Source organism: Arthrobacter sp. TJ-254 (assembly GCF_058269175.1).
This window is the reverse complement of record NZ_JBZCNF010000002.1, coordinates 392,145-616,865: the sequence shown is the minus strand read 5'-3', so window position 1 is coordinate 616,865 and position 224,721 is coordinate 392,145. Positions and strand designations below refer to the sequence as shown.

Annotated in this window: 222 protein-coding genes, 4 tRNA genes, 1 pseudogene and 1 riboswitch (2 of these 228 running past the window's edge); of the genes and pseudogenes, 85 read left to right on the top strand and 142 right to left on the bottom strand. The window is 67.4% G+C overall.

Annotation, left to right across the window (positions count from 1 at the left end; all coding sequences use genetic code 11):
• The 3 genes in view from AC4D14_RS08045 to glmS are tightly spaced (at most 35 nt apart) and all read right to left on the bottom strand, a layout consistent with a single transcriptional unit that may run on beyond the window.
• On the bottom strand, positions 1–273 hold the 5' end (the start) of the coding sequence (locus tag AC4D14_RS08045) for a bifunctional ADP-dependent NAD(P)H-hydrate dehydratase/NAD(P)H-hydrate epimerase (RefSeq protein ID WP_490901305.1). Its footprint begins 1,287 nt before the window's first position; 273 of the gene's 1,560 nt are visible here — the first part of the coding sequence; its start codon is at positions 271–273; its stop codon lies beyond the left edge, outside the window.
• Between the two features lie 28 nt (positions 274–301).
• Positions 302–679: a holo-ACP synthase gene (locus tag AC4D14_RS08040; protein ID WP_490901303.1), complete on the bottom strand. Its 378-nt coding sequence runs from the start codon at positions 677–679 to the stop codon at positions 302–304.
• A gap of 35 nt (positions 680–714) precedes the next feature.
• Positions 715–2,655 carry a glutamine--fructose-6-phosphate transaminase (isomerizing) gene (gene glmS / locus AC4D14_RS08035; RefSeq protein WP_490901301.1) on the bottom strand — a complete coding sequence of 647 codons (1,941 nt, stop codon included), beginning with the start codon at positions 2,653–2,655 and terminating at the stop codon, positions 715–717.
• Positions 2,656–2,688: 33 nt separating this feature from the next.
• Between glmS and coaA the strand changes: the two genes are divergently transcribed.
• Positions 2,689–3,696: a type I pantothenate kinase gene (gene coaA / locus AC4D14_RS08030; RefSeq protein WP_490901300.1), complete on the top strand. Its 1,008-nt coding sequence runs from the start codon at positions 2,689–2,691 to the stop codon at positions 3,694–3,696.
• Between the two features lie 62 nt (positions 3,697–3,758).
• Positions 3,759–4,553 carry a M15 family metallopeptidase gene (locus AC4D14_RS08025; RefSeq protein ID WP_490901298.1) on the top strand — a complete coding sequence of 265 codons (795 nt, stop codon included), beginning with the start codon at positions 3,759–3,761 and terminating at the stop codon, positions 4,551–4,553.
• A 60-nt stretch (positions 4,554–4,613) separates the two neighbouring features.
• Here the strand turns inward: AC4D14_RS08025 and glmM are convergent, their stop codons facing one another.
• From glmM to rplM, 3 genes are all read right to left on the bottom strand, one after another.
• Positions 4,614–5,978 (bottom strand): phosphoglucosamine mutase, encoded by a 1,365-nt coding sequence (gene glmM, locus AC4D14_RS08020; protein ID WP_490901297.1) that lies wholly within the window; start codon positions 5,976–5,978, stop codon positions 4,614–4,616.
• Positions 5,979–6,093: 115 nt separating this feature from the next.
• A complete protein-coding gene (gene rpsI, locus AC4D14_RS08015; RefSeq protein ID WP_490901296.1) occupies positions 6,094–6,591 on the bottom strand; it encodes a 30S ribosomal protein S9 in 498 nt (165 codons plus the stop codon).
• A gap of 41 nt (positions 6,592–6,632) precedes the next feature.
• Positions 6,633–7,076, bottom strand: coding sequence for a 50S ribosomal protein L13 (rplM, locus tag AC4D14_RS08010; protein ID WP_490901524.1), 444 nt, complete (start codon positions 7,074–7,076; stop codon positions 6,633–6,635).
• Between the two features lie 440 nt (positions 7,077–7,516).
• Between rplM and AC4D14_RS08005 the strand changes: the two genes are divergently transcribed.
• A complete protein-coding gene (locus tag AC4D14_RS08005; RefSeq protein ID WP_490901294.1) occupies positions 7,517–8,164 on the top strand; it encodes a prepilin peptidase in 648 nt (215 codons plus the stop codon).
• A 51-nt stretch (positions 8,165–8,215) separates the two neighbouring features.
• Here AC4D14_RS08005 and AC4D14_RS08000 read toward each other — a convergent pair whose 3' ends face one another.
• The 40 genes from AC4D14_RS08000 to AC4D14_RS07805 form a co-directional block, all read right to left on the bottom strand.
• Positions 8,216–9,193 carry a tRNA pseudouridine synthase A gene (locus AC4D14_RS08000; protein WP_490901293.1) on the bottom strand — a complete coding sequence of 326 codons (978 nt, stop codon included), beginning with the start codon at positions 9,191–9,193 and terminating at the stop codon, positions 8,216–8,218.
• 23 nt (positions 9,194–9,216) lie between these two features.
• On the bottom strand, positions 9,217–9,789 hold the full coding sequence (gene rplQ, locus AC4D14_RS07995) for a 50S ribosomal protein L17 (protein ID WP_490901291.1): 573 nt from the start codon (positions 9,787–9,789) through the stop codon (positions 9,217–9,219).
• Positions 9,790–9,859: 70 nt separating this feature from the next.
• Entirely contained in the window at positions 9,860–10,870 is a 1,011-nt protein-coding gene (locus AC4D14_RS07990) for a DNA-directed RNA polymerase subunit alpha (protein WP_490901289.1), read from the bottom strand.
• 156 nt (positions 10,871–11,026) lie between these two features.
• Positions 11,027–11,428: a 30S ribosomal protein S11 gene (gene rpsK / locus AC4D14_RS07985; RefSeq protein ID WP_490901287.1), complete on the bottom strand. Its 402-nt coding sequence runs from the start codon at positions 11,426–11,428 to the stop codon at positions 11,027–11,029.
• Positions 11,429–11,568: 140 nt separating this feature from the next.
• Positions 11,569–11,946: a 30S ribosomal protein S13 gene (gene rpsM, locus AC4D14_RS07980; protein WP_459280071.1), complete on the bottom strand. Its 378-nt coding sequence runs from the start codon at positions 11,944–11,946 to the stop codon at positions 11,569–11,571.
• 161 nt (positions 11,947–12,107) lie between these two features.
• Entirely contained in the window at positions 12,108–12,221 is a 114-nt protein-coding gene (gene rpmJ, locus AC4D14_RS07975) for a 50S ribosomal protein L36 (RefSeq protein ID WP_043440658.1), read from the bottom strand.
• A gap of 21 nt (positions 12,222–12,242) precedes the next feature.
• On the bottom strand, positions 12,243–12,464 hold the full coding sequence (gene infA / locus AC4D14_RS07970; RefSeq protein ID WP_019481515.1) for a translation initiation factor IF-1: 222 nt from the start codon (positions 12,462–12,464) through the stop codon (positions 12,243–12,245).
• A gap of 201 nt (positions 12,465–12,665) precedes the next feature.
• On the bottom strand, positions 12,666–13,496 hold the full coding sequence (gene map, locus AC4D14_RS07965; RefSeq protein WP_490901284.1) for a type I methionyl aminopeptidase: 831 nt from the start codon (positions 13,494–13,496) through the stop codon (positions 12,666–12,668).
• Positions 13,497–13,499: 3 nt separating this feature from the next.
• Positions 13,500–14,072: an adenylate kinase gene (locus AC4D14_RS07960; RefSeq protein ID WP_490901282.1), complete on the bottom strand. Its 573-nt coding sequence runs from the start codon at positions 14,070–14,072 to the stop codon at positions 13,500–13,502.
• Positions 14,069–15,382, bottom strand: a complete 1,314-nt coding sequence (secY, locus tag AC4D14_RS07955) for a preprotein translocase subunit SecY (protein WP_490901280.1) — start codon at positions 15,380–15,382, stop codon at positions 14,069–14,071. The genes AC4D14_RS07960 and secY overlap by 4 nt, the downstream gene beginning before the upstream one ends.
• A gap of 202 nt (positions 15,383–15,584) precedes the next feature.
• Complete coding sequence (gene rplO / locus AC4D14_RS07950) at positions 15,585–16,076, bottom strand: 50S ribosomal protein L15 (protein ID WP_490901279.1); 492 nt, start codon at positions 16,074–16,076, stop codon at positions 15,585–15,587.
• Positions 16,076–16,294: a 50S ribosomal protein L30 gene (gene rpmD / locus AC4D14_RS07945; protein ID WP_490901277.1), complete on the bottom strand. Its 219-nt coding sequence runs from the start codon at positions 16,292–16,294 to the stop codon at positions 16,076–16,078. The genes rplO and rpmD overlap by 1 nt, the downstream gene beginning before the upstream one ends.
• A complete protein-coding gene (gene rpsE / locus AC4D14_RS07940; RefSeq protein ID WP_490901522.1) occupies positions 16,294–16,971 on the bottom strand; it encodes a 30S ribosomal protein S5 in 678 nt (225 codons plus the stop codon). The genes rpmD and rpsE overlap by 1 nt, the downstream gene beginning before the upstream one ends.
• Before the next feature lie 53 nt (positions 16,972–17,024).
• The gene (rplR, locus tag AC4D14_RS07935; protein ID WP_490901275.1) at positions 17,025–17,408 is read right to left on the bottom strand and encodes a 50S ribosomal protein L18; all 384 of its coding nucleotides are present in this window, start codon (positions 17,406–17,408) and stop codon (positions 17,025–17,027) included.
• Positions 17,409–17,410: 2 nt separating this feature from the next.
• Positions 17,411–17,947 (bottom strand): 50S ribosomal protein L6, encoded by a 537-nt coding sequence (gene rplF, locus AC4D14_RS07930; RefSeq protein ID WP_490901274.1) that lies wholly within the window; start codon positions 17,945–17,947, stop codon positions 17,411–17,413.
• Between the two features lie 18 nt (positions 17,948–17,965).
• Positions 17,966–18,364 carry a 30S ribosomal protein S8 gene (gene rpsH / locus AC4D14_RS07925; RefSeq protein ID WP_043440638.1) on the bottom strand — a complete coding sequence of 133 codons (399 nt, stop codon included), beginning with the start codon at positions 18,362–18,364 and terminating at the stop codon, positions 17,966–17,968.
• 96 nt (positions 18,365–18,460) lie between these two features.
• A complete protein-coding gene (rplE, locus tag AC4D14_RS07920) occupies positions 18,461–19,036 on the bottom strand; it encodes a 50S ribosomal protein L5 (RefSeq protein ID WP_490901272.1) in 576 nt (191 codons plus the stop codon).
• Entirely contained in the window at positions 19,036–19,413 is a 378-nt protein-coding gene (gene rplX, locus AC4D14_RS07915; RefSeq protein ID WP_490901270.1) for a 50S ribosomal protein L24, read from the bottom strand. The genes rplE and rplX overlap by 1 nt, the downstream gene beginning before the upstream one ends.
• A gap of 4 nt (positions 19,414–19,417) precedes the next feature.
• Positions 19,418–19,786, bottom strand: a complete 369-nt coding sequence (rplN, locus tag AC4D14_RS07910) for a 50S ribosomal protein L14 (protein ID WP_049829173.1) — start codon at positions 19,784–19,786, stop codon at positions 19,418–19,420.
• Positions 19,787–20,053: 267 nt separating this feature from the next.
• Positions 20,054–20,347, bottom strand: coding sequence for a 30S ribosomal protein S17 (gene rpsQ, locus AC4D14_RS07905; protein ID WP_490901268.1), 294 nt, complete (start codon positions 20,345–20,347; stop codon positions 20,054–20,056).
• Positions 20,344–20,688 carry a 50S ribosomal protein L29 gene (rpmC, locus tag AC4D14_RS07900; protein WP_490901266.1) on the bottom strand — a complete coding sequence of 115 codons (345 nt, stop codon included), beginning with the start codon at positions 20,686–20,688 and terminating at the stop codon, positions 20,344–20,346. The genes rpsQ and rpmC overlap by 4 nt, the downstream gene beginning before the upstream one ends.
• 1 nt (position 20,689) lies before the next feature.
• Entirely contained in the window at positions 20,690–21,106 is a 417-nt protein-coding gene (gene rplP / locus AC4D14_RS07895) for a 50S ribosomal protein L16 (RefSeq protein ID WP_049829176.1), read from the bottom strand.
• Positions 21,107–21,940: a 30S ribosomal protein S3 gene (gene rpsC / locus AC4D14_RS07890; protein ID WP_490901264.1), complete on the bottom strand. Its 834-nt coding sequence runs from the start codon at positions 21,938–21,940 to the stop codon at positions 21,107–21,109.
• Positions 21,941–22,306: a 50S ribosomal protein L22 gene (gene rplV / locus AC4D14_RS07885; RefSeq protein ID WP_120164749.1), complete on the bottom strand. Its 366-nt coding sequence runs from the start codon at positions 22,304–22,306 to the stop codon at positions 21,941–21,943. It abuts the gene before it with no gap.
• Positions 22,307–22,345: 39 nt separating this feature from the next.
• Complete coding sequence (rpsS, locus tag AC4D14_RS07880) at positions 22,346–22,627, bottom strand: 30S ribosomal protein S19 (protein WP_026549122.1); 282 nt, start codon at positions 22,625–22,627, stop codon at positions 22,346–22,348.
• Positions 22,628–22,639: 12 nt separating this feature from the next.
• Complete coding sequence (rplB, locus tag AC4D14_RS07875; protein ID WP_490901261.1) at positions 22,640–23,479, bottom strand: 50S ribosomal protein L2; 840 nt, start codon at positions 23,477–23,479, stop codon at positions 22,640–22,642.
• 31 nt (positions 23,480–23,510) lie between these two features.
• The gene (rplW, locus tag AC4D14_RS07870) at positions 23,511–23,816 is read right to left on the bottom strand and encodes a 50S ribosomal protein L23 (RefSeq protein WP_490901259.1); all 306 of its coding nucleotides are present in this window, start codon (positions 23,814–23,816) and stop codon (positions 23,511–23,513) included.
• Complete coding sequence (gene rplD, locus AC4D14_RS07865) at positions 23,813–24,436, bottom strand: 50S ribosomal protein L4 (RefSeq protein WP_490901258.1); 624 nt, start codon at positions 24,434–24,436, stop codon at positions 23,813–23,815. The genes rplW and rplD overlap by 4 nt, the downstream gene beginning before the upstream one ends.
• A gap of 4 nt (positions 24,437–24,440) precedes the next feature.
• Positions 24,441–25,097 (bottom strand): 50S ribosomal protein L3, encoded by a 657-nt coding sequence (gene rplC / locus AC4D14_RS07860; RefSeq protein ID WP_490901257.1) that lies wholly within the window; start codon positions 25,095–25,097, stop codon positions 24,441–24,443.
• A gap of 16 nt (positions 25,098–25,113) precedes the next feature.
• A complete protein-coding gene (rpsJ, locus tag AC4D14_RS07855; RefSeq protein WP_026531952.1) occupies positions 25,114–25,422 on the bottom strand; it encodes a 30S ribosomal protein S10 in 309 nt (102 codons plus the stop codon).
• 432 nt (positions 25,423–25,854) lie between these two features.
• Positions 25,855–26,880, bottom strand: a complete 1,026-nt coding sequence (locus tag AC4D14_RS07850; RefSeq protein WP_490901255.1) for a hypothetical protein — start codon at positions 26,878–26,880, stop codon at positions 25,855–25,857.
• 263 nt (positions 26,881–27,143) lie between these two features.
• Positions 27,144–28,334, bottom strand: a complete 1,191-nt coding sequence (gene tuf, locus AC4D14_RS07845; RefSeq protein WP_490901254.1) for an elongation factor Tu — start codon at positions 28,332–28,334, stop codon at positions 27,144–27,146.
• A gap of 209 nt (positions 28,335–28,543) precedes the next feature.
• Complete coding sequence (gene fusA / locus AC4D14_RS07840) at positions 28,544–30,658, bottom strand: elongation factor G (protein ID WP_490901253.1); 2,115 nt, start codon at positions 30,656–30,658, stop codon at positions 28,544–28,546.
• An 84-nt stretch (positions 30,659–30,742) separates the two neighbouring features.
• Positions 30,743–31,213, bottom strand: coding sequence for a 30S ribosomal protein S7 (rpsG, locus tag AC4D14_RS07835; protein WP_043440595.1), 471 nt, complete (start codon positions 31,211–31,213; stop codon positions 30,743–30,745).
• Positions 31,213–31,587 (bottom strand): 30S ribosomal protein S12, encoded by a 375-nt coding sequence (rpsL, locus tag AC4D14_RS07830; protein WP_026545668.1) that lies wholly within the window; start codon positions 31,585–31,587, stop codon positions 31,213–31,215. The genes rpsG and rpsL overlap by 1 nt, the downstream gene beginning before the upstream one ends.
• A gap of 376 nt (positions 31,588–31,963) precedes the next feature.
• A complete protein-coding gene (locus tag AC4D14_RS07825) occupies positions 31,964–35,854 on the bottom strand; it encodes a DNA-directed RNA polymerase subunit beta' (RefSeq protein ID WP_490901251.1) in 3,891 nt (1,296 codons plus the stop codon).
• Positions 35,855–36,029: 175 nt separating this feature from the next.
• Positions 36,030–39,539, bottom strand: a complete 3,510-nt coding sequence (gene rpoB, locus AC4D14_RS07820; protein ID WP_490901249.1) for a DNA-directed RNA polymerase subunit beta — start codon at positions 39,537–39,539, stop codon at positions 36,030–36,032.
• 281 nt (positions 39,540–39,820) lie between these two features.
• Positions 39,821–41,443 (bottom strand): phytoene desaturase family protein, encoded by a 1,623-nt coding sequence (gene crtI / locus AC4D14_RS07815; protein WP_490901247.1) that lies wholly within the window; start codon positions 41,441–41,443, stop codon positions 39,821–39,823.
• Positions 41,440–42,339 carry a phytoene/squalene synthase family protein gene (locus tag AC4D14_RS07810; RefSeq protein ID WP_490901245.1) on the bottom strand — a complete coding sequence of 300 codons (900 nt, stop codon included), beginning with the start codon at positions 42,337–42,339 and terminating at the stop codon, positions 41,440–41,442. The genes crtI and AC4D14_RS07810 overlap by 4 nt, the downstream gene beginning before the upstream one ends.
• A 4-nt stretch (positions 42,340–42,343) precedes the next feature.
• Complete coding sequence (locus AC4D14_RS07805; RefSeq protein ID WP_490901244.1) at positions 42,344–43,408, bottom strand: polyprenyl synthetase family protein; 1,065 nt, start codon at positions 43,406–43,408, stop codon at positions 42,344–42,346.
• Between the two features lie 62 nt (positions 43,409–43,470).
• Here AC4D14_RS07805 and idi point away from each other — a divergent pair, with 62 nt between their 5' ends.
• Together idi and AC4D14_RS07795 are read left to right on the top strand one after the other, a co-directional pair.
• Positions 43,471–44,037, top strand: a complete 567-nt coding sequence (gene idi / locus AC4D14_RS07800) for an isopentenyl-diphosphate Delta-isomerase (RefSeq protein WP_490901243.1) — start codon at positions 43,471–43,473, stop codon at positions 44,035–44,037.
• A 134-nt stretch (positions 44,038–44,171) separates the two neighbouring features.
• Positions 44,172–45,374 (top strand): acetyl-CoA C-acetyltransferase, encoded by a 1,203-nt coding sequence (locus tag AC4D14_RS07795; RefSeq protein ID WP_490901242.1) that lies wholly within the window; start codon positions 44,172–44,174, stop codon positions 45,372–45,374.
• A 116-nt stretch (positions 45,375–45,490) separates the two neighbouring features.
• Here the strand turns inward: AC4D14_RS07795 and rplL are convergent, their stop codons facing one another.
• From rplL to AC4D14_RS07755, 8 genes are all read right to left on the bottom strand, one after another.
• Entirely contained in the window at positions 45,491–45,871 is a 381-nt protein-coding gene (rplL, locus tag AC4D14_RS07790) for a 50S ribosomal protein L7/L12 (RefSeq protein ID WP_159617675.1), read from the bottom strand.
• 57 nt (positions 45,872–45,928) lie between these two features.
• Positions 45,929–46,513, bottom strand: coding sequence for a 50S ribosomal protein L10 (gene rplJ / locus AC4D14_RS07785; protein WP_490901240.1), 585 nt, complete (start codon positions 46,511–46,513; stop codon positions 45,929–45,931).
• Positions 46,514–46,779: 266 nt separating this feature from the next.
• Positions 46,780–47,922 (bottom strand): GNAT family N-acetyltransferase, encoded by a 1,143-nt coding sequence (locus AC4D14_RS07780; protein ID WP_490901239.1) that lies wholly within the window; start codon positions 47,920–47,922, stop codon positions 46,780–46,782.
• A gap of 216 nt (positions 47,923–48,138) precedes the next feature.
• Positions 48,139–48,846 carry a 50S ribosomal protein L1 gene (gene rplA / locus AC4D14_RS07775; protein ID WP_490901238.1) on the bottom strand — a complete coding sequence of 236 codons (708 nt, stop codon included), beginning with the start codon at positions 48,844–48,846 and terminating at the stop codon, positions 48,139–48,141.
• Positions 48,847–48,980: 134 nt separating this feature from the next.
• Positions 48,981–49,412, bottom strand: a complete 432-nt coding sequence (gene rplK, locus AC4D14_RS07770) for a 50S ribosomal protein L11 (RefSeq protein WP_490901237.1) — start codon at positions 49,410–49,412, stop codon at positions 48,981–48,983.
• A 135-nt stretch (positions 49,413–49,547) separates the two neighbouring features.
• Entirely contained in the window at positions 49,548–50,372 is an 825-nt protein-coding gene (gene nusG, locus AC4D14_RS07765) for a transcription termination/antitermination protein NusG (protein ID WP_490901236.1), read from the bottom strand.
• Between the two features lie 72 nt (positions 50,373–50,444).
• Complete coding sequence (secE, locus tag AC4D14_RS07760) at positions 50,445–50,708, bottom strand: preprotein translocase subunit SecE (protein WP_490901234.1); 264 nt, start codon at positions 50,706–50,708, stop codon at positions 50,445–50,447.
• Positions 50,709–50,859: 151 nt separating this feature from the next.
• A tRNA-Trp gene (locus AC4D14_RS07755) sits at positions 50,860–50,932 on the bottom strand.
• Between the two features lie 241 nt (positions 50,933–51,173).
• Between AC4D14_RS07755 and AC4D14_RS07750 the strand changes: the two genes are divergently transcribed.
• Complete coding sequence (locus AC4D14_RS07750) at positions 51,174–52,400, top strand: pyridoxal phosphate-dependent aminotransferase (protein ID WP_490901232.1); 1,227 nt, start codon at positions 51,174–51,176, stop codon at positions 52,398–52,400.
• Between the two features lie 36 nt (positions 52,401–52,436).
• Here AC4D14_RS07750 and AC4D14_RS07745 read toward each other — a convergent pair whose 3' ends face one another.
• Positions 52,437–53,114, bottom strand: a complete 678-nt coding sequence (locus tag AC4D14_RS07745) for a LuxR C-terminal-related transcriptional regulator (RefSeq protein WP_490901230.1) — start codon at positions 53,112–53,114, stop codon at positions 52,437–52,439.
• On the bottom strand, positions 53,104–54,393 hold the full coding sequence (locus tag AC4D14_RS07740; RefSeq protein WP_490901228.1) for an ATP-binding protein: 1,290 nt from the start codon (positions 54,391–54,393) through the stop codon (positions 53,104–53,106). Before AC4D14_RS07740 ends, AC4D14_RS07745 begins: the two co-directional genes overlap by 11 nt.
• Positions 54,394–54,518: 125 nt before the next feature.
• Between AC4D14_RS07740 and AC4D14_RS07735 the strand changes: the two genes are divergently transcribed.
• The 5 genes from AC4D14_RS07735 to AC4D14_RS07715 all read left to right on the top strand — a co-directional run bounded on the left by AC4D14_RS07735 (position 54,519) and on the right by AC4D14_RS07715 (position 58,064).
• Entirely contained in the window at positions 54,519–56,096 is a 1,578-nt protein-coding gene (locus AC4D14_RS07735; RefSeq protein WP_490901226.1) for a PspC domain-containing protein, read from the top strand.
• On the top strand, positions 56,093–56,359 hold the full coding sequence (locus tag AC4D14_RS07730; protein WP_490901225.1) for a hypothetical protein: 267 nt from the start codon (positions 56,093–56,095) through the stop codon (positions 56,357–56,359). Before AC4D14_RS07735 ends, AC4D14_RS07730 begins: the two co-directional genes overlap by 4 nt.
• Positions 56,360–56,391: 32 nt before the next feature.
• Complete coding sequence (locus AC4D14_RS07725; protein WP_490901223.1) at positions 56,392–56,634, top strand: PspC domain-containing protein; 243 nt, start codon at positions 56,392–56,394, stop codon at positions 56,632–56,634.
• A gap of 102 nt (positions 56,635–56,736) precedes the next feature.
• Positions 56,737–57,414 carry a hypothetical protein gene (locus AC4D14_RS07720; protein WP_490901222.1) on the top strand — a complete coding sequence of 226 codons (678 nt, stop codon included), beginning with the start codon at positions 56,737–56,739 and terminating at the stop codon, positions 57,412–57,414.
• A gap of 20 nt (positions 57,415–57,434) precedes the next feature.
• Complete coding sequence (locus AC4D14_RS07715; RefSeq protein WP_490901220.1) at positions 57,435–58,064, top strand: GNAT family N-acetyltransferase; 630 nt, start codon at positions 57,435–57,437, stop codon at positions 58,062–58,064.
• Between the two features lie 33 nt (positions 58,065–58,097).
• On the opposite strand, the gene AC4D14_RS07710 is transcribed toward AC4D14_RS07715, so the two are convergent.
• A complete protein-coding gene (locus AC4D14_RS07710; RefSeq protein WP_490901219.1) occupies positions 58,098–58,823 on the bottom strand; it encodes an SDR family oxidoreductase in 726 nt (241 codons plus the stop codon).
• Positions 58,824–59,208: 385 nt separating this feature from the next.
• Between AC4D14_RS07710 and AC4D14_RS07705 the strand changes: the two genes are divergently transcribed.
• The 3 genes from AC4D14_RS07705 to AC4D14_RS07695 all read left to right on the top strand — a co-directional run bounded on the left by AC4D14_RS07705 (position 59,209) and on the right by AC4D14_RS07695 (position 60,560).
• The gene (locus AC4D14_RS07705; protein ID WP_490901218.1) at positions 59,209–59,514 is read left to right on the top strand and encodes a DUF4193 domain-containing protein; all 306 of its coding nucleotides are present in this window, start codon (positions 59,209–59,211) and stop codon (positions 59,512–59,514) included.
• Positions 59,515–59,562: 48 nt separating this feature from the next.
• A complete protein-coding gene (locus AC4D14_RS07700) occupies positions 59,563–59,685 on the top strand; it encodes a ribosomal protein bL36 (protein ID WP_120164674.1) in 123 nt (40 codons plus the stop codon).
• Between the two features lie 92 nt (positions 59,686–59,777).
• Entirely contained in the window at positions 59,778–60,560 is a 783-nt protein-coding gene (locus tag AC4D14_RS07695) for a carotenoid biosynthesis protein (protein WP_490901217.1), read from the top strand.
• Positions 60,561–60,573: 13 nt separating this feature from the next.
• On the opposite strand, the gene AC4D14_RS07690 is transcribed toward AC4D14_RS07695, so the two are convergent.
• On the bottom strand, positions 60,574–62,010 hold the full coding sequence (locus AC4D14_RS07690; RefSeq protein WP_490901216.1) for a phytoene desaturase family protein: 1,437 nt from the start codon (positions 62,008–62,010) through the stop codon (positions 60,574–60,576).
• On the bottom strand, positions 62,007–62,873 hold the full coding sequence (locus AC4D14_RS07685) for a UbiA family prenyltransferase (protein WP_490901215.1): 867 nt from the start codon (positions 62,871–62,873) through the stop codon (positions 62,007–62,009). Before AC4D14_RS07685 ends, AC4D14_RS07690 begins: the two co-directional genes overlap by 4 nt.
• A gap of 219 nt (positions 62,874–63,092) precedes the next feature.
• Here AC4D14_RS07685 and AC4D14_RS07680 point away from each other — a divergent pair, with 219 nt between their 5' ends.
• Together AC4D14_RS07680 and AC4D14_RS07675 are read left to right on the top strand one after the other, a co-directional pair.
• Entirely contained in the window at positions 63,093–64,118 is a 1,026-nt protein-coding gene (locus AC4D14_RS07680; protein WP_490901214.1) for a 6-phosphofructokinase, read from the top strand.
• 68 nt (positions 64,119–64,186) lie between these two features.
• Positions 64,187–64,903 (top strand): GNAT family N-acetyltransferase, encoded by a 717-nt coding sequence (locus tag AC4D14_RS07675; protein WP_490901212.1) that lies wholly within the window; start codon positions 64,187–64,189, stop codon positions 64,901–64,903.
• Positions 64,904–64,966: 63 nt separating this feature from the next.
• Here AC4D14_RS07675 and AC4D14_RS07670 read toward each other — a convergent pair whose 3' ends face one another.
• The 4 genes from AC4D14_RS07670 to AC4D14_RS07655 form a co-directional block, all read right to left on the bottom strand.
• Positions 64,967–65,359: an ankyrin repeat domain-containing protein gene (locus tag AC4D14_RS07670; RefSeq protein ID WP_490901210.1), complete on the bottom strand. Its 393-nt coding sequence runs from the start codon at positions 65,357–65,359 to the stop codon at positions 64,967–64,969.
• Positions 65,356–66,447, bottom strand: a complete 1,092-nt coding sequence (ygfZ, locus tag AC4D14_RS07665; RefSeq protein WP_490901209.1) for a CAF17-like 4Fe-4S cluster assembly/insertion protein YgfZ — start codon at positions 66,445–66,447, stop codon at positions 65,356–65,358. Before ygfZ ends, AC4D14_RS07670 begins: the two co-directional genes overlap by 4 nt.
• Positions 66,448–66,513: 66 nt before the next feature.
• Positions 66,514–67,113 carry a heme-binding beta-barrel domain-containing protein gene (locus AC4D14_RS07660; RefSeq protein ID WP_490901208.1) on the bottom strand — a complete coding sequence of 200 codons (600 nt, stop codon included), beginning with the start codon at positions 67,111–67,113 and terminating at the stop codon, positions 66,514–66,516.
• A 188-nt stretch (positions 67,114–67,301) separates the two neighbouring features.
• Complete coding sequence (locus AC4D14_RS07655) at positions 67,302–68,045, bottom strand: hypothetical protein (RefSeq protein WP_490901206.1); 744 nt, start codon at positions 68,043–68,045, stop codon at positions 67,302–67,304.
• A gap of 168 nt (positions 68,046–68,213) precedes the next feature.
• On the opposite strand from AC4D14_RS07655, the gene AC4D14_RS07650 reads away from it, so the two are divergent.
• The 8 genes from AC4D14_RS07650 (at position 68,214) to AC4D14_RS07615 (ending at position 76,608) form a co-directional block, all read left to right on the top strand.
• Positions 68,214–68,921, top strand: a complete 708-nt coding sequence (locus AC4D14_RS07650; RefSeq protein WP_490901205.1) for a winged helix-turn-helix transcriptional regulator — start codon at positions 68,214–68,216, stop codon at positions 68,919–68,921.
• A 258-nt stretch (positions 68,922–69,179) separates the two neighbouring features.
• Positions 69,180–70,214, top strand: coding sequence for a mycothiol synthase (gene mshD / locus AC4D14_RS07645; protein ID WP_490901204.1), 1,035 nt, complete (start codon positions 69,180–69,182; stop codon positions 70,212–70,214).
• A gap of 71 nt (positions 70,215–70,285) precedes the next feature.
• Complete coding sequence (locus AC4D14_RS07640) at positions 70,286–72,505, top strand: RNA degradosome polyphosphate kinase (RefSeq protein WP_490901203.1); 2,220 nt, start codon at positions 70,286–70,288, stop codon at positions 72,503–72,505.
• On the top strand, positions 72,505–73,476 hold the full coding sequence (locus tag AC4D14_RS07635; RefSeq protein ID WP_490901202.1) for an NUDIX hydrolase: 972 nt from the start codon (positions 72,505–72,507) through the stop codon (positions 73,474–73,476). Before AC4D14_RS07640 ends, AC4D14_RS07635 begins: the two co-directional genes overlap by 1 nt.
• Positions 73,477–73,589: 113 nt before the next feature.
• Positions 73,590–74,366: a thymidylate synthase gene (locus tag AC4D14_RS07630; protein WP_490901521.1), complete on the top strand. Its 777-nt coding sequence runs from the start codon at positions 73,590–73,592 to the stop codon at positions 74,364–74,366.
• Entirely contained in the window at positions 74,363–74,947 is a 585-nt protein-coding gene (locus tag AC4D14_RS07625) for a dihydrofolate reductase (protein ID WP_490901200.1), read from the top strand. The genes AC4D14_RS07630 and AC4D14_RS07625 overlap by 4 nt, the downstream gene beginning before the upstream one ends.
• A gap of 41 nt (positions 74,948–74,988) precedes the next feature.
• Entirely contained in the window at positions 74,989–76,137 is a 1,149-nt protein-coding gene (asd, locus tag AC4D14_RS07620) for an aspartate-semialdehyde dehydrogenase (protein ID WP_490901199.1), read from the top strand.
• A gap of 42 nt (positions 76,138–76,179) precedes the next feature.
• Positions 76,180–76,608 carry a hypothetical protein gene (locus AC4D14_RS07615; RefSeq protein ID WP_490901198.1) on the top strand — a complete coding sequence of 143 codons (429 nt, stop codon included), beginning with the start codon at positions 76,180–76,182 and terminating at the stop codon, positions 76,606–76,608.
• Positions 76,609–76,645: 37 nt separating this feature from the next.
• Here AC4D14_RS07615 and AC4D14_RS07610 read toward each other — a convergent pair whose 3' ends face one another.
• Genes AC4D14_RS07610 through AC4D14_RS07585 form a run of 6 tightly spaced genes read right to left on the bottom strand, consistent with a single transcriptional unit; the run spans position 76,646 to position 81,287 of the window.
• Positions 76,646–77,761 (bottom strand): UDP-N-acetylmuramate dehydrogenase, encoded by a 1,116-nt coding sequence (locus AC4D14_RS07610; protein WP_490901197.1) that lies wholly within the window; start codon positions 77,759–77,761, stop codon positions 76,646–76,648.
• Positions 77,758–78,198: a MaoC family dehydratase gene (locus tag AC4D14_RS07605; protein ID WP_490901195.1), complete on the bottom strand. Its 441-nt coding sequence runs from the start codon at positions 78,196–78,198 to the stop codon at positions 77,758–77,760. The genes AC4D14_RS07610 and AC4D14_RS07605 overlap by 4 nt, the downstream gene beginning before the upstream one ends.
• 2 nt (positions 78,199–78,200) lie before the next feature.
• A complete protein-coding gene (locus AC4D14_RS07600; protein WP_490901194.1) occupies positions 78,201–78,647 on the bottom strand; it encodes an FAS1-like dehydratase domain-containing protein in 447 nt (148 codons plus the stop codon).
• 57 nt (positions 78,648–78,704) lie between these two features.
• Positions 78,705–78,947, bottom strand: coding sequence for a hypothetical protein (locus AC4D14_RS07595; RefSeq protein ID WP_490901192.1), 243 nt, complete (start codon positions 78,945–78,947; stop codon positions 78,705–78,707).
• A 20-nt stretch (positions 78,948–78,967) separates the two neighbouring features.
• Complete coding sequence (locus tag AC4D14_RS07590) at positions 78,968–79,891, bottom strand: DUF2797 domain-containing protein (protein ID WP_490901190.1); 924 nt, start codon at positions 79,889–79,891, stop codon at positions 78,968–78,970.
• Between the two features lie 37 nt (positions 79,892–79,928).
• Positions 79,929–81,287, bottom strand: a complete 1,359-nt coding sequence (locus AC4D14_RS07585; protein WP_490901188.1) for a MinD/ParA family ATP-binding protein — start codon at positions 81,285–81,287, stop codon at positions 79,929–79,931.
• Between the two features lie 166 nt (positions 81,288–81,453).
• Here AC4D14_RS07585 and AC4D14_RS07580 point away from each other — a divergent pair, with 166 nt between their 5' ends.
• Positions 81,454–82,659: a low temperature requirement protein A gene (locus AC4D14_RS07580; RefSeq protein WP_490901187.1), complete on the top strand. Its 1,206-nt coding sequence runs from the start codon at positions 81,454–81,456 to the stop codon at positions 82,657–82,659.
• A gap of 60 nt (positions 82,660–82,719) precedes the next feature.
• Here the strand turns inward: AC4D14_RS07580 and AC4D14_RS07575 are convergent, their stop codons facing one another.
• A complete protein-coding gene (locus AC4D14_RS07575; protein ID WP_490901185.1) occupies positions 82,720–83,301 on the bottom strand; it encodes a helix-turn-helix domain-containing protein in 582 nt (193 codons plus the stop codon).
• 106 nt (positions 83,302–83,407) lie between these two features.
• Between AC4D14_RS07575 and AC4D14_RS07570 the strand changes: the two genes are divergently transcribed.
• Positions 83,408–84,442 (top strand): NAD(P)/FAD-dependent oxidoreductase, encoded by a 1,035-nt coding sequence (locus tag AC4D14_RS07570; protein WP_490901183.1) that lies wholly within the window; start codon positions 83,408–83,410, stop codon positions 84,440–84,442.
• On the top strand, positions 84,432–85,070 hold the full coding sequence (locus tag AC4D14_RS07565) for a class I SAM-dependent methyltransferase (protein ID WP_490901181.1): 639 nt from the start codon (positions 84,432–84,434) through the stop codon (positions 85,068–85,070). The genes AC4D14_RS07570 and AC4D14_RS07565 overlap by 11 nt, the downstream gene beginning before the upstream one ends.
• An 82-nt stretch (positions 85,071–85,152) precedes the next feature.
• Here the strand turns inward: AC4D14_RS07565 and AC4D14_RS07560 are convergent.
• The 4 genes from AC4D14_RS07560 to AC4D14_RS07545 form a co-directional block, all read right to left on the bottom strand.
• Positions 85,153–85,226 (bottom strand) — tRNA-Met (locus AC4D14_RS07560).
• Positions 85,227–85,282: 56 nt separating this feature from the next.
• Positions 85,283–85,354: transfer RNA gene (locus tag AC4D14_RS07555), tRNA-Thr, on the bottom strand.
• 128 nt (positions 85,355–85,482) lie between these two features.
• Complete coding sequence (locus tag AC4D14_RS07550) at positions 85,483–87,387, bottom strand: DEAD/DEAH box helicase (RefSeq protein ID WP_490901179.1); 1,905 nt, start codon at positions 87,385–87,387, stop codon at positions 85,483–85,485.
• Between the two features lie 332 nt (positions 87,388–87,719).
• On the bottom strand, positions 87,720–88,364 hold the full coding sequence (locus AC4D14_RS07545) for an MOSC domain-containing protein (protein ID WP_490901520.1): 645 nt from the start codon (positions 88,362–88,364) through the stop codon (positions 87,720–87,722).
• A 218-nt stretch (positions 88,365–88,582) separates the two neighbouring features.
• On the opposite strand from AC4D14_RS07545, the gene AC4D14_RS07540 reads away from it, so the two are divergent.
• Complete coding sequence (locus AC4D14_RS07540; RefSeq protein WP_490901177.1) at positions 88,583–89,794, top strand: amidohydrolase; 1,212 nt, start codon at positions 88,583–88,585, stop codon at positions 89,792–89,794.
• Positions 89,787–90,215 (top strand): hypothetical protein, encoded by a 429-nt coding sequence (locus AC4D14_RS07535; RefSeq protein WP_490901175.1) that lies wholly within the window; start codon positions 89,787–89,789, stop codon positions 90,213–90,215. The genes AC4D14_RS07540 and AC4D14_RS07535 overlap by 8 nt, the downstream gene beginning before the upstream one ends.
• Before the next feature lie 48 nt (positions 90,216–90,263).
• Here AC4D14_RS07535 and AC4D14_RS07530 read toward each other — a convergent pair whose 3' ends face one another.
• Together AC4D14_RS07530 and AC4D14_RS07525 are read right to left on the bottom strand one after the other, a co-directional pair.
• Positions 90,264–91,430, bottom strand: coding sequence for a cystathionine gamma-synthase (locus AC4D14_RS07530; RefSeq protein ID WP_490901174.1), 1,167 nt, complete (start codon positions 91,428–91,430; stop codon positions 90,264–90,266).
• Between the two features lie 22 nt (positions 91,431–91,452).
• Positions 91,453–92,829, bottom strand: coding sequence for a cystathionine beta-synthase (locus tag AC4D14_RS07525; protein ID WP_490901173.1), 1,377 nt, complete (start codon positions 92,827–92,829; stop codon positions 91,453–91,455).
• Between the two features lie 118 nt (positions 92,830–92,947).
• Between AC4D14_RS07525 and AC4D14_RS07520 the strand changes: the two genes are divergently transcribed.
• Positions 92,948–93,949, top strand: coding sequence for a DNA-3-methyladenine glycosylase family protein (locus AC4D14_RS07520; RefSeq protein WP_490901171.1), 1,002 nt, complete (start codon positions 92,948–92,950; stop codon positions 93,947–93,949).
• A gap of 77 nt (positions 93,950–94,026) precedes the next feature.
• Here AC4D14_RS07520 and trxA read toward each other — a convergent pair whose 3' ends face one another.
• The gene (gene trxA / locus AC4D14_RS07515; RefSeq protein ID WP_490901169.1) at positions 94,027–94,410 is read right to left on the bottom strand and encodes a thioredoxin; all 384 of its coding nucleotides are present in this window, start codon (positions 94,408–94,410) and stop codon (positions 94,027–94,029) included.
• A 143-nt stretch (positions 94,411–94,553) separates the two neighbouring features.
• The gene (locus tag AC4D14_RS07510) at positions 94,554–95,507 is read right to left on the bottom strand and encodes an SDR family NAD(P)-dependent oxidoreductase (RefSeq protein WP_490901168.1); all 954 of its coding nucleotides are present in this window, start codon (positions 95,505–95,507) and stop codon (positions 94,554–94,556) included.
• A gap of 170 nt (positions 95,508–95,677) precedes the next feature.
• Between AC4D14_RS07510 and AC4D14_RS07505 the strand changes: the two genes are divergently transcribed.
• From AC4D14_RS07505 to AC4D14_RS07495, 3 genes are all read left to right on the top strand, one after another.
• Complete coding sequence (locus AC4D14_RS07505) at positions 95,678–96,283, top strand: TetR/AcrR family transcriptional regulator (protein ID WP_490901166.1); 606 nt, start codon at positions 95,678–95,680, stop codon at positions 96,281–96,283.
• A gap of 135 nt (positions 96,284–96,418) precedes the next feature.
• Entirely contained in the window at positions 96,419–97,186 is a 768-nt protein-coding gene (locus AC4D14_RS07500) for a hypothetical protein (RefSeq protein ID WP_490901164.1), read from the top strand.
• Positions 97,183–97,638, top strand: a complete 456-nt coding sequence (locus AC4D14_RS07495) for a DUF6314 family protein (protein ID WP_490901162.1) — start codon at positions 97,183–97,185, stop codon at positions 97,636–97,638. Before AC4D14_RS07500 ends, AC4D14_RS07495 begins: the two co-directional genes overlap by 4 nt.
• A 51-nt stretch (positions 97,639–97,689) precedes the next feature.
• On the opposite strand, the gene AC4D14_RS07490 is transcribed toward AC4D14_RS07495, so the two are convergent.
• The 5 genes from AC4D14_RS07490 to AC4D14_RS07470 form a co-directional block, all read right to left on the bottom strand.
• The gene (locus tag AC4D14_RS07490; protein WP_490901161.1) at positions 97,690–97,986 is read right to left on the bottom strand and encodes a hypothetical protein; all 297 of its coding nucleotides are present in this window, start codon (positions 97,984–97,986) and stop codon (positions 97,690–97,692) included.
• Between the two features lie 66 nt (positions 97,987–98,052).
• Complete coding sequence (locus AC4D14_RS07485; protein ID WP_490901159.1) at positions 98,053–99,465, bottom strand: D-alanyl-D-alanine carboxypeptidase family protein; 1,413 nt, start codon at positions 99,463–99,465, stop codon at positions 98,053–98,055.
• A 155-nt stretch (positions 99,466–99,620) separates the two neighbouring features.
• Positions 99,621–100,274: an HNH endonuclease family protein gene (locus tag AC4D14_RS07480; protein ID WP_490901157.1), complete on the bottom strand. Its 654-nt coding sequence runs from the start codon at positions 100,272–100,274 to the stop codon at positions 99,621–99,623.
• A gap of 202 nt (positions 100,275–100,476) precedes the next feature.
• Positions 100,477–100,558, bottom strand: a tRNA-Tyr gene (locus AC4D14_RS07475).
• Between the two features lie 149 nt (positions 100,559–100,707).
• On the bottom strand, positions 100,708–101,028 hold the full coding sequence (locus tag AC4D14_RS07470) for a hypothetical protein (RefSeq protein WP_490901155.1): 321 nt from the start codon (positions 101,026–101,028) through the stop codon (positions 100,708–100,710).
• A 180-nt stretch (positions 101,029–101,208) separates the two neighbouring features.
• Between AC4D14_RS07470 and AC4D14_RS07465 the strand changes: the two genes are divergently transcribed.
• A complete protein-coding gene (locus tag AC4D14_RS07465) occupies positions 101,209–101,697 on the top strand; it encodes a YajQ family cyclic di-GMP-binding protein (protein WP_120164599.1) in 489 nt (162 codons plus the stop codon).
• 80 nt (positions 101,698–101,777) lie between these two features.
• Here the strand turns inward: AC4D14_RS07465 and htpX are convergent, their stop codons facing one another.
• The 3 genes from htpX to AC4D14_RS07450 all read right to left on the bottom strand — a co-directional run bounded on the left by htpX (position 101,778) and on the right by AC4D14_RS07450 (position 104,936).
• Positions 101,778–102,659, bottom strand: a complete 882-nt coding sequence (htpX, locus tag AC4D14_RS07460; RefSeq protein WP_490901154.1) for a zinc metalloprotease HtpX — start codon at positions 102,657–102,659, stop codon at positions 101,778–101,780.
• A gap of 260 nt (positions 102,660–102,919) precedes the next feature.
• Positions 102,920–104,203 carry an MFS transporter gene (locus AC4D14_RS07455; protein ID WP_490901152.1) on the bottom strand — a complete coding sequence of 428 codons (1,284 nt, stop codon included), beginning with the start codon at positions 104,201–104,203 and terminating at the stop codon, positions 102,920–102,922.
• 37 nt (positions 104,204–104,240) lie between these two features.
• Positions 104,241–104,936 (bottom strand): esterase/lipase family protein, encoded by a 696-nt coding sequence (locus AC4D14_RS07450; protein WP_490901151.1) that lies wholly within the window; start codon positions 104,934–104,936, stop codon positions 104,241–104,243.
• A 103-nt stretch (positions 104,937–105,039) separates the two neighbouring features.
• Here AC4D14_RS07450 and AC4D14_RS07445 point away from each other — a divergent pair, with 103 nt between their 5' ends.
• Both AC4D14_RS07445 and AC4D14_RS07440 read left to right on the top strand, forming a co-directional pair.
• Positions 105,040–105,507 (top strand): Fur family transcriptional regulator, encoded by a 468-nt coding sequence (locus tag AC4D14_RS07445; protein WP_490901150.1) that lies wholly within the window; start codon positions 105,040–105,042, stop codon positions 105,505–105,507.
• A 15-nt stretch (positions 105,508–105,522) separates the two neighbouring features.
• Entirely contained in the window at positions 105,523–107,004 is a 1,482-nt protein-coding gene (locus tag AC4D14_RS07440) for a catalase (protein ID WP_490901149.1), read from the top strand.
• A gap of 251 nt (positions 107,005–107,255) precedes the next feature.
• Here the strand turns inward: AC4D14_RS07440 and AC4D14_RS07435 are convergent, their stop codons facing one another.
• From AC4D14_RS07435 to AC4D14_RS07425, 3 genes are all read right to left on the bottom strand, one after another.
• Entirely contained in the window at positions 107,256–108,770 is a 1,515-nt protein-coding gene (locus AC4D14_RS07435; protein ID WP_490901147.1) for an amino acid permease, read from the bottom strand.
• A 355-nt stretch (positions 108,771–109,125) separates the two neighbouring features.
• Positions 109,126–111,678, bottom strand: coding sequence for an MMPL family transporter (locus AC4D14_RS07430; RefSeq protein ID WP_490901145.1), 2,553 nt, complete (start codon positions 111,676–111,678; stop codon positions 109,126–109,128).
• Positions 111,679–111,727: 49 nt separating this feature from the next.
• On the bottom strand, positions 111,728–112,357 hold the full coding sequence (locus AC4D14_RS07425; RefSeq protein ID WP_490901143.1) for a TetR/AcrR family transcriptional regulator: 630 nt from the start codon (positions 112,355–112,357) through the stop codon (positions 111,728–111,730).
• Positions 112,358–112,482: 125 nt separating this feature from the next.
• On the opposite strand from AC4D14_RS07425, the gene AC4D14_RS07420 reads away from it, so the two are divergent.
• On the top strand, positions 112,483–113,538 hold the full coding sequence (locus AC4D14_RS07420) for an aldo/keto reductase (RefSeq protein WP_490901141.1): 1,056 nt from the start codon (positions 112,483–112,485) through the stop codon (positions 113,536–113,538).
• Here AC4D14_RS07420 and AC4D14_RS07415 read toward each other — a convergent pair.
• Together AC4D14_RS07415 and AC4D14_RS07410 are read right to left on the bottom strand one after the other, a co-directional pair.
• On the bottom strand, positions 113,465–115,186 hold the full coding sequence (locus AC4D14_RS07415; protein ID WP_490901139.1) for an amidase: 1,722 nt from the start codon (positions 115,184–115,186) through the stop codon (positions 113,465–113,467). The genes AC4D14_RS07420 and AC4D14_RS07415 overlap by 74 nt on opposite strands.
• Complete coding sequence (locus AC4D14_RS07410) at positions 115,186–116,226, bottom strand: agmatine deiminase family protein (RefSeq protein ID WP_490901137.1); 1,041 nt, start codon at positions 116,224–116,226, stop codon at positions 115,186–115,188. Before AC4D14_RS07410 ends, AC4D14_RS07415 begins: the two co-directional genes overlap by 1 nt.
• 141 nt (positions 116,227–116,367) lie before the next feature.
• Here AC4D14_RS07410 and AC4D14_RS07405 point away from each other — a divergent pair, with 141 nt between their 5' ends.
• Complete coding sequence (locus tag AC4D14_RS07405; protein WP_490901136.1) at positions 116,368–117,009, top strand: TetR/AcrR family transcriptional regulator; 642 nt, start codon at positions 116,368–116,370, stop codon at positions 117,007–117,009.
• A 173-nt stretch (positions 117,010–117,182) separates the two neighbouring features.
• On the opposite strand, the gene AC4D14_RS07400 is transcribed toward AC4D14_RS07405, so the two are convergent.
• From AC4D14_RS07400 to AC4D14_RS07385, 4 genes are all read right to left on the bottom strand, one after another.
• Complete coding sequence (locus AC4D14_RS07400; RefSeq protein ID WP_490901134.1) at positions 117,183–117,569, bottom strand: DUF779 domain-containing protein; 387 nt, start codon at positions 117,567–117,569, stop codon at positions 117,183–117,185.
• A 9-nt stretch (positions 117,570–117,578) separates the two neighbouring features.
• Positions 117,579–119,102 (bottom strand): acetaldehyde dehydrogenase ExaC, encoded by a 1,524-nt coding sequence (gene exaC, locus AC4D14_RS07395; protein WP_490901132.1) that lies wholly within the window; start codon positions 119,100–119,102, stop codon positions 117,579–117,581.
• A 105-nt stretch (positions 119,103–119,207) separates the two neighbouring features.
• Positions 119,208–120,533, bottom strand: coding sequence for a GAF domain-containing protein (locus AC4D14_RS07390; RefSeq protein WP_490901131.1), 1,326 nt, complete (start codon positions 120,531–120,533; stop codon positions 119,208–119,210).
• A 60-nt stretch (positions 120,534–120,593) separates the two neighbouring features.
• Positions 120,594–122,036: an FAD-dependent oxidoreductase gene (locus tag AC4D14_RS07385; protein ID WP_490901129.1), complete on the bottom strand. Its 1,443-nt coding sequence runs from the start codon at positions 122,034–122,036 to the stop codon at positions 120,594–120,596.
• 187 nt (positions 122,037–122,223) lie between these two features.
• On the opposite strand from AC4D14_RS07385, the gene rarD reads away from it, so the two are divergent.
• A complete protein-coding gene (gene rarD / locus AC4D14_RS07380; protein ID WP_490901127.1) occupies positions 122,224–123,225 on the top strand; it encodes an EamA family transporter RarD in 1,002 nt (333 codons plus the stop codon).
• A 205-nt stretch (positions 123,226–123,430) separates the two neighbouring features.
• Entirely contained in the window at positions 123,431–124,738 is a 1,308-nt protein-coding gene (locus tag AC4D14_RS07375) for an erythromycin esterase family protein (RefSeq protein ID WP_490901125.1), read from the top strand.
• A gap of 18 nt (positions 124,739–124,756) precedes the next feature.
• Here the strand turns inward: AC4D14_RS07375 and AC4D14_RS07370 are convergent, their stop codons facing one another.
• The 4 genes from AC4D14_RS07370 to AC4D14_RS07355 form a co-directional block, all read right to left on the bottom strand.
• Positions 124,757–126,886, bottom strand: a complete 2,130-nt coding sequence (locus AC4D14_RS07370; RefSeq protein WP_490901123.1) for an amylo-alpha-1,6-glucosidase — start codon at positions 126,884–126,886, stop codon at positions 124,757–124,759.
• Positions 126,887–126,984: 98 nt separating this feature from the next.
• Positions 126,985–128,004 carry a glycosyltransferase family 4 protein gene (locus AC4D14_RS07365; RefSeq protein ID WP_490901121.1) on the bottom strand — a complete coding sequence of 340 codons (1,020 nt, stop codon included), beginning with the start codon at positions 128,002–128,004 and terminating at the stop codon, positions 126,985–126,987.
• A gap of 243 nt (positions 128,005–128,247) precedes the next feature.
• Positions 128,248–129,777, bottom strand: a complete 1,530-nt coding sequence (locus AC4D14_RS07360; protein ID WP_490901119.1) for an APC family permease — start codon at positions 129,775–129,777, stop codon at positions 128,248–128,250.
• The gene (locus tag AC4D14_RS07355; RefSeq protein WP_490901117.1) at positions 129,774–131,195 is read right to left on the bottom strand and encodes a flavin monoamine oxidase family protein; all 1,422 of its coding nucleotides are present in this window, start codon (positions 131,193–131,195) and stop codon (positions 129,774–129,776) included. The genes AC4D14_RS07360 and AC4D14_RS07355 overlap by 4 nt, the downstream gene beginning before the upstream one ends.
• 131 nt (positions 131,196–131,326) lie before the next feature.
• On the opposite strand from AC4D14_RS07355, the gene AC4D14_RS07350 reads away from it, so the two are divergent.
• A complete protein-coding gene (locus AC4D14_RS07350; RefSeq protein ID WP_490901115.1) occupies positions 131,327–132,004 on the top strand; it encodes a TetR/AcrR family transcriptional regulator in 678 nt (225 codons plus the stop codon).
• A 37-nt stretch (positions 132,005–132,041) separates the two neighbouring features.
• Here AC4D14_RS07350 and gabT read toward each other — a convergent pair whose 3' ends face one another.
• Positions 132,042–133,415, bottom strand: coding sequence for a 4-aminobutyrate--2-oxoglutarate transaminase (gene gabT, locus AC4D14_RS07345; protein WP_490901114.1), 1,374 nt, complete (start codon positions 133,413–133,415; stop codon positions 132,042–132,044).
• A gap of 16 nt (positions 133,416–133,431) precedes the next feature.
• A complete protein-coding gene (locus AC4D14_RS07340) occupies positions 133,432–134,871 on the bottom strand; it encodes a gamma-aminobutyraldehyde dehydrogenase (protein ID WP_490901112.1) in 1,440 nt (479 codons plus the stop codon).
• 178 nt (positions 134,872–135,049) lie between these two features.
• Between AC4D14_RS07340 and AC4D14_RS07335 the strand changes: the two genes are divergently transcribed.
• From AC4D14_RS07335 to AC4D14_RS07300, 8 genes are all read left to right on the top strand, one after another.
• Positions 135,050–136,468: a PucR family transcriptional regulator gene (locus AC4D14_RS07335; RefSeq protein WP_490901110.1), complete on the top strand. Its 1,419-nt coding sequence runs from the start codon at positions 135,050–135,052 to the stop codon at positions 136,466–136,468.
• A gap of 77 nt (positions 136,469–136,545) precedes the next feature.
• A complete protein-coding gene (locus AC4D14_RS07330; protein ID WP_490901108.1) occupies positions 136,546–137,670 on the top strand; it encodes a PP2C family protein-serine/threonine phosphatase in 1,125 nt (374 codons plus the stop codon).
• Complete coding sequence (locus tag AC4D14_RS07325; protein WP_490901107.1) at positions 137,667–139,619, top strand: glycosyltransferase; 1,953 nt, start codon at positions 137,667–137,669, stop codon at positions 139,617–139,619. The genes AC4D14_RS07330 and AC4D14_RS07325 overlap by 4 nt, the downstream gene beginning before the upstream one ends.
• Positions 139,603–139,935: an STAS domain-containing protein gene (locus AC4D14_RS07320; RefSeq protein ID WP_490901105.1), complete on the top strand. Its 333-nt coding sequence runs from the start codon at positions 139,603–139,605 to the stop codon at positions 139,933–139,935. Before AC4D14_RS07325 ends, AC4D14_RS07320 begins: the two co-directional genes overlap by 17 nt.
• Positions 139,928–140,356 carry an ATP-binding protein gene (locus AC4D14_RS07315; protein ID WP_490901103.1) on the top strand — a complete coding sequence of 143 codons (429 nt, stop codon included), beginning with the start codon at positions 139,928–139,930 and terminating at the stop codon, positions 140,354–140,356. The genes AC4D14_RS07320 and AC4D14_RS07315 overlap by 8 nt, the downstream gene beginning before the upstream one ends.
• 36 nt (positions 140,357–140,392) lie before the next feature.
• Positions 140,393–141,040 (top strand): trimeric intracellular cation channel family protein, encoded by a 648-nt coding sequence (locus AC4D14_RS07310; protein ID WP_490901102.1) that lies wholly within the window; start codon positions 140,393–140,395, stop codon positions 141,038–141,040.
• A gap of 59 nt (positions 141,041–141,099) precedes the next feature.
• The gene (locus AC4D14_RS07305; protein ID WP_490901100.1) at positions 141,100–141,525 is read left to right on the top strand and encodes a hypothetical protein; all 426 of its coding nucleotides are present in this window, start codon (positions 141,100–141,102) and stop codon (positions 141,523–141,525) included.
• Positions 141,526–141,529: 4 nt separating this feature from the next.
• Positions 141,530–142,000 carry an HIT family protein gene (locus AC4D14_RS07300; protein ID WP_490901098.1) on the top strand — a complete coding sequence of 157 codons (471 nt, stop codon included), beginning with the start codon at positions 141,530–141,532 and terminating at the stop codon, positions 141,998–142,000.
• A gap of 109 nt (positions 142,001–142,109) precedes the next feature.
• Here the strand turns inward: AC4D14_RS07300 and AC4D14_RS07295 are convergent, their stop codons facing one another.
• From AC4D14_RS07295 to AC4D14_RS07280, 4 genes are all read right to left on the bottom strand, one after another.
• Entirely contained in the window at positions 142,110–142,931 is an 822-nt protein-coding gene (locus tag AC4D14_RS07295; protein WP_490901097.1) for a DUF559 domain-containing protein, read from the bottom strand.
• A gap of 218 nt (positions 142,932–143,149) precedes the next feature.
• Positions 143,150–144,199 carry a polyprenyl synthetase family protein gene (locus AC4D14_RS07290; RefSeq protein WP_490901518.1) on the bottom strand — a complete coding sequence of 350 codons (1,050 nt, stop codon included), beginning with the start codon at positions 144,197–144,199 and terminating at the stop codon, positions 143,150–143,152.
• Positions 144,200–144,268: 69 nt separating this feature from the next.
• Positions 144,269–145,585: a geranylgeranyl reductase family protein gene (locus tag AC4D14_RS07285; protein WP_490901095.1), complete on the bottom strand. Its 1,317-nt coding sequence runs from the start codon at positions 145,583–145,585 to the stop codon at positions 144,269–144,271.
• Complete coding sequence (locus AC4D14_RS07280) at positions 145,586–146,359, bottom strand: demethylmenaquinone methyltransferase (protein ID WP_490901094.1); 774 nt, start codon at positions 146,357–146,359, stop codon at positions 145,586–145,588.
• Positions 146,360–146,471: 112 nt separating this feature from the next.
• Here AC4D14_RS07280 and AC4D14_RS07275 point away from each other — a divergent pair, with 112 nt between their 5' ends.
• From AC4D14_RS07275 to AC4D14_RS07260, 4 genes are all read left to right on the top strand, one after another.
• Entirely contained in the window at positions 146,472–147,812 is a 1,341-nt protein-coding gene (locus AC4D14_RS07275) for an isochorismate synthase (RefSeq protein ID WP_490901092.1), read from the top strand.
• Between the two features lie 147 nt (positions 147,813–147,959).
• A complete protein-coding gene (locus AC4D14_RS07270) occupies positions 147,960–148,757 on the top strand; it encodes a transporter substrate-binding domain-containing protein (RefSeq protein ID WP_490901091.1) in 798 nt (265 codons plus the stop codon).
• A 79-nt stretch (positions 148,758–148,836) separates the two neighbouring features.
• A complete protein-coding gene (locus AC4D14_RS07265; protein ID WP_490901090.1) occupies positions 148,837–149,622 on the top strand; it encodes an amino acid ABC transporter permease in 786 nt (261 codons plus the stop codon).
• A 5-nt stretch (positions 149,623–149,627) separates the two neighbouring features.
• Positions 149,628–150,398, top strand: coding sequence for an amino acid ABC transporter ATP-binding protein (locus tag AC4D14_RS07260; protein WP_490901088.1), 771 nt, complete (start codon positions 149,628–149,630; stop codon positions 150,396–150,398).
• Here AC4D14_RS07260 and menD read toward each other — a convergent pair.
• The 4 genes from menD to AC4D14_RS07240 all read right to left on the bottom strand — a co-directional run bounded on the left by menD (position 150,395) and on the right by AC4D14_RS07240 (position 155,985).
• Positions 150,395–152,140 carry a 2-succinyl-5-enolpyruvyl-6-hydroxy-3-cyclohexene-1-carboxylic-acid synthase gene (gene menD / locus AC4D14_RS07255; RefSeq protein ID WP_490901087.1) on the bottom strand — a complete coding sequence of 582 codons (1,746 nt, stop codon included), beginning with the start codon at positions 152,138–152,140 and terminating at the stop codon, positions 150,395–150,397. The two genes, AC4D14_RS07260 and menD, sit on opposite strands and share 4 nt — an antisense overlap.
• Before the next feature lie 75 nt (positions 152,141–152,215).
• Positions 152,216–153,208 (bottom strand): 3-hydroxyacyl-CoA dehydrogenase, encoded by a 993-nt coding sequence (locus tag AC4D14_RS07250; RefSeq protein WP_490901086.1) that lies wholly within the window; start codon positions 153,206–153,208, stop codon positions 152,216–152,218.
• Positions 153,205–154,488 (bottom strand): iron-containing alcohol dehydrogenase, encoded by a 1,284-nt coding sequence (locus tag AC4D14_RS07245; RefSeq protein WP_490901084.1) that lies wholly within the window; start codon positions 154,486–154,488, stop codon positions 153,205–153,207. The genes AC4D14_RS07250 and AC4D14_RS07245 overlap by 4 nt, the downstream gene beginning before the upstream one ends.
• 3 nt (positions 154,489–154,491) lie before the next feature.
• Positions 154,492–155,985 (bottom strand): NAD-dependent succinate-semialdehyde dehydrogenase, encoded by a 1,494-nt coding sequence (locus tag AC4D14_RS07240; RefSeq protein WP_490901082.1) that lies wholly within the window; start codon positions 155,983–155,985, stop codon positions 154,492–154,494.
• 121 nt (positions 155,986–156,106) lie between these two features.
• Between AC4D14_RS07240 and AC4D14_RS07235 the strand changes: the two genes are divergently transcribed.
• Complete coding sequence (locus AC4D14_RS07235) at positions 156,107–156,799, top strand: GntR family transcriptional regulator (protein ID WP_490901081.1); 693 nt, start codon at positions 156,107–156,109, stop codon at positions 156,797–156,799.
• A 111-nt stretch (positions 156,800–156,910) separates the two neighbouring features.
• A complete protein-coding gene (locus AC4D14_RS07230; RefSeq protein ID WP_490901079.1) occupies positions 156,911–158,626 on the top strand; it encodes a sigma-54-dependent Fis family transcriptional regulator in 1,716 nt (571 codons plus the stop codon).
• Positions 158,627–158,652: 26 nt separating this feature from the next.
• Here the strand turns inward: AC4D14_RS07230 and AC4D14_RS07225 are convergent, their stop codons facing one another.
• The gene (locus AC4D14_RS07225) at positions 158,653–159,060 is read right to left on the bottom strand and encodes a four-helix bundle copper-binding protein (RefSeq protein WP_490901077.1); all 408 of its coding nucleotides are present in this window, start codon (positions 159,058–159,060) and stop codon (positions 158,653–158,655) included.
• Positions 159,061–159,180: 120 nt separating this feature from the next.
• Positions 159,181–159,999, bottom strand: coding sequence for a sigma-70 family RNA polymerase sigma factor (locus AC4D14_RS07220; protein WP_490901075.1), 819 nt, complete (start codon positions 159,997–159,999; stop codon positions 159,181–159,183).
• 349 nt (positions 160,000–160,348) lie between these two features.
• Here AC4D14_RS07220 and AC4D14_RS07215 point away from each other — a divergent pair, with 349 nt between their 5' ends.
• Positions 160,349–161,938, top strand: coding sequence for an isochorismatase family protein (locus AC4D14_RS07215; protein ID WP_490901074.1), 1,590 nt, complete (start codon positions 160,349–160,351; stop codon positions 161,936–161,938).
• On the opposite strand, the gene AC4D14_RS07210 is transcribed toward AC4D14_RS07215, so the two are convergent.
• From AC4D14_RS07210 to AC4D14_RS07200, 3 genes are read right to left on the bottom strand one after another with little or no spacing between them, the layout of a single operon-like run.
• Complete coding sequence (locus AC4D14_RS07210) at positions 161,903–163,411, bottom strand: aromatic amino acid lyase (protein WP_490901072.1); 1,509 nt, start codon at positions 163,409–163,411, stop codon at positions 161,903–161,905. The two genes, AC4D14_RS07215 and AC4D14_RS07210, sit on opposite strands and share 36 nt — an antisense overlap.
• Before the next feature lie 53 nt (positions 163,412–163,464).
• On the bottom strand, positions 163,465–163,953 hold the full coding sequence (locus AC4D14_RS07205) for a hypothetical protein (protein WP_490901070.1): 489 nt from the start codon (positions 163,951–163,953) through the stop codon (positions 163,465–163,467).
• A gap of 47 nt (positions 163,954–164,000) precedes the next feature.
• Complete coding sequence (locus tag AC4D14_RS07200; RefSeq protein WP_490901069.1) at positions 164,001–164,648, bottom strand: FMN-binding negative transcriptional regulator; 648 nt, start codon at positions 164,646–164,648, stop codon at positions 164,001–164,003.
• A 165-nt stretch (positions 164,649–164,813) separates the two neighbouring features.
• On the opposite strand from AC4D14_RS07200, the pseudogene AC4D14_RS07195 reads away from it, so the two are divergent.
• Positions 164,814–165,050: pseudogene (locus AC4D14_RS07195) on the top strand (GNAT family N-acetyltransferase); the annotation flags it as partial.
• 69 nt (positions 165,051–165,119) lie between these two features.
• On the opposite strand, the gene AC4D14_RS07190 reads toward AC4D14_RS07195, so the two are convergent.
• The gene (locus AC4D14_RS07190) at positions 165,120–165,335 is read right to left on the bottom strand and encodes a hypothetical protein (protein WP_490901067.1); all 216 of its coding nucleotides are present in this window, start codon (positions 165,333–165,335) and stop codon (positions 165,120–165,122) included.
• 444 nt (positions 165,336–165,779) lie between these two features.
• On the opposite strand from AC4D14_RS07190, the gene AC4D14_RS07185 reads away from it, so the two are divergent.
• On the top strand, positions 165,780–166,601 hold the full coding sequence (locus tag AC4D14_RS07185) for a GAF domain-containing protein (protein ID WP_490901065.1): 822 nt from the start codon (positions 165,780–165,782) through the stop codon (positions 166,599–166,601).
• 19 nt (positions 166,602–166,620) lie between these two features.
• Here the strand turns inward: AC4D14_RS07185 and nhaA are convergent, their stop codons facing one another.
• Together nhaA and AC4D14_RS07175 are read right to left on the bottom strand one after the other, a co-directional pair.
• Positions 166,621–168,027, bottom strand: a complete 1,407-nt coding sequence (gene nhaA / locus AC4D14_RS07180; RefSeq protein WP_490901064.1) for a Na+/H+ antiporter NhaA — start codon at positions 168,025–168,027, stop codon at positions 166,621–166,623.
• A 236-nt stretch (positions 168,028–168,263) separates the two neighbouring features.
• Entirely contained in the window at positions 168,264–170,099 is a 1,836-nt protein-coding gene (locus tag AC4D14_RS07175; RefSeq protein WP_490901062.1) for an immune inhibitor A domain-containing protein, read from the bottom strand.
• Between the two features lie 268 nt (positions 170,100–170,367).
• Here AC4D14_RS07175 and AC4D14_RS07170 point away from each other — a divergent pair, with 268 nt between their 5' ends.
• The 6 genes from AC4D14_RS07170 to AC4D14_RS07145 all read left to right on the top strand — a co-directional run bounded on the left by AC4D14_RS07170 (position 170,368) and on the right by AC4D14_RS07145 (position 177,398).
• Positions 170,368–171,828 carry a protein adenylyltransferase SelO gene (locus AC4D14_RS07170; RefSeq protein WP_490901060.1) on the top strand — a complete coding sequence of 487 codons (1,461 nt, stop codon included), beginning with the start codon at positions 170,368–170,370 and terminating at the stop codon, positions 171,826–171,828.
• 293 nt (positions 171,829–172,121) lie between these two features.
• Entirely contained in the window at positions 172,122–172,526 is a 405-nt protein-coding gene (locus tag AC4D14_RS07165; protein WP_490901058.1) for a RidA family protein, read from the top strand.
• 297 nt (positions 172,527–172,823) lie between these two features.
• Complete coding sequence (locus AC4D14_RS07160) at positions 172,824–173,957, top strand: glycosyltransferase family 4 protein (protein WP_490901056.1); 1,134 nt, start codon at positions 172,824–172,826, stop codon at positions 173,955–173,957.
• A 16-nt stretch (positions 173,958–173,973) separates the two neighbouring features.
• Complete coding sequence (locus AC4D14_RS07155) at positions 173,974–175,329, top strand: UDP-glucose dehydrogenase family protein (protein WP_490901055.1); 1,356 nt, start codon at positions 173,974–173,976, stop codon at positions 175,327–175,329.
• Positions 175,330–175,346: 17 nt separating this feature from the next.
• On the top strand, positions 175,347–176,153 hold the full coding sequence (locus AC4D14_RS07150; protein WP_490901054.1) for an SGNH/GDSL hydrolase family protein: 807 nt from the start codon (positions 175,347–175,349) through the stop codon (positions 176,151–176,153).
• A gap of 144 nt (positions 176,154–176,297) precedes the next feature.
• The gene (locus tag AC4D14_RS07145; protein WP_490901053.1) at positions 176,298–177,398 is read left to right on the top strand and encodes a hypothetical protein; all 1,101 of its coding nucleotides are present in this window, start codon (positions 176,298–176,300) and stop codon (positions 177,396–177,398) included.
• A 12-nt stretch (positions 177,399–177,410) separates the two neighbouring features.
• On the opposite strand, the gene AC4D14_RS07140 is transcribed toward AC4D14_RS07145, so the two are convergent.
• The gene (locus AC4D14_RS07140) at positions 177,411–178,292 is read right to left on the bottom strand and encodes an alpha/beta fold hydrolase (RefSeq protein WP_490901052.1); all 882 of its coding nucleotides are present in this window, start codon (positions 178,290–178,292) and stop codon (positions 177,411–177,413) included.
• A gap of 247 nt (positions 178,293–178,539) precedes the next feature.
• Here AC4D14_RS07140 and AC4D14_RS07135 point away from each other — a divergent pair, with 247 nt between their 5' ends.
• The 7 genes from AC4D14_RS07135 to AC4D14_RS07105 all read left to right on the top strand — a co-directional run bounded on the left by AC4D14_RS07135 (position 178,540) and on the right by AC4D14_RS07105 (position 184,511).
• Positions 178,540–179,658 (top strand): S-(hydroxymethyl)mycothiol dehydrogenase, encoded by a 1,119-nt coding sequence (locus AC4D14_RS07135; RefSeq protein ID WP_490901051.1) that lies wholly within the window; start codon positions 178,540–178,542, stop codon positions 179,656–179,658.
• Positions 179,655–180,332, top strand: coding sequence for an MBL fold metallo-hydrolase (locus AC4D14_RS07130; protein ID WP_490901050.1), 678 nt, complete (start codon positions 179,655–179,657; stop codon positions 180,330–180,332). Before AC4D14_RS07135 ends, AC4D14_RS07130 begins: the two co-directional genes overlap by 4 nt.
• 46 nt (positions 180,333–180,378) lie before the next feature.
• Positions 180,379–180,446: riboswitch (guanidine-III (ykkC-III) riboswitch) on the top strand.
• A 9-nt stretch (positions 180,447–180,455) separates the two neighbouring features.
• Positions 180,456–180,770: a DMT family transporter gene (locus AC4D14_RS07125; protein WP_490901049.1), complete on the top strand. Its 315-nt coding sequence runs from the start codon at positions 180,456–180,458 to the stop codon at positions 180,768–180,770.
• Between the two features lie 84 nt (positions 180,771–180,854).
• A complete protein-coding gene (locus AC4D14_RS07120; protein ID WP_490901047.1) occupies positions 180,855–181,433 on the top strand; it encodes a GNAT family N-acetyltransferase in 579 nt (192 codons plus the stop codon).
• Between the two features lie 446 nt (positions 181,434–181,879).
• A complete protein-coding gene (locus tag AC4D14_RS07115) occupies positions 181,880–182,461 on the top strand; it encodes a protoglobin domain-containing protein (protein WP_490901046.1) in 582 nt (193 codons plus the stop codon).
• Positions 182,462–182,517: 56 nt separating this feature from the next.
• Positions 182,518–182,898, top strand: a complete 381-nt coding sequence (locus AC4D14_RS07110; protein ID WP_490901045.1) for a VOC family protein — start codon at positions 182,518–182,520, stop codon at positions 182,896–182,898.
• A gap of 194 nt (positions 182,899–183,092) precedes the next feature.
• On the top strand, positions 183,093–184,511 hold the full coding sequence (locus tag AC4D14_RS07105) for an FAD-binding oxidoreductase (protein WP_490901044.1): 1,419 nt from the start codon (positions 183,093–183,095) through the stop codon (positions 184,509–184,511).
• A gap of 21 nt (positions 184,512–184,532) precedes the next feature.
• On the opposite strand, the gene AC4D14_RS07100 is transcribed toward AC4D14_RS07105, so the two are convergent.
• Complete coding sequence (locus tag AC4D14_RS07100) at positions 184,533–185,165, bottom strand: hypothetical protein (RefSeq protein ID WP_490901043.1); 633 nt, start codon at positions 185,163–185,165, stop codon at positions 184,533–184,535.
• A 115-nt stretch (positions 185,166–185,280) separates the two neighbouring features.
• Positions 185,281–185,853, bottom strand: coding sequence for an MOSC domain-containing protein (locus tag AC4D14_RS07095; protein ID WP_490901042.1), 573 nt, complete (start codon positions 185,851–185,853; stop codon positions 185,281–185,283).
• Between the two features lie 183 nt (positions 185,854–186,036).
• Between AC4D14_RS07095 and AC4D14_RS07090 the strand changes: the two genes are divergently transcribed.
• From AC4D14_RS07090 to AC4D14_RS07080, 3 genes are all read left to right on the top strand, one after another.
• Entirely contained in the window at positions 186,037–186,687 is a 651-nt protein-coding gene (locus AC4D14_RS07090) for a GNAT family N-acetyltransferase (protein ID WP_490901041.1), read from the top strand.
• A 104-nt stretch (positions 186,688–186,791) separates the two neighbouring features.
• Positions 186,792–188,138, top strand: coding sequence for an NADP-specific glutamate dehydrogenase (gene gdhA / locus AC4D14_RS07085; RefSeq protein WP_490901040.1), 1,347 nt, complete (start codon positions 186,792–186,794; stop codon positions 188,136–188,138).
• 106 nt (positions 188,139–188,244) lie between these two features.
• Positions 188,245–188,850 (top strand): GNAT family N-acetyltransferase, encoded by a 606-nt coding sequence (locus AC4D14_RS07080; RefSeq protein WP_490901038.1) that lies wholly within the window; start codon positions 188,245–188,247, stop codon positions 188,848–188,850.
• Positions 188,851–188,897: 47 nt separating this feature from the next.
• On the opposite strand, the gene AC4D14_RS07075 is transcribed toward AC4D14_RS07080, so the two are convergent.
• Positions 188,898–189,491 (bottom strand): hypothetical protein, encoded by a 594-nt coding sequence (locus AC4D14_RS07075; protein ID WP_490901036.1) that lies wholly within the window; start codon positions 189,489–189,491, stop codon positions 188,898–188,900.
• 321 nt (positions 189,492–189,812) lie between these two features.
• Between AC4D14_RS07075 and AC4D14_RS07070 the strand changes: the two genes are divergently transcribed.
• Together AC4D14_RS07070 and AC4D14_RS07065 are read left to right on the top strand one after the other, a co-directional pair.
• On the top strand, positions 189,813–190,274 hold the full coding sequence (locus AC4D14_RS07070; RefSeq protein WP_490901035.1) for a PGPGW domain-containing protein: 462 nt from the start codon (positions 189,813–189,815) through the stop codon (positions 190,272–190,274).
• Positions 190,275–190,442: 168 nt separating this feature from the next.
• Entirely contained in the window at positions 190,443–191,459 is a 1,017-nt protein-coding gene (locus tag AC4D14_RS07065) for a magnesium and cobalt transport protein CorA (RefSeq protein WP_490901034.1), read from the top strand.
• Positions 191,460–191,471: 12 nt separating this feature from the next.
• Here AC4D14_RS07065 and AC4D14_RS07060 read toward each other — a convergent pair whose 3' ends face one another.
• From AC4D14_RS07060 to AC4D14_RS07045, 4 genes are all read right to left on the bottom strand, one after another.
• Complete coding sequence (locus tag AC4D14_RS07060; RefSeq protein ID WP_490901033.1) at positions 191,472–192,521, bottom strand: ABC transporter permease; 1,050 nt, start codon at positions 192,519–192,521, stop codon at positions 191,472–191,474.
• Positions 192,518–195,076: an ATP-binding cassette domain-containing protein gene (locus AC4D14_RS07055; RefSeq protein WP_490901032.1), complete on the bottom strand. Its 2,559-nt coding sequence runs from the start codon at positions 195,074–195,076 to the stop codon at positions 192,518–192,520. The genes AC4D14_RS07060 and AC4D14_RS07055 overlap by 4 nt, the downstream gene beginning before the upstream one ends.
• A gap of 53 nt (positions 195,077–195,129) precedes the next feature.
• Positions 195,130–195,852: an SDR family NAD(P)-dependent oxidoreductase gene (locus AC4D14_RS07050; RefSeq protein WP_490901031.1), complete on the bottom strand. Its 723-nt coding sequence runs from the start codon at positions 195,850–195,852 to the stop codon at positions 195,130–195,132.
• Positions 195,853–195,928: 76 nt separating this feature from the next.
• Positions 195,929–197,083, bottom strand: a complete 1,155-nt coding sequence (locus tag AC4D14_RS07045; RefSeq protein ID WP_490901029.1) for a substrate-binding domain-containing protein — start codon at positions 197,081–197,083, stop codon at positions 195,929–195,931.
• A gap of 314 nt (positions 197,084–197,397) precedes the next feature.
• Between AC4D14_RS07045 and AC4D14_RS07040 the strand changes: the two genes are divergently transcribed.
• From AC4D14_RS07040 to AC4D14_RS07025, 4 genes are read left to right on the top strand one after another with little or no spacing between them, the layout of a single operon-like run.
• Positions 197,398–198,312: an alpha/beta hydrolase gene (locus AC4D14_RS07040; protein WP_490901027.1), complete on the top strand. Its 915-nt coding sequence runs from the start codon at positions 197,398–197,400 to the stop codon at positions 198,310–198,312.
• 29 nt (positions 198,313–198,341) lie between these two features.
• The gene (locus AC4D14_RS07035; protein WP_490901025.1) at positions 198,342–200,018 is read left to right on the top strand and encodes a flavin-containing monooxygenase; all 1,677 of its coding nucleotides are present in this window, start codon (positions 198,342–198,344) and stop codon (positions 200,016–200,018) included.
• A complete protein-coding gene (locus AC4D14_RS07030) occupies positions 200,015–200,788 on the top strand; it encodes an SDR family NAD(P)-dependent oxidoreductase (RefSeq protein ID WP_490901023.1) in 774 nt (257 codons plus the stop codon). Before AC4D14_RS07035 ends, AC4D14_RS07030 begins: the two co-directional genes overlap by 4 nt.
• 59 nt (positions 200,789–200,847) lie before the next feature.
• Positions 200,848–201,927, top strand: coding sequence for an SDR family oxidoreductase (locus AC4D14_RS07025; RefSeq protein ID WP_490901021.1), 1,080 nt, complete (start codon positions 200,848–200,850; stop codon positions 201,925–201,927).
• 20 nt (positions 201,928–201,947) lie between these two features.
• Here the strand turns inward: AC4D14_RS07025 and AC4D14_RS07020 are convergent, their stop codons facing one another.
• Positions 201,948–204,011 (bottom strand): PhoX family protein, encoded by a 2,064-nt coding sequence (locus tag AC4D14_RS07020; RefSeq protein ID WP_490901020.1) that lies wholly within the window; start codon positions 204,009–204,011, stop codon positions 201,948–201,950.
• 128 nt (positions 204,012–204,139) lie between these two features.
• Positions 204,140–205,159: an o-succinylbenzoate synthase gene (locus AC4D14_RS07015; RefSeq protein WP_490901019.1), complete on the bottom strand. Its 1,020-nt coding sequence runs from the start codon at positions 205,157–205,159 to the stop codon at positions 204,140–204,142.
• Between the two features lie 116 nt (positions 205,160–205,275).
• Between AC4D14_RS07015 and AC4D14_RS07010 the strand changes: the two genes are divergently transcribed.
• The gene (locus tag AC4D14_RS07010) at positions 205,276–206,202 is read left to right on the top strand and encodes a phosphatase PAP2 family protein (RefSeq protein WP_490901017.1); all 927 of its coding nucleotides are present in this window, start codon (positions 205,276–205,278) and stop codon (positions 206,200–206,202) included.
• On the opposite strand, the gene AC4D14_RS07005 is transcribed toward AC4D14_RS07010, so the two are convergent.
• From AC4D14_RS07005 to pdhA, 5 genes are all read right to left on the bottom strand, one after another.
• Complete coding sequence (locus AC4D14_RS07005; protein ID WP_490901016.1) at positions 206,199–207,062, bottom strand: MBL fold metallo-hydrolase; 864 nt, start codon at positions 207,060–207,062, stop codon at positions 206,199–206,201. The two genes, AC4D14_RS07010 and AC4D14_RS07005, sit on opposite strands and share 4 nt — an antisense overlap.
• A 37-nt stretch (positions 207,063–207,099) precedes the next feature.
• Complete coding sequence (locus AC4D14_RS07000) at positions 207,100–208,530, bottom strand: AAA family ATPase (protein WP_490901014.1); 1,431 nt, start codon at positions 208,528–208,530, stop codon at positions 207,100–207,102.
• Between the two features lie 265 nt (positions 208,531–208,795).
• On the bottom strand, positions 208,796–210,340 hold the full coding sequence (locus AC4D14_RS06995; protein ID WP_490901013.1) for a dihydrolipoamide acetyltransferase family protein: 1,545 nt from the start codon (positions 210,338–210,340) through the stop codon (positions 208,796–208,798).
• A complete protein-coding gene (locus AC4D14_RS06990) occupies positions 210,337–211,407 on the bottom strand; it encodes an alpha-ketoacid dehydrogenase subunit beta (RefSeq protein ID WP_490901012.1) in 1,071 nt (356 codons plus the stop codon). Before AC4D14_RS06990 ends, AC4D14_RS06995 begins: the two co-directional genes overlap by 4 nt.
• Positions 211,404–212,480 carry a pyruvate dehydrogenase (acetyl-transferring) E1 component subunit alpha gene (gene pdhA, locus AC4D14_RS06985; RefSeq protein ID WP_490901517.1) on the bottom strand — a complete coding sequence of 359 codons (1,077 nt, stop codon included), beginning with the start codon at positions 212,478–212,480 and terminating at the stop codon, positions 211,404–211,406. Before pdhA ends, AC4D14_RS06990 begins: the two co-directional genes overlap by 4 nt.
• 284 nt (positions 212,481–212,764) lie before the next feature.
• On the opposite strand from pdhA, the gene AC4D14_RS06980 reads away from it, so the two are divergent.
• Entirely contained in the window at positions 212,765–213,208 is a 444-nt protein-coding gene (locus AC4D14_RS06980; RefSeq protein ID WP_490901011.1) for an Lrp/AsnC family transcriptional regulator, read from the top strand.
• 36 nt (positions 213,209–213,244) lie between these two features.
• Here AC4D14_RS06980 and AC4D14_RS06975 read toward each other — a convergent pair whose 3' ends face one another.
• The 6 genes from AC4D14_RS06975 to paaA are packed head-to-tail and all read right to left on the bottom strand — an operon-like array spanning position 213,245 to position 217,889.
• The gene (locus tag AC4D14_RS06975; RefSeq protein WP_490901515.1) at positions 213,245–214,024 is read right to left on the bottom strand and encodes an enoyl-CoA hydratase/isomerase family protein; all 780 of its coding nucleotides are present in this window, start codon (positions 214,022–214,024) and stop codon (positions 213,245–213,247) included.
• Between the two features lie 22 nt (positions 214,025–214,046).
• Positions 214,047–215,207 carry a 1,2-phenylacetyl-CoA epoxidase subunit PaaE gene (gene paaE / locus AC4D14_RS06970; protein ID WP_490901009.1) on the bottom strand — a complete coding sequence of 387 codons (1,161 nt, stop codon included), beginning with the start codon at positions 215,205–215,207 and terminating at the stop codon, positions 214,047–214,049.
• Positions 215,208–215,729, bottom strand: coding sequence for a 1,2-phenylacetyl-CoA epoxidase subunit PaaD (gene paaD, locus AC4D14_RS06965; RefSeq protein WP_490901008.1), 522 nt, complete (start codon positions 215,727–215,729; stop codon positions 215,208–215,210).
• 5 nt (positions 215,730–215,734) lie between these two features.
• On the bottom strand, positions 215,735–216,559 hold the full coding sequence (gene paaC / locus AC4D14_RS06960) for a 1,2-phenylacetyl-CoA epoxidase subunit PaaC (RefSeq protein WP_490901006.1): 825 nt from the start codon (positions 216,557–216,559) through the stop codon (positions 215,735–215,737).
• Complete coding sequence (paaB, locus tag AC4D14_RS06955) at positions 216,556–216,903, bottom strand: 1,2-phenylacetyl-CoA epoxidase subunit PaaB (protein WP_490901005.1); 348 nt, start codon at positions 216,901–216,903, stop codon at positions 216,556–216,558. Before paaB ends, paaC begins: the two co-directional genes overlap by 4 nt.
• Positions 216,900–217,889, bottom strand: coding sequence for a 1,2-phenylacetyl-CoA epoxidase subunit PaaA (paaA, locus tag AC4D14_RS06950; RefSeq protein WP_490901004.1), 990 nt, complete (start codon positions 217,887–217,889; stop codon positions 216,900–216,902). Before paaA ends, paaB begins: the two co-directional genes overlap by 4 nt.
• Before the next feature lie 347 nt (positions 217,890–218,236).
• Between paaA and AC4D14_RS06945 the strand changes: the two genes are divergently transcribed.
• On the top strand, positions 218,237–220,423 hold the full coding sequence (locus AC4D14_RS06945; RefSeq protein WP_490901002.1) for a S9 family peptidase: 2,187 nt from the start codon (positions 218,237–218,239) through the stop codon (positions 220,421–220,423).
• Positions 220,424–220,473: 50 nt separating this feature from the next.
• On the opposite strand, the gene AC4D14_RS06940 is transcribed toward AC4D14_RS06945, so the two are convergent.
• The 4 genes from AC4D14_RS06940 to AC4D14_RS06925 all read right to left on the bottom strand — a co-directional run bounded on the left by AC4D14_RS06940 (position 220,474) and on the right by AC4D14_RS06925 (position 222,821).
• Positions 220,474–220,770, bottom strand: a complete 297-nt coding sequence (locus AC4D14_RS06940; RefSeq protein WP_490901001.1) for a DUF1540 domain-containing protein — start codon at positions 220,768–220,770, stop codon at positions 220,474–220,476.
• A 215-nt stretch (positions 220,771–220,985) separates the two neighbouring features.
• A complete protein-coding gene (locus AC4D14_RS06935; protein WP_490901000.1) occupies positions 220,986–221,579 on the bottom strand; it encodes a dihydrofolate reductase family protein in 594 nt (197 codons plus the stop codon).
• 160 nt (positions 221,580–221,739) lie between these two features.
• The gene (locus tag AC4D14_RS06930) at positions 221,740–222,201 is read right to left on the bottom strand and encodes a hypothetical protein (RefSeq protein WP_490900999.1); all 462 of its coding nucleotides are present in this window, start codon (positions 222,199–222,201) and stop codon (positions 221,740–221,742) included.
• Positions 222,198–222,821, bottom strand: coding sequence for a PadR family transcriptional regulator (locus AC4D14_RS06925; RefSeq protein ID WP_490900998.1), 624 nt, complete (start codon positions 222,819–222,821; stop codon positions 222,198–222,200). Before AC4D14_RS06925 ends, AC4D14_RS06930 begins: the two co-directional genes overlap by 4 nt.
• 140 nt (positions 222,822–222,961) lie before the next feature.
• Here AC4D14_RS06925 and AC4D14_RS06920 point away from each other — a divergent pair, with 140 nt between their 5' ends.
• Together AC4D14_RS06920 and paaK are read left to right on the top strand one after the other, a co-directional pair.
• Positions 222,962–223,441, top strand: a complete 480-nt coding sequence (locus tag AC4D14_RS06920) for a hotdog fold thioesterase (protein WP_490900997.1) — start codon at positions 222,962–222,964, stop codon at positions 223,439–223,441.
• Positions 223,438–224,721: the 5' portion of a phenylacetate--CoA ligase PaaK gene (paaK, locus tag AC4D14_RS06915; RefSeq protein ID WP_490900995.1), read on the top strand. 54 nt of this gene lie beyond the right edge of the window; the window shows 1,284 of its 1,338 coding nt (coding positions 1–1,284); the start codon lies at positions 223,438–223,440; the stop codon falls past the right edge of the window. Before AC4D14_RS06920 ends, paaK begins: the two co-directional genes overlap by 4 nt.

The following is a 224,721-nucleotide window of genomic DNA, read 5'->3' as shown; positions in this document are numbered from 1 at the left end:
CGCATGGATCCGGTGGGTGACGGCGACCGCCGTCGTCCGCATCCCGCGCCGCGCCAGCCGCTCCCCTGCGTACAGGGCGTCGGCCCCGTTGTTTCCCGCGCCGACAAGCACCACGGCGCTGCGTCCGTACAGGCCTCCGGAGTCCCTGAGCAGGCCGGCGGCCACCGCGTAGAGGCCGTGTGCGGCCTTCTGCATCAGCGCATGACCCTGCCCGGCGGCGAGGTGGGGAGCCTCTGCTGCGCGTACTTGGCCGGCGGTGAATGCTTTGAGCATATGTACGAGCTTAGCGGCAGCGACCTAATTAGTCAGTCTGGTTACTATCTGTGCCGGAGCCCTCCGCGACGACCATCGCGCTGGCCAGCCCGCCGTCGTGGCTCATCGACACGTGCCAGCAGTCGATGTTCCGGACCCGGGCCGCTGCGGCAACGGTCCCGGAAAGCACGATCGTCGGCGCCCCCGCCTCGTCGATCCTCACCTCGCAGTGCTGCCAGTTCATTCCGGCGGGGGCGCCAAGGGCTTTGGCCACGGCCTCCTTCGCGGCGAAGCGGGCCGCGAGGGAGCGGGTGGGCAGCCCGCGCTCGGCGGGAACGAACAATCGCTCCACCAGCCCGGGGGTTCGCTCCACCTGGCGCCGGAACCGTTCAACGTCGACGACGTCGACGCCGATGCCGATGATCATGGCCGGGGGCCGCCCTGCTTCCTGCTCAACGCTTCCTACTCCACCGTCACCGATTTTGCGAGGTTGCGCGGCTGGTCGACGTCGTAGCCCTTGGCTCCGGCCAGGGCCAGGGCGAAGATCTGCAGGGGAACGGTGGTGAGCAGCGGCGCAAGCAGGGTCGGGGTCGCCGGCACGTAGAAGACGTGCTCGGAGTACTGCTCGACCGAGGTGTCGCCTTCCTCAGCGATGACGATCGTCACCGCGCCGCGGGCCCGGATCTCCTGGACGTTCGAGACGACCTTGGCGTGGAGGGAGTTGGGGGCCGTGGAGGCGGGCATGACGACGACGACGGGCTGGCCCTCTTCGATCAGGGCGATCGGCCCGTGCTTGAGCTCGCCGGCGGCGAAGCCTTCGGCGTGGATGTAGGCGAGCTCCTTGAGCTTCAGGGCGCCTTCCATGGCGACAGGGAACCCGACGTGGCGGCCCAGGAAGAGCACCGACTTCGCGTTGGCCATGTCCCGGCCGAGCTGCTTGATCTTGTCGGCGTCGTCCAGGATCGCCTGGATCTTCGCGGGGATGGCCGCGAGGTTCTCCATCACTTCGGCGATCTCGTCGCGGAACTTGTTGCCGCGCAGCTGGGCCAGGTAGAGGCCGAGCAGGTAGGCGGCGGTGATCTGCGCCAGGAACGCCTTGGTCGAGGCCACGGCGATCTCCGGGCCCGCGTGGGTGTAGAGGACCGCGTCGGACTCGCGCGGGATGGTGGAGCCGTTGGTGTTGCAGATGGCCACAACCTTGGCGCCCTGCTCGCGGGCGTAACGGACGGCCATCAGGGTGTCCATCGTCTCGCCCGACTGGGAGATGGCAACGACGAGGGTCTTTTCGTTGACGATGGGGTCGCGGTAGCGGAATTCGTGGGAGAGCTCCACCTCGACGGGGATCCGGCACCAGTGCTCGATGGCGTACTTGGCCACCTGCCCGGCGTAGGCGGAGGTGCCGCAGGCAAGGACAACGATCTTGTCGACGGTGCGCAGGATCGACTCACTGATCCGCAGTTCGTCGAGCACTAGGTTCCCTGCGGCGTCGGAGCGTCCGAGCAGGGTCTGGCCCACGGCGTCGGGCTGGTCGTTGATCTCCTTCTCCATGAAGGAGTCGTAACCGCCCTTTTCGGCGGCGGCGGCGTCCCAGTTCACGTGGAACTCGGTACCCTCGGCCGGGGCGCCGAAGAAATCGGTGATGACGACGTCGTCCGGGGTGATCGTGACGATCTGGTCCTGGCCCAGCTCAACGGCACGGCGGGTGAAGTCGATGAACCCGGAGACGTCGGAGCCGAGGAAGTTCTCGCCGTCGCCGAGTCCCACAACGAGCGGGGAATTGCGGCGTCCGGCAACCACAACGCCGGGCTGGTCCTCGTGGATCGCCAGGAGGGTGAAGGCTCCTTCGAGGCGCTGGCAGGCCTGCTGCATCGCGAGGGTCAGCAGGTCGCCCTCGGCTCCGCTGTCGACGAGCCCGCGGTAGATCGATCCGAGAAGACCTGCGGCCACCTCGGTGTCGGTGTCGGAGAGGAATTCGATGCCGGAGGCCAGCAGTTCGGCCTTGAGTTCGGCGAAGTTTTCGATGATGCCGTTGTGGATCACCGCGAGCCGGCCCTTGTCGGCCAGGTGCGGGTGGGCGTTCTGGTCGCTGGGGCCGCCGTGGGTGGCCCAGCGCGTGTGACCGATGCCGGTCAGTGAACGGGGCAGGGGCTTCTCGACGAGCTCGTCGACGAGGTTGGTGAGCTTTCCGGCCTTCTTGCGCGACTCGACACCGGAGGGTGTGAGCACTGCGACACCCGCTGAGTCATAGCCGCGGTACTCGAGCCGCCTGAGGCCTTCCATGACGACGTCGAGGGCGCCGTGCTGGCCTCCGCCGTCGTTACTGTCGACGGCCGGAGCGGCAGTATTGAGCGCAAAACTTCCCTGGCCGCGGTCCCGGCCCACATAACCTACGATTCCACACATGGACCCAAGCCTACCGGTACTGCGCGTTTGTTAATGTCCGGCGCAGCGGGCAGAATCTCAAGAGTGAGCGATCAACGCACCGACATCCAGCAGGCGAGCGGCGCCGAAAGCGTCACTCCCTTCGTGGAGCTTGACCGCCCGATGTGGTCCCGCCTTTCGCTCGAAATGTCCTCTCCGCTCACCGTCGAAGACGTCCACCGCCTGCGCAGTCTCGGGGACGTGCTGAGCCTTGAGGAGATCCGCGAGGTGTACCTCCCCCTCTCGCGGCTGCTCAACCTCTACATCGCCGCGGCCGGTGAACTGCACGCCGCGACGACCACTTTCCTTGGTGAAAAGACAACCCGCACCCCCTTCGTAATCGGCGTCGCCGGGTCCGTTGCTGTGGGGAAGTCCACAACGGCGCGGGTGCTGCGGGAGCTGCTGCGCCGCTGGCCGGAGACCCCGAACGTGGAACTCGTCACAACGGACGGGTTCCTCTATCCCAATGAGGAGCTTGAGCGCCGGGGCCTGATGCAGCGGAAAGGGTTCCCCGAGTCCTACGACCGCAGGCGCCTCCTGCGTTTCGTGAGCGAGGTGAAGAGCGGCGCGGAGGAGGTCCGGGCCCCCTGGTACTCCCACCTGACCTACAACATCGTCCCGGGCAAGGAGGTGGTGATCCGGCGCCCCGACGTCCTGATTGTCGAGGGCCTCAACGTGCTCGCTCCCGCCCGGACCCGCGCCGACGGACGCTCGGGCCTTGCCGTGAGCGACTTCTTCGACTTTTCGATCTACGTCGACGCGAAGACCTCCTATATTGAGCAGTGGTACATCCAGCGTTTCCAGTCCCTGCGCAGCGGGGCCTTCGCCGACCCGGAGTCCTACTTCCACCGTTACGCCGACCTCACCGACGAACAGGCCCGCGAGACGGCACTGGGCATCTGGAAACGGATCAACGAGCCGAACCTGATGCTTAACGTCCTGCCCACCCGCGGACGCGCCCAGCTGGTGCTGACCAAGGATGCCGACCATTCGATCCGGAGAATGCTGCTACGGAAAACCTGAAAGCTCCGGACCCCCGGGCACGTGTTCCCTCGCTGCCGAGGAGGGCTGTCCCCGCCGTCCTGGTGCCGGCGCTGCTCCTGACGTTCCTCACCTGCTGCGCCCCGGAGCAGGGCGCTGCTTCCCCGGCGCCGGACGCGCCGTCCGCGGCTGCCCCCGCACTGCCCGGGGGCAGCCTCGCCGCGCCCCGGCAGCGGGAACCCGCGCCCTCCTCGGCGCCTGCGGCGGTGCCCACTGTCAGCGGGGCCGCTGCGGGCCCCGGCCCGGCCGCCGATCCCCGATCACCCGGCGTGGTGGTGAACAAGCGCCGGCCGCTGTCACCGATCAATTTCGAGCCGGCCCGCCTCGTCGTGCCCGACGTCGCGCTGGGCACGGCGGCGGCGAGTGCACGGCTGCACCCTGAAGCGGCCGCTGCCGTGGAGAAGATGTTCGGCGCCGCTGCCGCGCAGGGCATCGGGCTGACCCTCGTGAGCGGGTACCGGTCCTTCGCGGACCAGGAAGCGACCTACGCGCACTGGGTTGCCCAGTACGGCGATCCGGCCCTGGCCGACGCCGTTTCGGCCCGCCCGGGCTATTCGGAGCACCAGACGGGGCTGGCGTTCGACATCGGCCAGGCCGACGGCGTCTGCACCCTCCAGCTGTGCTTTCGGGACACCGCTGCCGGACGGTGGGCCTCGGCGAACGCGGCGGCGTACGGGATCATCCTGCGCTACCCGCAGGGGTTCCATACGGTCACCGGTTTCTACGCCGAGTCGTGGCACTTCCGTTATGTGGGAACCACGACGGCGGCGGCGATGAAGGCCGCCGGGACCGCGACCCTTGAGGAGCACCTGCTCCTTCCGGCGGCTCCCTCCTACTGACCCGCCCCGCGGCCGTGGCGGGACCGGCCCGTTCAAGGGTATTCCGGCACCCGGCGCCGGTCAGCCCGCCGGAGCGGGCTCGAGGGCGAGGCTGGTCTTGACGATCTGCGCCAGCTCATCGGCGATGCGCTGCGCGGTGTCCATGTCCGCGGCCTCGACCATGACCCGCACAACCGGTTCGGTGCCGGAGGGGCGCAGCAGCACCCGGCCGGACTCCCCCAGCAGATCCTGGGCGTCACGGACGGCCTGCTGCACGACGCCGTTGGTGCCGACGGCGGCACGGTCGACGCCCTTGACGTTGATGAGCACCTGCGGAAGCTTGGTCATGACCTGGGCCAGCTCCTTGAGGCTGCGCCCGGTGGCCGCGACCTGGGCAGCGAGCTGGAGCCCGGTGAGCACCCCGTCGCCGGTCGTCGCGTACTCGGCGAAGATGACGTGGCCGGACTGCTCGCCGCCGAGGCTGTAGCCGCCGTCGCGCATCTCCTCGAGGACGTAGCGGTCGCCGACACCGGTTTCGCGGATCGTGATCCCGGCCTCGCGCAGCGCGATCTTCAGGCCGAGGTTGCTCATCACCGTTGCGACGAGCGTGTCGTCGGCGAGCTTCCCGGCGCGGTGCATGGCGATGGCCATGATCGCCATGATCTGGTCTCCGTCCACGATGGTGCCCTCGTGGTCCACGGCTAGGCAGCGGTCCGCGTCGCCGTCGTGGGCGATGCCAAGGTCAGCGCCGTGTTCGAGCACCGCGGCCTGGAGCTTCTCGAGGTGGGTGGAGCCGTAGCCCTCGTTGATGTTGTTTCCATCGGGGTCGGCGCCGATGACGACGATGTTCGCCCCGGCGTTTGAAAACACCTCGGGCGAGCAGCCGCTTGCGGCCCCGTGGGCGCAGTCAAGGACGACCTTCAGTCCGTCGAGGCGGTGCGGGAGCGTCTGCAGGAGGTGGACGATATAGCGGTCTTCGGCGTCGGCGAAACGTTGGATCCGTCCCACTTCCGGGCCGACCGGGCGCAGCCGCGGCGATGCGAGTTCGGCCTCGATTGCCTCTTCGAGGGCGTCGTCGAGCTTCTTGCCGCCGCGCGCAAGGAACTTGATTCCGTTGTCGGGGGCGGGGTTGTGCGAAGCGGAGATCATGACACCGAAGTCGGCGTTGAGGTCGGCGACGAGGTACGCGGCGGCGGGCGTGGGCAGGACACCGGCGTCGTAGACGTCGATCCCGGAGCTGGCCAGCCCAGCCTCCATGGCGGCGGCGATAAATTCACCGCTGATGCGCGGATCGCGGGCGATGACCGCTGTGGGCCGGCGGTTCCCCTCCACGGCACGGTGGCCGAGCACCACCGCAGCGGCCTGCGCCAACTGCAGGGAGAGTTCTGCCGTGATCAGCCCGTTGGCCAGGCCACGGACTCCGTCGGTACCGAATAATCTGCTCATCGCTGTACATCCTAGGTGAGAAACAGTGGGACTGCCGGTGAAGGGGCACGTCGCCGTCAAGTTAAAAGCACAGTGCCCGCCCGGCGATCCGGACGGGCACTGGTGGAGCTGGGTTTTAGCGCTTCGAGTACTGCGGTGCCTTGCGGGCCTTCTTGAGGCCTGCCTTCTTGCGCTCGATGACGCGGGCGTCGCGGGTCAGGAAGCCGGCCTTCTTCAGGGCCGGACGGTTGTTGTCGCGGTCGATCTCGTTGAGGGCACGAGCCACGCCGAGACGCAGGGCGCCTGCCTGGCCCGAGGCTCCGCCACCGTGGATCCGCGCGATAACGTCGTAGGCGCCGTCAAGCTCGAGGAGCTTGAACGGGTCGTTGACTTCCTGCTGGTGAAGCTTGTTGGGGAAGTAGTCGCTGAGCTCGCGCCCGTTGACGATCCACTTGCCGGTGCCGGGAACCAGTCGCACGCGGGCGATGGCTTCCTTGCGCCGGCCCACTGCTCCGCCGCCGACGGTGAGCGCGGGGCGCTCCTTCACCGGGGCTGCGGTGGTTTCGCTCGACTCTGAGGTGTAGCTGGTGAGCTCCTCAGCTGGTTCATTCAGCTCTTCAGTATTCTGAGCCACGGTTCTCCTTGAATTAATTTCTTAGTGTGTGGTGGCCAGGACTACTGGGCGACCTGGGTGATTTCGAAGGTCTTGGGCTGCTGCGCACCGTGGGGGTGCTCGGCTCCGCGGTAGACCTTGAGCTTGGAAAGCTGCTGGGCAGCCAGTGAGTTCTTCGGCAGCATGCCCTTGATGGCCTTCTCAACTGCGCGCTCCGGGTTCTTCTCCAGGAGTTCAGCGTAGTTGGTGGACTTCAGGCCGCCCGGGAAACCCGAGTGGCGGTAGGCACGCTTCTGTTCGAGCTTGGCGCCGGTGAGGGCAACCTTGTCAGCGTTGATGATGATGACGAAATCGCCCATATCCATATGGGGTGCAAAGGTCGGCTTGTGCTTTCCGCGCAGCAGTGTTGCGGTCTGGCTGGCAAGACGGCCTAGGACAACGTCGGTGGCGTCAATGACGTGCCACTGGCGGGAGATGTCGCCTGGCTTCGGGGTGTACGTACGCACGGTTTTGGCCTTCGTTTCTTGTTCGGTGACGCCTGCGTCCGCGGGAGAATCCGCGTCCACAAGCTCAGCTTATTCATGCGTTACCGGAACTTCAGGTGAGGGCTGAAAGACAACCAGTTATCCCGTGAGGCCTCGGCTGCTCCCCCGGGCCAGGTGGTTCTGCAACTGAACCGCTCCGAAGGGCGCAGACGTATCGAGTTGGGATACGCACAACGACTACCAAGGTTAGCGCGAAGCGAAGCGTTTGGTCAAAACAGGGGCCCGCGCTTCGGGGCGGCCATGCCGGGCAGGGCCGGCGGCCAGTCAGCTTCCCCTGCCGGGAACCCGGCGTGGGAGCGGTACGGGCAATAATGAAGGGACGGAATCGGTCCTGCTGGGGAAAGTGGCACACATGCGGTCTCTCGAAGTTCTTGGTCGGCGTTCGGGCGGAAGCCGGCGCAATGCTTAGCCTGCTGCCCCCTGCGGCCCTCGCCGCACTCTGCGGCGCGGCGGGGCTGCTGACCGGGTATCGGCTGTTCCCGCTGGCGGCCCGCGACCCGCGGACGGTGCTGCCTTCGGCATGGAGGTGGCCGATGGCCATCCTCACCGGCGTGTTCTGCGCGGCGGCTGCCCTCCGGGCCCACACCGCGGGGGAACTGCTGCTGTACCTGCTCCTGCCGGTCTTCGGGGTGCTTCTCGCGGCGATCGACCTGCGCTCCAAGCTCCTGCCCAATGCACTGGTGCTGCCGTTCCTGGGCGCCACCGCCGCGGCCCTGCTGATCGCCGCCGCCGGGGGCGCCGGGTGGGGCGGCCTGCTCGCCGCGGGTGCCGGCGGGCTGGCGATGTTTGCCTTCTATCTCGTCCTTGCGCTGATCTCCCCCGCCGGGATGGGGATGGGCGACGTCAAGCTTTCGGGAGTGCTCGGGCTCATCGGCGGGTATGCCGGCTTCACCGCCTGGATGGCCACGCTGCTTGGCGGGTTCCTCCTCGGCGGGCTCGCCGGGATTGTCCTGCTGCTCTCGCGCCGCGGGGGCCGCGGGTCGGTGTTTCCGTTCGGCCCGGGCATGGTCCTTGCTGCGCTGATCGGCGTTCTGGCCTTCTCCGGATAGCTCCGGCGCCGGCGCGCTGCCGGCGGACGTGGAGCGCGGAACCGGACTGGATCAGGTGCGCGGATCCGGCGGCGGGAGCCGGTCGCCGGCAGCTTCGGCGCCTCCTGCGATCCTGCGCGCCCGGGTAAGCGCCGCGCGCTCCCCCAGCTCCCTGGCATTCGGGTAGGCGACTTCCTCGAGGATCAGCGGGTGCGGGGGCGCGAGGACCGACTTGGCGTCCTTGGTGCGGGCGAGCAGCCTTTCGGCGATCCAGGATGCCGGCAGCTCGCCGCTGCCCACGCGGAGGGTCGAGCCGATGAGGGCCCGCACCATGTTGTGGCAGAACGCGTCGGCCTGGATGGTCACCTCGAGCACGCCCTCGCGGTTCCGCGCGTACTCATAGCGCTGCAGTTCGCGGATTGTCGTTGCGCCCTCGCGCGGCTTGCAGAAGGCACGGAAGTCCTGGAGCCCCCGCAGCTCGGCTGCGCCTGCGTTGAGCAGGTCCTCGTCGAGCGTGCCCGGAAACCACAGCGTGGTGCCGCGCCCGAGGGGATCCGGCTCAACCTGCCGGTCCGCGATCCGGTAGCTGTAGCGGCGCCAGAGGGCCGAGAAGCGGGCATCGAAACCGTCCGGGGCCAGGCCGGCGCGCTTGACGACGACGGCGGGAAGCGTGTTCTTCACCGAGCGTCCGCGGCCCACGAGCTGGTCGGAAAGGACGCGGTTGATCGTGCCCGAGAGGCGGCGCACAAGCGCTTCACCGCCCGGTCCGGTGCGGCCGCGGCCGATTGACGCCCACTCCTCCGCGGTCAGGTCGACGTGGACAACCTGGCCCCGGGCGTGAACCCCTGCGTCGGTGCGTCCGGCCACCGTGACGCGCACCGGGCGCCGCAGCAGGATCATGAGCGCTTCCTCAAGCACGCCCTGGACTGTGAGCTGGCCCGGCTGGAGCGCCCAGCCGGCGAAGGGCGCACCGTCGTAGGCGACGTCGAGGCGCACACGCAGAAGCCCGCCGTCCCCATGGGGTGCGGCGGGCTTCTGCGTATTGTTCATCGTGCTGGGCGTGGGAAGAAGGGTTACTTCTTCTCGTCGGCTTCCTCAGCCTCGTCCGTTGCAGCGGCTTCCTCAGCCGACGGCGCGGACTCTGCCGACTCAGCCGACTCTGCTGATTCCGCCGACTCAGCTGATTCTGCCGACTCTGCGGAATCAGCCGGCTCTTCGACGGGGGCTGCCGGTGCCGGAGCGGCCTTGGCCTGCTCGGCCTCGGCGACAACCGCCTGCTTTGCGGAAAGCGGGTCAAGGACCAGTTCGATCACGGCCATGGGGGCGTTGTCGCCCTTGCGGTTGCCGATCTTCGTGATGCGGGTGTACCCGCCCTCACGGTTCTCCACTGCCGGGGCGATGTCGGTGAACAGCTCGTGCACGATGCTCTTGCTGCTGATGACGGCCAGGACGCGGCGGCGCGAGGCCAGGTCGCCCTTCTTCGCGAACGTGATGAGGCGCTCGGCGTAGGGGCGGAGCCGCTTTGCCTTGGTGACAGTGGTGGTGATGCGCTTGTGCTCGAACAGCGAGGCGGCCAAGTTGGCGAGCATCAGGCGCTCGTGCGCCGGACCGCCTCCGAGACGTGGGCCCTTAGTGGGTGTGGGCATGATTATTTCTCCTCATAGTGGTCCTGCCCGCCGCTTCCCAGCAGCTGGCAGGGCTTGCTTGTGTAGCTCTTTAGGCTTCTTCGTCGCCGTATGCGGCGTCGTCTTCTTCGATGGCTGCGGCACGGGCGGCAAGGTCGAACCCTGGAGGGGAATCCTTCAGGGAAAGGCCGAGCTCAACAAGCTTCGCCTTGACCTCGTCGATGGACTTCGCACCGAAGTTGCGGATGTCCATGAGGTCGGCCTCGGAGCGCGCAACGAGTTCACCCACGGAGTGGATGCCCTCACGCTTCAGGCAGTTGTACGAGCGGACGGTCAGCTCAAGGTCCTCGATCGGCAGCGCCATGTCGGCAGCCAGGGCTGCGTCGGTGGGCGAGGGGCCGATCTCGATGCCTTCAGCGGCGATGTTCAGCTCGCGGGCCAGGCCGAACAGCTCGACCAGGGTGGTTCCTGCGGAGGCGACGGCGTCGCGCGGCGCAATCGCGTCCTTGGTCTCGACGTCGACGATGAGCCGGTCGAAGTCGGTGCGCTGCTCCACACGGGTCGCTTCGACCCGGAAGGTAACCTTCAGCACCGGCGAGTAGATGGAGTCGACCGGGATGCGGCCGATCTCCGAGTCGCCGGACTTGTTCTGCGAAGCCGAGACATAGCCGCGGCCGCGCTCGATGGTCAGTTCGAGTTCGAACTTGCCCTTCGAGTTGAGGGTGGCGATGTGCAGATCAGGGTTGTGGAACTCCACGCCTGCCGGAGGAGCGATATCGGCGGCCGTGACGACGCCGGGGCCCTGCTTGCGCAGGTAGGCGACGACGGGCTCGTCGTGCTCGGAGGAAACGGCAAGGTTCTTGATGTTAAGGATGATCTCTGTGACATCCTCCTTGACACCCGGAACGGTGGTGAACTCGTGCAGCACACCGTCGATGCGGATGCTTGTGACAGCAGCGCCGGGGATCGAGGAAAGCAGGGTGCGGCGGAGAGAGTTTCCGAGGGTGTAGCCGAAGCCGGGCTCGAGGGGTTCGATCACGAACCGCGAGCGGTTGTCGGCGACTACTTCTTCAGTCAGGGTGGGGCGCTGTGCAATAAGCACTTACATTTCCTTTCAGGGAGCATCCGCTATATGACGCAACACAAATGGTGGAAAGGGGCAGCTAGTGAGCCGGCTCAAAAGCTTTGAATAACGGCACCGAACCGCCTTGCAGGAACCAGGAGCTCCTGCAAGGCGGCACGGTGGACGTAAAGCTGATTAGACGCGGCGGCGCTTCGGGGGACGGCAGCCGTTGTGGGCGCTGGGCGTGACGTCGGAGATGGATCCGACCTCCAGGCCGGTCGCCTGCAGCGAACGGATTGCCGTTTCGCGTCCTGATCCCGGGCCCTTGACGAAGACGTCGACCTTGCGGACGCCGTGCTCCTGAGCGCGCTTGGCAGCGGCTTCGGCGGCCAGCTGCGCAGCGAACGGGGTGGACTTGCGTGAGCCCTTGAACCCGACCTCACCGGAGGAAGCCCAGGAGATTACAGCTCCGTTGGGGTCCGTGATGGTGACGATGGTGTTGTTGAAGGTGCTCTTGATGTGCGCCTGTCCGAGCGCGATGTTCTTCTTATCCTTGCGACGCGGCTTGCGCACCGCTCCACGAGTCTTGGGGGGCATTACTTCTCCTACGAAGGTATTGGGTAAAGCATTGGGTCGGACGAATTCCCGCCGGGGCCCGCGGAAACAGGGGCCTCCGCTGGCGAGGGTCCCCTGGCGTGACGAGCGCTAGCGAGTCACGTTAGGGAGCCAGTGGGGATCTAGCGGCCGGCCTTCTTCTTGCCTGCGACGGTGCGCTTCGGACCCTTGCGGGTACGGGCGTTGGTCTTCGTGCGCTGACCGCGCACTGGAAGGCCGCGGCGGTGCCGAATGCCTTCGTAGCTGCCGATTTCAACCTTGCGGCGGATGTCGGCTGCGACCTCGCGGCGGAGGTCACCCTCAACCTTGAAGTTGCCTTCAACGTAGTCGCGAAGCTGAACCAGCTCAGCGTCAGAGAGGTCTTTGACGCGCGTGTTCGGGCTGATGCCGGTGTCCGCGATCGTCTTCTCTGCACGGGTCTTGCCCACGCCGTAGATGTAGGTAAGCGCAATGACTACCCGCTTTTCGCGGGGAATGTCTACGCCAGCGAGACGTGCCATATCGGCGGTTCTCCTTTGTGATACCGGAGGTCTGAAGCAGAGCCCGCCCGGAACTGGTGTTCCGGTCCCCGGCCTCCGAGCCCGGGGGTGTGCACCGCGTAACGGTGCTGCTCTGCCTATATAAAATAACTACGCGTGGGCGGCTGACCTCGAAGAGGTAATTAGCCCTGGCGCTGCTTGTGGCGCGGGTTCTCGCAGATGACGAGAACGTTGCCCTTGCGGCGAACCACCTGGCACTTCTCGCAGATCCGCTTCACGCTCGGGTTGACCTTCATGGTTTTCCTTCGAGTTGATTCTTATTTGTAGCGGTAGACAATACGACCCCGGGTGAGGTCGTACGGGCTGAGTTCCACTACGACCCGGTCCTCAGGAAGGATTCGAATGTAGTGCTGGCGCATCTTTCCCGAAATGTGGGCGAGAACAATGTGTCCGTTGGCCAACTCAACGCGGAACATCGCGTTGGGCAGCGCCTCGTTCACAGTGCCTTCAATCTCAATGACACCGTCTTTCTTGGCCATATCCTCCGCTAACGTCGATGCCCACCGCTTGCAGGGTGGACGGGTTTGGGTTTTGATTGTCGAACCCTGCCGCAGCGGTCACGGCGGTGAAGCCGGTCCGCCGCCGTCGGGCCCAAATTGGGCACAAAAGCAGAGACAACCAACAAACAACTCTACGCTATGGGTGGAGAGAAGTTAAATCGCGGACCCGCGGCCCCGCTGCTACTCCGGCAGGGGAACGGGGGTGACACCGAGGGGCTGCAGCTTCGAGGCGCCGCCGTCCTCGGCCGAGAGCACCCAGATGCCGCCCTCGTGCACCGCGACGGTGTGCTCCCACTGGCAGGCGCGTGCGCCGTCGGTTGTCACAACCGTCCAGTCGTCGTCGAGCACCCGTGTCTCAAGCCCGCCGCGGACCAGCATCGGTTCGATGGCCAGGCACAGCCCGGGGCGGACCTTGGGGCCGCGGTGGGAGCTGCGGTAGTTGAGCACGTCGGGCGCCTGGTGCATCTGCGTGCCGATGCCGTGGCCGACGTAGTCCTCGAGGATGCCCAGCGGCGCCCCGAGGATCCCGGAAACGTACTCGTCGATCGCCGCACCGATGTCTCCGACGAAGCGTGCCTCGGCCAGCGCTGCGATGCCGCGCCACAGGGCGGCCTCGGTGACCTGGGAGAGCCGCTCGTCCTCGGGCCGGGCGTTGCCGACGATCGTGGTGCGCGCGGAGTCCGAGTGCCAGCCGCGCACGACGGCGCCGGCGTCGATGGAGATGATGTCGCCGTCCTGCAGGACGTACTCCCCCGGAATGCCGTGGACCACTTCCTCATTCACCGAGGTGCAGATGCTCGCCGGGAACCCGTGGTAGCCGAGGAAGTTCGAGGTTGCGCCCGCGTCGCGGAGCACCTTTTCGAACACGGTGTTGAGTTCCCGGGTGGTGACGCCGACCTGCGCCGCCGCCACCGCCTCGTCGAGGCCCTGCGAGAGCACGAGGCCGGCCTCGCGCATCGTGCGCATCTGGGCGTTGGTTTTGTACTCGATCTTGGGCTGGCGGAATTTCATGAACTAGCTGGCAACCTTGAGCGCGGTCATCACGCGCTCGGTGACTTCGTCGATGCTGCCGATGCCGTTGACAGCGGTGACAATGCCGCGTTCCTTGTACTGCGAGACGACCGGCTCGGTCTGCTCGTGGTAGAGGCGCAGCCGGTGCCGGATGACGTCCTGGTTGTCGTCGCTGCGCCCGTCGAGCGCGGCGCGCCCGAGCAGGCGGCGGACGAGTTCCTCGTCTTCGGCGGTCAGCTGGAGCACGACGTCGAGGGACAGCTCGTTCGAGGCGAGGATGTCGTCGAGTTCGGCGACCTGGGATGCCGTCCGGGGGTAACCGTCGAGCAGGAAGCCTTCCTGCACGTCGTCGGCCTTCAGGCGGTCGCGCACCATGCTGTTCGTGACGCTGTCGGGAACGAAGTCCCCGGCGTCCATGTACTTCTTCGCCTCCACGCCCAGCGGCGTCGCGCGCTTGACGTTGTCGCGGAAGATGTCTCCCGTCGAGATTGCGACGACGCCAAGGCGCTCGGAGATGCGTGCTGCCTGGGTGCCCTTGCCCGATCCGGGAGGCCCGATAATCAGCATTCTTGTCATCGCAGTAGCCCTTCGTAGTGACGCTGCTGGAGCTGGGCGTCAATCTGCTTCACGGTTTCCAGCCCAACACCCACCATGATCAGGATCGAGGTGCCGCCGAATGGGAAGTTCTGGTTGGCGCCGATCGCTACGAGGGCGATCAGCGGAATCAGTGCCACGAGGCCGAGGTAGATGGCGCCGGGGAGGGTGATGCGGGAGAGCACGTACTGGAGGTACTCGGCGGTCGGGCGTCCGGCACGGATGCCCGGGATGAACCCGCCGTACTTCTTCATGTTCTCGGAGACCTCGTCCGGGTTGAACGTGATCGCCACGTAGAAGTAGGTGAAGAACACGATCATGGTGAAGTACAGCGCCGCATAGAACGGGTGGTCTCCGCTGGAGAGGTAGGTCGTGATCCAGTTGACCCAGCCCGGGGTCGGCGACTCGCCGTCGGTGGGCGTGTTGAACTGCGCAATCAGGGACGGCAGGTAGAGCATCGACGAGGCGAAGATGACCGGGATGACCCCGGCCATGTTGACCTTGATCGGAATGTAGGTGCTGCTTCCACCGAGCGTGCGCCGGCCGATCATGCGCTTGGCGTACTGGACGGGGATGCGCCGCTGGGACTGCTCGACGAAGATCACGAGCGTTACAACGACGATGCCCATCAGCAGGACGCCCAGGAAGATGGTCCAGCCCTGGGTGCGGAGGATTTCGCCCAGGGAGGTGGGGAAACCGGCGGCGATGGCCGTGAAGATCAGCAGCGACATTCCGTTGCCGACGCCCTTTTCGGTGATGAGCTCGCCCATCCACATGATCAGGCCGGTGCCCGCGGTGAGCGTGATGATCAGGAGGATGACGGTGATCAGCGAATCGTCGGGAATCAGCGGCACCGGGCAGTCGCCCAGCAGTGCGCCCGAGCGCGCCAGGGAGACGAGGGTGGTTGCGTTGAGCAGGCCGAGGGCGATCGTCAGGTACCGCGTGTACTGCGTCAGCCGCGACTGGCCCTGGGCGCCTTCCTCATGGAGTTCCTGGAACCGGGGGATCACAACGCGCAGGAGCTGCGTAATGATGCTGGCGGTGATGTACGGCATGATGCCGAGGGCAAAGATCGAAACCTGGAGGAGCGCTCCCCCGCTGAAAAGGTTCACGAACTGGTACAGGCCGCCCTCGGTGTTCCCGAGGTCGAGGCACTGCTGAACGTTGCCGTAGTCGACCCCGGGTGCCGGAATGAAGGCTCCGAGGCGGAAGATGGCGATAATTCCCAGCGTGAACAACAGCTTGCGCCGCAAGTCTGGCGTCCGGAAAGCCCGGCCAATAGCGCTAAGCAAGCGTCCTCCTGAAGGTCTGAATTGTCCGTCGCGGACAGTACTCAACAACCGAGTCTAACGGTTGGACCCCGGTGCTTCTGAACCGGGGGTTTGGGTGGGGCTCTTAAAGCCGGAAAACTCTTGGTGGGCCGGCACACGCCGACCCACCAAGAGTCTAGTTCCTAGCTGTGCAGATCACAGCACGGACCCGGGGTCGAATTGCTTAGACCTCGGTTGCCGATCCGCCAGCGGCAGCGATTTTCTCCGCTGCGCTGGAGGAGAAGGCGTTGACCTTCACATCGACCTTCACGGTGAGCTCACCGGTCCCCAGCACCTTGACGGGCTGGTTCTTGCGGACTGCGCCGTTGGCTACGAGGTTCTCGATAGTCACGTCGCCGCCGTCCGGGTACAGCTCGGAGATCTTGTCCAGGTTCACAACCTGGAACTCGACCCGGAACGGGTTCTTGAACCCGCGAAGCTTGGGCAGACGCATGTGCAGCGGCAGCTGGCCGCCTGCGAATCCTGCCTTCACCTGGTAGCGGGCCGACGTTCCCTTGGTTCCACGTCCGGCAGTCTTGCCCTTGGAGCCTTCGCCTCGACCCACACGGGTCTTCTTGGTCTTGGCTCCGGGGGCCGGACGCAGGTGGTGAACCTTCAGGGCGTGGACACGCTCTGTGTTTCCTTCGGCTACAGCCGTTGTCTTTTCCTCTGCCATTAGTTGGCCTCCTCAACCTTCACGAGGTGCGGAACCGTGTTGACCATTCCAACGGTCACAGCGTCGGCTTCACGGACCACGGTGTGGCCGATCCGCTTAAGGCCGAGGGACCGCAGGGTGTCGCGCTGGTTCTGCTTGCCGCCAATGACGGACTTGATCTGCGTGATCTGCAGCTTCGCTGAGCTGACCTTCACGCGCTTGGGTGTAATGGCGGTCATTACGCACCTACCTTCTGAGCTGCCATGGCGCGGAGCATCTGGTGGGAGGCAACCTCGTCAAGGGGCAGGCCGCGGCGGGCTGCGACTGCCTGGGGCTCTTCGAGGCGCTTGAGCGCATCAACGGTCGCGTGAACGATGTTGATGGCGTTCGAGGAACCGAGCGACTTGGAGAGCACGTCGTGGATACCGGCGCACTCGAGGATCGCACGGACCGGGCCACCGGCGATAACACCGGTACCTGGGGACGCCGGGCGGAGCAGAACGACGCCAGCCGCTGCCTCTCCCTGTACCAGGTGGGGTACGGTGCCGCCGATGCGCGGTACGCGGAACATCGTCTTCTTGGCTTCCTCGACGGCCTTCTGGATTGCCGAGGGAACTTCCTTGGCCTTGCCGTAGCCGACGCCGACCATGCCGTTGCCGTCGCCTACCACCACGAGGGCGGTGAAGCTGAACCGGCGGCCGCCCTTGACGACCTTGGCAACGCGGTTGATGGTGACGACGCGTTCAATGAACTTGTCCTTGTCGTCGTTCCGGCCACCGTCGCGCCCGTCGCGGCCACCACGGCCGCCGCGGTCGCTCTTGCCGCGCTCACCGCCGCGTCCGCTTCCACGGGCGCTGCGGTTCTTGTCGTCGGCCGACGCGGTTTCAGTTGAACCCGCAGCCGGGGCTTCGGTCACTGGCTGCTCTGTAGCCGTATTCAATGGGGCTTCCTTTGCCTTGTTTTCCTCGGTCACAGTGCCAGCCCACCTTCACGTGCGCCGTCTGCGATAGCCGCGACACGGCCGTGGTACTTGTTGCCACCACGGTCGAACACGACAGCCTCGACGCCGACAGCCTTGGCGCGCTCGGCGACGAGCTCGCCAACGCGCTTGGCCTTGGCGGTCTTGTCGCCGTCGAACGCACGAAGGTCCGCTTCGAGGGTCGACGCGGAGGCAACGGTGATGCCCTTTGTGTCATCGACAACCTGCACGAATACGTGGCGGGCTGAACGGTTGACGACCAGGCGCGGGCGCACCGCGGTACCCGAAACGCGCTTGCGCACGCGGAGGTGACGGCGGCCGCGGGAGGCGGACTTGCTCTTGGAGCTTCGCTTCTTATTGATGCTGATTGCCATGGTTACTTACCAGCCTTTCCGACCTTGCGGCGGATGATCTCGCCTGCATAGCGGATACCCTTGCCCTTGTAAGGGTCGGGCTTGCGCAGCTTGCGGATGTTCGCAGCGACCTCGCCGACCTGCTGCTTGTTGATACCCGATACCGAGAGCTTGGTGGGGGTCTCGACAGTCAGGACGATGCCCTCGGGTGCCTTGACGGCAACCGGGTGGCTGTAGCCCAGAGCGAACTCGAGATCGGCGCCCTTGGCCTGGACACGGTAACCCGTGCCAACGATCTCGAGGTTCTTCTTGTAGCCTTCGGTCACTCCAACGATCATGTTGGAGATCAGGGTCCGGGTGAGGCCGTGCAGCGAGCGTGAGACACGCTCGTCGTTGGGCCGGCTGACGGTGACGGTGCTGTCTTCGAGGGTTACTTCGATCGGGCTGGGCACGGTGTGGCTCAGCTCGCCCTTGGTTCCCTTGACGGAGACTTCACTGCCGTTGACCTTGACCTCGACACCTGCAGGAACGGTGATGGGGAGACGTCCAATACGTGACATTTTTCTTTCCCTTTCCCGCTACCAGACGTAGGCGAGGACTTCCCCACCTACACCCTTCTTGGATGCCTGGCGGTCTGTGAGCAGACCGGAGGACGTGGACAGGATGGCAATACCCAGGCCGCCCAGGACGTGCGGCAGGTTGGTGGACTTCGCGTAGACGCGGAGTCCGGGCTTGGAGATGCGGCGGATGCCGGCGATTGAACGCTGGCGGTCCGGGCCGAACTTGAGGTCGATGGTCAGCTTCTTGCCGACTTCGGCTTCCTCTTCCTTCCAGCCGGCGATGTAGCCTTCGGCCTTCAGGATGTCGGCGACGCGCGCCTTCAGCTTGCTGTACGGCATTGACACGGAGTCGTGGTATGCCGAGTTTGCGTTGCGCAGACGCGTAAGCATGTCTGCGACAGGATCTGTCATTGTCATGTGGGCTCTTGCCCTTCCTCGTAACGGTTTCCGGACTCCGCCCCGCGCTCAGCGTGCGCCGGGCTCGGGCTGGAACGGACCTGCAACGTAGTTAGATTAATCTTCGGATTTGAACGGGAAGCCAAGTGCCTTGAGCAGCGCACGGCCTTCGGCATCGGTCTTGGCGGTCGTGACGACGGTGATGTCCATGCCACGCACGCGGTCGATCTTGTCCTGGTCGATCTCGTGGAACATCGACTGTTCCGTGAGGCCGAAGGTGTAGTTGCCGTTGCCGTCGAACTGCTTGCCGTTGAGGCCGCGGAAGTCGCGGATACGGGGCAGGGCGAGGGTCACCAGGCGGTCAACGAATTCCCACATGCGGTCTCCGCGCAGCGTTGCGTGGGCGCCGATGGGCATTCCCTCACGCAGCTTGAACTGGGCGATCGACTTGCGGGCCTTCGTGACCTGGGGCTTCTGGCCGGTGATCGCGGTGAGGTCCTTGACGGCGCCGTCGATGAGCTTGGAGTCCTTTGCGGCATCTCCGACACCCATGTTCACGACAACCTTGACCAGCCGGGGCACCTGGTTCACGTTCGAGTAGCTGAATTCCTCCTGCAGGGCAGACTTGATTTCAGCGGCGTAGCGGGCCTTCAGGCGAGGGAGAACCTTGGTCTCTGCGGTTTCGACAGTCATTACAGATCCTTCCCTGATGACTTGGCCACACGGATGCGGACGGTGCGCTGGCGGCCGTCGCGCTCGACGGTCTCCAGGCGGTAGCCGACGCGCGTGGGCTTCTTGGTCTCGGGATCGACGATTGCAACGTTGCTGATGTGCAGCGGTGCTTCAACGACCTGGATTCCACCGGCGTGGCTGTGGCCTTCGTGCTGGGTGGCCTTGGTGTGCTTGGTGATCGTGTTGACACCCTCCACGAGAACGCGGTTGGTCTCGGGGAACACCTTCAGGACCTTGCCCTGCTTGCCGCGGTCTCCGCCGCGTTCCTGCTTGGCTCCAGTGATGACCTGAACGAGGTCACCCTTCTTGATCTTAAGCTTTCCAGATTTCTGTGCCATGGACTTAAAGCACCTCCGGCGCCAGCGAGATGATCTTCATGAAACGCTTGTCGCGCAGTTCGCGGCCGACAGGGCCGAAGATACGGGTACCGCGGGGGTCGCCGTCATTCTTCAGGATCACTGCTGCGTTTTCATCAAACTTGATGTAGGAACCGTCCGCGCGGCGGCGTTCCTTCTTGGTGCGGACGATGACCGCCTTGACGACGTCGCCCTTCTTGACATTGCCGCCGGGGATTGCGTCCTTGACGGTGGCGACGATGACGTCGCCGATGCCTGCGTAGCGGCGTCCCGATCCTCCGAGAACGCGGATGGTCAAGATTTCCTTGGCCCCCGTGTTGTCGGCGACCTTAAGCCGCGACTCCTGCTGAATCACTTATTACTCCTGTCGTCGCGCTGGTTCTCTTAGCGAGCCTTGCGGAACGGATATGGGTGGGCCCCGAGATACTGGTACTCAGCACAAGCGCACGCCGAAGCGCATTGGAAATTCCGCGGATTGTGTTGAACAAGATCATCGGGCTTTTGCCTATTTGCCGGTGTGAAGGCAGAGTTCACCAGCCCACTCGACAGACAAGATTTTCATACTATCGCGAAAAGGCCCCGGACACGAATCGTGTCCAGGGCCTCTCCCGTTCGGCTGGTGTTACTTGGCCTTCTCGATGATTTCCACGAGACGCCACCGCTTGGTGGCGGAAAGCGGCCGGGTCTCCGAGATCAGAACCATGTCGCCGATGCCGGCGGCGTTCTGCTCGTCGTGAGCCTTGACCTTCGAGCTGCGGCGGATGACCTTGCCGTACAGCCCGTGCTTCACGCGGTCCTCAACCTCGACCGTGATGGTCTTTTCCATCTTGTCCGAAACGACATACCCGCGGCGGACCTTGCGGTATCCGCGTGCATTGACGTCGGTTGTCGTGCTTTCGGTGTTCTGCTCACTCATTTGGCGTCCTCCTCAGAAGCCTCGGTGTCCACGGACTTGGCGTCCTTAGTGGAGGCCTTCTTGGATTTCTTTGCCTTTTCCGTCTTCTCGGGCTTTGCTTCCTCGACGGGAGCAATCACCTCGGGACGGATGCCCAGCTCGCGCTCACGCAGCACCGTGTAGATGCGTGCGATGTCGCGCTTGACCAGGCGCAGGCGGCCATGGCTTTCCAGCTGACCGGTGGCCGACTGGAAGCGGAGGTTGAACAGCTCCTCCTTGGCCTTGCGGAGCTCCTCAACGAGACGGTCCTTATCGAACCCGTCAAGCTGATCCGTTGCTAGTTCCTTTGAACCCAATGCCATGCTATTCACCACCCTCACGACGCACGATGCGTGCCTTCAACGGCAGCTTGTGGATCGCGAGGCGCAGGGCTTCGCGGGCTACCTCTTCGGAAACACCGGACAGTTCGAAAAGAACCCGTCCCGGCTTGACGTTGGCCACCCACCACTCGGGCGAACCCTTACCGGAACCCATGCGGGTTTCGGCAGGCTTCTTGGTCAACGGACGGTCCGGGTAAATGTTGATCCAGACCTTTCCGCCACGCTTGATGTGGCGGGTCATTGCAATACGGGCCGACTCGATCTGGCGGTTGGTGACGTATGCCGGGCTCAGAGCCTGGATACCCCATTCGCCAAAGCTGACCTCGGTGCCACCGGTAGCAGCGCCGGAACGACCCGGGTGGTGCTGCTTACGGAATTTGACTCGACGTGGGATAAGCATTTAAGCCTGTCCTCCTTCAGCCGCGGCGGGTGCTGCGGCGGTCTCGGCGGGCGCTGCTGCGCCCTGGCCCTCGGCGCGCTCCGGCGTACGACGGCGACGCTCGCCACCGCGCTCGGCGCCGGCGGGGCCACGGCCCGGACGGTCTCCGCCGCGGCCGCGTGAGGGAGCTGCTGCAGCCTGGGCTGCCAGTTCCTTCGCGGTGACGTCACCCTTGTAGATCCAGACCTTCACGCCGATGCGGCCGAAGGTGGTCTTGGCCTCGAAGAAACCGTAGTCGATGTTCGCGCGGAGGGTGTGCAGGGGCACACGGCCTTCGCGGTAGAACTCCGAACGGCTCATTTCGGCTCCACCCAGGCGGCCGGAGCACTGGACACGGATGCCCTTTGCTCCCGCACGCTGTGCGGACTGCATTGCCTTCTTCATCGCACGGCGGAAAGCCACGCGTGAGGAGAGCTGCTCGGCGATGCCCTGGGCTACGAGCTGGGCTTCGATCTCGGGGTTCTTCACCTCGAGGATGTTCAGCTGCACCTGCTTGCCGGTGAGCTTCTCGAGCTCGCCGCGGATGCGGTCGGCCTCGGCGCCGCGGCGGCCGATGACGATACCCGGACGCGCAGTGTGGATATCCACACGGACGCGGTCACGGGTGCGCTCGATCTCGACCTTGGCGATGCCTGCGCGGTCCATGCCGGTTGACATGAGCTGACGGATCTTGATGTCCTCGCGGACGAAGTCCCTGTAGCGCTGGCCTGGCTTGTTGCTGTCAGCAAACCAGTGAGACCTGTGGTCCGTGGTGATGCCGAGTCGGAACCCGTGCGGGTTTACTTTCTGTCCCACTTAGCGGACCTCCACTTTCTCAGGGGTAGCTACAACAACTGTGATGTGGCTGGTCCGCTTGTTGATGCGGAACGCGCGGCCTTGGGCACGCGGGCGGAACCGCTTCATCGTGGGGCCTTCATCGACAAATGCTTCGCTGATGACCAGGTCGCCCTCGTCGAAGGCAACGCCATCCCGGTCCGCGAGGACGCGGGCGTTGGCCATTGCCGACTGAACTACCTTGAATACCGGCTCTGAAGCAACCTGTGGGGCAAACTTCAGAATAGCCAGAGCCTCATTCGCCTGCTTACCACGAACAAGGTTGACGACGCGCCGGGCCTTCATAGGCGTTACGCGGATATGACGCGCAATTGCCTTGGCTTCCATTGCTTTCCTTCTCTCGTCTTAGCCGTAAGAGCCAAGCGCCTAGCGGCGCTTGCCCTTGCGGTCGTCCTTAACATGGCCGCGGAAAGTCCGCGTGGGAGCGAATTCGCCGAGCTTGTGCCCGACCATCGACTCGGTGACAAACACCGGAATGTGCTTGCGCCCGTCGTGAACCGCGATCGTGTGTCCGAGCATGTCGGGCACGATCATGGAGCGGCGGGACCACGTCTTGATGACGTTCTTTGTGCCCGATTCGTTCTCGCGAGCGACCTTTACGTAAAGGTGCTGATCGACGAAGGGGCCTTTCTTCAGGCTGCGTGGCATGTCTCCAGGCTCCTATCGCTTGTTCTTGCCGGAACGACGGCGACGCACAATGAGTGAATCGCTCTCTTTGTTGAGGCGACGCGTGCGTCCCTCGGCCTTGCCGTTGGGGTTGACCGGGTGGCGTCCACCGGAGGTCTTACCTTCACCACCACCGTGGGGGTGGTCAACGGGGTTCATTGCCACACCACGGACGGTCGGGCGGATGCCCTTCCAGCGGCTGCGGCCGGCCTTGCCCCAGTTGATGTTCGACTGCTCGGCGTTGCCGACCTCGCCGACCGTTGCACGGCAGCGGACGTCGACGTTGCGGATTTCACCGGAGGGCAGACGCAGCTGGGCGAAGCGGCCTTCCTTGGCGACGAGCTGAACCGACGCACCGGCGGAGCGTGCCATCTTGGCGCCGCCGCCTGGGCGGAGCTCAACAGCGTGGATCACGGTACCGACGGGGATGTTGCGCAGCGGCAGGTTGTTGCCGGGCTTGATGTCAGCCCCGGCGCCGGCCTCGACGAAGTCGCCCTGCTTGAGCTTGTTCGGCGCGATGATGTAGCGCTTGGTGCCATCAACGTAGTGCAGGAGGGCGATGCGTGCCGTGCGGTTGGGATCGTATTCGATCTCAGCTACGCGGGCGTCGACGCCGTCCTTGTCGTGGCGGCGGAAGTCGATCAGACGGTACTGACGCTTGTGTCCACCACCCTTGTGACGGGTTGTGATCTTGCCGGTGTTGTTACGGCCGCCCTTTTTGGGGAGCGGACGCACCAGTGACTTCTCCGGTGTCGATCGTGTGATTTCTGCGAAGTCGGCAACGCTGGAGCCGCGGCGGCCCGGCGTTGTCGGCTTGTATTTACGGATTCCCATGTGTCATTTCCTCGTTAAAGTGGTCTCCGCTCTAAGCGAGCGGACCGCCGAAGATGTCGATTGTGCCTTCTTTGAGGGACACAATGGCACGCTTGGTGCCCTTGCGCTGTCCCCACCCGAATTTGGTGCGCTTGCGCTTACCTGCACGGTTGATGGTGTTGATCGAGTCGACCTTGACGGAGAAGATCTTCTCCACGGCCAGCTTGATCTCAGCCTTGTTGGAGCGCGGGTCGACCAGGAAGGTGTACTTACCTTCGTCGATCAGGCCGTAGCTCTTTTCCGAGACGACGGGTGCAATGACGACGTCGCGCGGATCCTTTGCGATGGTGCCGCTCACTTGGCATCCTCCCTGGAAGTAACTTCAGCCGAGTCAACGAACGTGTCGTAGGCGGCCTTCGTGAAGATCACGTCGTCGGAGACCAGCACGTCGTACGTGTTGAGCTGGTCAACATACAGAACGTGGACTCCGGGAACGTTGCGTACGGACAGCGCCGATACGTCGTTGGCGCGTTCGATCACGACGAGCAGGTTGGGCCGCTCGGAGATTGAACGAAGCGTCTCGATGGCACCCTTGGTGGACGGCTTGTCGCCGGCAACGAGGGATTCGAGGACGTGGATGCGGCCGTTGCGTGCGCGGTCCGAGAGGGCTCCGCGCAGGGCGGCTGCCTTCATCTTCTTCGGGGTGCGCTGGCTGTAGTCGCGGGGCGTGGGTCCGTGGACAACGCCGCCACCGGTCATGTGCGGGGCGCGGATCGAACCCTGGCGGGCGCGGCCGGTTCCCTTCTGCTTGAACGGCTTGCGGCCTGCACCGCTCACCTCGGCGCGGGTCTTGGTCTTGTGGGTGCCCTGGCGGGCAGCCGCAAGCTGGGCCACGACGACCTGGTGCAGCAGCGGTACGTTCGTCTGAACGTCGAAGATCTCCGCGGGGAAATCGACCTTTACTGTTTGGACAGCCATTTGGCTATGCTCCCTTCACGGCGGTGCGTACGAGGACGACCTGGCCGCGGGCGCCAGGTACAGCGCCCTTGATCAGCAGCAGCGACTTCTCGGCGTCTACGCCGTGAACCGTGAGGTTCAGCGTGGTCTGACGAACGGCACCCATGCGGCCTGCCATTTTCATTCCCCTGAAGACGCGGCTGGGGGTGGATGCGCCACCGATGGAGCCGGGCTTGCGGTGGTTCTTGTGGGCACCGTGTGATGCTCCAACGCCGTGGAAGCCGTGGCGCTTCATGACACCGGCGAAGCCCTTGCCCTTGGTGGTGCCGATAACGTCAACCGTCTGGCCGGCTTCGAAGATCTCAACGGAGAGCTCCTGGCCGAGCGAGTAGGTATCAGCGTCGGAGGTACGCAGCTCAACGACGTGGCGGCGCGGGTTGACCCCGGCCTTCTCGAAGTGTCCGGCGAGCGGCTTGGTGACCTTGCGGGGGTCGATCTGGCCGAAGCCGATCTGAACGGCGGTGTAGCCGTCCTTGTCCGCGGTGCGCAGCTGCGTAATAACGTTTGAGTCGGCCTGGACCACGGTGACGGGGATGAGGTTGTTGTTCTCGTCCCAGACCTGGGTCATGCCGAGCTTGATGCCCAGCAGGCCTTTAACCTGACGCGTAAGTGAAGTAGACATGTGTATCCGCTCTCCCTTACAGCTTGATTTCGATGTTCACGTCCGCGGGCAGATCGAGACGCATCAGCGAATCGACGGCCTTGGGCGTGGGATCAATGATGTCGATCAGACGCTTGTGAGTACGCATTTCGAAGTGCTCACGGCTGTCCTTGTACTTGTGCGGGGACCGGATAACAACGAAAACGTTCTTCTCCGTGGGCAGCGGCACCGGGCCGACAACCGTAGCGCCTGCGCGCGTCACCGTCTCAACGATCTTCCGCGCTGAAACATCAATGACCTCGTGGTCATATGACTTCAGCCGGATGCGGATTTTCTGTCCCGCCATGGCGTCTCGACTCTCTCTCTACATGAAAACTGCCGAGGCAGTTCCGGTACGTACATTGCCTGCGCCCGTTGTACGGCGCTCCTCCACAGACTGAATCCGGACAATTCCGGGTTCCTCACCCTGCTAAGGCTCCGACCCCCGCGCTCGGGCGTGTCGCGCAATCCGACACGAACAAACAGCGCATTCCAGCCGGGCTGGATGGGGTGGATTATATTTGGGCCACGCGGACCGGTGAACTTTAACCCTGCATCAGGCATTATCCTGACCGGGATTGGGTCTCAAACCGCACGCGCAAGCGCTTGAACAACTTCTCTAGTCTGGCAGAGATGGCCGTCAAACGCTAATCCCCGGGGTTTTCCGGCTGCTGCTCCGGCGTGTCGGCAGCGGCGCGCCGGGCCTGCTCCGCACCCGATTGCGACGAGCGCCTCGCCGTTAGCCGGTGCGGCCGTCGTTCCCGGGTGCGCCGGCCCGGTTCGGGTGCCACGGATCGCCTTCCACGGGGACGGGGCGGGCCGGCCACCGCCGGGTCCTGCACGGGAGGAGGCCTGCGGCCGTGAGCAGTTCCAGCAGGCGGGCCGGGTCCCGGAGGTCGTCCCAGGACCAGCGGACCACCCGCAGCCCCAGCGCACGCAGGCGGTCCTCCCTCCGCTTTTCCTCGACCACAACCTCGCCTGGAGTGCGGCCGTTGAGGAATTCCGGCCTCGAGTACTTTACGAGCCCATCGAATTCACCGACCAGCCGCGTCTGCGGCCAATAGAAGTCTGTCCGTCCGATGAGCCCCCGGGAATCCGTGAACTCCCGCTGCAGCTGCGGCTCGGGAAATCCCATCAGTATCAGATGGACGCGGCTGAGCGACTCCCCCGGTGACTCGGCCGCGCCGTCCGCGGAACCGAGCACGAAACCGAGCCGGGTGCGGGCCGCCTTGGCGGTGAGCGGCCCTGCGGCCAGGGAGATCCGCGCCGGATCGGTCGCACGCCGCCGCAGCGCATGATCGAGCGCGACGACGGCCTGCTCAAACCCGCAGTCGACGGCGAGGGCGGCGAGCGTTGCATCGAGGGACGTCGCGCGCAGCCCGGAGACGCGGACGACGGGTGGAACGCCCGACGAGGTGAAGTGCCGCCGGATGTCACCCCGTGAACGGGCACACCGAACCGCACCCTGCTGCACATGCACCTTCGGAGGGACAGCAAGAAGGGGAAGCCCATGGATCAGCGCGGCGCTCTCGTGGCAGAAGACCGGCGGGTGCTGCGCGGAGAGGTGCACGGCAAGGACCCTCAGCCGGTACCGGTCCCAGCGGTCGAGGTCCAGCCAGGCCGCCCGGGACACATAGAGCCCCTGCCTAACCCGGAGCATCTCCCCCGCGGCGCACCGCCGCTGCAGTCTCCGGGGGCTGATGCCCTGCGCGGAGTATTCCGCGGTCGTCGAAATCATCGATCGAAGCTCGGTGAAGCTCACCATGGAGCAACCTTCGCCCGCCGGCGGCAGAGCCGACGGCACTGCGGGCGTTATGTTGACATCGGCGCACGCGTTTCCGGCTGCCGCGCCGGTTTGCGACGAACGCACCCGCAATACCGCATGCGTTAGTCGCAATCCGGTGCGCTGTTCGCAGGCCGGTGCGCTCGTCGCCTTCGGGTACTGCAGAGCGGTGGCCGCACAAGAAAAGGGCCCCGCTGCCGAAGCAACGGGGCCCTTCTCGGTAGAGCAGTCAGGCAGTCGAAAGACTACTTGATGATCTTGGTGACACGTCCTGAACCAACGGTGCGGCCGCCTTCGCGGATAGCGAAGCCGAGGCCCTCTTCCATGGCGATGGGCTGGATGAGCGCAACGGTCATCTCAGTGTTGTCGCCAGGCATAACCATTTCAGTGCCCTCGGGGAGGGTGATGACGCCGGTTACGTCCGTGGTGCGGAAGTAGAACTGCGGGCGGTAGTTCGAGTAGAACGGGTTGTGACGCCCGCCCTCGTCCTTGGCCAGGATGTAGACGTTGGCCTCGAAGTCGGTGTGCGGGGTGATCGAACCCGGCTTCACGATAACCTGGCCGCGCTCTACGTCTTCGCGCTTGATGCCGCGGAGCAGGAGGCCACAGTTCTCGCCGGCCCATGCTTCGTCGAGCTGCTTGTGGAACATCTCGATACCGGTAACCGTGGTCTTCTGAACCGGACGGATGCCGACGATCTCGACCTCGGAGTTGATCTTCAGGGTTCCACGCTCGGCACGGCCCGTAACAACGGTTCCACGGCCGGTGATGGTGAAGACGTCCTCGACAGGCATGAGGAAGGGCTTGTCCTTGTCGCGAACGGGGTCCGGAACGGACTCATCCACAGCAGCCATCAGGTCTTCAACCGACTTGACCCACTCGGCGTCGCCTTCGAGGGCCTTCAGGCCGGAAACGCGGACCACGGGTGCTTCGTCGCCATCGAAGCCCTGCGCGCTGAGCAGCTCGCGGACCTCCATCTCGACGAGGTCCAGCAGTTCCTCATCCTCAACCATGTCGGACTTGTTCAGCGCGACCAGCAGGTAGGGAACACCAACCTGGCGGGCGAGCAGAACGTGCTCGCGGGTCTGAGCCATCGGGCCGTCGGTTGCTGCAACAACGAGGATTGCACCATCCATCTGAGCAGCACCGGTGATCATGTTCTTGATGTAGTCAGCGTGACCGGGAGCGTCTACGTGTGCGTAGTGGCGCTTCTCAGTCTGGTACTCAACATGCGAGATGTTGATGGTGATGCCGCGCTGCTTCTCCTCGGGAGCCGAGTCGATAGACGCGAAGTCACGCTGCTCGTTGAGAGTGGGGTACTTGTCGTACAGCACCTTGGAAATGGCAGCCGTCAACGTGGTCTTTCCATGGTCAACGTGACCAATGGTGCCGATGTTAACGTGCGGCTTAGTCCGCTCGAACTTTGCCTTCGCCACGGGTTCCTCCTAGAACGTTTGAGAAGATTTGCTTCCCAGCCGCGCTTTTCGCAGCTGAAACTGATGCAAGTCTACTTGGGGCTTTTGGTTTTCTTTAAATTGCTTGTCGCTCGCGGCCCCTGCGGACCGTTGGCTGGTGTGGGGCCGGCGGGCGCAATGCCCGCCGGCCCCACTGGATACCACCACCGTTGCCGGCGGGTTATCCGAAGTTACTCACCACGAGTCTTCTGGATGATTTCGTCAGCCACGGCCTTGGGAACCTCGGAGTAGCTGTTGAACTGCATCGAGTACACGGCGCGGCCCTGGGTCTTCGACCGCAGATCCCCGATGTAACCGAACATTCCGGACAGGGGCACGAAGGCACGGATGACCTTCACGCCGCTTGCGTCCTCCATCGACTGCATCTGGCCGCGGCGGGAGTTGAGGTCGCCGATAACTTCACCCATGTACTCCTCGGGTGTGCGGACCTCAACATCCATCAGCGGTTCGAGCAGAACCGGGTTGGCCATCCGTGCGGCTTCCTTGAACGCCATACGTCCGGCGATCTTGAAGGCCATTTCGGATGAGTCAACGTCGTGGTAGGCGCCGTCGAGCAGCGTGGCCTTGATGCCGACCACGGGGTACCCGGCGAGCACGCCGTCGTTGAGGGCATCTTGGATGCCCGCGTCAACGCTGGGGATGTACTCGCGGGGAACGCGTCCACCGGTGACCTTGTTGTCGAACGCGTAAAGGACGCCTTCTTCAACTTCCATCGGCTCGATGGCGATCTGGATCTTCGCGAACTGCCCCGATCCACCGGTCTGCTTCTTGTGCGTGTAGTCGTGCTTGGCGACCGCGCGCTTGATCGTCTCGCGGTAGGCGACCTGGGGCTTGCCCACGTTTGCCTCGACCTTGAATTCGCGGCGCATGCGGTCCACGAGGATGTCCAGGTGGAGCTCGCCCATGCCGGCGATGATCGTCTGTCCGGTGTCCTCGTTGAGGGAGACCTGGAAGGTCGGATCCTCGGCGGAGAGCTTCTGGATAGCCGTTGAAAGCTTCTCCTGGTCGCCCTTCGTCTTGGGTTCGATGGCAACCGAGATCACGGGCTCCGGGAAGCTCATGGACTCGAGGACGATCTGGTTGGTCGCGTCGGAGAGGGTGTCACCGGTGGTGGTGTCCTTCAGCCCGATCGCAGCGTAGATGTGTCCGGCCAGTGCCTCTTCAACAGGGTTTTCCTTGTTGGCGTGCATCTGGAACAGCTTGCCGATGCGCTCCTTCTTGCCCTTGGTGGAGTTCATCACCTGGGTGCCCGCGGAGACCTGTCCGGAGTAAACCCGGATGAAGGTCAGCTGGCCGAAGAACGGGTGGGTCGCAACCTTGAACGCCAGAGCCGAGAACGGCTCTTCGGTGCTGGGCTTGCGGGTCATCTCGGCGGTCTCGTCGCGGGGATCGTGACCGATCATCGCGGGGACGTCGAGCGGGGACGGCAGGTAGTCAACGACGGCGTCAAGCATCGGCTGGACGCCGCGGTTCTTGAACGCGGAGCCGCAGAGGATCGGGTAGAGCTCGGAGTTGATCGTCATCTTGCGGATGCCGGCCTTGATTTCCGCGACGGTGAGCTCTTCGCCCTCGAGGTACTTGCCCATGAGGGCATCGGAGGACTCGGCTACGGTCTCGACGAGGGCCGCGCGGTATTCCTCGGCCTTTTCCTTGAGATCCTCGGGGATCTCCTGGACCTCGTACTTGGCACCCATCGTCACGTCGCCCTTGGCGTCGCCCGGCCAGACCAGCGCGCGCATTTCGACAAGGTCGACGACGCCGATGAAGTCGTTCTCTGCACCGATGGGCAGCTGGAGGACCAGCGGCTTGGCGCCGAGGCGGCTGATGATGGTGTCGACGGTGAAGTAGAAGTCGGCGCCGAGCTTGTCCATCTTGTTGACGAAGCAGATGCGGGGAACTTCGTACTTGTCGGCCTGGCGCCAGACGGTCTCCGACTGGGGCTCAACGCCCTCCTTGCCGTCGAACACTGCGACGGCGCCGTCGAGGACGCGCAGTGAGCGCTCAACCTCGACGGTGAAGTCGACGTGGCCGGGGGTGTCGATGATGTTGATCTGGTTGTTGTGCCAGAAGCTGGTCACGGCGGCAGACGTGATGGTGATGCCGCGTTCCTTCTCCTGTTCCATCCAGTCGGTCGTCGAGGCGCCGTCGTGGGTCTCGCCGATCTTGTGGTTTACACCCGTGTAGAACAGGATGCGCTCGGTAGTAGTGGTCTTGCCGGCATCGATGTGCGCCATGATGCCGATATTGCGGACCTTTGTAAGGTCTGTAAGCACGTCCTGTGCCACGGTGTCTCCCTTTTGACGAAGATGGAGTTCTGCTGGACTCCCTGCCCGGATGCGCTGTGCGGCGGACCCGGGCGGGAAGGTCGTTTACCAGCGGTAGTGTGCGAAGGCCTTGTTGGATTCGGCCATCTTGTGCGTGTCTTCGCGGCGCTTGACAGCGGCGCCCAGACCATTGGAGGCGTCAAGGATCTCGTTCTGCAGACGCTCGGTCATCGTCTTCTCGCGGCGTGCCTTGGAGTAGCCAACCAGCCAGCGGAGGGCCAGGGCGGTTGAGCGGCCCGGCTTCACCTCGACGGGAACCTGGTAGGTGGCGCCACCGACACGGCGTGAGCGGACCTCGAGGGTCGGCTTGACGTTGTCCATAGCCTTCTTCAGCGCGGCAACGGGGTCGCCGCCGGACTTGGCGCGTGCGCCTTCGAGTGCACCGTAGACGATGCGCTCTGCAGTGGACTTCTTGCCGTCAACGAGCACCTTGTTGATCAGCTGAGTGACCAGGGGTGAACCGTAAACGGGATCTACAACGAGCGGCCGCTTCGGGGCCGGGCCCTTACGAGGCATTACTTCTTCTCCATCTTTGCGCCGTAGCGGCTGCGCGCCTGCTTACGGTTCTTGACGCCCTGGGTATCCAGTGCTCCACGGACAATCTTGTAGCGGACACCCGGAAGGTCCTTCACACGCCCGCCGCGCACCAGCACGATGGAGTGTTCCTGAAGGTTGTGTCCAACGCCGGGAATGTAGGCGGTGACTTCGATGCCGCCGTTGAGGCGCACGCGGGCGACCTTGCGGAGCGCCGAGTTCGGCTTCTTCGGGGTGGTCGTGTAGACGCGGGTGCAAACGCCGCGCTTCATCGGGCTGCCCTTCAGTGCGGGCGCCTTGGTCTTGGAGACCTTAGGTGACCGGCCCTTGCGGACCAGCTGGTTAATCGTAGGCACTTTCGTGTTCTCCGTAATGTCTCGGATGAGTTCTCTGTTTGCCCAACCCTGCGGTTATCCGGACCCGAGGGCAGCGGACCACCCGTGAGCGGGGGTTCTCAGTCGTTTGGCGCTTCGCCTACTACAACTAGCAGCCGCGAAACGACCGTAGGCGTGCGAAAATGTGGCATTCGTTGTACAAGATCCCTACAACACGGAGATACGTTTCGCAACGCCAATCCACTGCCACACAAACAATTACCGTCAAGTCTACCAGAGTGTGGGCCGGAGCCGGACCGGCCCCTCCCCCGGCACCGGAGAAACCGGAAGGCCCCGGACCGTTTCGGGTCCGGGGCCTTCCGCCGTGCTCTACCGCTGCGTGCGCGGCGCGGGCTTCCTAGCGGAAGTCGTTCCCGAGGTCGTAGTCATCCAGGGGAATGGCGTGGAACTCGGGGTTCATGCCGCCCTCGACGCCGGCGTAGTCGAAGTCGCTGAACGCGCTCGGACCGGTGAAGAGGTTGGCCTTGGCTTCCTCGGTGGGCTCGACGGTGATCTTCGTGTAGCGGTCCAGGCCGGTTCCGGCCGGGATGAGCTTACCGATGATCACGTTCTCCTTCAGGCCCAGCAGCGGATCGCTCTTGCCTTCCATGGCGGCCTGCGTGAGAACACGCGTGGTCTCCTGGAAGGAAGCGGCCGACAGCCACGACTCGGTGGCGAGTGAGGCCTTGGTGATGCCCATGAGCTCGGGACGGCCTGAGGCCGGCTTCTTGCCCTCGGACACCACACGGCGGTTCTCGTCCTCGAAGCGGCGGCGCTCGGCCAGCTCTCCGGGGAGAAGATCCGACTCACCGGACTCGATCACCGTTACGCGGCGCAGCATTTGGCGGACGATGACTTCCACGTGCTTGTCGTGGATGCCGACACCCTGGCTGCGGTACACGCGCTGGACCTCGTCAACAAGGAATTCCTGGGCCTTGCGGGGGCCAAGAATACGCAGGATCTGCTTGGGGTCGACGGCACCGAAGACGAGCTGCTGCCCGACCTCGACGTGCTCGCCGTCGGCGACGAGCAGGCGCGCACGCCGCAGGACCGGGTAGGCGATCTCTTCCGAGCCGTCGTCCGGGGTGACAACCAGGCGAAGCTGCTTCTCGGCATCTTCGATGGTGACGCGCCCTGCAACCTCGGAGATCGGGGCGACACCCTTGGGTGTGCGCGCCTCGAAAAGCTCCTGGATACGGGGCAGACCCTGGGTGATGTCCTCAGCCGAGGCAACACCGCCGGTGTGGAAGGTACGCATGGTCAGCTGCGTGCCGGGCTCACCGATCGACTGCGCGGCGATGATGCCGACGGCCTCTCCGATGTCCACGGTCTTGCCGGTCGCGAGCGAGCGGCCGTAGCAGAGTGCGCAGGTTCCGACGCTCGACTCACAGGTCAGCACGGAGCGGACCTTGATCTCGGTGACACCCGCGGCGAACAGCTCGCCGATCAGGACGTCTCCGACGTCGGAGCCGGCAGCCGCCAGCACCTCGCCCTTCGAATCGACGACGTCGGTGGCCAGCGTACGTGCGTACGCCGAGTTCTCGACCTCTTCGTGAAGGACCAGTTCGCCGTTGGCGTCCGGTACCGCGATGGTGACCTTCAGGCCACGCTCGGTGCCGCAGTCGTCCTCGCGGACGATGACGTCCTGGGACACGTCGACGAGGCGGCGGGTCAGGTAACCCGAGTTCGCCGTACGCAGGGCGGTGTCCGCAAGGCCCTTACGGGCGCCGTGCGTTGCGATGAAGTACTCAAGGACCGACAGGCCTTCACGGTAGGAGGACTTGATCGGACGCGGGATGATCTCGCCCTTGGGGTTCGCCACCAGGCCACGGATACCGGCGATCTGCCGGACCTGCAGCCAGTTACCACGGGCACCGGAGGAGACCATGCGGTTGATGGTGTTGTCCTTCGGCATCGCGTCGCGCATCGAGGCGGCAACCTCGTTGGTTGCCTTGTTCCAGATGTCGATGAGCTCCTGGCGGCGCTCCTCGTCGGCGATCAGGCCCTTGTCGAACTGCGACTGGACCTTGGCTGCCTGCGTCTCGTAGCCCTCCATGATTCCGGCCTTGTTGATGGGCGCGGAAATATCGGAGATGGCGACCGTCACGCCGGAGCGTGTGGCCCAGTAGAAACCGGCATCCTTGAGGTTGTCCAGCGTCGCGGCGGTGACGACCTTCGGGTAGCGCTCCGCGAGATCGTTGACGATCGTGGAGAGCTGGCCCTTGTCGGCGACCTTCTCGACCCAGGGGTAGTCCTCGGGCAGCGTGTCGTTGAACAGGACCTGCCCGAGGGAGGTCTCGATCAGCGCCGGCGTGCCCGGCTCCCAGCCTTCGGGAGCGGCGGTGTCGGCGCTCGGGATGAAGTTGGGAACCCGGATCCGCACCACGGAGTTCAGGTGCAGCTCGCCGGCGTCGTGGGCCATGATGGCTTCGGCCGGGCTGGAGAACACGCGGCCTTCACCCGCACTTCCCTCACGCTTGGTGGTGAGGTGGTGCAGACCAATGATCATGTCCTGTGACGGGAGGGTCACGGGGCGGCCGTCGGAGGGCTTCAGGATGTTGTTCGAGGAGAGCATCAGGATGCGCGCCTCGGCCTGGGCCTCGGGGCTCAGCGGCAGGTGCACTGCCATCTGGTCACCGTCGAAGTCCGCGTTGAAGGCGGCGCAGACCAGCGGGTGGAGCTGAAGGGCCTTGCCTTCAACCAGCTGGGGCTCGAACGCCTGGATGCCGAGACGGTGCAGGGTAGGTGCACGGTTCAGCAGCACGGGGTGCTCGGTGATGATCTCTTCGAGAACGTCCCAGACCTGCGGGCGGTAGCGCTCGACCATCCGCTTGGCGCTCTTGATGTTCTGGGCGTGGTTGAGGTCAACCAGGCGCTTCATCACGAACGGCTTGAAGAGCTCCAGCGCCATCTGCTTGGGCAGGCCACACTGGTGCAGCTTCAGCTGCGGACCGACGACGATCACCGAACGGCCCGAGTAGTCGACGCGCTTGCCCAGGAGGTTCTGGCGGAAGCGTCCCTGCTTGCCCTTGAGCATGTCGGAGAGCGACTTCAGGGGACGGTTGCCCGGCCCGGTGACGGGACGGCCGCGGCGGCCGTTGTCGAACAGGGAGTCAACGGCCTCCTGCAGCATGCGCTTCTCGTTGTTGACGATGATCTCGGGGGCACCGAGGTCGAGCAGGCGCTTGAGGCGGTTGTTCCGGTTGATCACGCGGCGGTACAGGTCGTTGAGGTCGGACGTCGCGAAACGGCCGCCGTCGAGCTGGACCATCGGGCGCAGTTCCGGCGGGATCACCGGGACGGCGTCGAGCACCATGCCCAGGGGGCTGTTGGTGGTGGTGAGGAACGCGTTGACGACCTTCAGGCGCTTGAGGGCACGCGTCTTGCGCTGGCCCTTGCCGTTCTGGATGATGTCGCGCAGCAGGTCGGCCTCGGCCTGCATGTCGAAGTTCTCAAGGCGGCGCTTGATTGCCTCGGCTCCCATCGAGCCCTCGAAGTACAGACCGTAACGGTCGCGCAGCTCGCGGTAGAGGCCCTCATCGCCTTCAAGGTCGGCGACCTTGAGGGTCTTGAAGCGCTCCCACACCTGGACCAGGCGCTCGATGTCGGCGTCGGCGCGCTTGCGCACGTTCGCCATCTGGCGGTCCGCGGAGTCGCGGGCCTTCTTCTTGTCCGCGGCCTTGGCGCCTTCGCCCTCGAGGCGGGCAAGCTCGTCCTCAAGGTCCTTGGCGATTGCGGCGATGTCGGAGTCGCGCTGGTCGATCATCTGCTTCTTCTCAAGGTCGTGCTCGGCCTGGAGGTTGGGCAGTTCGGCGTGACGGTTCTCTTCGTCGACCGAGGTGATCATGTAGGCAGCGAAGTAGATGACCTTCTCGAGGTCCTTCGGTGCAAGGTCAAGCAGGTAGCCAAGGCGTGAGGGAACACCCTTGAAGTACCAGATGTGCGTGACGGGAGCAGCAAGCTCGATGTGCCCCATGCGCTCGCGGCGCACCTTGGCACGGGTTACCTCGACGCCACAGCGCTCACAGATGATGCCCTTGAAGCGCACGCGCTTGTACTTGCCGCAGTAGCACTCCCAGTCGCGGGAAGGGCCGAAGATCTTCTCGCAGAAGAGTCCGTCCTTCTCGGGCTTGAGCGTGCGGTAGTTGATGGTTTCCGGCTTCTTGACCTCGCCGTAAGACCAGCCGCGGATTTCATCCGCGGTGGCAAGGCCGATTCGCATGAGGCCGAAGGAGGATTCGCTGGACATATGGTCCCTGTTCTCTCTTTGTTCTCTAAATTCTTGAAGTCTTTGGGGGTGCGGTGGGCAGTCAGGCCCACACCGGACCGGTGTTCGAGGAAGCGGCCTTTAATATTTCAAGGCCGCCCGCGGCCGCCAGAAATTTCGTTGGCCGCGTTCGAACACCGGTTCGGTGCGGTGAAACCTAGACTTCCTCGACGGAGCTTGGCTCGGCCCGTGAAAGGTCGATGCCCAGTTCCTCCGCGGCCCGGAAGACTTCTTCATCCGAGTCACGCATCTCAATCGTCGTTCCGTCGGTGGAAAGAACTTCCACGTTCAGGCAGAGCGACTGCATTTCCTTGATCAGCACCTTGAAGGACTCGGGAACGCCCGGCTCGGGGATGTTCTCGCCCTTGACGATCGCCTCGTAGACCTTGACGCGTCCGTGGATGTCATCCGACTTGATCGTCAGCAGCTCCTGGAGCGTGTAGGCGGCGCCATACGCCTCAAGTGCCCACACTTCCATTTCACCGAAACGCTGTCCGCCGAACTGCGCCTTACCACCCAGCGGCTGCTGCGTGATCATGGAGTACGGCCCGGTGGAGCGTGCGTGGATCTTGTCGTCGACAAGGTGGTGCAGCTTCAGGATGTACATGTAGCCGACCGAGATCGGGTCGGGGAACGGCTCGCCGGAGCGGCCGTCGAACAGGCGCGCCTTGCCGGACTCGCCGATCAGGCGCTGGCCGTCGCGGGTCACGTTGGTCGAGTTCAGCAGACCGACGATCTCGTCCTCGGTCGCACCGTCGAACACGGGGGTTGCGACGGTGGTCGAGGCGACCTCGCGGGGCAGGTTCGGAAGGTTCTTGACCCACTCGGGGTCCCCTTCGATCTTCCAGCCCTGCTTGGCGGCCCAGCCCAGGTGGATCTCCAGGACCTGGCCCACGTTCATGCGGCCCGGAACACCCAGCGGGTTGAGGACGATGTCGACGGGGGTTCCGTCCTCAAGGAACGGCATGTCCTCGATCGGCAGGATCTTGGAGATGACGCCCTTGTTGCCGTGGCGGCCGGCCAGCTTGTCGCCGTCGGTGATCTTGCGCTTCTGCGCAACGTAGACGCGGACCAGCTGGTTGACGCCCGGGGGCAGCTCGTCGTCGTTGTCGCGGTCGAAGATGCGCACGCCGATGACGGTTCCGGACTCGCCGTGGGGAACCTTCAGGGACGTGTCGCGGACCTCGCGGCTCTTCTCACCGAAGATCGCGCGCAGCAGGCGCTCCTCGGGGGTGAGTTCCGTTTCACCCTTGGGGGTGACACGGCCGACGAGGATGTCGCCTGCTTCAACTTCGGCACCGATGTGGATGATGCCGCGCTCGTCGAGCGCGCCAAGCACCTCTTCGGAGACGTTGGGGATGTCGCGGGTGATCTCCTCGGCACCAAGCTTGGTGTCGCGGGCGTCGACCTCGTGCTCCTCGATGTGGATCGAGGTCAGCACGTCGTCTGAGACGATGCGCTGCGAGAGGATGATCGCGTCCTCAAAGTTGTGCCCTTCCCAGGACATGAACGCAACGAGCATGTTCTTGCCCAGCGCCAGCTCGCCCTGATCGGTCGAAGGACCGTCGGCGATGATCGTGTTGTACTCGACGCGGTCGCCCTCGCCGACCAGCACGCGCTGGTTGTATGCGTTGCCCTGGTTGGAGCGGGCGAACTTCATGATCGGGTAGTTGGTCTCGGTGCCGTCGTCGTTGAGCACGTTGACGAGGTCGGCCGAAACTTCGGTGACAACACCGGCCTTCGCCGCGGTCACGGCGTCGCCGGCATCGACTGCCGCGTACTTCTCCATGCCGGTGCCCACGAGCGGACGCTCGGAGCGCAGCAGGGGAACGGCCTGACGCTGCATGTTCGCACCCATGAGGGCGCGGTTCGCGTCGTCGTGCTCGAGGAACGGAATCAGGGCCGTTGCCACAGACACCATCTGGCGCGGGGAAACGTCCATGTACTCGACCTCGTCGGCTGCAACGAGAACGGGCTCGCCCGAACCACCACGGGTACGCACGAGGACCATGTCTTCAACGAACTTGCCGTTCGCGTCGAGCGGGGCGTTGGCCTGGGCAATCAGGCGCTCCACCTCGTCGTCGGCGGTCAGGTAGTCGATCTGCTCGGTGACGCTGCCGTTGACTGCCTTGCGGTACGGGGTCTCGATGAAACCGAACGCGTTGATGCGGCCGTAGGAGGCGAGCGAACCGATCAGGCCGATGTTCGGGCCTTCAGGGGTTTCGATGGGGCACATGCGGCCGTAGTGCGACGGGTGGACGTCACGGACCTCCATGCCGGCGCGGTCACGGGAGAGACCACCCGGGCCCAGCGCGGACAGGCGGCGCTTGTGCGTCAGTCCGGCGAGCGGGTTGTTCTGGTCCATGAACTGCGACAGCTGGGAGGTTCCGAAGAACTCCTTGATCGCCGCGACGACAGGGCGGATGTTGATCAGCGTCTGCGGAGTGATCGCCTCGACGTCCTGCGTGGTCATGCGCTCGCGGACGACGCGCTCCATGCGGGACAGTCCGGTGCGGACCTGGTTCTCGATCAGCTCGCCGACCGCGCGGATGCGGCGGTTGCCGAAGTGGTCGATGTCGTCGACCTCGACGCGCAGTTCGACGTCTTCGCCGTCGCGCTTGCCCGTGAGGGTCTTCTCGCCGGCGTGGAGCGCAACAAGGAACTTGATCATCGCGACGATGTCGTCGATGTTCAGGACCGAGGCGTCGGAGTCGGTGAGGTCCTTGTCGATGCCGAGCTTGCGGTTGATCTTGTAGCGGCCGACCTTGGCCAGATCGTAGCGCTTGGGGTTGAAGTACAGGTTGTCCAGCAGGGTCTGGGCAGCCTCAACCGTGGGCGGCTCTCCCGGGCGCAGCTTGCGGTAGATATCGAGCAGGGCGTCTTCACGGGTCTCCGTGGCGTCCTTCTCCATGGTGGCGCGGATCGAGTCGTACTCGCCGAAGGTCTCGAGGATCTGCGCCTCGGTCCAGCCGAGGGCCTTGAGCAGCACGGTGACCGACTGCTTGCGCTTGCGGTCGAGGCGGACGCCGACCTGGTCGCGCTTGTCGATCTCCAGCTCGAACCAGGCGCCGCGCGACGGGATGATCTTCGCGCTGAAGATGTCCTTGTCGCTGGTCTTGTCGGCGGTGCGCTCGAAGTAGGCGCCGGGCGAACGCACGAGCTGCGACACGACGACGCGCTCGGTGCCGTTGATCACGAACGTGCCCTTGTCCGTCATCAGCGGGAAGTCGCCCATGAACACGGTCTGCTGCTTGATCTCGCCCGTGTTGTTGTTCATGAACTCGGCCTTGACGTACAGCGGAGCCGAGTATGTTGCGTCACGGTCCTTGCACTCGGCCATTGTGTACTTCGGGTCGGCGAATTCCGGCTCGGAGAAGCTCAGGGACATGGTGCCCTGGAAATCCTCGATCGGGGAAATCTCTTCAAAGATGTCCGCCAGGCCGGAAGTGGTGGCTACGCCCTGCAGGCCCTTTTCCAGGGCCTCTTCGACGCGCGCCTTCCAGCGCTCGTTGCCGACCAGCCAGTCAAAGCTGTCGGTCTGAAGGGCGAGAAGATTAGGAACGTCAAGCGGTTCGTGAATCTTTGCGAATGAGAGCCGGGGTGCGGCGCCGTCGGCGTCGACCTGGCTGGTAGCGGTTGCATTATTAGAGGTGCTCGAGGCGACCAAGAGGGATCCTTCCACAGACCTTCAGGCTTGTCAGCGATCCGCCCTCAGCACCACCACCGCAGATTGGTGCGGGGATTCGAGTGCTAACCTGAGGTCCACACGCGTCATCAGAACCGGTTGGCCCGTTAAATGACGAGAGCAGAACAAAGCCCACCGCTATATGAAGGCTGAGGTTTAGAGGGAAGACGCAAATCACTACATTACGGTACGCCTACCGCAATGTCCAATGCTGCGTCAACTCCGCCGCGCCGGGTCCGGCCCACCGCGGCCGCCCGCCCGCGCTACCCCGCCGGTTCCGGCAGCGGCCCCGTGCTGACGTCGGAACGCAGCCGCTTCACCACAAGTTCGGCGCTGATCAGGCACATGGGGATGCCGATTCCCGGAACCGTTGAGCTGCCGGCGTAGTAGAGGCCGTCGACCTTCCTGCTCCGGTTCGTGCCGCGGAAGAACGCGCTCTGCTTGAGGATATGGGCAGGGCCCAGGGAGGTTCCCCGCCACGCGTTGAGGTCCTTGGCGAAATCCTGCGGACCGTAGGTGCGCCGGACGACGATGCGCTCGGCTAGGTCCGGGATCCTTGCCCACTCGGAGATCTGGGCGATGACCTCGTCGGCGAGCTGCTCCACCGCGGGGTCTCCCCCGCGCTCGAGCCCGCCCCCGCCGATCGTCACGTCCGCGGGGATGGGGACGAGGACGAAAACATTCTCGTGGCCCTCAGGCGCGGCCGAAGGGTCGGTGGCGCTGGGCCGGCAGACGTACAACGACGCCGGGGAGGGAACGGAGGTCTCCTTGCCGAAGATCCGCCCGAAGTTCTCCCTCCAGTCGGTGGTGAACAGCAGCGTGTGGTGTTCGAGCTGCGGGAGGCTGCCCTCCACGCCGAGGTAGAGCAGCAGCGCGCTCGGGCCGGGCACCCGCCGGTCCCAGTAGCTTTCCGGGTAGGTCTGCAGCTGCTCGGGGAGCAGGCGCGTCTCAGTGTGGTGCAGGTCCGCCGCCGAGACCACGATGTCGGCGGCGATCGTCTCGGAGGGCCCGCCCGCGGTTGTGAACCGCACGCCGGTGGTCCTTGCGGCGCGGCGGCCGGCGCGCCGTCCTGCGGAGACGGGTCCGGTCTCGATTGACACGGCCTCGGCGCCGGTGCGGATGTCGACCCCGGCCTTCTCGGCAACATTCCTCATCGCCGCGATGAGGGTGCTGAATCCGCCCTGGGGGTAGAGCACCCCGTCGTCGAGGTCGAGGTGGCTCATCAGGTGGTACATGCTCGGGGCGTCGAAGGGGGAGCTGCCTAGGAAGACCGCCGGATAGCCAAGGATCTGGCGCAGGCGGGGGTCGGAGAACTGCCGGGCGACGAAGCCGTCGAGCGGCTGGAGCAGCAGCCGCGCGAGCCGGGGCAGCCGGGTCAGGACGTCGGGGCGGAGGAAGGGAAGGAACGATTCGAAGGTTGAATAAAGGAACCGTTTCTTCGCCAGCTCGTACGCCTCCCGCGCTGAGTCGAGATACCGGGACAGGGCGGCGCCGGCACCGGGTTCGAGCGATTCGAAGAGCTTGGTCACCGCGGTGCGGTCCGCCGGGACGTCGATCGCCTCGCGGTTGCGCTCAAAGATCACCCGGTACCCGGGGTCGAGGCGGATCAGGTCGAGCTGTTCCCCGGCGGAGGTCCCCATCATGCGGAAGAAGTGGTCGATCACCTCGGGCATCAGGTACCAGGACGGGCCGGTGTCGAACCGGAATCCCCCCTGCTCCCAGCTGCCGGCACGCCCGCCGAGTTGGCTGCGCTTCTCGAGGAGGGTCACCGCGTGCCCTTCCCGGGCGAGCAGCGCCGCGGTGGCCAGCCCGCCGATGCCGCCGCCGATGACGACGACGCGGCTGCCGCCGGGACGGGGGGCTTGAGGATTTCCGGTGGAGGTCATTGTGTCCTTTCGAGCGCCGTCCGGTCCGGGGCCGCGCCACCGGCCAGCGCCCGGGCCATGATCCGCATCTTCACGGCGTTTGGCACCCGGACGCGGGCGGAGAGCAGGCTCTCGGCCGGAGTGCGGCGGAGACGTTCGGCAAGTTCGGTGAAAAGCCCCTGCGCCACCGCGACCGCCCGGCGTGCCGACGGCGGCAGCCCGGGCAGTGCGGCCCGTGAGACGGCGAGGTCTGCGTCGATGTCATCGAGCAGCCGGTGCTTGTCCGCTTCGGTGAAGTTCCCCGGGCGGATCCCGGGGAAGTAACTCCTTCCCAGCGCCGAGAAGTCCTCAGCGAGGTCGCGCAGGAAGTTGATTTTTTGGAACGCCGCGCCGAGGTGCCGCGCGCCGTCGATGAGGACCTCCTCCTGGGCCTTGGGCACGGGCCGGCCGTTGAGGAAGGTCTTGAGGCACATGAGCCCGACCACCTCGGCCGAACCGTAGACGTAGCGGTCGAAGGATTCGGGGGTGTGTTCGCACTGGGAGATGTCGGCCCGCATTGAGGCGAAGAACGGCCGGGTGAGGGAACTGTCGATGCCGGTGGTGCGGGCGGCGACGGCGAAGGCGTGGACCACGAGGTTGGTGCTGTATCCGGTGCGCAGGGCGGCCTCGGTTTCCCGCTCGAGGTCATCGAGCAGGGCTTCGACGGCTTCCGGGGCCAGACCTGCGCCCGCGGCGGCGCCGTCGACGACCTCATCGGCCACCCGCACCAGGGCGTAAACGGCCTCGATGTGGGACCGCGTGGTGCCTCCGAGCAGCCGGCAGGCGAGGCCGAACGAGGTGGAATAGCAGCGGATCACCTCCGCCGAGGTCTTCAGTGCGGCGGCGTTGTACCGGGCCAGCGGCGTCTCGGTGCCCATGGGATCAGTAAGCCCTTTCGACAGCGGCGGACGCAACCGGCCCAAGCACCCTGCGCAGGGCGGAGGGAACGGCGTCCGATTCAAGGTGGCTTTGCGCCCGCTGCGCGTACTCCGCGGCGAGGTCCACCGAGCTGTCCCGGGCCCCCGAGTCGACGAGGACGCGGCGCACATAGTCGGCGTCGGACGCCGACATGTCGGGCGAGCCGACCAGCGGCGAGATCTGTTCCCAGGCGGGCCCGGCAGCGGCGAAGGACATCAGGGCGGTGCGCTTGCCTTCGCGGAGGTCACCCCAGTTGGTCTTGCCGGTGCGCGTTTCATTGCCGAACACGCCGAGCAGGTCGTCGGTGATCTGGAAGGCGATGCCGGCATCGCGCCCGAACCGGCCAAGGCAGTCGACCGCGTCGTCATCGGCTCCGGCCAGCACCGCCCCGGCCTGGAGCGGACCTTCGAAGGAGTAGACCGCCGTCTTCAGCCGTGCCGTCTGCAGGATGTCCTCAAGCTGGGGCATCCGGGGCGCAAGCACCGCCTCGACGTCGAAGAGCTCACCTGCGGCCGAAGCAAAGACCGATTCGGTGAGGATGCCGTTGAGGCGCTCGCGTGTTGCGGAATCGTCAACTCCGTCGAGGAGCCGGTGGGCGTGCGAGATGGCCAGGTCACCGGCGATGACACCGGCCGAAAACCCGATGTGCCGGGCGTCCTCCTCCCCCATGCCGGCGGCCTCGGCGATCGCGCGGTAGCGCCCCGAGACGTTGGGAATGCCCCGGCGCACGAAGTCCCTGTCGATGACGTCGTCATGAATGAGGAAACCGGTGTGGAGAAGTTCGAAGGCCGCGCCGACGAGCGCCGCCTGCTGCGGGTCCGAGCCGCCCAGCATCCGGTGGGCGGTGAGGACCATGCGGGGGCGGAAGCGCTTGCCGCCGGCGGCGCACCGTTCCAGGGTTTCCCACAGCTCCAGGTACCCGGGGCCCGCCTTGGCGGCCCGGGCCTTCGCCGAGGTGAAGAACCCCTCAAGGGCGCCCTCCACCCGTCGGAGCCCTTCCGGCTCGACCAGCAGAGCGTCGATGTTCATAGGTAAAGTAAACACGGAAGTTTCAAGTCAGACTAACGACCGTCAAACGGAAGCAGGCTGCAATGGAAAAGAGCGCGGGCCATCACCTCCGAGAAACCCCTGACGCCCCCGAGCTCGTTGTCCTCCTGGCGGAGGACGGAACGCCGCTGGGAACCCAGGACAAGGCAACGGTCCACACAACGTCAACGCCCCTGCACTTCGCTTTCTCAACCCATGTCTTCAACGACAAGGGGGAGATCCTGGTGACCCGCCGCGCGCTCTCGAAACGGGCATGGCCGGGGGTGTGGACAAACTCGTTCTGCGGCCACCCGGCGCCGGGGGAAGCTGTCGAAGACGCCGTGGTGCGCCGGGCCGGGCAGGAGCTCGGCATGAAGATCCGCGACCTCACCTCCGCCCTGCCGGACTTCCGGTACCGGGCCACCGACGCCGCGGGCATCGTCGAGAACGAGATCTGCCCGGTTTTCACCGCGGTGATCGACGGGGGCCTCGACCCGAGCCCCGACGAGGTGATGGACCTGACCTGGACGGATCCGGCGAGCCTCGTGGCGGCGGCGGCCCGCACCCCGTGGGCGTTCAGCCCGTGGATCACCCTTCAGCTTCCGCTGCTGTACCCCGGCGGGGTGGAATAGGCCCGGCGCCGCACTTCCGCCCCTTTCCGCGGCCAAAATTCAGTTAATAATCGTTAGCTGAAATACCGCGGGCGGAGTAGCCTTAAAGGTGCAGGACTGCAGGCTTCACCAACGAAAGCGAGCACCCACCCGCCATGGCTATCTCAACAAACGCGCCCGACGACGTCGTCATCGTCGGAGGGGCGCGCACCCCTTCCGGCAAGCTGAACGGCCAGCTTGCCTCCTTCAACGCGGTCCAGCTTGGCGCCTTCGCCGTATCCGGCGCCCTGGCCAACGCCGGCGTTGAACCCGGCAGTGTCGACACAGTGATCATGGGCCACGTGGTGCAGGCCGGCTGCGGCCAGAACCCGGCACGCCAGGCCTCGGTCCTCGCCGGAATCGGCTGGGACGTCCCCGCGGTCACGGTCAACAAGGTCTGCCTCTCGGGTCTCACCGCGGTGATCGACGCGGCACGGCTGATCCGCAGCGGCGAGGCCACGGTGGTTGTTGCCGGAGGGCAGGAGTCGATGTCCAACGGACCGCACCTGCTGCCGGGATCCCGCCGCGGGTGGACCTACGGGAACATCTCGGCGCTCGACTCGGTCGCCAATGACGGGCTGACCGACGCCTTCGACAACGAGTCGATGGGAGCCTCGACCGAGCGCGGCAACGGGAAGCTCGGCATCGACAGGACGGCCCAGGACGAAGTGGCGGCACTGTCCCACCAGCGGGCAGCGGCAGCCATCGAAGCGGGTATCTTCGCCGACGAGATAGTGCCGGTCACCGTACCCCAGCGCAAGGGTGACGACGTCGTGCTGACCACGGACGAGGGAGTCCGCCCGGCCACCACCGTGGAGACCCTCGCGGGCCTCCGCCCGGCCTTCGACAAGGAGGGGACCATCACCGCAGGCAACTCCTCCCCGCTGTCGGACGGCGCCTCGGCGCTCGTGCTGACCTCACGGGCCACGGCGGAACAGCTGGGCCTGAAGATCCTGGCGGTTGCCGGGCAGCCGGGGCAGGTTGCCGGCCCCGACAACTCGCTGCATTCGCAGCCCTCCAACGCGATCGCCCACGCCCTCAAGCGGGCCGGCTGGACGGCGTCGGAGCTGGACTTCATCGAGATCAACGAGGCGTTCGGCTCGGTGGCCGTCCAGTCCCTCAGGGACCTGGACTACCCGTCGGAGAAGTGCAACCTCCACGGCGGCGCCATTGCCCTGGGCCATCCCATCGGCGCCTCGGGCGCCCGGCTGGCGCTGCATGCGGCCTTCGAACTGCACCGCCGGGGAACGGGCAAGGCCGCGGTCTCCCTCTGCGGTGGCGGCGGGCAGGGCGAGGCCCTGCTGCTCTGGCGCGAGTAGGCCCGGCGGCGTACTCCCCCGGGCCGGACACGTCCGGGTTAACCACGAAAGGCCCCGACCTGAGGTCGGGGCCTTTCGTGTTCGGCGGCAGGGGCGGGCCCCCGCTGCCGGATCTGCTACTTGAGCGAGACGGTGGCGCCGGCAGCTTCGAGAGCTTCCTTTGCCTTCTCCGCAGCTTCCTTGGTTGCGCCTTCGAGGACGGCCTTGGGGGCGCTGTCGACAACGTCCTTGGCTTCCTTCAGGCCCAGTGAGGTCAGGGCGCGGACTTCCTTGATCACTGCGATCTTCTTGTCGCCGGCAGCTTCGAGGACAACGTCGAAGGAGTCCTTCTCTTCCTCGGCTGCTTCGCCTGCGCCGCCGCCGGCGGGGCCTGCAACTGCAACAGCTGCAGCGGTGACCTCGAAGGTCTCCTCGAACAGCTTTACGAAGTCGGAGAGTTCGATGATTGAGAGTTCCTTGAAGGCTTCAATGAGCTCTTCGTTGGTGAGCTTCGCCATGGCTAAGCATCCTTCCATTAGTGGTGCACTGCACCGGAGTTGGGTGGGTGAAGAGAACTACTTCTCTTCAGGTGCCGCAGCTTCTTCGGCCGGGGCCTCTGCCGGGGCAGCGGTCTCTTCGGCGGCGGGAGCATCGGCGTCTGCGGATGCAGCACCATTGCCCTCGTCGAGCTTGATGCGCAGGGCATCAACGGTGCGGGCGAGGGCTGCCATTGGTGCCTTGAGCACACCGGCAACCCTGGAGAGCTGGAGTTCGCGCGACTCGAGGGCTGCCAGGGCAACGACCTCGGAGGCGTTGAGGGGCTTGCCCTCGAAGATTCCAGTCTTGATAACGAGCTTCGGGTTGGCCTTTGCGAAATCCGTCAGGCTCTTTGCGGCAGCAATTGCGTCGCCCTTGATGAAGGCGATTGCAGTGGGGCCGGAGAGCTGGCCTTCGAACGAGTCGATGCCGGCTTCCTTGGCTGCGATGCCGGTCAAGGTGTTCTTGACGACAGCGAACTTGGTCTCCGCACCGAGTGAACGGCGCAGTTCCTTGAGCTGTGCAACTGTGAGCCCACGGTATTCGGTCAGGACAGCAGCAGTGGAGTCCTTGAAATCGTTAGTGATTTCCTCAACTGCGGTTACCTTTGTTGGCGTTGCCATGACCCTCCTTCCGGGGATGTGGCGCCGGCTTGTCCGCCCCAATAAAAAACGCCCCGCGCAGATGCACGGGGCTTTCTCGACACACAGCACGCGGTGGTGCTGGCGGAGAGGAGCTTCGTTCACCTGCGCTGGCCGCCCTTGACGGGAACTTTCAGATGTGAACCCTTACCGCCCGCTCCACAGTGAAGTGGAAGAAGTGGTTGGTTTCGCATCGACCGACGGTCTTTGGTACTTCTAGGCTACTTGAATCCTCCCGGCCCGCCAAATCAGCCCCCGCCGGGCTGATCGAGCCGCTTCTGCCACGCCCCCACCCAGCCGGCCGGGACGAACCCGAGCGACTCGTTCACCGCGAGCATGGGCCGGTTCTCCTCGGCGTTCCACGTATACACGCGCTCCACGTGCGGCCAGCGGGTTCCCACAGCCAGCAGGTTCGCCGTCTTGAGGAGCATTCCGAGCCGGTGGCCGCGGTGGGCACGCAGCACAAGGGTGTCCTCCTGGACGGCGACAGCCGGCGGGAAGTCCCTCGATTCGAGGACGGTGTGCCCGGCCAGGGTCCCCGAGGGCCGGTGGAGTGCCGCGCTCACCAGGCTCCGGCCTCCGCCCTCCTGAAGGCGGGCCTCGTCTCCGTGGACGCGTTCGGCATCCCAGGCCTCCTCGTCCAGGGCGAGCTCGCCGAGAGGCGCGTCGGTGCTCATGGCCTGGCGCAGCTGCGCGTACTGGTCCACATACTCGTCGGGGCAGCGTTCGGCCCACTGCAGCACCGTGTACTCGGGGCCTGCAGCCGCGGCGGCCCGGTCGTGGGCGTCGCGCATCGAAAGCGGGGTCCGGGCAAGGTCCAAGACGCTGCAGCGGTCAACCTGCGCCAGCGTGAACCCCCGGTTCAGCGCCATGGCCGCCGGGGCAGAGTTCCGCGGGTACCTCCCGGCGCCGGTGGCGGGCACCAGGGCGCCCCCGCCGTTGTTTCCGCCGTCGTCGCCGGCGCTTCCATGCACCGAGACATCCCGCGCGGGCTCCTCGCTCCAACCCATGATGATGCTCCGACCGAGACCGCGCACTGTGCGTTCGGCCTCGGCGTAGAGGGCGGCTCCGACTCCTTCCCTGCGGTGGTCGGGATGCACCATGACATCGACGTAGCAGGTGGACAGGTTGTCAGTCAGGGGCACGTCGATCACGACCCTGCCCACCAGCAGGCCGCTGCGCCGTGCGGCGAGGATGATCCGCTCCTCGTAGGGGTTGGGGCGGGAGGTGGCCAGTTCCTGAAGGGCACCACGGCCGAAGTCGTCGCTCCCCCAGTGCCGGCGCTGGACGACGTTGGCGAGTTCGACGAAGTCGGTGAACTCCCGGGAGCCGGCGGAGTCGAGGGTCGCGGGGACGCGGATCCGGGAAATCTCGGGGAACTCGGCGCTCATGCCTCATTCTAGATCGGGCTCCGGGCGCACTCCTGCCCACCGATCACGGCCCACCGGTGGGCATGTCCTGACCTGCCCACCGGGGGGATGCCGCCGGTGGGCAGGTTCGTCCGGTGGCCCGCCGATGGACAGCCGGACCTGCGCGCCGGGGGAACACAAAAAGGGTGGCCGCAGCAGGAGCTGCGGCCACCCTTTGAGGTGGTCTGCCGAAGGCGCTTACGCGTCGGCGAGAACCTTGGTGACGTTCGGGTCGACGGAGATGCCGGGGCCGAAGGTCGTTGAAACGGTTGCCTTCTGGATGTAGCGGCCCTTCGAAGCCGAAGGCTTCAGGCGCAGCACCTCTTCGAGGGCAGCAGCGTAGTTCTCGGCGAGCTTCTGCACGTCGAAGGAGACCTTGCCGATGATGAAGTGGAGGTTGGAGTGCTTGTCGACGCGGAAGTCGATCTTTCCACCCTTGATGTCGGTGACAGCCTTGGCAACGTCGGCCGTGACGGTTCCGGTCTTCGGGTTCGGCATGAGGTTACGCGGGCCGAGGATCTTGCCCAGGCGTCCCACCTTGCCCATGAGGTCGGGGGTGGCGACGGCGGCGTCGAAGTCGACCCAGCCGCCGGAGACCTTCTCGATCATGTCATCGGATCCGACGAAGTCGGCGCCGGCGGCGATTGCCGCTTCGGCCTTCTCGCCGGTCGCGAAGACAAGGACGCGGGCGGTCTTGCCGGTGCCGTGGGGCAGGTTGACGGTGCCGCGCACCATCTGGTCTGCCTTGCGCGGGTCGACGCCGAGGCGGAATGCGACCTCAACGGTTGCGTCGAACTTGGAGGGGTTGGTGTCCTTCGCCAGGACGACCGCCTCGAGCGGGGTGTACTGCTTCTCCGCCTCGATCTTGGCGGCAGCTCCCTTGTATGCTTTGCTGCGCTGTGCCATCTGCTTTTTCTCCTTATGCAGTTGTGGTCTGCGGACCGCGCTGAGGCCCTGCCACATACTCCGCCGCGCTGAGCGCGGCGTCGTCTTGAATTTAGATTTGGTGCCGGATGCGTCGCCGCATCCGAGGAGGGGTTTTAGCCCTCTACGGTGATGCCCATCGAGCGGGCGGTGCCGGCGATGATCTTGGCCGCGGCCTTCACATCGTTGGCGTTGAGGTCTTCAAGCTTCATCGTTGCGATTTCCTCGACCTGGGCGTTGGTCAGCTTGGCAACCTTGACGGTGTGCGGCGTTCCGGAGCCCTTCTGGACGCCGGCTGCCTTCTTGATCAGCTCGGCTGCCGGAGGGGTCTTGGTGATGAAGGTGAATGAACGGTCTTCGTAAACGGTGATTTCAACCGGAATGACGTTGCCGCGCTGGGATTCCGTTGCGGCGTTGTACGCCTTGCAGAATTCCATGATGTTGACACCGTGCTGGCCAAGCGCGGGACCAATGGGGGGTGCCGGGTTGGCAGCACCTGCATTGATCTGCAGCTTGATGAGGCCGGTGACCTTTTTCTTCGGGGCCATGAAAGGGTCCTTCTCTTGCATGATGTCCCCCGGGACAGGAGCGTCCCGTGGGTTGGTGGTCACCATGGCGTGATGACCGGCCGTTCCTTCCCCAGCTAAGCGGGCCCGGGAGGAACGAAATCTTATTCCCAGGTCCTACTGGATCTTGGTGACCTGGCCGAACGACAGGGTGACTGGGGTCTCGCGTTCGAAGATCGAGACAAGTACTACCAACTGCTGCGACTCCGGCTTTATTTCGGAGATGGTGGCGGGCAGCGTCTCGAACGGTCCTTCGTTGACCGTCACCGATTCGCCGACCTCGAAGTTGACGGTGACCGGGCTCGACTGCTGCTTCACGGGCTTGCCCGACTCGGCGTCGGTGTGGACCACGGTGTGCTCGAGCATCGAGAACACCTCGGCCAGGCTCAGCGGCACCGGGTTGTGTGCGTTGCCGACGAAGGCGGTGACGCCGGGGGTGTGCCGGACGGCTCCCCAGGACTCGTCGGTGAGGTTCATGCGGACAAGGACGTAGCCCGGGATGCGGACCCGGTTCACGATCTTGCGCGTCGTGTTCTTGATTTCGACGACCTCTTCCATGGGGACCTGGATTTCGAAGATGAAATCCTCCATGTCGAGGGTCTGGATGCGCGTCTCGAGGTTGGCCTTGACCCGGTTCTCGTAACCGGCGTAGGAGTGGATGACGTACCAGTCACCCTCCTGCCTGCGCAGCTTCGCCTTGAACGCCTCGATCGGGTCCTCGGCAGGAGCCTCTTCGGCGGCCTCAGCGTCGGTGGCTTCCCCGTCGGCGTTCTCCGCGTCGGCGTCTTCGCCGTCGAGCTCGGCCGTTTCGGCGTCGGGGGTCGCTGCAGGCGCGTCGGCTTCGGCCAGGCCGTTCTCGAGGCCCGCCTCGACTACCTGACCCTCGTTGTCCAGACCATCCTCTTCAGTTGCGATCTGCCGTTCGAGTTCTTGCTCGGACACCTAGCTGCCTGCTTTCTGATTTCTTCAGCTTTGTATTGCTTGGGCTCTGCCGTGAATGGGGTCTTGCCCGGTTCAGCTTTCGCCGTCTCCGAACACCCAGACCGCGCCGGACCCGAACACGAAGTCCAGCCCCGTGACGATGAGCATCATGAGGACAACGAAGGCCAGCACCGTGATGGTGAACCGAATCAGTTCCTGCCGGGTCGGTGTGACGACCTTCCGCAGTTCGGCGATGACCTGACGCACGAACAGGGTGATCCGCGCGAGGAACCCGCGCTTGGGTGCCTCCTTGCGTGCGGGGCTTCCCTTTGAGCTGCTCGCGGCCGTATCGGTCACTTCAACCTCATCAATCTGTTTGGGTTCCCGCCGGACCGCCGATCCGCGGCTCCGACTGCTGATGCGTCCTGCCGAGCAGATCCGCTGCCTGTACCGGAACTTCGTGATGTTCTACTGCCGCACCGCCGCTTTCTGCTGCGACGGTTACGCGCAGGGCAGACAGGACTCGAACCTGCAACCTGCGGTTTTGGAGACCGCTGCGCTACCAATTGCGCCACTACCCTAGGAACTGAACCGCCATATGGTCCAACGCCCACCGCTTCCGAAGAGGCGTTTCGCGGGCACGAACCATTCTGGTGATATCAACACCGAGGATCAAGTCTACGCAATCACTGCCGGAGAGTCGAACCGGGCCGGGTGGGCGGCCACCGGAGCGGGCCGTAATGGCATGCCGCGTGCTGCATAAAACGCCTAAGCTGGGGTCCGGACATACTTCTGCAGACGGAACGGGACAGAATGAACGCGATGACCAACGACGCCCTGCGCCTGGCGCTTCCGCGGGTTTCCCGGCGGGTTTCAGCGATTGCCGAGTCGGCGACCCTTGCCGTGGACGCGAAGGCGAAGGCGCTGAAGGCGGCAGGGCGGCCGGTGATCGGCTTCGGCGCGGGCGAACCTGATTTCCCCACCCCGGGCTACATCGTCGACGCGGCGGTCGACGCCGCACGCCAGCCGCGTTTCCACAGGTATTCGCCCGCCGGCGGCCTCCCCGAGCTGAAGGAGGCAATCGCCGCGAAGACCCTGCGCGACTCAGGGTATGCGGTGGAGCCGTCCCAGGTCCTTGTGACGAACGGCGGCAAGCAGGCGGTCTACGAAGCGTTCGCGGGCCTGCTCGACCCTGGCGACGAGGTGCTCGTGCCGACTCCGTTCTGGACCACCTACCCGGAGGCGATCCGCCTCGCAGGCGGGGTCCCTGTCGAGGTGTTCGCCGGTCCTGAGCAGGGCTACCTCGTCTCAATCGAGCAGCTCGAAGAGGCGCTCACCCCGCGGACGAAGGTGCTCCTCTTCGTCTCGCCGTCGAACCCGACCGGAGCGGTGTATCCCGCGGAGGCCGTTCGTGAAATCGGCGAGTGGGCAGCCGAGCGCGGGCTGTGGGTGGTCACCGACGAGATCTACGAGCACCTGACCTACGACGGCGTCCCGTTCACCTCGATCGCCGCCGCCGCGCCTTCCCTCGGCGACAGGGTGGTCATCGTCAACGGGGTTGCGAAGACCTATGCGATGACCGGCTGGCGGGTCGGATGGATGATCGGGCCCAAGGATCTGATCAAGGCCGCGACGAACCTCCAGTCACATGCGACGTCGAACGTGGCGAATGTGTCGCAGATGGCGGCGCTGGCGGCCGTCTCCGGTCCGCTCACCGCCGTCGATGAGATGAAGGTGGCCTTCGACCGGCGCCGCCGCGCCATGGTGTCGGGCCTCAACGCCATCGACGGCGTCGAGTGCCCCACTCCCCACGGTGCCTTCTACGCCTACGCGGACGTGCGCGGACTGCTGGGGCGCACCCTGGCGGGAACCACGCCGCGGACATCGGCCGAGCTCGCGACCCTGATCCTCGAGCAGGTCGAGGTTGCCGTGGTTCCCGGTGAGGCCTTCGGCCCGAGCGGCTTCCTGCGGCTTTCCTACGCCCTCGGGGACGAGGACCTCGCTACCGGCGTCGCCCGGCTCCAGGAGTTCCTGGCCGGGGCGAAGTAGCGCCGCCGGCCGGGCGGGGCAGTACCGCCGCGAGCCCTAGAGCAGGCGCCGCTCGGCGGCCCAGCGGGTGAGCTCGTGCCGGGAGGACAGCTGGAGTTTCCGCAGCACCGCCGAGACGTGGGTTTCAACGGTTTTCACCGAAATGAACAGCTCCTTGGCCACCTCCTTGTAGCTGTAACCACGGGCGATCAGCCGCATCACCTCGAGTTCGCGCGCGGAGAGCCGGTCCAGTTCGGTGCCCGTGGAGGCGACGGCGGCCGTCCCGAAGGCGTCAAGGACGAACCCGGCAAGCCGCGGGGAGAAAACGGCGTCGCCGGAGGCGATCCGGAACACGGCGTCGGAGATCCCCGCACCCGAGATGGTCTTTGTGACGTATCCCCGGGCGCCGGCACGGATCACCGCGACGACGTCCTCGGCCGAGTCGGACACGCTCAGGGCGAGGAACCGCGTTGAGGGACCGAGCTCCCCGCAGCCGGCGATCACCTCCGCTCCCCCGCCACCGCGGCCTCCCGGCAGGTGCACGTCGAGCAGCACGACGTCGGGCCGGCGGGCCTTGATCACCTCCACCGCCTCCTCGACCGTTGCCGCTTCACCGACGACACGGATCCGTCCGTCGAGGTCGGAGCGCAGGCCGGACCGGAAGATGGCATGGTCGTCGACGACGACGACGGACACTCCTGTTGGCGCCTTGCTGGCTACGGGCTCATCCGTCATGGTTCCGGGTCTCCTGTTCGGGCATCTTCAAATGGACTTCGGTCCCGTCCGGGCCGGAGCGGATCGAAGCGGTTCCGCCGTGGCGCTGCATGCGGGTGGTGATCGATTCACGGATGCCGAGGCGGTCCGCCGGCACGGCCTGGAGGTCGAACCCGGTTCCGCGGTCCCGGATGAATGCCTCCGAACCGTCGGCGCCCGCCTCAAGGTACACCGAGACGGTGCCGCCGGCATGTTTGGCCGCGTTGAGCATCGCCTCCCGGGCCGCCTGCGCCAGGGCCTCCTGCGCCGCCGTCAACGGCGCATCACCCACAGCGACCACCTCCACGGGCTGCCCGTAACTGTCCTCCACCTCTCCGGCGACGGCACGGATGCGCTCGGCGAGGTTGCCGGAGCGGGCCGCGGGGTCCGCGTAGAGCCAGTGGCGGAGCTCGCGTTCCTGGGCGCGGGCCAGGCGGACGACGTCATGCTCGGAGGCGGCGCGGTTCTGGATCAGTGCCAGGGTCTGAAGCACCGAATCGTGGAGGTGCGCGGCGATTTCCGCCCGTGCGGCCTCCCGAACCCGCCCTGCCCTTTCGGCTTCAAGATCCCGCCAGAACCTCAGCGCCCACGGTGCCATGACCAGCGACACACCGGCGAGGACTGCACCGGTGGCAGCGAGGGTCGCCCAGGTGAGGTCCCACGAGATCGATCCGGACACCATGACGAGTACGCCGAGGACAACAAGGGCCAGACCCAGCAGGAGCCGGGCCAACCCCATGGCCCGGTTGGCACCGGCCTTGTTCATCAGGCCTTCGCGGCGCGCGTCGTCGAGTTGGCTCCACGCCAGCACCGCTCCCACGCCCGCCGCTCCGATGGGAACGATCTGGCCCCACCGCACGGCAACGCCAAGTTCCTGGGCTGTCAGCACAGCGGCCAGGAGCAGCAGGACCGCGCCGAGGAGCAGCTCTTTGCGCCCGGCGCGCAGGCGGCCGTACCGCCGAGGCGGTTCGGCGCTGCTGCCTCGCACTGCCCCTTCGGCGGTACGTGCCGCCGAAGGGGCGGTACGGGCTGCCGCGGGGGCTGTAAGCGGAAATGCGGCGGTGGCGGCCACGAGGCGGTCGGATGACATCGGCACGAAGATCCACAGCCATGCGTAGAGGAACACCCCGGCCCCGCCGGTCAGGGCCAGCAGGACCATGACCACGCGCACAACGCGCAGCGGCACGCCGAGATGGACGGCCAGTCCTCCGCAGACGCCGGCCACGAGGCCGTCGGGCGAACGAAGCAGGGGCGGTTTCATAGCTCAATCCAAGCACGCCTTCACCGTTCAGGGGGCCCCGGAGAGTCGAATCAGGGGTTCCCTCAGGGGCTTTTCAGGGCGGCCCCCGATAGCCCGGCCGGCGGGGGCACTGGAAGGATCGAAGCATGACTTCCGAACCGCCCCTTGATCCACTTCCTCCGCAGTCCGCCGGTGATGACGCCGAGGGGCGCGTCACCGCACCGGCGGACGCCTCCGCCGGCGGCGGATACTCCGCGCGGGCGGGGTCCACCGCAGTGCCCCCTCCCCGGCCGGCGCCGTCCTCCGGGGGCGCGTTCTTTGACAGGATGCGTTCGCTCCAGATCACCCGTACCCCCGACCGCTGGATCGGCGGGGTTGCAGGCGGCATCGCCTACCGGACTGGGATCGACGTGATTTTGGTGCGCGGCATCCTCATCGTTCTCGGGATCTTCGGCGGAATCGGCGTGCTGCTGTACGGCCTGGCATGGGCGCTGCTGCCCGAACCCGACGGCCGCATCCACGTCGAATCGGCTGCCCGCGGCAACTGGACCGCGGGGATGACCGGGGCGCTGCTCGTGACGATTGCCGGACTCTGGCGGCCGAACCTCCCGTTCCTCGGCGACAACGACGGGGCGCGGGTGGTCCTGACCCTGGTTTGGATCGGCGCGGCCGTCTTCGCCGTGTACTGGGCACTCTCCTCCTCATCACGCAGGACCCGCGCCCAGGGCGGTGGAGCTCCGGTCTTCCCGGGGTCATCGGGAGCGATGGGCATGACCCAGCAGTTCCCGGGCTCCGCCTACCAGACGGGGCAGCCTGGACCGGAGCAGTATCCGGCGACCGAGACCTTCCCCGCCGGCCCGCAGCCTTCGGCCGATGCCGGATTCCCGCCGGCCGCTGGCGGTTTCCCGCCGGCGGGCGCCGGTTCCATGGGCTACCCGCCCGTCGACTACACCGCTGCCGGTTACCCGCCGGTTGACTACCTCGGGTCGGGATCGGTGCCTCCGGGAGCGATGCCACCGGGCTTTGCCCCGCCGCGCCCGGTGCCTCCGCCGCGGCCGCAGACCCCTGGCCCGACCGGAAGCGTCGTGGCGCTGGCCCTCGGCGCGGCAATGCTCGCCGTCGGAACAATCCTGGCCCTCAACTACGCGGATCTCATCGACTTGGACGGGACAGTGCTCCCTGTCGCGCTGGCGGCGGGCGCCGCCGTCCTGGGCATCGCGATCGTGGCCCTTGGCTTCCTCGGACGCTCCTCTGGGTTTGTCGGTTTCGCCGCCGGCGCCTGCGTGTTTGCCGCAGCGGTGTCGTCAGCCGTGGTTTCGGCCAACTTCGGGGACGGAGCAACCGTCGTCGGAAGCAGAACCGCGCTCTCCGCGGCGTCGGTGCAGGGTGCCGAGGACGGGTACACCGTTGTGGCCAGTGACAGCACAATCGACCTGCGCGGGCTCGGGGACCTGAGCGGAGACGTGGTGGTTCCCGTGCGGGTGCTGGCGAGCGATGTCGAGTTCCTCATCCCCGACGACGTGCCCGTCGAAGTCCGCTCCCGCCTGGCCCTGGGGTCGGTGCGGACCGGGGAGGGGGCGGCTGCCACGGTGTATGAGGGATTCTGGCGGCCAGGAACCAGCGAGCTCAACGAAAACGCCGACGGCCCGTCGATCATCCTCGAGGTCGGCGGCGCCGCCTCGCAGGTCCGGGTGTCACAGAACCAGAATGGAATCGAACAATGAGCACCTCCGAGAAATCAGCAGCAACGCGCCGTATCCGGACAGGAACGGTTGTATGGGGCGGGGTGATCCTCGTGGTCGCGGCCCTGATCCTTGTCTCGCAGCTGACCGGCATCCGGTTCGATCTGGGAATCGTGCTCCTCGGCCTGCTCATCGGCGCCGGCCTGGCCCTGGTGCTGGGCGGCATCTCCTCGATGACGCGCCGCCAGTCCCGGGGCGCCGACAGGGATGCCGACAGGGACGATACTGAATTCACCAGCTTCTAAATCAGCTCCACCTCAACGAAAGGCTCACAGCCATGGATACCTTCTTCCGGGTCCTCCGCTCCTCCCCCGTCCGACGCGCACCGGGAGGCATCTTCGGAGGGGTCGCCTCGGGAATCGCGGCGAAATACCAGTGGCCGGTGTCCTACGTTCGCATCGGGATCCTCCTGAGCTTCCTGCTTCCCTTCGTGGGCCTTCCTACCTACGTCATCCTGTGGCTCCTGCTTCCCAAGACCGACGGGACAATCGCCCTCGAACAGCTCGTGGGCCGGCGCTGACCCGGTCCCCAGGGAAAAGGCCCGGTGCGGAGCATCCGCACCGGGCCTCTGCCTGCCCGGTTGTGCGGTGCGCCGGTGCGGCCGGGGAACTACGATGATGCCGTGGAGCCCCTCTTCGAATTCGCCGGCAGCTACTGGTGGCTCGTATTTCCGCTGAGCGGGGTCTTCGCCGCATGGGGCCGATCCTGGTCAAAGGCGAACGAACGCCGGCACCAGCGCAAGGTCGAGCTGTACACCCTCAGGCATCAGGGCGAAAAGGACCGGCAGGCAAGGATCGGCGAAGTTGAGGCCGTTCTGGCTGCGCACGACGCGGTCAACAAGCGGTGGCTTGACTATGAGCTCGACGTGGGAAAACTGATCGACTTCCCGATGATGACCGACGTCCGCGAACCGCTTACCGTGGCGTTCCTGCGGGCCAAGCGGGAAGCGGACGCGCTGCGGCCCGCAGAGCCGGACGCGCTCGACAGCCGAGACTTCGCCGCGTACCGCTCGGCCGTCAACGACTACGACGTGGCCTTCCAGATCGCCGAAGCCGAAGCCCGCCGCGTGAAGGATGCGGCCTTCACCGGCCCCGAGCGCGTCCGGCTCGCCCGGGCCCGGAAACTGATCACCCTCGCTATGGACGGCGCGGCCAGCGCGGCCGAACGGCAGACCGCGTACCGTCGGGCGCGCAGGGAGCTGGACGGGCTGATCGTGCTGCCTGAGAGGGCCGTCGCCTCCCTCGAGGCGAAGGTGGCGCGCATGCTCGACGAAGGCCCTGGCTCGTCAGCCGCCGGATGACCCCCTAGGCTACGGACATCATGGCTGAAGAAACGATGCCCGGACCGGTCCTCTTTCCAACCCAGCCCACCCTCGTGGGTCGGTTGTGCACGCTTCGCCCATTCACCGCCGACGACATCGCCGGGATGGGACCGATCCTCGCCGACCCGGAAGTGCTGCGCCTCACCGGCAGCGTCGCCTCCTCCGCCGAAGCGGCGGACCGGGCGCGCAGCTGGGGCCGGACCCGACGGCTTGATGACGAGACGCGTCGCTGGTACGAGACCCGGGGCGCCCGGAAGGACCGGCTCGACCTGGCCGTCGTTGACAACACCACCGGGCGCTGCGTGGGCGAGGTCGTGCTCAATGACTGGCGCCCGGACGAGAACGCCTGCAACTTCCGCATCCTGCTGGGTCCGGCGGGGAGGGACCGGGGCATCGGATCCGAAGCGACTTCTCTCCTGCTCGGACACGCCTTCGCTTCGACATCCCTCCACCGGATCGAGCTTGAGGTTTACGCGTTCAATCCGCGCGCCCGACGCGTCTATGAAAAGGCAGGCTTCAGGATGGAAGGCACACTGCCGGGCGCCCTCCGGTTCGACGGCGAGCCCATTGACGCAGTCACGATGGCGGCGCTCCGCCCGGACTGGAGCGCCCGCGTAAGCGGGGCCTGAAACAGGCCGGGTGTTCGCTCCGGCCCCGTATGGCTAGCTGGCCTTGAGCGCCCGAACGGTGATGCCCGGGTACAACTGCGAGAGATCGCCCGCGAGCGCCTGCCGCACATTGCGGGTGAGCTCACCGAAGAGCACCTCGGGCTCCCCGTCCTCGATTGCGTCGAGGGCATCCGATGCAACCTGCGCAGGGTCGGACTTCTCCTCGTCAGGAACGTGCGAGGCCATGTCGGTGTCCATCCAGCCGACGTGCAGCGCGGAGACGGCGATGCCCTTGGGTGCGAGCTCCTGCCGGGTGGAGTTGGTCATCGCCCAGGAGGCAGCCTTGGCGGCGCTGTAGGCGCCGACATTCGGAAAATGCGCCCACGACAGCACCGAGAGCACGTTGAGGATCGCCCCACCCCCGTTGGCTGTAATGATCGGCGCGAAGGCGCGGGTCACCTCGAGGGTTCCGAAGAAGTTCGTCTCCAGCTCCTGGCGCACATCAGCCATCGAGCCGTCGATGACGCTCGTGGGGGTGAGGATTCCCGCGTTGTTGATCAGGATGGTGGCATCCTGGGCCGCAGCCGCGGCCGCCGACACTGTGCCCGGGTCGGTGACGTCAAGGATGACGGGAACGACGCCTGGCTGGCTGACCTCGATCCCTGAGCGGGAGGCGGCATAGACCTTGACCGCTCCACGTTCGAGGAGTTGGTCCACGAAGTGGCGGCCGAGGCCGCGGTTGGCGCCGGTGACGATGACAGTTGAGCCCTGGATACGCATGAAAAGCCTTCGATCGGGAAATAAGTCCCAAAAGGCTACCATTAAGTCCTTATTTAGTACTAGAGATTTGCGTCACCCGATTTCACAGATTGATAGCCAAAGAGAGGAAGCCCGCGAAGAGGATGAGGTGAACGCTGCCCTGAAGCCGCGTGGCCCGCCCGGGCGCCACCATGAGCCTTGGCCGCCTTCTTTCCCCTGAGGCAAAGCAGTGATGCATTTCGGTCCGAAACCCTGCCTGCCACCGCCGGAATGACCGGCCGGCCCGCCCTTCTACGGCACCGGAAGGGCCCCGCAGAGCCAGGGAATTCCGGCGGGCTTCAGTCCGTTATGGAGGGCACGAGGTCCGTCGTTCCTGGTCTCGTTTTTGAAGGAGAGAAAGCACTTTATGGCAACCGATTACGACGCCCCACGCGTCAGCCAAGAAGACCAGCCGGTCAATGAGTCACTCGAGGCGATCAAGGCCCAGCGCAGCTCAATCACGCAGACGGCAGTGATCGACATCGAAGAGATCGACCTTGCCGACGGGTTCGACCTGCCTGGAGCAGACCTTTCACACGAAGAGCTGCAGATCCAGGTGGTTCCCCAGCAGGACGATGAGTTCACCTGTATGTCATGTTTCCTTGTCCGCCACCGCAGCCAGCTCGCACGCGTGCATGACGGAGCGAAGTACTGCTCCGAGTGCGAAGGCTGAGTTCGGCCCACACGCCCGGTTCATCAACCCCGATCCAAGGAGCACAGCATGAAGGTACGCAATTCCCTGAGGGCGCTCAAGGCGATCCCGGGTGGCCAGATCGTCCGCCGTCGTGGACGCACCATGGTCATCAATAAGAAGAACCCCCGCATCAAGGCCCGCCAGGGCTGATCCGGGGTTCGGGCCGGCGCGCGGCGGGCGCGCCGGCCGGTTCTGAACCGCCGCTGCTGCTGTGGCGGCAGCCAACCTGCAACGATGGGTAAATGCCCACCCCCGCCCGCTCCCGCCGTTTCCCGCCCCTCCTGGCCGCAGCGTGTCTGTTCCTGCTGGTTTCGGGGTATTTTGTGGTCCGCTTTCCTGGCGCCCCCGGCGCCGATGTGGCGTCCTACTTCTTCAACCTGCTGATCGCCCTGCCGTCGTTCATCGCGCTGTTCCGCCAGCTCGGTGCGGGCCGGGCCGCAGCGGCCCTGGCAGCCGTCTCGGTTTTCGGCTATCTCATCGAAGGCTTTGGAGTGGCAGCAGGGTTCCCCTACGGCAGCTTTTCCTACGGCGACCCCCTGGGGCCGAAGGCGTTCGGCCTTGTCCCCTTCCTGCTCCCCCTCTCGTATGTTCCCCTCGTCATCGGAACCGCCGCCGCCTTCGCCGGCCGGCTTCCGCTGCTGAGGGCCATCGCCGCGGCGGCCGTGCTGCTGGTCCTCGTCGACGGAGTGCTCGACCCGGGCGCCGTCTCCCTTGGGTTCTGGACCTGGGCCGACGGCGGACCCTACTATGGGGTGCCGCTGAGCAACTACGCCGGCTGGCTGCTCTCGGGGCTGTGCGCCGCGGCGATCCTCATGCTCATCGGCGGCCGCAGGCTCAGCAGCGGCACGGTTCGGCCGGGGCTGCTCGACAGCCTGCTGCTTTCCCTGAGCTTCTGGCTCGGCGTTTCGATCTTTTCGTTCCTGGTCTTCCCCGCGGTGCTGGCTGCCGCGCTCCTCGCCTTCCTGATCCGGCGGCGCGCCCTGCTCGCGGCACCGGACCACGCACCGTCGTCAAGCCGCACCTGACCGGCGGAACCGCTCACCGGGACCGGGCCAGGGACCTCAGCAGCCTTTCCGTCGACATCAGCGCGCCGCCAAGGACGGCGGGCAGCCCGCCGCCCGGATGGACCGAGGCGCCCACGCGCCAGAGCCAGGGCCGGCGGGGCGACCACTGGGCAGGAACGTGGAGGGGTCCGCTTAACCAGGCCGGGCGGAGCGCCCCGTACAGGGCCCCTCCCGCCGAACCGGCTTCGCTGAAGTAGGCGGGGTCGATGAGCGTCTGCTCGGCGATATAGCCGGAAAGCGGCTCCGGCAGCCCGAGGACCGTTGAGACGCGGTTCATCTCCCGTGCGGGAAAGGCATCGCTTGCGGCGTAGGAGCGGCCGTTGGCCGGGCAGGTCAGCAGCAGTGCCAGGGTCGGCGCCGAGTTCGGGTAGACCTCGCCCGCCGGGTAGTAGTTGGCGAAGGCCATCGTCTGGTCGGGTTCCTTCCCTGCTTCGAGCCGGGCGTACAGCTCCCCCGGCTCATCGGGCAGGATGACGCCGTGCCGGGGCGTCCCCTCGGGCAGCGGGCGCTTGAGCACCGCGTAGAGGCCCACCGCGGAACAGGAAAGCCGGCGGGGCGCCCGCGGCGTCCGACCCCGCAGGAGCCCTGCCAGGCGCTGCGCATCGATACCCGCGACGACGGCGTCGGCCGGGTAGGTTCCGGTGCCGGTCACCACCCTGCGCCGTTCGATCCTTGCTACCGGCTCCCCGACGCGGACCTCCACTCCCGCCGCTTCCGCAAGGCGCCCAAGCGCCTCAACGAGTTCGTAGACGCCCCCGCGCGGCACCCACACGCCGTCCTGCGCCATGATGGCCGGCATGCTGGCGTAGAGCGCTGGGGTGCGGGTGGGACTCACCCCCGCGTTGAGGGTGTGGATGGCGATGACCTCCCGCAGTCCGTCGGGCAGCCAGGTCAGGCTGTCGAGGTAGCTCTGCGTTGTCAGCCGGCGCCCGTACAGCGTGGCCAGCCGGCGGAGCGCGGGGTAGGCGGCCGGCGCAAGGGGCTCGGTGGTCAGCAGGCGGGTGACGTCCCCGCCGAGGCCGCCGTGGAGCGCGGAAAACCGTTCCCAGGCCGCGTGCCACGGATGTCCGGGCGGCACCGGCAGCGGGCACGATTCGCCCCGGAGGTAGTAGCGCCCGACTTCCGGGAGCTGTTCGAGCCGCAGTGCCGCGGTGCGCTCCGCGCTGGCGGCCGGCGCACCGGAGGAGTCGGCGTATCCGTCGATGCGCCGCAGCAGTTCGGCCCATACGGCGGGGAAGGTGAACAGCGACGGACCGGTGTCCATCCGCTGCCCGGCGAGCTCGATGCGGCGGCTCTTCCCGCCGATGGTCGGAGCCGCCTCGAGCAGTGTCACCGAATGGCCGGCGCTTCCAAGCAGGGCGGCCGAGGCGAGGCCTCCGATGCCTCCTCCGACAACGACAACCCGGCTCACGGGTAGATTCCGAGCAGGAGGGCTCCGGTGAGCTGGATGCCCGCAACCGTTCCGGCAATGTAGGGGAAGGCGATTGACCAGCGGTACAGCCGGTGCCCGGTTTCGGGGGACGGCGAGCGCAGCAGCGAGATGGCAAGCCAGCCCGCGATCGCAAGGTTCACCGCGGCGACCGGAAGGCTGACGAGGGCGAAGAGCCAGGTCGAGGCAAGCCACCAGCAGCCGCTCCAGGCCACGACGCCGCCGGCGCCGAGCCGCACCGCCGTGGTGCTGATTCCGGCCGCACGGTCCTCCTCAATGTCCTGGACAGCGTCGAAGGTGTGCTTGGCGGCGCTCCAGGCCATGAGCCCAAGGGCAGCGGGCCAGACCGGTGCCGCGCCGAGGGCCAGCGGCACAAAGACCAGGGGGAAGGCGTAGGCGGCGTTGCTCAGCGAGTCGAGGAAGGGCCGCGCCTTGAACCGCAGCGGCGGCGCCGAGTAGAAAACGAAAATTCCAACGTAAAGGCCCACCCACAGCAGGGCCGCGGCGGGCAGGGCGAACAGGAAGTAGGCCAGGAACGGGGCGTTGGTGAGGAGCACCGCGAGCCAGATCGGCCGGACCTCGCTGGAGCGGATCCGGGCGCCTTCGAGGGAACCCTTGCGAGCGTTGAGCGCATCCGTGTCCTGGTCGAAGATGTCGTTGACCCCGTAGATCAGGAGGTTGAACGGCAGGGTGAGCCAGATCAGCAGCACGGCCGCTTCCCAGCGCCACAGCTCCCCGGCCAGCCACATGCCGACCACTCCCGTGCCCAGGGTATTGATCCACAGCACGGGCCTCGAAATGGCCGTCATCCTGCGTACGGTGGGCGCGATCCCGGTGTTGGGCACGAGCGGAGTCCTCCTTGTGGTACGGGCCGGCGGGTTTACCGGAGCGGAGGACGGCCCGGGCGGGGCAGCCGCCTCTTCCACCGCAGCCGCCGCGGCACTGCGTTGTTCTCCCAACACAGCGTCAGCAACACCGCAGGACATCCCTGTGTCTAGAATCATAGGTGAGCCCGACGGCGCGCTCCGCGATGACCCGTCCACCACGCTGAAGGAATGTAACCAATGAAGATCGGAATTCTCACCAGCGGAGGCGACTGCCCTGGACTCAACGCAGTGATCCGGGGAGCGGTACTCAAGGGCATCCGCACTCACAACCTTGAGTTCGTCGGCTTCCGCGACGGCTGGAGGGGAGTTGTCGAGGGCAATACCATCGACCTGCCTCGGCAGGCGGTGCGCGGCATCTCGAAGCAGGGCGGCACCATCCTCGGCACGTCGCGCACCAACCCCTTCGAGGGCAATGGGGGGCCTGACGCCATCCGGGCGACGATGGAGTCCCTTGGCATCGACGCGATGATCGCCATTGGTGGCGAGGGAACCCTTGCCGCCGCCAAGAGGCTGACCGACGCGGGCCTGAAGATCGTCGGAGTCCCGAAGACCGTCGACAACGACCTCGACGCCACCGACTACACGTTCGGCTTCGACACCGCCGTGCAGATCGCCACTGAGGCGATCGACCGCCTCCGCACCACGGGCGAATCGCACAGCAGGTGCATGATCGCCGAAGTCATGGGCCGCCACGTGGGGTGGATCGCACTCCACGCCGGAATGGCCTCAGGCGCCCACGCCATCCTCATTCCCGAGCAGCAGACAAGCATCGAGCAGATCGCCAAGTGGGTCACCGAGGCCAACGAACGCGGGCGCGCGCCCCTGGTTGTTGTCGCCGAGGGGTTCGTTCCGGCCCATCTTGAGCAGGCGCACTCGGAGCGCGGGCTTGACACCTTCGGCCGGCCCCGGCTGGGCGGAATCGCCGACCAGCTTGCACCGGAGATCGAGGCGCGCACGGGCATCGAGACCCGTGCCACGATCCTCGGCCACATCCAGCGCGGCGGGGTCCCCTCCTCCTTCGACCGGGTCCTCGCGACGCGGCTGGGCATGGCGGCCGTCGACTCGGTTGTCGACGGGTTGTGGGGCACGATGGTTTCCCTCCACGGAACCGAGATTGCCCACGTCAATTTTGAGGATGCCCTGGGCAAGCTCAAGCGGGTTCCCCAGCACCGCTACGACGAGGCCGCGATCCTCTTCGGCTGATCCCGCCGTCCTCGTCCGCTGATACCGGGGCGGCGCCGTGCCCCTTCCGCGCGTGCTAAGTTGCGCTCATGGAACTGGATCCTGGAACCGTGGCGATCATCCAGTTGGCATGGTCGCGGTTGCTCCACCTCGACGATTCGGCGTTTGCCGGGGAGCGCTCCGAGCGCATTATCCACGTCGATGACAGGGCCGACCGGCTGAGCTTCCTTACCCTGTTCGGCAAGGAGGCCCTGGTCGGCCCGGCATGGGCCGTCGCCACCGCACGGGACCTGCCGGCGCGGGAGCTGAGGAGGCAGTCGGTGCTCCTGGCGATGACCCGCCACCGGGGCGGCCGCGGGCTGGGCGAGGCGCAGCTCTACTACTGCGATGCCCTCCCGCCGGTGGACCCGAACCGCGACGCGGCCGTCACCAGCGAACGGCAGTTCGTTGAGGCACTTGAGCAGCAGTGTCCGCCCGACGACGTTGCCGAGGCGGGCCTTGCCGGGCTCGAACACCTCTTCGTCCTTGTCGATGACGCTCGACCCGACGAACCGGAACCGCTGGCCGGCGCCGGCTACGAACCCTGGGCCGGCATCCTCGCCCACCTGAGCGTGCTCACCGCCCCGCAGCACCGCGGACGGGGCTTCGGGCACCGGATTGCGGCCGTCGCCGTCGAGGAGGCAATGGCCGCGGGCTTCGTCCCGCAGTGGCGGGCCCGGACCGACAACACAGCGTCGCAGCGGGCGGCCCGGCGTGCCGGTTTCGAGTACGCCGGAACCCAGACGGGCGTTGCGCTCAACGCCTAGCCAGCGTGCTCCCGGAACCGCCGCACCCGGACCCCGGACGGCGGCTGCTGTGCCCGGTTCCGCTCAGCCGAACAGGTCGGAGAGTTCGCTGCGTCCAAACATTTCGGCGGCCGCGCGGGCGGTTGGGGTGCCGGAGTCGGGGTCGGCACCGGCGGCATGGAGGATCTGCGCCGTGCTCGTGTGACCCTTGAAGACGGCCCCGGCCAGCGGGGTCTGGCCGCGGTCGTTCACCCGGTTGACGTCGGCGCCGCGGGCAACGAGGTCGCGCACCAGTGCCGGATGCCCGTTGTAGGCGGAGAGCATCAGCAGCGTGTCCCCGGCGGCGTTGGTCAGGTCAGCGGGGACGCCCGCGTCGAGGTAGCGGGTCAGCGTTGCGGCATCGCCCTGGCGTGCGGCGTCGAAGAGGGTTGCGGCAAGGGCGAAGGCGGCCTCGGCACCGGGATCCTCCTGGCTCACCGCGGGCTCCGCAGGAATCCGCTGGCGCGGCCGACAACCTGGCCTGCGTCGGGGGCGACGATGACCTCCTGAGCCGCCGCATAGGCTTCGTCGGCGCCCTGCACCAGCAGGTCCGCTGACGGGTCGACGGAGCGCTTGATGACGGCCAGGGCGATCGGGCCCATTTCCCAGTGGTGGGCCACAGAGGTGATGCGGCCGACCGTCCGCCCCTCGAGCATCACCTCGCTGCCGCGCTCGGGCAGGGTGTGCTGGCTGCCGTCGAGGTGGAGGAACACGAGCCGGCGCGGCGGGTGGCCAAGGTTGTGGACGCGCGCCACGGTCTCCTGGCCCTTGTAGCAGCCCTTCGCGAGGTGCACCGCGGTGCGCATCAGGTCGAGTTCGTGCGGAATGGTCTTGTCGTCGGTCTCAAACCCGTTGCGTGGACGCCACGCCGCCACCCGCAGCGCTTCGGCTGCGAGCATCCCGGCGGGCGCCATCCCGGGAAGGGATGTGACGGCGTTGTAGAGGTCCTCCTGCGGCAGAAGGTATTCGAACCAGGGCCGTTCCCTGCCCGGGTGGGACTGCTCCTCGAGCACCGAGTACCGGAACCCTCCGGGTGCGACCTCGGGCCAGGGGTCCTGCCACACGATGCGCCCGGCGAACTCCTCGACCGGCCGCACGGATCCCACGACCGCCCAGTCCGCTGAAACGTCGGCGACCTCAACCCGCAGCATGAACTTCATGCGTTCGAGCCAGGCAGTGAGCGCCGGCGCCTCGGCACCTTCCACCATGAGCCAGGCGGTGGCGCCGTCGTCGACGATCCGGGCGAAGTATTCGATGCGGCCCTGCACGGTGAGCAGCAGGGTCTCTGAGCTCTTCCCGGGCTTCAGGTCGAGGAGCAGCTGGGAGGAGAGGGTGTTGAGCCAGCTCAGCCGGTCGGGCCCTGCCACAGTGACGACCCCGCGGTGGGAAAGGTCGACCACCGCCGAGCCCTGGGCGAGCATGCGCTGCTCGCGGAAGGGGTCGCCGTAGTGGGCTGCGACCGGCTGGTCGGGCTCGCCGCCGGGAACCGCGCCGGGCAGGCCGAGCAGTGGGCTGGTATAGGTCATGTGGATGTAACGCCTTTCACGCGGTGCTATTCCCTGGCGGAGGCCGGGAGCGCGGCGCTCCCGGTCCTAGGAAATCTTCCTGAGGATCGCTGAGGCGTGGGCCTCGAGCGAGTTCCCGGACGCCGCCACATCCCAGCGCCAGTACAGGTCTCCCTCGACAAGCCCGAAGAGGCGGGTGGCGGCCGTGTATTCCTTGGAATGCTGGCCGCGCATCACCAGGTCGGTCGACATCTGGATCTGCGGGCCCTTGATGCTGCCGTAGTACAGTTCGGCGATGCTGCCGGGGTGCACGATTGTCGCGGTGATGTCGAAGCCGCCCGAGTCGTTGCGGAACTGCTCCACCTCGTCGGCCGTCTTCAGCGCCGGCACGATGTCGGCCGGGGACAGGCCCGGGCCGACGTCGGCGTCGTTGAGCTTGCGGTCAAGCGCCCAGAACCCCGTCTCCACCGACAGCGGCCGCAGCCGTGCGCCCTGCTCGTCGGTGAGCCAGCTCTCCGCGCTGTACTGCAGGTAGGGAAGGCCGTGCTGTTCGAAGGTCACCCGCTGGGCGAAGTGCTCGGACTCGGCATTGCCCTCGCCGAGGCGGCCGGTTCCCTCCCAGACTCCGAGCAGCCACGACAGCGGAACCAGCTCTGGAGTCAGGTCGGTGGGAAGTTCGATCGACATTAAGGAGACCCCGTAGTGCTACTTCTGGCCCTTGTAAAGGCGGGCGATCACCAGCGCGGCGAAGCCGGCCATGGCGAGCCCGGAGATGACAAGCAGGCAGATGAAGAAGATTTCAATCGCAAGAATCGACATGGCACCATCCTAGCCTCCACCGCTCCGGGCAGAACAACCATCCGGAGCCCGCGGCCTCAGGAGAGCAGCAGCTTGTCCAGGAAATACACGAGGGCTCCCAGGCCGAGCACCGGGGTGATTCCCGCCGACACCGCCGCCGCCGCCGACAGCGGGACCTCGCGGGCGAGCAGCAGGCGGCGGCCGCTCGCCACGACGGCACCGCAGACCACGCCCACGATGGCGGCGGGCACGGGCGGCACCCCCGAGGCCAGCACCGCGCCGACGGCTCCGGCGGCACCGCCGGCCAGCAGCGCCAGCGGAGCGGTCGCGCGGTCCGGCCAGGGCAGCAGCGACACGGCAAGTGAGGCAAGGATGCTGGCCCCGGCGACCAGCAGGGTGCCCGAATCGGCGGCGTTGACAGCGAGGCGGTCCGCTGCGACCCAGCCCGAGCCGAGGGCGACGGCGAACACCCCGGAGCTGGCCCCGAGGGTCGATTCGAGCCGGTGGCTCTGTCCGGTTCCCCGGATCAGCTGGATGAGGAACACGGCCCCGACACCGAGGGCGACGGCCCCGGGCAGCCAGACAAGGAATCCGGGGCCGGGGGTGATCGCGGCCGCGGCGACGGCGGCAAGGGCGCTGAGGCCGATCGCGGCGGCCTGGCTCTTCCGGGCCGGAACATTCAGCAGGTGCGGCCAGCCAATGGCTGCGGCGGCCGAGAAGACGGCGGCGGTCACTGCGAGCGCGCCGAGGGAGAAATAGGAGGCGGAAACGATGCCTGCCACTGCGGCGGTGGCGGCGGCGGCAACTATCCAGTTTCTCACCCGAGCAATACTGCCCTATGCCCGAAGGGTTCAGGAAACGGCGCATCCGGGCGGAAAAATCGCCGGTGGGTATACTTGTCAAAATTCTTTACCGACGGCGGCTCCCGGTCCCCCGGGCGGCACCGGCGTTCCCGCCCGATGATGCGCGTCCCAACCAGTGGAGGACATATGCCGCACATCCTGATGCTCACGAACACTCCGGGTTCGTCGGTGGAAATCCTGCCCGCGCTTGAACTGCTGAGCCACAAGGTCCACACCCTCCCCGCGGAGCCGACCGCGCTGCTTGAGACCGAGCCCTGCGACGTCGTGCTGGTTGACGCGCGGCGCGACCTCGTCGGCGCGCGCTCGCTGACACAGCTGCTGAAGGCCACCGGCCTGAGCGCGCCGCTGATGCTCGTCCTTACCGAGGGCGGAATGACGGCGGTCGCCGCGAGCTGGCTCGCCGACGACGTCGTCCTCGACTCGGCGGGTCCGGCCGAAGTCGAGGCGAGGCTGCGCCTGGTGATCGCACGGGCGAACGCGGCAAGCGAGGAAACCAGCACCGAGATCCACGCCTCCGGGGTCGTCATCGACGAGGCGAGCTATACGGCACGCGTTGGCGGAGAGCCGCTGAACCTCACCTACAAGGAGTTCGAGCTGCTGAAGTACCTGGCCCAGCATCCCGGCCGGGTCTTCACCCGCGACCAGCTGCTCCACGAGGTCTGGGGGTACGACTACTACGGCGGCACCCGCACCGTCGACGTGCACGTGCGGCGCCTGCGGGCCAAGCTCGGCCCGGACTACGAACAACTCATCGGCACGGTGCGCAATGTCGGTTACCGCTTCACCCTGACCCGCATGCCGGAGGAGCCGGCCTCGGTCAACCAGGACGCCTGAACCCACACACCTGAACGGCTGCCTCCGGGCCGGCACCGCCGGTGCCGGTTCCGGCCCCGGCAAAACAAAACCCTCCTCCCCGTCAGGGAAGGAGGGTTTTGCGGGCCTGGGGCCCTTCAGTGGAGGACATACGGGTCGAACGTATCGCGGGCACCCCATTGGTGCATCCCCCCGGAACGGTTCCTTACGCTACAGCATCGTTGCTGAAGCGGCCAAACCGGCATCGGTGATCGGCTTTCCGGGGACTAGGCTGGGCGCATGATCGCCGACCAGCAGCTTCCCACCTGGGTAATCACCTCAACCTCCGGAACACCCGAGCCCGCGGTGCTCGAGGAAATCCGGGCCCTCGCCGCGCGCGCCGCCGAGGCCGACGGGAATCCTCCCCTGTCGGAGCAGACTCTCGTTGAGCTCCGCTCCGCCGCCCCCGGTGCGGGACTGCGCGTGTTCACCGCCCGCCCCGGCGCCGCAGGGAGCCCGGGTGCCAGCGGCGCATCCGCCACCGGAAGCGGGGACGACGGTGGTGAGCTGGCCGGCGTCGCCGTCGTCACCGTTCCCCGGGGACAGGACGGCAACGATGATCCCGGCGCCGTCGTGGAGATGGTCGTTGCACCGCACAGCCGCAGCGAAGGGGTGGGCACCGCCCTCGCCGAGGCGGTCACCACCTCCGGGTTCCCCTCCCTGCTCGCCTGGTCGCACGGAAACCATGCCGCCGCCGCGGTGCTTGCGGGCCGCTACGGTTTCCGCCCGGTGCGGGAGCTGTGGCGCATGCGCCAGACCCGCGCCGCTGCCGAGGAAGCGGCGGTCCCGCTGACCCTGCCGGAGGACGTGCGGATCCGCAGCTTCGTTCCGGGACAGGACGAGGAGCGCTGGCTCCAGGCCAACCGCGCCGCGTTCGCCCACCACCCCGAACAGGGCTCGATGAAGCTGTCCGACCTCCAGGCCCGCATGGCCGAGGACTGGTTCGATCCCGAGGGTTTCCTGCTCGCCGAACGCACGTCCGACGGCGAACTGCTGGGCTTCCACTGGACGAAGGTCCACGCCGGCACCGGCGGCCACCCTCCCATCGGTGAGGTGTACGTGGTGGGAGTGACCCCGGCGGCCCAGGGGCGGGGCCTGGGCCGGGCCCTCACGATCGCCGGCATCGAGCACCTGCACGGGCGGGGCCTTCAGGCGATCATGCTCTACGTCGATGCCGACAACACGGCAGCCGTCGCCTTGTACCGGGCCCTGGGGTTCACCCGGTGGGATGTGGATGTCATGTATGCAGGTGGAGAAGACACGCCCAGCTTGTAAGGTTGGGTTGGAGTACAGTGCCCGCTTCTACGCGCGCCCCGGAGCCACCAACAACCGCCGCAGGAGACACCATGGCATCTGAGACCGCAGCCCGAGTTCCATCCCTGTATGGGTCGTCGGAGACCGCCCCGGCCCGGGCAACGCAGGACCGCATCGACATCCCCGAGTTCGCCCCGAGCCTCCTGCCCTCCGGGGACATCCGACCCGACCGGTTCCTCGACCGGGAGATCAGCTGGCTCGACTTCAATGCGCGGGTACTGGAGCTCGCCGAGGACCCCGACCTCTACCTGCTCGAGCGCGTTGGCTTCCTCTCGATCTTCGCCTCCAACCTCGACGAGTTCTTTATGGTGCGGGTCGCCGGGCTCAAGCGCCGCATCGCCACAGGGCTTGCAGTGCCGTCCGCTGCCGGTCTGAGCCCGATCGAGCAGCTCGAGAAGATCATGGAGGACGGCTACCACCTCCAGCAGCGCCACGCCCGCGTGTTCGCCGAGCAGATCCGCCCCGCCCTCGAAAAGGAGCGGATCCTCCTGACCACATGGGACGAACTCGACGAGCCGGCGCGGCAGGAGCTGAACAAGCTCTTCGCGGAGAAGGTGTTCCCGATCCTCACGCCGCTGGCGGTCGACCCGGCCCACCCGTTCCCCTACATTTCCGGGCTTTCCCTCAACCTCGCCGTCGTGGTGCGCAACCCCGTCAGCGAAAAGGAACTCTTCGCCCGGGTTAAGGTGCCCGACCAGCTGCCCCGGCTGATCTCGGTCGACGGACCGCGCGCCGGCAACGTCGCGGGGCGCACCGCGCGCTTCATCGCCCTCGAGGACGTCATCGCAGTCCACCTCGACCAGCTCTTCCCGGGCATGGAGGTCCTCGAGCACCACACGTTCCGGGTGACCCGCAACGAAGACCTCGAGGTGGAGGAGGACGACGCCGAGAACCTCCTCCAGGCCCTCGAGAAGGAGCTGCTGCGGCGCCGGTTCGGCCCTCCGGTGCGCCTTGAGGTCACCACCGACATCAACCCCAGCATCCGGGCCCTGCTCTCGCGCGAGCTCGGCGTCGAAGAGGACGAGGTATACACCCTTCCGGCTCCGCTCGACCTGCGCGGCCTGAGCGTCATCGGCAAGATCGACCGCGGCGAACTCCACTACCCCAAGCACGTGCCGCACACCAGCCGCCACCTCAACGAGAGCGAAACCTCGAAGGCGGCGAACGTCTTCGCGGCAATGCGGCGCCGGGACATCCTCCTGCACCACCCGTACGACTCCTTCTCCACCTCCGTTCAGGCGTTCCTCGAACAGGCGGCGGCGGATCCGAAGGTGCAGGCCATCAAGCAGACCCTCTACCGCACCTCGGGCGACTCCCCGATCGTCGATGCCCTCATCGACGCCGCCGAGGCCGGCAAGCAGGTGCTCGCCCTCGTGGAGATCAAGGCACGCTTCGACGAGCAGGCGAACATCTCCTGGGCGCGGAAACTCGAGCAGGCCGGCGTCCACGTGGTCTACGGGATCGTGGGCCTGAAGACCCACTGCAAGCTTTCCCTGGTCGTCCGGCAGGAAATCGACGGCCTGCGCCGCTACTGCCACATCGGCACGGGCAACTACCACCCCCGCACCGCCCGCTACTACGAGGACCTGGGCCTGCTTACCTCGAACGACCAGGTGGGACAGGACCTGTCGCGGCTGTTCAACCAGCTTTCCGGGTATGCGCCGAAGTCAACGTTCAAGCGCCTCCTCGTCGCCCCGCGGTCGGTGCGCTCCGGGCTGATCGACCGCATCGAACGGGAGATCGCCAACAAGAAGGCGGGCCTTGGCGCCCGCGTGATCATCAAGGTCAACTCGATCGTCGATGAAGCGATCATCGATGCGCTCTACCGCGCCTCGCAGGCCGGAGTGCAGGTCGACGTGATCGTGCGCGGCATCTGCTCGGTCCGGCCGGGCGTCCCCGGGCTCAGCGACAACGTCACGGTCCGTTCGGTGCTCGGCCGGTTCCTCGAACACTCGCGGGTTTTCGCATTCGCCAACGGCGGTGACCCCGCCGTGTTCATTGGCTCCGCTGACATGATGCACCGCAACCTCGACCGGAGGGTCGAGGCCCTGGTGCAGCTGAGCGCCGCCGACGACATCGAATACCTGATGACCCTGATGGACCGCTACATGGATCCGCGGACCGCAAGCTGGCACCTCGACGCCGAGGGGTGCTGGACACGGCACTCCGAGGGCGAGGACGGCCCGCTGGGCGACGTCCAGTCCTGGCTGCTCGCCTCCCGCGCCCGGCAGCGCGCGGCCGCCCGCCGCTGATGTCGGCAAACCTGCAAAGCGCCACCGAGGATCCTCCGGCGGGCGCGTCGGAGGTCGGGATCGTCGCGGCCGGGACGCTGTGCTGGCGGACCGAAAAGGGGCGGCTGGAGGTCCTGCTCATCCACCGCCCGCGGTACAAGGACTGGTCCTGGCCCAAGGGCAAGCTCGACCCCGGAGAGACAACCCCGGAGTGCGCCGTCCGGGAGACACGCGAGGAGGTGGGCCTTGAGGTCCGCCTTGGCCTGCCGCTGCCCTCGATCCGCTACCCCGTTGCCTCGGGGCTGAAGCTGGTCCACTACTGGGCCGCCAAAGCAGACCGCCTGGTGCCCGTCCCCGACGGCAAGGAAGTCGACGAGTACCAGTGGGCCACTCCGGCGAAGGCCCGGCGGCTGCTGTCCAGCCCGTCGGACCACGAACCGCTCGCCGCCCTCGAGGAAGCCCACGAACGCGGCCACCTCGACACCTGGCCGTTGATCGTCGTCCGGCACGCGAAGGCGAAGCCGCGCTCCTCCTGGAGCCGGGCCGAAGGGGAACGTCCGCTCGCCGCCACGGGCCGGCGCCAGGCCGTCGCCGTCAGCCGGCTGCTCCAGGCGTGGCAGCCCTCACGGGTGATCAGCAGCCCGTGGGTGCGCTGCGTGCAGACCGTTTCGCCCTACGTGACCCAGCGCGAGGTGAAGCTTAAGCTCGTCGACGCGCTCACCGAGCACGACGCCGCCCGCAAACCCGCCCGCGCGCGCACGGCGGTGGAAAAGGCCCTGGACAAGGGACAGTCGGTGGCGATCTGCACGCACCGCCCGGTCCTCCCCCTGGTCTTCGAGGTGCTGCGCGGCCACATGCCCAAGCCGCTCGCGGCCCGGCTGCCGGCGGTTGACCCGTACCTCGCCCCGGGTGAAGCGGTGATCTGCCAGGTGAGCAACAGCCATTACGGCCGGATTGTCTCGGTGGAGCAGTACCGCGCCTACGACGACTAGCCCTGAACACCCGGCACGCCAATGCCGGCCCGTCACCGCCGGCCGCGCCCGCTCGTTAGACTGGCAGGGTGAGTGAACTCCTGACCCCCTACGAAGACCTGCTGCGCGACGTGATGGCCAACGGCGCTGCGAAAAGCGACAGGACGGGCACCGGCACGCGCAGTGTCTTCGGCCGGCAGCTGCGCTTCGACCTCAGCGAGTCCTTCCCGCTGATCACCACCAAGCGCGTCCACTTCAAGTCGGTGGCCCTCGAGCTGCTCTGGTTCCTGCGCGGCGAATCGAACGTCTCCTGGCTCAAGGAGCAGGGCGTGACGATCTGGGACGAGTGGGCCGACGCAGACGGGGAGCTCGGGCCGGTGTACGGAGTCCAGTGGCGCTCCTGGCCCACCCCCGACGGCGGCTCCATCGACCAGATCGCCCAGGTGATCGAGGGCCTGAAGGCGAACCCCGACTCGCGCCGCCACATCGTCTCGGCGTGGAACGTCGCCGAAATCTCCAACATGGCCCTGCCGCCCTGCCACGCGTTCTTCCAGTTTTACGTCGAACCCTCGGCCGAGGGCCCGGGCAGGCTCTCCTGCCAGCTGTACCAGCGGTCGGCCGACACGTTCCTCGGGGTTCCCTTCAACATCGCCTCCTACGCCCTGCTCACCCTCATGGTGGCCCAGCAGGCGGGGCTCGAACCCGGCGAGTTCATCTGGACCGGCGGAGACGTGCACATCTACGACAACCACGTGGAGCAGGTCACCGAACAGCTCACCCGCGAGCCCTACCCCTACCCGCGCCTGCGCATCACCCGCCGGCCCGAGTCGATTTCGGACTACACCCTGGAGGATTTCGAAGTGCTCGACTACCAGCACCACCCCACCATCAAGGCTCCGATCGCCGTATGAGTTTCGACGGAGTCTTTGACGGAATCTCCGACTGGGTAACCGTCTCGGATGCGGCCAACGGCGAACCCGTCATTGGCATGATCTGGGCGCAGACGACAAGCGGAATCATCGGCAAGGACGGGGGCCTGCCCTGGCATGTTCCCGAGGATATGGCCCACTTCAAGGCGATGACCACCGGCCATCCCGTGGTCATGGGCCGGCGCACCTGGGAGTCGTTCCCGGAGAAGTACCGGCCGCTGCCGGCCCGCACCAACATCGTTGTCAGTTCCTCCGGCGCGCTCCAGGGCGCCGTCGTCGTCGAATCCCTCGAAGCCGCGCTCGAGAAGGCCCGGCGCGCGCCCGGCGCGGAGGAGATCTGGATCATCGGCGGGGGCCGCCTCTACGAGGAGGCCGTTGCCCATGCCAACATCGCCGCCGTCACGGTTCTCGAATCGGCAACCGACGGCGACACCAAGGCCCCGGTGCTGGGCCCCGAGTGGAACCTCAAGGGCATCAGCCCCGCCTCGGGGTGGCTCACCAGCAGCAGCGGAACCCGCTACCGGCTGAGCCTGTGGTCGCGCGCCTCCGGCGGCGGCGCGTAAAGGGCCAAGCGCGGTCCGCCGTCCTCCCCTAAGCTTGGATAATGACCTCCGCAGCAAGTACCTCTCCCCTGCCCTCGGTGGGCTTCGTCGGCTGGCGCGGCATGGTCGGCTCCGTCCTCATGCAGCGACTGCAGGACGAAGGCGACTTCAGCCTCCTGAACCCGGTGTTCTTCTCGACCTCGAACGCGGGCGCGCCGGCGCCGTCGTTCGCTGAGGGCGCCGGAACCCTGCAGGACGCCTACGACGTCGAAACCCTTGCCAAACTGCCGATCATCGTCACCGCCCAGGGCGGCGGCTACACCAGCGAGGTGTACCCGAAGCTGCGCGATGCCGGATGGGACGGGCTGTGGATCGACGCCGCGTCGACGCTGCGTATGGAATCCGACTCGATCATCGTGCTCGACCCGGTGAACCGCCCGGTCATCGACGCGGGCCTGGCGCGCGGGGTGCGGGACTTCATCGGCGGGAACTGCACCGTCTCGTGCATGCTCATGGGTCTTGGCGGGTTGTTCCGCAACGACCTGGTGGAGTGGGGCACCTCAATGACCTACCAGGCCGCGTCGGGCGGCGGCGCCCGCCACATGCGCGAGCTGCTCACCCAGTTCGGGGCCCTCCACGGCAGCGTGCTAAGGCACCTTGACGATCCGGCCTCGGCCATCCTCGAAATCGACAGGGCCGTCCTCGCCCAGCAGCGCCACCCTGAGCTCGACGCTTCGCAGTTCGGGGTTCCCCTCGCCGGTTCGGTGATTCCCTGGATCGACGCCGACCTCGGCAACGGGCAGTCCCGCGAGGAGTGGAAGGCCGGAGCCGAGACCAACAAGATCCTCGGCATCGACGTCGACGGCGGACGCATTCCGTTCGACGGGCTGTGCGTTCGGGTCGGGGCGATGCGTTCGCACTCGCAGGCCCTGACCCTGAAGCTGAAGCAGGACCTTCCGGTGGCCGAGATCGAGCGGCTGATCGCCGAGGACAACGAGTGGGTGAAGGTTGTCCCGAACACCAAGGAAGCAACCCTTGCCCAGCTCACCCCGGTCGCCGCGACCGGGTCGCTGGAAATCCCCGTGGGCCGCATCCGCAAGCTGGAGATGGGCCCTGAGTACATCAGCGCGTTCACCGTTGGGGATCAGCTCCTGTGGGGTGCCGCGGAGCCGCTGCGGCGGATGCTCCTGATCGCCACAGGGAACCTGTAGCGCCGGATCAAAAAGGTCGGTGCCCGGCGGCAGAATACCTGCATGGAAAAGCTGGACGTCGACCAGATCCTTACCCGCTTCTTCTCAGCCAGCGCGACGGCGCGGCACCCCGAGACGGTGATCCGGTACGGGCGGGTCCAGGAGCTGCTGCGCTCGTATCTGGAGCACGAGGGTGCGCTCTCCCTCTCCCCCGAGTCAGCGGCCCTTCTCGGGCTGGAACGCCAGTTCGCTCCCGACGCGGCGTATGCGCGCCTGATGAGCGCCGCCGAGCTGCTTCACGCCCTTCCCGGGTTCCTCGGCCCCCGGTGGCTTGCGCCCGATTTCCACGACCGGCTTGCCCAGATCAGCCTCGTTTCCCGCCTGGCCCAGTGGCTGTGCTCGCGGCGGCTCGTCGACGGCAAGGCCCAGTGGGTCGACGTGCTGCTGACCCGGGCCGCGGCCGAACAGGCCCGCCGGACGGCCGTCACCTGAGGCGCTGCCCGCGGCTCCGAAGGCCGGCGGCGGCGGGTCAGGGTGCTGGAACTCCGGCGGGGCGCGCACCGGGCAGCGAGCAGCCGATGAGCAGCGGTTCGGGCGAGAGGCGCAGCCCGTAGGCCGCCTCGACGCCGTCGGCGACAAGCCCGCCGACGGCGAGGATGTCGGTGGCCGAGGCGCCGCCGCGGTTGGTGACGGCGAGTGTGTGCTTGGTGGACAGCGCGGCGCGCCCACCTGCCGCCGCGGAGCCGGCGTCATCGTGCAGTCCGAACCCCTTGGAAAACCCTGCGTGCTCGATGAGCCAGGCCGCGCTCAGCTTCACCCGTCCCGGATCCGCCGTGGGGTACCTCGGTGCATCACCTGGCAGCCGCTCAGCGACGGATGCCTCGACGACCGGGTTGGTGAAGAAGGAGCCTGTGCTGTAGGTGTCGCGGTCTCCGGCGTCGAGGACCATCCCCTTGGCGGCGCGGAGCCTGAGCACCTCCCGCCGCACGTCGTTTGCGTAGGCGCGCCCGCCGACCTCCACCCCGAGCGCCCGCGCGAGTTCGGCATACTTGATGGGCGTGCTCATCCGGCCAAGGCCCAGCTGGAATTCGACGGTGAGCACCACGTAGCGGGGGGACCCGTTGATGGTCGTCTCCTTGAGCAGCGAGTTCCGGTAGCCGAAGCCGAGCTCGAAGTTGGTGAAGCTCTTCACCGCCCCGGCCTGCCGGTCCCAGGTGCGGACGGTGGCGAGGGTCTTGGATACATCGGTGCCGTAGGCGCCCACGTTCTGCACCGGAGTTGCGCCGGTTGAGCCGGGGATGCCGGAGAGCGCCTCGAGCCCCGAGAAGGCGTGCTTCACCGTGTACTCCACGAGCTCGTCCCAGTCCTGGCCCGCCTGCGCCTTGACCATGACTCCGCCGCAGGTCGCGTCGTCGTCGTTCACGGCGAAGCCGGTTGAGGCGATGCGGACCACGGTGCCGTCGAAGCCCTCGTCGGCGATGACGAGGTTCGACCCGCCGCCCAGAATGAGCAGCGGCTCCCCGGCCGCATCAGCGGTGCGCACGGCGTCGATGATTTCCTGCTCGGACCGGGCCTCGATCAGGGTGCGTGCCGGCCCGCCGACGCCCACGGTCGTGAGGTCCGCCAGCGGCTGCCCGCCGGTCACGGCAGGCGCACCAGGGCCTGGGCCTTCACGAGGACCTTCTGCCCGGCAGAGGTTACGGTCAGGTCCACCCGGGCGGTCGACTGGTCGGGATTGAGGGCGCCGATTACGCCGCTGACCTCAAGGACGGCCCCTGGCTCGCCGGGGCTCGCCGTGGTGTCCGCGACGGGAACGGGCTTGGTGAAGCGCGTCTGGTAGTCGATGACGGCGGTCGGGTCGCCGGCCCAGTCGGTGACGAGCTGGACCGCGGCGCCCATCGTGAACATGCCGTGGGCGATGACGCCGGGAAGGCCAACGCTTTCGGCGAAGTCGGGGTTCCAGTGGATGGGGTTGAAGTCCCCCGAGGCTCCCGCGTACCGCACGAGGTCCTGGCGGGTGATGGTGATGCTGGCGGAACCGATGGCCTGGCCCACTGTGAGGGCTGTGAGTTCAACCGTCATTGCTACTCCTCTCCCCGCACGAGCAGGGACGACGTCGTCGTGGCGGTATGCGCGCCGCCGACAGTCGATATTTCGGCGCGCGTGGTGATCATCGCCCCGCCGCCCATCGCCCGCACCTGGTCGACGTGCAGTTCGGCGACCAGTTCGTCCCCGGCGACGATCGGCCGATGGTGGATGAAGCGCTGGTCCGCGTGGACGACGCGGGAGAAATCGATTCCCGAGGCGGGATCGGCGATCAACTGGGCATCGGCCCGCTGCGCCACGATGATCGCGAAGGTCGGCGGTGCCACGAGGTCGGCGTGGCCGAGCGCCGTGGCGGCCTCGAAGTCATAGTGGGCGGGGTGGGTGGCCTTGACGGCGCGGGCGAAGTCGCGGATCGCTTCGCGGCCCACGGTGTACACCTCGCCGGCGGGGTACGTGCGCCCCTGCAGGTCGGGATTGATGGTCATGAAAGTCCTCCGGGATGTCTGGGGGCGGCTCTGGTCAAGGGTAGTCGAGCGGCTGGATCAGCGCCGCGGTGCGGCCTGTCCGCGGCTGCGCCGCTTGGCGTCGCGGACCCGCACCACCATGCCGGCGAGGTGGCAGGCGAGGCCGGCGCCGATGACCGGGAACGCGGCGAAGACGGCGGCGTCAGCTCCAGCCGCGGCGCCCGCGACGGCGAGCACGATTCCTGCCCCGGTAATGACCAGCGCGGCGATCAGGAGCCGGCGGTAGAGCACGGATCCGGTGTCCCAGGGTGTATTGAGCATTGGTTAATCCTACCGCCGTCCTAGAACAGGGACTCCTGCACGGCAGGCACGGCCGTGGCGTAGCCTCCGAGCCCGATCCGGCGTCCCTTTAGGCGGGACAGGTCGGCGATGAAGCGCAGCGGCGCGCCTTCCAACTCCACGAGGGCGCACGGGCCGAGCATCGGGCCGAGAATGAACCCGTGCTCGCCGGTCTCGAGCGCACCGGGGTAGGGCTGCGCCCCGGCCGCCGAAAGCACCTCGCGCCAGGACGGCGGCGGCTCGAACCGCTCGCAGACGACGGTGTAGCCCGCGAGGTCCATCCCCTCGCGCAGGAGCACCCGGGCCGACTCCGCGTGGCCGGCGTTGATCCCGGCAAGCTGATCCGGCGGGAGTGGCCGGCGCAGGGCTGCGGCCTTCGCGCCGGAGCGCACCGCCTGCGGAAGCCCGACGCTGCGCGTCACTTCGTCTTCGAGGACGCGGACCACCCTCCCGTTGTCCGCCAGTGCCACGTACTCGGCGGCAACGGCTCCCTGCTCGATGAGCCGCCCGTGCTTGCGCAGCGCGGAGGCGGTACCGACCTTCGTGGCGCCGTCGGCAAAGGTCGCAACGTAGAGCCAGTGCGGCTGGTCGAGGTAGCGCTTAAGGCCCTCCGGGGCGATCCCGGACCGGTGGATGTCGTGCATGAAGCGCAGGTCGTCCTGGGCGAAGCAGGGCCCGCACTGGTAGCCGCGCTCGGCCTCGGCCTGCCGCGGACAGGGAACGTGCGTGCGGGCCTCGGGGCCCTGGACGCGGTAGGAGCCCAGGCAGTACCGGACGCCGGCTGGGCCAAGGACGCGGAAGCCAAGCCGAGTGCCGGGGTCAAGGGGCAGGTCGGCCCGGGATCCGTCCGGAGCTGCGAGCGCCAGGGCCGGCCGCGTTCCGGCCCAGGCGACGCCGCTGCACAGGTACCGGCCGCCGGGAATCACCGATTAAGCTTAGGTCACGGCAGGCAGCCCGGCGCGTTCAGAGGCCGTCCGCCACCGCCGCCGCGGCCGCCAGCCATGCACGCTGCGTGGCGGGCCGGAGCGATCCGTAGCGGATCCGCCCCTTCAGCAGGGCCGGGTCGAACGGGATCGTCACCGCGCTGCGCGCCAGGTCGTTGAAGCCGCGCGCGATCGCGGCGGCCTGGGCCGCAGTGCCGTTCTTGTCCGACTGGCTGACGACAACGACGGCGCTGCGGGAGAGCTCTTCGTACTTCCCGCCGCGGGCACGCAGCGCCTCAAGCAGCAGCGCTCCGGCCTCGGCGTGCTCCTCGAGCGTCGTTGTGGCGATGACCAGCTGGTCGGTGTGGTGGATCATCCGCAGCCACCGCTCCGCGGTTTCGTCGTTGCCCGAGTCGACGACGTTGAGGCGGAAGTACTTGGACGCCACCTCGTGGAGGGCGTCGAAGTCCTCTGACGTGACCTTCTGCTCGGAGGCGAGCACGTCGGGCTTCGAGCGCAGGACGTCGTACTTGTCCTCGGTCTGGTGGTGCACGTAACGCGCAAGCAGGGCGGACTGCGCCGACGGGGCGAGCAGAGCGGCGGTGCGGGGCAGCAGATCAAGGACCGTGGCCTCGTGGGGGCCCTGCTCGGTGCGCCAGCCCAACGTGCCGCGGGTCTCGTTGTTGTCCCATGCCAGGACCGGTCCGCCGCCGTTGCGGGCGAACACCGCGGCGAGCATCACCGTGGTTGGGGTCTTGTTCGCCCCGCCCTTGCCGTTCACCACAGCGATGGTGCGCGGGCCCGGCCAGTGCTGGCTGACGGCGCGGGTGTGGGAGCGGACAAGCAGTTCGGCCGACGACGGCGGGATCCGAATGCCGAGTCGGGTCAGGAACCCGCGGAAACCCGTTGCGGCGGGAACCTGCGCGGTGTCAGGGGCGAGGAAGGACCGGCGTCCGGAGCGTGTCTGGGAACTGCGCGTGGATGAGGAGCGCGTCTGCGGCCCGCGCGCCTGAGGCTCCTGCGGAGACTGGGCGGAGCCCGCCGGGGCGGGAGCGGCCGGACGCCGCTGGGGGGCCGCGGGAAGCACCGCCGTGCCTTCCGGTCCGCGTTCGGCCGGGGGCCGCGCCGCCTGCCGCTCCGGGCCCGGGGCCGGGGAGGATGGCATCTGGGCGCTCCATGCAGGCGGTGCCTGCACCAGCACAGGTGCCGGAAGGGAAACGGGCTCGGGGAGGGCAAGGGGCACCGGTTCGAGGAACTCCTCGAACCGGGGCTGCACCTCGCGGGGCGCGGCCGGCGCACCGGGTGCGGCCGGTTCAAGGGGCGCCTGGCGCCGCCTGCTTGCCCGGGTCGGGAAGTCCTCCGTGATGCCGGGGCTCCGTCCGGAGTCTCGATCAGTCATTACGTTTCCATCCCCCCGCGCACCTCCAGCGAGGCGGCTGTTCGTCGTACAAAGACCTCGTCCATCCTATAAGGACACTGATCACCCGATCCCGCGGTGCGTAACAGCGGGCGGCCGCAGGGCCGTTCGGCAGACAGCGCCGGGCCCGCCGCCCTATGCTTTCCGTATGTTTCCCGCATTTCGGGTGATGCGCCGGGTCCAGGTTTCGGACGAATCGCACAGGGTGACGACCTTCGAACTCTTCTTCGACCTTGTTTTCGTTTTCGCGTTCACCCAGGTCACGGCCTTCATGGCCCACGAACACACGGGCCTCGGCGTGCTGCAGGGCTCGGTCATCCTCGGCATCCTCTGGTGGTCCTGGGTCTGCTATTCCTGGCTTGCCAATCAGACCCACGTCGACGAGGGCCTCGTGCGCATCGGGATGTCGGTCGCCATGATCGCGATGTTCATCTCGGCCCTGGCCATCCCCGAGGCCTTTGACGACATGGAGGGCGGGCTCAACGGACCCCTCGTGTTTGCGCTTGGTTACTTCATCGTCCGTCTGGTGCACCTTGGGCTGTACGTCATTGCTGCCGGGGACGACGCCCCGCTCCGGCGCCAGGTGATCAAGACCTCAAGCGCCATGTTCACCGGCTCCGGCATCATCATCGTCGGAGCCCTTATCGGCGGGCCGGCCCAGACGTGGTTCTGGCTGGCAGGCCTCGCGGCGGATATCACCCTCACCTACCTCACCTCTGCCGGCGGGAACTGGCGCGTCCACTCGGCCGCCCACTGGACCGAGAGATACGGGCTCGTCGTCATCCTGGCGTTGGGAGAGTCGATTATCGCCATCGGCGTTGGCGCCTCGGAACGCCCCGTGAGTACCCTGATGATCCTCGGGGCGGTCTTCGGCGTCGGGCTCTCGATCTGCCTGTGGTGGCTGTACTTCGACGTCATGGCCATCGCGGCGGAGCACGTCATGGCGCGCCTGCGCGGAAGTGCGCGGTCGGCCCTGGCCGTCGACGGGTACACCTACCTCCACCTCCCGCTGATCGCCGGCGTCGTCCTGTCGGCCCTTGGCGTGGAGGACGCCCTCGCCCATGTCGACGAACCGTCGGGCTACGGCTGGCTGGGGGCGAGTGCCCTGCTGGGCGGGACAGCGCTGTATCTCCTCGCACACGCGGCGTTCTGGCGGCGGGTCGGTGGGTACTGGAAACCGTGGAGGCTCGGCACCGCCGCCGTGCTGCTGACGCTGATCCCGGCCGCCTCCGGGTTCGCGCCGCTTGCGGCCCTCGGCCTGGTTTTCGGGCTGTGCACACTGCTCGTGGTCGTTGAGACGACGGTCTATGCGGAAAAGCGCGCGGAAATCCGCAAAAGCCACTCCGGGGCATAGCGCTCCCGCGGGCCTTCGGTTGGTCAGCATCCTGCGGCGCCTCCCACCGTGCGTGATGTCCTAGGCCTTGGGACGGGCCCGGACGTGCATCCTTTCGCCCTGATGCCCGAAGAGGCTGAGGAACTCGACCGCGTTTTCGTCAGCGCTCGCGAACCAGTGCGGGGTGTGGGTGTCGAACTCCGCAGCCTCGCCCGGGCCGAGAATGAAGTCCTTGTCCCCGAGCACGAGGCGCAGGCGTCCGTTGAGGATGTAAAGCCACTCATACCCCTCATGCACCCTCAGATCGGGTTCACCCTTCCGGGCATCGGCGGCAAGCACCATCTTGTACGCCTGCAGGCCCCCGGGCCGTCGGGTGAGCGGAAGGGCGGTCATTCCGCTGTGACGAATGGGCTGGAGGTGGATGCGGGGATCACCGGTGGGAGGCGCCCCGACGAGATCATCAAGCGGCACCCGGAACAGGCGCGCGAGGGGCAGGAGCAGTTCAAGGTTCGGGCGCCGCTGGCCGCCCTCAAGCCGGGACAGGGTACTCACCGACACACCGGTGGCCTCAGACACCTCGCCCAGCGTCAGACCACGCTGCTGCCGCAGGGTGCGCAGCCGCGGGCCCATCGTCTCGAAGACCGAACTCAGATCGTTTTCCATTCCCCTAGCTTGCCATAACGGCAAGAAAGTTTGCCACAATTTCGGCATGGGGTGAAAGTAGAAGAAAGGCTCCAATACGGGCACCCGAAGCAGAAGGAGAAGTGCAGTGCAGAACACCCCCAGGTACGACGTCGTGATCATCGGAGGCGGCGCCGCCGGCCTCAGCGCAGCAGTTGCCCTCGGCCGCTCGCTGCGGACCACGGCCGTCATCGACTCCGGTTCACCCCGGAACGCCCCCGCCGCGGGCGTACACAACTTCCTGTCCCGCGACGGCATACCGCCCCTTGAGCTCGTGGCGGCAGGGCGCGCCGAAGCGGCATCCTACGGCTCGGTTCTTATCGATTCGGAAGCCGTGCGCGTCGAGAAGGATCCGGAAGGCTTCACTGCCACACTCCGGGACGGGCGGCGGATCCCCGGCCGCCGCCTCCTCGTGACGACGGGTCTCGTCGACGAGCTTCCCGACGTCGAGGGCCTCTCCACGCACTGGGGATCCGGCGTCATTCACTGCCCGTACTGCCACGGCTACGAGGTCCGGAGCAAGGCAATCGGCGTCCTCGCCACCGGCCCGATGGCAATGCACCAGGTCCAGATGTTCCGCCAGCTCACCAGCGATGTCACGCTGTTCCAGCACACCGGACCGGAACCCACCGAAGAGGAGTGGGCGATCCTTGCGGCGCTGTCGGTACGCGTGGTCTCGGGCCGGGTTGCTGCGGTGGAGGGCGCCGCCGGTGCGCTGTCCGGGGTGCGGCTCGACTCCGGCTCCAGCTTCCCGCTTGACGCACTGGTCGTGGCGCCGCGCTTTGTGGCACGGTCGGTGCTGCTTGAATCCCTCGGCGTGAAGACAGCCGAGCACCCAATGGGCATTGGACGCTCGGTCGAGGTCGACCCGCAGGGGCGCACCTCGGTTCCCGGGGTGTGGGCCGCGGGGAACGTAGCGGACCCAACGGCCCAGGTGGTCGTTTCAGCCGCCGCCGGCCTGGCAGCCGGTGCGGCGATCAACTGGGACCTCATTGCCGAGGAGGCGCGCTCTGCGGTGGAGCACCGCCGGGCATCCGCAGGGCAGGTGCTTGGTGCGGCCCCCGAAGGGCCCGACAATGGGACCATCGATGGGACACCGGAGCTGGAGAGCCATGCGCATTGAGATGAACCAGGAGTTCTGGGACCGGCGGTACTCCGAGCACCGCCGGATCTGGAGCGGGAAACCGAACGCCCACCTCGTCACCACCGCCTCGGCGCTGCCGCCCGGCCGGGCGCTCGACGTCGGCTGCGGTGAAGGCGCAGATGCCATCTGGCTGGCCCGCCGCGGGTGGCAGGTTACGGGCGTCGATATTTCGGAGGTGGCCCTTGAGCGGGCACGCGAACAGACCCGGCTCGAGGACGCCGGGGTTGCCGCGCGCCTTGAATGGGTGCATGCGGACCTCACAGTGGACCTGCCGGAGCCGCTCGGCTACGACCTCGTCTCTGCGCAGTTCATGCACCTACCCCGGCCGGCGCGCACCGCCCTGTTCGCCGGCCTCGCCGCAGCGGTGGCGCAGGGCGGCACGCTGCTCATCGTGGGCCACCATCCCTCCGACCTGGAGACGACGGTGCCCCGGCCTCCGCTGCCGGAACTGTTCTACACCCCCGACGAACTGGCGCTGCTGCTCAACGAGGAGTGGGACATCATCGCCTGCGAGGCGCGGCAGCGGAGGGTGACCGGACCGGCGGCGGATGCGGAGGGTCATACCGTGCCGGTTCACGACACGGTGCTGCACGCGGTCCGGCGCTAAGCCGGCCAGGCAGCAACGGTGGCGGGCATGGTTTGCCCGTCACAAAAAACCCCGAGGTCTCAAGGACCTCGGGGTTTTTTTGTAGCGGTGGCGGGACTCGATCCCGCGACCTCACGATTATGAGTCGTGCGCTCTAACCAGCTGAGCTACACCGCCAAAATGAGGCTGCCCGCAGCGCGATCATTTTGATCGATTGCGGGCCTCTCATTGAGAGCCCCGACCGGGAATCGATCCCGGGACCTCCATCTTACCAAGATGGCGCTCTACCACTGAGCTATCGGGGCAACGACAAGAAACATTACCAGTTTCGGGCCGCTGTGCGAAATCATCAACCGTCCCGGAGGACGGACCCCTGATTCCGCTCCCGATCCCCGCCGTGGCGGGGATCGGGAGGGGTTAGCCTAGGTGATTCTTACCACTGTTCGGACTGGGCGCTGGAGCGTCCGGTCCCTGCACCGGCACCCTTGCCATGCCGCGGCTTGCGGGAGGCATCACCGGAGAAGCGGGTGTCGCCGTCGCGCTTCTTGAAGTCCTTCGAGTCCTTGGAGAACTCCTTCTTGAAGGGCTTCTTGAATTCGCCGGCGGGACGCTCGCGGCTGGGCTTGCGGCCCTTGTCGAGCTCGAGGTGGATCAGCTCGCCGCCGATGCGGGTCTTCGACAGGGCGCGCCACTGGTCCTTGGAGAGCTCCGCGGGGAGCTCCACCAGGGTGTGGTCGGCGCGGATGTCGATGCCGCCGATCTGCGAGGAGGAGAGCCCGCCCTCGTTGGCGATGGCACCGACGATCGAACCGGGCATGACGCGCTGGCGGCGCCCGACGGCGATCCGGTACGTCGCGTTGCCCTCGGTGAGGGTGCGTGTCGGCCCGCGGGAGCCGAAGGCGTCCTTGCGGCCCTCCGAGCGCTCACGCTGGCCAGCGGGGGCAACGGGGATGTCCTTGACCAGGATCGGGTTGCCGTTCTGGGCCATGACGGCCAGCGCCGCTGCGATTTCAGCTGCGGGAACGTTGTGCTCCTGCTCGTAGCTCGCGATGAGGTCGCGGAATGCCGCAACGTCCTCGCCGGCAAGGGTCTTGGTGATCTTGTCGGCGAACTTGTTGAGGCGCAGTTCGTTGATCGTCTCCGAGGAGGGAAGCTGCATCTGCTCAACGGGCTGGCGGGTTGCCTTCTCGATGGAGCGCAGCAGGTACTTCTCCCGCGGGGTCATGAACAGGATCGCGTCGCCCGAGCGGCCCGCACGGCCGGTGCGGCCGATGCGGTGCACGTAGGACTCGGTGTCGTGCGGGATGTCGTAGTTGACGACGAGCGAGATGCGCTCGACGTCAAGGCCGCGGGCGGCGACGTCGGTTGCAACGAGGATGTCGATCTTGCCCTCGCGCAGTGCCTCGACGGTGCGCTCGCGCTGCTGCTGGGGAATGTCTCCGTTGATGGCGGCGGCCGAGAAGCCCCGTGAACGCAACTTGTCCGCCAGGTCTTCGGTCGCCATCTTCGTACGGACGAAGGCAATGATGCCGTCGTAGTCCTCAACCTCGAGGATGCGGGTCATGGCGTCGAGCTTGTGCGGGCCCATGACCTGCAGGTACCGCTGACGCGTGTTGGTGCCGGTGGTCGTCTTGCCCTTGACCGCAATCTCTGCGGGATCGTTGAGGTACTTCTTGGCGATCCGGCGGATGGCCGGGGGCATGGTGGCAGAGAACAGGGCCACCTGCTTCTCGGCGGGGGTCGAGGCGAGGATCTGCTCGACGTCCTCGGCGAAGCCCATGCGGAGCATCTCGTCGGCCTCATCGAGCACGACGTACTCGAGGTTCGACAGGTCGAGGGAACCCTTCGAGATGTGGTCGATGACGCGGCCCGGGGTGCCTACGACAACCTGGGCGCCGCGGCGCAGGCCGGCGAGCTGGGGTCCGTAGGGCGATCCGCCGTAGACGGGCAGCACGGTGAAGCCGTCCATGTGGCGTGCGTAGGAGGTGAACGCCTCGGCGACCTGGAGCGCGAGCTCGCGGGTCGGGGCGAGGACCAGAACCTGGGTGTTCTTGCTGACGCCGTTGATGTCGGCGAGTTCGGCCATCTTCGACAGCGCGGGAACCGCGAATGCTGCGGTCTTGCCGGTGCCGGTTTGGGCGAGGCCGACGACGTCGCGGCCCTCGAGGAGCGCCGGGATGGTGGCGGCCTGGATGGGTGAGGGCTTCTCGTAGCCGACGTCGGTCAGCGCAGCGAGGACGCGGGAATCGAGGTTGAGATCCGTGAACAGGAGTTCGGCGTCGTCCACAGCGGGGGCGTCAACGGTTTCAGGGGTTTCAAAGGACAGGTTTTCAGGCATGGGGGAAGAACCTTCAGGTAGATGCCGGACGGCTCGAGAGGTTGGATCCTCAGCGTGCCGCGCTTACAACGAAATCCGGCACTGTTTCAATCCCGCGGCAGGACTTCTCGTCACAACGGATATTCCTGCCGAGCAGGAATGTGTGACGTTTTCTAGCCGGCGCTCCCTGATGAATCTGCTCGCTGGTACTTGCGGCGAGCCCCAACACAACCTATCCGGCCCGAAAGGGCGGAAATTACGGGAATACCGGTGTGGGGGATGTTCCTAGTCTACTGCATGCGGCGGGCAGACCCTTAACCGTAGGGTTCCCGAGCGTGGTGATGTTGGGCACGTCAGCCGGTGCGGACCGCCCGCAGGGCGGCCTTGCGCACCTGCGGGGCCAGGACGACGTCGCCGGATTTCCCAGCCTGCAGCAGCCGGGCCGCGGCCGATGCGTCAAGCCCGCCCGCCACCTGCGCGATGGTGACCCCGTGGTCCGGCCGGTGCGTGAGAGTCACCGCGTCACCGGCCTGCACGGCCCCGCGCCGCACGACGCTCAGGTAGGCGCCTGCCCGGTTAGCCTCGGTGAACCGCCGCACCCAGGCCGGTTCCTCCATACGGCGCGCGAAGTTGCCGCACGGCTGGCGCGGCATTGTGACCTCGAGGACGACGTCGCCGATGCTCCAGCGCTCCCCGATGACGGCGTCGTTGACGTCGATGCCGTCCACGCGCAGGTTCTCGCCGAACAGTCCCGGTTCGACGGTGCGCCCCAGTTCCGCGGACCAGAAGTCGGCATCGGCCTGCGCGTAGGCGTAGATCGCTTTGGTGGGGCCGCCGTGGTGCTTGCGGCTGGCCTGGATGTCCCCGGTGAGCCCGAGGGGGTGCACCTTGACCGGACCGGAGACCGGGCGCTTGTCGATTGCGGTGACGCCGACGGCGTCCCGGGTGGGCAGGAGCCCGCGCACCAGGCACACGGCCAGGACCGTTCCGGTTGTCATTCCGGTTGTCATTCCGCAATCCTACGCGCGGGGCCGTCAGGGGGAACCAGGCCGGACCGGGTCCGCGGTGTCCCGGCCCCGTCCCAGGCCTCAAACCGGTAGGCCAATCCGGTTTCCGTCACGACGTACCGCGGAATCGTCCGCCGACTGCCGTGCCGGAACCGGAGGGGCGGGTAAGTTGGGAGCCACCCTCCCAAGCGCGAAAGGTGTCGCAACCGATGTCTTCTTTCCCTGATGCTCCGACGCCTGCGGCGCCGGCCCTTGCCATCGTCAACGCCCATGTCGTCCCCGTCGAGGGGGACCCCTTCGACGGGACTGTGGTTCTCGAGGGCGGGAAGATCACGGCACTGGGCCCGGAGGTCAACGCCCCGGAGGGCGCCGAGGTGCTCGATGCCACCGGCGCCTGGCTGCTGCCCGGCTTCGTTGACGCCCATGTCCACCTTGGCACCCATGAGGAAGGGGAAGGGTCGGCAGGAGACGACACAAACGAGATGACCGACCCGGTGATGGCGGGCGTGCGGGCGCTCGACGCCGTCAATCCCTTCGATCCGGGCTTCAACGATGCGCTCGCCGGCGGCATCACCACGGTGAACGTGAACCCGGGGTCGGGTAACCCGATCGGCGGGCTCACCGTGGCAATCCACACCCACGGCCGGTACATCGAGGAGATGCTGCTGCGCTCCCCCAGCGGCCTGAAGTCGGCCCTGGGCGAGAACCCCAAGCGCGTGTACGGCGGAAAGGACCAGACGCCCTCCACCCGGCTTGGCACGGCGCTGGTGATCCGCAAGGCATTCATCGACGCCCAGAACTATATGGGAAAGGCGGACGAGAACGCCCGCGATCCGAAGCTTGAGGCGCTCGCCATGGTGCTGCGCCGCGAGATCCCCTGGCGCCAGCACGCCCACCGGGCCGACGACATCGCCACGGCGCTCCGCATCGCCGACGAATTCGGCTATGACCTGGTGCTCGACCACGGGACGGAGGCGCACCTGCTTGCCGACGTGCTCGCCCGGCGGGGAACCCCGGTGCTGATCGGGCCCCTTTTCACGACGAAGTCGAAGGTTGAGCTGCGCGGGCGCTCGATGGCGAACCCGGGGAAGCTCGCCGCGGCGGGTGTTGAGATTTCAATCATCACCGACCATCCCGTGATCCCGATCAACTTCCTCGTCCACCAGGCCACCCTGGCCGTGAAGGAAGGCCTTGACCGGGAGACCGCCCTGCGCGCGATCACGTTGAACCCCGCCAGGGTACTGGGGCTTGCCGGCCGCCTGGGTTCCCTCGCCGCGGGCAAGGACGCCGACGTCGTGCTCTGGAGCGGGGATCCGCTCGATGTGATGCAGCGGGCCATGAAGGTGTGGATCGGCGGCCGCGAGGTCTACCACTACGACACCGAGGCCCGCGCCGGCGTCGTCGCCCCGCGCGGTGCCTGAGGTCCGGAAGCCGCGCCCCGCCCTCCCGGCCCAGCCGGGCACCCTGCGGGCGGCGTCCCTGCTGTGGCTCGTCATTTCGGCGCTGCTTGTCGTTGCAGCAGGGTCGTTCCTGGTGTCGGCCAACCTGCAGGAACAGGACCGGGCCGCGCTGACCGGGCTCGCTGCCGTCCTTGCGGCCCTTGCCGCGGCGCAGCTGGTCCTCGTGCTGCGGCTGCGGCGCGGCAGGCGCAGCGCGCGGGAGCTGCTCACCACCGTCGCCGTCATCGCCGGCGTGCCGGTGCTGGTGCGCGGGACACCGGGATTGTCGTTGATTGCCGTTGCCATGCTCGCCGCCGCGGCCCTGATGTGGCTCCCCCAGAGCGGCCGCTGGCTCCAGCAGACCGACCCGAAGGCCCGGAAGCGGCGGCTGCCCGGCTCCTGACCGCCGGGAACGGCAAGGGGCAGGGCGCCGCCCGCCCGGGATCGGCGGCTAGCCGCGCAGGGAAGCCAGCGCCCGCTCGAGGTCGCTGATGAGGTCCTCGACATCCTCGATGCCCACCGAAAGGCGGATGAGGTTTTCCGGGACCGCAAGCTCGGTGCCCTTCACCGACGCGTGGGTCATTGCCGAGGGGTAGTTCATGAGGGACTCGATGCCGCCAAGCGACTCGGCGAGGGTGAACAGGTGCGTCGATTCGGCGACAGTGCGCGCCGCCGCCTCGCCGCCGGTGAACGTCACCGAGATCATCCCGCCGAAGCTCTTCATCTGGGCCGCCGCGAGCTCGTGTCCGGGATGCTCAGGCAGTCCGGGATAGTAGACGCGCTCAACGGCGTCCTGCTCGGAGAGCCACTGGGCGATGGCCGCCGCGTTCGAACTGTGCCGGTCCATGCGCACGCCAAGGGTCTTCAGGCCGCGGGTGGTCAGCCAGGCCTCCATGGGCGCCGAGACGGCGCCGACCGCGAACTGGATAAAGCCGACCTTCTCGGCGAGGTCGTCGTCGTTCACCACGACCGCACCGCCGCTGGCATCGGAGTGCCCGCCGATGTACTTGGTTGTCGAATGCACGACGACGTCGGCCCCGAAGTCCAGCGGCTGCTGGAGGTAGGGCGAGGCGAAGGTGTTGTCGACAACGAGGAGGGCCCCGGCGTCGTGGGCGATTCCGGCGACGGCGGCGATGTCGGTGATCTTCATCATCGGGTTCGACGGCGTCTCAACCCACACCATGCGGGTGTTCCCGCCGGCGACGGCCGCACGCACGGCGTCGAGGTCGGCCATGTCAACGGCGCTGTTGGTGATGCCCCACTGCGACAGCACGCGGTCGATGAGGCGGTAGGTTCCGCCGTAGGCGTCGTTGCCGAGCACGATGTGGTCGCCGGGGCGCAGGGCGGCCCGGATCAGTGCGTCTTCGGCGGCGAGCCCGGAGGAGAAGCTGAAGGCGTGTGCCCCGCCCTCGAGGGCGGCCAGCTGGGTCTGCAGGGAATCTCGGGTGGGGTTGGTGCCGCGCCCGTACTCGTACCCGTTGCGCAGTTTGCCGATCCCGTCCTGGGCAAACGTTGTCGTCTGGTAGAGCGGGGGGATCACTGCTCCGGTGGTTGGGTCGGGAACCTGGCCGGCGTGGACGGCGCGGGTGTTGAAGCCCTGGTTTTCGGAATGCGTCACGATGCTCCTGGGTCGAAGGGGATTAGATGCTCATGTAGGTCAGCAGGTCATGGCGGGTCAAAATTCCCACCGGCGCGCCGGCGGAGGCCACCATGATCACGTCGCTGTGCTCGAGGTGCTCGCGGGCCGTGCCCACCGACTCGAGGGAGCCGATGAGCGGCAGCTTCGCGCCCATGTGCTCGGCGACCTGGTCGCTGAGCTTCGCCTCGCCGTGGAAGATCTTGTCGGTCAGGGAACGCTCGTCAACCGAGCCGAGGACCTCACCCAGCACAACGGGCGGCTCGTGGGAGAGGACGGGAATGCTGGAGAGCCCGTACTGGGTCATGAGGGCGATGACGTCGCGGATGGTGTGGTCGGGGCGGGTGTGGACGAGATCCGGCAGGGTGCCCGCCTTCGAGTTGAGCACCTCGGCGACCGTCGCGTCGTCGCCGCCGTCAAGGAAGCCATGGGACCGCATCCAGCTGTCGCTGAAAATCTTCCCGAGGTAGCCGCGGCCTCCGTCGGGTAGGAGCACGACGACGACGGCGTCGGCGGGGAGGTCCTTGGCTGCGCGCAGTGCGGCGACGACGGCCATGCCGCAGGAACCGCCGACCAGCAGCCCTTCCTCACGTGCCAGGCGGCGCGTCATCGCGAAGCTTTCGGCGTCGGTGACGGCGATGATCTCATCGGGCACTGATGGGTCGTAGGAGGAGGGCCAGATGTCCTCCCCCACGCCCTCGACGAAGTAGGGACGGCCGGTTCCCCCGGAGTAGACGGAGCCCTCGGGGTCGGCGCCGATGACCCGCACCGGTCCGCCGTCCCGCTCCGCCGAGACCTCCTTGAGGTAGCGTCCGGTGCCGGTGATCGTGCCGCCGGTGCCGACGCCCGTGACGAAGTGCGTGATGCGCCCGTCGGTGTCGTTCCAGATCTCCGGGCCGGTCGTCTCGTAGTGGCTGAGCGGGCCGTTGGGGTTGGAGAACTGGTCGGGCTTGTACGCGCCGGGGATTTCGCGGGTGAGGCGGTCGGACACCCCGTAGTAGGACTCGGGGCTGTCGGGCGCGACGGCGGTGGGCGTGACGACGACCTCCGCCCCGTAGGCGGCAAGCACGTTGCGCTTGTCCTCACCCACCTTGTCGGGCACCACGAAGACGCACTTGTAGCCGCGCTGCTGCGCCACCAGGGCCAGGCCCACGCCGGTGTTCCCCGAGGTCGGCTCGATGATCGTCCCGCCGGGCCGGAGCTTGCCCTCCGCCTCGGCGGCGTCGATCATCTTCGAGGCGATACGGTCCTTCACGGAGCCGCCCGGGTTCAGGTACTCGACCTTCGCCAGGACCGTTGCGGCGATGCCTTCGGTCACGTTGTTGAGCCGGACCAGGGGCGTGTTGCCGATCAGGTCGACTACTGAGTTCGCGTACTTCATACGTACAAAGCTACCGGTTTCCGCTGTGCCACCGGCGCGGTCCGTAACACTGGCACGATCCCGGAGTGCCGGCGGGGCCGCGCCGAGGACGGGGGTACCCGCGTGGCACCATTAAGTCATGACCAGCTTTCCCGCCCTCGCCGGGCCCGCCGGCGCCGCGGAGGGTTATGGAGGTGCGGCACGGACCGCCGACTGGGAGCCGAAGGGCCCGTACAACCTGGCCCGCACGCTTGCTCCGCTTCAGTGTGGCCCCTTCGATCCGGCGTTCATCGTCGCCGGGCGTGCGCAGTGGCTTGCGTTCCGCAATGCCGAAGGCGCCGTGACGCTCCGCGTCGAACAGCGCGGCACCCTCAACTCCGCGACGGTGACGGCTTCGGCCTGGGGCCCGGGCGCGGAGCAGGCGCTCCGCGACCTGCCGCGGATGCTCGGCGCGGACGACGACTGGAGCCGGTTCGACGCGCCCGGGTTCCACGAAACGCTCCCGCAGCTCGTGCGGAAGGGCCGCTACCTCAATCCCGGCCTGCGGCTGCCGACCACCGGGCGCATTTTCGACGCCGTGGCGCGCGGCATCCTGGAGCAGAGGGTCACGGGCATGGAGGCCAAGCGGGCCTGGCGGTACCTGCTCACCCGTTACGGTGATCCGGCGCCGGCCGCCGGAAGCCCGGCCCCCGCGGGGCTGCGCCTTCCCCCGACCCCGGCGCAGTGGCGGCGTATACCCTCCTGGGAATGGCACCGGGCCGGGGTCGATCCAAGACGTTCAGCGGCGCTGCTCAAGGCCGCCCATGCCGCATCCGGGCTGGAACGGCTCGCGGCCCTGCCCAGCGGTCCGGCAGTGCGGGCCGGCCTCGTGTCGATCTCGGGCATCGGTGACTGGACGAGCGCCGAGGTGCAGCAGCGCACCCACGGCTGTCCCGACTCGATTTCGGTCGGTGATTTCCACCTTGCCGCCTTTGTCGGTGCGGCGCTCACCGGCAAGCGCACCGACGACGCCGGAATGCTCCGGCTGCTCGCCCCCTGGGCCGGCGAGCGCCAGCGCGTGGTGCGGATGCTCTATGCCAGCGGTTTCCGCAAGCCGGCCTTCGGCCCCCGCCTGACTCCGGAGGATCACCGCCGGCGGTGAAATGAAGAAACCCCCGCACCTCGATGCGGGGGTTTCTTGGTCGTGTTCCCGGTTGTGGAACCGGTCCGGTCTGGGGGTCAGGCGTCGCCGTCTGCGGCCTGGGCCTGCTGCTGTGCAACCTGCTCGTGGACTGCCTTCATGTCCAGGCCCTTGACGGCCTCGACCAGTTCGGAGAACTGGCTGGAGTTCAGGGCTCCCGGCTGGGAGAAGACGAGCACCTTCTCACGGAACGCCATCAGCGTGGGGATCGAGGTGATCCCTGCCGCAGCGGCGAGGGACTGCTCCGCCTCGGTGTCGACCTTCGCGAAGGTAACGTCTTCGTGCTGCTGCGAAACCGCGTCGTAGACCGGCGCGAACTGCTTGCACGGCCCGCACCAGTCGGCCCAGAAGTCAACGAACACAATGTCGTTGCCCTCAATGGTCTCGGGGAAGCTTGCCTCGGTGATATCAATCGTTGCCATGCATAAAGGCTAGCGAGTCCCATAGCCGATGTCGCCCGTGTTCGCTTTCAATGAAGCCCGGGGCGTTCGCTGTCAACGAAGCGCACCGGCGCGTCATCCCGGGGAATCCGGCAATCGTGGGCCGGAACAGGGTGGACCGCGGGCTAGGAGTTGGCCCTGCGGGTGGTGATCATCTCACTCCCAAGGTCCCAGAGCCGGGCTGCCGCCTCGGGATCGAGCGCGTGGGGGTGGACTCCGGTCTGGGACGTGGCGTCGGTTGTCTGCTCGGCTTCGTTGTTGTCCTCGAAGTAGAGCCCGCCGACGCCCTCGAGGAGCGGCGAGGCGGCCAGCAGCACCGAGGTGGAGGCCCCCTGCTCGAGGGTCTTCCACGGGTAGGCGTCGAAGACGGCCTGGATCTCGGGGTTGTCCGCCTGGTGGCGCTGCAGGCCCGTGCGGATGCCGCCGGGCATCAGCGCATTGGCGGTGATGCCGTCCTTCGCCCAGCGCCGGGTGGCCTCCACGGCGAACAGCACGTTGGCTGTCTTTGACTGGCCGTAGGCAAGCCATTCGTCGTAGGCGCGGTCGGCGAAGTGGATGTCATCGAAGACCACCGGGGAAACCAGCTGGGCGCTTGAGCTGACCGAGACGATGCGGGCGTTGCCGGCTGCGGCCAGCGCGCCGTGCAGGCCCAGCGCCAGGGCGAAGTGGCCCAGGTAGTTGGTGGCGAACTGGAGCTCCCAGCCCTCGGGGGTCAGGTGGCGTTCGGGCAGAGCCATGATCCCGGCGTTGTTCACCAGGATGTCCAGCGGTCCTTCCCAGGCCGAGGTGAAGGCGTCGATGGAGGCCTGGTCGGTGAGCTCCAGGGCTGCGACGTGGACCCGGGGGTTGCCGGTCGTGGCGGTGATTCCGGCGGCCACCTCCCGCCCGGCCGTTCCGTTGCGGACAGCCAGGGTGACCTCGGCACCGGCCGCGGCCAGCGCGCGGGCGGTTTCGACGCCGATGCCCGAGGCGGCCCCGGTGACCACGGCGCGCCTTCCGGTCAGGTCGACGCCGGCGAGCACGTCGTCGGTGGTCGACTCGCGGGTGAAGGCAGTGGTGAAGCGTGATGATGTGGACAAGATGGTTTTCCTTACTGACGGGAGGTGAGGCGCGGACTATCGTGGACCAGAGGTCCTTCCAGCAGCCGAAACATAAGTGGAGTCTCCTCCACTTATGTTTCAAGAAAATAACCGGAGGTTCCTCCGGATTATTCCCCTCCCTTTTTCTCCCCGAAAGCGCGCGGTTCCCCATGAAGAGCGGCCCCCAGATATCCCCCGCCGAGACCCGGCCGCTGCGCGCGGACGCGCAGCGGAACCGGGACCAGCTGCTCGCCTCCGCCGCCCGCCTGTTCGCCGAAAAGGGGCTCGATGCCACCCTCGACGCGATCGCCGGCGACGCCGGCGTGGGCATCGGAACCCTTTACCGTCACTTCCCCACACGGGAGGCGCTCATCGAGGCCGCGTACCGCAACGAGCTGGCTGCCGTCACCGCGGCCGTGCCCGGGCTCCTTGAGGGCCTTCCGCCGCAGCAGGCCCTCCGTGCCTGGATGGACCGTTTCATGGACTACATGACCACCAAGATCGGCATGGCCGATGCACTGCGCGAGGTCATTGCCTCGGGGGGAACCCCCTATGCCCACAGCCGGGACCTGCTCAACGCCGCCATCCAGGAGCTGCTCGATGCGGCGGTTGCGGGCGGCGGCGTCCGCAGCGATGTGCCGGCCGACGATATCCTCATCGGCCTCGCCGGCATCGCGCTGGCGGCCGGGAACCCCTCCCAGCGCGCCCAGGCGGGCCGGCTGATGGACCTGCTCGCCGATGCCCTCCGCACCGGACCGGGTCCCGCTCCCGCGTGACCCGGGCGGCACCGCGGCGGGCTTCCGCCGCGCTGTCCGCGGCCGTTGCAGGCCTGCAACGGGGCGTATCGGTATTTGCGGCCCGCCCGGGTCAGGCATAGCGTGGCTGGTACTTCAATGAATGCGCAGGCACCCATGAGCAAACCACCGACCCCCGCCGTCGCCGATCGGGGGCAGGCACGCGAGACGCTCGACGCCGCCGCTGTCTCCGCCCACCGCTTGCACCTCACCTCGACAGCGCGTGAGGGCCTGCTGCTCCTTGCCACGACCGGCGCGGTCGGCCTTTACTTCTCGGCTTCGTTTCTGGGCATCCGCGCGGCGCAGCTGCCGTGGACCTCGCTGCTGATCCTGTTCGCCGCCGCTTCCATCCTCGGCGTGGTCCTGCCCTACCTCGTCCGGCAGCACCGCACCATCCGCCCACTGCACTTTCCGGCGGTCGAGACCGGCGCCGTTGTCGCCGTCGTCCTGCTTGCCCTCTTTCAACTGCGGCGCCTTAGCGGTGAGCGCCCCGCCACGGGCGAAGCCCTGGCCCTGGGGTTCGCCTCGGTGATTCCACTGGCAGCCTGCGGCCTGTGGCTGGTGTTCCGCCGGTCGGCCCTGCGGGCCCGGGAGTCCGGGGCGGTGGCGGCGGCCGGGCGGCGCGGCAACGCCCAGTTCTCTTTCCTCACCTCCCTGACCCGGGTCCACAGCGCCTCTCCGGCGAGCCTCGCGGCGGCGCTCGGCCTCACGGGACAGCAGGTTGCGGAGGCCGGGTCGGGCCTTGAGCGGAAGGGGTGGCTGCTCGTGCAGGAGCGGCTGATTTCCCCGCGCGACACCGCCGAAATCCGACTCAGCACCAAGGGACGGGCGGCATGCCGGGACTGGAAGGCCGGTCTTGAAGCTGCGGCCGGCGGCGGGCCGTGACCCACCCCGTACCCGACCTCCGGGCCTTCCTGCGGGGGCGCTGGCGCACCGAGCGCGTGCTGCGTAACCGGGCGGACGGCACCACCGGCACCTTCAGCGGGCACACCACGTTCACCGACGACGGCGCAGGCCGCCTTCGCTGGCACGAGGAGGGAACCACCCGCTGGCCCGGCTTTACCGGGCCGGCCCACCGGGACTACCTCGTTGCCGTGCCCGCCGCGTCCGGGCCGGCCGAGGTGCTGTTCGAGGACGGCCGGCCCTTCCACCTGCTCGACCTCACCGAGGGCTCCTGGGTGGCCGAGCATCCGTGCTCCCCCGACGCCTACACCGGGCGGTTCCTCGTTTCCTCGGCGAACCGGTTTGAATACGAGTGGGAGGTCATCGGACCGGCCAAGGACCACCTGCTGACCACGGTGCTGCACCGGGTTGAGGACGACGAAGCGCTCCCCTGACGGGCGCCGCGCTTCTCCACGGCCGGCCCGGACACCGGCACCCGGGCGGGCTCAGGCGGCGTAGCGCCCCTGCTGGGGCAGCACCCGCTTTGAGCACTGGGCGGCGGGAAGCCAGGCCTCGCGGGCGCGGGAGTGTTCAACCCACTGCACCAGCACGGCGCTGCCCGTCCAGGCCATCGCAAACCCCTTCACGGTCCGCACGAGCCCGTCGGCGTAGCGGAGTTCGGCCCACAACGGAGGGGCCTTCACCGACTCCGTGACCGGGCCGGCGGGCGCCGCAAGCTGCAGCGGCGGCCCGAACCTGTCAGCCGCCGGCGGAATCCCGTGCCACCCCGATGTCTCAGCCATTGCTTCAGGCTAGGAGCACCCGGTGACACCTGCGCCGCGCCGGTGCTTTTCCGCTGCGCGGCCGGGTCATCGGAAGACGGTGAAGGTCTGCCAGCCCGTTCCCACCTGGCGGCTTCCGGTGAACTTGTTGGCACCGAGGCTGTAGTAGATCAGGCGCCCGTCCGTGGCCTTGGCGATGAGCCCGCGCGTTCCGGAGCCGGCGAAGCCGAAGGAGGCGTGGGACTGGGCGATCGCGTTCCACCCCTTGCCCACCTGGCGTCGGGTTTCCGGGACGATCCGGCCTGCGCCGTCGGAGCGGTAGAGCATCAGCGCCCCCGACGGCCTCGTGGCGAGCATGTCCTGGCGCCGGTCGTTATCGAAGTCGACCATCGTCAGTTTCAGGCCCTTCCAGCCGGCGCCGATCCGCTGCGGCGCTCCGAGCGAGCCGCCCGAGGGGTTCGGGTAGTAGTAGAGGACGCCGTCCGGGTCGGTTCCGACAACACCGGGGTAGCGGTGCCCGTTGTGCCACTTGCCCACCGTGATGTTCATCGACTGCCAGCCGGCGGTGCCCACCGTGATCGGGCTGAGGAAGCCTCCAGCGGCCTTGCCCCGGTAGACGGTGAGTTTTCCGCTCTTCCACTGGCCCACGATGTCGTTGACGCCGTCGGCGTTCCAGTCGGCGACGAAGCCCGACTTCAGCCCCGACCATCCCGCGCCGACCTTGGCCCGTGGCGCAAAACCGCCGCTGTGGTTCGCCCGGTAGTTCCAGAGGACACCGCCGGAGTCGGCGGCAAGGACGTCGGCGGCGCTGCGGATTGTGGGCCGTGAAGCCGGCGTGGAGAAGTACTGCTCCATTGTGCGGATGCCGCGGTTCTTCATGTCCGTTGCCAGTTTCACACCCACGAAGCGCAGGTGCCACGGCTCGTAGGTGTACCCGGTGATGTGCTCGTACCCCTTGGGGTACCGGACGATGAAGCCGTAGCGGTGGGCGTTGGCCGCCACCCAGCGTCCACCAGGGGTGCTGCCGAAGCAGGCGCCGAGCTCGCACTGGCCGCTGGCGTTTCCGACGTCGACGGCGAGGCCGGTCTGGTGCTCGCTGTACCCGGGCCGCGCGGAAATCCGGTCGGCCTCGGCCTGGCCGTAGGTGCGGACGTAGTAGTTGTAGAGGTCGCGCTGCTGGTCGTAGGAGCGGTAGGCGCTCACCACGCCGATCGAGTGCCCGGCCGAACGCGCTCCGCCGAACAGCCGCGTGACCGACGCCCCGACGCTCTTGCGCATCAGGTGTCCGGTGCCCGCCCAGTTCACCAGATCCGGGGGAACGTAGCGCAGCGGCTTGAGCGGATGGGTCTTATTGACCAGCACCCAGTAGTGGTTGGGGTCGCTGACCACCGTTGCCGCCCGGGCCGGGGGCGCGCCGACAAGACACATCAACACCACGATGGCGACGGCAATCCCGCGCCGGGCTGCTCCGTGGATCCCGTTCGGATAAAGATTTCGCATGGCCGGATCCTCCCGTTTCAGGCGACGCTGGCGCCAGAATACTCTTTTGCGCCTCCCGCCGGGAGAGGGCTTCCTACCTGATTGGCGCAGGCCGGATGGTGCGTATCCCGGGCAGGCATGCCGGGCCCGGTTGCCGGCCCGGCGCGTGGATGGACTCAGGCCGGCGTGATCGTCAGGCTGGACGGCGGGCACTGCTCTGCCATCCGGACGAGTGCAGCCTTCTCTGTTGGGTCGGCGGTCAGGCTCCATCGGGTCTTTACCGCCACCCACTGCGCGATGTACGAGCAGGTATCGGCCGGAGGAAGCCACTGCTCTGGCCCTGACGCCTGCTTGGAGGCGTTCAGGCTGCTCGTCTGGGCATTCAGGGAATCGGGGTAGGTGAGGTCGTTGTAGAACGCCACCCGGCGTGCCTGCGTCCAGGTCCTTGCACCCGAGCCCCATGCCTCGTGGGCCGGCACAAGGTGGTCGATCTGCACGGTGGTTGCCGAGGTGTGCGTCCGGTCATCGAAGCTCGTGACCCACAGGCCGTTCGCCACAACACAGCCCCTCGCCGTCGTGAAGGTCGGCGCCGCCTGGCTCTCCTGCACAAGGACTTCGGCACGGGTGTCCTGGCAGTCCCGGTCGGCGTCCGCCCACCGCCCGAAGTGAAGGTCCCTGTCGTAACCCTCGTTGCTCTCGTCGGCCACTGGAAGTGCCGCGGCGGCGGATTGGAGGTCTGTCACAGACGTTGCCCCGCCGTCGGCCGGAGCGGCTCCCACCAGAAGGAGGGCTGCAGCGAGCATGGCGGTAAGCCCGGAGCTGATCTTCATAATGTTTTCCCCAGTGCAGAACGGACCCCCAGCGGGCCCATGAAAATCGTCCCATTCCGCCCGCTCCGGAAGCGGAACAGTGGGAGAAAACTAAGCGAAAACTGCGCTCGCGCTGACACGAGGGCTCAGGGCCCCGGCCGGGGCAAAGCGAAAGGCCCGCCCTCCCCTGCTATTGCAGTGAAGTACGGGCCTTTCCTTGCTGTGGCAGATGAGGGATTCGAACCCCCGTAGGCTGTGCCAGCTGATTTACAGTCAGCCCCCTTTGGCCGCTCGGGTAATCTGCCGAACGTCTCCAGATGAAGACAACCCGCAGCAAGCGCGGGCAAGACAACTTTACAGAAGATACGCCGCAGAATCGAATCGGCGTCCAGAGTGCAGAAATGACCGGGAAAATCCGGGGAACGGTGTCGGTTCTGCGTCCTCGATCGCCCGGCTAGAGGCCGGCCACAACCCGCCGCTCGATCTGGGCGTAGAACCGCTCCGCCTGCTCGGCGCTCACCAGGTGGAGGGCGACGGCGTCGTCAAGTTCGGCCCGGACACCGCGCAGGCGCCGCTCCGAGGGTGTGCTCGATGAGACGCTGATCGTTGCCGAAGGCGCGGAGGCGCCTGCCGGCCGAGGAACCGTGGTTGAAGCTCCCGCGTCGGTTGCGGCCGCCGCTCCGGCCGGGCAAGCGACCGAAGCAGCGGAGGCCGCCGCAATGAAGGATCCGGCGACGAACCTCCCGATCCGTATCCGGTACTGCATTCTCGGCACTGCCGTCCTCCTGTATTCGTGGCGTTGTCGGTTCAACCCTGCCGCTGCCAGATGTGACAACACCGGGCGGTTCCTGACCGCGGCCTGTGAAGGAACGGCCTCCCGCAGGGTTCGGGGCGCACCCGCGCGCCAACCAGTACGCTAGACGCAGGAAGAAAACCCCGATTTCAAGGAGGAACAGTGGCGAGCGAATCCACGTTCGACGTCGTAAGCAAAGTGGACAAGCAGGAGGTGGCCAACGCGCTGAACCAGGCCCAGAAGGAGATCGCCCAGCGGTACGACTTCAAGGGTGTCGGTGCCGAGGTCGACTTCAGCGGCGAGAAGATCCTCATGAAGGCCAACTCGGAGGAGCGGGTCCTTGCGGTCCTCGACGTACTCCAGTCGAAGATGATCAAGCGCGGGATCTCCCTGAAGTCCCTCGACACCGGCGAGCCCTACCCCTCCGGCAAGGAATTCCGGCTGGAGACCTCCATCAAGGAGGGCATCGCCCAGGACATCGCCAAGAAGATCAACAAGCTGATCCGCGACGAGGCACCCAAGGGCGTCAAATCCCAGATCCAGGGCGACGAGCTGCGCGTCAGCTCAAAGTCCCGCGACGACCTTCAGGCAACGATGGCTCTGCTAAAGAACTTCGACGAAGCGGACCTGCAGTTCGTGAATATGCGCTAGGAAGCATGGACGACATGACGGCGGCGGTCCCACCTGGTGGTGGGGCCGCCGCCGTCGTTGGGGATCGAAGCCGGGCTGGGTCAGCTGCCGATGGGCCGGCCCGCCATGCCCTCGAGCCGGGCGATGCGCTGGCCCATGGGCGGGTGGCTCGCGAAGAGCCGCTGCATCCCGCCGCCGCGGAACGGGTTGGCGATCATCAGGTGCGAGGTGTTCACCAGCCGCTGGTCCTGGGGAAGGGGTGCGCGCTGGGTTCCCATCTCAAGCTTGCGCAGGGCCGAAGCGAGTGCCAGCGGGTCGCCGGTGAGCCGGGCGCCGTCCTCGTCGGCGTCGTACTCGCGGGTGCGTCCGATGGCCATCTGGATCACCGCCGCCGCCATCGGGGCGAGGAAGGCGAGCAGCAGCGCCGCGATGGGGTTGCCTCCGCCGTTGCGGTTGCCGCCCATCAGGCCGGTGAAGGCGAACATCTGCGCCACGGAGGTGATGACCCCGGCGACGGCCGCCGCGATGGACCCGGTGAGGATGTCCCGGTTGTAGACGTGCATCAGCTCATGCCCGAGCACCCCGCGCAGCTCACGCTCGTTGAGCAGCTGCAGGATCCCCTGGGTGCAGCACACCGCCGCGTTCTCGGGGTTGCGGCCGGTTGCAAAGGCGTTGGGCGCCAGCGTCGGGGAGATGTAGAGCCGCGGCATGGGCTGGTTTGCGCGCGCGCTGAGTTCGCGCACGATGCGGTACATTGCCGGCGCCTGCTGTTCGGTCACCTCGACGGCCTGCATGCTGCGGATTGCCAGCTTGTCGCTGTTCCAGTAGCTGTACGCGATCGAGCCGACGCCGATGAGGGCGAAGATCAACAGGAACGCGGAGTTCCTCGTGGCGCTGGCGATGACCGCCCCGAACAGCAGGAACAGCCCCATCAGGGATCCGAACAACAACGCCGTCTTGGCACCGTTGAAATGATTGTGCACTGGTGAGCAACTCCTTCGGAGAACGCATGGGTTTCACGGGTAGAACGCGCCGGCGCGGCCGCCCGTTCCACCGATTCTACGGTTCGGTGCAGCGAGCGGTGCAGCAGGATTACGGTGCTCCGCGTCTTGAATTCCCCCGCTTTGACGGCGCCGTCCGGCGTGTCGTCGGCGGCCCGCCGGTTTAGAGCAGCTCCGGGAGCGCAAAGCCGCAGGATCCGGCACGCAGGGGCCCGCTGCGCGAGCGGGCCGGGCCGGACGGCTCAGGCCTCGGGGCTGCGGGAGTCGTACCGGGTGAACCGGGGCTGCCACCGCACAAGCACCCCGACCAGCCCGATGCACAGCAGGCCGCCGACCACCGGCGTCCATCCCTCGCCCAGCCACTCGGCGTTCGTACCGGCGAATATGTCGCCGAGGCGCGGGCCGCCTGCGACGACGACGATGAAGACCCCCTGGAGGCGGCCGCGCATCGCGTCGGGCGTTGCCGATTGCAGGATGGTGCTGCGGAAGACCCCGCTGACGGAGTCGGCGATGCCGGCCAGCACCAGGCACAGCGCGGCGGGAACGATCCATGGTGAGACTCCCGCCCCGGGGCCTGCGCCTCCGCCGGCCCCGGCCAGGACGACAACCAACCCGAAGGCGGTGACCGATGCCCCCCAGCCCGCCACCGACCAGGCGACGGCGAGCCCCTGGCGGTGGATCCGCCCCAGCGGGCCGGAGAACAACCCGGCCAGGACGGCGCCGAACGCCACTGCGGCGAGCAGGATGCCCACGGTGAGCTCCCCGCCGCCGATCAGCACGGCGCCGATGGCCGGGAGCAGGGCCCTCGGCTGGGCCAGCACCATCGCCACGAGGTCGATGATGAAGGTCATGCGGATGTTCGGGCGCGTGCCGAGGTAACGGAACCCCTCGAGCACCGTGGAGAGCCCCGCCCGGCGGACCTCGCCCTCCGGCGGCATGGCGGGAAGGGAAAACACCGCCCAGAGTGCCGCGGTGAAGGTCACGACGTCGATGGTGTAGGTCCAGCCGTAGCCCACCTGCGCCACGAGGACTCCGGCGAGGAGCGGGCCGACCGTCATCGCCAGGCCGAAGGTGATCATGCTCAGGGCGTTGGCGGCCGGAAGCAGTTCGGGGCGCACCAGCCGCGGAATGATCGAGCTGCGCGTGGGCTGGTTGATGCCCGCGGCCCCGCTCTGGAGCGCGACCAGGCAGTAGAGCAGCCAGACGTTGTCCAGTCCCAGCCAGGCCTGCACCGCGACGGCGATGGTGGTCAGCCACAGCGCGAGCCCCGACAGCAGGGCAACGGTGCGCCGGTCGTGCGCGTCGGCGATCGCTCCGCCGTAGAGCCCGGCCACGATGAGGGGAATCAGGGCGAACAGCCCCAGCAGGCCGACGCTGAGGCTTGAGGAGGTGAGCGCGTACACCTGCAGGCTGACGGCGACAAGGGTGAGCTGGGTTCCGGTGGCCGAAAGTGTGGTTCCGATGAACAGCCTGCGGAATGCCCGGCTCTCGCGGAGGGGCGTGAGGTCGGCTAGGAGGCGGGGCACTCGAAAAGTCTAGCCGCGTACCTGTTCACTTCGGCAACTATTCCGTGGCGGCGATCGCGTCGTCGACAACTTTCAGGACGCGGGGGTCGGCGATCGGCCGGAAGTGCCCCATCGTCTCAAGCCGGATGTTGCGGGCTCCCCGGAGGAAACTTCCCCCGGGAATATGCGGATCGAAGCTCCCGAAGATCGAGGTGATCCGGGAGTTGACCTCGAGGTTGTTCAGCAGCGTCACGAGGGTGCGGTTGCGGGGCGCGAACGCGCGGATGCTCGGCACGAGGAAGAAGTTCGCGTAGACCGAACCCGAGAACGGGGTGTTGATCGCCACAAGGCGGCTGATACGCTCCGCCGGGCCCGGCGTCGTCATCATGAACTTGCCGATCAGCCCGCCCTTGCTGTGCGCGACGACGACGACGTTCTCGAGGGCGTGTTCCTCAAGGTACTCGGCGGCCAGGGCCGCCATTGCCTCGACGGTTCCGCTGTTGTACCCGAGGCGCTCGACGACGTGCACCGGATGTCCGGCCCGGTGCAGGTGTTCGGCGACGGGCCTCATGAACTGCCATGTCTCGTAGATCCCCGGGATCAGCAGGACCGGCAGCTTCGGCGCCGCCCCCGCTTCCCCTGTGGGGTGCAGGTAGCGGGCCGGGTCCTCCCTCACGAAGAATCCGTGAACCTGCCAGAAGCCAACGTAGGCATAGTCAAGCGTCCAGGCCCAGGCGCGCCGCATCAGATCCATTCCACCACCGTACCCATACCGCGGCCCACACCACGCCCGTGCCTGGGCGCAAGTTAGCCGGACCTTATTATGAGTTGCTCAGGATTAGTGGTTGACTCCAAGAATGCCTGAAGCCCCTCCGCACCCCGATGCGCTCTCCGCGCTGTGGTCGAAGCAGCTTCGCGAGGCCGGCCGGCGCGTCACCCGCCAGCGGCTGGCGGTCCTGGCCGCCGTCGAGCACGCCCCGCACGCCACGGCCGACGACGCCGCCGCCGCGGTGCGCTCCGAACTCCCGCACATCGCGGTCCAGTCCGTCTACGTGATCCTGGCCGACCTCACCCAGATCGGCCTGCTGCGCCGCATCGAGACGCCGCACTCCCCCGCCAGGTACGAAACGCGGGTGAACGACAACCACCACCACGCGGTGTGCACCGGCTGCGGACGCATCGAAGACGTTGACTGCGCGGTGGGCCACGCCCCCTGCCTCACTCCGCACTGGGCCCCCGGTTCAGCACCCATGACGATCCGCATCGCCGATGTCCTGTACCAGGGCCTCTGCGGCGACTGCGGCACGAAGACCAGCACCACCTGAGAAAAAGGAGCAACATTGTCCGCTAACTTCAGCACCACGCAGTCCGGCGCCCCTGTCGTCGACGACAGCCATTCGTCGGCGATCGGCCGCGACGGCGCGATCCCGCTGACCGACCACTACCTCGTCGAGAAGCTCGCCCAGTTCAACCGCGAGCGGGTCCCCGAGCGGGTTGTCCATGCCAAGGGCGGCGGAGCGTTCGGCGTTTTCGAAACAACCGAAGACGTGAGCATGTTCACCAAGGCGGCCCTGTTCCAGAAGGGTGCCACCACCGAGACGCTGCTGCGTTTCTCCTCCGTGGCCGGCGAGCAGGGCTCCCCCGACACGTGGCGCGACCCCCGCGGCTTCGCGCTGAAGTTCTACACCTCCGAGGGCAACTACGACCTCGTGGGCAACAACACGCCCGTCTTCTTCATCCGCGACGGCATCAAGTTCCCCGACTTCATCCACTCGCAGAAGCGCCTGCCGGGCACCAACCTGCGCGACGCCGACATGCAGTGGGACTTCTGGACGCTCAGCCCCGAATCCGCCCACCAGGTGACCTGGCTCATGGGCGACCGCGGCCTTCCGGCCTCCTGGCGCACCATGAACGGCTACGGCTCGCACACCTACATGTGGATCAACGAGTCCGGCGAGAAGTTCTGGGTGAAGTACCACTTCAAGTCCAACCAGGGCCACGAGACGCTGACCGTCGACGAGGCGGAGTCCCTCGCCGGCTCCGACGCCGACCACCACCTGCGCGACCTCTCGGAGAACATCGCCAAGGGCAACCACCCGAGCTGGGACCTCAAGGTCCAGATCATGCCCTACCACGACGCCAAGAACTACCGCTTCAACCCGTTCGACCTCACCAAGGTCTGGCCGCAGGGCGACTACCCGCTGATCCCGGTCGGGAAGCTGACCCTGAACCGCAATCCGGAGAACTACTTCGCGCAGATCGAACAGGCAACCTTCGCGCCGTCGAACTTCGTGCCCGGCATCGCGGCCAGCCCTGATCGCATGCTGCAGGCACGAATCTTCTCCTACGCCGATGCCCACCGCTACCGCGTGGGCACCAACCACGCGCAGCTGCCGGTGAACATGCCCAAGAATGAGGTGCGCAGCTACTCGAAGGACGGCGCGGGCCGCTACCACTTCAACTCCGCCTCCACCCCCGTCTACGCACCGAACTCGGTGGGCGGACCGGCCGCCGACCCGGCGCTCTACGGCGCGCACGGCGGGTGGGAGAACGACGGCGACCTCGTGCGTGCCGCCCACACCCTCCACGCCGAGGACGACGACTTCGGCCAGGCCGGGACGCTGTACCGCGAGGTCTTCGACGACGCCGCACGCGCCCGGTTCCTGCAGACCATCACCGGCGCCGTCGGCGGCGTCGTGAGCACCGAGATCCGGGAGCGGGCCATCCAGTACTGGACCAACGTCGACGCCGTGCTCGGTGCGAAACTGCGTGCGAACCTCGGCACCGCAAACGCTTCCGAGTCGGAGGCCGCGCTCTACTAAGGGCGCACCGTTCGTCTGCACCGCGTCCATCCCGGCCGCTCCGGCAGCGGCACGGCCGGCAGGCGTCGAAAGGGCGGCCCCTCGGGGAGCCGCCCTTTCGGCGTTAACGACTGGTCGACGGCGGAATGGATGGCAGGCCGCCGGACGCCGGGCGCACCCGTTGACGACGGACGCGCCGGATAACGACGAACGCACCCGGGGTTCCGGGTGCGTTCGTCGTTTTGGAGTGCGTTTGCCGCTTCGGGGTGTGCCTACTTCCCGACGGAGAGGGGGCTCTCGGACGGTGCCACGTCACCGGCGGGGGCCTTGTTCAGCCGTGAGTTGCGGTAGCCGTAGGCGAAGTAGATGGAGAATCCGAGGACAAGCCATCCCGCGAAGAAGATCCAGGTGATCGTGGCGAGGTTGAGCATCAGGTAGATGCACAGCAGCGCCGAGAGGATCGGAAGAACCTTGCCGAACGGTACGCGGAATGCCGGGCGCAGGTCGGGGCGCTTGCGGCGCAGCACGAGGATGCCCAGGCTCACCATGATGAACGCGGAAAGGGTGCCGATGTTGATCATTTCGGCGAGGATCTCCACCTGGGTGAAGCCGGCGATCAGGGCAACGATGACGCCGCACAGGATCTGCGTGCGGGCGGGCGTTCCGTGCTTGGCCGAGGTGAGGCTGAGGAACCGCGGAAGCAGTCCGTCACGGCTGAGGGCGAACACCACGCGGGCAAGGCCCATGAGCAGCACCATGATGACGGTCGTGAGGCCGATGAGGCTGCCGATCGAAATCACTCCTGCCGCCCAGTCGGCGCCCACGAGCTGGAAGGCGGTGGCCAAGGAGGGCGCACCGGAGGCGCCGAGGTCGGTGTAGGACACCATGCCCGTGACAACGAGGGTGACCAGGATGTACAGCACCGTGACGACGGCCAGGCCGGCGAAGATGCCGCGCGGCAGGGTGCGGCTGGGGTTCTTGACCTCTTCGGCGGAGGTGGCGACGACGTCGAAGCCGATGAAGGCGAAGAAGACAAGTGCCGCACCGGAAATGATGCCGGTGAAGCCGAACGCCGACGGGGTGGCGCCGCTGAGGAATGAGAGGAAGGGCTGGTCGGTCCAGCTTGCGGCGGCGTCGGCCGGGGGCTGGGACGCGGGCACGAACGGCGCGTAGTTCTCGGGGCTGACGTAGAAGAAGCCGACCACGATGACGAAGAGGACGATCGCGATCTTGATCACCGTGAAGACGCTGTTCACGCGGGCGGAAAGCTTGGTCCCGATCACCAGCACTGCGGTGAACACGGCAACGATCAGGAGTGGTCCCCAGTACAGGGGAAGGCCGAAGAAGCTGATCTCGGAAGGGACGTCCAGGTTCAGGACGGCGAAGAGGTCGCTGAGGTAGATGCCCCAGAACTTGGCGATGACGGCGGCTGCCATGAGCAGCTCGAGGATGAGGTTCCAGCCGATGATCCAGGCGAGGAGTTCGCCCATCGTGGCGTAGGTGAAGACGTAGGCGCTTCCTGCGACCGGGATCGCTGTGGCGAACTCGGCGTAGCACATGATGGCCAGGGCGCAGGTGATGGCCGCGAGCACGAAGGAGATGGAGACTGCCGGGCCCGCGTTGAAGGCTGCTGCCTGTGCGCCGACGGAAAAGATCCCCGCCCCCACGGCGACCGCGATACCCATGATCATCAGATCCCAGGTGTTGAGGGAGCGCTTGAGCGTACGTCCCTTTTCGTCAGAATCAGCAATCGACTGCTCTATCGATTTGGTGCGGAAAAGATTCACGTGATCGGTCCTTCTGATGGAATCGCGGCAGTTCGGGGAAAACTGCCCCGATAATCCTAGATTCGTCCATTCAGCGGTCAGGAATCCGTCCATATCGTGAGACGCCAGTGGGCGCGGCCGGCCTGCCGGACCAGAACTGCGGTGAAGGGGCATCGGCGCTGCCGCGGGGCCTCGGCTGCCGCACTCTTTAGCGTCTCCCGCACCACGAAGCGACGAACGCACCCGGGATACGGCGTGCGGCGGTCGCGTTCGGGTGCGGCGGTCGCGTTCGGGTGCGGCGGTCGCTTCCGGGTGCGGCGGTCACATCCGGGCAGCGCGGGCGTTGGCCGGTGCGGCGGCGATCGGGCCGCACGCGTCAGCGGACGACGGCGACCGGCTCCGGCCGGGGCTCCGGCTGCGTGGAGAGCTTCGCGCCTTCGACGTCGACGTCGGGCAGGACCCGGTCGAGCCAGCGCGGAATCCACCACGCCTTCTTCCCGAGCAGGTACATGGCCGCGGGAACGAGCGTCATGCGCACCACGAAGGCGTCAAGCAGCACGCCGAACGCCAGCCCGAACCCGATGGGCCGCACCATCGTCAGGTGTGAGAACACGAAGCCTGCGAACACCGAAACCATGATGATGGCGGCTGCCGTCACCACGCGGGCGCCGTGGCTGAAGCCGACCCGGACTGCGGCGCGGGCGGAGCCGCCGTGGACGTACGCCTCGCGCATGCCGGAGACCAGGAACATTTGGTAGTCCATGGCGAGCCCGAACAGCACCCCGATGAGGATGATCGGCAGGAAGCTCAGGATCGGACCCGGGTTCGTGACGCCGAAGATCCCGCCGAGCCATCCCCACTGGTAGATCGCCACGGTCGCCCCGAAGCTCGCCAGCAGCGAGAGCAGGAACCCTGCGGTGGCGATCAGCGGCACGAGGATTGACCGGAAGACCAGCAGCAGCAGGATCAGCGAGAGGCCGACGACGATGCCCAGATACAGCGGCATGGCCTCCATGAGCTTGGCCGAGACGTCGATGTTGGCCGCCGTCTGGCCGGTCACCGCGATCGAGGCGCCGGTGTCGGCCTCGACGGCGGCGGAGGACGCCCGCAGGTCGCGCACCAGGTTTTCGGTGGACTCGCTGGCCGGACCTTCCTCGGGCAGGACCTGGAAGACAGCAGTCCGGCCGTCGTCGCTGACCGCCGCAGGAACCGATGCGGCAACGTCGTCGATTGCGGCAAGGCGGTCGTTGATGTCGAGGCGCAGGGCCGTGAGCTCCGCCTCGCCGGCGGTCTCCGGCAGCGACCCCACGACGATCAGCGGACCGTTGGTTCCCTCGCCGAACTTCTCCCCGACGGCACTGTAGGCCTCGAACGCCGTCGAGTCGGCAGGCTCGGAACCGCCGTCGGGCAGGCCGACCCGGAGCTGGGCCGCCGGCACGGCGATGACGCCGAGCAGGAGGATTCCGGCAAGCAGGGTGAGCAGCGGCTTCCGCGTGACCACTCCGCCCCAGCCGGAGCCCGCCTGCGCCCGCCGGTCGGCAGCCGCCTGGCCGGTGTCGCTGAGGGCGGACGCCGAGGCGGCCGCCCGTGTCTGCTTCGCCCAGCGTCTCTTCGAGATGAGCCGCATGCCGATGACGCCCAGGAGGGCGGGGGTAAGGGTCAGCGCCACGAGCACTGAGACGGCCACCGTACCGGCCGCGGAGAGGCCCATGATGGTCAGGAACGGCAGCCCCGGCACTGCCAGCGCCGCGAGCGCGACAACCACGGTGATACCCGCGAAGAGGACGGCGTTGCCCGCGGTCCCCGTGGCGCGGCCCACCGATTCCTGCAGCTCCATCCCCGCGAGCAGCTGGGTGCGGTGGCGGTTCACGATGAACAGCGAATAGTCGATGCCCACGGCGAGACCGAGCATCAGGGCCAGCACCGGGGAGATGCTGTTCATTTCGATGATCCCCGACAGCGCGAAGGTTGCCCCGACGCCGACGCCCACGCCGATCACGGCCATCAGCAGCGGGAGCCCGGCGGCAATGAGCGTGCCGAGCATGACCACGAGGACGAGCGCGGCGATGAGCAGCCCGATGATCTCGGCGTTCCCGAAGATCTCGGAGACGTCCTCGACGATGTCCTTGCTGTAGTCGACGGTGATTCCGGTGTCGGGCGCCATCCCGGTTGAGTCCTGGACGGCCTCCCGCAGCTCAGGGCTGACGGCGTTGATCTGCTGTTCGAACTGGACGCTGGCCACGGCGGCAGATGAATCATCGGACACCAGCCGGACCCCGGAACTTGAGGCAAGCTGGCGCTCGGCGAGTTCCAGGTCGGTGCGCCCCTGGTCGAGCCGGGCTTCAGCCTCCTCAAGCTTGGCTTCGTTGGCCTCGAGTTGCGCCTGCCCCTCGGCCAGCTGCGCCTGCGCGGCACGGGCCTGGGCTTCGGGCAGGAACTGTGCGCCCTGCTCAAGCTGCGCCCGCTGGGCCTGGAGCTGCGCCCGGCCCTGCTCGAGCTGCGCCCGGCCGGCGTCGAGCTCCTCGCGCCCGGCTGCAAGCTCGGCCCTGCCGTTGTCGATGTCGGCGCGGCCCTGCACGACCTGCGCTTCGACGTCGAACGGGTCGACGACGGCGCGCACGCCGTCCAGCTCCGCCACCCGCCCGAGGGACCGCTGCACGGCGGCCCGCTGCTCCTCGGTGAAGGCCGAGCCGTCGCGGGTCTGGAACACGACGGTTCCGGTTCCTCCGACAGCCTCGGGCAGGGCGGTGCGCAGTTGGTTCGATACCCGCTGGGACTCCGTGCCGGGGATGGAGAAGTTGTTGGTCAGCGTGCCGGAGAACAGGACGGCGCCCCCGCCCACGGCGAGGATGATTGCCAGCCAGGCGGAGACCACCCACCAGCGCCTGCGGTAGGCGAACTTGCCGAGCCGGTAGAGCAGAAATGCCATGAGGGGTTGTCCTTGGGGTGACGAGGGTGGGGTGGGTGGGGCCGGGCGGTCAGGGCGAGTGGCGGAACCCGTCCCGGAGCATCGAGAGGGCCTTCACCATGCGCTTCTCAAGGTCGGCACCGGCGTCGTCGTCCGGTCCGGGCCGGTCGGCCGCCCAGTCCTGGAGGGCCGCCTTCGCGCAGGAGAGCACCGATCCGACGAGCGCGCTGACGTAAAGGGTTGACGAGGAACTGCCGAGACGGTCGTGGACGGCCTCCACGATGCGGGCCTCGGCGCGCTCCCAGGCGTAGAGCTGCGCCCGCAGCAGTTCCGGGTTTCCCTCGGCCATGCGGAAGAGCTCGCCCTGCACCGCGAGGTTCTGCACCTTGGCGGCGGCGGTGAGTCCGCCGATCATGGCGTCGAGCAGGGGTTCTTCGGCGGGTCGTTCAAGGAAGCTGCCGATCGCGAGGTCGAGGAAGGATTCCATGCGCACGCTGAGCGCTTCCTCGGCGCTGTGGAAGTAGTTGAAGAAGGTGCGCCGCGAGACTCCGGCCTGGACGGCGATCTGTTCCGCCGTGAAGGCACCGGGGCCGTGGCTGCGTGCGAGCGTCAGCGCCGCTTCGGCAATGGCCCTTCGGGTGTCGAGCTTGTTCTGCTCCCTGCGGCCCCGCGGCTCGGCCGTTTCTTCTTCCGTCTCCACGCTTCGAGGGTACGTCGAATTTTGCACACGGTGCAAGAAATACTTGGAGCAATCCCGACCGGCCAAGGCCTGGGGCCGCCGCGCGGGTCTAGGCTTGCCCTGAAACTCCACCGAAAGGCACTGAAATGAAGCGCATCTTCCTTGGATCGGAGCTGGAGGTCTCACGGCTGGGCCTGGGCTGTATGGGAATGTCGGCCTTCTACACAGGCAGCGGCACCGACGACGATGCCTCAGTGCGCACCATTCACCGGGCGCTCGAGCTGGGCATCACCTTCTTTGACACGGCCGAGATCTACGGCCCTTACACGAACGAGGAACTGCTGGGCCGGGCCTTCGCTGACAGGCGGGACCAGGTGGTGATCGCCACCAAATTCGGAACCATCCGCCATACCGGCTCGGGCGAGCGGGGTCTCGACGGCAGCCCGGCCAATGTGCGTCTGTCCGTCGAAGGCTCGCTGCGGCGCCTCCGCACCGACTACATCGACCTCTACTACCAGCACCGGATGGACCCCGCCGTACCCGTCGAGGAGACGATGGGCGCGCTGGCCGAGCTCGTCGGGCAGGGAAAGATCCGGCATATCGGCCTGTCGGAGGCGGCCCCGGCCACCCTCCGCCGGGCCCACGCCGTGCACCCGGTGACGGCCCTGCAGACCGAATACTCGCTGTGGACCCGCGATCCCGAGCAGGAGATCCTTCCACTGGTGCGCGAACTCGGAATCGGGTTCGTTCCCTACTCGCCTTTGGGCCGCGGATTCCTCACCGGCACCATCCGCACCCTCGACCAGCTCGACGAAGCCGACTTCCGGCGCCACAGCCCGCGATTCGCCGGGGAGAACCTCAAAGCGAACATCCGGATCGTCGAACAGGTCGACGCCGTGGCGCGGCAGGTCGGAACCACTCCCGGGCAGGTCGCCCTGGCGTGGCTTTTCGCCCAGGGCGGCGACCTGGCCCCGATTCCGGGCACGCGTCGGATCCAACACCTCGAGGAGAATGTCGCCGCCGAGGCCCTTGAGCTGACGCCGGAGCACCTCGCCGCACTCAGTGCCGTCGCCGCGCCCGTCGGGGACCGGTATGCGGACATGTCAGCGGAGAAGCCCAACGTCCGGCTCAGTCGAGCCGCGGCGTCCGCGGGGGAAGGGTGCGCCGTGTTCCTGTCGCCTCGAACGCGGCGGCGAACGTGAGCAGCGCCGTGTCTTCATAGGCCCGTCCGGCGAAGGTGAGGCCCACCGGCATTCCGATGTCGGGCATCGTGCCCATGGGCACCGTGACTGTGGGGATCCCGAGGTGCCTCGGGACGAGGTTGCCGTTGGCGACCCACACGCCGTTGCGCCACCCGAGGTCGGCCGAGGCCTCATTGACGTCCATGTCGGCCGGGCCGACGTCGGCGGCGGCGGGGAACACCACGGCATCCAGGCCGAGGCGGTCCATCCAGTCCTCGAGGTCCACGCGGCGGGTTTCCTCGAGTCCGTGCAGGCCCTCGGCGAGGTGCGGGATGTCAAGGAACGATCCGACTGGATGGTCGCGGACGCGGGCCGGGTAGGTGGTGATGTCGTCGTCGAACCCGTCGTAGCGGTCCGGCAGCGCCCCCGGTGGGGAGGGGAAGATCGCCCCGCCGTCGACCACGGCAAGGGTGTCCAGTGCCGGGTCGCCATTGGCCTTGAGGAAGTCGTCCCACGCCCAGGCGGAGAGGTCGGTGATCTCGCGCTCGAGATACTCCGGGCTGACGAGGCCGCGCGCCGCGATGGTGGGCGCGCCGGGGCGGTCGCCTTCGTAGTTGGAAACCACCGGGAAATCGACAAGCACCACCTCGGCTCCCGCGGCTTCGAGGTCGCGGCGCGCGGCCTCCCACAGGTCGATGACGGACGGGCGGGTCTCGATGCGCGTGCCGGTTGGCCCGCCGATGCCCGGGCTCTCGCCCGTCCCGGCCTCCGGGTCGGCATTGATGTACATGCGGGGCACGCCGAAACGCCTGCCCCTCAGTGCCGCCCGTGCGCCCTCGATGCCCGCGGGGGCAAGCGCCGGGTAGGACTGCGGACGGAGGGCCGACGCCGGCGGAATCGGAATCCACGGCTGGGCCCGCCAGAAGTCGCCGCGCGTCTCGGTGTCATCGGCGACGATCACATCGAGGAGCTCGAGCAGGTCCGCCATGGAGCGGGTATGCGGGACGACGACGTCCATGGTCGGCACCAGGGGCCAGTTGCCGCGCACCGAGATGACTCCGCGGGACGGCGTGTAGGCGCACAGGGCGTTGTTCGACGCCGGTGCCCGTCCGCTGGACCAGGTTTCCTCGCCCAGGCCGAAGGCCGCGAAGCTTGCCGCCGTCGCCGTTCCGGAGCCGTTCGATGATCCGGAGGCGAACGCGGCGGTGAGGTAACCGGCGTTGTAGGGGCTTTCGGCGCGGCCGTAGAGGCCCCGCTGCATGCCGCCGTTGGCCATGGGCGGCATGTTTGTCAGGCCGATCAGCACCGCCCCCGCACCCCGCAGCCGTTCGATGGTGAAGGCGTCGCGCTGGGCGGTGAGGTGCTCGAAGGCGGGCGAACCGGCAGCCGCGGTGAGCCCTGCGGCAAGGTAGCTGTCCTTGGCCGTGTAGGGGATGCCGTCAAGCGGCCCGAGCACCGCGCTGCGGGCGCGCCGGGCGTCGGAGGCGCGGGCGTCGGCCAGTGCTTCGGGGTTTCGCACAACGACCGCGTTGAGCGCGATGCCGCTGCTGTCGTAGGCGTCGATGCGCGCAAGGTAGGCCCGGGTCAGCTCCTCGCTTGTCGTGGCGCCTGACTCAAGTGCGGCGCGAAGCTGCGCAATGGAGGCCTCCACGACGTCGAACCGGGCCATCAGGCGTGCCCGCCAAGTGCGGGCTGCTGCTGGGTGATGCAGTGGACGCCTCCGCCGCGGGCAAGGATCGGCCGGGCATCCACCGTCACGACGCGGCGGCCCGGATAGGCCTCCGCGAGGATCTCCGCGGCGAGGCTGTCGGCGCGTTCCTCTCCGTAACCGCAGGCGATGACCCCGCCGTTGACCACGAGGTGGTTGACGTAGCTCCAGTCGACGAAACCCTCCTCATCGCGGAGGGTCGCAGGCGCCGGCAGTTGGATCACCTCGAAGGGTTTGCCGTCGGCGTCGGTCTGGGTGTCGAAGAAGGCGCCCAGGGTGCGGCTCACCTCGAAGTCGGGGTGTTCGGGGTTGGTCTGGGCGTGCAGGAGGATCCGGCCGGGTGAGGGCAGGGTGGCAACCATGTCGATGTGGCCGCGGGTGCCAAGGTCCTCGTAGTCGCGGGTAAGGCCGCGCGGCACCCAGATGGTTTTCGTTGTCCCGAGGGTGCGTTCCAGTTCCGCCTCGACGCGCGCCTTGTCGGCATAGGGGTTGCGGCCCGGGTCAAGCTGCACCGTTTCGGTGACAAGGACTGTTCCCCTGCCGTCGACGTGGATGGCGCCGCCTTCGTTGACGAGCATCGAGCTGACGAGCTCGGCGCCGCTCCGGGCTGCAACGAAGCGGCCCATTCCGGCGCTCTTTTCCCATTCGGACCAGGCCGGTGCGCCCCAGCCATTGAAGGTCCAGTCCACCGCGCCGAGCACCCCCGGGCGTTCATCGTCGACGACGAAGGTCGGCCCGACGTCGCGCATCCAGAACTCGTCGAGGGGGGCCTCGACGAGCTCGACGCCGCCGCCCAGCATGTCCCGGGCGCGCCCGCGCTCGCTGGGATCGACGACCATGGTGACCGGCTCGAACTCGGCGACTGCATGGGCGACGGCGGTCCACGCCGCATACGCTTCGGCTGCCGACGCGGGGTCCTCCCCCAGTGTCAGTCCTGCCCGGGGGAACGCCATCCAGGTACGCTCGTGGGGTGCGGTCTCGGCCGGCATTCTCCAGGCCATGGGTGGCTCCTCCGTGATTCGGCCGTGCGCGGCATCCTTGCCGGAGCGGGCGCAGGGTTTGTGCTGGTGCGGCACCGGGTGCGGAACCACTTATTGATCGTATGATCAATAGAGTTGAAAACTACTTTAGACTGGGACGTGATGTCAAGCACCGTATCCAAGCGCGCAGCGCGGAAGCCCCCCTCCGAACGCGCCGCCGAAATCGCCGAAGCGGCCCGGGAACTCGCCCTCGAGCGGGGGCTTTCGGCAATCTCGCTGCGCAGCGTTGCAGCACGGGTGGGAGTCGCCTCGGGGCTTGTCGCGCACTACCAGCCCAATGTCGACGCGCTTGTGGCGCTCACCTTCTCAACGATCGTCGCGGCCGAGACGGCCGAGGTCGCCGCAATGCTGGACCGGCTCCCGGACCCCCCACAGCGGCTCGCACTGCTCCTTGACACCCTGCTCGACGGCGGCCGCCTTGACGTGACGGCGGTCTGGGTCGAAGCGTGGTCCCTGGGCCGCCGGAACGAGGCCCTTGCGGCAAGCGTGAGGGAGCAGATGGACGCCTGGCAGGCGGTGCTGCAGGACGTGGTCGAAGCCGGGATTGCGGCAGGGAAGTTTGAAACCCCGGATGCTGCTTCAGTCGCCTGGCAGATCCTGGGCATGATCGACGGGCTCAACGCCCAGGCGCTCGTGCGCTGGAACGGGGTGAACGACCGCGGAGCGCACCTCGCCCACGCGGTTGAAGGAATGGTCGGTGCGGCCCGCGGTTCGCTGGTTCCCGGAAGCCTGCCGCAGGGCTGAGCCCGTCCGCCCGAAGGCTGCGGTGCCACCCGGCCGGTGCATACGGAGCCTCCCGCGGCCGCTTCGCCGGGACCGCGCCTGGAAACGGGAGCGGCCGGCTTCGGCACAGAGCAGGAGCCCCGGCTGGGCCGGGGCTCCTGCGGTGCAATGCTGTCCGTCCGTGAAGGATGCCGCTAGGGCATCAGCCGCGAGCGGATGAGGAACCGTTTGCCCTCGGGCGCCTCAACGGAGAACCCGCTCCCCCGGCCGGGCACGACGTCAACGGTCAGGTGCGTGTGCTTCCAGTACTCGAACTGCTCGCGGGACATCCAGAAGTCGATGTGCCTGCTGCCGTCGCCCGCGATGTCGAGGACGCCGAGCAGCACATCGGCCTCGGCCGTGATGAAGTCCCCCGCCGGATAACACATGGGCGAGGATCCGTCGCAGCACCCTCCGGACTGGTGGAACATCAGCGGTCCGTGGAGGTCCCACAGCTTGCGCAGCAGTTCCACCGCCGGATCCGTCAGGGCCACCCGGGAGAAATCCTCCCCCGGAATGACTACCGAGGCATCAACTGTCACTGCGTCTCCTTAGAAGAACCCCAATTTGTTTTCGGAGTAGCTGACCAGGAGATTCTTTGTCTGCTGGTAGTGGTCAAGCATCATCGCGTGGTTCTCCCGTCCGATGCCCGAGGACTTGTACCCGCCGAACGCGGCCCCAGCCGGGTAGGCGTGGTAGTTGTTGACCCAGACGCGTCCGGCCTGGATTTCGCGGCCGGCGCGGTAGGCGATGTTGCCGTTGCGCGACCAGACGCCTGCGCCGAGCCCGTAGAGGGTGTCATTGGCGATCTCGAGGGCCTCGGCGTAGTCCGAGAACCGTGTGACCGAGACGACCGGCCCGAAGATCTCCTCCTGGAAGACCCGCATGCTGTTGGTTCCCTCGAACACGGTCGGCTTCACGTAGTAGCCCTCGGCGAGGTCGCCGTCGAGCATCAGCCGCTCGCCGCCGGTGAGGACCTTCGCCCCCTCCTGCCGGCCGATGTCGAAGTAGGAGAGGATCTTCTCGAGCTGGTCGTTGGAGGCCTGCGCTCCGACCTGCGTGTCGGTGTCGAGCGGGTTGCCCTGGACCATCTTCTCGACGCGGGCGAGGGCGTCGGCCATGAAGGAGTCGTAGATCGAGCCCTGGATCAGCGCCCGCGACGGGCAGGTGCACACTTCGCCCTGGTTGAAGGCGAACAGGGCGAACCCTTCGAGCGCCTTGTCGTAGAACGAGTCGTTGTTCTGCGCCACATCCGAGAAGAAGATGTTCGGGCTCTTTCCGCCAAGTTCGAGGGTGACCGGGATGAGGTTCTGGCTGGCGTACTGGCTGATCAGCCGGCCCGTCGTCGTCTCGCCGGTGAACGCGATCTTGCGGATGCGCTTCGAGGAGGCAAGGGGCTTGCCGGCCTCCACGCCGAACCCGTTCACGACGTTGACGACGCCTGGCGGGAGGATGTCGCTGAGCAGTTCCATGAGCACGAGGATTGAGGTCGGTGTCTGCTCCGCCGGCTTGAGCACGACGGCGTTGCCGGCGGCGAGCGCGGGGGCGAGCTTCCAGACGGCCATCAGGATGGGGAAGTTCCACGGGATGATCTGTCCGACCACGCCCAGCGGCTCGTGGTAGTGGTAGGCCGTTGTGTCGTCGTCGAGCTGGGAGATCCCGCCCTCCTGTGCACGGACGGCGCTGGCGAAGTACCGGAAGTGGTCGGCTGCCAAGGGAAGGTCGGCGGCGAGGGTCTCGCGCACGGGCTTGCCGTTGTCCCAGGTTTCGGCGACGGCGAGCATTTCGAGGTTCTCCTCGATCCGGTCCGCCACCCGGTTCAGGACCGCTGCCCGTTCCGCAACCGATGTCTTGCCCCAGGCCGGGGCCGCCTTGTGCGCGGCGTCGAGGGCGAGTTCGATGTCCTCCGCGGTTCCGCGTGCCACCTCGCAGAAGGCCTTGCCGGTCACCGGCGAAATGTTCTCGAAGTACTGGCCCTTGATCGGAGGAGCCCATTCGCCGCCGATCCAGTTCTCGTAGCGCGGCTTGAAACTGACCTTTGAACCATCCTGGCCAGGCTGGGCGTAAACAGTCATTGTCCAACTCCTTGAACTTGGGTTACACGGTGGACGTCCTTATCCACCCGCCCGACGCTAGGGGCCGGTATGTTGCATCAACGTTGCACCGGCAGGCGGCGGTGGTCAGACCCGGCCCGGTACGCCCAGTTCCTGCTCCAGCCATTCGATGTGCCCGACGACGGCGGCCCGCTTGGGCGAGCGCGCCGGAAGGACCTTCAGGGACAGCTGCCACGCCTCGGCGTCGTATTCGGCTTCGGGGAGCTGGAGGTAGCGCAGCAGGGTGTCGGGGCCGCCGTCATTGAGCACGGCATCGCGCAGCAGGCAGCTGACCTCGCTGCGCAGCCGCAGGACCGCCGGCGCCTGCGATCGGGGAAGCACCTGCCCGTTGTACATGCCCAGGGCGAGCCGGTGGGCGCCGCGGTGCAGGTAGTTGAGGACCTGGACGGCGTCGACGACCAGCTCGGACGGCAGCCGGTAGGGGCGCGACCTTGGCACGAGCGCTCCGGCCGAGTGGGCCAGTGCCTTGCGCAGCCTGAGCATCTCGGCACGGACGGTGGTCACCGAGGCGTGCTCCGGATAGGCCATGACCGCCAACTGTTCCGCGGAAAGGCCCTCGGGGTGAAGTGCCAGGAGGGTGAGTAGTTCCGCATGGCGCAGGGTCAGCTCGATGGTGCGGCTGCCGGCGTGGAGGACCCCCGGATCCTTGCCGAGGATCTGCAGGCTGTCCCGGTACAGCGTTGCGGGCTTTGCCGCCGCGCGGTGCCCGGGCTTGGCGAGCCGGCTCTGGAGCCGTTGAATGCTCAGCTGGGCCTCAGCGGCGAAGACGCTGGCTTCGACAAGGGCCAGCGTGTGACCGGCCACGGCCTGGGAGTCCCCGGTAATGTCGACGACGCCGAGCACCGCCCCGGTATCCGGGTCGTGCACCGGTACGGCGGTGCAGCTCCAGGGGTGCGCCTGGGCGTTGAAGTGCTCGGCGCCGGCGATCTGCACGCTTTCCCCGAGGGCCAGGGCTGTGCCCGGCGCGCTGGTCCCCACCGCCGACTCGGACCAGTCGGCGCCTTCGGTGAACAGCATTTGCTCAGCCCTGCGGCGCAGCGCATGCTCCCCGTGCACCCACAGGAGCCGGCCGTTCTCGTCGCCCACCGCCACGAGCAGGCCGCTGTCCCTGCTCGGCTGGACCAGCAGACGTTCGATGACGGGCATGACGGCGGCCAGCGGGTGGCGTTGGCGGTAATCCTCGAGTTCGTCCTCGGACAGGCTCATCCGTGCCTGGGCGCCCTCGGGGCTGCGCAGGTGCGCCAGGGAGCGGAGCCAGGAATCGCGGACGAGTCCGCGGAGGTTGCCGTCGACGGCGGATCCCTGGCCGAGTGCGAGGTGGGCGGCGAAGGCACGCTGCTGCACGGAATGCGACGAGAGCTCCCCCAGGGGCGACTGTCGGGACAGCGGCATCTTCACTCCACTCGTGTGTCCCGCCACACCGGGCGGCCGGGACTCACAGTGTAACCGAGGTCACTTCCCGCGCGATATCGCAATCATGTGTTCACGTGGGACCACCTTGACCCGCTCCCGGATGAGCTCGGAGCTGCCCGAGGTGTTGACGTAGTTCGCACCCAGTTTGAGCTCGTGCGCGTCGAGTTTCAGCCAGCCCTCCCACGTGGTGTACTCGACGCCACGGCTCTCCAGCAGGGCGATGACGGCGTCCTCGGAGGGATCTTCCGCGGGCGGCAGGTTAAGGCGGTCCTCGAGCAGGAACCCAATGGTTTCAAGGGCGTCGCCCTTGGTGTGACCGATCAGTCCGACGGGGCCGCGCTTGATCCAGCCCGTTGCGTAGATGCCCGGAACGGGGTTGCCGTCCACGTCGATGACCCGTCCACCCTCGTTCGGGATGACCCCGCGGACGGCGTCGAATCCTACCTCGGGAAGTTCGGACCCGAAGTATCCGATTGCCCGGTACACGGCCTGCACCGGGTAGTCAAGGAATTCACCGGTTCCGCGGACGGTGCCTTCGCCGGTGAGCTCGGTGCGCTCGAAGCGGATTCCGGCTACCTTGCCGGGGGTCTCCGGGGAGTCGTAAATCTCCACGGGGGTGTGGAGGAAGTGCAGGTGAAGCCGGCGGGAGGCGCCCGTGGGCTCGTCCTCGACGAGCCAGTTGGTCAGCGTCTTGACCATCGTCTTGGTCTGGTTGTTTGAGGCGATCTGCTGCTCGGAGGCTTCGTCGAAGTCAAAGTCCTCCGGGTACAGGACGATGTCGACGTCGCGGGAATGGGAAAGCTCACGCAGCTCAAGCGGGGTGAATTTCACCTGCGCGGGCCCGCGGCGGCCAAAGACGTGGACGTCGGTCACGGGTGAGCTCTTCAGCCCCGCATAGACATTGTCGGGGATCTCTGTGATCAGGAGGTCGTCGGCGTGCTTGGAGAGCACCCGGGCGACGTCGAGGGCCACGTTGCCGTTGCCGATCACCGCGATTTCCTTGGCGGTCAGCGGCCATTCGCGGCTGACGTCCGGGTGGCCGTCGTACCAGGAGACGAAGTCGGCGCCCCCGAAGGATCCCTCGAGCTCGATGCCGGGGATATCGAGGTCGGCGTCCTTGACGGCTCCGGTGGCGAAGATGACGGCGTCGTAGAAGCGGCGGAAGTCCGAAAGGGTGAGGTCCCGGCCGTAGTGGACGTTGCCGAGGAACCGGATGTCACCGCGGTCCAGCACCTTGTGCAGGGCGTTGACGATGCCCTTGATGCGCGGGTGGTCAGGGGCAACGCCGTACCGGATCAGTCCGTAGGGCGCCGGGTACTGGTCGAAGAGATCGATGCTGACCTCGAAGTCGCCTCCCTGGACCTGGTGGGACTTCGTCAGGATATCCGCGGCGTAAACGCCTGCCGGCCCGGATCCGATGATCGCGACCCGCAGCGGGCGTCCCCCGGCTGAGGTAGACACTGATTTGCCTTCTTCCGACATGGAAACACTCCCGATGGATATTCTGCGCAATTAGCGCACAGTCCCTTATTCTAAATGCCGCTCCTAGGGGCCGTCTAAAACAGTGGCGCGGATCACCGTCGCGGATTGCCGCCGCGGCCCGGCGGCGGGGCTCGCCCGGCGCAGTGAGCGGCGGAATAAAAGCCCGCCCGAACCGGTTCGCTTGAATGTGACCGGAGCAACAGAAGCCAAACCGAAACGCCCGGCCCGCAGCGAAAACTCGCTGGGCATCCTGTATGGCATCGGCGCCTACGGGCTGTGGGGCCTGCTTCCCCTCTACTTCATCGTGCTCAAGCCCGCCGGACCGGTTGAGATCGTCGCGAACCGCGTCCTCTGGTCGCTGCTGTTCTGTGCCCTCCTGCTGACGGTCATGAAAGCCTGGCCGACGGTCACCGCGGCGGTGCGCACCCCCCGCATTGTGGGGGTCCTCGCCGTGGCGAGCGCCCTTATCGCCCTGAACTGGCTCACCTACACCTACGGGGTGACCACGGGGCACGCCATCGAGGCGGCGCTGGGCTACTTCATCAACCCGATCGTTTCGGTGCTGCTGGGCGTGATCGTGCTGCGCGAGAAGCTCCGACGGCTGCAGTGGGTGGCGATCGGAATGGGTTTCGTCGCCGTCATTGTCCTGGCCGTCGGGTACGGGTCGGTGCCGTGGATCGCGCTGACGCTCGCCTTCTCGTTCGGCCTGTACGGCTTCGTCAAGAAACGGGTTGGCCCGCGCGTCGACGCCGTTTCCAGCCTCAGCATCGAAACCGCGCTGCTGGCGCCCGTCGCTGCCGGGGTGATGATCTGGCTCGCTTCAACCGGCGCCGCCACCCTGACCTCCGAGGGAAGCGCCCACTTCTGGATCATGGCCGCCTCCGGGGTGATCACCGCTGTGCCGCTGATCTTCTTCGGGGCCGCCGCCCGCCGCCTGCCGCTGAGCACGATCGGGCTGCTGCAGTACCTGGCACCGATTCTCCAGTTCCTCCTTGCCTATCTGGTGCTCGGCGAGGAGATGCCGCTGGAGCGGTGGATCGGGTTCAGCCTGGTGTGGCTCGGCCTGGCCTTGCTGACCATTGACATGCTGCGGACCGTACGCCGCTCCGCCCGCCCCGGAAAGGGTTCGCGCAGGCCTGCGGCGGGCGTCGCCGTTTCAGGGGAGAAGGGGGCCCGGATTTCCTCCTAGCCGCACGCCGGCTAGGCATTTCGCTGCCGCGGCGCAAGGGGAAAAAGCCAGGCACGGACCACCTGCGGGCCGTGCCCGGCCGGGATAGTGTCGGTAGCGTCGGGAACATGAGCCGTCCGGGGCAGGCGATCCGTCCGTTCACGCCCGGGATGGCAGGAATCGGGATTTTCTCGAGGTCCGCACATGGGGAGCTGAGGCGAGATCCATGGAGAACGAGACAGCATCGGCCAGGAAGGCGGCATTGCCGCTGCGGTCGGAAATGGACCTCGATCCCCTGCTTGAGCGCATCGGCGGCGCCCGGTACGTCCTCATCGGAGAGGCTTCCCACGGGACGCACGAGTTCTACGCATGGCGGGCGGCGCTTTCCCGGCGCCTGGTCGAAGAGAAGGGGTTCACCTTCGTGGCGGTCGAGGGCGACTGGCCGGACTGCTATGCCGTGCACCGTTCGGTGACTTCCGCACCCGAGGCGCCGGAGGATCCCGTCGAGGTGCTGCGCGGCTATGACCGCTGGCCGACCTGGATGTGGGCGAACGACGAGGTAGCCGACTTCACCCGCTGGCTCCGACGCTTCAACGCCGGCCGCGCGCCGGATAACCGGGCAGGCTTTTACGGTCTCGACGTGTACAGCCTGTGGGATTCCCTGCGGGCGGCGCTTGGGTACCTGGAACAGCACCACCCCCAGCACGTCGACATCGCACTCGAGGCCTTCCGCTGCTTCGAGCCCTATGCGGAGGACCCGCAGTCCTATGCGCGGGCCACGCGGTGGGTTCCCAGCGGATGTGAGTCCGAAGTCCTGAGGCTCCTGACGGAGCTTCGAAGCTACATCGCCGAGGCCGACGACGCCGACAGGTCGAGCCGCTTCAACGCCGAACAGAACGCGCGCTCGGCCGCGGGGGCGGAGGCCTATTACCGGACCATGGTGAAGGGCGGGCCGGATTCCTGGAATGTCCGTGACCGGCACATGGTGGAGACGCTCGAGGAACTGATGAAGCACCACGGGCCCGGCGCGAAGGCCGTGGTGTGGGAGCACAACACCCATATCGGGGATGCCCGCTGGACCAACATGGCCGATGCCGGAATGGTCAACGTCGGGCAGCTGGTCAGGGAAGCCCATTCCCCGGAGGAGGTCGTGCTTGTCGGTCTCGGGTCGCACCACGGGAAGGTGTTGGCCTCCTCCAAATGGGGCGGGTCCGTCCGCTCGATGACCATGCCGGCGGCAAGGAAGGGCAGCACCGAATGCTTTCTCCACGACGCGCTGGGCGAAGACCATTCCGCCCTGTTCGTCTTCGACGGCTCGGAGGGCGACTGGGCCGGCGCGTCCAGCGGCCACCGGGCCATCGGGGTGGTGTACCACCCCCACGCCGAGCGGTGGGGCAACTATGTGCCGACGGTGCTGAACAGGAGGTATGACGCCTTTCTGTGGATCGATGAGACCACGGCCCTTTCGGCCCTGCGGGAAAGCTCGAGGCACGGGCACGCTAACGAGATGGAGACCTGGCCAACCGGAACCTAGCCGGAGGGCGTGCGGGGCCTAGAAGAGGTCCTCCAGGGGCCCGCGGGGGCCGGGGCGGTGCTTCAGTCCGTCCGGGAGGCCTTCGATGGTCCCGTCCCTTCCCGCGCCGCGCAGGGTGACCCGTGAAGCGCCGAGGCGGACGTTGCCTGCGCTGATGCTCCCGAATTCCTCCGGCAGGACCGGGGCCAGGCACACCTCACCCTGCGGAAGGAGGGGGTCGAAGCGAAGGAGGGTGCGCAGGAGGTGAACCGGCGACGCCGAGGCCCAGGCCTGGGGGGAACACGACGTCGGGTAGGGAACGGGATCGGCGAACTCGTCACGGGAGAAGCCGCAGAAGAGCTCGGGCAGCCGGCCGTCGAAGTGCTCTGCCGCGTCGAACAGTCCCCGGGCAACCCTGACCGCTTCCTCGACGAATCCATACCGCATGATGCCCGCGGCCACCAGGGTGGTGTCGTGCGGCCAGACGGAGCCGTTGTGATAACTGACCGGGTTGTAGGCGCCCATGTCCGCGGCGAGCGTGCGGATCCCCCAGCCGGTGAACATCTCCGGCGACATGAGCCGTTCGACCACCAGGGGCGCCTTGTCGGCGTCGACGATGCCCAGCCACAGGCAGTGGCCCATGTTCGAGGCGCAGGCATCCACCGGTTCCTTGTCCTTGTCCAGCGCCACGGCAAAGTAGCCCTTGTCCGGCAGCCAGAACCGGTCGTTGAACTCGGCCTTCACATACGCAGCCTTGTGAGCCCAACGTGCGGCGCCCGCGTCGTCTCCGAGCTGCCGTGCCAGCAGTGCCCGCCCCAGGTACGCACTGTAGACGTAGGCCTGCACCTCACAGAGCGCCAGTGGAGCCTCGGCCAGCCGCCCGTCGGCGAAGTTGATGCCGTCCCACGAGTCCTTCCACCCCTGGTTCACCAGGCCGTGGTCGTTCCTCCGTCCGTATTCAACGAACCCGTCGCCGTCGCGGTCGCCATACCGTTCGATCCACTCCAGGGCCCGGTCGGCGTGGGGCAGCAGGGAGGAGAGCAGGTCGTTGGCCAGGCCCCAGCGGCCCAGTTCACCGAGGAGTGCCACAAACAGGGGGGTGGCGTCGGCGGTGCCGTAGTAGGCGTGGTTTCCGCCGAGGGCGAGCCCCCCGCTGGTCCCCAGCCGGACCTCGTGCAGTATCCGTCCGGGCTCCTCCTCGGTTGCCCGGTCAACTTTCGCTCCCTGCATCGATGCAAGGGTCTGGAGGGTTCCGGTGGCCAGCGAGGGATCAACGGTCAGCGCCATGTAGGAGGAGATGAGGGAGTCCCTGCCGAACAGCGCCATGAACCAGGGGGCGCCTGCCGCCACAGCCGCCCGTCCGGGGTCGTCGGGATCGAAGATCCTCAGGGCGCCGAGGTCCTCCTGGCTGCGGGTGAGAACGTGTTCGACGTTCCTGTCGGTGATCGAGAGCCGGGGGACCTCCCTCTCCCAGTCGGCATACCGGCGCGCCGCTACATGGTGCACCGAGTCTGCGGTGGGCGAAAACGGCTCATCCGGGCCGGCACCCTCCACGAGGGGGGTGCTGATGATCCGGACCGACCACGACTCCCGCGGCCCGACTTCCGCCAGGAACAGGAGCGCGCTCTGGGTGACAACCGCTCCGGGCGCGCTGATTGCAACCCCTCGCTGGGACCCGTTCCGCGCCGATTCGATCCGCAGCTCATCCCCGCGGACCTGCCGTTCGCACTCCTTTGAGGTGGGGATCCTTCCGCCTTTGACGTCGAAGAGGTCGCTGAGGTCGGCATCGACAAGGATGTGGATCCGGCAGCTGACCTGCCGTTGCGAAAAATTGCGGACCTTGATGTCATCGCGCAGCCCCGGGCCGACCTCGCGTTCGTGTTCCACAACGATGGGGCTGTCGGCACCACCATCGGATCCGCCCGGCCTGCCGACGAAGACCGCCCGGTAGGGTTCACGCGTTCCCGCCGTCAGGGGTTCCAGCGGGGCGCCGTCGACAGTGAGCTGCCACCGCGAGAGGATGCGGGTGTCCTGGTAGAACGCGCCCTGGGGAAGGCCGGGAAGGATGTCTCCGCTCTGGGCCGAGATGCAGAATGAGGAACCCTCAACGATGGTCACTGCACCGAGGCCCGGTGAACCCGCAGCAGTATCCGCATTCCATGCGTTCATGGACCGCTCCCTATCGATATTCCGCTACCGACAAGCCGTTGGGCCGTCGCCCCCGTCAATCGTCCCGCAACCCGAATTGCGGGGCAATTTGCTACGGCTCACCCCGCCGCCGCGGTCTGAAGATACAGGGCCAGGTGCTCCCTGACCATGCGTTCGGCGCTGAAACGCTCCTCGGCGCGGGCCCGGATGACGCGCCGGTCCAGCCCCGCCGCCGAGGTCAGGAGCGGTGCCAGCGCTTGAGGGGTGTCGGCGAAATATCCTGTCACCCCGGGCTCGACGATCTCGGGGGCAGCTCCAAGCGGTGTGGTGACCACCGGTGTGCCCGTGGCAAGGGCTTCGATCATCACCAGCCCGAAGGGTTCCGGCCACTGGATCGGGTTCAAAAGGGCAACCGCGTCCCCCAGGAGCGCGTACTTGTCGCCGTCGGCAACCTCACCGAGGAACTCCTCATTCGCCCCGAGGATCGGTTCAACGGCGTCGTGGAAGTACTGAAGTTCAATGGCTTCCCGCATTTTCGCCGCGATCCTCAGGGGAATTCCGGCGGCCCGGGCGGTGATGATTGCCTCGACCACGCCCTTGTCGGCGCACATGCGCCCGAGGAAACAGACATAGCCGCCCTTCCCCTGTCCGACCGGCACGGCGGAAAAGTCCATGCCGTGGTGAATGACGGCGGCCACCTGGATATCCGGCGACCCGCTGAGCTGGCTGTGGGAGATCGCGATGATCGCCGTGTCCTGCGACGCGGTCCGGTACATCGCGCGGCTGACGGGGGTCAGTCGGTTGTGGATCGTTGCAACCACAGGCACGCCCGGTGGCCGGTGCCGGTACAACGGTCCCGTGGGGGTGTGGTCATGGATGAGGTCGACGTCGGCAAGCCCGCCATAGGCGCGCGCAACGTGCGGCAGCTCCGAGCCGGTGATGCCGAGCGGCGAAGGATCCGAAACGTCGGTTCCCGGAAGCAAGGGAACCGGGCACTTGCTGTCGGCCGGGGCTGCCAGCAGCACCTCGTGGCCGGCTTCGGTGAGGCCTCGCGCCAGGGAGTCGACCATCAACTCAACACCGCCGTAACCCAGCGGCGGAACCGGAAGCCACGGTCCTGCGATCAACCCAATACGCATCGTGAAACGCCTCGCACTGCCGTCTCCCCCGGATTGTCGCGACTTTCGCTGGAAAGGGCATCGCGGCGCGGCCCAGCGCGGACTTCGCCTTCCGGGGAGTTCAGTACGTTGATGCTAAGCCTCCTGATGGATTTCGTCGAGCGTTAAGTCAAACCCGGCTCGCTGCCCATGGCAAAGGCCGCCGGCGGAATCCTCCTGGGAGGTCCCGCCGGCGGCCTTGTCCGGATGTCCGGCCCGATTGGGTCAGGCGTCGGTCTCTGCCGACGTGCCCTTCCGCAGGCCGGTTCCCTTGAAGAAGCCCGGATTGACCCGGTACTGGATCGCCATGAGCACGGCGCCGAGCAGGAGCACGCCGATGCCGAGGATGAACACCATTCCGACACCGCCGACCTCCGAGCCCGAGCCGTAGGCCGGGTCCATTGAATCAAATGCGGTCTTGACGAACATCACCAGGAGGATGACCCCGCCCAGGAGCGGTGCGAGGAACTTCCCGAGGAAGTTCCGGGAGTTGGTGAAGGCCTCTGCCCGGAAGTACCAGACGCAGGCCAGGGCGGTGATGCCGTAGTAGAAGCAGATCATCATGCCCAGGGCCGTGATCGTGTCCCACAGCGCGTTCTCCGAAAGGACGCGGGTGACCACATAGAACCCTCCGGCGGCGACGGCCGCAGCGACGGTGGCGTAGCGCGGAGACAGGTAGCGGGGGCTGACCTTGCCGTACTTGGCCGGAAGGGCGTCGTAGTGGCCCATCGCGAGCAGGGTCCTGGCGGGCGAGACGAAGGTGGACTGCAGCGAGGACGCCGAGCTGCTCAGGACGGCCATCGACATCAGGATGGCGAACGGGCCCATGACCGGCCCGGCCAGCGCTGCGAAGATGCTGCCCTGGTTGTCGGGGTTGCCCGCGCCGAGCTCGCCCTCGCCGACTCCGGCGTAGGACAGCGTTGCCAGGGCGACGATCAGGTAGATGGCCATGATGACGACGATGGTGACGCCGGCTGCACGTCCCGGAGTCTTCTTGGGGTTCGTCGCTTCCTCGTTCATCGTGAGGCAGACGTCCCAGCCCCAGTAGATGAAGATCGACAGCGAGACGCCTGCCGCAAACGCGGAGAAGGACCCGACGGCGAACGGGTTGAACCATTCGGCGCTGATGGGTGTGGCATCGAAGGCCGTGCCGTTGGCCACGTGGGCGAATGCCGCGATGGCGAACCAGGCGAGGACGATCAGCTGGAAGGTGACGAGCACGTACTGGACGGTCTTGATCGTCTCCATGCCCCGGTAGGAGATCCAGCAGGCGATGGTGATGAAGATCAGGGTGGTGACGATGTTGACCGGCAGGTTCAGGGTGAGGTCGGCGAGCGCCTCGTTGCCGGTGACCTGCGCGAGCATCAGGTAGAAGAAGTCAACGGCGACGGCGGCCAGGTTCGACAGGACGATGATCGTCGCGGCGATCGAGCCCCAGCCCGCCATCCAGCCGATCCACGGACCGAAGGCCCGGGTGGCCCAGGTGAAGGAGGTGCCCGAGTCGGGCATCGCCTTGTTGAGTTCCCGGTAGCCGAGGGCCACAAGGAGCATTGGGATGAACCCGACGAGGAAGATGGCGGGCAGGTTCACCCCCACCTCCGCCACGGTTGGGCCGAGGGCGGCCGTGAGCGTGTAGGCGGGGGCGATGCTTGAGACACCGATGACGACGGCGCCCAGCAGCCCGACGGAGCCGGCGCTGAGGCCCTTCTTGCTGAGGCCTGTCCCACGGCCCGCTGTCTTTACCTCTGTACTCATTGGGTCACCTTCGTGAAGAGGGAGCCCGGGCCGGAAAGGGCGCCGGGTGATGGAGCGAGGATGGTGCTGAGAATTTCCGCGGTGCGCTGTCCCATCCGCACGGCGCCGTCCACGTGCTGGTAGCCCTCGCCCGCGATGTCGGAGCAGGACCAGTGGATGGGGCCCACGGGCGTGCGCTGGTGCGGCCCGTAGCGGTGAAGGCCGCCGAGGTCGAAGCTTGCGGCGTAGGCGCCGCGCGTCCACTCCTCGGATCCCCAGTCCGACTCGTAGTAGACCTCCGGGGTGAGCGCCTGCTCCCCCAGGTAGGTGGCGATCGACTCCAGGACCCGCCGGCGGCGTTCGACGGGCTCGAGTTCGAACAGTGCGTCGGCCTTCTCGTCAGACACGAACCCGACGAGGGTTCCGCGCGGGTCTTCGTGGTTGGTGTTGTCGTAGACCTCCTGCACCACCTGTCCGGCGCCGAAGCCGGTGCCGCAGAGACCGGCATCGCGCCAGAATGGCCGGCTGTAGACCGCGTGGACCTTGATCACCAGGCCCAGCGACTGGTGCTGGTGCATCTGGTGCTGCCTGCGCGGCAGCGGCGGCTCGTAGGACAACCGGGAGTAGAGGTTCGGCGGTACTGCAACGACGGCGTACCGGGCGTTGACGGTGACCCTGTCCGACACCGCGGTGACCGCGGTGCCGTCGGGCCCCTCGGACCAGCGCAGGGTACGCACCGGGGTGTCGAGGAAGACGTCATCGCCGAGATCGGCGGCTAGGCGCTGGGACAGCGACTGCATCCCGCCGATAACCCGGCGGTCGAGGATGAAGTCTTCGTTCACCAGGTTCGAGAACGAACCGGCGCTCGCGGCCATGTGGACCGCCTGCAGGGCCGAGAACGCGTGGGCGGGCTTGGTCAGCATCCCGCCGGCGATGAACAGCCCGATGTTGTTGCAGGCCTCCTCGTCGTCCGAGCGCCGGCGCAGCCAGGTGGCGAAGGAGACGGTGTCGAGGGCACGCGCGTCCGGATGCTCCCAGGGGGCGTCGGGGTTGGTCTGCGCGGCAAGTTCGTCGAGGATCGCGGTCAGCCGGTCCATTTCCGCGGCGGTGTGCTCGTTCACGGGGAAGGTCTCCCCCGAGTAGCGCCGGGGGATCCCGTCGGCGCCGACGTAGACGGCCTCGCCCTCGCGGTAACGGGGGAACGTCTCAAGCCCGAGTTCGCTCAGCAGGCCGATGAGCGCCGTCTGGTCCGGCGAAACCCACTGGCCGCCCACCTCGAGGACGGCGCCGTCGACGTCGTCGGTGTGGGTGCGTCCGCCGACGCGGTCCCTTGCTTCAAGCACCGCAACGGAGTGCCCGGCCTTTCGCAGCTCCCATGCCGCGGTCAGGCCCGAGGGCCCCGCTCCAATTACGACGACGTCGCGCTCTACAGTCTTCATTTTCTCCTCCCAGCGTTCGTGACCTCCGCCACAAAATGAACGCTATTCATTTACTGGGAAGACTCTAGCGGGCCGGTGACGGTTTGGGAAGAGCCATAGGATAACGTCGAAGTGAGGAACAGGAGCCCTGAATGAGTGAAGCCGCCCCGGAGGCACACCGGCGCGCCGGACGGCCGCCCAAGGGCGTCCTGTCCCGGGCACGGATCACCCGCGCGGCCCTGGCCCTGATCGCAGCCGAGGGGTACGACGGCCTGACCATGTCGGCCCTGGCCAAACGGCTGAAGGTGGCGCCGTCGGCCCTCTACAACCACGCCGGATCCAAGCAGGAGGTCCTTAGCTGGGTCCAGGACCACGTCATGACGATGGTCGACTTCAGCGCCTTCGCCACCGAACCGTGGGATGAGGCGGTGCGGCGCTGGGCATGGTCCTACCGGGAGGTGTTCGCCCGGCACGCCCCGCTGGTTCCGGTGATCGCCGTCATGCCCGTGACCGACGCCGCCGACACCCTGCGCATGTACGAGGAGGTGGCCCGCGGGTTCCTGGCCGCCGGCTGGCCCGAGGAGCGCGTTGTCCCGGCGATCGTCGCGCTCGAATCGTTCATCTACGGCTCGGCGCTGGACGTCTCGGCGCCAAGCAACATCTTTGACTCCGGCGCCCTGGGCGGGGAGTTCCCTGTCTTCACGGCCGCGGTGCGCAGCGCAGCCCAGCCCGGATCGGGCGGCCCCGGGGGCCGCACGGCGGCGGACATCGCCTTCAGCGCCGGCCTTGAGGCGCTCATCACCGGCCTCAAACTGCAGATGACCACGTAACTCCCCCGGAATTACGTGGTCATCTGCAGTTTCCCGGCTACTTGGTGGAGCGGATGACGGTCTCGAGCACGTCGAGCCCGTCGCGGAGCAGCTCGTCGCCCATCACCAGCGGCGGCAGCAGGCGGATCACGTTGCCGTAGGTGCCGCAGGTGAGGATGATGACGCCGGCCTGGAGGCACGCGGCGGCGACCGCCTTGGTGGCCTCGGGGTTCGGCGCTGTGCTTCCTTCCTTCACGAACTCGATGGCGAGCATCGCGCCGCGGCCCCGGATGTCGCCGATGATCCCGGATTCTCCGAGCTCCTCCTTCAGCGCCCTGAGCCGGGGCATTACGAGCTCCTCGATGCGGCGGGCACGTCCGGCGAGGTCCTGCTCCTTCATCGTGCCGATCGAGGCGAGGGCGGCCGCGCAGGCCACCGGGTTGCCGCCGTAGGTTCCGCCGAGGCCGCCCGGGTGGACGGCGTCGAGCAGGTCGGCACGGCCGGTGATCGCCGAAAGCGGCATGCCGCCGGCAATCCCCTTGGCCATGGTGATGATGTCGGGCACAACGCCCTCGTGGTTCACGGCGAACCACTCACCGGTGCGGCAGAACCCGGACTGGACCTCGTCGGCGATGAAGACGACGCCGTTGGCCTTGGCCCACTCGGCCAGCGCGGGGAGGAAGCCCTCGGCGGGGACGATGAAGCCGCCCTCGCCCTGGATGGGCTCGATGATGATCGCGGCGACTGAGTCTCCGCCGAGCTGCTTCTCGATCATGGTGATGGCGCGCTGGGCGGCCTCCGCGCCGGTGATCGCCGGGTTTTCCTCACGGTACGGGTAGCTCATCGGCATCCGGTACACCTCGGGGGCGAACGGACCGAAGTTTGTCTTGTACGGCATCGACTTGGCGGTCAGCGCCATCGTGAGGTTGGTGCGGCCGTGGTAGGCGTGGTCAAAGGCGACGACGGCGTTGCGGCCGGTGGCAAGGCGCGCCACCTTGACAGCGTTCTCCACGGCCTCGGCACCGGAGTTGAAGAGCACCGTGCGCTTCTCGAAGTCACCCGGGGTCAGTTCGGCCAGCTGCTCGGCGACCGCGATGTACCCCTCGTAGGGGGTGACCATGAAGCAGGTGTGGGTGAAGTGCCCGACCTGCTCCTGCACGGCGCTGACGACGGCGGGATCGGAGGCCCCGACGCTCGTGACGGCAATGCCCGAGCCAAGGTCGATGAACGAGTTCCCGTCGACGTCCTTGATGATGCCGCCGTCGGCGTCGGCCGCGTAGACCGGCACGCCGGACGCGACGCCCTTGGCGATGACCGCGCTGCGGCGGGCATCGAGGGCGGCGGACTTCGGGCCGGGGAAGGTGCCAGTGATGTTGCGCTTCTGCTCGAGCCGGAATCCGGGTCCGACCGCGGAGGTGGAGAGAGTTGTCATGAAATTCGTGTCCCTTCTAGACATCCAGCGCGCTCATGACGTGCTTGATCCGTGTGTAGTCTTCGACGCCGTACAGCGAGAGGTCCTTGCCGTAGCCGGAGCTCTTGAACCCGCCGTGCGGCATCTCCGCGGTGAGCATGATGTGTGTGTTGATCCACACGGCGCCGAAGTCCAGGTCGCGGGAGACGCGCATGGCCGTGCCGTGGTCGGTTGTCCACACGCTTGAGGCGAGGGCGAAATCGACGTCGTTGGCCATCTCCACGGCTTCAGCCTCGGTGAGGAACTTCTGGACGGTGAGGATCGGGCCGAACGTCTCCTTCTGGACGATGTCGTCGCTCTGCTCGGCTCCGGTGACGATCGTGGGTTCGAAGAAGTAGCCCTTGTCGCCCGCACGCTTGCCACCGGTGGCGACCTGGCAGTGAGCCGGCAGGGAGTCGATGACCGAGTTGACCGCGTTGAAGTGGTTGATGTTGTTCAGCGGCCCGAAGTAGTTCTCCGAGTCGTCCTGGCTGCCGGTCTTGAGCGTCTTGGTGTGCTCGACCATTGCCGCGACAAGCTCGTCGTGGGCGGGTTCCTGGACGAGGACGCGCGTGACCGCGGTGCAGTCCTGGCCCGCGTTGAAGAAGGCGAACTCGGCGAGCGCCTCGGCGGTCTTCTTGAGGTCGGCGTCGGCGAAGACGACGGCGGGGGCCTTGCCGCCAAGCTCCAGGTGGGCCCGCTTCAGGCCCTTGGCCGCGCTCGAGGCGACGGCGATGCCCGCACGCACCGAACCGGTGATCGAGACGAGGCCGGGAGTCTTGTGCTCGGTCATCATGGAGCCGGTCTCGGCGTTGCCGAGCACCACGTTCAGCACGCCCGGGGGCAGGATGTCCTGCGTGAGCCGCGCCAGGAGCAGCGTCGATTCGGGGGTGGTGTCGCTGGGCTTGAGGACGACCGTGTTGCCTGCGGCAAGGGCGGGACCGATCTTCCACACCGCCATGAGCAGGGGGTAGTTCCAGGGCGCGACCTGCGCGACGACGCCGATGGGCTCGCGGCGGATGTAGGAGGTGTGGCCCTCCATGTACTCCCCGGCCGACTTGCCCTCAAGGATGCGGGAGGCTCCGGCGAAGAAGCGCAGCTGGTCGGCGCCCGCGGCAACCTCCTCGGCGGCGATCATCTCGCGCACCTGACCGGTGTTGCGGTGCTGGGCCTCCACGAGGTCGTCGCTTGCTGCCTCCACGGCGTCGGCGAGGCGCAGCAGCATAAGCTGGCGCTGGCCCGGGGTCACGTGCTTCCAGGACTTGAAGGCGGTGGCGGCGGCGTCCATTGCCGCGTCGACGTCAGCCTGGAGCGACACCGGCGCCTTCGCGACGAGTTCGCCGTTGGTGGGGTTGACGATGTCGAGGATCTCCGTGCCGGAGATCGAAACGAACTCGCCGTTGATGTAGTTCTGCAGGGTCTGGACCACGGTGTGCATCCCTTTCATTGAGCGGACGGCCGTCGGCAGGCACAACTATCACCGGCGGCAGCGCGAGAGTCACTGCCGACCCTACGCGCCGCCGGCGGAAAACTCCAAGGTGCTGGTGCACAGGGGAAATGCGAAACACTCATGCAGCCGCACAATAATTTCGGCCCGCCTCTCCTACTCTTGGTACATGGCTATCTCCCTGTCAACATTGCTCGCCGCGCCCCGGCTCGGCCTGACGCCCGTCGGCAGCGCACCCGCCTCCGACGCCGGCATCCAGTGGGTCGCCGTGACCGAGCTTGAGGATCCGCTTCCGTTCCTCGGCGGCGGCGAGGTGGTGCTGACAACCGGCGTCCGGTTCCAGAACGCCTCCGCCGAGCGCGCGTTCGTGCGGCGGGTCGCCGAGGCGGGAGCCCTGGCGGTCGGGTTCGGCGTCGGGTTCTCCCACGACCACGCCCCGGAAGGCCTTGTCGACGAGGCCAACCGGGTGGGCCTTCCAGTGTTCGAGGTGCCGTACCAGACACCCTTCATCGCCATCGGCAAGATTGTTGCCGACTCCCTCTCCGCGGACCACTATGCCCGCCTCGAGGGACTGCTTCTCGGTTACCAGAGGCTCGCGGCGGCGCTCCTGGGCGGAGGCGGCCTGGCGCGGCTGCTCGAGGAGCTCGCGGCGATCCTGGGCAGCGACGTCTCCCTGTCCCAGTACGGAACCCGCATCGCCGGCACCTCCTCCGCCGACGACGGGGACGCGCGCGGCTGGCACCGCGTTCCGGTGGCCACGGGCCTGAAGGACCGGTGCACCCTTGCCATCGCCGAGCCGTACACGCCTGCCGAGATCGTCGACTACGCGCAGAGCCTCATCAGCGTCGAACTGAGCAACCAGGCCCGGCGGCGCTTCGGCGAGCGTTCGGCGGCGGGGCAGCTGCTGCAGGACGTCGTGCGCGGCACCCTCACCGGACCCGACGCCGGCGCCCGGCTTCAGAGCACGGGCCTCGACACGTCGTGCCGGCACGTCGCGGTGATCATCGAGGTCGCCTCGGGGCAGCGCCGGGCCCTGCGCACGCTGCCGCTGCCCGCCGACTGCGCGGGGACGGTCAGCGCCATCATCGACGAGCGCCTTGTCGTCATCGCCACCGAGGCCGCCGGTGCCGAACTCGGCGAAACCGTTGGCGCCTACCTCCACGCGGCGGGGTTCACCGCCCGCGTGGGAATCGGCGGAGCCTACGCGGGCGTGAACGGCCTGCGGTGGAGCTACTTCGAGGCGCGGGAATCGCTCACCCGCGGCAATCCGATCAACCATCCCAACCGGCTGAGCCTGACCTCCCTGCTCATGACCAGCGAGGACGTCCCCCTTGCCGACCTCGCATCCGAGGTCCTGGCGCCGGTCAGCGCCTTCGACGCCAAGCACGGGGCCGGGCTGATGACCACCCTTGAGAAATACCTTGCCCTCAACGGGTCTGTCGCTGCCGTTGCGGACGCCCTGCAGCTGCACCGCAACACGGTGCGCTACCGCCTCCAGCAAATCGTCGACCTCACAGGGTACGACCCGGCGGTCACCGCCGACCGGGTGCACCTCTACCTGGCCCTGCACGTTCGGGCGCTGCGGTAGCACCGTAAAGCGGCCGTTCCGTATGTTTCTGGAGTTATCCGAGTGAAACTTGAGATTGGTAGCGTTTAATGGATCCTATGACTTACCCCTCCGGTACGCGCCGCGCCCTCGTTGTTGAAGACGACGCCGACATCCGGAGCCTGCTCGCACAGATCCTCGCATCCCAGGGCTTCGAGGTCACCGAGGCCGGGACGGCGAAGGAGGGACTCGCGGCGGCGCGGGAGGGTGCCGACCTGATCACCCTGGACCTGAACCTCCCTGACGGCGACGGCATCGACATCTGCCGCCAGATCCGCACCTTTTCCGACGCGTACATCCTCATGATCACCGCGCGGACCGACGAGATCCAGCGGCTCACCGGCCTCGAGACCGGCGCCGACGACTACATCAGCAAGCCCTTCAGCCCCCGCGAGCTCGTGGCCCGCATCAATTCCATCTTCCGCAGGCAGAACCGGCAGAGCGCCGTCGACGAGGCGAACGCCGACGAACGCCGGCGGGCCGCGGAGGTCCAGCAGAGCCTGCTCCCCCGGGACGCGCTGCAGTTCGAGGACTACGCCCTCGCCGGACAGTTCCGCCCCTCGCGCAGCGTCGGCGGCGACTTCTACGACTGGTACCGCACCCCCGAGGGCCTCCACCTCACTGTCGCCGATGCCATGGGCAAGGGCATGGGCGCGGCCCTCATCGCCGCCACGGTGCGCGCCGTCATGCGTTCCGTCGCCGGCCAGACCAACATTGACACGGCGTTCAACAGCGCCGCCCGGTCAACGGAGCCGGACCTCGACAAGGCCGGATCCTTCGTCACCCTCTTCCATGGCCGGCTCAATGCCGCGACGGGCGTCGTCGAATACGTCGACGCCGGGCACGGCCTCGCCCTCCACATCACCGCCGACGGCCGCTGCGACCGGCTCGCCTCGGGCGGCCCGCCGGTCGGCGCGTGGCCCGGGCAGGTCTGGCGGTCGGGACAGGTGCAGCTTGCCCCCGGCGACGTCCTCGCCGTCATCAGTGACGGACTGCTCGACCTCTATGAGACGATCGAGGACTTCATCGCCGCTGTGCGGGTGGTCATCGCCCAGGCGCCGACCGCGGCCGACGCCTGCAGCGCCCTGCTCCAGCTCGCCGACGTGCCCGAGGTGGCCGACGACGTCACCGCAGTGATCCTGCACCGCAGCCGGAGCCGCCCGCAGGAAACCCCGAGCCCGTGAACCGCTTCCTGCTGCGCCTGCTGGTTGTCCTGACCGTCCTCACCGGCGTCAACTACATTGCGTGGCGTTGGTTCGCCTCGCTCAACTGGGACGCCTGGTGGATTGCCGTCCCGCTCGTCATCGCCGAAACGTACAGCCTCATCGACCTGACCCTCTTTGGCATGACGGTCTGGCGGGTCCGGCACCGGTCCGCGCCGCCGGCGCGCCCCGATGCAACGGTTGACGTCTTCATCACCACCTACGACGAGCCCGCGGAGATGGTCCTGCGCACCGCCCTCGCCGCGCAGGCGATCGAACACCCGCACAGCACCTGGATCCTTGACGACGGGTCACGCCCCGAGATCCGCCGCCTCGCCGAGGAGCACGGGATCGGCTACCTCACCCGCGGCGCCGACTGGGAGGACCGCCCGCGCCACGCCAAGGCGGGCAACCTCAACAACGCGCTGATGGAGACGCAGGGAGAGTTCGTCCTCATCCTTGACGCCGACCAGGTGCCGGCCCCCACCATCCTCGGGCGCACGCTGGGGTACTTCGACAACCGGCGCGTGGCCCTCGTCCAGACGCCGCAGTACTTCGACAACGTTGCCGACAATGATCCGCTGGGCAGCCAGGCGCCGCTCTTCTACGGGCCGATCCAGCAGGGCAAGGACGGCTGGGATGCCGCGTTCTTCTGCGGATCCAACGCCGTCCTGCGGCGTGAGGCGCTCATGCAGCTGGGCCTGACCGGGTACGTCACCGAAGTGGACCGGAGCGTGCGCAAGGCGCTCAAGGCCTCCCGCCGCGCCCTGCGGTCCGCCCGCCGCTCCCCCGAAGCCGCCGACCCACTTGTCGCCGGGCTGCTGGACCGGGTGGAGGCGGCAACCGGCCGCGCCCGTGCCGAACTTGCCGAAGGAGCCTCGCTCAGCGAGGTGACCTACAGGGTGCGCCGGTCCGTTGACGAGGCAGTGCAGACCCTGGTCAGCTCGGACCTGTCAGCCCTTGAGTCCGACCTCGCCGAGCTCACGGCGATGGGGCACGGAGCCGACGCCTCGGTTGAGCTCGCGGTCGACCTGGACCGCGCCGTCGAACGCATGTCCCACCGCGACCTCTCCCCGCTCGCGGCCCTGGGATCGGTGCAGGCCGTCCTCGATGCGGTCACCATCGAACGCTCTTCCGAGGCCCAGCCGATCATGCCGATGTCAACCATCTCCGTGACGGAGGACATGGCGACCTCGCTGGGGCTCCACGCGATGGGCTGGCAGAGCGTCTACCACCATGAGGTGCTGGCGCGCGGGCTTGCCCCCGAAGACCTCGGGACGATGCTGACGCAGCGCCTCCGGTGGGCCCAGGGAACCATCCAGGTCCTGCTGCGGGAGAACCCCCTGACGCTGAAGGGCCTGAAGCTCGGCCAGCGCCTGATGTACTTCACCACCATGTGGACGTACCTCTCCGGGTTCGCCGCCGTCGTCTACTTCGCCGCCCCGATCCTCTACCTCACGCTCGGCATCCTTCCGGTGACGAGCCTCAGCGACGACTTCTTTTCCCGCTTCATCCCGTTCATGATCGCCAACCAGATCCTCTTCGCCGTTGCGGGACGGGGGCTGAGCACCTGGCGCGGCCAGCAGTACAGCCTGGCGCTGTTCCCTGTCTGGATCCGGGCGTGCACCACCGCCGCCCGCAACGTGTGGTTCGGGCACCCGCTGGCGTTCGCCGTCACCCCCAAGTCCCGCCAGAGCGGCGGTCCGCGCTGGAGCCTGATCCGCCCCCAGCTGACCGTCATCGTGCTGCTTGTTGCCGCGCTGCTTGTAGGGGTCACACGGCTGGCACTTGGACTCAACGAACCGATCGGGACGCTCGTCAATGTGGGCTGGGTCGCCTTCGACCTCGTCGTGCTGAGCGTCGTGCTCAAGGCAGTAAAGTACAAGGGGTTTGTCCCGGAAAAGAGGAGTGCAGATGCAGTTCAGCACTGAGCAGAAAGCAACGTACACGGTCGTCTCAGGCACCGGGAGGCTGAACATGGTCGCTGCACCGCAACTGCGCGACGTCATCGGGGATGTCGTCTCCGCCGGCAACAAGCGCATCGTGGTGGACCTCGATGCAACGGAGTTCATCGATTCCTCCGGGCTCGGCGCCCTCATCGGCTGCCTCAAACTGGCACGGCAGGCCGGAGGGGACCTGCGGATCGCCCGCGTTCGGCCGCAGGTGAAGATGGTCCTCGAACTGACAAGCATGCACCGGGTCCTGACTCCTCATGCCACAACCGAAGATGCCTTCGCCAATGACTGAGGTGTTGGCCCAGCGCAAGCTGCTGGCGCCCGCCGAACCCGAGGCGGTCGACAAGCTCCACGACGAGCTGGCCCTGCTGTGGGACGACGCGGCGTTCGTGCCCGAGCTTGACCAGATGGCGTTTGCCACCGCCGTCGTCGAGGCCGCCACCAACGTGGTCCAGCACGGCATCGCCGCCAAGGGCCGGCGCCTGATGCTCGGCGTCGACCTCAGCATCATGCCCTCCCTCCTGCACGCGAAGATCTCCGAGATCGGCGCCGAGGCGCTCCCGGACCTCACCGTGCCGGAGATGCCGGGCGAGGACCTCGAGTCCGGCCGCGGGCTGGCGCTCATCGAGGCCCTTGTGACAACGGTGACCGTCGAGCGCCGCGGTGACACGAACACCTGGATCCTCTCACGGGAATCGGCACCCTTCGCCTAAGCTCCGCCCGTCCGCGGGCTTCCGTCGAAAGAGCAAATGACCACCGCCTCGAACATCGCCCTGATCCTTGATCTGGCCGGAGTGTTCTTCTTCGCAGTCTCCGGATCGCTCCTTGCCGCCCGGAGGAAGTTCGACGTCGTCGGTTCGCTGCTGCTGGCTTCCCTGGCGGGGCTCGGCGGGGGCGTGGTGCGCGACGTCATCATCGGTACGCCGCCGGCTGCGTTCTCCAATCCCGTCTACCTGATTCCCCCGCTGCTGGCCATGGTCCTCGTGTACTTCACGGTCTCCGGGGTGGAGCGGGTCAAGCGCGTCCTTGTGATCTTCGACGCCGCGGGGCTTGCACTGTTCTGCGTCACGGGAACGCTCAAGGCGCTCGACTTCGGGCTGAATCCCGTCGCGGCGGTCCTGCTCGGCGTCACCACCGGCGTTGGCGGCGGGCTGCTGCGCGACGTCGTCGCCAACGAGACTCCGCAGCTGTTCGACCCGCGCGACGTCTACGCCCTGCCGGCGATGCTTGGCGCCGTCGTCGTGACCCTGCTCGTGGCGGCCGGATGGTTCAACCTGCTCACCGGCACAGCGGCCGCCGCCCTCGTGTTCCTGCTGCGCATCCTTGCATGGACCAACGGCTGGTCGGTGCCGCTCGCGGCCCGGACGTGGACCCGGTCCCCGCGGAACGGGCGGTAAAGCCTGCGGTCCGTGCGGGATAGGATGGAAGCTTCCCCCCAACACCACCTGGAGTTCCTGTGACCGAACTGTTCCTGGACAAATTCCGTGCCCTGGTTCCCGCCTACTTTGACGACCAGTGGAAAGCGGAGGACGGCTTCTCGCCGGCCGAACTGGAGGAGCTTCTCGACGGCAAGGACTTCGAGCTGCCCCTGGCGCTGCGCGAGTTCTACCTCGCCGTCGGAGCGACCGAAGACATCATGGAGGCGTTCCACTTCTTCTGGGACCCCGACGAGCTTGAGGTCGAGGACGGCTACCTGCTCTTCCTCGAGGACGAGGAGGAGCAGTACACGTGGGGCATGCGCGTGGACCAGCTCTCCGTTCCCGACCCGATCATCTGGCGCCGCAACAACGCCCGCGGCGAATGGCAGAGCGAGGAGGGGACGTTCAGCGAGTACGTCCTTGACCTGTTCGAGTGGGTGTTCGAAGACACCGAGGAGGACTAGGCACGTGTCCGAGTTTGTTCACCACGCGCCGCAGGACTACCGCTGCCCGTTCTGCGACCTGGCCAAGGGCGACTTCAGCAACCCGAAGAACCTGTGCCGCCCGGGCGACGTCATCTACTCGGATGAGCTGGCGATTGCGTTCATCGCCTCCCACGGCTTCGCCCCCAACCCCGGGCATGTGCTGATCACCCCGCGTGAGCACTTCGAGCTGCTCTACGAACTCCCCGACGACGTCGCCGCCCGGATCATGGTCCTCACCCGCGACCTTGCCGTGGCGATCAAGCGGGCGTGGGAGCCCGACGGCGTCTCCACCCGGCAGCACAACGAGCCCGCCGGCAGCCAGCACGTGTGGCACTACCACCAGCACGTCCTTCCCCGCTGGCACGACGACGGCTTCTACTTCGCGCCGACCCGCCCGATCGTCGACCCGGCGATCCGCGCCCGCAAGGCCGACGAACTGCGGGCGTTCCTCTAGCCCTGCGCTGCGCCGATTCCTGCGGGTTTGGGTCCGCCGGACGCGTGTCGCCGGCCGCCACGCGGGTCGGGCGGCGGCTATCCCGCCAAAGGTGCCGGATCCGGTGCACCTACCGCACGGCCCGGCCCCGGAGCACCGCGAAAATGTCGGCCAGGACGAGTTCCTGGTGGAACATGATGTCCTCATAGCAGAACCTCAGCACCGCGTAGCCGTTGATGATTGTCCGGTTGTTGCGGTGGCGGTCCCGCCGCAGGGCCCGCCGGTCGGAATGGAACGCCGCCCCGTCGATCTCGACGACGAGGAAGCCTTCGACCAGGAAATCCACCCGGCCCACTTCCGGAACCGCTGCCTGCGGTTCGATGTCCAGGCCGGCGCCCAGGAACAGCAGGCGGGCAACGACCTCGATGGCGGAGTCGGCCGAGGTCCCGGCGAGGTCGAGGGCGGCACGTGCCCGCCCGTTGCGGTTGCCCGGGAGCCGGTCCGTGAGGAAGGACTTCACCGTGTCGCCCCGGCGCAGCGCGCATTCAACCATTGCCACCGACTCAACCGCCGGCCGGCACTGCAGGGCATGGACCAGGACGTCGGCAAGTCCCACGACGGGCAGGATCGAGTGGACCGGAACAGTCCTGCCGCGGTGGTTGACACACCCGACCGCACCCGAGGAGCAGCTCAGATGAAGGGAGCCGGGGCGCCGGAGCTGCCACAGGCCATAGTACCGGGCCGCCGACACGCAGGTCAGCCGGCCACCGGCCAGCACCGCTGCCGTGAGGTCGGGGTCCGCACCCGGCAGGGCCAGCACACCGGATCGCAGCCTCACCACCGTGCCCCCGCGCACTGCCCGGGCAAGTTCCCGGGCGCTGACGCCGCGGTCGCGCACCTGCCCGGTGCGGGCGACCGACCCGAGGGACTTCACCACCTGTTCCACGCTCATCCGGGCAGTTCAGCCGACGTGCGGGGTTTCCGGGCCGACGTCGGGCCCTATGTGGGCAACCGGGCCGCTCCCGCCTGTACTTCCCGCGCACCGTTTTCCCCGGGTTTCAGCCGTGGAAGGGCGTGGCGCGGGCCGACACGCCGCCCCGGGCCGGAGCACCGGCGGCAAAGGCGCAGGAACTGAAACCGGGCGGCGCCAAGGAGGCGAATGCGGGCCGGTCAGACGTCCCGGGTGACGACGGCGTGGGCGAAACTGGCGAGCGCCTGCTTCACCACGCTGTCGGGCAGCGGGTCGAGGGCGGCGACGGCGTCGTCGGCCCAGCGCTGCGCGACGGCCCACGCTTCCTGGGTCTGTGGGTGCGTGCGCACCGCCTCGACGGCTTCGGCCAGCGCCTCGTCCGAGGTCAGGTCGCCGTCAACCAGGGCGAGGACCTCGACGGCGGAGGCGTCCCCGGCCGAGGCGGCACGCCGGAGCAGCAGGATCGGGAGGGTCGGGACGCCCTCGCGGAGATCGGTGCCCGGTGACTTGCCGGACTTCACCTTCAGCCCGGTCACATCGATCACGTCGTCGGCAAGCTGGAAGGCCACGCCGACCTTCTCGCCGTACTGAACCATGATGTCGATGACCTCGCGGGAGGTGCCGGCGAACAGTGCGCCGAGCTGTCCCGACGCCGCAACGAGGGAGCCGGTCTTGTCGGCGATGACGGAGAGGTAGTGCTCGAGCGGGTCCTGGTTCTCCCGCGGGCCCACCGTCTCGTGCAGCTGCCCGAGGCACAGCCGCTCGAACGTGCGCGCCTGGATGCCGAGGGCTTCCCCACCCAGTTCGGAGACGAGGATCGAGGCGCGGGCGAAGATGAGGTCGCCCGTGAGGATGGCCACCGAGTTGCCCCACACCTCGTGGGCGGTCGGGGCGCCGCGGCGGTAGGGCGCGGAGTCCATCACGTCGTCGTGGTAGAGGGTGGCCAGGTGGGTCAGCTCGACGACGACGGCGGCCTGGACCACCTCGGGCCGGCTCGGGTCCCCGAGGTGGGAGGCGAGGAGGGTCAGCAGGGGCCGGATCCGCTTGCCCCCGGCCTCGACCAGGTGCCGGCTTGCGGCGTCGGCAAGGGAATCGGCGTTGGTGATCGCCGCGCGCAGCTGCGTTTCGACCTCGCTCAGGCAGGACGAGACGGCGGGGCCGAGCGTCGGGTCCTCGGCGATCAGCGCGAACCCGGCGGGCAGGTGCAGTGAGGCGAAACCGTCCTCCGGTTGCCCGGCGGCGGAGAGCACGCTGTCCCCGCGGACGCTGTTGTCAACGCTGGCCAGGCCTGAGTCGAAGGAGGAAGTCACTGTATAAGCCTAACCAAGTGGGGCGGTGGGACGCGCGTGTGTGTCTAGCCTCGGGGGAGGCTGGTTGGACGTGGGTGGAGCAAGCGATTCAAGGAGGTGGATGACGCGGGCTTCGAAGCCGCGGCCTCCCGCATCGGTGAGGTTGGCGAGCATCCGCACCACGAAGCGCATCAGCACCGGCACCGGCATCCCGGTGCGCAGGGCCAGGCGGAGGATTTCCGGCTTGCCGATGAGCTTCGCGAAAACCCGGCCGAGGGTGAAGTGGCTCCCCCACTGCCCGCGGATGTACGGGGCGTATCCGGAGAGGATCTGCTCCCGGCCAAGGGCCGAGGTGACCGACTGGGAGCGTTCGATGAACTCGGCGGCGTAACGCGCCGACTCCATGGCGTAGGAGATGCCCTCGCCGTTGAAGGGTGAAACCATCCCCCCGGCATCACCAAGCAGCAGGAGCCCGGGGCTGTAGTGCGGGGTGCGGTTGAAGCCCATGGGAAGGGCCGCGCCGCGGATCTCGCCGACCTGATGCTCGGGGGTGAAGCCCCATTCGGCAGGCATGCCGGCGGTCCAGTCGCGAAGCACCTGCTTGTAGTCGAGCTTGCCGAACTCCGCGGAGGAGTTGAGGATGCCCAGCCCCACGTTGGAGGTGCCGTCGCCCACGCCGAAGACCCAGCCGTAGCCGGGAAGGGGCCGGCCGCTCGCGTCGGGGAGCTCAAGCCAGCCCTCCATCCAGTCGTCCTCGTGCCGGGGGCTGGTGAAGTAGGTGCGCACGGCAACGCCCAGCGGGCGGTCGTCGCGCTTGGGGATGCCCAGGCTGACCGCGGTCCGCGTGGAGTTGCCGTCGGCGGCGAGGACGACGTCGGCGCTGAAGGTGCGGCTCTCGCCGGTCTTGCGTCCGCCCTCGTCGAGGATGTTCGCCACGACGCCGGTCACCCGTCCGGTCTCGTCCCGGATGGCCGAGGTAACGGCGTGGCCTTCGAGGATCCGGGCGCCGGCCTGCCGGGCGTGGACTGCGAGGGCTTCATCGAAACCGAGGCGGGTGCGCACCAGTCCGTAGCCGGGGAAGTCGCTGAGCTCCGGCCAGGGCACCTCGACGGTGCGTCCGCCGGCCTTCAGCCGCAGCCCCTTGTTGCGCCGCCAGCCGTCGTCGGCCTCGTGCGGGAGGCCCAGCAGCTGAATCTCGCGGACGGCGCGCGGGGTGAGCCCGTCGCCGCAGACCTTCTCGCGGGGAAAGTGGGTTTTCTCAAGGACGGTGACCTCGATGCCGGCACGCGCGAGGTAGTAGGCGGCGGTGGACCCTGCGGGCCCGGCCCCGATGATGAGGACCGACACTTAGTGCACTGCCCGGGTGCTGCGGCGGCGCAGGCGGGCCCGCGCCGGCTCAGGCGCTGCCGGTGTCCCGCCGGGCATCCCGCCCGGCTTGGTGGCCCGGTGGACGGCAACGATGCCGCCGTTGAGGTTCCGGTAGGCCACGTCGTCCCAGCCGCTTTCGGAGATCCACGCCGCGAGGGCGTCCTGGTTGGGCCAGGCGCGGATCGATTCGGCGAGGTAGACGTAGGCATCGGGGTTCGAGGCGACCTTGCTGGCGATGGCCGGCAGGGCGCGCATCAGGTATTCGGTGTAGAGGTTCCGCCACAGCGGCACGACGGGCTGGGAGAACTCGGCGATGACGAGCCTGCCGCCGGGCTTGGTCACGCGCAGCATCTCCTGCAGGGCCTTGCGCGGCTCGTTGACGTTGCGCAGGCCGAAGGAGATGGTGCTTGCATCAAAGGAGTTGTCGGCGAACGGAAGGTTCGTCGCATCCCCCGCGACGAAGTCGATGTCGGGCCGCCGCCGCTTGCCAACCGTCAGCATGCCAAGTGAGAAATCACACGCCACGACGTCGATGCCGCTGTCGGCGTACGGCTCGCTCGAGGTGCCGGTTCCGGCTGCCAGGTCAAGGACGCGCTGACCGGGTTCGGCGCCCACCGCCTGCACCACGATCTTCCGCCAGCGGTGCGTCTGCCCCAGTGACAGGACATCGTTGACGACGTCGTATTTGGGCGCGACGTCATCGAACATGGCAGCTACTTCTTCGGGGCGCTTCTCCAGTGATGCTCGGTTCACCTGCCTATTGTCTCAAACAAATATGTGGGACCGGACCGCACCTTCGCCGGGAGTCCGCCGGTGCGGGGGTGGGGAATGTGCGCTGGACCAGCGGAGTACGCTTGATGTCATCATGAGCACTCCGTCCCCCGCCGCGTTCGCGCCCGCACCCGGGCAGTCAAGCGGCCTCAGAAGCATCACCATCCCGCGGAGCGGCATCGAACCCGAGACCGGCCTTCTCGACTATGTGGTGCGCGACAACATCCACACCTGGATCCGCCGGGGCGGCGGTCTGGTCGCGTTCGGCGAGGTGGCGCGGTTCACCTCGTCCGGGCCGGAACGGTTCGCCGAAGCGCAGCGGTGGTGGCTCGACGAACTCGCCGCAGCCGAGGTGCAGAACGACGTCACGGGCCCCGGAACCGGCCTGGTTGCCTTCGGCTCCTTCGCATTCTCGAAAACCTCGAAGCACGCCTCGCGCCTGATCGTCCCTGAGGTGGTGGTCGGATGCCGGGACGGCCAGAGCTGGCTCACCTACGTTACGGACGACCCCCACGCCGAGCTCAGCGCCGCCGCCGCCGAGGCGGCACTGGCGGCCTACCTCGAGGACGTCGCCCCGGCCCGCACCCCGCACCCGGATGACCGCCTTGTGCCCGGCGTCGTGAGTGAGGACCAGTATCTTGACTCCGTGGGCCGTGGGGTCAAGCACATCCGCGCCGGAGAACTGAGCAAGCTGGTCCTGGCCCGCGACGTCGTGGCGGAGCTCGGCTCTCCCGTCGCAACGGCGCAGGTGCTGCGGGAACTGGCCGTGCGGTACGAGGACTGCTGGACCTACTCGGTGGACGGCCTCATCGGTTCCACCCCGGAGATGCTCATCAAGGTGGAGAACGCGACGGCGCAGGCACGGGTCCTCGCCGGCACCCTCGACCGTGCCAGCGCGCCTCCCGGGGACCGGGAGTATCCCCAGCGGGTGCTCGCCGGCTCCGCGAAGCAGCTCCACGAGCATTCGATCGCCATCGACTCCCTCACCGAGCAGCTCGAGCCGTTCACCAGTTCGATGACCTCGCACAGCGAACCGTTCGTGCTCGAACTCCCCAATGTGTGGCACCTGGCCTCCGATGTCAGGGCCCAGCTGTCATCCGACGGCGACGGGCGGGTTCCGACATCGCTGGCCCTGGCGGAGGCACTCCACCCGACGGCCGCGGTGTGCGGCACCCCCACCACGGTGGCCGGGGCCCTGATCCGCGAGCTCGAGCACCTCGAACGCGGGCCGTACGCCGGCCCGGTCGGCTGGATCGACGCGGCCGGCAACGGCGAATGGGGCATCGCGCTGCGCGGCGCCGTGGTGGAGAGCAGCACGAGGGTGCGCCTGTACGCGGGGTGCGGCATCGTCGACGGCTCCCAACCGGAGGCGGAGCTCGCCGAAACCTGGAGCAAGTTCCGCCCAATGATCGAGGCCCTCGGCCTGTCCCGCTGACGGGCCGACCGGCCCGGTCCGGCCACAAGTCCCGCCTAAAATGCTTGGTTACCAATATGCATCTCCTGTAGCCTGTGATGCACATCTCTAATCCAGTTAGAATCAACGAAGACCTTTTCCGTATTCCGTCCACAGCAGAGGTACTCCATGTTCACCACTAAAACTGCAATGCTGGCCGCCCTCGCGGCCGGATCGCTGGCCCTGAGCGCCTGCGGAGGAGGCGGTTCCGAGGAACCTGCCGCTTCGGGCGAAGCCGGCGGGCTGAACCTCGTTTCCGAAGGCAGCCTCACTGTCTGCTCGGACATCCCCTACCCCCCGTTCGAGTTCGAGGAAAACGGCGAGTACAAGGGGTTCGACATGGACCTCATGCGTGAAATCGCCACCGGCCTCGATCTGGAGCTGGCCGTACAGGACGTCGGCTTCGACGGCCTTCAGAGCGGGGCCGTCATCGCTGCCGGCCAGTGCGACGTCGCCGCCAGCGCCGTGACCATCACGCCGGACCGCGAGAAGAACCTCACGTTCTCCGATCCCTACTACGACTCCCTGCAGTCCCTGCTGGTTCCCGCCGATTCCGACATCAAGTCGATCGACGACCTCGCCGGGAAGTCCGTGGGCGTCCAGCAGGGCACCACCGGCGCCACCTACACCCGCGAGAACGTCCCCGCGGACACCAAGGTCGTCGACTTCCCATCCGACGCCGAGATGTACGCCGCCATCCAGGCAGGCAACGTCGACGCCCTGCTCCAGGACCTGCCGGTGAACCTCGGGCACACCGAGGACGGCAAGTTCACCATCGCCGAGGAGTACAAGACCGACGAGCAGTACGGCTTCGCCTTCGCCAAGGAGGGCAGCGAAGATCTTGTCGCCGCAGTGAACGAACAACTCGGCACACTGCGCGAGAACGGCAAGTACCAGGAAATTTACGACACCTACTTCGCGGAGTAGAAAACACTGCCGGTGCCCCGGTGGCCGAACGCCACCGGGGCACCGACGCGCAACCTCCTGAAGGAAGGTATTCCCCAGCGTGAAACCCTCTACGCGCCGGCGCCTGTTCCAAGGCGTCCTCTACGCGGTCTTCGTGATCGTCGTCATCGTCGTCGTCTCCCTCGCCGACTGGGACACGATCGGCACCTACTTCTTCAATCCCGAGGTCGCCGCCGCGGCCTTCCCCGACATCCTTGTCATCGCGGCGAAGAACACCATCCTCTATACGATCATCGCGTTTGTGGGCGGGCTGCTCCTCGGGCTGCTGCTGGCCCTCATGAAGCTGTCCTCGGTGCTGCCCTACCGCTGGCTGGCCACGGCCTACATCGAACTCTTCCGCGGCCTGCCCGCCCTGCTCGTCATCTTCGGATTCGCCTTCGCCGTCCCCATCGCCTTCGGCTGGCGCCCGCCGGGCGGCAGCGCGGGAGCGGGCCTGCTGGCACTGATCGTCGTTTCGGCCGCTTACATCGCCGAGACGATCCGGGCGGGCATCGAGGCGGTCCCCAAGGGGCAGGTGGAGGCGGCCCGCTCGCTGGGAATGAATCCGTCCTGGACAATGGTCTCCGTGGTGCTGCCTCAGGCGTTCCGGATCATCACCCCGCCGCTGACGAACGAACTGGTGATCCTCATCAAGGACACCTCCCTGCTGTTCATCGCCGGCATGGCGCTGAACGAGAGGGAGCTCACGGTTTTCGCCAGGGACGCCGTGACGAGCCAGGCCAACGCCACCCCGCTGGTGGTCGCCGCCCTGATGTACCTCGCGATCACCTTGCCGTTGACGCAGCTTGTCGCGAAGCTTGAACGACACAACAAGAGAGGCCGGTGATAGCAGTGACTAAAGCTTCAGCGGCTGCTTCGGCACTGAGCACCACCGCACCGGCGATCGAAGTCCGGGCGCTGTGCAAGAGCTTTGGCAGTAACGAGGTCCTCAAGGGAATCGACTTCCACGTCGACCAGGGCGAGGTGGTGTGCGTCATCGGCCCCTCGGGGTCGGGCAAGTCAACGCTGCTGCGCTGCGTGAACCGCCTTGAGGAGCCCACGACCGGAACCGTGATGGTCGAAGGCGTGGACATCACCGATCCGGAGACCGATCTGGACAAGATGCGCACCCGCATCGGCATGGTGTTCCAGCAGTTCAACCTCTTCCCCCACCTGAGCGTGCTGGCCAACCTGACACTCGCCCAGAAGCGGGCCAAGGGCCGCGGCAAGGCGGAGGCGATCGAGGTGGCCCGGCGCAATCTGGCCAAGGTCGGCCTTGCGGAGAAGGAAGACGCCTTCCCCGCGCAGCTCTCCGGCGGCCAGCAGCAGCGCGTCGCAATCGCACGGGCGCTGTCGATGGATCCGGACATGATGCTCTTTGACGAGCCGACCAGCGCGCTGGACCCGGAGCTCGTCGGCGACGTCCTTGAGGTGATGAAGCAGCTCGCCCGTGAGGGAATGACGATGATGGTCGTCACCCACGAGATGGGTTTCGCCCGCGAGGTCGGCGACCGCGTTGTTTTCATGGACGGCGGCGTGGTTGTTGAACAGGGCAAGCCCGAGGACGTGCTGGGCAACCCGCAGCACAACCGGACCCGGGAGTTCCTCTCGAAGGTCCTCTAGCCCGCGGCGCGTCCGCCGCCGGTCACGGCGTCGGCAACGGCCTGGCGAATTCGGGCATGAAGCGGCCGGAGGGCCTGCCGGTACGCCCGCACTTCAACGATGGAGCGGCCCCGAATGGGCCGCTCCATCGCTGTATCAAGGTCCGGAAGCGTCTCGACCCGTTCATGGCGCACCCCGTACGCCGCCGCCAGGGCGGCGATGTCCACTGCCTGCGGCGTTCCGAACAGGCGCTCGACGGCTGCCCCGTACCGCGCCGTCGTCGATTCCGCGCCGTGTTCGAGCAGCCCGAAGATTCCGCCGCCCTGGTCGTTCAGCACAACGATCTGCAGGTCGGGTTCCGGTTCACCGGCGCCCGGCAGCAGGCCGCCGGCATCGTGAAGGAAGGTCAGGTCTCCCAGCAACAGCCGCGTCGGCACGCCGCTGGCCAAGGCGATGCCGGTCGCCGTCGAGATGGTGCCGTCGATGCCCGCCAGGCCGCGGTTGGCGAAGACCTCAAGCGGATGCCAGCCGGTGGGGGCCGTGAGGTCGACGTCGCGGATCGGGTTCGATGAGCCGAGGACCAGGTTCCCGTCGGTGTGCTCCCACACCGATTCGGCGAGACCGAGGCCGTTCAGGGAATCCTCGGCGGCAAGCAGGTTCGAGATTGCGGCGTCCGCTGCCTCCGCGGCACTGCGCCATGAGGCAAGCCAGCCCTCGGCGCCCCGGCCCGCGAAGCGAAGGAGCTCGGGAAGGTTGTCGATGATGCGTTCGCGCCGCCGGCCGGGCTCGAACCAGGCCACCGGGCCCGGCAGGTAGAGCACCTGCTCGACGTCGGTCCTTGCAAGCAGTGCCGCGACGGGACGCGAAAGGGTCGGCCGGCCGAAGACGACGACCTTTTCGATGCCACCGCCCAGATGCTCAAGCAGCAGCCGGTAGGGTGCCAGCGCGCTGACCCCGAATCGGGCATTGGAGGAGGGCTCGGCGAGCAGCGGCAGCCCCAGATGGGCCGCGAATACGGCGGCCAGGGCGCCGGCGCCGTGGCCGGCAACCACCACGGTCTTCGCGTCGGCGGGAACGGGCGCGGCCCAGCCCGAGGCCTCGGCGGCCTCCGGGGGCAGGGCTCCGGGCCCGGGGGCGCCAAGGTCGCGCCAGTGCGGCCCTGCCGCCTCGGGATCGTGAGCGGGGAGCCCACCGGGCAGGGCAGGATCCGCGGCGGTGCCGTCCCCGGGCACGAGCGGGTCGCGGAACGCGAGGTTGAGCTGGACCGGCCCCGCCGCGGTGCGCCGGCCGCCGCGGGCCTCCCGGAGTGCCCGGGCCACCGCCGGTGCCGGGTCGTGGCCGGCCGGCACGTCAAGGGCGCAGCGCACCTGGGCGCCGTAGATGCCGGGCTGGTGTGTTGTCTGGTTCGCGCCGGTTCCCCGGAGTTCCTCGGGCCGGTCGGCGGAGAGGACCACCAGGGGCACGGCGGCGTGGTTTGCCTCCATGACCGCGGGCAGCAGTTCGCCCACGGCCGTGCCCGACGTCGTGAGCACCGCTGCCGGGCGCTGGGCGCCGAGGGCGAGGCCCAGCGCCGTGAAACCGGCGCTGCGCTCATCGATGCGCACGTGCAGCCGGACCGACCCGGCCGCTTCGGCCTCGGCGAGCGCGTAGGCCATTGGCGCGCTGCGGGAGCCGGGGGCAACGACCACGTCATACACGCCGGCCTCGGCCAGGGCTGCCACTGCGCGGCGGGCGGAATCGATGGCTTCGAGGGAATCGCTCACCGCCCCATCTTTCCACGGGCCATCGTCCCGCTCCCACCGTTCGCCGCGGCGCCTTGCCCGCCCGCACCTGCGCCGCTACCCGGGGAAACCGGCGCCCGGAATTTCGCTCCGCTGCGCGGCCGCCGCGTCCCAGCCGGGCTTCAGGCGCATCAGCTGCTCGTCCCGCCAGAGGACGCGCTTGTCCCATTCCTCAAGGGGAAGGGCCGCCCTGCGCTCCGCAGCTACGGCGGAGACGAGGTCCGGTGTCCAGGGGTCGTGCTGTCCGCGTTCGGCGCCCATCCGCTCATAGGCGGGGCCCATCTTTTCCGCATGCGATGCAATCCCGCCCCTGGTGTTGAGGTCGACCGTCTCGAAGGGGCCCATGAAACTCCACCGGCGGCCCAGGCCGCTGCGCATCACTTCGTCAATGTCCTCGGCTGATGCGACCCCGTCGCGCACGAGCGCGTAGGCCTCCCGCAGGACGGCGCCCTGCAGCCGGTTGAAGAGAAACCCCTCGACTTCCCTGCGCAGCACGACCGGTTTCAGGCCCGCGTTGCGGTACAGGCCGGCGGCCCGGTCAATGACCTCGGGCGAGGTGGCAGGGGAAGGGACCAGCTCGATGACCGGAAGCAGGTACGGCGGGTTTCCCGGGTGGGCGACCAGCAGCCGGTCAGCGGCAGCCAGCCCTTCGGCCATGGCGCTGGGGACCAGGGCCGAGCTTGAGCTGGCAAGGACCGCTCCGGCCGGCGCGGCGTCGGCGACGGCCGCGAACAGGGACCGCTTCAGCTCGAGGCGCTCGGGGGCGCACTCCTGCACCAGCTCGGCCCCGTCGACGGCGTCGGCAAGGTCCTCGTGAAATGAGACACGGGCCGCCGTCGCCTCAACCGGGCCCGTCAGCAGGCCGTGCGCGGCGAGCTGCTCGAGGCGCGCGGACAGCTCCCGGGCCGCCGTCTCGAACGCCGCGGGGAACGCATCCCAGACACGCACGCGGAACCCGGCATCGGCGAAGAGCACCGCGAAGGCCACCCCGATCGAGCCCGCCCCGGCCACCGCGACGACGCGGGGCCGGGAACCGTCGGAGTGGCTCACACGACCCACCAGGAGCGGTCATTGGCGTAGCCGCGCTCCAGGATCGCAAGAACGAGTTCCCGGGTCAGCTCCCTCGGGTTGTTGGCCGTCAACCGGGTGGCGAGCATCGCCTGGTCGGCGACGAACCCGAAGTCGTCCGGGGAGAGGCCGAGGGTTTTCAGGTCGAGCGGGGCGCCGAGGGCCGCGAGCAGTTCCTCGACCCGCAGGATCCCGGCGCGGGCCTGGTCCAGCTCCGGTGCGGCAGGGTCGACGACGCCGAAAATGCGGCCGATCTCGGCGAACTCGGCCACCCGCTCCGGGAGGTTGAAGCGCATGACATAGGGCAGCAGCGCACTGATCCCGAACCCGTGAGGCGTGTGGGTGAGGTTGCCGACGGCGCCCTGGATGGCATGCGCGCCGGCCGTGCCCGCCGTGTTTATGGCCATGCCCGCGTTGTACGCGGCAAGCATCGTGTCCGAGCGCGCCTCAAGGTCCGACGGGTCAGCGGCCACGGCCTCGAGCGAGGTGTTGAGCAGGTGCAGGCCGTGGCTGGCGAACATGTCCGCGAGCCGGTTCTTGCCCACATACAGTTTGGTGTCGATCTCCTCCGGGGTTGGCCGCTTGACCCGTCCGGTGAAGGTTTCGATGAGGTGCGAGAGCGCGTCCGCTCCGGTTGCCGCCGTCAGCCCGGGCGGGCAGCTGAGGGTCAGTTCGGGGTCGATGACGGCGGTGTGGGGCTCAAGGAACGGGCTGGCCACCCCGACCTTCATCCCCTTCTCCCGGTCGAAGACCACCGAGATGCAGGTGACCTCGGCGCCGGTTCCCCCGGTTGTGGGAACGGTGATCACCGGCAGGCCCGGGCCGGGCACAAGGAATTCGCCGTAGTAGTCGCGCACATCACCGTCATTGGCCAGCACGACGGCCACAACCTTGGCGAGGTCCATGCAGGAGCCGCCGCCGATGCCGAGGATCGCGTCGACCTCCCGGCCGCCGAAGGCCTCGACGACGTCGACGATGTTCTCGCGCGGAAGATCCGGTTCGGCCTCCGAGTAGATGGAGACCTCGGTGCCCTTGGCGCGGATCCCCTCGATGATCGCCAGGAATTCCTGGCTCTGCGCCATGCGGGAATCCGTGGTCACCAACAGGTGCTTCGCGATCCCGGCGACGATGAAGGGCAGCTGGTGGCGCTGGCCGGGGCCGAACAGCACGGTCTTGGGCTGGCGGAGCAGCCCGATCGTGGTCGCCGGGCCGCCCGGGCGGCCCGCCGTCTTTTCCGGTGAGGTGGTGGAGAGGGTGCTCATCGCTTACTCAAGTCCTTTGGTCTCATCGACGGTGATGGCGAGGTATTTGGGTTCCAGGTATTCGTAGATTGCGTCGTGTCCGCCCTCCCGGCCAAGGCCCGAGGCCTTCACGCCGCCGAAGGCCGCGGCAGGATCGGCCATGATGCCGCGGTTGATCCCGACCATCCCCGAGTCGAGGTTCTCACTCACGGCAAGGGCACGGGAAAGGTCCCGGGTGAAGACGTAGGCGGCGAGGCCGTAGCGGGTGTCGTTCGCCACCTGCACCGCCTCCGCCGTCGAGTCGACGGTGTAAATTGTGGCGATTGGGGCGAACAGTTCCTGGTTGCAGACCTCGTTGTTCCGGTCGTTCACCCTGAACACGGTCGGCTGGTAGAAGTACCCGCTGCCCTCCACAGCGGAGCCACCGGTCAGCAGTTCGGCGTCAATGCCCTTCAGCGACTCAACGAGGCCCGCCACGGTGTCGCGCTGCTTGGCGGAGATGATCGGACCCACCTCGGTGCCTTCCTCGAAACCGTCGCCGACACGGAGCTTCTCCGTCAGGGCAACGAACTTTCGGGTGAATTCCTCGGCCACCGCGGAGTGGACGATGATCCGGTTCGCCGCAACGCACGCCTGGCCCGCATTGCGGAACTTGCTGAGGATCGCCTGCTGGGCTGCCAGGTCGATGTCGGCGTCATCGAGGACGACAAACGGCCCGTCGCCGCCGAGCTCCATCGAGGAATTCACGATTCCCGGGGCGGCCTGCTGCAGCAGGGTGCTGCCGACGCCGGTTGAGCCGGTGAAGCTGACCTTGCGCAGCCGCGGATCGGCCATCACGGCGGCCGACACGTCCGCAGAACGGGTGGTGTGGAGGAGGTTGACGACGCCCGGCGGGAACCCGGCGTCGTGAAGCGCCTCAACGAAGAGGGCGCAAGTCAGCGGGGTTTCCTTCGCCGACTTCACCACAACAGTGCACCCGGCCGCCAGTGCGGCGCCGGCCTTGCGGGCAATCATCAGCAGCGGGAAGTTCCACGGGGTGATGAGCAGGCTCGGCCCGACCGGCTGGTAGGTGGTGACGATGCGGTATCCGCCCGGGGAACCCGAGGCGTAGGTGCCATGCAGGTGTGCCACCTGCTCGGCGTACCAGAGGAAGAAGTCGGCCGAGAGCTGGAATTCGCTGCGCGCCTCGGCGAGCGGCTTGCCGCTCTCGAGCGTCATCGTCTCGGCGATCGCGTCGGCCCGGCTGCGCAGCAGCGCATGGGCGCGGTGGAACAGGTTGGCCCGCTCCCGGGGAGCGACCCGGCGCCAGGCGTCCTGGGCCCCGGCCGCGGCATCGAGGGCGGCCAGCGCCTCCGCCTCTCCGCCGTCGGAAACCGAGGCGATCACAGCGCCGGTGGAGGGATTGACGACGTCGAACGCGGAGGCCGTACTCCGCCAGGTGCCGCCGGTGTACAGACCCACCGGAATCGTATGGCCGCGCAGGGTCACCGTGCCCTCGATACTCGTCAACGTCGTCATTTTCTGGTCCTCTCGCCGGTCTGCATCGTCGGGTAATCTCGTATTAGCGTACGATCGCAACCCGGCCGCGAGGCCCGGGTGCGTCAAGTTGAGACAGTCAATTTCCCGGGGGCAACAGCCAATGAATACGAACTCCAAAGTCGAACGCCACGCCGCTCCGTTGCGCCAGCAGGTGGTGCGCCTGCTGCGCGAGGACATCCTCGAGGGCGTGCTGCCGCCGGGCGACCGGCTCCTTGAAAGCGCGCTCTGCGAGTCCTACGGCGTCTCACGCACCGTCATCCGCGAAGCACTGCGCCAGCTCGAGACCGAAAGCCTGATCACGATGGTCCCCAACCGCGGGCCGATCGTCACGGTGCTCTCCCAGCGGGACATCGAGTCCCTCTACGAGGTGCGCCGTTCGCTTGAGGGGCTGGCCGGGGAACTGTTTGCCCGCAATGCCACAACCGGCCAGGCCGCGGAGATGATGGCCCTCATCGACTCTATGGATTCGAGTTACCTCCACGGATCGGTCGCGTCGAGGGAAGCAAGCAAGGAAAAGTTCTACACGCTGCTGCTTGAGGGCGCCGGTAACCCGGTGCTGGAGAACAGCCTCCGGGGCATCCACACTCGGATCGGACTGTTCCGGCGCTACGCCTTCATCGACGAACACCGCGTTGCGATCTCGATGCAGGAACTGCGCCGTATCGTTCAGGCGGCTGCAGTCGACCGCGATCCGGACACCGCGCGGGCGGCCTGCGAGCACCACATTCAGCTGGCCGGCGAACTGGCGGTGCTCGAGTACTCGAAACGCCTCGGGGCCCACGTCCCGGTATAGCGCTAATACGATATTACTAGTAGTCTCTCAGCACTAACGGTCCAACGGTTCTCAACGACGAGACGCACAGTATCGGCGGTTGAGGACGAGGGCAGAGCCTAGGAGTACATCGTGCCCACGCCTTTCGACGCCAAAGTGCAAGAGGTCAAACACGCCCCACCCACGGCGGGGCATTTCCCCGGCCTGAGCCCGGAGCTCATCAAGTCGTGGCAGCGATCCCAGGCGGCGCTGGGAGTGCCGGAAAACATCCGGGATGTACCCCAGGTGCCCGAGGACCTCCTCGATACCCACCTGCTCGACATGTTCCAGGCACCGCTGACCCGGGTCTCGGATGACCTCAACGGAACCGGCCTCGGCCTGCTCCTCGCCGACGCGCAGGGCCGGATCCTGCAGCGCTGGTCCCATGACCACGACGCCCTTGACCACCTCGACAAGCTCGGAACCGTGCGCGGCGCGGTGCTCTCCGAAGACGCGGTTGGCACCAACGGGGTCGGAACGGTCATTGCGACAGGCAAGAGCGTGCAGATCACCGGAACCGAGCATTTCGCCGACTTCTACAGCAACGCGGTCTGCACCGGCGCCCCGGTACGGCACCCCCTCACCGGCAAGCTCCTGGCCGTTGTCACCATCTCCAGCGGTCTCACCTCACGCAGCGGACTGCTCAAACCCCTCATCAACTCGGTCACCACCCAACTCGAACAACAGGTGCTCGACGTCGAGCAGCCAGCGGCCCGCAGGATGCTTGCCACTTTCCTCGAGCGGACCCGTTCGCATGCCGGCCCCGTCGTGGCCTTCGGTCCGCAGGGCCTGGTCATGCAGAGCAAGGAGGCGGGGCGCCTGACCGTCGCCGACCTCGACCTCATCCAAGGAAATGTGGAGCAGCGCCGGAGCGGGAACTTCCTCCTTGAGCTCTCAACCGGCACGGTCAACCTGAAGGTAACGGCGCTCGATCAGGGGGCGGGGACGATCGTGGTGCTCGACCGCGAGCGCAGGACCGCCGCGGTCAACCCCGGGCCGCCCCGCCCGCAGCTCATCGGGCGCTCCCCCGAGTGGCTCTCGGCCGTTCACCAGGTTGCCCGCCACCGCGAGTCGCGCCGCCCGCTCATCATCGCCGGCGAGCCGGGGACGGGCAAGGCCTCCCTGGCGTTGGGGCTTCCGTTCCGTCCCGGAACCTCACACGCCCAGTCGATGGTCACCGACGCCGCCGAACGCCATCTGCTCGGCAGCAGGAAGTGGCTGTGCAAGCTGGCGGACCGGCTCGCCTCGGCCGCTCCGGTCACGGTGCGCGGCATCGAGACGCTCGATGCCCAGTCACTCGACGGGATGAAGTCGGTCCTGGAAAACGCCTCGGGCCACGGGCCCGTGCTCCTGACCCTTTCGGCCGGTTCCCAGGAGGAAGCGGACGCGCTGGGAGGCAGGCTGGGCCTCGCGCTGGTATGGGTTCCCCCGCTGCGCGACCGGACCAGCGACCTTCCCGCCCTGTGGCACGTCTTCGCCGAACGGATTGCCCCAGGCACCCGGATGGAGCTGCGGCCGGAGACGCTTGAGGTCCTGAAGGGCTACCGCTGGCCGGGGAACCTGAAGGAGCTTCGGGGCACTTTGGAACACCTCTCGATCACCGGGAAGCGCGGTGCCGTTCTTCCCGGCGACCTGCCGTCGGTGATGCAGGGTGCCCGTTCGCTGTCGATGATTGAGCGGGTTGAACTGGAGGCGATCCGCAAGGCCCTGCAGGAGGCCCACGGCAACCGCTCGAAGGCGGCGGAAATCCTGGGGCTTTCCCGCGCGACCGTGTACCGGAAGATGAAGGCGTACCGGCTCACCGCCTAGCTGCGGGCCGGTCAGCCGGGCGCTACTCAGCCAAGGGAAGCGATGAGGTCCGCGCAGGCCTGTTCGCAGCGGCGGCACGCCTCTGCGCAGACCCGGCAATGCTCGTGCATCTCCGCGTGGCTGTCGCATTCGTCGCCGCAGGCCTTGCAGGCCGTACGGCACGCCTCGAGGACGCTTCTTGTCACGTTCGCGTCGTACCCGGTGTGGCGGGAGAGGACCTTCCCGGTTGCGGCGCAGACGTCGGCGCAGTCGAGGTTCGTGCGGATGCATTTGGTCAGGTGGGCCACCATGTCCTCGCTCAGGCAAGCATCAGCGCAGGCGGTACACGCCTGTGCGCAGTCGAAGCAGGCGTCAATGCAGGCCAGGAGCTTTTCCCGGTCGATCGTGCCGAGGTCTTGAGGGTAGGTGCCGAGCATCGCTGCCGCGTGAGTCACTGTCTTCTCCTTCGTCCCTGAGCGTTGGATGGTGCGGCGGCCGACTGCCGCCTCCCTCGACCGTACGCGCGGCATGTACCGGCGGACCAGCAGGAAAATTCGGAACGAGGCGGCCGAGGGTCACGCCACGGCGGCGACCCTCGGGAGTTCCCTTGCCCCAACACGGGTGAATCCTCCCTGGGTGAGTGTGGCGAGGGAACCAATGTAGGCGCTGCGCCGGGCCGGAGAGATGCGCGATTCAGGTTGTGCCTGCGCCGCCTGCTGGTCCGCATAGACAGCCGCCAGGCCGTCGCGCAGCAGCCGGATGGCCTCGGCGCGCTGCTGGGAAACGGCGGAGTGGGTGGAGCCGGACTCGGCGGCCAGTTCCTTGACCGTGCGGTCCTGGAAATAGGTGGCCTTGATGATGTACCGCATCCGTTCGGGCAACGCTTCGACCGCGGCCCGCAGGTACTGCCCCTGTTCGGCCACCAGGAGCGATTCCTCAGGTGTCTCAATCGCCGCCGCCGGGATGTCGGCGAGCGTTTCATCAAGTGTGGAAACCGTGCGGGAGGCATCGGCGAGAATTGCAGCGGCGGCATCCCGGCCGACCCCGAGGGCCTCGGCGACCTCTTCAAGGGTCGGGGTGCGGCCCAGGGTTCCCGTCAGCGCTTCGGACACCGCAAGGGCTGCCTTGATCTTCCGCCGTGTGTCCCTGCTCGCCCAGTCGGAGGCCCGCATGTCATCAGCGAACGCACCGAGGATCCGGCGGCGGGCGAACGCCCCGAAAGGGACTCCGAATTCGGCGTTGAACGACTGTGCCGCGGTCACCAGAGCAAGTGCGCCCGCCGCCGCCAGGTCATCACGGGAAAGGTGGGGTGCCTTCGCGCAGATTTCGGAGACGAGGTAGCCAACCAACGGAAGGTTCTCGAGAACGAGTTCATTGCGTTCTTCACGGTTCAACGTCGACTACCCCCTAGAGATGGACCGGCCCAGCGGGCGGCCTGTGCTTCCTGTCCGGGGAGACCGCGGATCCGGACCGATGTGGCCGACCCGCCGGTCTCCCGGTTTTCACAACGCTAACCTCCCGATTCGTGCCTATTTCGGCAATGGGAAAAATGTGGGTCATTCCTCGGCAGAATCTGCGGTGATCATGCGCCTATCCTTGGACTTTCTCTCCGGTGCCCACCAAAATCTGCGGCGGCGTCCGCGCCCGGGGCCGGTACCGGTACCGGTACCGACGGGTATGCCGAAGCACCGGCGGCATGCCAGTGCTGCCGGAAAGCGTGATGACACGGAGTAGGGTGCGGTCATGGACCAGCTCTCATCGCCTGCAGAAGCCGTCGCCTCCCGGCCGACGGCCCTCATCATCGTTGACGTCCAGCAGGGTTTCAACGACGCCGCGTGGTGGGGGCCGCGGGACAATCCGGCATGCGAAGCGAACATCGCAGCCCTCCTCGATGAGTGGCGGCGGACCGGGCGGCCGGTCGTTTTCGTGAAGCACGCCTCAACCAACCCCGCCTCCCCCCTGCACCCCGGCAACCCGGGCCACGCCTTCAAGCCGATCATCAGCGGCCGCCCGGACCTGCTGGTCACCAAGACCGTCAACTCAAGCTTCCTGGGGACCCCCGACCTCCACGCCTGGCTGACCGCGCAGAAAATTGGCGCCGTCGTCGTCTGCGGCATCACAACAAATCACTGCTGCGAGACCACCGCGCGGATGGGCGGCAACCTTGGCTACGAGGTGTACTTCCCCACCGATGCGACCCACACCTTCGACCGGACCGGCATCGACGGGCGGACCGTCGCTGCCGCGGATCTCGCGCGCATCACCGGAGTGAACCTGCACGGTGAGTTCGCCACGGTTGTCCGCACCGCGGACCTTCTCGGCGCGGCCCCGCCGCCCGGGCAGCCCGCCCAGCCCGGTCGCGTCGCCCCGGGCGCCCGCGTGGATCCGGATATCTCCACCTTCGGAGACCTTCCGCGGGCCGAGTTTGGGTTCCCCGGCCCGCTCCGGGACAGGCTCGTTGACGCCGTCCTCAGTGGAAGCAAGACCACGACGACGTCGACAGTCGCCGAATACGGGATTGAGAACGATCCACTTCCCCGCGTCGGGGCCCGCCAGCTCCTTGTGAACTCATCCAATGAACCGGTGGCGGTGATCGAAACGGTGAGGGTCGAGCAGGTTCCGCTGGGCAAAGTGCCTTGGGATCACGTCCGGGACGAGGGTGAAGGGCATTCATCGATTGAGCAGTGGCGGGCGGCCCATGAAGAGTTCTGGCACAGTGCCGAGATGCGCGGCTTCCTCGGCGACCCGGGTTTCACAGTTTCCGACGAGACATTGGTGGTCCTTGAACGGTTCCGCCTGGTTCAGGTGACTTCGAAGGCTCTGCGGCCCCACCTGACTCTCCGTTCGATGCCGGCCGAGAGGCTTGCCCCCTGGATCGACAGCAGCATGAGCACCTACATCGAGGAGCGGATGAAGGCCGGCGAGTCGTTGAGCGAGGCAGAGGAGAATGCTGAACGTTCGTTCGCGATGTACTTCCCCAACGGAAGCCCCGCTCCACTGCACCAGGTCTTCGACCTGATGCTTGGCGGATCCCCGGTGGGATATTTGTGGATTGGTCCCACCGAGTCGGATCCGACGGCGTGGTGGATATACGACATTGCCGTAGAGGAATCATTCCGGCACCAGGGACTGGGCCGCCAGGCAATGCTCCTGGCCGAGCAGGAAGCGCAGCGGCTCGGTGCCTCCTCCCTGGGACTCAACGTGTTCGGCCACAACAAGAATGCGCAGCGCCTTTACGAAAAGCTGGGCTACGCGGCGACTGCCACGCAGATGAAAAAGCTCCTCCCCGCCGGGGAGCTATCTGTCGCTTCCTTCGAAGTCGACCCCGGATAGGGAATGTTGGTGGAGCGATCCCCCTGCGAGTGGGGTTGCCGAAACCAGCTCCTCCGCCTCCTGCAGCTCGTTCCGGAGATCACGGTCGCCCGCGTCATAGGGGCGGGCGAAACGCTCAGCCAGGACCGTCCGGATAGCGGGGTGCCCGAAGCTGCCCGGGCTCGCACCCTGCAGGCGCAGCGCACGGGTTGCACAAAGGAACTCCACACCCACGAGCGTCCGCAGCGCCAGGGCGGTGGACGTAAGCTGTTCGACGGCGAGGTTGGCGAAGCTGGCGTCCTCTTCGGCACCCAGCGACAATACGACGGTCTGGAGGCTGGCGGGGTGGGCATTGGCCCGGATCCGTCCTGTTGCCGCGGCGGCCACGTATTCGAGCATCATTACCCCGGACGCTCCGTTCGCAGCCGAAGCCAGGAACCGTTCGAGCCCCGTGTACGCGGGATCATTGAGGAGGCTGATGCGCCGCAGGGTGAGAGCGGTGGCGGCACCCACGGCGACGCCCACGCCGTCCACCCGCTGAGCGAGGTTCACCGTGTGGAACAGGCCGTTATGGGAAACATCGCCGCTGCCCGCGCCGTCACGACCCCAGTGAACGAGCGGGTTCTCCAAGGTCCCGGCGGCGAGTTTCTCCACAAGTTCCTCCAGTGCCGCCAGTTCCTCAAACTGGGAACCGAGGCTTTGGGGAAGGGTTCGCAGGCAGTAAGGGTCCTGGATCCGCGCAGGAGCCTTGGTTCCTGCGGTGAGCGCGGTCAGCGCCTGGGCGGCACCCGCCGAATACGGGCTGGTCATGGCTGCGGTGACCGGTGCTGACCACGCTTCCCTGTTGCCCCGAAGCGCGAGGGAGGACAACGCCCCCGTGAGGACGAGGTTGGAGAGAAGCACGCGCACCCGCCGTGCGGCCAGCGCGGCCTGGGCGATTGTCAGCGCATTCGAACTGATGAAGGGCAGAGCATCGTCGACCTTCCAGCCCTGCAGCGGTCTCCTCAGGATTCCTGCCTTCGGTGCTCGTTCGCCCAACAGCGTCAGCGCTGTGCCAGCCAACGCGGGGAGGTCGCCGGTGCCGATGCCGCCGAACACCCGGACCTCCGGAAGAACGTTTTCGTTGAGGAGGTCGAGGAGAGCCGCGGGAATCGCCGGGTCGATGCCGGATCCGCCGGCAGCCAGCTGGGATGCGCGGACCACAAGCATTGCCCTCACCGTTTCGTCGTCCACCACGCTGCCGGAGTCGGCCGCGTGGCTGCGGAGCAGATTGAGGCCCTGGGCGGAGTCGGCGCCATCGAGCGGGACGGAACGGTTGGCGCCGACGCCGGTGGTCCGCCCGTAAACCGGCCTGCGCTGCACGGCCGCCGCAGCCGCTTCGTATGAGTGGCGCAGGCGTGCGATTGCGGCTTCGGTGAACACCACCGGTTCCTGCTTCAGTGCAACCGCTTCAATATCCGCAAGGGGCAAGCGCGTGCCGTCAACCTGAATCAACGTCGTCTCCTTTGGACAGTGATTCACTCCGCCGGCCGCGTGGACCGGCGGCACTAGGAACCGATATCGAGGGTGATCGTGTTGGACTCGAACGGGCCGCCGCACTCCTCAGTTCCCCCGACCCTCGTCCACTGGAGCGCGAACTGGTCCTCGGTTAGGACGGCGTCTTCCGTATCGAGCGCCCGCGCGGTCACGCGGTTGGGAAGTGTCCCGTAAACGTGGATTACCCAGGAGTCCTCGTCCAGCTGCGCGGCCTCCCCGAACGGGGACGTATCGGGAGGCGGTGTTGGAGCGGGACTGTTGACGGGCATGAACACGTGTGGGGTGGATGCCCCGCCGCCTGCGGAGGCCCTTCGGCCCAACACCGAAGTACAGCCGGCGTCGGAGCACACCTGAACGGTGTGGACGCGCTGCACCGCCCCGGCCAGTTCCACCGGAATGGTCGACGAATACGCAATCGCCGGGCAGGCCACCGGGCCTGAGCAGCCGCCCAGCGCTTGAGCGGCGACAATACAGACGCCGGCCATCCCCCAGGTTCGCATAGGGTCATCATCCCCGATCCGGTGGGCGGCATCTACTCCCCTGGACCCTATGCGCGGCCCGGCCGCCCTGACCCTTCAGGTCTCGCCCGCGCGACGTCCGCGGCGCTTTCTGCCTGGCCGCTGGCGTGAAGGCCTTCAACGACGCCGTCGATGTCGGCATCGGGTCGGTTCTGGCTGAGTTTGGTCTTCGCCTCGACCCTGCTGATGAACAGCTCAACCCCTACGATTGCGCGCAGCTGGCCCGTGATGTACCGCTCCGGCGCATCGTCCACCATCCAGGGCCGCCCCGACCGGGCCTCATTGAGGTCGGTCAGGCGCCTGACATGGTTCCCAAGCCAAACCGGGTCGTCGTGGATTACGAGGCTGCCGTACACATGGGCCGTTGAGTAGTTCCAGGTCGGGACGACGCGTCCGTGTTCTGCCTTCGATGGGTACCAGGTCGGTGAGATGTAGGCGTCAGCGCCCTGGACGATCGCCAATGCTTCTCCGGTCGCCGGCTCCGACCACTGCGGGTTGTTCCGGGCCAGGTGGGCGTGCAGGGCCCCGTGTTCACCGATCGACGGGTCGTAGAGGAAGGGCAGCAGTGTGGCCAGCAGGCCCTTCGGGGTCATGGTTATCAGGTTCGCCGCGGCTGGGCGGGTGAGAAGATCGTGCACTACGCCCGGGCCGGCGGCAAAGTGTGCTGGTGTGTACATGGACTTCTCCCTTTCGTTGATGAAGGGTGCTCCACGACAGTGTCTCACCCGGACGGAAACCCGCGCAGCAGAGGCCTGTACCGAACTCGTCCTGGTGCGACGGCGGCCATACTTGGGATATGAACCTGCCGTGCTGCGGGGCGCCTTCACAGCAAGGGAACCGCTGTTGGGTTTGTTCAGGCAACAGTCCAGCGGAGACGCGCCGGCCTTGAAGCGACGATCGCCCGGGTGATCACCCCTGCCCATCAGCGGCGGGGACTCGCTTCCGAAGCAACGGCAGCGATGATCGCCTGGCTGCGAACGCAGGGCGTCCGCACCTACTCGGCGTACATCCACCCCGACCATGAGGCGTCGATTGGAGTGGCCCGACGGCAAGGTATACACCCGACCGACTTTTTTTGAGGATGGGGAAATCCGCTGGGAGTCCGGGAGTCCTCCTAGATCCACTGGCTCCGCCCGCGGTCGCTCCTGCTAGGGAGCGACCTGGCTGACCGCCGCCTGGAACAACGCCACGAGCGTCGGACCGGAGACGGCGAGCATTCCCGCCACGAGAACCGCCGACATGAGGGTGATCATCACCCACCCCGGGACATCGCCGCGCTCGGGATCATCGTCACCGATGAGGGCGAACAGCGCTGCCAGCCGGGCGATGAGGACCACCCCGTGTCCACCGATTGTCTTTCGCATATCCGTTCCTTTCCTTTGAGACGCCCACATCCGAGGTTGAACAGTGCGGGACCGGGGAATGCAGCGAACATTCATCTGGTAGGACATTCCCGTGTCCAGGGCGGGGCCGAAGTGCCGGTGCTGCCGCTGCGCCTGCAGCAATCCGGGAATGACGACGTTCTCGCCGCCTGAGACGCTCCTCATATCCATGGGAGTCCAGCCCGCCATCCTCGACCCAACAGGAAACATGACGGCCCGGAGGACTGCGGCCGCCGTGGCGCCGCTCCTCATCCGCCTCAAGAAAAGTATGTGCTGGCAACGAAGCACCAGATCTACCCGATTTCGCCTCAAACCCACTGGTCTTTTTACCTGCCCCCTTGACCCCGGCACCCGGATATTGCATGCACACACCGAGCCCGGGCGGTTATGGTTAGAGCTTGTACAAAAGGGAGGTTCGACGACTTCATGATGGAACCCCACGTCCAGCAGTGGTCCACCGTGCAGGCCGCAACCCAGGGCGCACTCAGCGTCGCTGAGGTATGGATGAATCACATCAGCATGGGTGGAATGTGCGATGAACTCGAAGTCGCAGGCTACCTGCACGGCCTGCTGCTCGTTGATGGCCTTCAGAGGGACATGATCGCCCATGCCGTGAACGAGTTGCTCGACGATCTGGCATCCCCCGCGCGGCGGGCGGCGTACTCGACGGACGTTGTCTCAAAGGCCTCGGGCTACCCCGAGACGGCCTTCAACACGCTCGGGTGCTGCACGGACGAGCAGATAACCCGGTTCACGTCGGAAGCGCGCGGCCTCATGAACCCGGAAGAATATGAAGCCCGCAGGCTCGATTCACTGCACCAGACCGGACTCTTCGGCTCGGCCAAAGAGGAACGCTTCGACCGGATCACCCGTCAGGCCACTGAACTGTTCCACGTCAGTTCCTCCTCCATTGCGCTGATCGGCAAGGACCGGCAGTTCATCAAGTCGCTCAGCGGGCCAATCGGCCAGAACGTTCCCCGCGCGATTTCCTTCTGCAATGAGACCATTCGCGCTGATGGCTGCATGGTCGTGACCGATGCTCTTCACGACGATCGCTTCAGCCATAACCCGCTTGTCCGGGAACCGCCCCACATCCGTTTCTACGCCGGTTTCCCCTTGGTGGGGCCGGGCGGCTGGCAAATCGGCACCCTGTGCGTCATTGACGACAAGCCTCGTGCATTCACTGAGCGGGACGAACAAGTTCTCCTGGGTCTCGCCCGCCAGGCACAAAAAGAAGTGGCGGCTTAGCAGCGGTCCTCTTCCGAAGTCACTGATGCCTCGGGTTCCCGGCTGGGGAACCGGGATCGACGGCGTCCGGCCCGCCCACGGGCTGCGCGTCCGTGGACTGCTGGTACACATCGGGTATCCCGTCCCGATCGGCGTCAACTTCCTCTTCGGCCTCAATGCGCCGGTAATGCCTGTTGCGTGCACGCAGGATGATTGAGGCCAGCAGTGCGGCAACCAGCGATGCGGCGAGGATGCCGACCTTGGCACTGTCGTTGGTTTCCGGATCGGCCGCAAAACTGAGATCGGCGATGAGCAGCGACACGGTGAAGCCGATCCCGGCCAGCAGCGCCACACCGGTCAGGTCGATCCACCGCAGGGCGGGGTCGAGCCGCACAGGAGTGATTTTCGTGAGCAGCCAGGTGATGCCCGCGATCCCGATCGGCTTGCCCACAACGAGTCCGGCGACGATGCCCACGGCGACGGGGTCGGTGAGCGCCGCCCCGAGCCCGTCGAGCCCTCCGACGGCCACGCCGGCGGAGAAGAACGCGAAGACGGGGACGGCGAATCCGGCGGACAGCGGGCGGAAGCGGTGCTCGAATGTCTCGGCCAATCCCGGCCCGGCACCGGGCCCGCCGTTGGCCCGGCTGCGGGCAACGGGGACGGCGAAACCAAGGAGCACCCCGGCCACGGTGGCGTGGATCCCACCGGCGTGGACCAACGCCCACACGATGAAGCCGATCGGCAGCAGGATGAGCCATGCCGCCGCCGGCTTGTTGCCGAAGAACCGGGTGTATTTCTGCGCCAGCACGGTGTACAGGGCGAGCGGAATGAGTGCCAGGAGCAGGGGGGTGGGATGCAGGTCCCCCGAATAGAAGATCGCGATGATGGAGATCGCAATCAGGTCATCCACGACCGCCAGGGTGAGCAGGAAGATGCGCAGCGCGCTGGGCAGGTGGGATCCGACGATCGCGAGGACGGCGACCGCGAAGGCAATGTCGGTGGCGGTGGGAATGGCCCACCCCCCAAGGGTCTCCGGGCTGGCGAGGTTCACGGCCACATACACCAGGGCGGGAACGACGACGCCGCCCACCGCGGCGGCGACGGGCACCACGGCCCTGTTGAAGCTGCGGAGGTCGCCGGCCACGAACTCCCTCTTGAGCTCAAGGCCCACGAGGAAGAAGAAGATGGCGAGCAGACCATCGGCGGCCCACGCGCCGAGGCTCAGGTCCAGATGCCACGGCTCATATCCGACGCGCAGGTCCCGCAGGGCGAAGTAGCTGTCCGCTGCCGGGGAGTTGGCCCAGATGATCGCGATGGCGGCCGCGATGACGAGCAGGATCCCCCCGACTGTCTCCTTTCGGAGGATCTCACCGATGCGCAGCTTCTCTGCGTAGGTGCCGCGTGCCAGAACCGCGGTCTCCGGGTGGGATGGGGAATTTTCTTTCAAAGTGCGCTCCTGAATCGTCGCTCGGCAATTGAACTGCCGACCAGACTTCCCGGCGCACCACCCCCAACTCTAGCCGACCCTTCACGCCGCCCGCGCGTTCGTTGCGAAACTCCTCGTACTTGGTCGCGATCCCCGTAAGTCCGCCGGCATGGGTGGCCGGCTCCCGCATCGGGCATTCCCAGGCGGGCGGAGGGGCCGGGAGATTCCTCCCGGCCCCTCCGCCCGCAACGTGGGTGCTACTTCACCCGAAGCGTCATGAAACCGGCCGAGTTCGACTGCAGAACCTCGATTCGGGTACCTGTTCCGGCCACGACGACGGAGCCCTGCGGGTTGGCGGCGTCGTAGTAGGCATTCGGGTTGGTGTCGTCGAAGACCGCGACTCCGGGCTGGGACGGCGCGGTGAGCGTCGTCATGCCGGTCGCCAGTTGGCGGTGCAGGCTCAGCGGGTCGGTTGGCTGCTTGCCGAAGGTGGCGTCGTAGCTCTGGATCCGGTTCCGCACAACGGTGCCGTCGGACCAGGTCAGGGCCTTCGGATGGGCATCAACCGGCAGGGCGAGCCCGGCCCCCGGGTGCTGGCGGGTGTTGTTGTTGCGTTGGGCCGTGTTCCAGTAGGTGATGCTCAGGCCGTCCTGGTACGGGAAGTGCTCAACCGTGTCCGGCGCCGTCAGACTCCAGCCGAAGTTGTATGGTCCCGTGGCGAGGGTCGCGTCGTAGCCGCCGTACTGGCGGTTCTCCGCGAGGTAGAAGCGGCTCTTGCCCTCGGCGTCCTTGGGAAGGTTAACGACGACGGCCTGAGGGGCCTTGGTCGCGTGGTAGGACGGTCCGATGGTATGCACCGAGGCCTCGCCGGCCGTTGCGACGTCGTAGTCAAGCCACCCGAGCTGCAGTTTCTCCCACGCACCCATATGGTTCGGCGTGGTGCCGATCGATTCCTTCCCGTGGCCGAGCCATGAGCCGGAGCTCATGAGCGTCCAGAAGCCGGTGCCGTTCTCGCCGCCGCTGGTGTCGTAGAGGTCGGGCAGGCCGAGGTCGTGGCCGTACTCGTGCGCGAAGACGCCCAGGCCGCCGTTTTCGGGTTCGGTGGTGTAATCGCGGATCCAGATGTTGGAGTTGCCGATCTTAATGCCGCCGTACGGGTTGGCGGCGGGGCCGGAGGTGCCCCGGCCGGCCTGGCCTACCGACCAGCGGTGCGACCAGATGGCCGAGGACGGCGCTCCGGCCTCCTCGCCCTCGCCGGCGTGGATCGCCTGGAAGTGGTCGATGTAACCGTCGGCTTCGTCGAAGTCGCCGTCCTTGTCGAAGTCGTAACGGTCCCACTCGTCGAAGGAGGCGAGGTACTCGTCGATTTGTGCGGGAGTCTTCCCGGCAGCAAGCTGCGAGTCGTACCAGGCGTTGGCGGTGTCCTGCACGAACCGGGTCATGTCCGCCTGGCTCTCGGTTTCACCGTAGCTGGCCGAGTTGTAGGGCACGGTCACCCAGTCGCTGACATCACCGTCGACCGTGTAGCGGCCGCTGGACATCTCTTCATAGAGGCCTTTAAGGGATTCGCCTTCCGGGCTGAAGAACATGTCGAGGTAGTGCGCGCGGTCGAAGTTGGGCGACCAGTAGGTTGAGTTGTCCACCGCACGGTTAGGTTCCCTGATGGTGTTCCGCTTGGGCCCGGGCGCGGAGGCCGGATAGCGCGGGTCCACCTGGTTGCCGAAGTCGACGAGGAACGAGAGGATCCGGTCCGTATCTTCAAGCCCGTATTCGGCCCACTGGCCGGGCGCAACCTGCACGGCCTTGGAACCGTTGCGGTCCTCCACCCGTGCGGCGCCGGAGATGACCTTTTCCACGGCCTGCTGGTTGAGGACCCGGCGCTCCTCGGCGGCGGGATCGGATCGGTCGTCGGCCTTTGCGGCCGCTCCTTCGGCGCTCGGTGACGCGGTGGACGGGGAGGTGGAGTTTGCGGCGGGTGAGACCGGGGCAGCACCGGGGGTCGCGTTGGCGCCCGCGGGGGTAAGAACGACGGCGCCGGTTACGGCGAGCGCGATCGCGCACCGCAGCCCCCGGGTGCGAGTGGTGAGGTTCAACTGTTCTCCTTAGTGAAAATTTCCCAGCTAGAGCAAAACACCCTTGGATGAGGGCCAGTTGTTGCGAACGTGGTGCCTGAAGCGCCCGTTCTGCGAGGGACAGTAGCACCGGGCTGGGACGGTTTCCGGGCCTATTTCGAACAGTGACCACTTTTCGTGCGGGACCTAGTGGAAACGCGGCTGAGTTCGTATAGTGCCCGTCGGCGGAACGGCCGCAAGTGTTTTCTCGAGGTGTCACCGGGCGCGGCTCCGGACGTACTGTTGATGAATGAGCGTGCCAACCCATAAAAAGGTCACCTTCGAGGGCCGCTTCGCCCGGGAACTGCCCGAGATGGCCATCCCCTGGCAGGCGGAGGAAGTTTCCGAGCCGCGGCTGCTTGTGCTCAATGAGCCGTTGGCCCGCGGGCTGGGGCTGGACCCCGACTCCTTGCGCTTGCCGGAGGGACTGGCGTTCCTGATCGGCAATTCGATCCCCGATGGTGCAACTCCTGTGGCGCAGGCGTATGCCGGCCACCAGTTCGGCACCTACAACCCGCGGCTCGGAGACGGGCGGGCCCTCCTGTTGGGCGAAATTCGCGACGCCGATGGCCGTCTTCGCGACGTGCACCTCAAAGGTTCAGGGCGCACACCCTTCGCCCGCGGGGGCGACGGCCTGGCCGTGGTCGGACCGATGCTGCGGGAGTACATCGTGGCCGAGGCGATGCACGCCCTGGGCATCGCCACCACGCGCTCGCTCGCCGTCGTGGCCACCGGGAAGCCGGTCCGCCGCGAGACGATGCTCCCGGGAGCGGTGCTGACCCGCGTGGCGAGCAGCCACCTGCGCGTTGGCAGTTTCGAATACGCTGCGGCAACCGGGAACGCCGACCTGCTGCGCCGGCTGGCCGACCACGCCATCGACCGCCACTATCCTGAGGCGGCGCGGGCCGACAATGCCTACCTTTCACTGTTCCAATCGGTTGTGGCCGCGCAGGCGTCGCTTGTTGCCCAGTGGATGCTCGTGGGTTTCATCCACGGCGTCATGAACACGGACAACATGACCATTTCGGGCGAGACCATCGACTATGGACCCTGCGCGTTCATCGACACCTTCGACCCGGCCACGGTGTACAGCTCGATCGACCATGGCGGACGTTATGCCTACGGCAACCAGCCGCTCGTGGCGGAGTGGAACCTTGCCCGGCTGGCCGAGGCCCTCCTGCCCCTCATCCATCCGGACCAGGAGCGGGCCGTGGAACTCGCGGTCGAGTCCCTCGGTGCATTCCGCAGCCACTACAGCACTGCCTGGCTTGCGGGGATGAAATCCAAGCTCGGGCTGCCCGGCATCGACGACGAAGCGGCGCTCCCAATGGTGAACGAGCTGCTCACCCTGATGCAGGAGGGCCGCGTCGACTACACGTCGTTCTTCCGGAGCCTAGGAGCCTCAGGCGGAAACGACGGCGAATCCGCCCGGAGCCTGTTCACCAACCGGACAGCGTTCGCTGCCTGGTCAGAGCGCTGGCGGGCTTTGGGCCCGGACGCCGAGGTGATGGCCCGGGTGAACCCCGTCTACATTCCGCGCAACCACCTCGTTGAGGAGGTCCTGGCCGCCGCAACCGAAGGTGATTTGGATCCCCTCACGCATCTGGTTGAGGTGCTGGCTGCCCCATACGAGGAGCGCCCCGGTTTGGAGCGCTATGCCGCCGGCGCTCCTGAGGATTTCGGTTTCTACCGGACCTTCTGCGGCACCTGAGCCTCCGCGCTGAGCAGGTTTCTCCCTGTCGCATGCACTGACTGATGCAGCACGGCGCTGATTAGACGAGGCCGAAGCGCGGCAGGGCCCGGATTCCGGGCCGCGGGCTTGACTGTCCGCTTCACATTCGTTCCGGTAATCCGCATTCCTTTTGTGGAGCGCGGGCCGCGCCTATCGTGGATTCACCGGGCTATGGCCTGAAACACCCCACGGCCATTTGGGGGTGCCTGGCGCGGACCTCAGCCGGCTCTGTGGTCCTTACCTTTCACCTTCACAGTCAGACGGGAAATGAGATGGACAACACGGATTCGGTTTTCAGTTTCGGACTCCCTTGGGAAGACGCCTTTGGGTACTGCCAGGGACGCAGAGTCGGAACCTTCCTGAGGATATCCGGCCAGCTCTCCCACGATTTGGAGGGCAACTTCCTGCACGCCGGAGACTTCGAACAGCAGGTCCGCGCAACCTTCGACAATCTGGACCGGGTCCTCGCACACTTCAATGCCAGGCGCAGCCAGATCGTTGAAACAAATGTGTTCGTGCGGGATCTTTCGGAGCACTTCTCCGAATTTGCAGCGATCCACAAGGAGTATTTCGGGGACCACCGGCCCACGGGCAACATCTTCGGAGTCGTTGGACTGGCGCTGCCGGACCAATTGGTGGAAATCGCCGCCCACGTGGACCTCACACTGGAAGGTTAGGAGAACCGGAGCTGCCAGAAGCGCTCCGAGTACCGGCCCCGCGAGGTAGGGCCAGAGTGAGGTGAAAGACCCGGTGACAATGCCGGGCCCGAGGCGGGCTCGGTCCGGGCGTAGCCGATGCTGACCGCCACGGGCCCTGTGCTCGCAGCGAAGATAACCGATCCCTGGGCCCCACCGAGGAACTGGGCCGCGACGTATCCTGCCCGAGCCCACACCGCGCGTTCTATTCACTGAGCCTTTCGCCGGACGTCACCTTGAGGACGCCCCGGGTCAGTGGACGGATGGAACGGTGATGGGGTGAGGATCGCGATTGTCGCTGAAACATTCCTGCCCGCCTTCAACGGGGTGACGCACTCCGTGCAGAAGATGCTTGAACACTTCTCCCTGCGGGGCGATCAGGTGCTGGTGATTGCACCGGGCGGCCCCGGCACCGCGGAACCGACGCACGAGGACGGCGGTGCCCCGGTCCGGCGGCTTCCTTCGGTTCCGCTGGCAGGCTACGGCAGCGTCCGCATTGCCGTCGGTGGCGTCGCCCGGGTCAGGGGGATACTTGCCGATTTCGCCCCGGACGTCGTCCACCTCGCTTCCCCGTTCGAACTTGGCTGGCGGGCAGTGCGGGCCGCGGCCCAACTGGGCATACCGGTCGTAGCGGTCTATCAGACGGATGTTCCCGGCTATGCGGCCAGGTACGGGCTGCCGTTCCTCGAGAACTGGGCCTGGCAGCGGGTCGAGAACATCCACGGCGGTGCATCCCGAACCCTGGCGCCCTCCACCTCCGCCGTCAACCAACTCCAGCTGCGCGGCATCCCGAGGGTGCAGCTGTGGCGCCGGGGAGTCGACACCGGCCGGTTCCACCCGTCGCGGCGCAGCCCGGCCCTGCGGGCGCGGATTGCCCCGAACGGGGAGAAGCTCATCGGGTACGTGGGACGGCTTGCACTGGAAAAGCAGGTGGAGGACCTGCGCGTCCTTGCGGACATCAAGGACACCCGCCTCGTCGTGATCGGTGAGGGACCTCAGCGGCCGGCCCTTGAAGCGGCACTGCCGAACGCCCATTTCACTGGTTTCCTCTCCGGGAACGCCCTGGCAACCGCAGTGGCCAGTCTCGACCTCTTTGTTCATCCCGGCGAGCTGGAAACGTTCTGCCAGACCATCCAGGAAGCAATGGCATCGGCCGTTCCGGTGGTTGCGGTGGGCAGGGGCGGGCCGGTGGACCTCGTTGAAAGTTCGCGCACTGGCTGGTTGTACGACCCCGGCGACCTCCGGCAGCTGCGCAGCCGGGTCCTTGACCTGACCGGAGACGACGCCAAGCGCGCCGCGTTTGCCGCTGCCGCCTCCGAAAGCGTGAAGGGGCGCACCTGGCCGGTGCTCTGCGAACTGCTCATCCGGCACTACGACGAAGCCATCCACGACCACGCACTGCTCCGCCTCTGATCCGTTAGGGAACATCATGAAGATTTCTGTCATTGGGTGCGGCTACCTTGGCGCCGTCCACGCGGCCGCGCTGTCCTCCCTCGGCCACACCGTCACCGGGGTCGACACCGATCCCGCACGGGCGGACCAGCTCTCGGTCGGCGCCGTCCCCTTCTATGAGCCGGGACTCGAAACGCTCCTCGCAGCCGGTCTCAAGGAAGGCACGCTGCGGTTTACCTCCGACATCGGGGAGGCCGCCGACGCCGACCTTCACTTCATCTGTGTGGGCACACCTCAGGAGAAAACCACGCAGCACGCCGACCTGACCTACGTCGTCTCGGCGGTCGAGGCGTTGTCCCATCACCTCCGCCCGGGTACCACCGTTGTGGGCAAGTCAACGGTTCCTGCGGGGACCAGCACCGCGTTGACCCGCCTGCTCGAGGGCACCGGTGCGGACCTCGCGTGGAACCCGGAGTTCCTCCGGCAGGGCACGGCCGTCCAGGACTCCCTGCAGCCGGACCGCCTGGTCTACGGCGTGCCGGAGGGACGTGCCGGAATGCGGGCGGCCCGCGCCCTCGATGAGGTCTACGCACCCCTGCTTCATGCAGGGGTGCCGCGGCTCGTGACCGGACTGGCGACGGCGGAACTGACGAAATCCGCAGCCAACGCGTTCCTTGCCCTCAAAATCTCCTACCTCAACGGCATCGCCGAACTGTGCGGGAATGTCGGCGCCGACGTTGTCGACCTCAGCCGGGCGCTCGGCCTGGACCCGCGGATCGGTTCGAGGTACCTGAACTCCGGGGCCGGTTTTGGGGGCGGGTGCCTCCCCAAGGACATCCGCTCGCTCCGGGCGCAGGCCCTCGATTCCGGCGCCCCGTCACTGGGGAACCTCCTGGAACTGGTCGACACAATGAACAGCGAAGCCCGGCAACGGATCCACCAGACGGCGGTGGAGATGTGCGGCGGGGAACTGGCGGGGCACCGGATCACCGTCCTGGGAGCCGCATTCAAACCGGACACCGACGACATCCGCGACTCCCCCGCCATCGACATCGCCCTGAGGCTTGCCCTCGCCGGAGCCGATGTCACGGTGACGGATCCGCGAGCCGCCGCCCATGCGTGGCTGCACTACCCGCAGCTGCGCTTCGTGGAGGACACCGTGACGGCGCTGCGCGGAGCCGAACTGACCGTCCTGCTGACCGAATGGAAGGAATTCCGCTCCCTCCAGCCGCACGCGGTGTCTTCCCTGGTGACCCGGCGGGCCCTCCTTGACGGACGCAACGCACTGGACCCGGACCAGTGGCGATCCGCAGGGTGGGAATACCGGGGCGTCGGCCGCGGGCAGTCGGCGGTGCCCTCCGCGGCCCGCTCCCGCTCGGGATCCGCGCCCTGACCCCGCCACCCCGAAGCGTGAGGCCTGCCGCCGGACGGTACGTCGCCCTTGGCGATTCCTTCACCGAGGGCGTGGGCGACCCGAACAAACACCTGCCAAACGGCGTACGCGGCTGGGCCGACCGGGTGGCCGAGAGACTCGCGAAGGCCGACCCGGGCTGGGAGTACGCCAACCTTGCCATCCGCAGCAAGCGCCTGCGGCACATCGCGGCCGAGCAGCTTCCCGCCGCACTGGCCCTGAAGCCGACCCTGATCACCCTCTACGCAGGAGGGAACGACGTCATGGATGCCGGGACGAATGTCACCGAACTGCTCCGGGCGTACGAGGAACTCGTTGCGCCGCTTGCTGCAACCGGCGCGACACTGCTGCTCTTCACCGGCTACGACGTCGAGGTCACTCCCGCGCTGCGGGTGCTCCGGAAACGCAACCACGCCTACAACGATGGCGTGCGGGACATCGCCCAGCGCTATGGGGCGGTGCTGGTCGACTACTGGGCCATGGACGCCTACCGGGACCGCCGCATGTGGGCACCAGACCGCCTCCACATGTCGAAGGCCGGGCACAAATACATGGCCTCCCAGGTCCTCGACCGCCTCGGCGTGGTGCACTCGCTGAAACTCAAGCAGTGGGAGCCCGCCCCGCCCCGGACACTTCGGGAATGGGAACGGACACAACGCCAATGGGTCCACGAGTGGGTACTGCCGCTTGCCCACCGGAAGATCCGCAGGGTCACCCTGGGCGATGACCTGCAGCCCCGCTGGCCCGCACCGGTGGTCGTGCCCCCGCACGGCGGCCTGCGACGGCTTGTGAAATCCGGGAAGTGAACGGTGCCGGGCAGATGAGGCCTGCTGTTCAGCCCGGCGTCACGCACGTGTCCGCCGCTGTTGGTTCCACCTTGGAACCCTGAGGGTGCCCGCTTCCGCCGCGGCGGCGGGCAGATCCTGTCCGTACCTCCTAGGAGACCGCCGATGAGTTCCGTCCTGTACGCCCCGCCCCGGTCCCTCGTTCCTGCGTCCGCCCCGGCGCCGTCGCGGACTCTGCCGCCGCGCATCGACAGTGGCCCCTGGCAGACGGGGCACGTGCAGGGCATCGCCGTCGACCAGGAGAAGGGCTTCGTCTACTTTTCCTTCACCACGATGTTGGTCAAGACGGACCTGCGGGGCGCCGTGGTCGGCTCGGTCACCGGGTTTACCGGGCATCTCGGCGACGTGGATTTCAACCCCGGCGACGGGCGGGTGTACGGCTCCCTCGAGTACAAGGCGGAGGCGTCGTTCCATGTGGCGGTCTTCGACGTGGACAGGATCACGCGCAGCAATCTGGACGCGGAAACCGACGGGGTGCTCACCACAGTGTGCCTGACGGAGGTGGGGAACGACTTCACTGCAGCGGTTGGCGGAGACGGGGGCACCCGCAGGCACAGGTACGGTTGCAGCGGCATTGACGGGATTTCATTCGGTCCCACCCCGGGCGATCCGACGGGTCCGTGGCGGCTGATGGTCGCCTACGGCATCTACTCCGATACGCACCGGACCGATAACGACTATCAGGTGCTTCTCCAGTACGACACCACGCGGTGGCGGGAGTACGAGAGGCCCCTGTATCAATCGCGGCCGCACTCCAGCGGACCGGCCGAACCGGATAACAAGTTCTTCGTCTTCACCGGAAACACCCGCTTCGGCGTACAGAACCTCAAGTACGACTCCCACACCGGGCACTGGTTCATGGGCGTCTACCGGGGCGCCAAGAAAGCCTTCCCCAATTACCCCCTGTTCCTCATCGACGGCACCCACCCGCCTGTCAAAACACCCCTTCGGGGGCAGCCGGAGCCGGAGTGGGGACAGGTGCTGCAACTGCACCGGGGCGGCTTGTACGACACGGCTTCCGGGATCCACGGTTGGGAACTGACCGCCGACGTCGGCATCGCGGCGCTCGGGGGCGGGTACTACTACCTCTCGCAGCAGGGGAACGCATCGGCGTCCGGCCGTCCGGGCCACACCAGCACCCTTCGGCTCCACCGGTGGACCGGCGGGGTTCCGGCGCCAATGGAGCCGGTGCTGGAAGGGGTTTGATGGAAGGGCGCTTCAGGCCCGTGCGAGGAACTCAAGTGCGTGGTCCACAACGGCGGCCGGCTGCTCCTCGGGGAGAAAGTGCGAGCAGCCTTGGACCACCTCCACCGTGAGTTCGTCAGCATGCTTCTCAAAGCCCGAAAGAAACTCGGGGCGCACCACCGGGTCATCGGCACCCACGAGGATCCGGGTGGGCGTCCTGAGCCGGCTGCCGCCGTAGGCGCCGGTGATGATGCGGACGAACTCGCGGGTGATGAAACCGCGGTACAGGGAGGAACCGGCCCGCGCGCGCCGCGGCTCACGCAGCGGGGCAAGGTAGAGCTCCAGGTCCCGCCCGGCCCAGGCCTCCTGGTTCGTCGCGAAGCGTCGGAACAGGTAGCGCGGCAGCCGCTGGCTGCCTTTGCCCAGGAACCGTGGACCCACAACGGGAGCGATGATCGCCAGCTGGTACCACGCGTGCGGCATTGTCGAAAGGAGCCGGCGGTTGAAGCGCATGTAGGGGTGAGGGACGGCAAGCGAGAGGAACCTCCGCACGCGCTCGGGATGGCGCAGGCAAAGCTGGAAGCCGACGAGGGCGCCCCAGTCATGGCCGATCAGGCGCACGCGGTCCAGCCCCAGGACGTCAAGCAGTCCCACGACGTCGGCGAGGAGCTGATCGCGGGTATAGCCGCCGGAAGGTGCATCGGTCCAGCCGGCTCCCCTCAGGTCGGGAACGATCACCCGGTAGTGTTCCGCGAGCGCCGGAATGACGGAGTGCCATTGCCACCAGTGCTGCGGAAATCCGTGGAGCAGCAGGACCGGCTCGCCGCTGCCTGCTTCGGCCACGTGCATGCGCAGCCCGGGCAGCTCAACAAAGGAGTGCCGGATGCCGTCCGGCTCCGGCAGGGGGACCTGCACGGGGGCAGTCTGACTCCTTCCCGCCAACCCGGCCGTTCCACCCGCCCTGATTCTGCGGATAATCCCACTCATCCCCTCACGCTACTGACTCCCTTGTGTCACGTCACGGCGTATTACGTTCGAAACAATTCCGGGGACGAGGCACGAGCCTGCGCGCCAAGTCTTCAGTAGTGTGAAGAAGACCAGTTCCTCCGAAAGAGGCGGAGCCGACGCCGCGCTGCGGTTTCGCCAACTGAAAGGGTTTCCTATGCACGAGGTCAAAGCCGTCGTCGTTCGAGCGAAGAACGAACCCGCCACCGTCGAGACCATCCTCGTCCCGGACCCGGGTCCGGGTGAGGCGCTCGTGGACGTCCTTACCTGCGGGGTTTGCCAGACGGACCACCACTACAAGGTCGGCGCCGTCGGCGACGACTTCCCCTACCTGCTCGGCCACGAAGCCACCGGCGTCGTCTCCGCGGTCGGCGAGGGCGTCACCGAGGTCGCCCCGGGTGACAAGGTGATCCTCAACTGGCGTGCCGTGTGCGGGCAGTGCCGGGCCTGCAGCAAGGGCCAGCCCTGGTACTGCTTCAACACCCACAACGCCACCCAGAAGATGACGCTGCTCGACGGCACCGAGCTCTCCCCCGCCCTCGGCATCGGCGCCTTCGCGGAGAAGACCCTCGTCGCAGCCGGGCAGTGCACCAAGATCGGCGCCGAGCTCGAGGACCACCAGTACGCGGCCGTCGGTCTGCTCGGCTGCGGCGTGATGGCCGGCATCGGCGCGGTTCTCAACACGGGCGCCGTGCAGCGCGGTGAGTCAGTGGCCGTCATCGGCTGCGGCGGCGTGGGAACCGCGGCGGTGGCCGGGGCACAGCTGGCCGGCGCCACAACGATCATCGCCGTCGACCTCGATGACGAGAAGCTCGCGACCGCCCGCTCCTTCGGCGCCACGCACACCGTCAACTCGAGGGCGCAGGATCCGGTCGAGGCAATCCGTGAGCTCACGGGAGGTTTCGGCGCCGACGTCGTCATCGACGCAGTCGGCATCGCCGCCACCTTCAAGCAGGCCTTTGAGGCGCGTGACCTCGCCGGGCGCCTGATCCTCGTCGGCGTCCCCGACCCCGGAACCACCTGGGACATCCCGCTCGACCAGGTCTTCGGCCGGGGCGGGGCGATCAAGTCCGCCTGGTACGGCGACACCCTCCCGTCCCGTGACCTGCCCATGCTCGTGGACCAGTACCTGCTGGGCCGTCTCGATCTCGACGGCTTCGTCTCGGAGCGGATCGGGATCGACGACGTCGAGCCCGCGTTCGAGAAGATGAAGGCCGGCAAGGTGCTGCGCTCCGTCGTTGAAATCACCAGCGTCCAGTCGGGGGCTAGCCGATGACCGCCGGTTCCGCCCCAGGCCGCACCGACGCGGCCGGCCGGGTCCGCGTCGAGCACCTCGTCACCTCCGGCACGTTTTCCCTCGACGGCGGCACCTGGGACGTTGACAACAACGTGTGGATCGTCGGCAGCGACGATGAGTGCGTGGTCATCGACCCCGCCCACGATGCGCAGGCTGTCGTGAAAGCCGTCGCCGGGCGCACCGTGCGGGCGATCCTGCTCACCCACGGCCATGACGACCACATCCGGGCCGTACGTGACGTCGCCGAACAGGTCGGCGCCCCGGTCCGCCTGCACCCGGCAGACACGATGTTGTGGGAGCAGGTCTACCCGGACACCCCCGTCGACTTACCGATTGCCGACGGCGGCGTCTTCACCGTGGGCGGGGTGGAGCTCACCGCGCTTCACACTCCCGGCCACTCCCCCGGCTCCGTCTGCTTCAGCGCCCCCGGCCTCGGCCCGGACGGTGTTGTGTTTTCCGGTGACACCCTTTTCCAGGGCGGGCCGGGCGCCACGGGACGGTCCTACAGCGACTTCGGCGCCATCGTCGAGTCGATCCGCACCCGCCTGCTCACCCTTCCGGAGGGAACGGAAGTGCTCACCGGCCACGGCGATCCCACGACCATCGGCGCGGAGGCCCCGCACCTGCAGGAGTGGATCGACCGGGGGCACTGAGTCCCGCCTGGGATTGGCCTTCCCGGACCGGGCGTGACTAAATGGAAGTGGGTGTCCGATCGGGCGCTCCCGGACGATGGGTGCCGTACCCGGTGTGCGACAAGACGGCCCATGGAGGTTGTCATGGCATGGATCATTCTCGTCCTTTCCGGGATCCTTGAGGCGGTTTGGGCGACGGCGCTGGGCAAGTCCGACGGCCTGACCCGGATGGGCCCGACCCTTGTCTTCATCCCCTCGATACTCGCCAGCATGGCCGGGCTCGCCTACGCGATGCGCACGCTGCCCGTCGGCACGTCCTACGCCGTCTGGGTCGGCATCGGAGCCTCGCTGACGGTCGTGTACGCCATGGTCACCGGCACCGAGCCGACGTCACTGTTGAAGGTCGTGTTCCTGGCGATGATCATTGGCGGCGTGATCGGGCTCAAGGTCATCCACTGATCGTCGGCGGACCGGCACCGCGGTGGCGGAGGCTCCGCGCCTGAAGCAGTGGATCAACCGCGTCCGCTGACTTAGGGTGCAGGCATGGAATACACCATCCGGCCGGCGACGCAGGACCGGTTCGAGGACGTCGCGACGATCCTTGGACCCAAGAACCCGGACTCGCCGGTGTGCTGGTGCCTCTCCTACCGGCTGCCGTCGAAGGAGAACCGCGCGCTGAGTGCACGCGGGCGCCGCGAGTTGGTGGAACAGCTCTGCGGCCGGCCGATCCCGCCCGGCATCCTCGCCTACGACGGCGACGTCGTCGTCGGCTGGTGCGGCGTCGCCCCGAGGGCGGAACTCCACTCCTTCACCCACGGCACCCGGATTCCACACGTCGACGACCTTCCGGTATGGACGGCCTGGTGCTTTAGGGTGCGCGGCGGCCACCGCGGCAAGGGGGTGGCGCGTGCGCTGCTTGAGGGAGCCATCCGGCACGCCCGCGAGCATGGCGCACCGGCGCTTGAGGGCTATCCCGTTGACAACAAGGGGCAGAAGGTCGACACCACGATGGCGTACGTCGGCACGCGCTCGCTGTTCGAGGAGGCCGGTTTCACCAAGGCCGCCGACACCGCATCTGTCTCCAACGGCATCCCGCGGGTACTGATGCGCCTGCCCCTGTAGCGGGCCCGCGGGGACGGTGCTCCGGGGGAAGCGCCCGGCCCCGCCCCATCCCTCCCGGCCCCGCCCCATCCCCGCGACTCTGCAGATGACCACCGACGTCGTCGCCCTAACCGTGGTGATCTGCTGACTCGGCCCACCGTGGCGGACCCTTTCACGCCGCCCGCGCCGCAGGATGGGCCGCACGGCGTCCATTGACCTTTGATTTGCGCAAATTTAAACTACGAGGACTGCCGGTGCTGGCCCATCGGCAGCCGCGCTCATCCCTCTGCCCGCACGACGGCGGCGCAGCCGGATATTTCTGCCGCACCCTCGACGGGACAACCCGAGGGCCGCGCACCAGGCCCGACTCGGCGGGCCACAACCTCAAGCCAGGTTCGAACTCGACGATGCCGCTGCACCTCGGACCTTCGCCGGGCCGGACCACCTGATGCATAGGAAGGGCCGTCATGACCGGACCTCACGGATACGCCTATGGCAGTGCAGACCTCGAAAAAAGTCCCGTTTCACTTGAGGAGCTCCGGAAGCTCGAAGAGACGGTTCTGTGGACCGACGCAGACCGGCAGGCCCTCCTGCGGGCCAAGCCGATCCTTGCTCCGCGCAGCGGCCGGATCCTCGATGTCTGGTACGGCTACGTCGGAGACCACCCCTTCCTCATCGACAGCTTCGCCGGCGCCGACGGCTCGCCGGATTCCGGCTACCTCTCAAACGTGCGGGCACGGTTCGAAGCCTGGATCAGCGACCTGTGCTCACGGGAGCATGACCAGGAGTGGCTGGATTACCAGCACGAGATCGCCCTCCGCCACACGACCGCCAAGAAAAACCTGACGGACGGCGTCGCTTCCCCCGCTTCCGAGATCAAGCTGCGCTACCTCGTCGGATTCATCCTGCCCCTCACCCTGACGATCCGCCCCTTCCTCGCCGAAGAGGTGTCCGACGCCGATGAGTTGGATGCGATGTATAACGCCTGGTTCAAGGGCGTCACCCTCACCGCGATCCTCTGGGCCGAACCCTACAGCTCGTCCTGGTAGGGCCCTCTCCAGACTGCCGGACCGGCCGCCGATTCCGGCCGCAGTAGGATCGCGGTATGCATCGAAGCCGTCTATCCACCTTGCTGATTGATGTTTCGTCGGACAATGCCGCAGCGTCAGCGGCCTTCTGGTCCGGCGCCCTGGGAGTGCCCGCCCACCCCGTTCCGGGCGAGGAGCAGTTCACCTCGCTGCCCCACGCGGTTCCGGGCCTCGTGACCGCCGTGCAGAGCGTCGATGACGGGCCGCGTTACCACCTCGATTTCGAAACCGACAATGTCGAGGCCGAGACGGCCCGGCTCGTCGGCCTCGGTGCTGTCGAGCGGTCCCGGTGGCTTGATTGCCGGACCCTTGAAGTCCCCGGTGGCCACCTGGTGTGCGTCATTCCCCTTCACAGCGACCCTGCCGAATTCGCGAGCACGGCCCGCGTCTGGAGCTGACGCGTCGGGCGGCGCCCGCCCGTGGCCAGGGCGCCATGGCACGCCTAGGATGGCCCCGGGCGGGTCCGCGTTTAGGTACCAAACTCACGTTGACCTCCTCTCCGGGCGCTTTCGATAATGGATTGACCGCGTTTCCCCGCGGACTCAACGGGAGCCCCGACGCGGCGACGTAATAGATCATGCACACTCCCCCAATGCCAAGCCACGATGCCACGACGGCGGCAGTCATCGCACTGCGCGCAGCAGTCTCCGGGGAGGTGATTGACGAATTCCATCCGGAGTACGACGACGCCCGGCGGGTCTGGAACGCAATGATCGACCGCCGTCCCGCCGCAATCCTGCGGGTAGCCGGCGAGGAGGACATACCCGCAGCTATCCGGTGCTCGATCGAACACCGGATGACGCTCGCGGTGCGCGGCGGCGGCCACAGCGTCGCCGGTAACGGGACGGTTGACGGCGGCATCGTGCTCGACCTCAGCGCCCTGTCAGCCGTCGCCGTCGACGCTGACCGGGGCCTGGTCCAGATCGGGGGCGGCGCAACGCTGGCACAGGTGGACGCGGCAACGGAGCCGCACGGGCTGGCAGTCCCCCTCGGCGTCGTCTCGGCAACGGGTGTTGGCGGGTTGTCCTTGGGCGGCGGGATGGGCTGGCTGACCCGGGCCTATGGGCTGAGCATCGACAACCTGGTCTCCGCCCGGGTCGTCACAGCCTCGGGAGAGGTTGTGGAAGCCAGCGAACGGCAGAACCCAGACCTGTTCTGGGGCCTGCGGGGCGGAGGGGGCAACTTCGGCGTCGTCTCATCCTTCACCTTCCGGGCTCACCGCCTGCCCCAGCCCCTCTATGCCGGCAACCTTGTCTACACCCGCCGGACCTGGGACACGGCGCTGGCCGCCTACGCAGCGTGGACCGAAACCGTTCCGGTTGAACTGAACAGCATCCTCACCTTCCTCACGCCTCCGCCGCACTGGGAGATGGGAAGTGACCCGCTCATGATCGTCGGATTCGTCTGGGCCGGCCACGAGAGGAAGGTGGGAGAGGCGCTCATCGGCAATCTCCGAGCTGCGGCGCCTCCGGAGATCGAGGACATCGGGGAAACCGCGTGGACCGGCTGGCAGTCGGCGGTGGACGAACTGTTCCCCAAGGGTGTTCGCGCGTACTGGCGGAACGCCGCACTCAAGCACCTTTCCGGGGATCTCCAGGAAATCCTGCTCCGCCGCGCGGCCGAACAGACCTGGCAGGGCACGGGCTTCGACGTCCACCACATGGGCGGGGCGGTGGCCCGGGTGCCGGTCGAGGCCACCCCTTTCCCGGACCGCAAGTCGCCCTACTGGCTGAACATCTACGGGTTTTGGACCGACGACGGCGACGACGAGCGGAACGTGCAGTTCGTCAAAGGGTTCTCCGAAGATGTTGCGCCCCATGCCGCACCCGGCCGGTACGTTAACTTCATGGGTGCTGAGGAACCCGGGGAGCTGGACAAACGCACGGGAACCCGCTCACCGGATGAAACCGCCGTCTACCGCGGCGCCCTCCTCGACCGCCTCGCCGCACTCAAGACCCAGGTCGATCCGCAGAACGTCTTCCGGGTCAACCACAACGTGGCGCCCCGCTGAGTCCGTTCGGGGCGCCTGACGTCACAAGTCCGGTCCGCTGACCGTCGGGAGCAGTACCGGCTTACCTCTGTTGTCCGTCGCCGGGACAGAAGACGGCATTGGCCCGCCGACCGCCAGGACCGCATTTTCGTAGTCCCCGCCGAAGGAAACCTTGGTGATGTCTTTCAGCTTGTATCGGTCGAGGAAATCGTCCCAGCGGCACTGCGGATCGATGGTGAACAGCCACATCCGCTTCTTGGTCCACTTCACCGGCACGCCGATCAGCAGCTGCCCCGGGTACTTTCCCTCCCGATACACGGAGATGACGCCGGAGGTGTCCACACCGCCGGCCATGATTGAGCGCAGATTTCCAATGGAAAACGACCCGTGGGGCCTCGCCGGTGGCCAGGCGTTGTGCTGTTCAACATAGCCGGTGAACGTTCCTTTGAGCTCCGCCCGCGCCAGCTGGTCGAATCGGAGGGCAACGAAGCCGTCGAGCAGAATGCCCTCCCGCAGGCACGCCAGGAGCATCCATTCGTCGCCGATCTCCAGGACCACTCCGGACTCGGTCTCGTGCCTTTCCAAGGAACGGCGCAGCTGAACGGGGAGGACCTGCTCCATCGACTGCTGCAGGACGGCCCGTATGCGCTTCGGTGACTGGGATTTTTTCGGCACATGCCATCTTTGCACTTCACAACGGCCGGGCATCCGAGGCGGAGGGCCCGGAGTTTCGCCTCGGCCCCGCCGGCAGGCCCTCCGGTCGGCGGGGCTCCCGGCGCGCCTGCGGGCGCTAGGGCAGGCGGGTGGGACGCCGGAGGGTTGCGACATGCGCCTGTTCCGGCTGCAGCGGCACGGATGTGACGAGCACCGCCGGCCCTCGGTGCAGGATGCCGTCGGTAAGCACCTGGCAGCGCAGGCCGCCCCGCCCGCGCATTGCTGCGTGCGCCCCCGGAGCCATCACCTTGTCCATCCAGATACAGGGATGGGCCGGCCGTCCTCCCCGCAGCCGCACGACGTCCCCCTGTGATTCAAGCGTGAACTCCTCGCCCACCAGCGGTGCGAGTTCGGCGCCCCGGATAACCACGTTGCGCCGCGGAAGGAGGGGATCAAAAGGGGCGACGCCCAAATCTGCGGCAATTGCTTCAAGGGCCTCCACCGCCATGAGCGTCACTGCGGCATCCATATGGGCCGCTTTTCCGAAAAACCTGTCACCGACGATCCCTTTGCCTGCGACCAACTCGACCTGGTCGGCATCTGTTGTGGGAACATCGGCTACTCCGTCGCGTGCACGGCCAAAGTAGGCGTGCGCCGGGGACACGAGCAGATGCAATATCTCGACGTCGTACCTGAACGTTGCCGTCATGGCACAAAATTATCCGTCATGGCGGCGCCCAACACACGCCGGGCCGCAGTAAGTCCGGCAGTGAGGCCCTTCAAGGGACCCGGGATGTTACTAAGCATCCTTCCTTTTTCGGGCGGTGCGGGCTTACACTTGTGCAACCGGTCGAGCAGTTGGCCCAGCCCCCTGACTGCGGAGTTGACCGTCATGAATTCTTCCCAGGCGCTGCGGCGCAACCACGTTCTTGACTCAGGCCTTAACGCTCTGGAGTTCTGGCCCGAACCTTCCGGGCGCGGAACGGACGTCCATGCCGCGCCGGCTTTCCCTCTCGACCTGAGCGCTGTGTCCACCCGCGATCTCACAACCCTGTGCAACCAGGCGTACCGGCTCATGGACAGCGACTTTCCGCCTCCGGATGCATGTGAGCGCTACGAGTCGCTTGCAGAGGAACTCGATCGGAGGGAGTCCGCGGCGCGGATGCCGGAACCGCGCTCCGAGGCCCCCCGCACAGTGTTCCGCGACAACGTCCTGTACTCCCGGTTCGAGTTGTACAACAACGGTCTGATGGCGGGGTATGTGAAGTATGAGCAGCGCAACGGTCAGGTGCGCATCATCCAGGTGGTCGTCGACCGGCGGTTCCGCCGGTGGGATCTGGAACCTGTCCTCATGAAATCGGTGCTGCTCAACGCACACCGGCGCCGGCTCGACATTTCCCCTTTCTGCGCCGAATCCCGGGAGTTCTTCATCCAACATCCCCAATTCGTGGCCCTCCTGATGCCCCACGAGCGCAGGCGCTTCAAGCCGGCCGCCGCGGGGTCCGAGGCGGAAGCCCCTGCCCCGTCGAAGAGCCCTGTCTGACCCCTCCTGCCTGAGGGAGGCCGGGACTGGGCACGCAGCCTCCCTGTTGCCGCGTGATCTCCACGCAATCTCGGCCCGAACGGCCTTTTTCAAAGGAGCAATGCATGGATCCAGCACTGTTGGCGGTCCGTGAAGAGGTCTTCAACCGCAACCCCGGCGAAGCCGAATTCCATCAGGCGGTTGTAGAGGTCTTTGACTCCCTCCAGCCCGTCCTGAAGAAGCATCCCGAGTTCGTCGAAGCCTCGATCCTGGAACGGATTTGTGAACCCGAACGCCAGATCATTTTCCGTGTCCCATGGGTTGATGACAGCGGAAGCGTCCGGATCAACAGGGGGTTCCGGGTGGAGTTCAATTCCGCACTGGGCCCGTTCAAAGGAGGTCTGAGGTTCCATCCGTCGGTGTACCTGGGAATCGTGAAGTTCCTCGGTTTCGAGCAGATCTTCAAGAACGCCCTCACCGGGATGCCGATCGGCGGCGGCAAGGGAGGGTCCGACTTCGATCCGCGGGGCTGCAGCGACGCGGAAGTCATGCGCTTCTGCCAGTCCTTCATGACGGAGCTGTACCGGCATATCGGGGAGTACACGGACGTTCCCGCCGGTGACATTGGCGTCGGCAGCAGGGAAATCGGCTTTCTTTTTGGCCAGTATAAGAGGATCACCAACCGCTACGAGTCCGGGGTCCTGACCGGGAAGGGTATCGGCTGGGGAGGATCCCTGGTGCGCCCGGAAGCCACAGGGTACGGGTGCGTCATCTTCGCCCGCGAAATGCTCAAGACGCGCGGCCTGGGGTTCGACGGACAGCGGGTCGCCGTATCAGGGGCGGGAAATGTCGCCCTCCACGCGATTGCCCAGGCGCAGGCCTACGGCGCCCATGTAATTTCCTGCTCCGATTCCTCCGGGTACGTCATTGACGAAAAGGGGATCGACCTCCCACTGCTCCGGGAAATCAAGGAAGTGGAACGCGGGCGGGTCAGCGAGTACGCCGCCCGGCGCGGGACCAGCGCATACTTCGTGGAAAGCGGTTCCGGCTCGGTCTGGGACATCCCCGCAACCGTCGCCCTACCCTGCGCCACCCAGAACGAGCTCGATGGGAAGGACGCCCGTAGCCTCATCGCCTCGGGGCTCCTGGCCGTCGCCGAGGGCGCGAACATGCCCTGCACTCCGGAGGCGATCGACCTGTTCCAGGAAACGCGCGTGCTCTTCGGGCCAGGCAAGGCGGCCAACGCCGGCGGGGTCGCAACGTCGGCACTGGAAATGCAGCAAAACGCTTCCCGGGATTCCTGGTCCTTCGACCATACTGAACGACGCCTCGAGGAGATCATGGTCGGGATCCATGACAGCTGCGCCGAAACCGCGCGGGAGTATGGAATGGAGGGCAATTACGTGGCCGGTGCGAACATCACCGGCTTCGTGAAGGTCGCGAACGCCATGCTTGCCCTTGGCGTTATCTAGGGCCCGCCCAGGTCTCAGCCATCGGTACCGCACCCGCGTGGTGCAAGAGCGCTGAAGCCGCGGGGCGGGTTTGGCGGGGTCCTGGCGCCGTGGCAGGCTCTACCGCATGGAAAGACGTGCAGCCGACAAGACACCCCGCACCGCGGACCTGGCTTCCAGCCGACCCGGCACGGCCCGGCTCGCGCTCCGGCCGCCCGTGGAATCCGACCAGGCGGAACTGCACGGGATGTACGCGGATCCTCAGGTGTGGGGCCCTGATCCGCTCAGCCGGCACACCACTCCGGCGCAGACGGGGCGGATGATCGAGCGCTGGCGGGCCGGGTGGGAACGTAACGGTCTGGGAATGTGGGTGGCGCACAGCACGGTGCCCGCCACGAAAGGTCAGCTCGTTGGCATCGGCGGCTGCAGCCTCCGCCACGGTGCTGCCTGGAACCTGGGGTTCCGCCTGTCTCCGCCCTTCTGGGGGCAGGGCTACGCGCAGGAAATTATCGGCGCCGCCGTCTCCGCCGCCCACCGGACCCGGCCGGACCTGCCGCTGACCGCATACCTCCTCGAGGGCAACGACCGGTCACAGAGGACGGTTGAGCGGGTCGGGCTTCGGTTCATCTGGCGAGGCCCCGACGCGGGCAACCCCGACCCCCGGGCGGTCCGGCTGTTGTATTCGAATCAAGACCTGGCGCCGGCGCTGATCGCTTTACTCACGGAGGACTGACCCCCGGCCGGTGCCCACGGGATTGCCGGCACCGCACCGCGGCCGGCTCACGGCCGGCTTGGATGCGCCGCGAGCAGTGCCAGTATCTGGTCCGCGACGCCGGCGGGGTCCCACAACATGTTCAGGTGCGATCCCGGCAGCGTGACGGCAGGCCACCCGCGGCGGCCCGCTTCGGTCCGTTCCGCTGCGTAGGTGTCACCGAAGGCAAGGTAGGCGCCGGGATGGAGGTCCCACCCCTCCTGTACGGGAACCGTCCCCTCGAGGTAGGAAAGCGGAATGGGCCGCTGTTCCCTTTCCACGCTCCGGCGCGCGGCCTCGTCGGGGAACAGGCCCGCGACGTCGGCTTCGTCCCACCATCGCGTCCAGGGAGGAAGCAGGCCGTCGGTGCCGGCCAGGTCCCGCATTGATTCAAGCAGTGCTCGCGGCGCAACAGGCATTTCACCGCCGGCCGGTGGAAGCACGGCGTCGACGAAGATGAACCCACGGACCTGGGCGCGGGCTGTCAATGCCGGCACATACAACCCGGCGTTGCTGTGCGGTACCAGAACGCTGTCCCCGTCCCCTGGCACCGCTTCAAGGAAGGTGGACAGCACCTCCCGCGCGGTCCTCGGCGCTGCCGTTGGCAGCTCCGGGATGGTCACTCTGTGTCCCCGGTCGGCGAGGACCCCCGCCACGGGCCGCCACACGGCAGGACCAAGGAAAGGACTTGGCAGCAGAACAAAGCTGGGGCGCATCGGCCAACGCTAACACCGAACTCCGCCCCATTCCGGGGACCGGAATGGGTTGGTGGCAGCCACGAATTCCTCGACGGCAGGCCCGGAAACAGGGCACCATTTCAGTCGGCGGAGCGTTTCCTCTGTGTCGGACGCAGGGGGACGCCCGACCTGGAAAACAGCCGTCCGATCCAGGTCCCGTGAACCGTTTCGTGCAGCCTTGCTGCCTACGATATGCAAAGCAGGAAAATGCAACAGTTATCCCCCAAATCCGGCCACTTCCGTCGGATAGGCTCCCTCGTTCTCGGGTGGGTGCTGGTTCTCATCGGCGTGGCAGCACTCGTGCTTCCCGGCCCCGGGCTTCTTGCCCTCGTTGCCGGATTGACCGTCCTGAGCACCCAATATGCTTGGGCCAAGCGCTGGCTCCGGCCTGTCAAGCGCAAAGCATTCGCTGCCGCGGCCGAAGGCGTGCGCACCAAGGGCCGGATCAGCCTCAGCTGCCTTGGCGGCCTCCTCCTGATCGCGGCCGGGGTTGCGTGGGGCATGCAGCCTCCGGTTCCGGGAATGTGGCCCCTCGCCGACCGGTGGTGGCTGCCCGGCGGGTGGAGCGTCGGGTCGAGCCTGATCCTCTCCGGCATCCTCGCACTCGGCTTCATTGTCTACAGCATCCGACGGTTCCGCCCGCGCACGTCCGGAGCGCCCGGCACATAACCGCTTGTGCCCGGATTCATCACGCCGGCCCGTAACGCGCGCCAGCGTTCCGGTTGCCTCCCTATGCTCCGGGGCGGCTCTGGAGGACCATAAGTTCATCGCACGTGGCGAGGAGACCGGATCCGGCGTGCATTGAAGCAGCGGCCAGCAAAGGAGCAGGTGGGTTTCATGACCACGATCGACAGCGCGGTGTACTTGGACGGAATTCGAACCGACAACCCAGACAGTCTCGACGAGACCTTCGACATGATGCACGAGCGGCGGGGCATGGCCTGGATAGGCCTGTTCCGCCCTGCGCCTGAGGAAGTCGATGCGGTCGCCGCCGAGTTCGGTCTTCACGCACTCGCCGTCGAGGACGCCCTGACAGGGCATCAGCGCGCCAAGCTCGAGCAGTACGGCGACACCCTGTTTGTGGTGCTGCGGCCGGCCCGGTACCTCGACGACGTTGAGAAGGTGGAGTTCGGGGAACTCCACGTGTTTGCCGGAAGGGACTTCATCGTTACGGTCCGCCACACCGAGGCGCTCAACCTTGCCCCGGTCCGTCATCGGCTCGAGGCCGAGCCCGAGCTTCTGGCAATGGGACCGCCGATCGTGCTTTACGCGATCCTCGATGAGGTGGTGGACCAGTACCAGCCCGTGGTGGCGGGGCTGCAGAACGACATCGACGAGATCGAGGACCAGCTCTTCAACGCCGGAGCCGACGTTTCCCGGCGCATCTATGACCTCTCCCGGGAGATTGTCCTGTTCCAGCGGGCCACCCAGCCGCTCGGCTCAATGCTCGAGGCCCTGCAGCGTGAATCAGACATGAACGGCATGGACGTCGAGGTCAAGCGCAGGCTCCGGGACGTCCACGACCACGTGCTGCGCATCATCGACCAGGTCAACGCATTCCGGGTGCTGCTGCAGAACGCCCTCACCGTTCATGCAACCTTCGTTGCCCAGCGTCAGAACGACGAGATGCGCCTGCTTTCCGAATCCGGCCTGGTGCAGAACGAGGAGGTCAAGAAGATCTCCTCATGGGCGGCGATCCTGTTCGCCCCCACCCTCGTCGGCACCATCTACGGCATGAACTTCGAGAACATCCCCGAACTGTCCTGGCAGCTTGGCTACCCGTTCGCGCTCGCGCTGATGGTGGCGATGGGGGTGGGCCTTTACCTCATGTTCCGCCACCGCGGCTGGCTGTAGCAGTGCGGACGCCTAACCTGTGGGAAGGCGGCCCCCGGTGGTTTTCCGCGCTGCCCGCCGCGCCGCCGCGGCCGGCAGGATCTCCCGGGCGAGCACCACGAGGATGAGCACGGCCGCCTGGGCGATCAGCTGCATGGCGTCCTGCCAGCCCATCGACCGGAACAGCTGTCCGAGCTGGGTCAGGAACAGTGCCGCGATGGCGGTCGAGGCAACGCTCGCAAGGCCGCCGGTCAAGGCGGTGCCGCCGAGCACCACCGCGGCCACCGACGGCAGCAGGTAGGAGTCGCCAAGGAACAGGGCAGGCGTCTTGGTGTAGCCGGCGAGCAGCACGCCGCCGGCGCCGTAGCAAAGCCCCGCGAAGCCGTAGGCGACGATGGTGTACACGTTCACCCGGATGCCAAGCACGGCGGCGGCCCTTGCACTGACTCCGACGGCGGTGAGCCGCCGTCCCACGATCAGGCGCTGCGTCACAAGCGCGGCGATGCCCACGATGCCCACCGCGATGAGCACCGTATTCGGTATACCGAGGGTGCGGTCAAGGGCGAACCGGTTCAGTGCATCCGGAGCGCCGGAGGGAGTTCCGTCGGCGAGGAAGAACACGGTGCCGAGCAGGACGGCGTTCATGCCGAGGGTCACCACAAGAGGCATGACCCCAAAGACCGTCACCAGCACGCCGTTGACCAGCCCGACGAGTCCCGGCCCCACCAGGCCCGCGACGACTGCTGCCCACAGCGGCCAGCCGTGGCTCTGCGGCAACCCCGTTGAGAGCACGGCGGCCAGCGCGATCATGCCGGGCACGGAAAGGTCCAGGCCCCGCTGCTGGACGACGAGCGTCTGGCCGGCGGCGATGATGGCGAGCACCGAGGCGAAGGGCAGCATGCTCAGCAGCGGCGCCGCCCCCAGGCTGCCCGGCGCGATCACCGGGCTCAGCGCGAACAGCAGGACGGTGGCCACGGCGATGCCCACCCAGCTGCCCGAAAGCATCCTGCGCCATACCGGTTCGGCGCCGTCATCCGCCGGGGAGGCGGCGGGCCGGGTCAGCAGGTCCTTGGTGGTGGTCATGACGCCTTCCTTGAACGACGGGTTCCGCGGGAGCGGCGGAACTGGGCGTAGAGAACAGCAGCGGAGAGGGTGATGAGGCCTGGAAGCCAGTAGGACCACGCCTGGGAGAGCCCCAGGAACGGCGAGACGTTGAGCACCTGCTGCACGAGGAACGCGGCGGCGATGATGCCGATGAACGACCCGCGGCCGCCGAAGATGCTCGCCCCGGCCAGCACGACCACGGTGACCGATGCCAGCGTGTAGGACAGCGATGGCCTTCCGTCGCCGATGCCGATCTGGGCCATCATGATGAGTGCCGCCGGCAGAACCAGCAGGGAGCACAGCACGTAGGAAAGGAACTGGGTTCGCTTGACCCGGATCCCCAGCCGGCCGGCGGCGTCGATCCGCGAGCCGACGGCGCGGAGCTCGACGCCCCAGCGGGTGCGGCGCAGTGCGACCTCAAGCACGACCAGGGCGGCGACGGCGAGGATCGTCGCAACCGGCACAATCCCGATGCGGGCCTGGATCTGCTCAGCGACGCCACCGAAAATGATCCCGCCGGGGGTGCTGCGCAGCGCCAGGTAGATGCCCTGAAGTGCCATGTACATGGCGAGGGTCACTACGACCGGGTTGATGTTGAACCGGGTGACGAGGAGCCCGTTCACGATGCCCGTACCGAGCGCGCCTGCGGCCATGAGGGCGAGCCCGAGGTAGAGGTTGCCGCCGTCGACAATCCAGAAGGAGGCGAGGACCACGAGGAACCCCATGAGCGGTCCCACCGACAGGTCGAAGCCCGAGCCGAGGACCACCACCTGCTGCGCTGCCCCGACGAAGAGCAGCGGGGCAGCCATCAGGAGCAGGTTGTTGAGGTTGAACGCCCCGAAATACGACGGGTTCGTTGCCGCCACGACCACCCCGAGGAGGAGGAACAGTCCGGCCAGGACAGCGGCCGGCGAGGAGTCGCCGCGGAGCCAGCGCCGCAGTTTCACCCCGCGCGCGGCCTTGTCGGCATCGGTGCGTTCCCGCACCGTGGTGGAGGTCAGGGCGGCCCGTGCGATCGCGGCCTCAGTGACGTCGTCACCGGCAAGCTCCGAAACGACCTTGCCGCGGGAGAGGATGAGCACCCTGTCGCAGAGCCCTTCGAGTTCCACCCCGTCGGAGGAGAGGATGACCACGGCCGCGCCGTCGTCCGCGGCGCCCCGGAGGATGCCGTAGATGTCGACCCGCGCGCCCGCATCGACACCCTGGGTGGGTTCTTCGGCGAGGAGGACGGCCGGTTCGGCAAGCAGGGTCCGCGCCAGGACCACCTTTTGCTGGTTTCCGCCGGACAGCGAGGAGATGGGGGTCCTCGGAGAGGGGGTCTTCACCGCCAGCCGGCGGATCTGCTCCCGGGCCACGTCAACGATCCGCCGCTCGCTGACCGCTCCCGCCCGGGAGACCCGCGGAAGGGTTTTCGCCGAGATGTTCTCCCCCACCGACAACGGCAGGAAGACACCTTCGCCGTGGCGGTCGGCGGGAACGTAGACCACGCCGGCCCGCGCTGCGGCGGCGTTGCTGCCGGGTTGAACCTTCCGGCCGGCCACGGCGATGCCGCCGGAGGCCGGTTCGAGGCCGGCAAGGGCGCGGATGAGCTGCGTCTGCCCGTTGCCCTGCACCCCGGCCAGCCCGACGATCTCCCCGGCCTTCACGCTGAAGCTGATGTCGTGGAAGTCCTCGCCCTCAAGGGTGGTGACGGTCAGCCGGTCGTCGGCGCCGATGGTTCCGGCCTGGGATCCCTTGGCCGGGAAGACGGCGTCGAGCGTGCGCCCGATGACCAGCTCGACGATCTGCTGCTCGTCGACGTCTCCGGCGTCGAAGGTGCCCCGGACCCGCCCGTCGCGGAGGACGGTGATGCGGTCGGCGATCTGCTTCACTTCGGGAATCCGGTGCGAGATGTAGACGACGGCGGTCGATCCGGCCACCAGGGCGCGGACGGTGCGGAAGAGCTTCTGGACCTCTTCGAGGCTGAGGTGCTCGGTTGGCTCATCGAGGATGAGCACCTTCGGCTCAAGTGCCAGTGCCTTAGCGATTTCCACGATGAAGCGCTGCTCGACGGAAAGGTCGGCGACCCGGGTGCGGGCGTCGATGCCCATCTCCCACTTGTCGAGCTCCTTCTGCGACCAGGCGGCCGCCCTGCGCAGGCCCCCCACCCGCCGGTACCCCACGCCGACCGCCATGTTCTCGGCAACCGTGAGGTCCGGAAGCAGCGCAGGGTCCTGGCGGACGATGCCGAGCCCGAGCTCCCGCGCCTCCCCGGGCGAGGAGTTGCCAAGTTCCGTTCCGCCGATGTGCACGGTGCCGGAATTGGGCGCGAGGGCTCCGGAGGCGACGGCCATCAGGGTGGACTTGCCCGCGCCGTTCTCACCGACGAGTGCGTGCACCTCACCGGCGAGCACCTCGAGGGTCACATCGGTGAGGGCCTTGACGCCCGGGAAGGTCTTGACGATGCCGTCAAGCTTCAGGACGGCGGGGCCGAACGCGCGCGCGCCGTCGGCCCCGGGAAGGGTTGAGACGTCGTAGAGGTCGGGGTTTGTCACCGCGGCAACTCCTTACTGGTCCGGTGGTGAAGGGCTGAAAAGGCGGTACGCGGTCATTGGGCGAGGTACCCGCCGTCGATGACCAGTTCCGATCCGGTGACGAAGCTCGACTCGTCGGAGGCGAGGAAGAGGATACCGTTGGCGATCTCGCTTGGCTGTCCTGCGCGTCCCATCGGGGTCATGGAGACGACATAGTCGTTCACCTCGGGGGCCTGCGCGTCGGTCAGCGGCGTCACGATGAAGCCGGGGTGCACGGAGTTCACCCGCACGTTCTCCTTGGCGTAGGTGATCGCCGCGCTCTTGGACATGTTCCGTACAGCGCCCTTGGTGGCGTGGTAGGCGTGGGCGCCGGAGACCGCGACGCTGCCCCAGATGGATGACACATTGATGATCGAACCGCCGCCCTGGGCAACCATGTGGGGGATGACGTCGCGCATGCCAAGCCAGGTGCCCGTCTGGTTGACTGCGATGACCTCGTTCCAGTTGGAGACGGTGAGCTCGTGCAGGGTGTCGTAGGCGATGATTCCGGCGTTGTTGACGAGGACGTCGACACGGCCGTGCTTGGCGACAACGTCGGAGACGACCCGCCGCCAGTGCTCCTCCTTGGAAACCTCGAGCTGGTGGTATTCGATTCCGGCGTCGAACGTAGGATCCGCTGCCGCACGCCCTGTCGCAATGACCGTTGCGCCTTCCCTGGCGAACGTCTCGGCGATTGCGCGGCCGATCCCGCGGCAGGCTCCTGTGACGATGGTGACTTTGCCTTCGAGGCGATTCATGTGGTGCTCCGGTTCTGGAAGTGGGGAGGAAGGGTTGACGTTCCGGGCCGGCGTCCGCCGGCCCGGAACCGGGTGGTTACTGGAAGAGCTTCTTGAGCGAGTCGACGGTCAGCCCCGAGGAAAGGATGGCGTCCGGGGGCAGTTCCTTTTCGCACTTGGGCTGGAGGTCGGGGTTGGTCGAGTCCTCGATGATTTCGAGGTTGTAGATGGAGGGCTCGTCGTTGGGAAGGCCGTTGGCCGCGGCGAGGCCCTTGTGCAGGGCGGCCGAGACGATCCAGTTCCGGGAGGATTCGGTGGCGATCTGGTAGTTGGGCTCGGTGTCCTTGTGCTCGTACCACAGGCAGGCGAACTCGTTGGAGTCGTTGGCAGACCAGGCCGGAAGCGGCTTGCCGGCCGCCTGGAAGGCGCGGATACCGCCGACCGAGCCTCCACCGTAGTCAGCAACGATGCCGTCGATGTCGCCGTACTTGGTAATCAGCCCGGCGACGACCTGCTGGGTTTTCCCGGGTTCCCAGTCGGTGGCGACCGGGCCATCCTCATTGAGCAGCTTGATGTCGGGGTTGGCGGCGGCCACCTCCTTCACGCCGTCGAAGACGCCCTGCGAGTACGAGTTGCCGGCGATCCCGCCGAGCATCACCAGGTTGCCGGAGCCGCCCATCGTCTCGATGGTCCACTCCGCGAGGTTCTTGCCGTAGGTTTTGACATCCTCGGCGACGAAATCGACGTAGTCCGTTCCGGGAGTGCCGCCGGGAGAGCCGACGTAGGGGACGACCTTCACCCCGGCGGCTGTGGCCTTCTTGATCGTGGGAAGCAGGGCCTCGCCGCCGTCGACGAAGGTGACAATGACGTCGACGTCCTGGGCGACGAGCGAGTTGATGTCGGAGATCGCCTTCTGCGTATCGCCCTGGGCATCTGTGTAGAGCACCTCGGTGATGTTGGGGCACTTCGCGGCCTCCTCTTCGAAGATCGCACGGGTGATCTTGCGCCAGGAGTTGCCGCCGAACCCGTCGGCGAGCGCGACCTTGAGGTCTTTCTCACCGCAGAATTCGCTGATCTCCTGGAGGTCGCCCTGTACGCCGGTGGCCCCGACGGTGATCTCCCCGGACCCCGAATCCGAGTCCGCCCCGGCTGCCGCGTCGCCGTCGCTCGACAACGCACCGGTCGAGCAACTGGCCAGGGGAAGAGCGGCGAGCAGTGCCGCGGCCGCCATCGCTGTTTTCGTTCGGAACATGGGATCTTCCTTCTGATGAGTGGTGTTGGGGCCGGCCGGACGGACCGGGACCCCAGCTGGTGGACTGTGGTGACGGTCCGCCGGGGTGCCGGATGCTCACCGTCGTCCTTGACGGGTCCTGCCGATTTCCGCGTGGTGCTGGTTGTGGAACAAGACGTTCGGGCCGTGTGCCTGGCTTGTCTACGAGTCTTGGGCACCCGGCCCCGGGGCGAACGCCTCACCCTGAGACACCGGTGCATCATTTTGCGACAACGCCTCCACCGGCGGATCCGCGCGGCCATCCTTGAACAATCCCCAACCCTGAGGAGCCTTGAATGCCTGAAAACCAGCCGACCGACCTGCTCGGCGAAATGTATGCCCAGTGGAGCACCGAGTTTTCGGCGAACCCCGGGATGTCCCTCCAGATGACCCGCTGGATCTTCGAGGACTGGCAGCGGGCCACGACCGAACCCGAAGACGTCACCTACCGCACCACGGTGCTCGGCGGCGTGCGCGGCATCCTCGTCACCCCGCTCGACGCCGATCCCCGCCAGGTGCTCCTGGTGCTCCACGGCGGCGGGTTCGCGCTCGGATCGGCATCGAGCCACCGCAAGCTCGCCGGCCACCTCGCGAAGGCGTGCGGCACCAGCGCCTTCGTCGTCGACTTCCGGCTCGCACCCGAGCACCCCTATCCCGCCCAGATCGACGACGCCCAGTCCGTGTACCGGGCGCTGATCGCCGACGGCATCAAGGCCTCGGACATCACGCCGGTGGGCGACAGCGCCGGAGCGAGCATCGCCATTGCCCTGGTGCTCCGGCTGCTCCAGGGCGGCGAGCCGCACCCGGAGCGGGTCATCACGATGTCCCCCTGGCTCGATATGGAGAACTCGGGGGAAACGATCGAGACGAACAACGACACCGATTTCCTCATTACGCGCGAGGGGCTGCAGGGCAACATCGACCGCTACCTCTCGGGCGGGGCGAGCCCCACCGACCCGCTGGTCAACCCGCTGTACGCCGACTTCACCGGCTTCCCGCCCCTCTACATCGGCGTCTCCGACACCGAGTCGCTGTACGCCGACGCCGAACGCCTTCACAAGCTCGCCGACCACGCGGGAGTGGACGTGACCCTCTCCGTGGGTGCCAAGATGCAGCACGTGTTCCCCCTGCAGGCGGGCAACCTGCGCCAAGCCGACGCCGAAATAGAGAACATGGCCGCCTGGTACCGCTCCGGCCGGACCGCCGGCTAACCACCCCACCTTTCGAAAGGAACCCTCCCATGACCGACATTTCCCAAACCGCACCCCGCCCGGCAGCGACGCCGGGAGCGGATTACGACGCCATCGTCATCGGGGCCGGCTTCTCGGGCCTGGCCGTCCTGCACCACCTGCGCGAGATCGGGCTCAACACGCTCGTCGTCGACGGCGCGGACGGAATCGGCGGCACCTGGTGGAGCAACCGGTACCCCGGCGTCCGCACGGACAGCGAATACAGCTATTACTCCTTCTCCTTCTCCAAGGAGGTCCGCGAGGAATGGACCTGGACCGAGCGGTACCCCTCGGGCGCCGAGGTGCTGAAGTACCTCAACTTCGTGGCCGACCGGCTGGATCTGCGCAAGGACATCCAACTCAACCGCCGCGTCGATTCGACCGTGTACGACGAGGCCGCGAACCTGTGGACCGTGAATTTCTCCGACGGCACGAAGCTGACCACGAAGTACCTTGTGAGCGGCATGGGCGTGCTGTCGCAGGCGATCTACCCCGACATCCCCGGCATCGAGGGTTTCAAGGGCGAGAAGTTCCATACCGCGCACTGGCCCAGGGAGGGCGCCTCGCTGACCGGCAAGCGGGTGGGCCTGATCGGCCTTGGCGCCTCGGGCATCCAGATCGTGCCGACCATCGCGCCCGAGGTCGGGGAGTTCTTCGTCTTCCAGCGCACCCCGAACTTCATCGTGGAGACGACGAACGACTCGGTCACTCCCGAGGAAATGCAGCAGGTGCGCGAAAACTACGACGCGATCTATGAGAAGGCCGCACAGCACCCGTTCGGCGTCGCAATGGAGCCGGCCGAACACAGCGCCCTTGAGGTCTCCCCCGAGGAGCGGCAGCGGATCTTCGAGAGCAAATGGAACGAGGGCGGCTTCCACTTCGCGAATGAGTGCTTCAACGACCTCGCGACAAACCACGAGTCGAGCGAACTGGCCTCGGAGTTCATCCGCGGCAAGATCCGCGAGATCGTCACCGACCCGGCCACAGCGGACCTGCTGAGCCCGCACGACTACTCGTTCAACGGCAAGCGCGTGCCCACCGGCCACAACTACTACGCCACGTTCAACCGGGACAACGTGCACCTGATCGACACGAAGACCACTCCGATCACCGAGATCACCGAAAAGGGGGTCCGCGTCGGCGGCACCGAGTACGAACTCGACGTCCTCATTTTCGCCACCGGCTTCGATGCGATGACCGGCACACTGACGAACATCGACATCGTGGGCCGCAACGGGGTCACCCTGCGGGACAAGTGGGCGGCCGAGGGGCTGCGCTCGAACCTCGGCATCAACGCCCACGGCTTCCCCAACTTCTTCATGTCACTTGGTCCGCAGACCCCCTACTCGAACCTTCCCGTACCGATCCAGCTCGGCGCCCAGTGGCTGCAGCGGGCCATCCGGTGGGCGGAGGAGAACGGCGTCGAGCGGTTCGAGGCGACCCCGGCGTCGGAGCAGTGGTGGGCCGAGGAGGTCGAACGCGCAGGCAAGTCCACGGTGATGTACTCGGAAGGCAAGAAGGCGAAGGCCTGGTTCCTCGGCGAGAACGTCCCCGGAAAGCCGGAGACCTTCCTCGTTTACATGGGAGGGGGACAGGTGTACCAGGAGTTCTGCCGCAAGGCCGAGGAGAACGGCTACCGCGACTTCCTTGCCTCCGCCGACGCCTCGAAGGAGCCGGCGACAGCATGACCGGCCGGCTCGAGGGCAAGGTCGCCTTCATCACGGGCGCAGCCTCCGGAATGGGCCGGGCCACGGCCGAGCTCTTCGCGCAGGAGGGCGCGGCCGTGGCCGTCACCGACCTTGACGGTCCGGCCGGCGCCGAAACCGTTGAGGGAATCACCGCCGCCGGGGGCCGGGCCCGCTTCTGGCCGGTGAATGTCGCCGCCGAGGAGAGCGTTGCGGCGGGCGTGGCGGCGGCGGTTGCGGAGTTCGGCACCATCGACATCCTCGTCAACTGTGCCGGAATCATCGGCGTGGACAAGCCCACCCACGAGGTCTCGGAGGCGGAGTGGGACGCGCTGTTCGCCGTCGACGTGAAGGGAGTGTTCTTCGCGACCAAGCATGTGGTTCCGCACATGATCACCGGCGGCGGAGGATCGATCGTGAACTTCTCCTCCATCTACGGGTTGATCGGCAACGACGAGTTCACCCCGTACCACGTGGCAAAGGGCGCGGTGACGATGCAGACCCGCCAGGACGCGGCGACGTACGGCCGGTACAACATCCGGGTCAACTCGGTGCACCCGAGCACCGTGCTGACTCCCCTCGTCGAGGGGATCGCCGCGGCCTACGACGGCGGCCTGCCCGCCTACGAAAGGATGATGACCGCCCGCCAGTCGCTCAAGCGGCTCGGACGGCCCTCGGACGTCGCCTACGGCGTGCTGTACCTGGCCTCGGACGAGGCCGGGTGGGTGACCGGGGTGAACCTGCCCCTCGACGGAGGCTACACCGCACGGTGACCAGCCCCCAAGGCCATGTACCAGCATCCCGGCACCGGTCGGAGAACAAAGGAGCTTGAATGGAAACCAACGCCCCACGCATCGAAACCGCCCTGGTGGTCGGGGCCAGCGGCATCGCCGGTTCGGCCCTCCGCGACCAGCTGGTTGAGGCGGGATCGCAGGTGCTGGCCCTGTCCCGCACACCGGGGGCCCAGCAGGACGGAGTGAGGCACCTTGCCGCCGACCTCGGCTCCCCCGCGGACCTGCGCTCGGTCCTGGCCGGCGAGCGGCCCACCCATGTGTTCTTCACCGCCTGGTCTCCGCAGCCGACCGAGCGGGAGAACATCGAGGTCAACGGCGGGATGCTCCGCAACCTGCTCGTTGCCCTCGAGGGGAAGCCGGTGCGGCACGTGGCCCTGATGACGGGGCTGAAGCACTACCTCGGCCCGTTCGAGGCGTACGCCGCCGGGGAGATGCCGGACACGCCCTTCCACGAGGAAGAGTCCCGGCTCCCTGTCGATAACTTCTACTACACCCAGGAGGACGAGCTGTGGGCTGCCGCAAAGCGGCAGGGGTTCGCCTGGTCGGTGCACCGGGCCCACACGGTGATAGGTCATGCCGTAGGAAACGCGATGAACATGGGGTTGACCCTCGCCGCCCAGGCATCCATCTGCCGGAGGGAGAACCTGCCGTTCGTCTTCCCCGGGTCCGAGCAGCAGTGGAACGCCCTGACCGACATGACCGATGCGGGACTGCTGGCCGAACACATGATCTGGGCGGCCACCGCTCCGGAGGCCGCGAACGAGGCGTACAACATCGTCAACGGGGACGTGTTCCGTTGGCGCCGGATGTGGTCCCGCGTTGCCGGCTACTTCGGCCTCGAGCCCGTCGGACCCGAGGAATCCCCGCGCCCCCTGACGGTGCAGATGCAGGGCATGGAGGCCGTGTGGAAGGAGATCGCCAGCGAGCACCGGCTCGTCGAGGACGACCTGAACCGGGTTGCCTCCTGGTGGCACACCGACGGCGACCTCGGCCGGCAGATCGAAGTCGTCGCGGACATGAGCAAGAGCAGGCTTGCCGGATTCACGGGGTACAGGTGCACCGAGGATGCCTTCACCACACTGTTCGACCGCTACCGGGCCGACCGCATCATCCCGTGACGGTCGGCCCGTTCCCGCCCTCAGCCCCGGTACACCTGGACCACCGACGGGCGCGGCAGTGCGGCTTCACCGCCGGCCGGCCGGGCGCCGGCCGGCACGTAGTCGGGGAACCGGGAGACCTGGTTGGCCCAGCTTCCGTCCTCGCCGGGGTGCTGGACGGCGACGAAGACGGTCCGTTCGGCGTCGTGAATGATCGGCCCGCAGGTTTCGGCGTCGCGGGGCACGGCGAGGAACTGTTCCACGCGGCCCCGCTCCTGACCCTCGAGGCCCACCTTGAACAGTCCGTCGCAGTAGCCGATGGTTCCCGGCTGCCCGTCGGTCGAGATCCACAGGTTGCCTGCCGAGTCGAAGGCGAGGTTGTCGGGGCAGCTGATCGGTGACACCTTGTCGGCCGGGTATCCGCTGAAGTAGGCGGTCGGGTTCTTCGCCGGGTCCCCGCATACCAGCAGCAGGTTCCAGGTGAAGCGGGTCGCCGTTGCATCGCCGCCGGCCTCCGTCAGCTCGACCACGTGCCCGTCGCGGTTGGCGGTGCGCGGGTTCGCCTCGTCAGCCGCCGCGTTGGTGCCGGTGCCCCGGTTGGTGTTGTTGGTGCACGCCACGTACACCTTGCCGGTCGCCGGGTTGGGTTCGACGTCCTCGCAGCGGTCCATCTTCGTGGGCCCCACCTTGTCTGCGGCGAGGCGGGTGAAGACGGCCACCTCGGCCGCGCTCATGCCGGGCACCGCCGACTCATTGTCGAGCAGCAACGGCAACCATTCGCCGACGCCGTCGAACGCGCCGTCGGAGGGCAGGGCGCCGGAGCCGTTGATCTCCGGCACCGAGTTGCCCTGGAACCGGGCCACGTAGAGGGAGCCCCTGGAGAGCAGGTCCATGTTTGCCCGCCGCGCCTCCGGGGTGTGCCCGGGCTGGACGGTGTTGGTTGAGACAAATTTGTAGAGATAGTCGAACCGTTCGTCGTCTCCGGAATAGGCAACGACCCGCCCGTCCGGCGCCACGCTCACGTTGGCCCCTTCGTGCTTGAAACGCCCAAGCGCGGAGTGCTTGCGGGGCGTCGATGTGGAGTCGAACGGGTCGACCTCCACGATGTAGCCGAAGCGGTGCTTCTCGTTTTCGTAGCCCGGGTTCCGCGTGTCGAAGCGTGCCTCGTCGATTTCCCAGCCGCGGGCCGTCGGCTTGGATCCCAGCCCGTAGCGGCGGTCCCCGGCGCTCGTTCCGGCGCTGACGAAGTACCCGTTGAAGTTTTCTTCCCCGGAGAGGATGGTCCCCCACGGGGTTGTCCCGCCGGCGCAGTTGCCCAGCGTGCCGAGGATGGTGCGGCCGGCCGGATCGTCGATCGTCTTCACCAGGTCCGATCCGGCAGCCGGCCCGGTGAGCTGGTAGGCGGTGCTGGTGAGGAACCGGCGGTTCAACGGGGCCCCCTGCACGTAGCTCCACGGCTTGGCGGTGTTCTTCCGCTCAAGCTCAACCACGGACAGGCCGTGGGCGGCCTTGCCGATCCCACGCACCTCGGCAGCAGCAAGGGTGGGAGGAACCATGATCGATTCGTTTGTGTATTCGTGGTTGGCAAACAGCACCGCACGGCGCCCCTTGCTGCCGGGGATCGGGAGGATGTCCGTGTAGTCGCAGTTGTACCCGAACTGCCGGGCCTGGGCCGCCGCCGTCTGGTGCTGCGGGTCGAACTCCGGGGAATCGGCGAACAGCGGGTCCCCCCACCGGATCACCGGCTTCCAGGCGAAGCCCTTCGGAACCGTCATGTCGTCCACCAGGGCGTCGACCGGGGCGATGGCGGTGAAGGCGAGCCGGCTGCGGACGGCACCGCCCTGGTGGGCGGCCGCCGGGGGCAGGCCCGCTCCGGGGCCCGCCGCATTCCCCAGAAGCAGGGCGAACGCACCCACCGCACCTGCCCCGAGCATGTTGCGGCGGGAGAACTCGGTGGACACGATGTCGCGGAAGTAATTGTTGTCGGACGTGTTGCACACCGCGGAGGAGCAGGCGTTGTCGCATTTGAGCGCACAGGTGACGGGACTGCGCTTGCCTTTGGTGTGTCCGAGCATGGGGAGCAGACGGCGGGTGGTTTCGCTCATGGAGGGGCCTTCCGGGGGACAAACGGGCGGGTGGTTCGTCGACCCACACTGGCAAGCCGACCCGACGGTGGCAGTTCATCCGGGTTAACTCCGGGCAAAGCCCGCCTTAACATCTGGCACCCGTCCGGCTACCGCGCCGGCCCGGCCAGGATACGGTGAACGCGAACAAGCCGTTCAAGCCACCACCGCTCCCGCTCTGCCGGGGCGGCGAAGGTTCGAAGGAGCTCCGGGGAGGCGCGGACAGGGCGGACGGGCAGAACGCCGCCGTCGGGCACGAGCCGGTCCTCGGCGACGTCGCCGGCCATGAGCGAAACCGTCGCGAGGCCGCACGCATACGGGAGCTGAGGAAGCGCTGCGGCAAGCGCCACACCGGCGCTGATGCCCACCGAGGTGTCAAGTGCCGAGCTGACGACGGCGGGAAGACCGGCCTGGGCGACGATGTCCAGGGCGCGCCGCACCCCGCCCAGGGGAGCCACCTTGATGACGAGCAGGTCGGCCGCGTCCTCCCGGGCCACCTTCAGGGGGTCTTCCTCCCGGCGGACGCTTTCATCGGCGGCGATGAGCACCGGAAGCTCCCTGCGGCGCAGCTCTAGCCGCACCGAGCGCAGGCCGGCGATGTCCGGAACCGGCTGCTCGGCGTATTCGAGCGTGTGTTCTGCAAGCGCGGTGAGCGCTGTGAGCGCCTCCTGCTCGTTCCAGCCCCCATTGGCGTCAACGCGCAGGGCAGCGTGAGGCAGCAGCCGCCGCACTTCGGCGACCCGCGCGATGTCATCGGCCAGCTGCTGGCCGCGTTCGGCCACCTTGACCTTGACTGCGTCAACGCCTCCGAACCGGGTGAGGACGCGCTCGACGTCGGCCGCAGCGACCGCCGGGACCGTCGCATTGACCGGCACGCTCTCCCGCAGCGCCTCAGGGAACCCCTGCCAGGCCGCTTCGAGGGCTGACCGCAGCCAGCTGGCGGCTTCGGGATCGCCGTACTCCGGGAAGGGACAGAATTCCCCCCAGCCCGCCGGGCCCTCAAACAGCAGCGCCTCACGGACGGCGACGCCGCGGAAGCGGACCCGCATGGGCAGCGCGACCACCCTTGAGCGTTCCTTCAGCTCCGCCAGGGAGGGAAGGAACGGGGGCGCCGAATGCTGTGTGCTCACGGCTTCAGGGTAGGACATAACGAACGAACTCCCCCACGGCCGGATGAAAGCGGCACGGTGGTGCGCGTCACGAACCGATTACGGAACTCCCAGCCGGGTATGGAAAAGTTGCGTGCATGACCCTGCAGCGAGGACAAAGCCGGCCGCCGCGTCGGTCACGTGCCGCGCGCACCCCGGCGTTGTTCGTGGTGGGCGCGTTTGCGTGCGCCCTGGCGCTCGGATGGACCTATTGGGCATTCGTGCGCACCAGCTCCGGCCAGTTCGCCGACGAGTCAGCGTGGGCCGAGGCCGGGGTGGCCGCCCCCGACACGAAGCTGCCCGTGCTGCGGTTCCTCGACAGCCTGCCGTTGATCTCCGTGGTCCTTGCCGCGGCGACCATCCTTTTTGTGACCCTGGCACGGCGGCGGTGGGTTGCCGCGGGCATTGCGCTCGGTTCGATCGCGGCGGCCAACCTCACAACGCAACTGCTCAAGCATGTGGTGCTCGACCGGCCCGACCGCGGCGTTCCCACCCTCGACTTCAATTCATTACCCTCGGGGCATACAACGCTTGCGGCGTCGGCCGCGGCCGCCGTGTTCATGGTGGTGTCGCCGCGCTGGCGCCCCTTCACCGCCGCGGCGGGAGGCCTCTACTCGGTGGTCGCCGGGTCCGCGACGTTCATCAACCTGTGGCACCGCCCGGCCGACGTGATCGCGGCCCTGCTGGTGGTAGGCACCTGGACGCTGGTCGGCGGGCTGCTCATCATGCGCACCGGGGACGCCTGGAATGCGTGGTCCGGATTCGGCAGCCACTGGGCCTCTTCACGGGTCTGGCTGGCACTGTGCTGGATTGCTGGCCTGCTCGGGGCCGCACTCTCGGTTGCGCTGTACTTATACGCCCAGCAGGTCGGCCCGGCACCGGTCCCGGGAACGGCACGGGTGCCGTTGTTCTTCTGGTCGGGGCTTTCCTCGATCGTCGGGGTGGGTTTCACCCTTTCGGCCGCCGCAGGTTGGCTGTTCAGTTCCCAGGCCCGGCTTGCCCCGGAGTCCCGGCGCCGGCGCTAATGCTTGCGCGCCAGCCAGTTCCAGTGGGCGAGCGTGCGCAGCCGGATGAGCAGCGCCCTCGACTGTTCCGGACCGTACGGAAGGATCGGAATCGCCTTCGTCATGTCGATTGAGGCTTCGTCCATCGCCGTTTTCGTTACCCGGATTGCCGAGCGCATCTTGTTCATCTGGGTTGTCACGAACTCCACTCCGACCGGGCTGCCGTGTCCGGGAACGAACACGTCGTAGAGGTCTTCAAGGGAGACCATCTTCGAGAGAGTGCGGACCCAGTCGGTTGGGAAAGAGTCCTCGAAATTGGGGTCGGCCCCCTCCTCCACGAGGTCGCCGGTGAAGAGCACGTTTCCGGCACCGACCAGCAGGTCGTGGTCCGTGTGCCCCCTGCCCAGATGGAAGAGCGTCACTGAGACTCCTCCGAGATCGAGGTCCACGGGCTTGCCTTCGACCAGCCGGTTTGGCCCGGTTATCACCGTGTTTCCGCCGTCGGCGGCCGCCATCTCCGGTTCGGCGTCCGCAACCGCACCGCGGCGCTTCTCGCCCTGCTCCGCGATCACCTCGGCGCAGCGCGAGGTGCCCCAGAACTCCAGTGCTCCCTGCTGCGCGAAGTGGCCGTTGCCGAAGTAGTGGTCGGCGTGGGCGTGGGTGGTGACCACGACCAGCGGCAGCTCGGTCACCTCCCTGACCTGGCGGTGGAGTTCGCCCGCCTGGCGCGGACCGGCGCCGGTGTCGATGACGAGTGCCCGCTCGCTTCCCACAACCAGCCCCGTGTTGGCGCCGCCCGCGGAGCCCCGCAGGAGCCAGATCCCCTCGCCGAGTTCCTGCCGCGCGGTGTCCGGCTCAAGCGGAGGGGGTTGGAAAGGCATTGGGTTTCCTCTCGGACGGTGTACGGGGGCCTCCAGTTTAGAACGCCGGACCGGAGGCATCCGGTGCGGCGTGGCCGTACCGGTCGAATCCGGTGTCCGACCGGCTGCCGAGGAGGCTGCGCGTCAGGGCCGCACTGTCGGCCATCAGGTCGTCAACGGCACCGCGCAGATGCACGTCGGCGACCTGCGCATTGTCGATCGCCGCGGCCACGACGGCCCGGCGGACCAGTTCGCGGGCGAAGGAAGCGGTTGTCCCTGCGGTGTTGCGGGCAGCTTCGGCGACCGCTTCGGTGCTGAAGCCGACCTCCCGGGAGTAAAGGGTAAGCAGTTCTGCCCGTTCCTTCTCCGAGGGAAGGGGAATCTCCACCGCCAGGTCCACCCTTCCGGGCCGCTGCGCCAGAGCGGGTTCGAGCAGGTCTGCCCGGTTGGTGGTCAGCACGAAGGTAACGTCGGCGTCGTCGTCGAGCCCGTCCATGGCATCGAGCACCTCGAACAGCAGCGGCTGGGGTCCGTGCCCGAAGCTGCGGTCTTCGGCGATGAGGTCGCAGTCTTCGAGGACCACGATTGAGGGCTGGAGCGCGCGGGCCATCCTCGCCGCTTCACTGATGTGGGCCAGTGAACCCCCGGAGAGCAGGATCGCCGTCGTGCCGTGGCTTTCGCTGAGGAGGTGCCGCACCGTGTGGGTTTTCCCGGTCCCCGGCGGGCCATAGAGCAGGATGCCGCGCTTCAGGTGCTGGCCGCTGGCCCTCAGCGCCTCCCGGTGGACGGCGATGCCGAGCGCGTGCGCGGAGATTTTCTGGAGCAGCCCCGGCGGGAGCACGACGTCGGCGGCCGAGAGGCTGGGCCGGGCGTGGATGGTGACCCCGGCGGTTTGGGAACCGTACTCCTCAAGGGTCAGGGAAATCACCTGCCCCTTGAGGATGCTCTCGTTCTGCAGGCGCCGGCGCAGCCCGGCCAGGAACTCGGGACCGGCCTCGGGGTCGGGCGAGAGCACCTCGAGGGACACCGCCATCCGGCCGTAGTTCGGCGAGGCGTTGCGCTGCATCACCACCAGCGGCACGCCCTTCCGGTGGAAAAGCCAGATGCCCAGGGCCACCGCCTGCCTCTGCTCGTCCGGGCCCACGGCCACGTTCGTGTAGTCGGGCTGGGATACCGAGAACTGCGGGAAGATTCCCGACCGCTGCAGCATGTCGCTCAGGGAGACGTGGTGGCGCTGCTCTCCGCCGACTCCAATCAGGCGGGCCTCCGGGTCCGTTCCAACTTCCTCCGCTATGAGGATGTCGACGTCCACAAAGCGGTGCGAGCGGACCTCTTCGAGGACCACGGGCAGGTCCTCGGCGGGCTGCCCCAGATGCCCGCTGAGCACCGAAAGCAGCCGTTCCCCTTTCGGAGCCGGTTCGAGGCCCGACTGTGCAAGCCGTACGAGCGTCGCGAAATCGTTGATGAATCTGCTGATGTCTTCCCCCATGCGCGCACCCTACCAGCGCAGCGGCGGCCGCAATAGGGCGGGAGGTGGGACTCCCCGCGGAGGTTTCCGGCCCCCTGCACCGGCCCTGCCCCGGCCGAGTCTGCAGCTCACCACCCCACCGCCCCGGGATGGCGGGGTGAGCTGCCGTCTCGACGGACCTCCATGATCGGATTCTAGTCACGAACGGGGTGGGCGGCGGGGCCGGCGCCCACCGCCGTCGTCTTGCGACTGCGGGTTCCGGTGGTGGTAGTGGCATCCGGATCACCTAGAGGTCGGCGAGCAGCCCTCCGGGGTTCTCGATGGCATCGGCGACGAAGCGCAGGAACCCGCCGGCGGTTCCGCCGTCGCAGACCCGATGGTCAAAGGTCAGCGTCAGTTCGGTCACCTTCCGCACGGCAAGGCTTCCGTCGACCACCCAGGGCCGGTCGATGATCCTTCCAATCCCAAGGATCGCAGCCTCGGGGTGGTTGATGATCGCGGCACTGCCGTCCACACCGAACACGCCGTAGTTGTTCAGGGTGAACGTTCCCGAAGTCAGGTCGGTGGGCGCCGCCTTTCCTTCGCGGGCCGCGGCAGTGAGGCGGCGGATCTCCGCGTCGAGTGCGCGGGCGCTCAGCCGGTCCGCCCGCCGGACGGAGGGCACCATCAGTCCGCGGTCGGTCTGCGCCGCCACGCCAAGGTTCACGCCGTCGACCCTCAGGATCTCCTGGGAGCCGTCCTCGCCCGTGATGATGCGGGTGTTCAGCTCCGGGTACCGGGCGAGGCCGGCAACGGCGAAGCGGGCGATGAACGCAAGAAGCCCGGGGGTTGTGTCGGGGTCGCGCTTCTTGAGCCCTGCGCGCAGTTCGACAAGGGCGGTGGCGTCAACATCAACCCATACCGTTGCCTCGGGGATTTCCCGCCGGCTGCGCGAGAGGGTGTCGGCGATGGTTTTCCGGACCCCGCGCAGGGGCGTGCGCCCGAGAACGCTCAGCCCGGAACGGGGATCCTCGCCGGCTCCGCCGACCGGCTCCTGGTCCCGCCGCGCGCCGGCCTCGGGCACGGCGGTGCCCTCCGGCGCGGCCGCGGACATGGCGTCGACGACGTCGCGGCGCAGGATCAGGCCGCCGGGGCCGCTGCCGGGAATGTCGCGCAGCCGGAGGCCCGCCTCGCGGGCCATCCGGCGTACCAGGGGCGAGCTGCACAGCAGTGCCTGCCCGGTGCCGTTGGCTTCGCTGCGGCGGCGCGCAGCGTGGACCGTCGCTGGTTGCGGAACCGCGTCCGCGACCTCGCCCGGAACCGCGGCATCCGGGCCCGCTCCTGGGCCGGCGGCGGCGCGGGGCCTGCGGGTGCGCTTGAGGCTTGATCCGGCCGGGGTGCCGTATCCGATGAGGACGTTTCCCGAGCCCTGCTCGGGCTCGGGGGCAGCGGCGGCGGCAGCCTCGGCCGAGATGCCGGCGCGCTCCTCGGCCCGGTAGGTCTCGGCAGCGGCGCCCGCAGCGGCGGAGCCTCCGGCCGGCTGGGGCTGATCCGGCGGCTGGGGAGCATCCGCGTGGTGCGTCCCGGTGTCCGCTCCGCGCACGGAGATGAACGGCCTGCCGACGTCGAGGGTCTGGCCCGCCGCCCCGTGGAGCTTGGCGATCGTCCCAGCGAACGGACAGGGCACCTCCACCACCGACTTTGCGGTCTCCACTTCGGCGACCGGCTGGTCCACGACCACTTCGTCGCCCTCGGCCACGAGCCAGGAGACGAGTTCGGCTTCGGTCAGCCCTTCGCCAAGGTCGGGGAGGTTGAAGACCAGCAGGGGCTGCTGGAGAGCTTCGGCGCTCACGCTTCGTCCTCCCACTGCAGTTCGTCGACGGCGTCGAGGATCCGGTCGACCCCCGGCAGGAAGTGGTGCTCCAGCTTGGGCGAGGGGTAGGGGATGTCGAACCCGGTAACCCGGCGGACGGGCGCGGCGAGCGAGTGGAAGCAGCGTTCCTGGATGCGGGCGACAATTTCGGAGGCCACCGAGGCGAAGCCCGGTGCCTCGGAGATGACGACGGCGCGCCCGGTCCTGCGCACGCTCGCACACACCGTCTCGTCATCGAAGGGAACGATCGAGCGGACGTCGATCACCTCGAGGGAGCGGCCTTCCTCCGCGGCGGCAGCGGCGGCGGCGAGGGCGGTTGGGACGGACGGTCCGTAGGCGATCAAGGTGGCGTCGGTGCCGGGGCGCGCGACGACGGCCCTGCCGATGGTGTCCGGCCCCTGCCCGGCGTCGAAGTCCCGGCGCAGCTCGTCGAGGTCAATGACCTCCTTCGACCAGTACAGCTTTTTCGGCTCGAGGAAGACAACGGGGTCGGGGAACCGGATCGCTTGCCGCAGCATCGTGTAGGCGTCGCGGACCGTGGCCGGGGCGAGCACCGTCAGGCCCGGGGTGTGGGCGTAGTAGGACTCGGACGAGTCGCAGTGGTGTTCCACTCCCCCGATCCCGCCGGCGTAGGGGATGCGGATGACCAGGGGCAGCTTGACCCTGCCCCTGGTGCGGTTGGACATCTTCGCGACGTGGCTGACCACCTGCTCGAAGGCGGGGTAGGCGAAGGCGTCGAACTGCATCTCCACCACTGGACGCATCCCGTTCATCGCCATGCCGACCGCCATGCCCATGATGCCGGCCTCGGCCAGGGGTGTGTCGAAGCACCGCTCGTGCCCGAACCGGGCGGTGAGCCCGTCGGTGATGCGGAAGACGCCGCCGAGGGGTCCGACGTCCTCGCCGAACATCAGGACCGAGGAATCGGCCTCCATCGCATCGGCCAGTGCGGCGTTGAGGGCCTTGGCGAAGGTGACGCTTGCGGTGCCGGGAGCTGCGGCGGCTGATGCCGGGGCTGCGGGGGCGCGTTCGCTGGTCTGGGTCATGGCTGGGCCTCGCGTGAGAGTTCGTCGCGCAGCAGCTGGGCCTGTTCCCGCAGCTGCGCGGTTTTCTGGGTGTAGACAAAGGCGAAAAGGTCCTGCGGGTCGACGTCGACCTCCGCGTTGAGGCCGGCGCGGATCGACGCGGCAAGGGTTTCAGCCTCCGCCGCGATCTGCTCCTCGGCGCCGTCGTCGAGCACCTGCAGGTTCCTCAGGTAGGTGCGCAGGCGGCTGATCGGGTCCTTCGGCACCCACTTCTCCACATCTTCGGCTGAACGGTACCGGGTGGCGTCGTCGGCGTTGGTGTGAGCCTGCATGCGGTATGTATGTGCCTCAACCAGGGACGGGCCGCCGCCGTTGCGGGCCCGGTCCACTGCCGCCCCGAGGACCGAGAGCAGGGCGGCGAGGTCGTTGCCGTCTACACGCTCGCCGGGCATGCCGTAGCCGATGGCCTTGTGCGCCAGGGACGGCGCAACCGACTGGTTCTTCAGCGGCACGGAGATCGCGTATTCGTTGTTTTGGATGAAGAAGACGACGGGCACGTGGAACACCGCGGCGAAGTTGAGCGCCTCGTGGAAGTCACCTTCGCTTGTGGCTCCGTCGCCGCACATCGCCAGGACAACAGTGTCTTCCCCGCGCAGCTTCGCGGCGTGCGCGACGCCGACCGCGTGGAGCAGCTGGGTGGCCAGCGGTGTGGCCTGCGGGGCGACCCGGTGCTCGTAGGGGTCGTATCCGGAGTGCCAGTCGCCGCGCAGCAGGGTCAGCACTTCGAGGGGGTTGACGCCGCGGGTCACCACGGACACGGTGTCGCGGTAGGTGGGGAACAGCCAGTCCTGCTGCTCGAGGACGGCGGCGGCTGCCACCTGGCAGGCTTCCTGCCCGTGGGAGGAGGGGTAGACGGCGAGGCGGCCCTGGCGCACGAGGGCGTTCGCCTGGTCATTGATGCGCCGGCCCGAAACAAGCTTGCCGTACGCCTCAAGCAGGGTGCCGGGAGCGGGAAGGCCGTAACGCTCGTCGGGGTTGGCGGTGCCGTTGTGGTCGATCAGCTGCACCGGACGCTCCCGGGGCAGGAGCTGCATCTCCGCGGGCAGCCCGCCGGGCGCGCCGTGGCGTCCGCCCGCAAGCGCTCCGTCGAACCCGCTGTCGATCGGAATGGTCATCTGTGCCTCCATTGGCCGCATGCCTTCAAGGACCCCGGTCCCGCCAATCGGCGGGCTCCGTGGATGCTGTGTCATCCAAGTATCGCAATCTGATACTTTTCGTATCCACCAACTGCGGAAAGTCTGGAACAATCGTGACCTGAGCGGCGCGCTGGTGGACGGAATGTAAGTGTGAGCTGGATTACGGGCGGGGATGGAGACGGATGAACGACCGGGTGCTTGACGAGGTGGACCGGAAGATCCTGGCGGAGCTGACGCGCGACGGCAGGCAGTCGGTGACGTCGGTGGCGGAGAACGTGCATATCTCCCGCGCCCATGCGTATTCACGGATGGCCCGGCTCTCGGAGGAGGGCGTGCTCACCAAGTTCACCGCCCTCGTGGATCCGGTGAAGGCCGGTCTGCGGTCCTCGGCATACGTGACGTTGAAGGTGCGCCAGAATTCCTGGCGGGAGCTCAAGGAGGAGCTGCGTGCCATCCCGGAGATCCACCACATCGCCCTCGTGGGCGGTGACTTCGACGTGATACTGCTGGTGCGCGCGGAGGACAACCTCGACCTGCGCCGGGTCATTTTCGACCGCCTCCAGTCGATGCCGGGCGTGCTCGACACCCAGACCTTCCTGGTGTTCGAAGACCTCGATACCCGCTAGCGCCCCGGCGGACCGTTCGCGGCGCGCCCGCTGCGCTCAGCCGGTGAAGTGCGGCTTGCGTTTCTCCTGGAAGGCTGTGAACCCTTCGGCGTAGTCCGGGGTGCGGCTCAGCGCGGCCTGGGCGGCGTTCTCCTGGTCCATGGCATCCCACAGGCCCAGCCGGCGGTCGCGGATGTCCGCGACCAGCTGCTTGGAGGCCCGGAAGGCGCCGGTGGCCCCGGTCGCCACCTGGGCGGCGGTGGCCCGGGTGAAGTCGAGCAGCGCGTCGGCGGGCATCGACCGGCTGAACAGCCCGGCGCGGACGGCGTCGGCCCCGCTCATCAGTTCGGCCGTGTAGATCAGGTCGAGGGTGCGGTGGGCACCGAGGCGTTCGGTGAACAGCCAGTGCCCGCCGGAGTCGAGCGTGGCCCCGAGGTTTGCGAAGGGCGATCCGATTTTCGCGGTGTCGGCGACGTAGACGACGTCGGTGGCGATCAGCAGGCCGAGCCCGACGCCGAGGCACGCGCCGTGGGCGGCGGCGAAGGTCGGCGCGGGAAAGGCCGCCATTTTGCGCAGCAGCGGGGTGACCAGCCCTGCGAGGTACGCCTCGGCGTCATCGGTTTCCGCGGCGACGCCGGAGATGTCGCGGCCGGCGCAGAAGGCGCGCCCCTCCCCGCGCAGCACCAGGGCGCGCACCGAACCGTCGGCGGCCGCCGCTGCGGCGGCGTCGTAGGCCCGGGAAAGATCGGCGAGCGCCTGCTCGTCGAGGGCGTTGAGCTTGTACGGGGCGTTGAGCACAATCTCCGCGACACCGGCGCCGGTCCTCAGCTCGATCATGGTGGGGCTCATCCGGGCGCTCCTAGGCGTCGTAGTCAACGGTCACTGCCTTGCTGGTGGGGCGTGCCTGGCAGGTGAGCACGTACCCCTTGGCGATCTCGTCAGGTTCAAGGGCGTAGTTCTCTTCCATCTCAACGGTCCCGGAGACAATCTTGGCCCGGCAGGTGCCGCAGACCCCGCCGGCGCAGGCGAACGGCACGTCGGGGCGCACGCGCAGGGCGGCGTTGAGGAGGGATTCCCGGGCGTGGGTCGGGCTTTCGACGGTTCCCTGCAGTCCGTCAAGGCGGAAGGAGATGGAGTAGTTCTCGCCGTTCTCGGCGGCCTTGACGGGCCGCCCGATCTGGCCCTCGGGGCGGGTGGGCTCCCCGGTGCTGAACAGTTCGAACCGGATCTTCTCGGCAGGCACGCCCCGCTCGCCCAGAGTGTCCCGGCACAGCTGAACCAGTTCGAACGGCCCGCACAGGAACCACTCGTCAACGTCCTCGGTGCGGATCACCGTTCCGAGAAGCTGCTGGAGCTTCTCGGCGTCGATGCGCCCGGAGAGCAGCGGCGAAATGCGCTGTTCGCGGGAGAGGACGTGATGGACGGCGAACCGGGCCGGATAGCGGTCCTTGAGGTCCGCAAGGTCCTCGAGGAACATCACGTCCATTGCCGCCCTGTTGGCGTAGATCAGGTCGAAGCGGACGTTCTGCCCGGCGGCGAGGACGGAGCGGGCGATCGCGATGACCGGGGTGATGCCCGATCCTGCGGCAACGGCAACGAAGGTGTTCTGCGTTGTCGTGTCGATGTTTTCGGGGTGGTTCAGTTCGGTCATCTCGTGCTTGGAGATGAACTGGCCCATGGGGCTCATCACATCGAGGCGGTCCCCGGCCTTGAGCGATTCGTTGGCCCAACTGGAGAACACCCCGCCGAGGTCCCGCTTGATCGCCACGCGGATTTCGCCCGGGCGCGGCTCGGCGCAGATGGAGTAGCTGCGGCGCACCTCCTTGGGCTCGCCGTCCACCTCGAGGGTGGTCCTCAGTGCGACGTACTGGCCGGGAACGTAGTCGTATTTCCCGGCGAGCTCCTCGGGCACCGCGAAGGTCACCTCGACGGCGTCCTCGGTGAGCCGGCGCACTTCGGCAACGGTCAGCTCGTGGAAAGCGGTGCGCCGCTTATTTGACGGGGCGAACGTGACAGCCATTCACAGCACCTTGAAGTAGTCGAAGGGTTCCCGGCAGTCCTGGCAGACATAGAGCGCCTTGCAGGAGGTTGAGCCGAAGCGGGTGAGTTCCCGCGTATTCAGTGAGGAGCACTGCGGGCATTTGACGCTGAGGCCCACCCGGACCGGGCCGGCGGCAGCCATGCCGCTGGGGGCGGCGATGCCGTACCGGTTGAGCTTCTCCTTGCCCGCCTCGGTCATCCAGTCGGTGGTCCAGGCCGGGGCAAGCGCGAGCTCGACGCGCACCTCCTTGTACCCGCGGGACTTCAGTGCGGTCACGACGTCGTCGCGGATCGCGTCCATGGCCGGGCAGCCGGAGTAGGTGGGGGTGATGACGACCGCGGCCGCCGGACCGTCGTTGCCGTAGACGGCGGCGGCGGCGCGGAGGATGCCGAGGTCCTCGATCGTGAGCACGGGAATCTCGGGGTCGCACACGGTTGCGGCGATGTCCCAGATCTCTGCGGCGCGCTCATCGGCCGGCCGCTGCGCCGTATTGGTACCCATCGTCGCTACCAGGAGGCGCCGGGATGCTCGCGGGCGAGGACCTGCAGCTCGGCGAGGATGTAGCCAAGGTGCTCGCTGTGGACGCCGCGGCGTCCGCCGCCGGTGGCGCCGGGAACGGCAGGGACCTCGAGCTCTGCCTCCTGCAGCACTGCGGTGACGGCGGCGTCGAACGGTTTCCGCAGGTCTCCGGGACGGACGGCGACGCCGGAAAGGGCGTCGGTGAGCGGGGTGTCGACGAACAGCTCTTCAACGTAGGGCCAGGTGAGGCGGAGCCCGGCGGTCATGCGGCGCCGCGACTCCTCGGTTCCCAGGGCAAGGCGGAGCACCCACTGGACGCTGTGGTCGCGGTGGTAGTCGACCTCCTTGACGGCCTTGGCGGCGATGGCCGCCAGGGTCGGGTCGGTGGAGTGCATCAGGCGGGAGTACAGCTCCCACTGGTAGTGGGAGACGACGAACTGCCGGGCGATGGTGCGGGCGAAGTCGCCGTTGGGCTGCTCGAAGAGGTGCGCGGAGCGGAACTCGGGCTCGCGGCGGAAGTAGGCGAGGTCGTCCTCGGTGCGGCCCGTCGCGTGGCCCGCGTAGGTGAGGAAGGAGCGGGCATGGCCGATGAGGTCGAGGGCGATGTTGGCAAGCGCCACGTCCTCTTCAAGTTCGGGTGCGCGCGAGATCCACCAGCCGAGCCGCTGGGCGAGGATCAGCGAGTCGTCCCCGAGCCAGAGCGCGTATTCGGCGGTCTCGGGTGTCGGCACGGTGTGGGCGGCGGCGATGTCCTCGGGGCGCAGCGCGTTGCCCGGGGTGATGCGGGTGGCGCTGGCGTTGGCCTCGCTCACAGGTGCTTCACCCCTTCGCTCTTGGTGTAGTAGGTCGCGTGGCGGTAGTCCTTGCCCTGCGGGGATTCGAAGAACTGCTCCTTGGCATCCGGGTCGCTGGTGATGATGGCCGAGGACGGCACCACCCACAGGCTGATTCCCTCGTTGCGCCGGGTATAGAGGTCGCGGGCATTGCGCAGCGCCATGTCGGCGTCGGGCGCGTGGAGCGAACCGGCGTGGACGTGGGAGAGCCCGCGCGAGGACCGGACGAACACCTCCCACAGGGGCCAGGGCTGGCGTTTTTCGGCTGGCCCTGCGGCCGGTGCCGTGGCGCCGTCGTCGCCCGTCGTTGATCCGCCGGTCATGCTGCCTCCGTTGCTGAGTTGGCGCTGCGGGACTGCCTGTCGGCGTAGGCCGCTGCGGCCTCGCGCACCCAGGCGCCGTCTTCATGTGCCTCACGGCGGCGCTCCATGCGCTGGGCGTTGCAGGGGCCGCGGCCGGCGAGGACCTCCTTAAACTCCTCCCAGTCCAGCGGGCCGTGCTCCCACCTCTGAGTCTCCTCGTTGAACCGCACGTCGGGATCGGGAAGCGCCAGCCCGAGGGCCTTGACCTGCTCTGCGATCATGCCGACGAACCGCGAGCGCAGCTCGTCGTTGGAGAAGCGCTTGATGTTCCAGGCCATCGACTGCTTGGAGTTCGGGGAATCGTCGTCCGGCGGGCCGAACATCATCAGTGAGGGGGCGTACCAGCGGTTGATGGCGTCCTGGGCCATGTCGCGCTGGGCCTGGGTGCCGTTTGCGAGTTCGAGCAGGATTTCGAAACCCTGCCGCTGGTGGAAGGACTCCTCCTTGCAGATGCGCACCATGGCGCGGCCGTAGGGTCCATAGGAGGCCCGGCACAGGGGCACCTGGTTGCAGATGGCGGCGCCGTCAACCAGCCAGCCGATCGCGCCGATGTCCGCCCAGGTCAGCACGGGGTAGTTGAAGATGCTCGAGTACCGGGCCTTGCCTGCGATGAGGTCCTCGGTCATCTTGTCCCGCGGTGTGCCGAGGGTCTCGGCGGCGGAGTAGAGGTAGAGTCCGTGCCCGGCCTCGTCCTGCACCTTGGCCATGAGGATGGCCTTGCGCTTCAGGGAGGGAGCGCGGGTGATCCAGTTCGCCTCCGGCTGCATGCCGATGATTTCGGAGTGCGCGTGCTGGGAGATCTGGCGGGTCAGGGACTTGCGGTAGGCCTCGGGCATCCAGTCGCGCGGTTCGATGCGGGAGTCCTGGGCGATGATCTCATCAAACAGCCTCTGGCCTGTGGCGTCCGCGTCAAGCCCGTCGGTCCTGGTCGCTGCTGTTGCTGGCATGGGAGCCACCTCACTGTGTGCCGAGAAGTACCGGAAATAATTACCGACCGTTCGTTCAGGATATGCTCCGCCGGGGCGGCAGTCAACACTTGGGTCGGGGCTGGCGAAGGGTGGTTGGGGCGCATCCTGCCCCGATCCTGCGGGCTGCATCAGGCTCCGGTGCCGGTTCCTGCGCCTTTGGCGGCCGGGGTGCCCGCAGACGGCGTGTCGGCGCGCGACACGCGCCCGGCACGGTGAAAGCAGCACGAACCGGTGCGGGTCCCCGGCTCAGCGCCGGGGCGCCGCGTTCGTGGACAGCGGAATCGGATGCAGGTGGGGTTCCAGACGGAAACTGGCAAGATGGTGCCATGACTGCCGAGACTCACGTGGACACCGTTCCGGGCCCTCCCGCCGCAAAGAAACTGCCGGTGCAGCGCACGCACCACGGCGATGTTTTCGTCGACAACTACGAGTGGCTCCGGAAGAAGGACAACCCCGAGGTCGTTGAGCATCTGACGGCCGAGAACAAGTACACCGAGGCCGTCACCGCCGGCCAGGAGAACCTGCGCGAGGTGATCTTCGCGGAGATCAAGAACCGCACCCAGGAGACCGACCTCTCGGTCCCGGCCCGGAAAAAGGGGTGGTGGTACTACTCCCGCACCGAGGAGGGAAAGCAGTACGGCATCCAGTGCCGTGTCGCAGCAGTCGACACCGGAGACCTGGACCGCGACTGGACTCCCCCGGAGGTTGTCCCCGGCAGGCCGGTGGACGGCGAACAGATCCTGCTCGACGGCAACGTCGAGGCCGAGGGCAAGCCCTTCTTTTCAATCGGCGGCCTTGCGGTCAGCGAGGACGGAACGCTCCTTGCCTACTGCGAGGACAACGCCGGCGACGAGCGGTTCACGCTGCGCGTCAAGGACCTCGAGACCGGGAAGCTCCTGCCCGACGAGGTGGCCAACGTCTTCTACGGCCTCGGCTTCTCCCCCGACGGCACGCGTGTCTTCTACACCGTCGTCGACGATTCGTGGCGGCCCTTCCAGGTGAAGATCCACACCCTCGGCACCCCTGTCGAGGACGACGTCGTCCTGTACCAGGAGGACGACGTGGCCATGTGGACCGGGTTCGAGCTCTCGGCGGACCGCACGCAGCTCCTGGTCAGCATCGGCTCCTCGGAATACAGCGAATACCGGGTACTGGACCTGACCACCCCGGACGCCGAACTGACAACCCTGATCTCCCGCGACGAGAAGATCCTCTATGAGGCCGAGCCGGTGCGCCTTGAGGGCCGCCTCAACTACCTGCTGACGCACAACCGCGGCGCCAAGAACTCGATGGTAAGCCTCATCGACGCCGCCGAATTCACCAAGCCGCTCGCCGACCAGCACTGGGTTACTGTGGTCGGGCACGACGACGCCGTCCGGGTCAACGGCGCGGCGGTGACGAGCACCCACGTGGTGCTGTCGGTGCGCAAGGACACCCTCGAGCGGGTGCAGGTCCTTCCCCTCGAGGGCCTCGGGACGCCGGCGCAGGCGGCGCCCGTCGAACCGGCCTTCGACGAGGAGCTGACCACCACCAACCTTGCCAACGCCGAGTTCGAATCGCCCGTCATCCGGCTCAGCTACACGTCCTTCTTCACCCCTCCCCGCGTCTACGACTACGTTCTTGCCACCGGAGAGCTTTCCATGCGCAAGGAGACCGAAGTGCGCGGCGGGTACGATCCGGCGAGCTACACCGCCGAACGGCACTGGGCGCCCGCGGCCGACGGGACGCTGATCCCGCTGTCGGTGCTCCGCCGCGCCGACCTGGTGAAGGACGGGTCCCATCCGGCGCTTGTCTACGCGTACGGCAGCTACGAGGTGAGCGTGGATCCCGGTTTCTCGGTGTCGAGGCTTTCGCTGCTCGACCGGGGTGTCATTTTCGTCATCGCCCATATCCGAGGCGGCGGCGAGATGGGCCGCACCTGGTACGAGCAGGGCAAGAAGCTGAACAAGAAGAACACCTTCACCGACTTCGTTGACGCCACGACCTACCTGGCGCAGTCGGGCTGGGTTGACCCGCACCGCATCGCGGCGATGGGCGGCTCTGCCGGCGGCCTGCTCATGGGTGCCGTTGCCAACCTCGCGCCCGAGAAGTACAGGGCAATCGTGGCCCAGGTGCCTTTCGTCGACGCGCTGACCACCATCCTTGACCCGGAGCTGCCGTTGTCGGCGCTCGAGTGGGAGGAGTGGGGGAACCCGATCACCGACAATGAGGTCTACCGGTACATGAAGGAGTACACGCCGTACGAAAACGTGCGCGCCGTCGACTACCCGCGCATTGCGGCGGTCACCAGCTTCAACGACACCCGGGTCCTTTATGTTGAGCCGGCGAAATGGGTGGCTGAGCTGCGGGAAAAGACAACGGGGGGCGAACCCATCGTCCTCAAGACCGAGATGGACGGCGGCCACGGCGGTGCCAGCGGCCGCTATGCCCGCTGGAAGGACGTGGCCTGGGACTACGCCTTCGCGGCCGACGCGCTCGGTGCCGCCGAGGTCCTTCCGGCGCAGCGGCAGTGAGCTTCACCGCTTGGCGTGCTGTGCCCGCCGGCACCGCATGCCAAGCGGAATCAGCCGCGGGGGCTGTAGGTGAGGCAGTCCGCTGCTTCGGCCCCCGGCCCGACACGGACGTTGACGGCGTCGCACAGCAGGTGGTCGTTGTACTGGCATTCGGTGCGCTGGCACGCGCCCACGTGGGCGAGCACCTTGGGCAGCCCGCCGGTGGTCGAGATGTCGATGAAGGTTGAGCAGCTTGCGTGTGCCGGACTGCCGCCGACCGTGATGGCAAAGGCGGTGCAGTCGTGGTGGTGGTTGAACGAGCAGGCTTCAACGTCACAGGTTGTAACGCTGGCAACGTGTTCAGTCATGTCTTCCTCCCGGGAGGCTGATGGCTCTGAAAAATTTGCACTTGCCGAGGCTGCCGGGATTTCCGGCGACACCTAGAAAACACCCTTTGTTTCAACGAATCTAGCACCGCTGGAGCCGCGTGAACCCGCGGAATATGCGCATTTTTAAATGACGTATTCGGCCGGGCCGCCGGCCGTCCCGGCGCTTCCTGGGGACGGCGCACGCAGCGGAGAGCCTACCGGACCACCCGGTAACGGGTGGAGGTGACCAGTGACGTGCTGTGCGAGCGGATGATCTCGAGTTCGAGGTCCCCGACGCCGGCGAAGAGCCGCTCTCCGCGGGTGAGGACGACCGGCGCGACGTGGAGGTGCAGTTCGTCGATCAGTCCCGCGGCGAGGTACTGGTTGATTGTCGCCGCCCCGCCGGCGATGCCGACGTCCCGGGCTCCGGCGGCGTTCCGGGCCCGCTCAAGCGCCGCCTCGATGCCGTCGGTGACGAAGGTGAACGTTGTGCCGCCCTGCATCACCAGCGGGGGTCGCCGGTGGTGGGTCAGGACGAAGACCGGCGCGTGGTACGGCGGATCCTCTCCCCACCAGCCGCGCCACTCCGCGTCCCAGGCCCCGCGGCCCGGGCTGAACATGTTCCGGCCCATGATGTAGGCGCCGGGCGTGAGCAGGTCCGCGATTTCTTCGGCGTTCTCCTCCGGTTGCTCGAACATCCATCGGTGGAGATTCTCCCCGCCCGCACCGAGCGGGTTTTCGAGGCTCTGCCCCGGCCCTGCGGCAAAACCGTCAACCGACACCGCCACACCGCAGGTCACTATGCCCACCGGACCGCCCTCCTCAGTCTTGAACGGGAGCTTTCACAGCGCGCCTTCTCCCGGTCGTTGTCGCGCCCATTCATACCGGCAGTCAAACACAACCGCCGCGTCCGCGACAGGGCACTGCGGGACATCGGCGTCAACCCGCCTGCCGTCCGCCCCCGCATGCTCAGGCAGCAGCGCGGCTCGGGCTCCCCTCCGCCCCGCGGTGCCGGTCAAGACGCAGGCAGAGGAGCAGCAGGACGAGCACGAGCGGCGCCCAGAAGAACCGTTCCCACGGACTTGGAGAGGCGGCGTTCATGAGGGCTCCCACCGCGAGCAGGGCCACGAGGCCGCGGACGCCCCAACGGACCGTCCTGCCGGAAGGCACCGGCCCCGATCGGCCCCGGGCGAGGACCACCAACGCCGCCAGCAGCCAGATCACCATGGAGACCACGCTCGTCACGCGCAGTCCCGGCGGCAGCTGCCCCGTGGTTGCGCCGCCGTAGGCAGCCGCCCCGAAGGGTGCCCCCAGGGCGAGGGCGGCTTGGAACGCCGCAATCACCGAGAATCCTGCGGCCGCCGCGGCAGCGGTCCGTCCGGGCGTTGCCGCTGCCCGCAGACGGGACAGAAGGGTTGGGGCGGCGCTCATGGGTACTCCTTGGCTCGAAAATGAAGGGGTTTGGGTTGCGCAGCCGGTCCTTCAACCGGCCCCGGTGGGGCAGGGGCGGAGTCGGGAAAATCGGCAAGGGCTTCGAGTGCTTCATCGGCCCACGCAATTGCGGCACGGGCAGCATGCTCGCCGGCAGCGACCGTGAGGAGCCAGTACGCGCTGTCCAAGGGGTGCTCCCCGCCCTCCTGGGACTTGCGGCGCGCCACCGCCAGCTCCGCAAGCTGTTCCTCCGCCTTGACCCTGGCGTCCTCGATGAGTCCCCGGCAGGCATCCGGCCCCAGCTGGCGGCCGAAAAAGAGTCGGAGCAAGAGCCCATTCCGGGGCCGGGCCGGCTGCACCGGTGCCGAGAGCAGTTCCTTGAGCCGCGCGCTCCCGGCCGGAGTGAGGGCAAAGACGGATGACCGTGCTCCTTTTGTGCCCCTGCGTTCGATCAGGTTCTGACGTTCCAGCTCGGCGAGCGCCGGATAGATCTGGCCAAAGCTTTCGCTCCAGAAATGCCCGAGGATCGACCGGATCTCTTCCCGCAGGGCGTATCCGGTCATCGGCATGACGCTGAGCGCGCCGAGGACGGCAGTCTGGGTCTGCTCCGAGCGCGACATGGAATCCCCTCCGTTGGTTGGTTATATCTAATAGATATAATGGAGGGAATGCAAGGCTTAACGCGGCCGGATCTCCTTGACATCGATCCACCGGCCGGTATTACCTAATGAACATTCGGTAATTAATTCGAAAGGCAGTCATGGCGGACATCGGCGTCCAATCCACAAGCGCTCCGGCCCTCCGGCACCGCATCCTTGAGGAGGACCACGCCTCCGCCTGGCTGGGCATCGAGCTCCTTGCCGTGGGCGAGGGATCGGCCACCATCTCGATGCGGGTGCGCCCAGAAATGCTCAACGGCTTCGGCATCGCCCACGGAGGAATGGTTTTCGCCTTCGCCGACTCCGCGTTCGCCCTCGCCTGCAACCCGGCTTCGCTGGAACCGGCCACCTCCGTCACCGTCGCCTCCGGCGCCGACATCACCTTCCTCAGCCCCGTCCGCGCCGGCGAACTCCTCACCGCGGTGGCCACCCGGCGCGCCGAGGCAGGCCGCAGCGGCCTCTTCGACATCACCGTAACGGCCGGTGACGGCGCGGGCTCGCGTCCCGTCGCCGAATTCCGCGGACGTTCACGCACAATCCCCGCTCCCCAGCCGAGCACCACAGCCATGGAGGAATCATGACCAGCACCGCCCTGAAGGCCACGGCGGCTGTCCCCGGCACCCTCGATCCCGAGGAGGAATACAGCCGGGACCGCATTGAGGCACTCCAGCTCGAGCGCCTCCAGCGCACCGTCACCCTCGCCTACGAGAAGGTGGACCTGTACCGGCGGAAGTTCGACGCCGCAGGGGTGCACCCGAGTAACCTCCGGGAGCTCGCAGACCTGGCCAAGTTCCCCTTCACCACCAAGGAAGACCTGCGCCAGAGTTACCCCTTCGGCATGTTCGCGGTGCCCCAGGAGCGCATTGCCCGCATCCACGCCTCCTCCGGGACCACCGGCAAGCCCACCGTCGTCGGCTACACCGCCGGTGACGTCGCCACCTGGGCGGGCCTTGTGGCCCGTTCGCTGCGTGCCTCGGGGGTCAAGGCGGGCTGGAAGGTCCACAACGCCTACGGGTACGGTTTGTTCACCGGCGGCCTCGGCGCCCACTACGGCGCCGAGAAACTCGGCTGCACCGTCATCCCGATGTCCGGAGGCCAGACGGAGCGCCAGATCCAGCTGATCCGCGACTTCGAACCCGACGCGATCCTCGCCACCCCCACCTATCTGCTGACCATCCTCGACGCGATGACCGCCGCAGGCATCGACCCGCGCTCCACCACGCTCAAGACCGCCGTCCTTGGCGCCGAACCGTGGACCGAGGAAATGCGTCACGAACTCGAGGAGCGCATGGGTTTCGACGCCTGCGACATCTACGGCCTCTCCGAAGTCATGGGCCCCGGCGTGGCCGGCGAGTGCGTTGAGAGCAAGGACGGCTCCCACATCTGGGAGGACCACTTCCGGCCAGAAATCGTGGACCCGTTCACCGACGAGGTGCTGGGCGACGGCGAGCACGGCGAGCTCGTCTTCACCTCGCTCACCAAGGAGGCCCTGCCGATCATCCGATACCGCACCCACGACCTCACCCGGCTGCTGCCCGGGACGGCACGGCCCGGGATGCGGCGGATGGGGCGGATCACCGGCCGCAGTGACGACATGATCATCCTGCGCGGCGTGAACCTGTTCCCCACCCAGGTCGAGGAGCTCGCCCTGCGGATTCCGGCACTGAGCCCGCACTTCCAGCTCCAACTCACCCGCCCCGAAGGCCAGCGGATGGACCAGCTTAACGTGTTGGTGGAGCCGCGGGAGGGTGTCTCCCCGGCGGACGCCCAGCAGGCGGCCGCCGTCCTGCGGGAGCAGATCAAGATTCACATCGGGTCGAGCTGCGCGGTGACGGTGGTCGAACAGGGTTCTCTTGTGCGC

Coding starts and splice junctions, on each gene's coding strand:
- AC4D14_RS08040 (WP_490901303.1), bottom strand. CDS start 679: ATGATCATCGGCATCGGCGTCGACGTCGTCGACGTTGAACGGTTCCGG.
- glmS (WP_490901301.1), bottom strand. CDS start 2,655: ATGTGTGGAATCGTAGGTTATGTGGGCCGGGACCGCGGCCAGGGAAGT.
- coaA (WP_490901300.1), top strand. CDS start 2,689: ATGTCCGGCGCAGCGGGCAGAATCTCAAGAGTGAGCGATCAACGCACC.
- glmM (WP_490901297.1), bottom strand. CDS start 5,978: ATGAGCAGATTATTCGGTACCGACGGAGTCCGTGGCCTGGCCAACGGG.
- AC4D14_RS08005 (WP_490901294.1), top strand. CDS start 7,517: ATGCTTAGCCTGCTGCCCCCTGCGGCCCTCGCCGCACTCTGCGGCGCG.
- AC4D14_RS08000 (WP_490901293.1), bottom strand. CDS start 9,193: ATGAACAATACGCAGAAGCCCGCCGCACCCCATGGGGACGGCGGGCTT.
- rplQ (WP_490901291.1), bottom strand. CDS start 9,789: ATGCCCACACCCACTAAGGGCCCACGTCTCGGAGGCGGTCCGGCGCAC.
- rpsK (WP_490901287.1), bottom strand. CDS start 11,428: ATGCCCCCCAAGACTCGTGGAGCGGTGCGCAAGCCGCGTCGCAAGGAT.
- rpsM (WP_459280071.1), bottom strand. CDS start 11,946: ATGGCACGTCTCGCTGGCGTAGACATTCCCCGCGAAAAGCGGGTAGTC.
- rpmJ (WP_043440658.1), bottom strand. CDS start 12,221: ATGAAGGTCAACCCGAGCGTGAAGCGGATCTGCGAGAAGTGCCAGGTG.
- infA (WP_019481515.1), bottom strand. CDS start 12,464: ATGGCCAAGAAAGACGGTGTCATTGAGATTGAAGGCACTGTGAACGAG.
- map (WP_490901284.1), bottom strand. CDS start 13,496: ATGAAATTCCGCCAGCCCAAGATCGAGTACAAAACCAACGCCCAGATG.
- AC4D14_RS07960 (WP_490901282.1), bottom strand. CDS start 14,072: ATGACAAGAATGCTGATTATCGGGCCTCCCGGATCGGGCAAGGGCACC.
- rplO (WP_490901279.1), bottom strand. CDS start 16,076: ATGGCAGAGGAAAAGACAACGGCTGTAGCCGAAGGAAACACAGAGCGT.
- rpmD (WP_490901277.1), bottom strand. CDS start 16,294: ATGACCGCCATTACACCCAAGCGCGTGAAGGTCAGCTCAGCGAAGCTG.
- rplR (WP_490901275.1), bottom strand. CDS start 17,408: ATGGCAATCAGCATCAATAAGAAGCGAAGCTCCAAGAGCAAGTCCGCC.
- rplF (WP_490901274.1), bottom strand. CDS start 17,947: ATGTCACGTATTGGACGTCTCCCCATCACCGTTCCTGCAGGTGTCGAG.
- rpsH (WP_043440638.1), bottom strand. CDS start 18,364: ATGACAATGACAGATCCTGTCGCAGACATGCTTACGCGTCTGCGCAAC.
- rplE (WP_490901272.1), bottom strand. CDS start 19,036: ATGACTGTCGAAACCGCAGAGACCAAGGTTCTCCCTCGCCTGAAGGCC.
- rplX (WP_490901270.1), bottom strand. CDS start 19,413: ATGGCACAGAAATCTGGAAAGCTTAAGATCAAGAAGGGTGACCTCGTT.
- rpsQ (WP_490901268.1), bottom strand. CDS start 20,347: ATGAGTGAGCAGAACACCGAAAGCACGACAACCGACGTCAATGCACGC.
- rpmC (WP_490901266.1), bottom strand. CDS start 20,688: ATGGCATTGGGTTCAAAGGAACTAGCAACGGATCAGCTTGACGGGTTC.
- rplP (WP_049829176.1), bottom strand. CDS start 21,106: ATGCTTATCCCACGTCGAGTCAAATTCCGTAAGCAGCACCACCCGGGT.
- rplV (WP_120164749.1), bottom strand. CDS start 22,306: ATGGAAGCCAAGGCAATTGCGCGTCATATCCGCGTAACGCCTATGAAG.
- rpsS (WP_026549122.1), bottom strand. CDS start 22,627: ATGCCACGCAGCCTGAAGAAAGGCCCCTTCGTCGATCAGCACCTTTAC.
- rplB (WP_490901261.1), bottom strand. CDS start 23,479: ATGGGAATCCGTAAATACAAGCCGACAACGCCGGGCCGCCGCGGCTCC.
- rplD (WP_490901258.1), bottom strand. CDS start 24,436: ATGGCTGTCCAAACAGTAAAGGTCGATTTCCCCGCGGAGATCTTCGAC.
- rplC (WP_490901257.1), bottom strand. CDS start 25,097: ATGTCTACTTCACTTACGCGTCAGGTTAAAGGCCTGCTGGGCATCAAG.
- rpsJ (WP_026531952.1), bottom strand. CDS start 25,422: ATGGCGGGACAGAAAATCCGCATCCGGCTGAAGTCATATGACCACGAG.
- AC4D14_RS07850 (WP_490901255.1), bottom strand. CDS start 26,880: ATGGTGAGCTTCACCGAGCTTCGATCGATGATTTCGACGACCGCGGAA.
- rpsG (WP_043440595.1), bottom strand. CDS start 31,213: ATGCCTCGTAAGGGCCCGGCCCCGAAGCGGCCGCTCGTTGTAGATCCC.
- AC4D14_RS07825 (WP_490901251.1), bottom strand. CDS start 35,854: ATGTCCAGCGAATCCTCCTTCGGCCTCATGCGAATCGGCCTTGCCACC.
- crtI (WP_490901247.1), bottom strand. CDS start 41,443: ATGACCTCCACCGGAAATCCTCAAGCCCCCCGTCCCGGCGGCAGCCGC.
- AC4D14_RS07810 (WP_490901245.1), bottom strand. CDS start 42,339: ATGGGCACCGAGACGCCGCTGGCCCGGTACAACGCCGCCGCACTGAAG.
- AC4D14_RS07805 (WP_490901244.1), bottom strand. CDS start 43,408: ATGAACATCGACGCTCTGCTGGTCGAGCCGGAAGGGCTCCGACGGGTG.
- idi (WP_490901243.1), top strand. CDS start 43,471: ATGGAAAAGAGCGCGGGCCATCACCTCCGAGAAACCCCTGACGCCCCC.
- AC4D14_RS07795 (WP_490901242.1), top strand. CDS start 44,172: ATGGCTATCTCAACAAACGCGCCCGACGACGTCGTCATCGTCGGAGGG.
- rplL (WP_159617675.1), bottom strand. CDS start 45,871: ATGGCGAAGCTCACCAACGAAGAGCTCATTGAAGCCTTCAAGGAACTC.
- rplJ (WP_490901240.1), bottom strand. CDS start 46,513: ATGGCAACGCCAACAAAGGTAACCGCAGTTGAGGAAATCACTAACGAT.
- AC4D14_RS07780 (WP_490901239.1), bottom strand. CDS start 47,922: ATGAGCGCCGAGTTCCCCGAGATTTCCCGGATCCGCGTCCCCGCGACC.
- rplA (WP_490901238.1), bottom strand. CDS start 48,846: ATGGCACAGCGCAGCAAAGCATACAAGGGAGCTGCCGCCAAGATCGAG.
- rplK (WP_490901237.1), bottom strand. CDS start 49,412: ATGGCCCCGAAGAAAAAGGTCACCGGCCTCATCAAGCTGCAGATCAAT.
- AC4D14_RS07750 (WP_490901232.1), top strand. CDS start 51,174: ATGACCAACGACGCCCTGCGCCTGGCGCTTCCGCGGGTTTCCCGGCGG.
- AC4D14_RS07745 (WP_490901230.1), bottom strand. CDS start 53,114: ATGACGGATGAGCCCGTAGCCAGCAAGGCGCCAACAGGAGTGTCCGTC.
- AC4D14_RS07740 (WP_490901228.1), bottom strand. CDS start 54,393: ATGAAACCGCCCCTGCTTCGTTCGCCCGACGGCCTCGTGGCCGGCGTC.
- AC4D14_RS07735 (WP_490901226.1), top strand. CDS start 54,519: ATGACTTCCGAACCGCCCCTTGATCCACTTCCTCCGCAGTCCGCCGGT.
- AC4D14_RS07730 (WP_490901225.1), top strand. CDS start 56,093: ATGAGCACCTCCGAGAAATCAGCAGCAACGCGCCGTATCCGGACAGGA.
- AC4D14_RS07725 (WP_490901223.1), top strand. CDS start 56,392: ATGGATACCTTCTTCCGGGTCCTCCGCTCCTCCCCCGTCCGACGCGCA.
- AC4D14_RS07715 (WP_490901220.1), top strand. CDS start 57,435: ATGGCTGAAGAAACGATGCCCGGACCGGTCCTCTTTCCAACCCAGCCC.
- AC4D14_RS07710 (WP_490901219.1), bottom strand. CDS start 58,823: ATGCGTATCCAGGGCTCAACTGTCATCGTCACCGGCGCCAACCGCGGC.
- AC4D14_RS07705 (WP_490901218.1), top strand. CDS start 59,209: ATGGCAACCGATTACGACGCCCCACGCGTCAGCCAAGAAGACCAGCCG.
- AC4D14_RS07700 (WP_120164674.1), top strand. CDS start 59,563: ATGAAGGTACGCAATTCCCTGAGGGCGCTCAAGGCGATCCCGGGTGGC.
- AC4D14_RS07695 (WP_490901217.1), top strand. CDS start 59,778: ATGCCCACCCCCGCCCGCTCCCGCCGTTTCCCGCCCCTCCTGGCCGCA.
- AC4D14_RS07680 (WP_490901214.1), top strand. CDS start 63,093: ATGAAGATCGGAATTCTCACCAGCGGAGGCGACTGCCCTGGACTCAAC.
- AC4D14_RS07675 (WP_490901212.1), top strand. CDS start 64,187: ATGGAACTGGATCCTGGAACCGTGGCGATCATCCAGTTGGCATGGTCG.
- ygfZ (WP_490901209.1), bottom strand. CDS start 66,447: ATGACCTATACCAGCCCACTGCTCGGCCTGCCCGGCGCGGTTCCCGGC.
- AC4D14_RS07660 (WP_490901208.1), bottom strand. CDS start 67,113: ATGTCGATCGAACTTCCCACCGACCTGACTCCAGAGCTGGTTCCGCTG.
- AC4D14_RS07650 (WP_490901205.1), top strand. CDS start 68,214: ATGCCGCACATCCTGATGCTCACGAACACTCCGGGTTCGTCGGTGGAA.
- mshD (WP_490901204.1), top strand. CDS start 69,180: ATGATCGCCGACCAGCAGCTTCCCACCTGGGTAATCACCTCAACCTCC.
- AC4D14_RS07640 (WP_490901203.1), top strand. CDS start 70,286: ATGGCATCTGAGACCGCAGCCCGAGTTCCATCCCTGTATGGGTCGTCG.
- AC4D14_RS07635 (WP_490901202.1), top strand. CDS start 72,505: ATGTCGGCAAACCTGCAAAGCGCCACCGAGGATCCTCCGGCGGGCGCG.
- AC4D14_RS07630 (WP_490901521.1), top strand. CDS start 73,590: ATGGCCAACGGCGCTGCGAAAAGCGACAGGACGGGCACCGGCACGCGC.
- AC4D14_RS07625 (WP_490901200.1), top strand. CDS start 74,363: ATGAGTTTCGACGGAGTCTTTGACGGAATCTCCGACTGGGTAACCGTC.
- asd (WP_490901199.1), top strand. CDS start 74,989: ATGACCTCCGCAGCAAGTACCTCTCCCCTGCCCTCGGTGGGCTTCGTC.
- AC4D14_RS07615 (WP_490901198.1), top strand. CDS start 76,180: ATGGAAAAGCTGGACGTCGACCAGATCCTTACCCGCTTCTTCTCAGCC.
- AC4D14_RS07605 (WP_490901195.1), bottom strand. CDS start 78,198: ATGACGGTTGAACTCACAGCCCTCACAGTGGGCCAGGCCATCGGTTCC.
- AC4D14_RS07600 (WP_490901194.1), bottom strand. CDS start 78,647: ATGACCATCAATCCCGACCTGCAGGGGCGCACGTACCCCGCCGGCGAG.
- AC4D14_RS07595 (WP_490901192.1), bottom strand. CDS start 78,947: ATGCTCAATACACCCTGGGACACCGGATCCGTGCTCTACCGCCGGCTC.
- AC4D14_RS07585 (WP_490901188.1), bottom strand. CDS start 81,287: ATGACTGATCGAGACTCCGGACGGAGCCCCGGCATCACGGAGGACTTC.
- AC4D14_RS07580 (WP_490901187.1), top strand. CDS start 81,454: ATGTTTCCCGCATTTCGGGTGATGCGCCGGGTCCAGGTTTCGGACGAA.
- AC4D14_RS07575 (WP_490901185.1), bottom strand. CDS start 83,301: ATGGAAAACGATCTGAGTTCGGTCTTCGAGACGATGGGCCCGCGGCTG.
- AC4D14_RS07565 (WP_490901181.1), top strand. CDS start 84,432: ATGCGCATTGAGATGAACCAGGAGTTCTGGGACCGGCGGTACTCCGAG.
- AC4D14_RS07550 (WP_490901179.1), bottom strand. CDS start 87,387: ATGCCTGAAAACCTGTCCTTTGAAACCCCTGAAACCGTTGACGCCCCC.
- AC4D14_RS07545 (WP_490901520.1), bottom strand. CDS start 88,364: ATGACAACCGGAACGGTCCTGGCCGTGTGCCTGGTGCGCGGGCTCCTG.
- AC4D14_RS07540 (WP_490901177.1), top strand. CDS start 88,583: ATGTCTTCTTTCCCTGATGCTCCGACGCCTGCGGCGCCGGCCCTTGCC.
- AC4D14_RS07525 (WP_490901173.1), bottom strand. CDS start 92,829: ATGAAGTACGCGAACTCAGTAGTCGACCTGATCGGCAACACGCCCCTG.
- AC4D14_RS07520 (WP_490901171.1), top strand. CDS start 92,948: ATGACCAGCTTTCCCGCCCTCGCCGGGCCCGCCGGCGCCGCGGAGGGT.
- trxA (WP_490901169.1), bottom strand. CDS start 94,410: ATGGCAACGATTGATATCACCGAGGCAAGCTTCCCCGAGACCATTGAG.
- AC4D14_RS07505 (WP_490901166.1), top strand. CDS start 95,678: ATGAAGAGCGGCCCCCAGATATCCCCCGCCGAGACCCGGCCGCTGCGC.
- AC4D14_RS07500 (WP_490901164.1), top strand. CDS start 96,419: ATGAGCAAACCACCGACCCCCGCCGTCGCCGATCGGGGGCAGGCACGC.
- AC4D14_RS07490 (WP_490901161.1), bottom strand. CDS start 97,986: ATGGCTGAGACATCGGGGTGGCACGGGATTCCGCCGGCGGCTGACAGG.
- AC4D14_RS07485 (WP_490901159.1), bottom strand. CDS start 99,465: ATGCGAAATCTTTATCCGAACGGGATCCACGGAGCAGCCCGGCGCGGG.
- AC4D14_RS07480 (WP_490901157.1), bottom strand. CDS start 100,274: ATGAAGATCAGCTCCGGGCTTACCGCCATGCTCGCTGCAGCCCTCCTT.
- AC4D14_RS07450 (WP_490901151.1), bottom strand. CDS start 104,936: ATGGATCTGATGCGGCGCGCCTGGGCCTGGACGCTTGACTATGCCTAC.
- AC4D14_RS07445 (WP_490901150.1), top strand. CDS start 105,040: ATGCCTGAAGCCCCTCCGCACCCCGATGCGCTCTCCGCGCTGTGGTCG.
- AC4D14_RS07430 (WP_490901145.1), bottom strand. CDS start 111,678: ATGGCATTTCTGCTCTACCGGCTCGGCAAGTTCGCCTACCGCAGGCGC.
- AC4D14_RS07420 (WP_490901141.1), top strand. CDS start 112,483: ATGAAGCGCATCTTCCTTGGATCGGAGCTGGAGGTCTCACGGCTGGGC.
- AC4D14_RS07415 (WP_490901139.1), bottom strand. CDS start 115,186: ATGGCCCGGTTCGACGTCGTGGAGGCCTCCATTGCGCAGCTTCGCGCC.
- AC4D14_RS07410 (WP_490901137.1), bottom strand. CDS start 116,226: ATGGCCTGGAGAATGCCGGCCGAGACCGCACCCCACGAGCGTACCTGG.
- AC4D14_RS07405 (WP_490901136.1), top strand. CDS start 116,368: ATGTCAAGCACCGTATCCAAGCGCGCAGCGCGGAAGCCCCCCTCCGAA.
- exaC (WP_490901132.1), bottom strand. CDS start 119,102: ATGACTGTTTACGCCCAGCCTGGCCAGGATGGTTCAAAGGTCAGTTTC.
- AC4D14_RS07390 (WP_490901131.1), bottom strand. CDS start 120,533: ATGCCGCTGTCCCGACAGTCGCCCCTGGGGGAGCTCTCGTCGCATTCC.
- AC4D14_RS07385 (WP_490901129.1), bottom strand. CDS start 122,036: ATGTCGGAAGAAGGCAAATCAGTGTCTACCTCAGCCGGGGGACGCCCG.
- AC4D14_RS07375 (WP_490901125.1), top strand. CDS start 123,431: ATGGAGAACGAGACAGCATCGGCCAGGAAGGCGGCATTGCCGCTGCGG.
- AC4D14_RS07370 (WP_490901123.1), bottom strand. CDS start 126,886: ATGAACGCATGGAATGCGGATACTGCTGCGGGTTCACCGGGCCTCGGT.
- AC4D14_RS07365 (WP_490901121.1), bottom strand. CDS start 128,004: ATGCGTATTGGGTTGATCGCAGGACCGTGGCTTCCGGTTCCGCCGCTG.
- AC4D14_RS07360 (WP_490901119.1), bottom strand. CDS start 129,777: ATGAGTACAGAGGTAAAGACAGCGGGCCGTGGGACAGGCCTCAGCAAG.
- AC4D14_RS07355 (WP_490901117.1), bottom strand. CDS start 131,195: ATGAAGACTGTAGAGCGCGACGTCGTCGTAATTGGAGCGGGGCCCTCG.
- AC4D14_RS07350 (WP_490901115.1), top strand. CDS start 131,327: ATGAGTGAAGCCGCCCCGGAGGCACACCGGCGCGCCGGACGGCCGCCC.
- gabT (WP_490901114.1), bottom strand. CDS start 133,415: ATGACAACTCTCTCCACCTCCGCGGTCGGACCCGGATTCCGGCTCGAG.
- AC4D14_RS07340 (WP_490901112.1), bottom strand. CDS start 134,871: ATGCACACCGTGGTCCAGACCCTGCAGAACTACATCAACGGCGAGTTC.
- AC4D14_RS07335 (WP_490901110.1), top strand. CDS start 135,050: ATGGCTATCTCCCTGTCAACATTGCTCGCCGCGCCCCGGCTCGGCCTG.
- AC4D14_RS07330 (WP_490901108.1), top strand. CDS start 136,546: ATGACTTACCCCTCCGGTACGCGCCGCGCCCTCGTTGTTGAAGACGAC.
- AC4D14_RS07320 (WP_490901105.1), top strand. CDS start 139,603: ATGCAGTTCAGCACTGAGCAGAAAGCAACGTACACGGTCGTCTCAGGC.
- AC4D14_RS07315 (WP_490901103.1), top strand. CDS start 139,928: ATGACTGAGGTGTTGGCCCAGCGCAAGCTGCTGGCGCCCGCCGAACCC.
- AC4D14_RS07310 (WP_490901102.1), top strand. CDS start 140,393: ATGACCACCGCCTCGAACATCGCCCTGATCCTTGATCTGGCCGGAGTG.
- AC4D14_RS07295 (WP_490901097.1), bottom strand. CDS start 142,931: ATGAGCGTGGAACAGGTGGTGAAGTCCCTCGGGTCGGTCGCCCGCACC.
- AC4D14_RS07275 (WP_490901092.1), top strand. CDS start 146,472: ATGAGCACTCCGTCCCCCGCCGCGTTCGCGCCCGCACCCGGGCAGTCA.
- AC4D14_RS07270 (WP_490901091.1), top strand. CDS start 147,960: ATGTTCACCACTAAAACTGCAATGCTGGCCGCCCTCGCGGCCGGATCG.
- AC4D14_RS07245 (WP_490901084.1), bottom strand. CDS start 154,488: ATGAGCACCCTCTCCACCACCTCACCGGAAAAGACGGCGGGCCGCCCG.
- AC4D14_RS07240 (WP_490901082.1), bottom strand. CDS start 155,985: ATGACGACGTTGACGAGTATCGAGGGCACGGTGACCCTGCGCGGCCAT.
- AC4D14_RS07235 (WP_490901081.1), top strand. CDS start 156,107: ATGAATACGAACTCCAAAGTCGAACGCCACGCCGCTCCGTTGCGCCAG.
- AC4D14_RS07215 (WP_490901074.1), top strand. CDS start 160,349: ATGGACCAGCTCTCATCGCCTGCAGAAGCCGTCGCCTCCCGGCCGACG.
- AC4D14_RS07205 (WP_490901070.1), bottom strand. CDS start 163,953: ATGCGAACCTGGGGGATGGCCGGCGTCTGTATTGTCGCCGCTCAAGCG.
- AC4D14_RS07200 (WP_490901069.1), bottom strand. CDS start 164,648: ATGTACACACCAGCACACTTTGCCGCCGGCCCGGGCGTAGTGCACGAT.
- AC4D14_RS07190 (WP_490901067.1), bottom strand. CDS start 165,335: ATGCGAAAGACAATCGGTGGACACGGGGTGGTCCTCATCGCCCGGCTG.
- AC4D14_RS07185 (WP_490901065.1), top strand. CDS start 165,780: ATGATGGAACCCCACGTCCAGCAGTGGTCCACCGTGCAGGCCGCAACC.
- AC4D14_RS07170 (WP_490901060.1), top strand. CDS start 170,368: ATGAGCGTGCCAACCCATAAAAAGGTCACCTTCGAGGGCCGCTTCGCC.
- AC4D14_RS07165 (WP_490901058.1), top strand. CDS start 172,122: ATGGACAACACGGATTCGGTTTTCAGTTTCGGACTCCCTTGGGAAGAC.
- AC4D14_RS07155 (WP_490901055.1), top strand. CDS start 173,974: ATGAAGATTTCTGTCATTGGGTGCGGCTACCTTGGCGCCGTCCACGCG.
- AC4D14_RS07145 (WP_490901053.1), top strand. CDS start 176,298: ATGAGTTCCGTCCTGTACGCCCCGCCCCGGTCCCTCGTTCCTGCGTCC.
- AC4D14_RS07135 (WP_490901051.1), top strand. CDS start 178,540: ATGCACGAGGTCAAAGCCGTCGTCGTTCGAGCGAAGAACGAACCCGCC.
- AC4D14_RS07130 (WP_490901050.1), top strand. CDS start 179,655: ATGACCGCCGGTTCCGCCCCAGGCCGCACCGACGCGGCCGGCCGGGTC.
- AC4D14_RS07125 (WP_490901049.1), top strand. CDS start 180,456: ATGGCATGGATCATTCTCGTCCTTTCCGGGATCCTTGAGGCGGTTTGG.
- AC4D14_RS07120 (WP_490901047.1), top strand. CDS start 180,855: ATGGAATACACCATCCGGCCGGCGACGCAGGACCGGTTCGAGGACGTC.
- AC4D14_RS07115 (WP_490901046.1), top strand. CDS start 181,880: ATGACCGGACCTCACGGATACGCCTATGGCAGTGCAGACCTCGAAAAA.
- AC4D14_RS07110 (WP_490901045.1), top strand. CDS start 182,518: ATGCATCGAAGCCGTCTATCCACCTTGCTGATTGATGTTTCGTCGGAC.
- AC4D14_RS07105 (WP_490901044.1), top strand. CDS start 183,093: ATGCCAAGCCACGATGCCACGACGGCGGCAGTCATCGCACTGCGCGCA.
- AC4D14_RS07095 (WP_490901042.1), bottom strand. CDS start 185,853: ATGACGGCAACGTTCAGGTACGACGTCGAGATATTGCATCTGCTCGTG.
- AC4D14_RS07090 (WP_490901041.1), top strand. CDS start 186,037: ATGAATTCTTCCCAGGCGCTGCGGCGCAACCACGTTCTTGACTCAGGC.
- gdhA (WP_490901040.1), top strand. CDS start 186,792: ATGGATCCAGCACTGTTGGCGGTCCGTGAAGAGGTCTTCAACCGCAAC.
- AC4D14_RS07080 (WP_490901038.1), top strand. CDS start 188,245: ATGGAAAGACGTGCAGCCGACAAGACACCCCGCACCGCGGACCTGGCT.
- AC4D14_RS07070 (WP_490901035.1), top strand. CDS start 189,813: ATGCAACAGTTATCCCCCAAATCCGGCCACTTCCGTCGGATAGGCTCC.
- AC4D14_RS07065 (WP_490901034.1), top strand. CDS start 190,443: ATGACCACGATCGACAGCGCGGTGTACTTGGACGGAATTCGAACCGAC.
- AC4D14_RS07060 (WP_490901033.1), bottom strand. CDS start 192,521: ATGACCACCACCAAGGACCTGCTGACCCGGCCCGCCGCCTCCCCGGCG.
- AC4D14_RS07050 (WP_490901031.1), bottom strand. CDS start 195,852: ATGAATCGCCTCGAAGGCAAAGTCACCATCGTCACAGGAGCCTGCCGC.
- AC4D14_RS07045 (WP_490901029.1), bottom strand. CDS start 197,083: ATGTTCCGAACGAAAACAGCGATGGCGGCCGCGGCACTGCTCGCCGCT.
- AC4D14_RS07040 (WP_490901027.1), top strand. CDS start 197,398: ATGCCTGAAAACCAGCCGACCGACCTGCTCGGCGAAATGTATGCCCAG.
- AC4D14_RS07035 (WP_490901025.1), top strand. CDS start 198,342: ATGACCGACATTTCCCAAACCGCACCCCGCCCGGCAGCGACGCCGGGA.
- AC4D14_RS07030 (WP_490901023.1), top strand. CDS start 200,015: ATGACCGGCCGGCTCGAGGGCAAGGTCGCCTTCATCACGGGCGCAGCC.
- AC4D14_RS07025 (WP_490901021.1), top strand. CDS start 200,848: ATGGAAACCAACGCCCCACGCATCGAAACCGCCCTGGTGGTCGGGGCC.
- AC4D14_RS07020 (WP_490901020.1), bottom strand. CDS start 204,011: ATGAGCGAAACCACCCGCCGTCTGCTCCCCATGCTCGGACACACCAAA.
- AC4D14_RS07010 (WP_490901017.1), top strand. CDS start 205,276: ATGACCCTGCAGCGAGGACAAAGCCGGCCGCCGCGTCGGTCACGTGCC.
- AC4D14_RS07005 (WP_490901016.1), bottom strand. CDS start 207,062: ATGCCTTTCCAACCCCCTCCGCTTGAGCCGGACACCGCGCGGCAGGAA.
- AC4D14_RS07000 (WP_490901014.1), bottom strand. CDS start 208,530: ATGGGGGAAGACATCAGCAGATTCATCAACGATTTCGCGACGCTCGTA.
- AC4D14_RS06990 (WP_490901012.1), bottom strand. CDS start 211,407: ATGACCCAGACCAGCGAACGCGCCCCCGCAGCCCCGGCATCAGCCGCC.
- pdhA (WP_490901517.1), bottom strand. CDS start 212,480: ATGCAGCTCCTGCCCCGGGAGCGTCCGGTGCAGCTGATCGACCACAAC.
- AC4D14_RS06980 (WP_490901011.1), top strand. CDS start 212,765: ATGAACGACCGGGTGCTTGACGAGGTGGACCGGAAGATCCTGGCGGAG.
- AC4D14_RS06975 (WP_490901515.1), bottom strand. CDS start 214,024: ATGATCGAGCTGAGGACCGGCGCCGGTGTCGCGGAGATTGTGCTCAAC.
- paaE (WP_490901009.1), bottom strand. CDS start 215,207: ATGGCTGTCACGTTCGCCCCGTCAAATAAGCGGCGCACCGCTTTCCAC.
- paaD (WP_490901008.1), bottom strand. CDS start 215,729: ATGGGTACCAATACGGCGCAGCGGCCGGCCGATGAGCGCGCCGCAGAG.
- paaB (WP_490901005.1), bottom strand. CDS start 216,903: ATGACCGGCGGATCAACGACGGGCGACGACGGCGCCACGGCACCGGCC.
- paaA (WP_490901004.1), bottom strand. CDS start 217,889: ATGCCAGCAACAGCAGCGACCAGGACCGACGGGCTTGACGCGGACGCC.
- AC4D14_RS06945 (WP_490901002.1), top strand. CDS start 218,237: ATGACTGCCGAGACTCACGTGGACACCGTTCCGGGCCCTCCCGCCGCA.
- AC4D14_RS06940 (WP_490901001.1), bottom strand. CDS start 220,770: ATGACTGAACACGTTGCCAGCGTTACAACCTGTGACGTTGAAGCCTGC.
- AC4D14_RS06930 (WP_490900999.1), bottom strand. CDS start 222,201: ATGAGCGCCGCCCCAACCCTTCTGTCCCGTCTGCGGGCAGCGGCAACG.
- AC4D14_RS06925 (WP_490900998.1), bottom strand. CDS start 222,821: ATGTCGCGCTCGGAGCAGACCCAGACTGCCGTCCTCGGCGCGCTCAGC.
- AC4D14_RS06920 (WP_490900997.1), top strand. CDS start 222,962: ATGGCGGACATCGGCGTCCAATCCACAAGCGCTCCGGCCCTCCGGCAC.